Origin of the sequence: Streptomyces sp. NPDC048825, from assembly GCF_043198355.1 — a bacterium.
Taxonomy (GTDB): domain Bacteria; phylum Actinomycetota; class Actinomycetes; order Streptomycetales; family Streptomycetaceae; genus Streptomyces; species Streptomyces xiangluensis.
Map to the genome: position 1 here is coordinate 469,510 of NZ_JBICUR010000001.1, position 230,686 is coordinate 700,195.

At 69.3% G+C, this 230,686-nt stretch carries 201 protein-coding genes, 5 tRNA genes and 4 pseudogenes (1 of these 210 cut by a window edge); 87 read left to right on the top strand and 123 right to left on the bottom strand.

Annotation, left to right across the window (positions count from 1 at the left end; genetic code table 11):
* Both dnaJ and hrcA read right to left on the bottom strand, forming a co-directional pair.
* Positions 1-1,133, bottom strand: a 1,133-nt coding sequence (gene dnaJ / locus ACGFNK_RS02140; protein WP_386353221.1) for a molecular chaperone DnaJ, incomplete at its 3' end; no start/stop codon positions are given.
* Positions 1,134-2,150, bottom strand: a complete 1,017-nt coding sequence (hrcA, locus tag ACGFNK_RS02145) for a heat-inducible transcriptional repressor HrcA (RefSeq protein ID WP_393411040.1) — start codon at positions 2,148-2,150, stop codon at positions 1,134-1,136. It abuts the gene before it with no gap.
* Positions 2,151-2,373: 223 nt separating this feature from the next.
* Here hrcA and ACGFNK_RS02150 point away from each other — a divergent pair, with 223 nt between their 5' ends.
* A complete protein-coding gene (locus tag ACGFNK_RS02150) occupies positions 2,374-3,117 on the top strand; it encodes an MBL fold metallo-hydrolase (RefSeq protein ID WP_393411042.1) in 744 nt (247 codons plus the stop codon).
* Between the two features lie 25 nt (positions 3,118-3,142).
* A complete protein-coding gene (locus ACGFNK_RS02155) occupies positions 3,143-3,946 on the top strand; it encodes a DUF3097 domain-containing protein (RefSeq protein ID WP_393411044.1) in 804 nt (267 codons plus the stop codon).
* Between the two features lie 338 nt (positions 3,947-4,284).
* Here ACGFNK_RS02155 and hemW read toward each other — a convergent pair whose 3' ends face one another.
* On the bottom strand, positions 4,285-5,517 hold the full coding sequence (gene hemW / locus ACGFNK_RS02160; RefSeq protein WP_393411046.1) for a radical SAM family heme chaperone HemW: 1,233 nt from the start codon (positions 5,515-5,517) through the stop codon (positions 4,285-4,287).
* A gap of 36 nt (positions 5,518-5,553) precedes the next feature.
* Entirely contained in the window at positions 5,554-7,485 is a 1,932-nt protein-coding gene (locus ACGFNK_RS02165) for a SpoIIE family protein phosphatase (protein WP_393411048.1), read from the bottom strand.
* A 132-nt stretch (positions 7,486-7,617) separates the two neighbouring features.
* Between ACGFNK_RS02165 and ACGFNK_RS02170 the strand changes: the two genes are divergently transcribed.
* Together ACGFNK_RS02170 and ACGFNK_RS02175 are read left to right on the top strand one after the other, a co-directional pair.
* Positions 7,618-11,781 carry a HAMP domain-containing protein gene (locus ACGFNK_RS02170; protein ID WP_393411050.1) on the top strand — a complete coding sequence of 1,388 codons (4,164 nt, stop codon included), beginning with the start codon at positions 7,618-7,620 and terminating at the stop codon, positions 11,779-11,781.
* 17 nt (positions 11,782-11,798) lie between these two features.
* On the top strand, positions 11,799-12,377 hold the full coding sequence (locus ACGFNK_RS02175) for a two-component system response regulator (protein WP_393411052.1): 579 nt from the start codon (positions 11,799-11,801) through the stop codon (positions 12,375-12,377).
* Between the two features lie 102 nt (positions 12,378-12,479).
* On the opposite strand, the gene ACGFNK_RS02180 is transcribed toward ACGFNK_RS02175, so the two are convergent.
* Positions 12,480-14,366, bottom strand: a complete 1,887-nt coding sequence (locus ACGFNK_RS02180) for an AMP-dependent synthetase/ligase (protein WP_393411054.1) — start codon at positions 14,364-14,366, stop codon at positions 12,480-12,482.
* 278 nt (positions 14,367-14,644) lie between these two features.
* A complete protein-coding gene (gene lepA, locus ACGFNK_RS02185) occupies positions 14,645-16,513 on the bottom strand; it encodes a translation elongation factor 4 (RefSeq protein WP_393411056.1) in 1,869 nt (622 codons plus the stop codon).
* Between the two features lie 284 nt (positions 16,514-16,797).
* Between lepA and rpsT the strand changes: the two genes are divergently transcribed.
* The gene (rpsT, locus tag ACGFNK_RS02190) at positions 16,798-17,064 is read left to right on the top strand and encodes a 30S ribosomal protein S20 (protein WP_165341355.1); all 267 of its coding nucleotides are present in this window, start codon (positions 16,798-16,800) and stop codon (positions 17,062-17,064) included.
* A gap of 323 nt (positions 17,065-17,387) precedes the next feature.
* Here rpsT and holA read toward each other — a convergent pair whose 3' ends face one another.
* From holA to leuS, 9 genes are all read right to left on the bottom strand, one after another.
* Entirely contained in the window at positions 17,388-18,383 is a 996-nt protein-coding gene (gene holA, locus ACGFNK_RS02195) for a DNA polymerase III subunit delta (RefSeq protein WP_393411058.1), read from the bottom strand.
* Positions 18,384-18,443: 60 nt separating this feature from the next.
* Positions 18,444-18,689: a hypothetical protein gene (locus ACGFNK_RS02200; RefSeq protein WP_344396869.1), complete on the bottom strand. Its 246-nt coding sequence runs from the start codon at positions 18,687-18,689 to the stop codon at positions 18,444-18,446.
* Between the two features lie 70 nt (positions 18,690-18,759).
* Positions 18,760-19,647 carry a YceI family protein gene (locus tag ACGFNK_RS02205; protein WP_386353188.1) on the bottom strand — a complete coding sequence of 296 codons (888 nt, stop codon included), beginning with the start codon at positions 19,645-19,647 and terminating at the stop codon, positions 18,760-18,762.
* Between the two features lie 168 nt (positions 19,648-19,815).
* Positions 19,816-20,643, bottom strand: a complete 828-nt coding sequence (locus ACGFNK_RS02210; RefSeq protein ID WP_393411061.1) for an arylamine N-acetyltransferase — start codon at positions 20,641-20,643, stop codon at positions 19,816-19,818.
* A 158-nt stretch (positions 20,644-20,801) separates the two neighbouring features.
* Positions 20,802-23,750, bottom strand: coding sequence for a ComEC/Rec2 family competence protein (locus tag ACGFNK_RS02215; protein WP_393411063.1), 2,949 nt, complete (start codon positions 23,748-23,750; stop codon positions 20,802-20,804).
* Complete coding sequence (locus ACGFNK_RS02220) at positions 23,747-24,877, bottom strand: helix-hairpin-helix domain-containing protein (RefSeq protein WP_393411065.1); 1,131 nt, start codon at positions 24,875-24,877, stop codon at positions 23,747-23,749. The genes ACGFNK_RS02215 and ACGFNK_RS02220 overlap by 4 nt, the downstream gene beginning before the upstream one ends.
* Positions 24,878-25,102: 225 nt before the next feature.
* Positions 25,103-25,948 (bottom strand): DegV family protein, encoded by an 846-nt coding sequence (locus tag ACGFNK_RS02225; RefSeq protein WP_393411067.1) that lies wholly within the window; start codon positions 25,946-25,948, stop codon positions 25,103-25,105.
* A gap of 93 nt (positions 25,949-26,041) precedes the next feature.
* Positions 26,042-26,782, bottom strand: coding sequence for a hypothetical protein (locus ACGFNK_RS02230; RefSeq protein WP_393411069.1), 741 nt, complete (start codon positions 26,780-26,782; stop codon positions 26,042-26,044).
* A gap of 149 nt (positions 26,783-26,931) precedes the next feature.
* Positions 26,932-29,808, bottom strand: coding sequence for a leucine--tRNA ligase (gene leuS, locus ACGFNK_RS02235; protein ID WP_393411071.1), 2,877 nt, complete (start codon positions 29,806-29,808; stop codon positions 26,932-26,934).
* Positions 29,809-30,373: 565 nt separating this feature from the next.
* Between leuS and ACGFNK_RS02240 the strand changes: the two genes are divergently transcribed.
* Complete coding sequence (locus ACGFNK_RS02240; RefSeq protein ID WP_393411073.1) at positions 30,374-31,678, top strand: cytochrome b/b6 domain-containing protein; 1,305 nt, start codon at positions 30,374-30,376, stop codon at positions 31,676-31,678.
* Positions 31,678-33,306 carry an NADH-ubiquinone oxidoreductase-F iron-sulfur binding region domain-containing protein gene (locus ACGFNK_RS02245; RefSeq protein WP_386353169.1) on the top strand — a complete coding sequence of 543 codons (1,629 nt, stop codon included), beginning with the start codon at positions 31,678-31,680 and terminating at the stop codon, positions 33,304-33,306. The genes ACGFNK_RS02240 and ACGFNK_RS02245 overlap by 1 nt, the downstream gene beginning before the upstream one ends.
* A 93-nt stretch (positions 33,307-33,399) precedes the next feature.
* On the opposite strand, the gene ACGFNK_RS02250 is transcribed toward ACGFNK_RS02245, so the two are convergent.
* From ACGFNK_RS02250 to ACGFNK_RS02295, 10 genes are all read right to left on the bottom strand, one after another.
* Positions 33,400-33,472 (bottom strand) — tRNA-Ala (locus ACGFNK_RS02250).
* Between the two features lie 122 nt (positions 33,473-33,594).
* Positions 33,595-33,828 (bottom strand): hypothetical protein, encoded by a 234-nt coding sequence (locus ACGFNK_RS02255; RefSeq protein ID WP_010986886.1) that lies wholly within the window; start codon positions 33,826-33,828, stop codon positions 33,595-33,597.
* 3 nt (positions 33,829-33,831) lie between these two features.
* Positions 33,832-34,005: a hypothetical protein gene (locus ACGFNK_RS02260; protein ID WP_344396860.1), complete on the bottom strand. Its 174-nt coding sequence runs from the start codon at positions 34,003-34,005 to the stop codon at positions 33,832-33,834.
* Between the two features lie 278 nt (positions 34,006-34,283).
* Positions 34,284-34,356 (bottom strand) — tRNA-Ala (locus tag ACGFNK_RS02265).
* Positions 34,357-34,515: 159 nt separating this feature from the next.
* Positions 34,516-35,211: a histidine phosphatase family protein gene (locus tag ACGFNK_RS02270; RefSeq protein ID WP_393411075.1), complete on the bottom strand. Its 696-nt coding sequence runs from the start codon at positions 35,209-35,211 to the stop codon at positions 34,516-34,518.
* A complete protein-coding gene (rsfS, locus tag ACGFNK_RS02275; RefSeq protein WP_393411077.1) occupies positions 35,208-35,651 on the bottom strand; it encodes a ribosome silencing factor in 444 nt (147 codons plus the stop codon). Before rsfS ends, ACGFNK_RS02270 begins: the two co-directional genes overlap by 4 nt.
* A 123-nt stretch (positions 35,652-35,774) precedes the next feature.
* A complete protein-coding gene (locus ACGFNK_RS02280) occupies positions 35,775-37,544 on the bottom strand; it encodes a LytR C-terminal domain-containing protein (RefSeq protein ID WP_393411079.1) in 1,770 nt (589 codons plus the stop codon).
* 25 nt (positions 37,545-37,569) lie between these two features.
* A complete protein-coding gene (gene nadD, locus ACGFNK_RS02285; protein ID WP_393411081.1) occupies positions 37,570-38,232 on the bottom strand; it encodes a nicotinate-nucleotide adenylyltransferase in 663 nt (220 codons plus the stop codon).
* A gap of 47 nt (positions 38,233-38,279) precedes the next feature.
* A complete protein-coding gene (locus ACGFNK_RS02290) occupies positions 38,280-38,444 on the bottom strand; it encodes a hypothetical protein (protein ID WP_386353152.1) in 165 nt (54 codons plus the stop codon).
* A 137-nt stretch (positions 38,445-38,581) separates the two neighbouring features.
* Complete coding sequence (locus tag ACGFNK_RS02295) at positions 38,582-38,737, bottom strand: hypothetical protein (protein WP_033320808.1); 156 nt, start codon at positions 38,735-38,737, stop codon at positions 38,582-38,584.
* Between the two features lie 101 nt (positions 38,738-38,838).
* On the opposite strand from ACGFNK_RS02295, the gene ACGFNK_RS02300 reads away from it, so the two are divergent.
* On the top strand, positions 38,839-39,942 hold the full coding sequence (locus tag ACGFNK_RS02300; protein ID WP_393411083.1) for a M48 family metallopeptidase: 1,104 nt from the start codon (positions 38,839-38,841) through the stop codon (positions 39,940-39,942).
* Between the two features lie 16 nt (positions 39,943-39,958).
* Here ACGFNK_RS02300 and ACGFNK_RS02305 read toward each other — a convergent pair whose 3' ends face one another.
* The 5 genes from ACGFNK_RS02305 to proB all read right to left on the bottom strand — a co-directional run bounded on the left by ACGFNK_RS02305 (position 39,959) and on the right by proB (position 44,917).
* Positions 39,959-41,026 carry a hypothetical protein gene (locus ACGFNK_RS02305; RefSeq protein WP_393411085.1) on the bottom strand — a complete coding sequence of 356 codons (1,068 nt, stop codon included), beginning with the start codon at positions 41,024-41,026 and terminating at the stop codon, positions 39,959-39,961.
* Positions 41,027-41,080: 54 nt separating this feature from the next.
* Positions 41,081-41,692: a hypothetical protein gene (locus ACGFNK_RS02310; protein ID WP_393412134.1), complete on the bottom strand. Its 612-nt coding sequence runs from the start codon at positions 41,690-41,692 to the stop codon at positions 41,081-41,083.
* Between the two features lie 103 nt (positions 41,693-41,795).
* Positions 41,796-43,082 (bottom strand): glutamate-5-semialdehyde dehydrogenase, encoded by a 1,287-nt coding sequence (locus ACGFNK_RS02315; RefSeq protein ID WP_386353141.1) that lies wholly within the window; start codon positions 43,080-43,082, stop codon positions 41,796-41,798.
* Between the two features lie 104 nt (positions 43,083-43,186).
* The gene (locus ACGFNK_RS02320; protein WP_388671726.1) at positions 43,187-43,651 is read right to left on the bottom strand and encodes a hypothetical protein; all 465 of its coding nucleotides are present in this window, start codon (positions 43,649-43,651) and stop codon (positions 43,187-43,189) included.
* 147 nt (positions 43,652-43,798) lie between these two features.
* Positions 43,799-44,917, bottom strand: coding sequence for a glutamate 5-kinase (proB, locus tag ACGFNK_RS02325; RefSeq protein ID WP_386353134.1), 1,119 nt, complete (start codon positions 44,915-44,917; stop codon positions 43,799-43,801).
* Between the two features lie 347 nt (positions 44,918-45,264).
* Between proB and ACGFNK_RS02330 the strand changes: the two genes are divergently transcribed.
* Positions 45,265-47,349 carry a hypothetical protein gene (locus ACGFNK_RS02330; protein ID WP_393411088.1) on the top strand — a complete coding sequence of 695 codons (2,085 nt, stop codon included), beginning with the start codon at positions 45,265-45,267 and terminating at the stop codon, positions 47,347-47,349.
* A 471-nt stretch (positions 47,350-47,820) separates the two neighbouring features.
* Here the strand turns inward: ACGFNK_RS02330 and obgE are convergent, their stop codons facing one another.
* The 7 genes from obgE to ACGFNK_RS02365 all read right to left on the bottom strand — a co-directional run bounded on the left by obgE (position 47,821) and on the right by ACGFNK_RS02365 (position 57,505).
* On the bottom strand, positions 47,821-49,257 hold the full coding sequence (obgE, locus tag ACGFNK_RS02335) for a GTPase ObgE (RefSeq protein ID WP_386353128.1): 1,437 nt from the start codon (positions 49,255-49,257) through the stop codon (positions 47,821-47,823).
* A gap of 145 nt (positions 49,258-49,402) precedes the next feature.
* Positions 49,403-49,657, bottom strand: a complete 255-nt coding sequence (rpmA, locus tag ACGFNK_RS02340; RefSeq protein ID WP_006374707.1) for a 50S ribosomal protein L27 — start codon at positions 49,655-49,657, stop codon at positions 49,403-49,405.
* A 14-nt stretch (positions 49,658-49,671) separates the two neighbouring features.
* The gene (rplU, locus tag ACGFNK_RS02345) at positions 49,672-49,992 is read right to left on the bottom strand and encodes a 50S ribosomal protein L21 (protein ID WP_033328069.1); all 321 of its coding nucleotides are present in this window, start codon (positions 49,990-49,992) and stop codon (positions 49,672-49,674) included.
* Between the two features lie 276 nt (positions 49,993-50,268).
* The gene (locus ACGFNK_RS02350) at positions 50,269-54,534 is read right to left on the bottom strand and encodes a ribonuclease E/G (RefSeq protein ID WP_393411091.1); all 4,266 of its coding nucleotides are present in this window, start codon (positions 54,532-54,534) and stop codon (positions 50,269-50,271) included.
* Positions 54,535-54,794: 260 nt separating this feature from the next.
* Positions 54,795-55,583: a TIGR03936 family radical SAM-associated protein gene (locus tag ACGFNK_RS02355; protein WP_388671710.1), complete on the bottom strand. Its 789-nt coding sequence runs from the start codon at positions 55,581-55,583 to the stop codon at positions 54,795-54,797.
* A gap of 167 nt (positions 55,584-55,750) precedes the next feature.
* The gene (locus ACGFNK_RS02360) at positions 55,751-57,127 is read right to left on the bottom strand and encodes a hypothetical protein (protein ID WP_393411093.1); all 1,377 of its coding nucleotides are present in this window, start codon (positions 57,125-57,127) and stop codon (positions 55,751-55,753) included.
* Between the two features lie 15 nt (positions 57,128-57,142).
* Positions 57,143-57,505 (bottom strand): GNAT family N-acetyltransferase, encoded by a 363-nt coding sequence (locus ACGFNK_RS02365; RefSeq protein WP_393411095.1) that lies wholly within the window; start codon positions 57,503-57,505, stop codon positions 57,143-57,145.
* Between the two features lie 793 nt (positions 57,506-58,298).
* On the opposite strand from ACGFNK_RS02365, the gene ACGFNK_RS02370 reads away from it, so the two are divergent.
* Positions 58,299-59,978: a SpoIIE family protein phosphatase gene (locus ACGFNK_RS02370; RefSeq protein ID WP_393411097.1), complete on the top strand. Its 1,680-nt coding sequence runs from the start codon at positions 58,299-58,301 to the stop codon at positions 59,976-59,978.
* 385 nt (positions 59,979-60,363) lie between these two features.
* The gene (locus ACGFNK_RS02375; RefSeq protein ID WP_393411099.1) at positions 60,364-61,248 is read left to right on the top strand and encodes a hypothetical protein; all 885 of its coding nucleotides are present in this window, start codon (positions 60,364-60,366) and stop codon (positions 61,246-61,248) included.
* A 441-nt stretch (positions 61,249-61,689) separates the two neighbouring features.
* On the opposite strand, the gene ACGFNK_RS02380 is transcribed toward ACGFNK_RS02375, so the two are convergent.
* From ACGFNK_RS02380 to ACGFNK_RS02445, 14 genes are all read right to left on the bottom strand, one after another.
* The gene (locus ACGFNK_RS02380) at positions 61,690-61,830 is read right to left on the bottom strand and encodes a hypothetical protein (RefSeq protein WP_393411101.1); all 141 of its coding nucleotides are present in this window, start codon (positions 61,828-61,830) and stop codon (positions 61,690-61,692) included.
* Positions 61,831-61,838: 8 nt separating this feature from the next.
* Positions 61,839-62,270: a hypothetical protein gene (locus ACGFNK_RS02385; RefSeq protein ID WP_393411103.1), complete on the bottom strand. Its 432-nt coding sequence runs from the start codon at positions 62,268-62,270 to the stop codon at positions 61,839-61,841.
* Between the two features lie 360 nt (positions 62,271-62,630).
* Positions 62,631-62,816: a hypothetical protein gene (locus tag ACGFNK_RS02390; RefSeq protein WP_393411105.1), complete on the bottom strand. Its 186-nt coding sequence runs from the start codon at positions 62,814-62,816 to the stop codon at positions 62,631-62,633.
* Between the two features lies 1 nt (position 62,817).
* Positions 62,818-64,767 carry a TIGR03960 family B12-binding radical SAM protein gene (locus ACGFNK_RS02395; protein WP_393411107.1) on the bottom strand — a complete coding sequence of 650 codons (1,950 nt, stop codon included), beginning with the start codon at positions 64,765-64,767 and terminating at the stop codon, positions 62,818-62,820.
* A 43-nt stretch (positions 64,768-64,810) separates the two neighbouring features.
* The gene (locus tag ACGFNK_RS02400) at positions 64,811-66,415 is read right to left on the bottom strand and encodes a CHAD domain-containing protein (protein WP_393411109.1); all 1,605 of its coding nucleotides are present in this window, start codon (positions 66,413-66,415) and stop codon (positions 64,811-64,813) included.
* 209 nt (positions 66,416-66,624) lie between these two features.
* The gene (gene rodA, locus ACGFNK_RS02405) at positions 66,625-67,824 is read right to left on the bottom strand and encodes a rod shape-determining protein RodA (protein ID WP_393411111.1); all 1,200 of its coding nucleotides are present in this window, start codon (positions 67,822-67,824) and stop codon (positions 66,625-66,627) included.
* Positions 67,821-70,091, bottom strand: coding sequence for a penicillin-binding protein 2 (gene mrdA / locus ACGFNK_RS02410; protein ID WP_393411113.1), 2,271 nt, complete (start codon positions 70,089-70,091; stop codon positions 67,821-67,823). Before mrdA ends, rodA begins: the two co-directional genes overlap by 4 nt.
* A gap of 91 nt (positions 70,092-70,182) precedes the next feature.
* Complete coding sequence (mreD, locus tag ACGFNK_RS02415; RefSeq protein ID WP_393411114.1) at positions 70,183-70,881, bottom strand: rod shape-determining protein MreD; 699 nt, start codon at positions 70,879-70,881, stop codon at positions 70,183-70,185.
* A gap of 14 nt (positions 70,882-70,895) precedes the next feature.
* Positions 70,896-71,849 carry a rod shape-determining protein MreC gene (gene mreC / locus ACGFNK_RS02420; protein WP_393411116.1) on the bottom strand — a complete coding sequence of 318 codons (954 nt, stop codon included), beginning with the start codon at positions 71,847-71,849 and terminating at the stop codon, positions 70,896-70,898.
* A gap of 139 nt (positions 71,850-71,988) precedes the next feature.
* The gene (locus ACGFNK_RS02425; protein ID WP_386353526.1) at positions 71,989-73,008 is read right to left on the bottom strand and encodes a rod shape-determining protein; all 1,020 of its coding nucleotides are present in this window, start codon (positions 73,006-73,008) and stop codon (positions 71,989-71,991) included.
* A 349-nt stretch (positions 73,009-73,357) separates the two neighbouring features.
* Positions 73,358-73,771: a nucleoside-diphosphate kinase gene (gene ndk, locus ACGFNK_RS02430; protein WP_344396828.1), complete on the bottom strand. Its 414-nt coding sequence runs from the start codon at positions 73,769-73,771 to the stop codon at positions 73,358-73,360.
* 228 nt (positions 73,772-73,999) lie between these two features.
* Positions 74,000-74,353 (bottom strand): DUF4233 domain-containing protein, encoded by a 354-nt coding sequence (locus ACGFNK_RS02435; protein WP_393411118.1) that lies wholly within the window; start codon positions 74,351-74,353, stop codon positions 74,000-74,002.
* A gap of 3 nt (positions 74,354-74,356) precedes the next feature.
* A complete protein-coding gene (locus ACGFNK_RS02440; protein ID WP_393411120.1) occupies positions 74,357-75,865 on the bottom strand; it encodes a bifunctional folylpolyglutamate synthase/dihydrofolate synthase in 1,509 nt (502 codons plus the stop codon).
* 110 nt (positions 75,866-75,975) lie between these two features.
* Positions 75,976-78,600, bottom strand: a complete 2,625-nt coding sequence (locus tag ACGFNK_RS02445; protein WP_393411122.1) for a valine--tRNA ligase — start codon at positions 78,598-78,600, stop codon at positions 75,976-75,978.
* A 135-nt stretch (positions 78,601-78,735) separates the two neighbouring features.
* Here ACGFNK_RS02445 and ACGFNK_RS02450 point away from each other — a divergent pair, with 135 nt between their 5' ends.
* Positions 78,736-79,728, top strand: a complete 993-nt coding sequence (locus ACGFNK_RS02450) for a hypothetical protein (protein ID WP_393411124.1) — start codon at positions 78,736-78,738, stop codon at positions 79,726-79,728.
* Between the two features lie 86 nt (positions 79,729-79,814).
* On the opposite strand, the gene clpX is transcribed toward ACGFNK_RS02450, so the two are convergent.
* The 5 genes from clpX to ACGFNK_RS02475 all read right to left on the bottom strand — a co-directional run bounded on the left by clpX (position 79,815) and on the right by ACGFNK_RS02475 (position 84,716).
* The gene (gene clpX, locus ACGFNK_RS02455; protein ID WP_386353086.1) at positions 79,815-81,101 is read right to left on the bottom strand and encodes an ATP-dependent Clp protease ATP-binding subunit ClpX; all 1,287 of its coding nucleotides are present in this window, start codon (positions 81,099-81,101) and stop codon (positions 79,815-79,817) included.
* 170 nt (positions 81,102-81,271) lie between these two features.
* Positions 81,272-81,952 carry an ATP-dependent Clp protease proteolytic subunit gene (locus tag ACGFNK_RS02460; protein ID WP_033328039.1) on the bottom strand — a complete coding sequence of 227 codons (681 nt, stop codon included), beginning with the start codon at positions 81,950-81,952 and terminating at the stop codon, positions 81,272-81,274.
* A gap of 111 nt (positions 81,953-82,063) precedes the next feature.
* A complete protein-coding gene (locus ACGFNK_RS02465; protein WP_386353524.1) occupies positions 82,064-82,672 on the bottom strand; it encodes an ATP-dependent Clp protease proteolytic subunit in 609 nt (202 codons plus the stop codon).
* Between the two features lie 312 nt (positions 82,673-82,984).
* Positions 82,985-84,394 carry a trigger factor gene (gene tig / locus ACGFNK_RS02470; protein ID WP_393411126.1) on the bottom strand — a complete coding sequence of 470 codons (1,410 nt, stop codon included), beginning with the start codon at positions 84,392-84,394 and terminating at the stop codon, positions 82,985-82,987.
* A gap of 245 nt (positions 84,395-84,639) precedes the next feature.
* A tRNA-Pro gene (locus tag ACGFNK_RS02475) sits at positions 84,640-84,716 on the bottom strand.
* Positions 84,717-84,868: 152 nt separating this feature from the next.
* Between ACGFNK_RS02475 and ACGFNK_RS02480 the strand changes: the two genes are divergently transcribed.
* Positions 84,869-84,942, top strand: a tRNA-Gly gene (locus ACGFNK_RS02480).
* Between the two features lie 888 nt (positions 84,943-85,830).
* Here ACGFNK_RS02480 and ACGFNK_RS02485 read toward each other — a convergent pair.
* Positions 85,831-85,953 carry a hypothetical protein gene (locus ACGFNK_RS02485; protein ID WP_393411128.1) on the bottom strand — a complete coding sequence of 41 codons (123 nt, stop codon included), beginning with the start codon at positions 85,951-85,953 and terminating at the stop codon, positions 85,831-85,833.
* Between the two features lie 49 nt (positions 85,954-86,002).
* Positions 86,003-86,197 (bottom strand): hypothetical protein, encoded by a 195-nt coding sequence (locus ACGFNK_RS02490; protein ID WP_344396817.1) that lies wholly within the window; start codon positions 86,195-86,197, stop codon positions 86,003-86,005.
* Between the two features lie 742 nt (positions 86,198-86,939).
* On the opposite strand from ACGFNK_RS02490, the gene ACGFNK_RS02495 reads away from it, so the two are divergent.
* Entirely contained in the window at positions 86,940-88,040 is a 1,101-nt protein-coding gene (locus tag ACGFNK_RS02495; protein WP_393411130.1) for an acyltransferase family protein, read from the top strand.
* 9 nt (positions 88,041-88,049) lie between these two features.
* Here the strand turns inward: ACGFNK_RS02495 and ACGFNK_RS02500 are convergent, their stop codons facing one another.
* Together ACGFNK_RS02500 and ACGFNK_RS02505 are read right to left on the bottom strand one after the other, a co-directional pair.
* Positions 88,050-88,505 (bottom strand): HD domain-containing protein, encoded by a 456-nt coding sequence (locus tag ACGFNK_RS02500; RefSeq protein WP_393411132.1) that lies wholly within the window; start codon positions 88,503-88,505, stop codon positions 88,050-88,052.
* Positions 88,506-88,607: 102 nt separating this feature from the next.
* The gene (locus ACGFNK_RS02505) at positions 88,608-89,786 is read right to left on the bottom strand and encodes a PP2C family protein-serine/threonine phosphatase (protein WP_386353073.1); all 1,179 of its coding nucleotides are present in this window, start codon (positions 89,784-89,786) and stop codon (positions 88,608-88,610) included.
* A gap of 181 nt (positions 89,787-89,967) precedes the next feature.
* Here ACGFNK_RS02505 and ACGFNK_RS02510 point away from each other — a divergent pair, with 181 nt between their 5' ends.
* The gene (locus tag ACGFNK_RS02510) at positions 89,968-91,203 is read left to right on the top strand and encodes a GNAT family N-acetyltransferase (RefSeq protein WP_393411134.1); all 1,236 of its coding nucleotides are present in this window, start codon (positions 89,968-89,970) and stop codon (positions 91,201-91,203) included.
* Positions 91,204-91,209: 6 nt separating this feature from the next.
* Here the strand turns inward: ACGFNK_RS02510 and ACGFNK_RS02515 are convergent, their stop codons facing one another.
* The 4 genes from ACGFNK_RS02515 to ACGFNK_RS02530 all read right to left on the bottom strand — a co-directional run bounded on the left by ACGFNK_RS02515 (position 91,210) and on the right by ACGFNK_RS02530 (position 95,761).
* The gene (locus tag ACGFNK_RS02515; protein ID WP_393411136.1) at positions 91,210-92,019 is read right to left on the bottom strand and encodes an Fpg/Nei family DNA glycosylase; all 810 of its coding nucleotides are present in this window, start codon (positions 92,017-92,019) and stop codon (positions 91,210-91,212) included.
* A 278-nt stretch (positions 92,020-92,297) separates the two neighbouring features.
* Positions 92,298-92,783, bottom strand: a complete 486-nt coding sequence (locus tag ACGFNK_RS02520; protein ID WP_393411138.1) for a ribose-5-phosphate isomerase — start codon at positions 92,781-92,783, stop codon at positions 92,298-92,300.
* 339 nt (positions 92,784-93,122) lie between these two features.
* Entirely contained in the window at positions 93,123-93,698 is a 576-nt protein-coding gene (locus tag ACGFNK_RS02525; RefSeq protein WP_393411140.1) for a biotin transporter BioY, read from the bottom strand.
* Between the two features lie 404 nt (positions 93,699-94,102).
* Entirely contained in the window at positions 94,103-95,761 is a 1,659-nt protein-coding gene (locus tag ACGFNK_RS02530) for a methyltransferase domain-containing protein (protein WP_393411142.1), read from the bottom strand.
* 275 nt (positions 95,762-96,036) lie between these two features.
* Between ACGFNK_RS02530 and ACGFNK_RS02535 the strand changes: the two genes are divergently transcribed.
* The 4 genes from ACGFNK_RS02535 to ACGFNK_RS02550 all read left to right on the top strand — a co-directional run bounded on the left by ACGFNK_RS02535 (position 96,037) and on the right by ACGFNK_RS02550 (position 100,526).
* The gene (locus tag ACGFNK_RS02535) at positions 96,037-98,250 is read left to right on the top strand and encodes an MMPL family transporter (protein ID WP_393411144.1); all 2,214 of its coding nucleotides are present in this window, start codon (positions 96,037-96,039) and stop codon (positions 98,248-98,250) included.
* A gap of 5 nt (positions 98,251-98,255) precedes the next feature.
* On the top strand, positions 98,256-99,497 hold the full coding sequence (locus ACGFNK_RS02540) for a sensor histidine kinase (protein ID WP_393411146.1): 1,242 nt from the start codon (positions 98,256-98,258) through the stop codon (positions 99,495-99,497).
* Positions 99,494-100,138 (top strand): response regulator, encoded by a 645-nt coding sequence (locus tag ACGFNK_RS02545; RefSeq protein ID WP_393411148.1) that lies wholly within the window; start codon positions 99,494-99,496, stop codon positions 100,136-100,138. The genes ACGFNK_RS02540 and ACGFNK_RS02545 overlap by 4 nt, the downstream gene beginning before the upstream one ends.
* Positions 100,139-100,313: 175 nt before the next feature.
* Positions 100,314-100,526 (top strand): hypothetical protein, encoded by a 213-nt coding sequence (locus ACGFNK_RS02550; protein ID WP_393411150.1) that lies wholly within the window; start codon positions 100,314-100,316, stop codon positions 100,524-100,526.
* A 9-nt stretch (positions 100,527-100,535) separates the two neighbouring features.
* Here the strand turns inward: ACGFNK_RS02550 and ACGFNK_RS02555 are convergent, their stop codons facing one another.
* A complete protein-coding gene (locus tag ACGFNK_RS02555; protein ID WP_393411152.1) occupies positions 100,536-101,198 on the bottom strand; it encodes a DsbA family protein in 663 nt (220 codons plus the stop codon).
* A gap of 162 nt (positions 101,199-101,360) precedes the next feature.
* Between ACGFNK_RS02555 and pepN (ACGFNK_RS02560) the strand changes: the two genes are divergently transcribed.
* Positions 101,361-103,940: an aminopeptidase N gene (gene pepN, locus ACGFNK_RS02560; RefSeq protein ID WP_393411154.1), complete on the top strand. Its 2,580-nt coding sequence runs from the start codon at positions 101,361-101,363 to the stop codon at positions 103,938-103,940.
* 221 nt (positions 103,941-104,161) lie between these two features.
* On the opposite strand, the gene ACGFNK_RS02565 is transcribed toward pepN (ACGFNK_RS02560), so the two are convergent.
* A complete protein-coding gene (locus ACGFNK_RS02565; protein WP_393411156.1) occupies positions 104,162-106,921 on the bottom strand; it encodes an AAA family ATPase in 2,760 nt (919 codons plus the stop codon).
* 397 nt (positions 106,922-107,318) lie between these two features.
* Between ACGFNK_RS02565 and ACGFNK_RS02570 the strand changes: the two genes are divergently transcribed.
* Positions 107,319-108,068: an SDR family NAD(P)-dependent oxidoreductase gene (locus ACGFNK_RS02570; protein WP_393411158.1), complete on the top strand. Its 750-nt coding sequence runs from the start codon at positions 107,319-107,321 to the stop codon at positions 108,066-108,068.
* A 54-nt stretch (positions 108,069-108,122) separates the two neighbouring features.
* Here the strand turns inward: ACGFNK_RS02570 and ACGFNK_RS02575 are convergent, their stop codons facing one another.
* Entirely contained in the window at positions 108,123-109,199 is a 1,077-nt protein-coding gene (locus tag ACGFNK_RS02575; protein ID WP_393411160.1) for a hypothetical protein, read from the bottom strand.
* A 387-nt stretch (positions 109,200-109,586) separates the two neighbouring features.
* Here ACGFNK_RS02575 and ACGFNK_RS02580 point away from each other — a divergent pair, with 387 nt between their 5' ends.
* Complete coding sequence (locus tag ACGFNK_RS02580) at positions 109,587-110,645, top strand: hypothetical protein (RefSeq protein ID WP_393411162.1); 1,059 nt, start codon at positions 109,587-109,589, stop codon at positions 110,643-110,645.
* Positions 110,646-110,771: 126 nt separating this feature from the next.
* Here ACGFNK_RS02580 and ACGFNK_RS02585 read toward each other — a convergent pair whose 3' ends face one another.
* The 6 genes from ACGFNK_RS02585 to ACGFNK_RS02610 all read right to left on the bottom strand — a co-directional run bounded on the left by ACGFNK_RS02585 (position 110,772) and on the right by ACGFNK_RS02610 (position 116,501).
* Positions 110,772-111,314 carry an MOSC domain-containing protein gene (locus ACGFNK_RS02585; RefSeq protein ID WP_393411164.1) on the bottom strand — a complete coding sequence of 181 codons (543 nt, stop codon included), beginning with the start codon at positions 111,312-111,314 and terminating at the stop codon, positions 110,772-110,774.
* A gap of 40 nt (positions 111,315-111,354) precedes the next feature.
* Positions 111,355-112,527 carry a serine hydrolase domain-containing protein gene (locus ACGFNK_RS02590; protein WP_393411166.1) on the bottom strand — a complete coding sequence of 391 codons (1,173 nt, stop codon included), beginning with the start codon at positions 112,525-112,527 and terminating at the stop codon, positions 111,355-111,357.
* A 131-nt stretch (positions 112,528-112,658) separates the two neighbouring features.
* Positions 112,659-114,419 carry a TIGR03767 family metallophosphoesterase gene (locus ACGFNK_RS02595; protein ID WP_393411168.1) on the bottom strand — a complete coding sequence of 587 codons (1,761 nt, stop codon included), beginning with the start codon at positions 114,417-114,419 and terminating at the stop codon, positions 112,659-112,661.
* Between the two features lie 232 nt (positions 114,420-114,651).
* Positions 114,652-115,119, bottom strand: a complete 468-nt coding sequence (locus ACGFNK_RS02600; protein ID WP_393411170.1) for an NUDIX hydrolase — start codon at positions 115,117-115,119, stop codon at positions 114,652-114,654.
* 9 nt (positions 115,120-115,128) lie between these two features.
* Positions 115,129-116,031: a pyridoxamine 5'-phosphate oxidase family protein gene (locus ACGFNK_RS02605; protein ID WP_393411172.1), complete on the bottom strand. Its 903-nt coding sequence runs from the start codon at positions 116,029-116,031 to the stop codon at positions 115,129-115,131.
* Positions 116,032-116,045: 14 nt separating this feature from the next.
* The gene (locus ACGFNK_RS02610; protein WP_393411174.1) at positions 116,046-116,501 is read right to left on the bottom strand and encodes a VOC family protein; all 456 of its coding nucleotides are present in this window, start codon (positions 116,499-116,501) and stop codon (positions 116,046-116,048) included.
* Positions 116,502-116,631: 130 nt separating this feature from the next.
* Here ACGFNK_RS02610 and ACGFNK_RS02615 point away from each other — a divergent pair, with 130 nt between their 5' ends.
* Together ACGFNK_RS02615 and ACGFNK_RS02620 are read left to right on the top strand one after the other, a co-directional pair.
* Positions 116,632-117,177, top strand: a complete 546-nt coding sequence (locus ACGFNK_RS02615) for a CGNR zinc finger domain-containing protein (protein WP_393411176.1) — start codon at positions 116,632-116,634, stop codon at positions 117,175-117,177.
* 298 nt (positions 117,178-117,475) lie between these two features.
* A complete protein-coding gene (locus tag ACGFNK_RS02620) occupies positions 117,476-120,802 on the top strand; it encodes a S8 family serine peptidase (protein WP_393411178.1) in 3,327 nt (1,108 codons plus the stop codon).
* Positions 120,803-120,886: 84 nt separating this feature from the next.
* Here ACGFNK_RS02620 and ACGFNK_RS02625 read toward each other — a convergent pair whose 3' ends face one another.
* Both ACGFNK_RS02625 and ACGFNK_RS02630 read right to left on the bottom strand, forming a co-directional pair.
* On the bottom strand, positions 120,887-121,702 hold the full coding sequence (locus ACGFNK_RS02625; protein ID WP_393411180.1) for a hypothetical protein: 816 nt from the start codon (positions 121,700-121,702) through the stop codon (positions 120,887-120,889).
* Between the two features lies 1 nt (position 121,703).
* Complete coding sequence (locus tag ACGFNK_RS02630; RefSeq protein WP_393411182.1) at positions 121,704-122,264, bottom strand: RNA polymerase sigma factor; 561 nt, start codon at positions 122,262-122,264, stop codon at positions 121,704-121,706.
* 193 nt (positions 122,265-122,457) lie between these two features.
* Between ACGFNK_RS02630 and ACGFNK_RS02635 the strand changes: the two genes are divergently transcribed.
* The gene (locus ACGFNK_RS02635; RefSeq protein WP_393411184.1) at positions 122,458-123,474 is read left to right on the top strand and encodes an aspartate-semialdehyde dehydrogenase; all 1,017 of its coding nucleotides are present in this window, start codon (positions 122,458-122,460) and stop codon (positions 123,472-123,474) included.
* Between the two features lie 60 nt (positions 123,475-123,534).
* On the opposite strand, the gene ACGFNK_RS02640 is transcribed toward ACGFNK_RS02635, so the two are convergent.
* Positions 123,535-123,864 carry a helix-turn-helix domain-containing protein gene (locus ACGFNK_RS02640; protein WP_393411186.1) on the bottom strand — a complete coding sequence of 110 codons (330 nt, stop codon included), beginning with the start codon at positions 123,862-123,864 and terminating at the stop codon, positions 123,535-123,537.
* The gene (locus ACGFNK_RS02645; protein WP_393411188.1) at positions 123,861-124,232 is read right to left on the bottom strand and encodes a type II toxin-antitoxin system RelE/ParE family toxin; all 372 of its coding nucleotides are present in this window, start codon (positions 124,230-124,232) and stop codon (positions 123,861-123,863) included. Before ACGFNK_RS02645 ends, ACGFNK_RS02640 begins: the two co-directional genes overlap by 4 nt.
* Positions 124,233-124,364: 132 nt before the next feature.
* Here ACGFNK_RS02645 and pepN (ACGFNK_RS02650) point away from each other — a divergent pair, with 132 nt between their 5' ends.
* Positions 124,365-126,962: an aminopeptidase N gene (pepN, locus tag ACGFNK_RS02650; protein ID WP_393411190.1), complete on the top strand. Its 2,598-nt coding sequence runs from the start codon at positions 124,365-124,367 to the stop codon at positions 126,960-126,962.
* Positions 126,963-127,027: 65 nt separating this feature from the next.
* On the opposite strand, the gene ACGFNK_RS02655 is transcribed toward pepN (ACGFNK_RS02650), so the two are convergent.
* Positions 127,028-128,293, bottom strand: a complete 1,266-nt coding sequence (locus tag ACGFNK_RS02655; protein WP_393411192.1) for a M14 family zinc carboxypeptidase — start codon at positions 128,291-128,293, stop codon at positions 127,028-127,030.
* A 103-nt stretch (positions 128,294-128,396) separates the two neighbouring features.
* A complete protein-coding gene (locus ACGFNK_RS02660) occupies positions 128,397-129,458 on the bottom strand; it encodes an EamA family transporter (protein ID WP_393411194.1) in 1,062 nt (353 codons plus the stop codon).
* Positions 129,459-129,604: 146 nt separating this feature from the next.
* On the opposite strand from ACGFNK_RS02660, the gene ACGFNK_RS02665 reads away from it, so the two are divergent.
* A complete protein-coding gene (locus ACGFNK_RS02665) occupies positions 129,605-130,123 on the top strand; it encodes a MarR family winged helix-turn-helix transcriptional regulator (protein ID WP_393411196.1) in 519 nt (172 codons plus the stop codon).
* Between the two features lie 198 nt (positions 130,124-130,321).
* On the opposite strand, the gene ACGFNK_RS02670 is transcribed toward ACGFNK_RS02665, so the two are convergent.
* From ACGFNK_RS02670 to ACGFNK_RS02680, 3 genes are all read right to left on the bottom strand, one after another.
* A complete protein-coding gene (locus ACGFNK_RS02670) occupies positions 130,322-130,618 on the bottom strand; it encodes a hypothetical protein (RefSeq protein WP_393411198.1) in 297 nt (98 codons plus the stop codon).
* 269 nt (positions 130,619-130,887) lie between these two features.
* Complete coding sequence (gene malQ, locus ACGFNK_RS02675) at positions 130,888-133,023, bottom strand: 4-alpha-glucanotransferase (protein WP_393411200.1); 2,136 nt, start codon at positions 133,021-133,023, stop codon at positions 130,888-130,890.
* A complete protein-coding gene (locus ACGFNK_RS02680; protein WP_393411202.1) occupies positions 133,023-133,307 on the bottom strand; it encodes a hypothetical protein in 285 nt (94 codons plus the stop codon). Before ACGFNK_RS02680 ends, malQ begins: the two co-directional genes overlap by 1 nt.
* Before the next feature lie 213 nt (positions 133,308-133,520).
* Between ACGFNK_RS02680 and ACGFNK_RS02685 the strand changes: the two genes are divergently transcribed.
* Genes ACGFNK_RS02685 through ACGFNK_RS02695 form a run of 3 tightly spaced genes read left to right on the top strand, consistent with a single transcriptional unit; the run spans position 133,521 to position 136,113 of the window.
* Positions 133,521-134,054, top strand: coding sequence for a PadR family transcriptional regulator (locus ACGFNK_RS02685; protein WP_344396772.1), 534 nt, complete (start codon positions 133,521-133,523; stop codon positions 134,052-134,054).
* Positions 134,051-134,749, top strand: coding sequence for an ABC transporter ATP-binding protein (locus ACGFNK_RS02690; RefSeq protein ID WP_393411204.1), 699 nt, complete (start codon positions 134,051-134,053; stop codon positions 134,747-134,749). Before ACGFNK_RS02685 ends, ACGFNK_RS02690 begins: the two co-directional genes overlap by 4 nt.
* The gene (locus ACGFNK_RS02695; RefSeq protein WP_393411206.1) at positions 134,746-136,113 is read left to right on the top strand and encodes an FtsX-like permease family protein; all 1,368 of its coding nucleotides are present in this window, start codon (positions 134,746-134,748) and stop codon (positions 136,111-136,113) included. Before ACGFNK_RS02690 ends, ACGFNK_RS02695 begins: the two co-directional genes overlap by 4 nt.
* Positions 136,114-136,262: 149 nt before the next feature.
* On the opposite strand, the gene ACGFNK_RS02700 is transcribed toward ACGFNK_RS02695, so the two are convergent.
* Positions 136,263-136,799 carry an HNH endonuclease gene (locus ACGFNK_RS02700; protein ID WP_328771555.1) on the bottom strand — a complete coding sequence of 179 codons (537 nt, stop codon included), beginning with the start codon at positions 136,797-136,799 and terminating at the stop codon, positions 136,263-136,265.
* Positions 136,800-137,088: 289 nt separating this feature from the next.
* On the opposite strand from ACGFNK_RS02700, the gene ACGFNK_RS02705 reads away from it, so the two are divergent.
* Both ACGFNK_RS02705 and ACGFNK_RS02710 read left to right on the top strand, forming a co-directional pair.
* Positions 137,089-138,180, top strand: a complete 1,092-nt coding sequence (locus ACGFNK_RS02705) for a mechanosensitive ion channel family protein (RefSeq protein WP_393411208.1) — start codon at positions 137,089-137,091, stop codon at positions 138,178-138,180.
* A 208-nt stretch (positions 138,181-138,388) separates the two neighbouring features.
* Positions 138,389-139,009 (top strand): Uma2 family endonuclease, encoded by a 621-nt coding sequence (locus tag ACGFNK_RS02710; RefSeq protein WP_393411210.1) that lies wholly within the window; start codon positions 138,389-138,391, stop codon positions 139,007-139,009.
* A gap of 12 nt (positions 139,010-139,021) precedes the next feature.
* Here ACGFNK_RS02710 and ACGFNK_RS02715 read toward each other — a convergent pair whose 3' ends face one another.
* Positions 139,022-139,897: an NAD(P)H-binding protein gene (locus tag ACGFNK_RS02715; protein WP_393411212.1), complete on the bottom strand. Its 876-nt coding sequence runs from the start codon at positions 139,895-139,897 to the stop codon at positions 139,022-139,024.
* An 86-nt stretch (positions 139,898-139,983) separates the two neighbouring features.
* On the opposite strand from ACGFNK_RS02715, the gene ACGFNK_RS02720 reads away from it, so the two are divergent.
* Positions 139,984-140,406, top strand: a complete 423-nt coding sequence (locus ACGFNK_RS02720; protein ID WP_386352962.1) for a winged helix-turn-helix transcriptional regulator — start codon at positions 139,984-139,986, stop codon at positions 140,404-140,406.
* A 73-nt stretch (positions 140,407-140,479) separates the two neighbouring features.
* On the opposite strand, the gene ACGFNK_RS02725 is transcribed toward ACGFNK_RS02720, so the two are convergent.
* The 6 genes from ACGFNK_RS02725 to wecB form a co-directional block, all read right to left on the bottom strand.
* Positions 140,480-140,761 carry a hypothetical protein gene (locus ACGFNK_RS02725; RefSeq protein ID WP_393411214.1) on the bottom strand — a complete coding sequence of 94 codons (282 nt, stop codon included), beginning with the start codon at positions 140,759-140,761 and terminating at the stop codon, positions 140,480-140,482.
* 408 nt (positions 140,762-141,169) lie between these two features.
* A complete protein-coding gene (locus tag ACGFNK_RS02730) occupies positions 141,170-141,817 on the bottom strand; it encodes an FkbM family methyltransferase (RefSeq protein ID WP_393411219.1) in 648 nt (215 codons plus the stop codon).
* 124 nt (positions 141,818-141,941) lie between these two features.
* Entirely contained in the window at positions 141,942-144,158 is a 2,217-nt protein-coding gene (locus ACGFNK_RS02735; protein ID WP_393411221.1) for a glycosyltransferase family 4 protein, read from the bottom strand.
* The gene (locus ACGFNK_RS02740; RefSeq protein ID WP_393411223.1) at positions 144,155-145,972 is read right to left on the bottom strand and encodes a hypothetical protein; all 1,818 of its coding nucleotides are present in this window, start codon (positions 145,970-145,972) and stop codon (positions 144,155-144,157) included. The genes ACGFNK_RS02735 and ACGFNK_RS02740 overlap by 4 nt, the downstream gene beginning before the upstream one ends.
* Positions 145,972-146,673, bottom strand: coding sequence for a class I SAM-dependent methyltransferase (locus ACGFNK_RS02745; RefSeq protein ID WP_393411225.1), 702 nt, complete (start codon positions 146,671-146,673; stop codon positions 145,972-145,974). Before ACGFNK_RS02745 ends, ACGFNK_RS02740 begins: the two co-directional genes overlap by 1 nt.
* Positions 146,666-147,754, bottom strand: a complete 1,089-nt coding sequence (gene wecB / locus ACGFNK_RS02750) for a non-hydrolyzing UDP-N-acetylglucosamine 2-epimerase (RefSeq protein ID WP_393411227.1) — start codon at positions 147,752-147,754, stop codon at positions 146,666-146,668. The genes ACGFNK_RS02745 and wecB overlap by 8 nt, the downstream gene beginning before the upstream one ends.
* A gap of 38 nt (positions 147,755-147,792) precedes the next feature.
* Here wecB and ACGFNK_RS02755 point away from each other — a divergent pair, with 38 nt between their 5' ends.
* From ACGFNK_RS02755 to ACGFNK_RS02765, 3 genes are all read left to right on the top strand, one after another.
* On the top strand, positions 147,793-149,244 hold the full coding sequence (locus ACGFNK_RS02755) for a glycosyltransferase (protein ID WP_393411229.1): 1,452 nt from the start codon (positions 147,793-147,795) through the stop codon (positions 149,242-149,244).
* A gap of 91 nt (positions 149,245-149,335) precedes the next feature.
* Positions 149,336-150,661 (top strand): nucleotide sugar dehydrogenase, encoded by a 1,326-nt coding sequence (locus ACGFNK_RS02760; protein ID WP_393411231.1) that lies wholly within the window; start codon positions 149,336-149,338, stop codon positions 150,659-150,661.
* A 63-nt stretch (positions 150,662-150,724) separates the two neighbouring features.
* A complete protein-coding gene (locus ACGFNK_RS02765) occupies positions 150,725-151,891 on the top strand; it encodes a glycosyltransferase (RefSeq protein WP_393411233.1) in 1,167 nt (388 codons plus the stop codon).
* Between the two features lie 206 nt (positions 151,892-152,097).
* On the opposite strand, the gene ACGFNK_RS02770 is transcribed toward ACGFNK_RS02765, so the two are convergent.
* Complete coding sequence (locus ACGFNK_RS02770) at positions 152,098-152,622, bottom strand: cysteine hydrolase family protein (protein ID WP_393411235.1); 525 nt, start codon at positions 152,620-152,622, stop codon at positions 152,098-152,100.
* A gap of 128 nt (positions 152,623-152,750) precedes the next feature.
* Between ACGFNK_RS02770 and ACGFNK_RS02775 the strand changes: the two genes are divergently transcribed.
* On the top strand, positions 152,751-153,338 hold the full coding sequence (locus tag ACGFNK_RS02775) for a TetR/AcrR family transcriptional regulator (RefSeq protein ID WP_393411237.1): 588 nt from the start codon (positions 152,751-152,753) through the stop codon (positions 153,336-153,338).
* Positions 153,339-153,366: 28 nt separating this feature from the next.
* Here ACGFNK_RS02775 and ACGFNK_RS02780 read toward each other — a convergent pair whose 3' ends face one another.
* Positions 153,367-154,059 (bottom strand): class I SAM-dependent methyltransferase, encoded by a 693-nt coding sequence (locus tag ACGFNK_RS02780; RefSeq protein ID WP_393411239.1) that lies wholly within the window; start codon positions 154,057-154,059, stop codon positions 153,367-153,369.
* A gap of 197 nt (positions 154,060-154,256) precedes the next feature.
* Here ACGFNK_RS02780 and ACGFNK_RS02785 point away from each other — a divergent pair, with 197 nt between their 5' ends.
* From ACGFNK_RS02785 to ACGFNK_RS02845, 13 genes are all read left to right on the top strand, one after another.
* Positions 154,257-155,486: an ROK family protein gene (locus ACGFNK_RS02785; RefSeq protein ID WP_393411241.1), complete on the top strand. Its 1,230-nt coding sequence runs from the start codon at positions 154,257-154,259 to the stop codon at positions 155,484-155,486.
* A 173-nt stretch (positions 155,487-155,659) separates the two neighbouring features.
* A complete protein-coding gene (locus tag ACGFNK_RS02790; protein ID WP_393411243.1) occupies positions 155,660-156,991 on the top strand; it encodes an ABC transporter substrate-binding protein in 1,332 nt (443 codons plus the stop codon).
* Between the two features lie 7 nt (positions 156,992-156,998).
* A complete protein-coding gene (locus ACGFNK_RS02795) occupies positions 156,999-157,958 on the top strand; it encodes a carbohydrate ABC transporter permease (protein ID WP_393411245.1) in 960 nt (319 codons plus the stop codon).
* A gap of 5 nt (positions 157,959-157,963) precedes the next feature.
* Positions 157,964-158,884 (top strand): carbohydrate ABC transporter permease, encoded by a 921-nt coding sequence (locus ACGFNK_RS02800; protein ID WP_393411247.1) that lies wholly within the window; start codon positions 157,964-157,966, stop codon positions 158,882-158,884.
* A gap of 6 nt (positions 158,885-158,890) precedes the next feature.
* Positions 158,891-160,156 (top strand): 6-phospho-beta-glucosidase, encoded by a 1,266-nt coding sequence (locus ACGFNK_RS02805; RefSeq protein WP_393411249.1) that lies wholly within the window; start codon positions 158,891-158,893, stop codon positions 160,154-160,156.
* Positions 160,153-161,118 carry an N-acetylglucosamine kinase gene (locus ACGFNK_RS02810; protein ID WP_393412136.1) on the top strand — a complete coding sequence of 322 codons (966 nt, stop codon included), beginning with the start codon at positions 160,153-160,155 and terminating at the stop codon, positions 161,116-161,118. The genes ACGFNK_RS02805 and ACGFNK_RS02810 overlap by 4 nt, the downstream gene beginning before the upstream one ends.
* A 196-nt stretch (positions 161,119-161,314) precedes the next feature.
* Positions 161,315-162,793: a hypothetical protein gene (locus ACGFNK_RS02815; protein WP_393411251.1), complete on the top strand. Its 1,479-nt coding sequence runs from the start codon at positions 161,315-161,317 to the stop codon at positions 162,791-162,793.
* 14 nt (positions 162,794-162,807) lie between these two features.
* A complete protein-coding gene (locus ACGFNK_RS02820) occupies positions 162,808-163,815 on the top strand; it encodes a glutamate ABC transporter substrate-binding protein (protein ID WP_393411253.1) in 1,008 nt (335 codons plus the stop codon).
* A 111-nt stretch (positions 163,816-163,926) separates the two neighbouring features.
* Positions 163,927-165,258: a hypothetical protein gene (locus ACGFNK_RS02825; protein WP_393411255.1), complete on the top strand. Its 1,332-nt coding sequence runs from the start codon at positions 163,927-163,929 to the stop codon at positions 165,256-165,258.
* A complete protein-coding gene (locus ACGFNK_RS02830) occupies positions 165,255-167,927 on the top strand; it encodes a tetratricopeptide repeat protein (RefSeq protein WP_393411257.1) in 2,673 nt (890 codons plus the stop codon). The genes ACGFNK_RS02825 and ACGFNK_RS02830 overlap by 4 nt, the downstream gene beginning before the upstream one ends.
* A gap of 3 nt (positions 167,928-167,930) precedes the next feature.
* Entirely contained in the window at positions 167,931-169,232 is a 1,302-nt protein-coding gene (locus tag ACGFNK_RS02835; protein ID WP_393411259.1) for a PP2C family serine/threonine-protein phosphatase, read from the top strand.
* A 95-nt stretch (positions 169,233-169,327) separates the two neighbouring features.
* Complete coding sequence (locus ACGFNK_RS02840; RefSeq protein WP_393411261.1) at positions 169,328-170,674, top strand: VWA domain-containing protein; 1,347 nt, start codon at positions 169,328-169,330, stop codon at positions 170,672-170,674.
* A 108-nt stretch (positions 170,675-170,782) separates the two neighbouring features.
* On the top strand, positions 170,783-171,961 hold the full coding sequence (locus tag ACGFNK_RS02845; RefSeq protein WP_393411263.1) for an FHA domain-containing protein: 1,179 nt from the start codon (positions 170,783-170,785) through the stop codon (positions 171,959-171,961).
* 93 nt (positions 171,962-172,054) lie between these two features.
* On the opposite strand, the gene ACGFNK_RS02850 is transcribed toward ACGFNK_RS02845, so the two are convergent.
* Positions 172,055-173,035, bottom strand: coding sequence for a methyltransferase domain-containing protein (locus ACGFNK_RS02850; protein WP_393411265.1), 981 nt, complete (start codon positions 173,033-173,035; stop codon positions 172,055-172,057).
* 204 nt (positions 173,036-173,239) lie between these two features.
* On the opposite strand from ACGFNK_RS02850, the gene ACGFNK_RS02855 reads away from it, so the two are divergent.
* From ACGFNK_RS02855 to ACGFNK_RS02900, 10 genes are all read left to right on the top strand, one after another.
* Entirely contained in the window at positions 173,240-173,644 is a 405-nt protein-coding gene (locus ACGFNK_RS02855; RefSeq protein ID WP_393411267.1) for a globin, read from the top strand.
* A gap of 86 nt (positions 173,645-173,730) precedes the next feature.
* On the top strand, positions 173,731-173,925 hold the full coding sequence (locus ACGFNK_RS02860; protein WP_393411269.1) for a hypothetical protein: 195 nt from the start codon (positions 173,731-173,733) through the stop codon (positions 173,923-173,925).
* 169 nt (positions 173,926-174,094) lie between these two features.
* Positions 174,095-175,723 carry an IS200/IS605 family accessory protein TnpB-related protein gene (locus tag ACGFNK_RS02865; protein WP_393411271.1) on the top strand — a complete coding sequence of 543 codons (1,629 nt, stop codon included), beginning with the start codon at positions 174,095-174,097 and terminating at the stop codon, positions 175,721-175,723.
* A 10-nt stretch (positions 175,724-175,733) separates the two neighbouring features.
* The gene (locus tag ACGFNK_RS02870; RefSeq protein ID WP_393411273.1) at positions 175,734-176,780 is read left to right on the top strand and encodes an FtsX-like permease family protein; all 1,047 of its coding nucleotides are present in this window, start codon (positions 175,734-175,736) and stop codon (positions 176,778-176,780) included.
* A 64-nt stretch (positions 176,781-176,844) separates the two neighbouring features.
* Positions 176,845-177,801 carry an ATP-binding cassette domain-containing protein gene (locus tag ACGFNK_RS02875; RefSeq protein ID WP_393411275.1) on the top strand — a complete coding sequence of 319 codons (957 nt, stop codon included), beginning with the start codon at positions 176,845-176,847 and terminating at the stop codon, positions 177,799-177,801.
* 213 nt (positions 177,802-178,014) lie between these two features.
* The gene (locus tag ACGFNK_RS02880) at positions 178,015-178,713 is read left to right on the top strand and encodes a FadR/GntR family transcriptional regulator (RefSeq protein ID WP_393411277.1); all 699 of its coding nucleotides are present in this window, start codon (positions 178,015-178,017) and stop codon (positions 178,711-178,713) included.
* Positions 178,714-178,933: 220 nt separating this feature from the next.
* The gene (locus ACGFNK_RS02885) at positions 178,934-180,406 is read left to right on the top strand and encodes a four-carbon acid sugar kinase family protein (protein WP_393411279.1); all 1,473 of its coding nucleotides are present in this window, start codon (positions 178,934-178,936) and stop codon (positions 180,404-180,406) included.
* Complete coding sequence (locus tag ACGFNK_RS02890; protein ID WP_393411281.1) at positions 180,406-181,263, top strand: class II fructose-bisphosphate aldolase; 858 nt, start codon at positions 180,406-180,408, stop codon at positions 181,261-181,263. The genes ACGFNK_RS02885 and ACGFNK_RS02890 overlap by 1 nt, the downstream gene beginning before the upstream one ends.
* A gap of 95 nt (positions 181,264-181,358) precedes the next feature.
* The gene (locus ACGFNK_RS02895; protein ID WP_393411283.1) at positions 181,359-182,300 is read left to right on the top strand and encodes an NAD(P)-dependent oxidoreductase; all 942 of its coding nucleotides are present in this window, start codon (positions 181,359-181,361) and stop codon (positions 182,298-182,300) included.
* Complete coding sequence (locus ACGFNK_RS02900; protein ID WP_393411285.1) at positions 182,297-183,841, top strand: SLC13 family permease; 1,545 nt, start codon at positions 182,297-182,299, stop codon at positions 183,839-183,841. The genes ACGFNK_RS02895 and ACGFNK_RS02900 overlap by 4 nt, the downstream gene beginning before the upstream one ends.
* 27 nt (positions 183,842-183,868) lie before the next feature.
* Here ACGFNK_RS02900 and ACGFNK_RS02905 read toward each other — a convergent pair whose 3' ends face one another.
* The 4 genes from ACGFNK_RS02905 to ACGFNK_RS02920 form a co-directional block, all read right to left on the bottom strand.
* Complete coding sequence (locus tag ACGFNK_RS02905; protein WP_393411287.1) at positions 183,869-184,558, bottom strand: hypothetical protein; 690 nt, start codon at positions 184,556-184,558, stop codon at positions 183,869-183,871.
* Entirely contained in the window at positions 184,555-184,983 is a 429-nt protein-coding gene (locus ACGFNK_RS02910) for an acyl-CoA thioesterase (protein WP_386352869.1), read from the bottom strand. Before ACGFNK_RS02910 ends, ACGFNK_RS02905 begins: the two co-directional genes overlap by 4 nt.
* Before the next feature lie 2 nt (positions 184,984-184,985).
* Positions 184,986-186,650, bottom strand: a complete 1,665-nt coding sequence (gene ettA, locus ACGFNK_RS02915; protein ID WP_393411289.1) for an energy-dependent translational throttle protein EttA — start codon at positions 186,648-186,650, stop codon at positions 184,986-184,988.
* A gap of 368 nt (positions 186,651-187,018) precedes the next feature.
* Positions 187,019-187,294, bottom strand: a complete 276-nt coding sequence (locus ACGFNK_RS02920) for a hypothetical protein (protein ID WP_393411291.1) — start codon at positions 187,292-187,294, stop codon at positions 187,019-187,021.
* A gap of 539 nt (positions 187,295-187,833) precedes the next feature.
* On the opposite strand from ACGFNK_RS02920, the gene ACGFNK_RS02925 reads away from it, so the two are divergent.
* Both ACGFNK_RS02925 and ACGFNK_RS02930 read left to right on the top strand, forming a co-directional pair.
* The gene (locus ACGFNK_RS02925; protein ID WP_393411293.1) at positions 187,834-188,286 is read left to right on the top strand and encodes a DUF4383 domain-containing protein; all 453 of its coding nucleotides are present in this window, start codon (positions 187,834-187,836) and stop codon (positions 188,284-188,286) included.
* 16 nt (positions 188,287-188,302) lie between these two features.
* Complete coding sequence (locus tag ACGFNK_RS02930; RefSeq protein WP_393411295.1) at positions 188,303-188,788, top strand: MSMEG_6728 family protein; 486 nt, start codon at positions 188,303-188,305, stop codon at positions 188,786-188,788.
* A 12-nt stretch (positions 188,789-188,800) separates the two neighbouring features.
* Here the strand turns inward: ACGFNK_RS02930 and ACGFNK_RS02935 are convergent.
* From ACGFNK_RS02935 to ACGFNK_RS02980, 10 genes and pseudogenes are all read right to left on the bottom strand, one after another.
* Positions 188,801-188,918, bottom strand: a pseudogene (locus tag ACGFNK_RS02935) (NUDIX hydrolase); the annotation flags it as partial.
* A gap of 73 nt (positions 188,919-188,991) precedes the next feature.
* Positions 188,992-190,530 carry a serine/threonine-protein kinase gene (locus tag ACGFNK_RS02940; RefSeq protein ID WP_393411297.1) on the bottom strand — a complete coding sequence of 513 codons (1,539 nt, stop codon included), beginning with the start codon at positions 190,528-190,530 and terminating at the stop codon, positions 188,992-188,994.
* Between the two features lie 111 nt (positions 190,531-190,641).
* On the bottom strand, positions 190,642-193,011 hold the full coding sequence (locus ACGFNK_RS02945; protein WP_393412138.1) for an ATP-binding protein: 2,370 nt from the start codon (positions 193,009-193,011) through the stop codon (positions 190,642-190,644).
* A gap of 54 nt (positions 193,012-193,065) precedes the next feature.
* The gene (locus ACGFNK_RS02950; protein WP_386352856.1) at positions 193,066-193,695 is read right to left on the bottom strand and encodes a DUF6879 family protein; all 630 of its coding nucleotides are present in this window, start codon (positions 193,693-193,695) and stop codon (positions 193,066-193,068) included.
* Entirely contained in the window at positions 193,688-193,957 is a 270-nt protein-coding gene (locus ACGFNK_RS02955) for a hypothetical protein (protein WP_344396922.1), read from the bottom strand. Before ACGFNK_RS02955 ends, ACGFNK_RS02950 begins: the two co-directional genes overlap by 8 nt.
* A 138-nt stretch (positions 193,958-194,095) precedes the next feature.
* The gene (locus tag ACGFNK_RS02960; RefSeq protein WP_393411299.1) at positions 194,096-194,362 is read right to left on the bottom strand and encodes an aromatic amino acid lyase; all 267 of its coding nucleotides are present in this window, start codon (positions 194,360-194,362) and stop codon (positions 194,096-194,098) included.
* On the bottom strand, positions 194,308-194,781 hold the full coding sequence (locus ACGFNK_RS02965; RefSeq protein ID WP_393411301.1) for an aromatic amino acid lyase: 474 nt from the start codon (positions 194,779-194,781) through the stop codon (positions 194,308-194,310). The genes ACGFNK_RS02960 and ACGFNK_RS02965 overlap by 55 nt, the downstream gene beginning before the upstream one ends.
* 185 nt (positions 194,782-194,966) lie before the next feature.
* A pseudogene (locus tag ACGFNK_RS02970) lies at positions 194,967-195,275 on the bottom strand (aromatic amino acid lyase); the annotation flags it as partial.
* Between the two features lie 50 nt (positions 195,276-195,325).
* Entirely contained in the window at positions 195,326-195,763 is a 438-nt protein-coding gene (locus ACGFNK_RS02975) for an aromatic amino acid lyase (protein WP_393412140.1), read from the bottom strand.
* Positions 195,736-196,698 (bottom strand): ABC transporter substrate-binding protein, encoded by a 963-nt coding sequence (locus ACGFNK_RS02980; protein WP_393411303.1) that lies wholly within the window; start codon positions 196,696-196,698, stop codon positions 195,736-195,738. Before ACGFNK_RS02980 ends, ACGFNK_RS02975 begins: the two co-directional genes overlap by 28 nt.
* A 345-nt stretch (positions 196,699-197,043) precedes the next feature.
* Here ACGFNK_RS02980 and ACGFNK_RS02985 point away from each other — a divergent pair, with 345 nt between their 5' ends.
* The 4 genes from ACGFNK_RS02985 to ACGFNK_RS03000 all read left to right on the top strand — a co-directional run bounded on the left by ACGFNK_RS02985 (position 197,044) and on the right by ACGFNK_RS03000 (position 201,247).
* Positions 197,044-199,704 (top strand): ATP-binding protein, encoded by a 2,661-nt coding sequence (locus ACGFNK_RS02985; RefSeq protein WP_393411305.1) that lies wholly within the window; start codon positions 197,044-197,046, stop codon positions 199,702-199,704.
* 7 nt (positions 199,705-199,711) lie between these two features.
* Positions 199,712-200,188, top strand: coding sequence for a roadblock/LC7 domain-containing protein (locus ACGFNK_RS02990; protein WP_344396919.1), 477 nt, complete (start codon positions 199,712-199,714; stop codon positions 200,186-200,188).
* Between the two features lie 62 nt (positions 200,189-200,250).
* Positions 200,251-200,682: a DUF742 domain-containing protein gene (locus ACGFNK_RS02995; protein WP_393411307.1), complete on the top strand. Its 432-nt coding sequence runs from the start codon at positions 200,251-200,253 to the stop codon at positions 200,680-200,682.
* Positions 200,633-201,247 (top strand): ATP/GTP-binding protein, encoded by a 615-nt coding sequence (locus ACGFNK_RS03000; protein WP_393411309.1) that lies wholly within the window; start codon positions 200,633-200,635, stop codon positions 201,245-201,247. Before ACGFNK_RS02995 ends, ACGFNK_RS03000 begins: the two co-directional genes overlap by 50 nt.
* Positions 201,248-201,269: 22 nt before the next feature.
* Here the strand turns inward: ACGFNK_RS03000 and ACGFNK_RS03005 are convergent, their stop codons facing one another.
* From ACGFNK_RS03005 to ACGFNK_RS03020, 4 genes are all read right to left on the bottom strand, one after another.
* A complete protein-coding gene (locus ACGFNK_RS03005) occupies positions 201,270-201,944 on the bottom strand; it encodes an ABC transporter permease (protein ID WP_393411311.1) in 675 nt (224 codons plus the stop codon).
* Entirely contained in the window at positions 201,941-202,684 is a 744-nt protein-coding gene (locus tag ACGFNK_RS03010) for an ABC transporter permease (protein ID WP_393411313.1), read from the bottom strand. The genes ACGFNK_RS03005 and ACGFNK_RS03010 overlap by 4 nt, the downstream gene beginning before the upstream one ends.
* The gene (locus tag ACGFNK_RS03015) at positions 202,681-203,859 is read right to left on the bottom strand and encodes an ABC transporter ATP-binding protein (RefSeq protein WP_393411315.1); all 1,179 of its coding nucleotides are present in this window, start codon (positions 203,857-203,859) and stop codon (positions 202,681-202,683) included. Before ACGFNK_RS03015 ends, ACGFNK_RS03010 begins: the two co-directional genes overlap by 4 nt.
* 119 nt (positions 203,860-203,978) lie before the next feature.
* Entirely contained in the window at positions 203,979-204,302 is a 324-nt protein-coding gene (locus ACGFNK_RS03020; RefSeq protein WP_393411317.1) for a hypothetical protein, read from the bottom strand.
* Positions 204,303-204,750: 448 nt separating this feature from the next.
* Between ACGFNK_RS03020 and ACGFNK_RS03025 the strand changes: the two genes are divergently transcribed.
* From ACGFNK_RS03025 to ACGFNK_RS03035, 3 genes are all read left to right on the top strand, one after another.
* Positions 204,751-205,155: a VOC family protein gene (locus ACGFNK_RS03025; protein WP_393411319.1), complete on the top strand. Its 405-nt coding sequence runs from the start codon at positions 204,751-204,753 to the stop codon at positions 205,153-205,155.
* Between the two features lie 149 nt (positions 205,156-205,304).
* The gene (locus ACGFNK_RS03030; protein ID WP_393411321.1) at positions 205,305-206,288 is read left to right on the top strand and encodes a S1C family serine protease; all 984 of its coding nucleotides are present in this window, start codon (positions 205,305-205,307) and stop codon (positions 206,286-206,288) included.
* 149 nt (positions 206,289-206,437) lie between these two features.
* Positions 206,438-206,983, top strand: coding sequence for a hypothetical protein (locus tag ACGFNK_RS03035; protein ID WP_393411323.1), 546 nt, complete (start codon positions 206,438-206,440; stop codon positions 206,981-206,983).
* 79 nt (positions 206,984-207,062) lie between these two features.
* On the opposite strand, the gene ACGFNK_RS03040 is transcribed toward ACGFNK_RS03035, so the two are convergent.
* From ACGFNK_RS03040 to ACGFNK_RS03055, 4 genes are all read right to left on the bottom strand, one after another.
* Complete coding sequence (locus ACGFNK_RS03040) at positions 207,063-208,472, bottom strand: Cys-Gln thioester bond-forming surface protein (protein ID WP_393411325.1); 1,410 nt, start codon at positions 208,470-208,472, stop codon at positions 207,063-207,065.
* A gap of 262 nt (positions 208,473-208,734) precedes the next feature.
* Positions 208,735-209,205, bottom strand: a complete 471-nt coding sequence (locus ACGFNK_RS03045; RefSeq protein WP_393411327.1) for a single-stranded DNA-binding protein — start codon at positions 209,203-209,205, stop codon at positions 208,735-208,737.
* A 156-nt stretch (positions 209,206-209,361) separates the two neighbouring features.
* Positions 209,362-211,275: a YfjP family GTPase gene (locus ACGFNK_RS03050; RefSeq protein ID WP_393411329.1), complete on the bottom strand. Its 1,914-nt coding sequence runs from the start codon at positions 211,273-211,275 to the stop codon at positions 209,362-209,364.
* A complete protein-coding gene (locus tag ACGFNK_RS03055) occupies positions 211,272-212,879 on the bottom strand; it encodes a dynamin family protein (protein ID WP_393411331.1) in 1,608 nt (535 codons plus the stop codon). The genes ACGFNK_RS03050 and ACGFNK_RS03055 overlap by 4 nt, the downstream gene beginning before the upstream one ends.
* A 311-nt stretch (positions 212,880-213,190) precedes the next feature.
* On the opposite strand from ACGFNK_RS03055, the gene ACGFNK_RS03060 reads away from it, so the two are divergent.
* The 4 genes from ACGFNK_RS03060 to ACGFNK_RS03075 all read left to right on the top strand — a co-directional run bounded on the left by ACGFNK_RS03060 (position 213,191) and on the right by ACGFNK_RS03075 (position 215,433).
* Positions 213,191-213,263: transfer RNA gene (locus ACGFNK_RS03060), tRNA-Arg, on the top strand.
* 273 nt (positions 213,264-213,536) lie between these two features.
* A complete protein-coding gene (locus ACGFNK_RS03065; protein WP_393411333.1) occupies positions 213,537-214,511 on the top strand; it encodes a tyrosine-type recombinase/integrase in 975 nt (324 codons plus the stop codon).
* A 130-nt stretch (positions 214,512-214,641) separates the two neighbouring features.
* Positions 214,642-214,923, top strand: coding sequence for a hypothetical protein (locus ACGFNK_RS03070; RefSeq protein ID WP_393411335.1), 282 nt, complete (start codon positions 214,642-214,644; stop codon positions 214,921-214,923).
* A 216-nt stretch (positions 214,924-215,139) separates the two neighbouring features.
* Positions 215,140-215,433 carry a hypothetical protein gene (locus tag ACGFNK_RS03075; RefSeq protein ID WP_393411337.1) on the top strand — a complete coding sequence of 98 codons (294 nt, stop codon included), beginning with the start codon at positions 215,140-215,142 and terminating at the stop codon, positions 215,431-215,433.
* A 328-nt stretch (positions 215,434-215,761) separates the two neighbouring features.
* Here ACGFNK_RS03075 and ACGFNK_RS03080 read toward each other — a convergent pair.
* Positions 215,762-215,851 (bottom strand): annotated as a pseudogene (locus tag ACGFNK_RS03080) (DUF397 domain-containing protein); the annotation flags it as partial.
* A 2-nt stretch (positions 215,852-215,853) separates the two neighbouring features.
* Entirely contained in the window at positions 215,854-216,654 is an 801-nt protein-coding gene (locus tag ACGFNK_RS03085; RefSeq protein WP_393411338.1) for a DUF5753 domain-containing protein, read from the bottom strand.
* Between the two features lie 748 nt (positions 216,655-217,402).
* On the opposite strand from ACGFNK_RS03085, the gene ACGFNK_RS03090 reads away from it, so the two are divergent.
* The 13 genes from ACGFNK_RS03090 to ACGFNK_RS03150 all read left to right on the top strand — a co-directional run bounded on the left by ACGFNK_RS03090 (position 217,403) and on the right by ACGFNK_RS03150 (position 224,219).
* Positions 217,403-217,849 carry a hypothetical protein gene (locus tag ACGFNK_RS03090; RefSeq protein WP_361060111.1) on the top strand — a complete coding sequence of 149 codons (447 nt, stop codon included), beginning with the start codon at positions 217,403-217,405 and terminating at the stop codon, positions 217,847-217,849.
* A 107-nt stretch (positions 217,850-217,956) separates the two neighbouring features.
* Positions 217,957-218,577 (top strand): hypothetical protein, encoded by a 621-nt coding sequence (locus tag ACGFNK_RS03095; RefSeq protein ID WP_393411340.1) that lies wholly within the window; start codon positions 217,957-217,959, stop codon positions 218,575-218,577.
* Positions 218,574-219,188: a hypothetical protein gene (locus ACGFNK_RS03100; RefSeq protein WP_393411342.1), complete on the top strand. Its 615-nt coding sequence runs from the start codon at positions 218,574-218,576 to the stop codon at positions 219,186-219,188. The genes ACGFNK_RS03095 and ACGFNK_RS03100 overlap by 4 nt, the downstream gene beginning before the upstream one ends.
* A 58-nt stretch (positions 219,189-219,246) precedes the next feature.
* A complete protein-coding gene (locus tag ACGFNK_RS03105; protein ID WP_393411344.1) occupies positions 219,247-219,465 on the top strand; it encodes a hypothetical protein in 219 nt (72 codons plus the stop codon).
* The gene (locus tag ACGFNK_RS03110; protein WP_393411346.1) at positions 219,462-219,662 is read left to right on the top strand and encodes a hypothetical protein; all 201 of its coding nucleotides are present in this window, start codon (positions 219,462-219,464) and stop codon (positions 219,660-219,662) included. The genes ACGFNK_RS03105 and ACGFNK_RS03110 overlap by 4 nt, the downstream gene beginning before the upstream one ends.
* Positions 219,663-219,872: 210 nt before the next feature.
* The gene (locus ACGFNK_RS03115) at positions 219,873-220,178 is read left to right on the top strand and encodes a hypothetical protein (protein ID WP_393411348.1); all 306 of its coding nucleotides are present in this window, start codon (positions 219,873-219,875) and stop codon (positions 220,176-220,178) included.
* A 6-nt stretch (positions 220,179-220,184) separates the two neighbouring features.
* The gene (locus ACGFNK_RS03120; RefSeq protein WP_393411350.1) at positions 220,185-220,493 is read left to right on the top strand and encodes a hypothetical protein; all 309 of its coding nucleotides are present in this window, start codon (positions 220,185-220,187) and stop codon (positions 220,491-220,493) included.
* Between the two features lie 10 nt (positions 220,494-220,503).
* Positions 220,504-220,752, top strand: a complete 249-nt coding sequence (locus tag ACGFNK_RS03125) for a hypothetical protein (RefSeq protein WP_393411352.1) — start codon at positions 220,504-220,506, stop codon at positions 220,750-220,752.
* Positions 220,752-221,705 carry a hypothetical protein gene (locus tag ACGFNK_RS03130; RefSeq protein WP_393411354.1) on the top strand — a complete coding sequence of 318 codons (954 nt, stop codon included), beginning with the start codon at positions 220,752-220,754 and terminating at the stop codon, positions 221,703-221,705. The genes ACGFNK_RS03125 and ACGFNK_RS03130 overlap by 1 nt, the downstream gene beginning before the upstream one ends.
* 17 nt (positions 221,706-221,722) lie before the next feature.
* Positions 221,723-221,962 (top strand): hypothetical protein, encoded by a 240-nt coding sequence (locus ACGFNK_RS03135; RefSeq protein WP_393411356.1) that lies wholly within the window; start codon positions 221,723-221,725, stop codon positions 221,960-221,962.
* A gap of 341 nt (positions 221,963-222,303) precedes the next feature.
* Positions 222,304-222,525 (top strand): hypothetical protein, encoded by a 222-nt coding sequence (locus tag ACGFNK_RS03140; RefSeq protein ID WP_393411358.1) that lies wholly within the window; start codon positions 222,304-222,306, stop codon positions 222,523-222,525.
* A gap of 88 nt (positions 222,526-222,613) precedes the next feature.
* Complete coding sequence (locus ACGFNK_RS03145; RefSeq protein ID WP_393411360.1) at positions 222,614-223,978, top strand: hypothetical protein; 1,365 nt, start codon at positions 222,614-222,616, stop codon at positions 223,976-223,978.
* A gap of 79 nt (positions 223,979-224,057) precedes the next feature.
* Complete coding sequence (locus ACGFNK_RS03150) at positions 224,058-224,219, top strand: hypothetical protein (RefSeq protein ID WP_393411362.1); 162 nt, start codon at positions 224,058-224,060, stop codon at positions 224,217-224,219.
* A gap of 963 nt (positions 224,220-225,182) precedes the next feature.
* On the opposite strand, the gene ACGFNK_RS03155 is transcribed toward ACGFNK_RS03150, so the two are convergent.
* The 5 genes and pseudogenes from ACGFNK_RS03155 to ACGFNK_RS03175 form a co-directional block, all read right to left on the bottom strand.
* Positions 225,183-226,655: a tyrosine-type recombinase/integrase gene (locus ACGFNK_RS03155; RefSeq protein WP_393411364.1), complete on the bottom strand. Its 1,473-nt coding sequence runs from the start codon at positions 226,653-226,655 to the stop codon at positions 225,183-225,185.
* Positions 226,655-226,852 carry a helix-turn-helix transcriptional regulator gene (locus ACGFNK_RS03160; protein WP_393411366.1) on the bottom strand — a complete coding sequence of 66 codons (198 nt, stop codon included), beginning with the start codon at positions 226,850-226,852 and terminating at the stop codon, positions 226,655-226,657. The genes ACGFNK_RS03155 and ACGFNK_RS03160 overlap by 1 nt, the downstream gene beginning before the upstream one ends.
* Positions 226,849-228,178, bottom strand: a pseudogene (gene repSA / locus ACGFNK_RS03165) (replication initiator protein RepSA). The gene ACGFNK_RS03160 and the pseudogene repSA overlap by 4 nt, the downstream one beginning before the upstream one ends.
* 266 nt (positions 228,179-228,444) lie before the next feature.
* On the bottom strand, positions 228,445-229,308 hold the full coding sequence (locus tag ACGFNK_RS03170) for a 3'-5' exonuclease (RefSeq protein WP_393411368.1): 864 nt from the start codon (positions 229,306-229,308) through the stop codon (positions 228,445-228,447).
* Positions 229,278-229,619 carry a UvrD-helicase domain-containing protein gene (locus ACGFNK_RS03175; RefSeq protein ID WP_393411370.1) on the bottom strand — a complete coding sequence of 114 codons (342 nt, stop codon included), beginning with the start codon at positions 229,617-229,619 and terminating at the stop codon, positions 229,278-229,280. Before ACGFNK_RS03175 ends, ACGFNK_RS03170 begins: the two co-directional genes overlap by 31 nt.
* A 37-nt stretch (positions 229,620-229,656) precedes the next feature.
* Here ACGFNK_RS03175 and ACGFNK_RS03180 point away from each other — a divergent pair, with 37 nt between their 5' ends.
* Positions 229,657-230,073: a hypothetical protein gene (locus tag ACGFNK_RS03180; protein ID WP_393411372.1), complete on the top strand. Its 417-nt coding sequence runs from the start codon at positions 229,657-229,659 to the stop codon at positions 230,071-230,073.
* On the opposite strand, the gene ACGFNK_RS03185 is transcribed toward ACGFNK_RS03180, so the two are convergent.
* On the bottom strand, positions 230,066-230,686 hold the 3' portion of the coding sequence (locus ACGFNK_RS03185; RefSeq protein WP_393412142.1) for a sugar ABC transporter substrate-binding protein. The gene runs 441 nt beyond the window's last position; 621 of the gene's 1,062 nt are visible here — the last part of the coding sequence; the start codon falls outside the window, past its right edge; the stop codon is at positions 230,066-230,068. The genes ACGFNK_RS03180 and ACGFNK_RS03185 overlap by 8 nt on opposite strands.

A 230,686-nucleotide genomic window follows, 5' to 3' on the forward strand; every position in this document is an offset into this window, starting at 1 on the left:
CGACCGTTAAAGGCATCCTTCAGACGCGAGAACAACCCTTGCTGCCCGGGCTGGAACTGCCCCGTGGGCCGTTCCTCCCCCCGCAGCTTGGCCAGCTCGCGCAGCAGCCGCTCCTGCTCCACATCGAGCTTGCTCGGAGTCTGGACCTCGACGTGGACGATGAGGTCGCCGCGACCGCCGCCGCGCAGATGCGTGATGCCGCGGCCGTGCAGCGGGATCGACTGGCCGGACTGCGTGCCCGGGCGGATGTCGACCTCCTCCATGCCGTCGAGCGTCTCCAGCGGGACCTTCGTGCCGAGCGACGCCGCGGTCATCGGGAGGGTGACCGTGCAGTGCAGATCGTCGCCGCGACGCTGGAAGGCAGGGTGCGGGACCTCGTGGATCTCTACGTAGAGGTCTCCGGCGGGCCCGCCACCGGGACCGACCTCGCCCTCTCCGGCGAGCTGGATCCGCGTGCCGTTGTCGACACCGGCCGGGATCTTCACGGTCAGGGTCCGGCGGGAGCGTACGCGTCCGTCGCCCGCGCACTCCGGGCACGGGTTCGGTACGACCGTGCCGAAGCCCTGGCACTGCGGGCAGGGCCGGGACGTCATGACCTGGCCGAGGAAGGACCGCGTGACCTGCGAGACCTCACCACGGCCACGGCACATGTCACACGTCTGCGCCGAGGTCCCCGGCGCCGCACCCTCACCGCTGCAGGTGGTGCACACGATCGCCGTGTCGACCTGGATGTCCTTCGTCGTCCCGAAGGCCGCCTCGTCGAGCTCGATCTCCAGGCGGATCATCGCGTCCTGGCCGCGGCGGGTGCGCGAGCGCGGCCCGCGCTGCGACGCCGTACCGAAGAACGCGTCCATGATGTCCGAGAAGTTCCCGAAGCCGCCGGCGCCGAAGCCACCCGCGCCACCGGCGCCCGCCTGGGACAGCGGGTCGCCGCCGAGGTCGTAGACCTGCTTCTTCTGCGGGTCCGACAACACCTCGTACGCGGCGTTGATCTCCTTGAACCGCTCCTGCGTCTTCGGATCAGGATTGACGTCCGGATGCAGCTCGCGGGCGAGTCTCCGGAAGGCTTTCTTGATCTCGTCCTGTGACGCGTCGCGGCGCACGCCGAGTACGGCGTAGTAGTCCGTGGCCACTTACGACTCCGCCAGGATCTGTCCGACGTACCGTGCCACCGCTCGTACCGCTCCCATCGTTCCCGGGTAATCCATGCGGGTCGGTCCGACCACGCCCAGTTTCGCTACTGCCTCGCCGCCCGAACCGTAACCGACGGAGACGACCGAAGTGGAGTTGAGTCCCTCATAGGCGTTCTCATGACCGATCCGCACCGTCATGCCCGAATCGCTTGCCTCACCAAGGAGTCTGAGGAGGACGACCTGCTCCTCCAATGCTTCCAGAACAGGCCGGATCGTGAGGGGAAAGTCATGTCCGAAGCGGGTGAGATTGGCGGTGCCGCCGATCATCAGCCGCTCCTCGGTCTCCTCGACGAGCGTCTCCAGGAGGGTGGAGAGCACCGTCGAGACCGTGCCGCGGTCCTCGGCCTCGAAGGCCTCAGGCAGGTCCTGCACCAGCTGCGGGACGTCCGCGAAACGGCGGCCCGCGACCCGGCTGTTGAGCCGCGCGCGTAGATCCGCCAGAGACGTTTCCCCGAACGGTGCCGGGCAGTCGATCATGCGCTGCTCGACCCGACCCGTGTCCGTGATCAGTACGAGCATGACGCGGGCCGGAGCCAGCGACAGCAGCTCCACGTGCCGCACCGTCGAACGCGTCAGGGACGGATACTGCACCACGGCGACCTGCCTGGTGAGCTGCGCCAGCAGTCGTACGGTCCGGCCCACCACGTCGTCCAGATCGACCGCGCCGTCGAGGAAGTTCTGGATCGCCCGTCGCTCGGGCGCCGTCATCGGCTTGACGCCCGCGAGCTTGTCGACGAAGAGGCGGTAGCCCTTGTCCGTGGGGATGCGTCCGGCGCTGGTGTGCGGCTGCGCGATGTAGCCCTCGTCCTCCAGCGCCGCCATGTCGTTGCGCACCGTCGCCGGGGAGACCCCGAGGCTGTGCCGCTCGGTGAGCGCCTTGGAACCCACCGGCTCTTCCGTGCCCACGTAGTCCTGGACGATGGCGCGGAGCACTTCGAGCCTGCGTTCACTGAGCATCGCGCACACCTCCAGCTGGTCTTTCCCGTGGGCATCGCCTGTCTGCGGTTGGCACTCAGCGCGCACGAGTGCCAGCATCCCGGGTCAAGTGTACGGCCGTGGGGTAGCGCCCCGGCAAGGGCGGACTCGAGCCGCCGATCCGAGGTGTACGGGCATGTCCTGCTCTGTCGGGGACATACAGCTAGCGTCGTTGCATGACGGTGACTTGGGAAGAGTCCGCGGGATGCTGAACACGGTCTGGGTGGAGTCGGGGTGGGAGGAACTGGCACCCGGAGTCGGGCGGTGCCGTCTTCCCGTGTGGGACTGCACGGTCGGCCTGGTGGTGGGCGAGGGGGCGGCACTCATGGTCGACGCGGGGTCGAGCGTGCCGGAGGGCGTACGGCTGCGTACGGAGGCGCAAGAGCTCCTCGGAGGTGGCAGGGTCACCCATCTCGCGCTCACGCATCCCCACTTCGACCATGTCCTCGGGGCGGCGGCGTTCGCCGGGGTCGAGGTCTTCGGGGCGGTGGGCGTTGACCGGGTGCTCGTTCACGACCGCGAAGAGCTGCGCGCGGACGCCGTACGCAACGGCGCCGATCCGATCGAGGCGGCCGAGGCGGCGGATCTCCTCGTCCGGCCGCGGCACCTGGTGTCCGGCGAGTGGACCCTGGACCTGGGCGGCGGCCGACAGGTCCTGCTGGCGAACGTGGGCCCCGGCCATACGCCCCACGATCTGGCGGTCCTGGTCCCGGGCACGCCCGGCGCGGGCTGCCCGGAGGTCGTCTTCTGCGGCGATCTGGTCGAGGAGTCCGGCGAACCCCAGGCCGGACCCGACGCCGTACCGTCCCAATGGCCCGCGGCCCTGGACCGCCTGCTGGCCCTGGGCGGCGAGGACGCGGTGTACGTACCCGGGCACGGCGCCGCGGTGGACGCGGCCTTTGTCCGAGCCCAACGGGACGCGCTGGCAAGGCGTTTCGGGGTCTCGTGAAGGTCGCGAAGGTATCGTCTGCCGAATGCGCCAGTACTCACCGGATCTGACCCCTCCCTGGAAGAAGTCCAAGCCGGTACCGGAAGTCCCGGCGGAGCCGGGCCTGGTCGTCGAGGAGCCCGGCACCGGCTTCTGCGGCGCCGTGATCCGCTGCGAGGCGGCCACGGTCACGCTGGAGGACCGCTTCGGCAAACACCGCGTGTTTCCGCTGGAGCCGCGCGGCTTCCTGCTGGAGGGCCGGGTGGTGACGCTCGTACGTCCGTCGTCGGCGCCGGTACGTCCCACGCGCACGGCCTCCGGCTCGGTGGCCGTCCCCGGCGCCCGCGCCCGCGTGGCCCGTGCCGGGCGCATCTACGTGGAGGGCCGCCACGACGCGGAACTGGTCGAGAAGGTCTGGGGCGACGACCTGCGCATCGAGGGCGTGGTCGTCGAGTACCTGGAGGGCATCGACGACCTCCCGTCCATCGTCGAGGACTTCGCCCCTGGCCCCGACGCCCGCCTGGGCGTCCTGGTCGACCACCTGGTGCCGGGCAGCAAGGAGTCCCGGATCGCGGAGGCGGTGACGAGTGAGTACGCGTTGGTGGTGGGCCATCCGTACATCGACGTCTGGGAGGCGGTGAAGCCGTCGTCGGTGGGAATTGAATCCTGGCCTCGTGTCCCGCACGGCCAGGACTGGAAGACAGGCGTCTGCCGGGCGCTGGGCTGGCCGGAGAACACGGGGGCGGCGTGGGAGCGGATCCTTGGCTCGGTGCGCTCGTATCGGGACCTGGAGCCGGCGCTGCTGGGGCGGGTGGAGGAACTGATCGACTTCGTCACAGCGCCGGAGTAACGGCTGCGTACAGCGGGATTTCGCCCCCGCTTGCCCTTGCCCGTCCCATACCAAGGAGCTCCGCCCCTGGACCCCGCTGGGGGCTGCGCCCCCAGACCCCCATCGGCCTGAACGGCCTCGTCCTCAATCGCCGGACGGGCTGATGGATGCGGGCCTGCGCCGACAAAGTTCGGCCGCGGAAAATCAGCCCCTTGGGGGTCCCCCCAGCGGTAGCTGGGGGAGTGTGAGGCGCGGGGGTCCGGGGCGGAGCCCCGAGGGGTTCAGGGGCGCAGCCCCGGCGGGGCTCCGGGGCCTGGCCCCGGGATGGGACGGGTAAGGGCGGCGGGGGCGAAACACCCTCAGTCCACCAGGTCCCGCACCACCGCATCCGCCAGCAACCGCCCCCGCAGCGTAAGAACCGCCCGCCCCACCTCGTACGGCCCGGCTTCGAGAAGCCCCTCGGCCAGCGCCCGCCGTGACGCCGCGAGCCCGTCCGGCCTCAGCAAGGACAACGGGCAGCCCTCCCGGAGCCGCAGCTCCAGCAGGATCCGCTCCACCCGGCGGTCCTCCTCGGAGAGGAGCTCACGCCCGGCGCCAGGCGACTTGCCCGCCGCCAAGGCGCTCGCATACGCGCCCGGATGCTTCACGTTCCACCACCGCACACCCCCCACATGGCTGTGCGCGCCGGGTCCCGCCCCCCACCAGTCGGCCCCCCGCCAGTACAACTCGTTGTGCAGACACCGCCCAGCCCCGGACGTGGCCCAGTTCGACACCTCGTACCACTCGAACCCCGCCCCCGACAGCACCTCGTCCGCGATCAGGTACCGGTCCGCGTGGACGTCGTCGTCCGTCATCGGAACCTCGCCCCGCCGGATCCGCCGCGCCAGCTGCGTCCCTTCCTCGACGATCAACGCGTACGCCGACACATGGTCCGGCCCGGCCCCCAGAGCCGCCTCCAGCGACGCGCGCCAGTCATCGTCCGACTCCCCCGGCGTCCCATAGATCAGGTCCAGGTTCACATGCTCGAACCCTGCCGCCCGCGCCTCGGCGACACACGCCTCGGGGCGCCCCGGCGTATGCGTACGGTCGAGCACCTTCAGCACATGCTGGCGGGCGCTCTGCATCCCGAACGAGACCCGGTTGAAGCCTCCGGCCCGCAGGGCAGCCAGATACGACGGATCCACCGACTCCGGATTCGCCTCCGTCGTGATCTCCGCATCCTCCGCGAGCCCGAACTCCTCCCGGATCGCCCCCAGCATCCGTACGAGATCACCGGCGGCCAGCAGCGTGGGCGTACCGCCGCCGACGAAGACCGTGCGGACCGGACGAGGGTCGTCGCCCAGGGTCTTGCGAGCCAACCGGACCTCGTCGATCAGGGTCGACGCGTAGTTGTCGCGGGAGGCGAGCACGCCTCCGCTGCCCCGCAGCTCGGTCGCGGTGTACGTGTTGAAGTCGCAGTAGCCGCAGCGCGTCGCGCAGTACGGCACATGCAGATAGAACCCGAGAGGGCGCGAGGCCGCGCCCGCCAGGGCGTGCGCGGGCAGTGTCCCGTCGTCGGGGACGGGCTCACCGTCGGGAAGTGCGGAAGGCATGCCTTCCATTGTCCAGCACCGCCACGAAACCCCGGACTACTCCGCCTGCAGCACCAGCAGCGCGAGATCGTCCTCCGGCGGCCTCGGCCCGAATTCGTGCACCAGACGCCGGATCCGCTCGGCGATCAGCTCGGCGCTCAGGCCCGCGCAGCCGCTGAGGACGGTGGCGAGCCCTTCGGAGTCGTCGAACTGGCGGGCCCCACTGCGCCGCTCCGTCACCCCGTCGGTGACGCACAGGAGGCTGTCGCCGGGGCGCAGCTCGAAGCTCCCGTACGTGTACGTGGCGTCCTCGAAGACACCGAGCAGCGTCTGCGGCTGGGCCACCTCGGTGAGCACCGTGCCGCAGGGTTCGAGGACCATCGGCAGCGGATGCCCGGCCGAGGCGATGGTGCAGTGCACACCGCCGTCGAAGGGGACCAGCTCGCCGTACAGCAGGGAGAGGAACCGGTTCTGCGGCCCTTCGTCGGCAAGGCCGGACCCGCCGGCTGCCACCAGGGAGCGGGCGGCGGCGTCCGCGGCCTCGGTCGCGTCGTCGAGAAGCAGCTGGTTGAGGCGGTCGAGGACGTCGGGCACCTCGTAGCCCTCGCGGGCGAGCAGCCGCAGCCAGGGCCGGGCGAGTCCGATGACGACGGCGGCCTCGGGTCCCTTGCCCTGGACGTCGCCGAGCGCGAAGCACCAGCGCCCGTCCCCGGCCGGGAAGAGGTCGTAGAAGTCACCGCTCGGCCCGCCCTTGTCGCACGGCTCGTACACGAGCGCGCTGCGTACGCCCGGTATCTCGGCGACCGCTCCGGGCAGCAGGCCGCGCTGCAGTACGCGGCTGATGGTGGCCTGGCGCGCGTACTGCCGTGCCGCCCCGATGGCGAGCGACACCCGGCGGCTGAGGTCCTCGACGAGCCCGGTGATCTCGTCGGGGAAGCGGACGAGCCCGGCCCGTCCGATGACGAGTGTGCCGAGCGGCCGGCCGCCCGCGATCAGCCGGTACGCGAGTGCTGTCCCGCTGTCCGCGCCCGCGCCGAGCGCTTCTCCGGGCCAGGGCACGGGAACGGGGCTGGAGCCCGCCGAGTCGGGCACGCGCGGCGGGTCCTTCTCGAGGAACAGGCGCAGCTCCTCGATACGGTTCTCGCTGCCGTGCCAGACGCGGGCGAGCCGTGGCCCGCCGATCAGGCCCCCGTCGGGCCGGCCCGGCGTCTCGTCCTCGAGCCACACCGCGCACCAGTCGGCGAGCCGCGGCACGAGCAGCTGCCCGGTGAGCGCGGCGACCAGGTCCTCGTCGAGCTGCCCGGCCAGCAGGTCGGAGGCCTCCGCGAGGAAGCAGAGGGCGCCGCGGTTGAGCCATTCCTGATCCTGCAGCGGTACGCCGCGGCGGGGCGCGGGGGCGAGGATCTCGGCGGCCCGCACCCCGCGCAGCAGGGCGTGTTCACCGGCGTACGCCTCTGGCTCGGCCGTCTCCTCGACGGGCGCGACCCCCTCGACGGGCAGCCGCGCCCACACGGTCTTGGTGCCGGTGCGGTAGGTGATGCCCCAGGACTCGGCGAGCGCGGAGACGAGCCGCAGACCGCGCCCGTACTCGACGGTGTCGAACGGCCGCTCCACGCCGTCGCCGCGCACCACGCGCGCGGGATGGTGGTCGGCGACCTCGATGGCGAGCACACCTGCGGCCGATCCGGCGGTGTCTCCGGCGGTGTCTTCGGCGGTCTCGGCGTGCTCGGCGGCTTCGAGGCACATCTCCAGGCCTACGTCCGTGCCGGCGTGCACGACCGCGTTGGTGACGAGTTCGCTGACCACGACCACGGCGTCGTTGACGAGCTGGTCGGTGATGAACTCGACGCCGGGCAGGGCGAGTTCGGTCCACTCGGCGAGCGCGGCGCGGACGAAGCGGCGGGCGGCTCCCGGCGCGAGAGGGTTGCCCGGCAGCGATGTACGCGCGGCCGGGCGCGGACGCTCAGGCGTATCAGGAGCACGGGACATGGTCTCCCGTCGCGTTGGTATGGCCCCCACTGTGCGGCTCCCTGAGCAGTTGGACGAATAGGCCTCAGGCGGCATCGACAGAGTGACAGACTGGCCCCGCCCATATGCGCCGAGTTACCGAAGTGGGCCCGCATGAGTGAGAACAGTGCTACGCAAGTGGTCGAAGACGGACAGATACGAGCATCCGATCTGCGTCCCCTGCTCGCTGCCATGACCGCCGCCCGGGACGGTGACTTCACGAAGGTGCCGGAGACGGGGCAGGGGCTGGTGGCCGAGCTCAACACGGTGTTCAACCAGATCATGGGCCGTGACGCGCACTTCAACTCCGAGGTGCAGCGCGTCCGCCGGGAGCTGGTGCGCCACGGCCGCCTTGACGAGCGGCTCTCCGCAAGCCCTGGCCAGGGGCAGTGGACGTCCAGGGTCGACGATGTGAACCAGCTGCTCGACGCGCTGGTGGCGCCCGCCGCGAACGCGACGCGCGTGCTGGACGCGGTGGCCGGCGGCGATCTGACCCAGCGGGTCGACCTGCACGACGGGAACCGTCAACTCCGGGGCGACCTGCGCCGGTTGGGGCGAGCCGTCAACAAGATGGTGGATCAGCTGTCCCTGTTCACCGGAGAGGTGACCCGGGTCGCCCGCGAGGTCGGCACGGAGGGACGGCTGGGCGGTCGCGCCAAGGTGACGGGCCTGTCCGGGAGCTGGCGGGACGTGACCGAGGCCGTCAACACGATGGCATCCCGGCTGACCGCACAGGTGCGGGACATCGCCCTGGTGACGACGGCGGTGGCGCGCGGCGACCTGACCCGCACGGTGACGGTCGAGGCGACGGGCGAGCTGCTCGAACTGAAGCTGACCGTGAACACGATGGTCGACCAGCTCTCCGCCTTCGCCGACGAGGTCACGCGAGTGGCCCGCGAGGTCGGCACCGAGGGCCAGTTGGGCGGCCGGGCGCAGGTGCGCGGGGTGTCCGGGGTGTGGAAAGACCTCACCGACAACGTCAACTTCATGGCGTCCAACCTGACTTCACAGGTCCGCAACATCGCCCAGGTGACCACGGCCGTCGCGAACGGCGACCTCAGCCAGAAGATCACGGTCGACGCGCAGGGCGAGATCCTCGAACTCAAGTCGACGATCAACACGATGGTCGACCAGCTCTCCGCCTTCGCCGACGAGGTCACGCGAGTGGCCCGCGAGGTCGGCACCGAGGGCAACCTGGGAGGTCGCGCTCAGGTCCGTGGCGTATCCGGGGTCTGGAAGGACCTCACCGACAACGTCAACTTCATGGCGGACAACCTGACTTCACAGGTACGGAACATCGCCCTCGTCTCGACCGCCGTCGCCCAGGGCGACCTCGGCAAGAAGATCACGGTGGAGGCGAAGGGCGAGATCCTGGAGCTGAAGTCGACGATCAACACGATGGTGGACCAGCTCTCCGCGTTCGCGGATGAGGTGACGAGGGTGGCCCGCGAGGTCGGCACCGAGGGCAACCTGGGAGGTCAGGCCCAGGTCCGTGGCGTATCCGGGGTCTGGAAGGACCTCACCGACAACGTCAACTTCATGGCGCTGAACCTGACTTCACAGGTGCGGAACATCGCCCAGGTGACCACGGCCGTCGCGAACGGCGACCTGTCCAAGAAGATCACCGTCGACGCCCGCGGCGAGATCCTCGAACTCAAGGACACCGTCAACACGATGGTGGAGCAGCTGCGCGCCTTCGCCGACGAGGTGACCCGCGTGGCCCGAGAGGTCGGCACGGACGGACGGCTCGGCGGGCGTGCCCAGGTCCTCGGCGTCTCGGGTGTGTGGCGAGATCTGACCGACAACGTCAACTACATGGCGGACAACCTGACCTCGCAGGTACGGAACATCGCGCAGGTCGCCACCGCCGTGGCCCAGGGTGACCTCTCCAAGAAGATCGACGTGGATGCGCGCGGGGAGATCCTGGAGCTGAAGACCACGATCAACACGATGGTGGACACCCTGTCGTCGTTCTCGTCCGAGGTGACGAGGGTGGCCCGCGAGGTGGGTTCCGAGGGCCAGCTCGGTGGCCAGGCAAGGGTCGAGGGCGTGTACGGCACCTGGAAGCGCCTGACGACCAACGTGAACGAGCTGGCCTCCAACCTCACCACCCAGGTCCGCGCGATCGCCGAGGTGGCGTCCGCGGTGGCCCAGGGCGACATGTCCCGCTCCATCTCGGTGGAGACCCGCGGCGAGGTCACCGAGCTGAAGGACAACATCAACCTGATGGTGGCCAACCTCCGCGAGACGACCCGCGCGAAGGACTGGCTGGAGTCGAACCTCGCCCGCCTCGCCGCCCTGATGCAGGGCCACCGGGACCTGATGGAGGTCGCCGACCTGATCCTGCGCGAGCTGACACCGCTGGTGAACGCGCAGTACGGCGCGTTCTATCTGGCCGACCCCGACGAGGACAGCCCGGCGCTGCGAACGGCCGTGCCCGCCAAGGGACTTGCCTTCATCGCCGGGTACGGGGCGGCGCAGGGCGCGACCGTGGAGACCGGCGGGCTGCCGGTGCACGGGCTGGTGGCGCAGGCGGCCCGGGAGAAGAAGCGGATCCTCGTCGAGGAGGCCCCGCCGGACTACATCAAGATCAACAGCGGTCTGGGCGAGGCGTCCCCGTCGAGCGTCGTCATCATTCCGATTCTCTTCGAGGACAAGCTGCTCGGCGTGGTCGAACTGGCCTCGTTCTCCCGCTTCTCCGATGTCCACCTGGCGTTCTTCGACCAGTTCGTGAACACCATCGGCGTCGCCATCAACACCATCATCGCCAACTCCCGTACGGAGTCCCTGCTCGGCCAGTCCCAGCAGCTGGCCACCCAGCTCCAGGAGCGCTCCGACGAACTCCAGCGCCAGCAGGCCGAGTTGCAGCGCTCGAACGCCGAACTGGAGGAGAAGGCAGCGCTCCTGGCGACGTCGTCGCAGTACAAGTCGGAGTTCCTGGCGAACATGTCGCACGAGCTGCGCACACCGCTGAACTCGCTGCTGATCCTCGCCCGGCTGCTCTCCGACAACCCGGACGGCCATCTCTCCGACCAGGAAGTGCAGTTCGCGTCCACGATCCACCGCTCGGGCTCGGACCTGCTCCAGCTGATCAACGACATCCTCGACCTCTCGAAGATCGAGGCCGGCCGGATGGACGTACGCCCGAAGAAACTGCCGCTGATAAAGCTGCTCGACTACGTCCACGCCACGTTCCGGCCGCTCACCATCGACCGGGGGCTCGCTTTCGAGGTGGCGGTCGGCGAGGACGTACCGCGCGAGATGTACTCGGACGAGCAGCGCCTCCAGCAGATCCTGCGCAACCTGCTGTCCAACGCGATCAAGTTCACCGCGAACGGCCGGGTCGAGCTGCGCGTCAACCGCGTCAAGGACCCCGAGCACCGCTACACGCGCGGCGGCGACCACGACGAGGTGATCGCCTTCGCGGTGACCGACACCGGCATCGGTATCGCGCCGGAGAAACTCCCGGTGATCTTCGAGGCGTTCCAGCAGGCCGACGGCACCACCAACCGCAAGTACGGCGGCACCGGCCTCGGTCTGTCCATCAGCCGCGAGATCGCCAGGCTGCTCGGCGGCCGGATCATCGCCGAGAGCCAGCCGGGCAAGGGTTCCACCTTCACGCTGTACGTACCGGTCGCCAGCCCCGGCCACGCGGCGACCGGGCCCGTACCCGAGGAACGCCAGTCGCCCGCGCCCGAGCAGTTGTCCACCGATTCCACCGAGCCGTACACCGTCCACGACACGGACGACACCTGGCCCACGCCCACCAAACTGGAGGCGTGGAAGGCGGGCCGGGCGGGTCAGCTGCTGCCGGGGCGCCGGGTGTTGATCGTGGACGACGACATCCGCAACGTCTTCGCGCTCACGCATGTCCTGGGCCGGGTCGGGATGCCCGTGCTGTACGCGGAGAACGGCCGCGAGGGCATCGAGACGCTGGAGCGCAACCCGGACGTCGAACTGGTCCTGATGGACATCATGATGCCGGAGATGGACGGCTACGAGACCATCGCCGCCATCCGCCGCACCCCGCGCTGGGCCGGCCTTCCCATCGTCGCCCTCACCGCCAAGGCGATGCCGGGCGACCGCGAGAAGTCCATCGCCCGCGGCGCCAACGACTACGTACCCAAGCCGGTGGACGTCGATCAACTGCTGACCGTCGTCTGCGCCCTTCTGGAACCGGCCGGACAAGACGACGGACAAGACGACGACTCGGAGGCGGAAGGACGTGGCGAAGAGCCGGAAACCGTCGGCCCCGCCGTCCCGTCGCCGAACGACTGAGGCAGGCAGCCAACACCATGAGTACTGAGGCATCGACCGACGAGCGCGCCAACATCCTCCTCGTGGACGACATGGAGGACAACCTGATAGCGCTGGAGGCCGTCCTGGGGTCCCTCAACGAGCCGCTGATACGGGCCCGTTCCGGCGAGGAAGCGATGAAGGCGCTGCTGCGGCAGCGGTTCGCCGTCGTGCTGCTCGACATCCGCATGCCGGGCATGGACGGTTTCGAGACCGCCGCGAACATCAAGCGGCTCGACCAGACCAAGGACGTCCCGATCATCTTCCTGACCGGCACGGACGCCGACTCGGGCTACGCCTTCCGCGGCTACGCCACCGGCGCCGCCGACTACCTCACCAAGCCCTTCGACCCCTGGGTCCTACGAGCCAAGGTCACAGTCTTCCTGGACCTCCACCGCAAAACCCGCCAACTGGAACGGATGCTTGCGCAGCAGCGGGCGCATGGCGCGCAGGTGAACGCGCGGCTGGACGCCTTGGAGAAGGAACTGGTTGAAGTCTCACCGGACTTGGCGGCGTTGCGCACGCAGGTCAGAGGCCTACGGGCCTTGATGACGGGAAACGGCGCCCTGTTGACGTAGGGCGCGGAGTGCGCCCCTCCAGGGGCGCGGGGAACTGCGCGACCAGCCACAAACGACCCGCAGCCAAGAGCCGACCGCAGTTCCCCGCTCTCCCGCGAGCCGCTACGCCTCTCGGGAGCCCGCGTACATCTCCTCGATCAGCTCCTTGTACTCCCGCTCAACAACCGGCCGCTTCAACTTCAGACTCGGCGTCAGCTCACCGTGCTCAATGTCGAGGTCCCGCGGCAGAAGCCTGAACTTCTTGATGGTCTGCCACTTCTGAAGCCCTTGGTTGAGCTGCTTGACGTACCCGTCGATGAGCTCAACCGTCGCAGGGTCGGCGACAACCTCCGCGTACGACTTGCCCGACAGCCCGTGCTCCTCGGCCCACCCGAGGATGGACGGCTCATCGAGCGCGATGAGCGCGGTGCAGAAGTTCCGGTCGGCACCGTGCACGAGGATGTTGGACACGTACGGGCACACCGCCTTGAACTGGCCCTCGACCTCGGCCGGCGCGATGTACTTGCCGCCGGACGTCTTGATCAGGTCCTTCTTGCGGTCGGTGATCCGCAGATAGCCGTCGGGCGACAGCTCCCCGATGTCACCGGTGTGGAACCAGCCGTCCGGCTCCAGCACTTCGGCGGTCTTCTCGGGCAGCTTGTGGTAGCCCTCCATGATCCCGGGCCCGCGCAGCAGGATCTCGCCGTCGTCCGCGATACGCACCTCGCAGCCGGGCAGCGGCTTGCCCACGGTCCCCGTGCGGTACGCCTCCCCCGGGTTCACGAAGGACGCGGCGGACGACTCGGTCAGTCCGTACCCCTCCAGGATGTGCACGCCGGCGCCGGCGAAGAAGTAGCCGATGTCGGGCGCGAGCGCGGCCGATCCGGAGACGCAGGCGCGCAGATTGCCGCCGAAGGCATCGCGCAGCTTGGAGTAGACGAGCGCGTCCGCCACCTTGTGCTTGGCGCCGAGACCGAAGGGCACGGAGGCCGTACCGGTCCTGCGGAAGTTGTCCTGGCTGACCTTGGCGTACTCACGGGCGACCCCGGCCGCCCACTGGAAGATCTTGTACTTGGCGGGACCGCCGGCGCGGGCCTTGGCCGCGACGCCGTTGTAGACCTTCTCGAAGATGCGGGGCACGGCCGCCATGTACGTCGGCTGCACCACCGGAAGATTCTCGATGATCTTGTCCACGCGGCCGTCGACGGCGGTGACGTGCCCGACGTCGATCTGCCCGGACGTGAGCACCTTGCCGAAGACATGGGCGAGCGGCAGCCACAGGTACTGCACGTCCTCGGCGCTGATCAGGCCGGTCGCGGAGGTCGCCTTGGCCATGTAGGACCAGTTGTCGTGCGGCAGCCGTACGCCCTTGGGGCGGCCGGTGGTGCCGGAGGTGTAGATCAGCGTGGCGAGCTGGTCGGAGGTGATCGCGCCGACCTTCTCCTTGATGAGGTCGGGGTTCTTCTCCAGGCCGGCGGCGCCGCGCTTCTCCAGCTCGGCGAGGGTGAGCACCCAGTCACCCTCGTCCTGGGAGGAGTCCACACCGGTGCCGTCGATGACGACGACATGGGTCAGTTCGGGGAGTTCGGCCCGCTTCTCGCGCGCCTTGGCGAGCTGAGCGGCGTCCTCCGCGATCAGGACCTTGCTCTCGGAGTCGGAGAGGATGAACGCCGACTCCTCGGCGTTGGTCTGCGGGTAGACGGTCGTCGTCGCGGCGCCCGCGCACATGATGCCGAGGTCGACGAGGATCCACTCGACCCGGGTGGCGGAGGAGAGCGCGACGCGCTGCTCCGGCTGAACGCCCAGTTCGATCAGACCGGCAGCGATGGCGAAGACCCGCTCGGCGGCCTGCGCCCAGGTCAGCGACTTCCAGTCGTCCGGGCCCTCGCCCGAGGCTGGGGGTACGGGGTAACGGTAGGCCTCGGCGTCCGGTGTGGCCGCCACGCGCTCCAGGAAGAGGGCCGCCACGGACGGCGGACGGTTCTCGATCAGGGTTTGTGTGTCGCTCACGACATCCTCCGGGCCCGCGACAGTGTGCGGCTGGCTCTTTGCGGCTGTTGTGTCACTCGCGGCCGCTGTTTAACTCGCGAGTAACCATCGAGTGGTGATCAGAGTAGAGCGCGACTCCCCGGTGCGTAAGGGGCGGCGAGCTGTCACTTACTACAAAGACTCCTACGCAGAGCGACCTTACGCACGCGTACGGGCCCGTCGCACCGAAACGCGACGAGCCCGCATTCTTCCCCAGTTTCCAGGGGTAACAGCGTTCGGCTTCCCCGGAACGACGCCTGTTACTTCTTGCCCCTGCCGGAGGTCGCGCTCTCGTCGCTGGACAGCACCGCGATGAAGGCCTCTTGCGGAACCTCCACAGAGCCCACCATCTTCATCCGCTTCTTGCCTTCCTTCTGCTTCTCCAGCAGCTTCCGCTTACGGGAGATGTCACCGCCGTAGCACTTGGCCAGGACGTCCTTGCGGATGGCGCGGATGGTCTCGCGGGCGATGACCCGGGAGCCGATGGCCGCCTGGATGGGCACCTCGAAGGCCTGCCGCGGGATCAGCTCGCGCAGCTTGGCGACCAGCCGCACGCCATATGCGTACGCCTGGTCCTTGTGGGTGATCGCGGAGAACGCGTCGACCTTGTCGCCGTGCAGCAGGATGTCCACCTTGACGAGGCTGGAGGTCTGCTCGCCGGTCGGCTCGTAGTCGAGGGAGGCATAGCCACGGGTCTTGGACTTCAGCTGGTCGAAGAAGTCGAAGACGATCTCCGCGAGCGGCAGCGTGTAGCGGATCTCGACGCGGTCCTCGGAGAGGTAGTCCATGCCGAGCATGGTGCCGCGGCGGGTCTGGCACAGCTCCATGATCGAACCGATGAACTCGCTCGGGGCGAGAATCGTGGCGCGTACGACCGGCTCGTACACCTCACTGATCTTCCCCTCGGGGAACTCGCTCGGGTTCGTCACCGTGTGCTCGACGCCGTCCTCCATGATCACGCGGTAGACCACGTTCGGCGCGGTGGCGATCAGGTCGAGCCCGAACTCGCGCTCGAGGCGCTCCCGGATCACGTCCAGGTGCAGAAGCCCGAGGAATCCGACGCGGAAACCGAAGCCGAGGGCGGCGGAGGTCTCCGGCTCGTAGACCAGCGCGGCGTCGTTGAGCTGAAGCTTGTCGAGGGCGTCGCGCAGCTCGGGGTAGTCCGAGCCGTCCAGCGGATACAGCCCGGAGAAGACCATCGGCTTGGGATCCTTGTACCCGCCGAGGGCCTCTGTCGCGCCCTTGTGCAGGCTGGTGATCGTGTCACCGACCTTGGACTGGCGGACGTCCTTCACACCGGTGATGAGGTAACCGACCTCACCGACTCCCAGGCCGTCGGCGGAGAGCATCTCGGGCGAGTTGGTCCCGATCTCCAGCAGCTCGTGCGTGGCGCCGGTGGACATCATCCGGATCCGCTCGCGCTTGTTGAGCTGCCCGTCGATGACTCGTACGTACGTCACGACGCCGCGGTAGGAGTCGTACACCGAGTCGAAGATCATGGCGCGCGCCGGGGCGTCCTTGACGCCGACGGGGGCGGGAACCTGGGCGACGACCTTGTCCAGCAGCGCCTCGACGCCGAGTCCGGTCTTGGCGGAGACCTTGAGGACATCGCCGGGGTCGCAGCCGATGAGGTGGGCGAGCTCCTCGGCGAACTTCTCGGGCTGCGCGGCGGGCAGATCGATCTTGTTGAGTACGGGGATGATCGTGAGGTCGTTCTCCATCGCCAGGTAGAGGTTGGCGAGGGTCTGTGCCTCGATGCCCTGAGCGGCGTCGACGAGCAGGATCGTCCCCTCGCACGCGGCGAGCGACCGGGACACCTCGTACGTGAAGTCCACGTGCCCCGGAGTGTCGATCATGTTGAGGATGTGAGTGTTGCCCGGGTCCTCGGTCGGAGCCCAGGGCAGACGGACCGCCTGGGACTTGATCGTGATGCCGCGCTCGCGCTCGATGTCCATACGGTCGAGATACTGAGCGCGCATCTGCCGCTGCTCGACCACACCGGTCAGCTGGAGCATCCGGTCGGCGAGCGTGGACTTGCCGTGGTCGATGTGCGCGATGATGCAGAAATTGCGGATCAGAGCCGGGTCTGTACGGCTCGGCTTCGGCACATTGTTAGGGGTCGCGGGCACGCAGGGTCCTGATTCTTGAGGTATCCGCAGGGGGCAGCGGCTCGGGTTCGGATCGATACGTAGGTTCCATGGTCCCACGGGCGGAGACCGGCGACGGGTTTGGGCCGGTAGGACTACGGCTGCTAGTCTGAGCAGCTGTGTCTCATGCCCTCTGAGTTGCCCCGTGTGGGCGGCCTCTGCGGGAGGCGCAGACGGCTCCGCCGGGTCACCGGTGGGCCATTCGAAGATCAATCACCGGCGTGTGAGGCTCGTCCTCGTGCGCCTGAACCTGAAAAGGCTCATTCGTGGCGAACATCAAGTCCCAGATGAAGCGGATCAAGACCAACGAGAAGGCGCGGCTGCGCAACAAGGCCGTGAAGTCCTCGCTGAAGACCGCGATCCGCAAGGCCCGTGAGGCCGCTGCCGCGGGTGACGTCGAGAAGGCCACCGAGTTGCAGCGCGCTGCCGCGCGTCAGCTCGACAAGGCCGCCTCGAAGGGCGTCATCCACAAGAACCAGGCCGCCAACAAGAAGTCGGCGCTTGCTTCCCAGGTCGCTTCCCTCAAGGGCTGAACCTGTAACGCTCACTTGATTTGATCGCCGGAAGGACCCGAGCGGGCCCTCTCTCATCCGCTCCCGACCGGCACCCGACTCGTACGCGGCCTGCGTTCGCCACGCGGGTACGAGTCCTCAGCTTGAAGCGAAGGCCCCGCTTCCCGCCCTTCCCCAGGGCGGGAAGCGGGGCCTTCGGCCTCGTAAGGGGCGCGGGGCTGTATCAACTTGCGGCTCCGCCGCGACGGGGGCCCCCGTCGCGGCGGAGCCGAGAGTGGGGGAGCGACCAGCCACGAACGACCCGCAGTCGCCTGCGAACCCAACCCATCGCCCCGGTAGGCGCCCTAACCCCGTCGGGACCGGGCGGCACGGGCGATAGCAACGACCGCCTTCTCGAGGGCGTACTCAGGATCATCGCCCCCACCCTTGACGCCCGCGTCCGCTTCCGCCACCGCCCGGAGGGCGACCGCGACGCCGTCCGGCGTCCAGCCCCTCATCTGCTGCCGCACCCGGTCGATCTTCCACGGCGGCATCCCGAGCTCACGCGCCAGGTCGGCCGGACGCCCCCCACGCGCGGAGGACAGCTTGCCGATGGCCCGGACCCCTTGCGCCAGCGCGCTGGTGATCAGCACCGGCGCGACCCCCGTCGACAAGGACCACCGCAGAGCCTCGAGCGCTTCCGCCGCCCGCCCCTCGACGGCCCGGTCGGCGACCGTGAAGCTGGAGGCCTCGGCCCGCCCGGTGTAGTACCGCCCGACGACCGCATCGTCGATCGTCCCCTCGACATCCGCGACCAGCTGCGCCACCGCGGACGCCAACTCCCGCAGATCACTCCCGATCGCATCGACAAGGGCCTGGCAGGCTTCCGGCGTGGCCGACCGCCCGAGCGTACGGAACTCACCGCGCACGAAGGCCAGCCGGTCCGCCGGCTTGGTCATCTTGGGACAGGCGACCTCCCGCGCTCCCGCCTTCCGCGCGGCATCGAGCAGCCCCTTGCCCTTGGCCCCGCCGGCATGCAGCAACACCAGCGTGATCTCTTCGGCGGGCGCCCCGAAATACGCCTTCACGTCCTTGATCGTGTCCGCCGAAAGATCCTGCGCACCCCGCACGACCACGACTTTCCGCTCGGCGAAGAGCGAGGGACTCGTCAGCTCGGCAAGCGTCCCCGGCTGCAACTGGTCCGACGTGAGGTCCCGTACATCCGTGTCCGGATCGGCGGCCCGCGCGGCGGTCACCACCTCTCGCACGGCGCGGTCGAGCAGCAGGTCCTCCTGCCCGACGGCGATCGTGACGGGGGCGAGTACATCGGCTGCGTCTGCGGATTCAGTCTTCCTGGCCATCGCGCTCAAGCATCCCACGCACCACTGACAACGACCCTCGCCGCGAGCCCAGCCGCAGGGCTACGGCTCCTCACGCCAGCCGTCCCACTCGCCCGCGAACTCGTCCAACTCCCCAGCGTCCAGCCGTCCTTCGGCATCCCGCAGGACCACCAGCCACTGCGCGTCCTCGGCGTCGTCCTCACCGGCCAGGGCATCCCGTACGAGCTGCGGCTCCTCGTCCGTCCCGAACCGCTCCCCGAGCGCCTCCAACGCCTCCTGAGCGGCATCGCGATCGGGCAGCACCAGCACATGTCTCACATCGCTCACAGGGACATTTTCCGGTATGCGCCAAGCACCCGGTGCCGCAGTTCTATGCTCGCTGTTCAGGCCTCGCCGTTCAGCTCTTGGGGACGATCTGTATGTCCAGGGCGACCCGGATGCTGGGACCGACCACGGCGATGCCCCGGGCGAGCATCGTCTGCCAGCTCACCGTGAAGTCGTCGCGCCGCAGCTCGGTGGTGGCCCGGCACGCCGCGCGCACCTCACCCTCCATGCCGTTGCCGAGGCCGAGGTACTCGGTGTCGAGCGTGACCGTACGCGTCACTCCGTGCAGCGAGAGCGCCCCCGTTACGGCCCACCGGTTGCCGCCCTTGTGCACAAAGCGGTCGCTGTAGAACTCCAGGGTGGGGAAGCGGTCGACGTCGAGGAAGTCCTGCGACCGCAGATGGTCGTCGCGCATCTTCACGTTGGTGTCGATGGACGAGGCGTCGATCACCACGTGCATCGCCGTCAGATCCACCTGATCGGCGACCCGTATCACCCCGGCGAAGATGTTGAACCGGCCATGAACCCGCGCCAGTCCGATGTGCCGCGCGGTGAACCCGATCGAGGAATGCGTCGGCTCGATCTCCCAGTCCCCCGGCTCGGGCAGGGTGGGGGGCTGGGCGACCCGAAGCGCCACATCGCCGAGCGAGGTAACCGAGTTCTCCCGCACCGTGGCGCTCTCCCGGAGCGGCGTATACCCCTCCGCCGACACCCCGAGCCGGTACTCCCCCGCGGGAACCGTCGCCACGAACGACCCGAAGGGATCCACGCCTCCACCGACCACTTTGCGCCCCATGGCGTCACTGACCGTGAACTCCGCATGCGACACCGGCTGGTTGACCGGATCCAGCACCCGGCAGCTGAGCATCCCGGCACCTGTCGGCATCGGCAGGGCAGCGCGGAGACCCGTCCCCGATCCTTGCACTCGGTTCTTACGGCTTCCCAGCCAAAGGCCGACCATCTACGACACACCTCGCGCAGTATGAAACAAGACAAGATCTGCTGGCGTTGCATTCGACCACTGGTGCGGCTTTCGAGGCAAGACTCGACCACATCGCGGGAATCCAGCAGATGTGCTGGATATTGACATGATCAGCGCGAGTTTGCCGTTCCGCTTATGTGTCCTCCTTCAGGAACCCGCTCTCCCGACTGCTGGGACGCGCTCCAGCACGATTCCGAATCGCTCCCGGTACGCGGCCAGCACCTCCTCGTCCGTGACCAGATCCGCTCCTTGTTTCTTCCCATCGGCGGCCGTGATCGTGAGCTTCCGTCCGCTGAGCGTGATCCGGCCACCCTCGTCGGTGACTCGCGAACAGACGAGGGATCGCGTGAAATGCGACACCGGCGAGGTGCTGTGCCACCAGGCACCGCTCACGCAGTCCTCGAGCACCCGCGGCCGCAGCTCCAGCCGGTACTGAGGTGTGCCGTCCCGCAGGACATCCAGATCCCCGGAGCCCGCCGTGCCCCCGCGCACCCCTGCCGGATCCGCCCCGGCCTCGGCCAGCCGGAACATGCCGGCCGGATCCACCTGCTCGCCCCGCTCCCCGAAAGCCAGCGGACAGTGGCTGTTCGCCCCGAACCCGACGTCGACCAGCCAGTCACCCCGGTCCCACGTCCGCACCCGCAGCGCGAGATGGTCGAACGGAATGCCCAGCCGCTCCCCCTCCCCGTACACCCGCGCCGCGAGGAGCGTCACCTCGAAGCCCAACTCCGCAAGCAGCGCTCCGAACGCGCCGTTCAGCTCGTAACAGAAGCCGCCCCGCCGGGCCCTCACCACCTTGTCCAGGAGCTGTTTCTCCTCCAGCACGACCTCCTCTCCCAAGTGGATCGACAGGTTCTCGAACGGCACGGTCAGCAAATGCCGCAGTTGCAGTTCCCGGAGCGCATCCGCAGTGGGCAGCGCGGGGCGCTCGGCCCCGATCCGACGGAGATAGGCGTCTGCTTGTACGGAATCCATGCCTCCCAGTTTCCAGGACACTGCTCTCCGCCCCCCGCTCCCCGCTCCCGGCTCCCGGCTCCCGGATCACGGATCACGGCTCCCGGCTCCCGGATCACGGCTCCCGAGCTCCCGGGCTCCCGGGCTCCCGGGCTCCCGGGCTCCCGGGCTCCCGGGCCTCATGATCCCGCCACCCACAGGCGGTCCCCCTCGCCGACGACGGCCATCGCCCCGTCCTCGTCCGTACGCAGCACCGTGGCGCCCCCGGCACGCAGCGCCGCCACCGTGCTCGGTGCCGGATGTCCGTACGGGTTGTCCGCGCCGCATGAGATGAGCGCGAGGCGTGGCGCCGTCCTGCGTATGAGCTCCGGGTCCTGGTAGGCCGACCCGTGATGGGCAACCTTGAGCACGTCCACGCCACCCAGTGCGGCGCCGGCCGGGGATCTCGACAGGGCCTGCTGGGCGGGCGGTTCGAGGTCACCGAGCAGGAGCAGGGTCAGCTCGGCCGACCGTACGAACAGGGCGACACTCGCGTCGTTCGGGCCCTCCGGAGTGGGGGCCGGACGCGGCGGCGGCCACAGCACCCGCCAGTCGAGCGCGCCCGTACGCCGCCGCTCCCCCGCCACCGCCCGGGTCACCGGGATACGTCGAGCCGCCGCCTGCCGGTGCACGAACTCCGCTTGGTCCAGCGGCTCTTCGAAGCCCGTCGTCTCGATCGCGCCCACCGAACGCCCGCGCAGCACGCCCGGCAGCCCCGCCACATGGTCCGCGTGGAAGTGGGTCAGCACGACGAGGGGGATCCGGGTGATGCCCAGCGTGCGCAGGCACCGGTCGACGAGGACCGGATCTGGTCCCGCATCGACCACCACACCCGCGCCATCCCCCGCCGCGAGCACCATCGCATCGCCCTGTCCCACGTCGCACATCGCGAACCGCCAGCCTGGAGGCGGCCACCCCGTGATCACCCGGGTGATGGGCGCCGGCTGCACCAGCACCAGCAGGAGCAGCAGCGCGCAGGCACCGCTCAGCCAGAGGTGCCTCAGGAGCCTCCGGCCGACGAGTACAAGCACAACGGTCACGCAGGCGAGCAGCAGCGCGCCCATCCAACTGTCCGGCCAGTCCACGCCCGCGCCGGGCAGGGCGGCTCCGGTGCGGGCGATGTCCGCGATCCAGCCCGCGGGCCAACTCGCGCACCACGCCAGCGCCTTGGCAACCGGCATTGCCCACAAGGCGGTGGCCAGAGTCGCGAAGCCCAGCACCGTGGCGGGCGCGACCGCGAACTCCGCGAGCAGATTGCACGGCACCGCCACCAGGCTCACCCGAGCCGAGAGGACGACCACAACGGGCGCACACACGGCCTGCGCCGCACCCGCCGCGGCCAACGCCTCGGCGAGCCGCGGCGGGACCCGAAGCCTCTGGAGTGCGGCGCTCCACCTCGGAGCCAGGGTGAGGAGGGCGCCGGTCGCGAGTACGGAGAGCAGGAAGCCGTAACTCCTGGACAGCCAGGGGTCGTACAGCACCAGGAGCAGAACCGCCGTGGCCAGCGCCGGAATCAGTGACCTGCGGCGGCCGGTGGCGATGGCCAGCAGCGCGATCGATCCGCAGGCCGCCGCCCGCAGCACACTCGGGTCCGGCCGGCACACGATGACAAAGCCGAGCGAGAGCGCCCCACCGAGTACGGCGGTCGCCCGCAACGGGATGCCGATTCTGGAGGCGAGGCCTCGGCGCTCGGCGTGCTGCGCAAGTCCTGGCGGTCCGATGAGCAGGGCGAGCAAGATCGTGAAGTTGGCCCCGCTGACGGCCAGAAGGTGAGTGAGATCCGTCGCCTTGAACGCCTCGTCCAGCTCCGGCGTGATCCGCGAGGTGTCCCCCACCACCAGTCCCGGCAACAACGCCCGCGCATCCGGCTCCAGCCCCTCGGTCGCCGCACGTAGCCCACCGCGCAACTCCCCCGCGAACCGCTGCGCCCCCGACGGCTCCCCCACCACTCGCGGTGGCCCAATGCCCTGCACCCGCAACACGGCCGCGACCTGCCCACCGTCCCCCACCTCGGGCACGACCCGCGCCTCAACCCGCACCTTCGTGGAGGGCAGGAGGGAAAGCCAGGGTGAGCCTTGTGTCTTCCCGGACAGGGCGCCGGACTCCGCTGCGGCTGCGGGACCGTCGCCGGTTTCCGACCCCGCCGCGGAGCTGCCGCCGGATTCCGCGCCCACCGTCACGATCACCAGTACCGGTGTCCGCGTCGCCGTCACCGTCCCGTCCGGCTGCTCGATGCGGCGGACGTCGGCGTTGAGCAGTACGGCGGTCGGGGCGGCGTGGGCTCCCCTGATCCGGGGGCGGGTGAGCCGGGGGTCGGAGGTGATCTCCACGTCGGCGGTCACCTCGGTGTACTGGCGCGCCAACTCCGGGACCGGCCCACGGCGCAGGTCCGCCCCGTGCAGCCCGCCGGAGGCAGCCGCTGCCGCCACGCAGAGCAGCACGGCGGCGACGGAGGCTTTCGGCCAGGTACGCCACAGAGGCCTCCGCCGCGCACGGTTGGGCTCCGGAACGGCGGCGCGGTGGCGCTGCGGCTCAGCGTGTCTGCGGTCCGATTCGCCATGACTGCGTTCCGGATCGGCGCGGTTGCAGTCCGACTTGCCGCTGCCGCCATCCGATTCGCCGCTGCCGCGGCCTGGTTCACCGTGGCCGCGGTCCGGTTCGGCGTATCTGCGTTCCGGCTCGGCATGCCTGCGGCCCGACCCGCTGTGGCTTCGGTCCGATTCGCCGCGCATGCTGTCCGCCTCGCCATGGCCGCGGCGCGACAGGCCGCGCTCGCGGTTTCGGCCGGGGACCAGCAACCCGCCCGCCACGACCAGGCAGAAGGCCACCACCCCGATGGTCCAGCCCGGTGACGCTCCCAGCGTCAGTGCCGCCGTCGCCCATGCCGCCAGTGCGGGCGGCACCAACCGCAGGTCGGTGGGCCCTTCTTGGCGAGGACGCGAGGAACCGAGCGGGTTCCCGGAGGCGGCGTGCACGGCCGGGCGGTCGCGCACGCCAGAGCCGGGCACGCCAGGGCCGGGCACAACTGCGTCGCGCACAGCGGGACCGGCCACAGCGGAGCTGGACGCTTGAACCTCCGGCCCATTCATGGCCGTACGAGATTCTGCAGATCGGCGAAACGACGATCACCGATGCCATTCACTTCCCGGAGTTCGTCGACCGAGCGGAACCCGCCGTGCTGCGTGCGGTAGTCGATGATGTGCTGGGCCAGCACGGGACCGACACCCGGCAGTGTGTCGAGCTGCTCCAGGGTGGCCGTGTTGAGGGCGACCGGAGCGGCCGGAGCGGCGGCAGCCCCTCCGGGACCGACAGCACCCCCGGCACCAGCGCCGCCTGTACCTCCGGTCGCGCCGGCTCCCATCCCGGCGGGCGGAGCCCCGACCACCACCTGCTCTCCGTCCACAAGGAGCCGGGCGCGGTTCAGCCCCACGGTGTCCGTGCCCGGGCGCACACCTCCGGCGGCCCGCAGCGCGTCAGCGACCCGGGAACCGGCCGGCAACCTGTGGATACCGGGTTCGCGCACCTTGCCGCTGACGTCCACCACGATCGCGGCGCCCGGCGCGCCCACGGGGTCCCTCGCGGCTGTTGAGGATCCGGGTGCCACGCCCGCTTCCTCGTACGGAGCCGTGGGTGCCGCCCGTACCACCTCCGGTGGACGCACCGGCTGGGTCCGGCCCGACCAGAAGTGCTGACCCGCGAAAACGGCGGCCACCACTAGCAACGCCGAGAGTGCGACCACGCTTTTCCGCTCCAGCCCGCATCTCGACTGGAGCCACAGCGGCATCCGCTCCCGCATGGCAAGCCCAACCCGCTCCCGCCACGCGGCTTCAGCCGTGGCCGCAGCTCCGGCCCCGGCCTCGTTCCCGCCCACTTCGGCGCGAACTGCCCCCACCGCGTCGCCGCCGACTACACGGTCGCGACAGTCCGCGGGCTCGCCCCGAGGGCTGCCGCTGCCGGGCCGTGGGGAGTGCGGTGGCCCGGCCACACCCGTCCCCGGGCCACCCCCGGGCGTCCCATGCCCCAACCCCCGCCGCTCTCCGGCCCGTTCGGCGAAGATCGCCTCCGCGCGCAGACGGAGTGCCTCCGCCGAGGCCTGGTGGCGGCGGGCCCTGCCTCGGTAAGGGTGACGGCGGTGCCGGATGCGGCCGTCGGAGACGGGGCCGCGGCCCGGGCCACTGGTAACGAACGTTGTCCGTGAAGGTGATCGAAGTGCCATGCGACGAGAATCGGGCACCACGGCACCCTCGCGATGATCTTGCCCAATTGCCGTGGATTACCACCCAGTTGTGGATAACTCCGTCACCCCCACGAGGAGCCTGACTGGGTGTCCGACGCGGGCCCCGACGAAGCACCCGCGCACGCACCACACGACTCCCCCACACAAACCACACACTTTGCGAGATACATCACAATGAAATACCTCACCAACCACCGTGAAAACTCACCGAGGCGAGACCACTGCCCCCAACAACCCGGGCCCGGTATGCGCCCCGATGACCGCCCCGACCTCGCTCACATGCAGATCGGCCAGGCCCGGCACCCGCGCCCGCAACCGCTCCGCCAGTGCCGACGCCCGTTCAGGCGCGGCGAGATGGTGGACCGCGATGTCGACCTGTGCGCTCCCCGCCCGGCCGGCCACGATCTCCTCGAGGCGGGCGATCGCCTTCGACGCGGTGCGCACCTTCTCCAGCAGTTCGATCCGGCCGCCGTCAAGCTCCAGCAGCGGTTTTACGGCCAGCGCGGACCCGAACAGTGCCTGCGCCGCCCCGATTCGGCCGCCCCGCCGCAGATAGTCCAGCGTGTCGACGTAGAAGTACGCGGAGGTGCCGGCGGCCCGCTTCTCCGCCGCGGTCACCGCCTCGTCGATCGTGCCGTCCGCCTCCGCGGACTCGGCCGCGGCCAGGGCACAGAAGCCGAGAGCCATGGCGACCATGCCCGTGTCCACGACCCTTACGGGCACCGGCGCCTCGCGCGAGGCGAGGACCGCCGCGTCGTACGTCCCCGAGAACTCGGCGGACAGGTGCAGCGAGACGATGCCGGTGGCGCCCGCCTCGGCGACCTTGCGGTAGGTCTGGGCGAAGACCTCGGGACTGGGCCGGGACGTGGTGACGGGGCGTCGCTTCTGCAGTGCCTGGGCCAGTGAGCGGGCCGAGATCTCGGTGCCCTCTTCGAGCGCCTGGTCGCCGAGAACCACGGTCAGGGGCACCGCGGTGATGCCGTGGCGCTCCATCGTCCGTGGCGGCAGGTAGGCCGTTGAATCGGTGACGATAGCGACATGGCGGGACATGAGCTGGAGATTACCCGCAGGAACGCGCGGGCGGCAGCCCGGCGCTTCGCGCCTGTTGCCGCCGGATCGGCCGGATCACGTCGCGCTCCCGGATCAAGTCGTGCTCTCCGGGCGGGGCTTCTTCTCCCAAGGGTACGTGGGCCGCTGTGCCGGCGGCGTGATGGCGGGCCGAGTGGACGTGGGCTCCTCCTCGGCGGTGCGCGACGGAGCCGTGTCCGGCCAGGTCTGCTGGTCGCCAGGCGCCGCCGGTGCCTCCGGCCACGGGGGCGGCGGCTGCGCGGGCGCCGGCTCCTTCGTCCAGTGCCGCAGCGCACCCGCTTCCATGTCGATCTGCTGGCTCAGTGAGTCCAGGTCGTCGCCCGCGAACCGACGGGCCCGGTCGCGCGCCGCCGAGCGCAGGGCGTCGGCCGACTTCGTGATCTGCTCCGTACGCTCCCGCAGCTCCGGCAGCTGCTCGACGAGGTGGGCTCTGTTCGGCTCCCGCTCCAGTCGCTTCATGTCGGCGTCCAGTTCGTGGCCGTGCGCGCTGAGTCGCTGGAAGAGGGCCAGGGACTCCTTCAGCGACTCGTCCTCGGTCACGCCCGCGTGCAGCGCGTCCTGGGTGGCACGCATCGATGTGCGCAAGGAGAGCCGCAGTTGGGCCAGCTCACCGAACACTCCCGGCTGTGCGAAGGACTTCGCCCTGAGTGTGGAGTCCTCGACCGTGCGGCGGGCCTGGGCGACGGTGCGGTCCACGCCGCGCTTTGCGGCACCGACCGCCTTCACCGTCGCATACGTCCCCAGGACCACGAACAGCACGAAGATCAGCGCCACGATTGCGGCCACGGCTTCCATGACGATGTTCCTCTCGGGTCCTGCTTGTCGGTACTGCTTCCAGGTCCTGCTTGAAGTGCCTGCGGGCTCTTCCACGGTAAACGGAAAAGGCAGGCCGGGGGTTCCAGCGGAACCCCCAACCTGCCCGTAGGGGACTACCCCGACCCGCGTTACGCAGGAACGATGTTCACCAGCTTCGGTGCCCGCACGATCACCTTGCGGATCCCCGCGCCGTCCAGCGCCGCCACGACCTTGTCGTCACCCAGGGCCGCCTTCTCCAGCTCCTCGTCGGAGATCGAGGGGGACACTTCCAGGCGTGCCTTGACCTTGCCCTTGACCTGCACGACGCAGGTCACGGTCTCGTCCACGACGTACGCCGGGTCGGCGACCGGGAAGTCCTGGTGGACGACCGAGTCGGTGTGCCCCAGCTTGCGCCACAGCTCCTCGGCGATGTGCGGGGCCAGCGGCGCGACCAGCAGCACCAGGGACTCGGCGACCGTGCGCGCCACCGGTCCGCCCGCCTTCGTCAGGTGGTTGTTCAGCTCGGTGACCTTGGCGATGGCGGTGTTGAAGCGCAGGCCGTCCAGGTCCTGGCGTACGCCGTCGATCGCCTTGTGCAGGGCACGCAGCGTGTCCTCGTCAGGCTCGCTGTCCGTGACCGTGACCGCGCCGGTGGCCTCGTCCACGACGTTGCGCCACAGCCGCTGCAGCAGCCGGAACTGGCCCACCACCGCGCGTGTGTCCCACGGCCGCGACACGTCCAGGGGTCCCATGGCCATCTCGTACAGACGCAGTGTGTCCGCCCCGTACTCGGCGCAGATCTCGTCCGGAGTGACCGCGTTCTTCAGGGACTTGCCCATCTTGCCCAGCAGACGGGTGACCTTCTCGCCCTCGTAGTAGTACGCGCCGTCGCGCTCCTCCACCTCGGCGGCCGGCACCGCGATGCCCCGGCTGTCGCGGTACACGTAGGCCTGGATCATGCCCTGGTTGAACAGCTTGTGGAACGGCTCGGCCGACGAGACGTGCCCCAGGTCATACAGGACCTTGGACCAGAAGCGCGCGTACAGCAGGTGCAGTACGGCGTGCTCCGCGCCGCCCACGTACAGGTCGACGCCCCCGTGCGGCATGCCGTCGCGCGGGCCCATCCAGTAGCGCTCGTTCTCCGGGTCGACCAGCTTCTCGCTGTTGTGCGGGTCCAGGTAGCGCAGCTCGTACCAGCAGGAACCGGCCCAGTTGGGCATGGTGTTGGTCTCACGGCGGTACTTGCGCGGGCCGCGGCCGTCGCCCAGGTCCAGGGTGACGTTCACCCAGTCCTCGTTGCGGGACAGCGGTGTCTCCGGCTCGGTGTTCGCGTCGTCCGGGTCGAAGGTGCGCGGCGAGTAGTCCTCGACCTCCGGCAGCTCCAGGGGCAGCATCGACTCGGGCAGCGGGTGGGCGATGCCTTCCTCGTCGTAGACGATCGGGAAGGGCTCGCCCCAGTAGCGCTGGCGGCTGAACAGCCAGTCGCGCAGGCGGAAGTTGACGGTGCCCTCGCCGATGGCCTTGCGTTCCAGCCACTCGGTGATGCGGGCCTTGGCGTCGGCGACGCCCAGGCCGTCCAGGGAGACGTCCGCACCGGAAGAGTTGACGATCTTCGCGTCGTACGACACGAAGGCGTCGTCCCACGTCGACGGGTCGGTGCTGCGGCCGTCGGCCGGCTCGACGACGCAGCGGATCGGCAGCTCGAAGGCGCGCGCGAAGGCGAAGTCGCGGCTGTCGTGCGCCGGGACGGCCATGATCGCGCCGGTGCCGTAGCCCATCAGCACGTAGTCGGCGATGAAGACCGGAATCTGCTCGCCGTTGACCGGGTTGGTCGCGTACGCGCCGATGAAGACGCCGGTCTTGTCCTTGGCCTCGGCCTGACGCTCGACATCCGACTTCGAGGCGGCCTGCGCACGGTAGGCGGCAACTGCCTCGGACGGGGTCGCGTGGCCGCCGGTCCACACCTCGTGAGTGCCCTCGGGCCATTCCTGGGGCGTGAACTTCTCGACCAGCGGATGCTCCGGCGCCAGCACCATGTAGGTCGCGCCGAACAGGGTGTCCTGGCGCGTGGTGAAGACCGTGATGTTCTCGCCGTCGATCGGGAAGTCGACGCGGGCGCCCTCGGAACGGCCGATCCAGTTGCGCTGCTGCAACTTGATGGCCTCGGGCCAGTCCAGCGCGTCCAGGTCGTCCAGCAGCCGGTCGGCGTAGGCGGTGATGCGCATGTTCCACTGGCGCAGCTTGGCCTTGAAGACGGGGAAGTTGCCGCGCTCGGAGCGGCCGTCCGCGGTCACCTCCTCGTTCGCCAGTACGGTGCCCAGGCCGGGGCACCAGTTCACGGGCGCGTCGGAGGCGTACGCCAGCCGGAACCCGCTCAGGACGTCGGCGCGCTCGGCGGCGGTCAGGTCTTGCCACCCGCGCCCGCCGGGAACAGCCCGCTCACCGCTCTCGAACCGGGCGACCAGCTCGGAGATCGGACGGGCCTTCTGCGCCTCGTCGTCGTACCAGGAGTTGAAGATCTGCAGGAAGATCCACTGGGTCCACTTGTAGTAGTCCGGGTCGATCGTCGCGAACGAGCGGCGGTTGTCGTGGCCCAGGCCCAGCCGGCGCAGCTGCACCTGCATGTTCTTCATGTTGGCCTCGGTGGACACGCGCGGGTGCGTGCCGGTCTGCACGGCGTACTGCTCGGCGGGCAGGCCGAAGGCGTCGAAGCCCAGCGTGTGCAGGACATTGTGGCCGGTCATGCGCTGATACCGGGCGAACACATCGGTGGCGATGTAGCCCAGGGGGTGGCCGACGTGCAGGCCCGCACCGGAGGGGTAAGGGAACATGTCCATGATGAACTTCTTGGGCTTGGCCACCAGTGCGGTGTCAGCGGCCAGGTCGCCGGTGGGGTTGGGCGCCGCGTAGGTGGCGTTCGCCTCCCAGAAGTCCTGCCAGCGCGCCTCGATCTCGTCAGCCATGGCGGCCGTGTAGCGGTGCGGCGCCACCACCTCGGAGGCGGCGGCGGGATTCGTCTCGCTCATGATCCTCAAAGCTCCATCGATCGTCTCTGCCAGCGGCTCAGTAAATGAAAAAGCCCCTCGCACAGGAGGGGACGCCGCGCCGATTCCGGCCACGGTTTCATCGGTGGCCGGGACTGATCAGCGCGGCTCGCTAAGCAGAAGGCGTACGGCACGCATGGCGTCAGAGTACCGCAGCCGTCGAGTGGGCCGCGACGGAGCTTTCCGGGGCACATGACACGGCGTGCCACACTCTTGTTGCGGCACCAAAAGCTGAACAAAGGTCAAGAGTTACTCGGCGTAAGGGAATCTAAGGGACATCGCAACACCCTCGCGCCCCTTAGATAACGGCGCAATAACTCAAACCTCGTACCCCTCGGTATGTCTCGGCCTAGAGTGCGGCAGCGGGACCGCTTCCCCGAACTGTTTGGGAGACACCCCCCATGAACACTCGACGCAGTAACAGCCCGGTTCCCCGACCGGGCTGCTCGGCCCGCGGTGGATTCACCGCGGGCGCGTTGTCGCTCATACCCTTCGTCGTGATGTTGGGAGGTACGTCGTGGTAAGCGATACGACGTCGGACAGCACGGTGGATGACTCGTTCGCCGCGTTCCTCGACTTCGGCACAGGCGTCCTGTCCCTCGTCTGCCTCACCGCCTCCGTGATCTGGGGACTCGTCGCCCAGGACAGGATCTTCCTGGACGCCCGCCAGCGGATGCTGGCGCAGGCGGTGCACCGGACCACCGCGGTCGCCGCGGTCGTGTTCCTCTTCGTGCACATCGGGACCAAGCTCGCACTGGACCACACCTCGTGGATCGCCGCGCTCATCCCGTTCGGACTCGTCGGCTCGAACGACGAGATGCTGGGCAGGGCCTTCCTCATCGGCCTGGGCACCCTGGCCAGCCTGATGATGATCTTCGTGGCCATCACCGGCATCCTGCGCAATCGCTTCGCGACCTCGGCACCCGTCGCGTCCCGCTGGCGCATGATGCACAGCCTGGCCTACCCGGCCTGGTGCATGGCACTGGTGCACGGCCTGTTCGCGGGCCGCCAGGCGAAACCGGTCTTCGTGATCCTCTACGTCCTGAGCCTGGTGGCGGTCGGCGGGGCGCTGGCCCTGCGGGCGTCTCCGCCACCGTTCAAGCGCAAGTTCGCCCAGCGCGTCCGGGAACTGATCGGGAACACCGGCGGCGGACTACGCGCGGAGCCCCCGGGGCGCCGTACCGCGGCCGAGGCCCGGCAGACGGGCGGCGCCGGTTCACGTCCGGGCTTCCCGGAGGGGAAGGTCCCGCGGCAGCGCACAGGTTCCCCGTCGAACGCCTCGCTGTACGACACCGGACAGCGCGCCGCCCTCACGGACACGGGGGCGGGCGCCTCGCTGTACGACACCGGACAGCGCGCCGCGTTCACGGACACCGGGTCCAACCCGCTCACCGACACCGGCGGCTTCTCGGCCGCCTACCGGGCCGTGTCCAACACCGGCAGCATCCCGCGCATCCAGGACCCCCTCGGCCAGCCCGATCCGACCCAGCGCATGCAGGGGCTCCCGATGGACATGCAGCCCACGGAGGCGATCCCGCGCGTCGAGGACAACGCCCCCCGCTGGCCGGCCCCGTCCCCGCCGCTGTACGAGGCCCCGCCGCGCCCCTCCGAGACGCCCACCACGTACAACGGCCCGGCCTACGACACGGGCAGCACGCCCTACGTGACTCCCGGCACGCCCCCGTCGTACGGATCCAATGATTTCTACGACACCGGTGAGTCGTACGACCCCCTTGGTACGTACAACACGAATGACACGTACGACAGCGGTCCCGCCACTGAAACATTGCCCGGTGCATTCGACGCACCCAGCTCCGGCGAACCCTGGAACGCGCCTTCCGGAGGCTTTTAGTGAACGCCGCTCTCCCCGATGTCCCCGAGGTCCGCGTGGTCGGACTTCCTCAGCTCACCTCGGGTTTCGACCTGGTCGAAAGACTCGATCTGGACATGCACCTGAAAGTGCACGGTCCGCTCGAGCCGATGGGCGGGGAACAGCTCGCACAACTCGCCGAGCGCATATCCCTGAAGGGCCGCGGCGGCGCGGGCTTCCCCTTCCACAAAAAGCTGCGGTCGGTCGCCGAGTCGGCGATCAAGCGCGGCGTGAGGCCCGTGGTCGTCGTCAACGGCAGTGAGGACGAGCCGGCCTGCCGCAAGGACACGGTGCTGATCAACCGTGCTCCGCACCTCATCCTCGACGGCGCGCTGCTGGTCGCGGAGGCCCTCGGGGCCCGCACCCTCGTGGTCGGTGTGACCCGCGAGTCCACCCAGAATTCCATGGAGGCCGCGCTCGCCGAGCGGGGGCTGAACAACCGGCGCGGCTCCGTCCTCCGCGCGCGTGTGCAGCGCAACCCGGTGCGGATGGTGACCGGTGCCGCCGCCTCGCTGATCCGCTCCATCGACGGCGGTCCGGCGATCCCGCCGGGCCGCAAGATCAGCGCCTCGCAGAGCGGCGTCGGCGGTGCTCCCACGCTGCTGTCCAACGCCGAGACGTTCGCGCAGCTGGCGATCGCCGCGCGCATCGGCTCCGAGCGCTACGGCAACACAGGCCTGTACGACGAGCCCGGCACCGTCATGGTCACCGTCTCCGGCGCCGTCGCCCGCCCCATGGTGATCGAGATGCCCACCGGTGTGCCGCTGCGGTACGTCCTTCAGCTCGCCGGCGCCCCGCCGGTCCCGCAGGGCGTGCTGACCGGCGGCTATCACGGCAAGTGGATCGACGCGGCCACGGTCAACGAGGCGATCGTCTCGCGTGACTCCCTGGCGGCGGTGGGTGGTTCGCTGGGCGCGGGCGCGATTCTCCCGATCAGCCAGGAGACCTGCCCGCTGGGCGAGTCGCTGCGCGTGGCGCAGTGGCTGGCCGAGGAGAGCGCGGGGCAGTGCGGCCCCTGCTATCTCGGTCTGCCCGCCGCGGCACGGGGCATGGAGGACATCCTCAACGGCGGCGGCCCCGCGGCCCTGGAGGCGGTCAAGCAGGTCGCCCACGCCGTGAAGCGGCGCGGTGCGTGCTCTCACCCGGACGGCTCCGCGATGTTCCTCGAGTCGACGCTCAAGGCGTTCACCGACGACCTGGCCGCGCACGTCCTCGGCAACGGCTGCGGCAGGCCCGTGGAGGGCGTACTGCCGCTCTTCGAGGGCGGCGGCGTCCCGACCGGTATCCCGGGCGGCCAGGGGCAGTTGGAGGCGGGTCCGAGCCGGCAGAAGATCTACGTCGACTGGACGCTGTGCCGAGGGCACGGCCTGTGCGCCGACATCCTCCCGGAGGTCTTCGAACTGGGCGCAGACGGGTTCCCGACCGTCGCCCAGGCGCAGGTGCCGCGCTACGCCGAGCAGAAGGCCATGCGCGCCGTACGCCGCTGCCCCGCGCTCGCGCTGCGCATCGAGGAGGACAACTCCGGGGGCCCTGCCCGCAACAACCTCCCCGTCCTGTCGCAGGGCCGCGGCCAGGGCCGAGGCCGCCGCGCACTCGGCAGCGGCCGCTGAACGCGACGTAACGACGCACGAGGCAGTACAGACAGACAGAAGGCGGGCCATCCGATCGGATGGCCCGCCTTCTTCTGATCTCTTCATCTGCTGTGGAGCTAAGGAGATTTGAACTCCTGACCCCCTGCATGCCATGCAGGTGCTCTACCAACTGAGCTATAGCCCCTTGCGTGTCCTTCCGGTTGACCCGGCGGCGACGCCAACATTACACGCTCCTACCGGTGCACCACCAAATCGTTTACGGGGCGCACGGGCTGGGGCGGGACACGTCCCGGACCGCGTCCCGAGTCAGGCCGTGGCGAACGAATAGAACCGTTTGAGCGTGCAGTGCTCGTCGAGGAGCCGGCCGTAGATCGGCTCGCCCTCCAGCTCGCGGTACGTCTCGATGGGGTCGCCTTTTATGATCAGCGCCCGTGCGCATTCCTCGCACCAGTACTGGTAGTCGTGGTTGACCGGTTCCATGTCGCGGACGATGGGCGTACCACTGCCGCACCAATCGCACTTCCGCCTGTGCGCACCCATCGATCAGCTCCAGCTGTGGCCGCAGGCCGTGCACACGTAGGAGATCCCGCCGTTGTCGCCGAGGACTTGCGCGACGTGGGCCGATCCGCAGGACGGGCAGTCGAGGCGGGTGATCTTGTCCCGTATCACCTCTGCGTCGAGGAGGTCGTCGACCTCCCCGATGATGCTCGCAGGCATCGCCAACTCCCTCCACCCGTCGGGCCGCGCCCCCTTCCGGCCGTTTGATTCTGCCACGGCCGGACCAATACGGTCAGCGACGCCTTCGTACCAGTCCGGACACGGCAGCCGCGATACCCGTCACGGCCAGCGCGAACGTACAACGAGGAGCGCCTCCGAAGAGGTATACGCCTCCCGCGCCCAAGTGACTCAAGCGGGTTCAAGAAGAGTGTGCCGATCGGCAACGAAAAATCCCGCTCCCCTGGGGGGAACGGGATCCTCACGCCGTAGCGCCTGTGTGGAGCTAAGGAGATTTGAACTCCTGACCCCCTGCATGCCATGCAGGTGCTCTACCAACTGAGCTATAGCCCCTTGCGTTCGCTCGCCCGGCGGGCTGAACAAGAGGAACTTTAGCCTGCGGCCTGCCGGAAAGTGAAATCCGGGTCCACGGGTCTACGGGCACAGGTCCACGGGCACCTGGAGCCGGGGCCCACCGCCGATGGCCTCCGCGTCGGTCGCCGTCTGTCGGGGTCAGTCGTCGTCTCCCAGGACCGGTTCCGGCAGCGTGCCCGCGTTGTGTTCCAGCAGGCGCCAGCCTCGGGCGCCCTCGCCCAGGACGGACCAGCAGCAGTTCGAGAGGCCGCCGAGGCTTTCCCAGTGATGGGAGTCGAGGCCGAGGAGGCGGCCGATGGTGGTGCGGATGGTGCCGCCGTGGCTGACCACCACGAGCGTGCCGTCGTCGGGGAGTTTCTCGGCGTGCCGGAGCACCACGGGGGCGGCACGGTCGGCGACCTCGGTCTCCAGTTCGCCACCGCCACGGCGCACCGGCTCACCGCGCTTCCACGCCGCGTACTCGTCGCCGTGCCGCGCGATGATCTCTTCGTGCGTCAGGCCCTGCCAGACGCCCGCGTACGTCTCGCGCAGGCCCTCGTCGTGGGTCACGTCGAGGGTGGTGAGGGCGGCCAGCTCGGCGGCCGTGTTGGCCGCTCGCTTCAGGTCCGAGGCGACGATCGCGTCAGGTCCGAGGGAGGCGAGCAGCCGGGCGGCGCGGCGGGCCTGTTCGAGGCCGGCCTCGGTGAGTTCGACGTCGGTCGTGCCCTGGAAGCGGCGCTCCACGTTCCACGAGGTCTGCCCGTGGCGCCACAGGATGACCCGGCGGCCCCGGCCGGCCTTCTTCCCGGCCTCGGACAGCGGCTTGCCCTCCGAGGCCCCCGTTCCCGCGCTCAACGCAGCTCACCGCCCAGGCCGGCGTCCTCCGCCTCCTGCAGCTTGGCGTGCTCGGCGGCCTTGCCGCGGGTGGCGTTGGCGTCGGCGGGCAGGGCGAGCTCCGGGCAGTCCTTCCAGAGCCGCTCCAGGGCGTAGAAGACGCGCTCCTCGCTGTGCTGGACGTGCACCACGATGTCGACGTAGTCGAGCAGCACCCAGCGCGCCTCGCGGTCGCCCTCACGGCGCACCGGCTTGGCGTCGAGTTCCTTGTTCAGCCGCTCCTCGATCTCGTCGACGATCGACTTGACCTGGCGGTCGTTGGGCGCGGAGGCCAGCAGGAAGGCGTCCGTGATCGACAGCACGTCGCTGACGTCGTACGCGATGATGTCGTGCGCGAGCTTGTCGGCGGCCGCCTGCGCGGCGGTGGTGATGAGCTCGAGAGAGCGGTCAGTGGCGGTCACTACCAAGGCTTTCCGTCGGCGGTCAGGTCTCCCCCAGGGGGTTACCCCAAGGGTCTCACGGACCGCCGACACCACCCCACGATTGGCCCGCCACGCGATTGGCCCCCGAGTCGCTCACCTTCCCTAGCCCGCCGAGCCGCCCACCTCGTAGTCCTGGCCGAGCACCACCGACACATCCGCGTTCGAGGCGCCCTTGCCCTTCTTCACGGAGCTGGCCGGCAGCCCCAGCGTCTTGGCGACCTCCACCGCGTCCGCCTTCCTCGCGGCGTCGGTGTAGGTGATCCGGGACGCCGCCTGGGCGGCATCGGCCTTGCCGGCGTCGACGAAGGTGTAGCCGCCGTTGAGCAGGACGACGCGGGCCTGCTCGGTGGCGTCCCCCTTGCCGGTGGCGTTCCTGATGCCGACCTGGACGGCCGCGTCCTTCTCGGGGCTCTTCGCGGCCCCACCGAGTACGTCCTTGACCACGCTGCCGCTGGCCGTCGCGCTCAGCCTGCCGTCCGACTGGACCGGCAGCAGCACCGACTTGTAGTCGCCGCCCTTGGCGTGGTCTGCGAGCTTGGCGAGGAAAGTGCCCAGGTCCTTGTCGGTCAAGGGGGGCTCGATGATCTGCGCGAGCGTCTGCACAGTGGTCGTCGCGGCCTGCGGATCCGACGACACCTTGCGCAGCACGCCCTGCATGACCTGCCCGAACCGCTCCAGCTGCGCGTTCTGCGCCTCCCCGGAGCCACGGTAGGTGGCGTACGCGATGGCCATCTTTCCGCTGAGCGTCTGGTCCTCGCCCTTTTTGACCAGGGGGGCCTCGCCCTTCCGCTTGGCCGCCGGGTCCGGCACGTCCGCGTTCGTGTCGATGTCGATGTTGCCGACGAGGTCGACGAGGTTGCTGAGGTAGGGGGTGTCCAGGCGCCAGGTGCCCTCGATGTCCGTGCCGAGCACGGTGTCGATCGCATCACGCGTGCCGGAGGTGCCGTCGTCGTCCACGGACTTGGCGAGTGTGGTCGTGGTGCCGTTGTCGTCCGATACGGCGAGGGAGTTGGGGACCAGGACGGTGGTGCCCTGCTTGGTGGTGGCGTTGTTGACGAGCAGCGCCGTCGAGGTGCCGCCGCCCTTGGTGTTGTGCAGGTGGACGACGATCACATCGCGGTTCTGGGCGCCCGCGGCCGTCGCGGTGCCGGTCTTCGCGTCCGACGACGTGCCGGGCAGCTTCCCGGCGTACCAGAGGTAGCCGACACCCCCGGCCGCGACCAGGGCGAACACCACGACCAGGGCGACGATGCGACCGCGGGCCCGGCGGCGGGCCTCCTCACGCCGCTCGGTGCGGTTCTCGGTGAACTTCAGCCAGTCGATGACGTCTTCGGAGTCGTCGGTCGGCTCCTCGACGAAGGTGAACTGCTCGGTGCGATAGTCGCGGTCGTCCCGCTGCCCGTCCGCCTGCTCCTGGGCCTCCGGCCGCTCGGCGGGCCCCGCCTGCTGGGGGATGTAGGCGGTCTGCCCGGCGACGCCCGGCTGCTGACCACTGCCCGCGGCCTGCCCGTAGGGGTGATACGAGGCGGGAGGGGTCGGAGCGGCGCCCTGAGCAGCCGTGCCGTACGGGTCGTACGTGCCCTGCGAGCCGTATGCCCCGTTTACGCCGTTTCCCCCGTATGAGCCGCCGGGCTGCTGATGACCGTTACCGGTGTCGTACGACGGCGTCTGCTGCTGACCGTTCGCGTACGGGTCGTACCCGTACCCCTGCTGCTGCGAGCCGCAGGCGTCGTACCCCTGCGGCCTCTGGGACGGCGGTGGCACCTGCCGGTACACCGGCTGCCCGAATTCGTCGTATCCGACGATCTCGTAACTCTGATCACCTTGATAACTCTGGTCGCCCCCGTACCCAGCGTTGTATCGGTCGTTCACCGGTGCCCCTCTCGGCTCACTCGCCTCACTCGCCGCGGTACAGCTCACGCTTGTCGATGTAGCGCACCACACCGTCCGGGACCAGATACCAGACGGGGTCACCCTTGGCGACCCTGGCTCGGCAGTCCGTGGACGAGATGGCGAGCGCGGGGACCTCGACGAGCGAGACACCGCCCTCCGGGAGCCCCGGGTCGGTCAGCGCGTGGCCGGGCCGGGTGACCCCGATGAAGTGCGCGAGGGAGAACAGCTCCTCGGCATCGCGCCAGGTGAGGATCTGGGAGAGCGCGTCGGCGCCGGTTATGAAGAAGAGGTCCGTGTCGGGATTGAGCGCACGCAGATCGCGCAGCGTGTCCGTGGTGTAGGTCGGGCCGCCGCGGTCGATGTCGATACGGCTCACCGAGAACTGCGGGTTCTCGGCGGTCGCGATGACCGTCATCAGATAGCGGTCCTCGGCCGGGGAGACCTTGCAGTCGGACTTCTGCCACGGCTGCCCGGTCGGCACGAACACCACCTCGTCGAGGTGGAACTGCGCGGCGACCTCACTGGCCGCGACGAGGTGCCCGTGGTGGATCGGGTCGAACGTCCCGCCCATGACGCCGAGGCGGCGCTTGCCCGGATTCGACGGGCCGGGGGCCGGGATGTTGTCCCGGCCCGCCACCGGACCGCTTGGCATGTCCTGCTCTCCCATGCGTGCAGACCCTACCGGCCCGGCCCCTGAGCCCCGCCCCGCGGACGTCAGCGGTCCCGGTTGAAGCGGGTGGTGATCCACAGCAGCAGAAGGAGGACGAAGAGCGCGCCGCCACCGGTCAGGTAGGCGCTGAGGCTCTCATGGTTGCCGCCGTGCTCCTCGCCCTCGGCAGCGAGGGAGACCAACTGGGCAGCGGTGCTGTGGAAGCTCATCTTCGGCAGGACCTATCCGGTGTGGGCGGGATACAGACGTACGGCCATCGTAAGCGGGCGCCGCCGCGCGGATCACGCCGACTCCGTCACGCCCGCTCGATCACGCCGGTTCCGCCGCCGGGAACTTCGGCCGGGGCTCAGTCGTCCCGCTTGTAGCCACGCAGCAGGAACCAGGCAACCAAAACGCAGCCGACAACCATCACTATCAACACGACACGGAGCAGATTCCCCGGTCCCTGCTGTTGCGCGGCGCTCGCTGCCTCGGCGAGCCAGGCTTGGGGGTGGTGCTCCATGACGTGCGACTCCTTCGCTGTACTGCACGTCCACGGTATATCCGCCTAGGCTGTACCCCGCCTTGGGGGCACAGAAGGCAAACAGACGCATGGGGGACCACATGCCAGAAGAAAGCCACGAGAACGTACCGAGCAGGCAGCGCAGGCGCTTCGAGGGGATCTCCTCCCGGGCGTACGAACACCCCGCTGACCGCTCGGCCCTGGTCGCCCTGCGCAAGCTCAGCGGCTTCGACACGGTGTTCAAGGCGCTCAGCGGACTGCTCCCGGAGCGCAGCCTGAGGCTGCTGTTCCTGTCCGATTCCGTACGGGTCTCGGACGCCCAGTTCGCGCACCTGAACGACATGCTGCGGGACGCCTGCTACATCCTGGACCTGGAGAAGGTCCCGCCGATGTACGTCAACCAGGACCCGCAGCCGAACGCGATGTGCATCGGCCTGGACGAGCCGATCATCGTCGTCACCACCGGCCTCGTCGAGCTGCTCGACGAAGAGGAGATGCGGGCGGTCATCGGCCACGAGGTCGGCCACGCGCTGTCCGGCCACTCCGTCTACCGCACGATCCTGCTCTTCCTCACCAGCCTCGCGCTCCGCGTCGCCTGGATCCCGCTCGGCAACATCGCGATCATGGCGATCGTGACCGCCCTGCGCGAGTGGTTCCGCAAGTCCGAGCTGTCCGCGGACCGCGCCGGGCTGCTGGTCGGCCAGGACCTGAAGGCCTCGATGCGCGGCCTGATGAAGATCGCGGGCGGCAACCACCTGCACGAGATGAACGTGGACGCGTTCCTCGCCCAGGCCGAGGAGTACGAGGCCGGGGGCGACCTTCGCGACTCCGTACTCAAGATCCTGAACGTCATGCCCCGCTCCCACCCCTTCACCACGGTCAGGGCGGCCGAGCTGAAGAAGTGGGCCGAGTCCCGCGACTACCAGCGGATCATGGACGGCCACTACCCGCGCCGCGACGAGGACGGCGACACCAAGGTCACGGACTCCTTCCGCGAGTCGGCCTCCGCCTACGCCACCCACGTGCGCAGCTCCAAGGACCCGCTGATGAAGCTGGTCACGGACATCGCGGGCGGCGCGGGCGACATCGGCGGCCGGGTCAGGCGCGGCTTCGGGGGCTTCGCGAGCGGCTCGAGCGCGGGCTCCCCCAAGGACCGTCCACAGGACGACCGCCCCGACGACGAGAGCCCCAACGGCGCCAGCTGATCAGCACGAAGGCCGGCTACACCCTGGGCTGGGCACTGGCCGACAGCGCCCCGCACAGCGCCGTGGCACCGCCCGTCGCGTACGGGTCGGTGCCGGCCGGTCCGCCCGCCTTCGCCGTCTCCCCCGCGAGCAGCGGGCGCAGATGGCTCGTCGCGTCCTCGGCGCAGGCGAGCGGCCCGGCCTGGACGTACGAGACGACCAGCTCCGCCTGGTGCATCCGCAGATCGTCGCGGTCGAACCGGAAATGCAGCTCGCGCCGGACGGTGAACAGCGAGGCCTTGGCACCATCCTCCGAGCCCGTCGGCCGCAGCGCGTAGACGAAGGTGTGGTCGGCCGTCACCTCAAGGGTGTCGGCGTCGGTCTCGGCCGCCTGCAGTGTGCCCTGCACCCGGATCTTGGGGTCCGCCAGCTGGGCCTGGGAGGGGTCGAAGCGGACCAGCCAGCCGGTGGGCGCATGCCGCCCGTCCGCGGTCGGACGGTCGAAGCTCTGGTCGAACTGGTCGAGCTGCTGCGGATCGAGCAGGATCCGTACGGGCCGGGTGGCGCCGCCGGTGAGCACGTCCGGGTCGAGCGCGGACTCGACGAGGTAGTCCTTCGCCGTGGTGAGCGCGGTGACGACCTGGCTGTCCGAGAAATGGGCGGTGCGCCGGGAGGCGGGCATCGTGATCCCGTCGGCGCCGATACGGAACTGATCGGCCGGGCTGCGAGCAAACAGCAGCCCGGTGTCGGCGGCCCCCGGCACGGCGCCCTGCGGCGCGAGGGGTATGACCGTCATCCGCAGCGGCTCGGGCGGCTTCGCGGCGGGCGTCTCGTACGGGTGGCGTACACCCATGTAGATCGCCGTGCCGAAGGCGACGGCGATCAGCAGAACGAGGATCAGCGCCTGCCGGGACAGACCACGACGCATCGGCGGGCGGCGGCGCACAGCCGGCGCGTGGTCGGCGATCCGCTCCTGCGCGGAAAACTCCTGAAGACGGGCAGCCCGGACGAACGACTCGTCGAAGACGACGGATCGGTACTCTTCCTCACCGCCACCGGAAGCACCGTCGGGTGTTCCCTCCGGTGGGTCTCCTAGCCCGCCCATACTTTCAGAGTAGGTCTCTGGAACCTCACGTAAACGCTGCCGTACGCGACAAGTTCAGGGCGTACGCGGTTCCGCCGGGACGGGTGGCTGGGAGTAGTCGGCGGACGCCGAGGGGCGCGTTCCGCCTCCCTGTTCAACGCCTGTCGAAGCCGGTGGCGGGACCTGGGGCTGGCGGTTGGACGAGGCACCGCGGTAGACCGCAGTGAAGGCGAGCGCGACCATGCCGACGCCCATCAGGAGGGCGAGCATCCACGCTACGGGGCGGTGCCAGCGGGCCTGTTTTCCGTACGACCCGTACCCGTAACGACCATCGAAGTCGTCACGGTCGTCCAAATCGTCCAGGTCCGGATCATGGCCGAAATCATGGCGGCCGTCGGGTCCGAAGTCGTCGTACCGCTCGTCGTCACCGCGTGGGCCCCGGGTGCGCCCCCGGCGCCCCTCGGCCTCGGAGGCCTCTGCGCGGGCCTGCGCGGCCGCAAGGAGGCGTTCGACGGCGGTCGGCTCATGGACCGTGGCCGCCCGTACGAAGGCCTCGTCGAAGACCACGGAGGCGAACTCTTCGTCCGAGCCTCCGCGGTCGCGGTCGTCGTCGGGCTCCCAGCCGTCAGGAAACGGCGTGCCCCCCACGTCCTCCGGCACGGAACCAGAGTAGACCTGGGGGTTCAATTTGGGCAGACGGTACGAAGATTCATCCACCTGGCGAGACAGCTTCTTCGGTGGGGGCCCCGCTCGAGCGAAGCCGAGAGTGGGGACTGACCGGAGGGCCTGCTCAGCGCCGGATGTGCCCGTCGCCCGTGACGATGTACTTCGTGCTCGTCAGCTCCGGCAGCCCCATCGGGCCCCGCGCGTGCAGCTTCTGCGTGGAGATGCCGATCTCGGCGCCGAAGCCGAACTGGCCGCCGTCCGTGAAGCGCGTGGACGCGTTCACGGCGACCGTCGTGGAATCGACCAGCTGGGTGAAACGGCGGGCGGCCGGCTGGGAGGTGGTGACGATGGCCTCGGTGTGGCCGGAACTCCACAGCCGGATGTGCGCCACGGCCTTGTCGAGCGAGTCGACGACGGCGGCGGCGATGTCGTACGAGAGGTATTCGGTGTCCCAGTCGTCGGTCGTGGCCTCGACGACGGTGGCCTTGGAGCCCTTGGCGTACGCCAGCACCCGCTCGTCGGCGTGCACGGTGACCCCGGCGTCGGCGAGGGCGTCCAGGGCGCGCGGCAGGAACTCGGCGGCGATGTCCTGGTGCACGAGGAGCGTCTCGGCGGCGTTGCACACGCTGGGCCGCTGTGCCTTGGAGTTGATCAGGATCTCGATCGCCATGTCGAGGTCGGCGTGCGCGTCCACGTACACATGGCAGTTTCCTGTGCCGGTCTCGATGACCGGGACGGTGGACTCCTGCACGACGGTGCGGATCAGGGAGGCGCCGCCGCGCGGGATGAGTACGTCGACGAGGCCGCGGGCGCGCATCAGCTCCCGTACGGATTCGCGGCTGTCGCCCGGTACGAGCTGTACGGCGTCGGCGGGCAGTCCCGAGCCGCCGACGGCGTCGCGCAGGACGCGGACGAGGGCGCTGTTGGACTCGTAGGCGGAGGACGAGCCACGCAGCAGTACCGCGTTGCCGGACTTCAGGCAGAGCGCGGCGGCGTCGACCGTCACATTGGGCCGGGCTTCGTAGATGATCCCGACGACGCCGAGCGGTACGCGGACCTGGCGCAGGTCGATGCCGTTCGGGAGCGTGGAGCCGCGGACGACCTCGCCGACCGGGTCGGGCAGCGCCACCACGTCGCGTACGTCGGAGGCGATGGCGCGGATCCGCTCGGGTGTGAGCGTGAGCCGGTCGATGATGGACTCGCTGGTGCCGGCCTCACGGGCGCGCTCGACGTCCTTGGCGTTGGCCTCGACGATTTCGCTCGTACGGACTTCCAGGGCGTCCGCGATCGCGAGCAGCGCGTCGTCCTTCTCGGCCCGCGGCAGCGGAGCGAGGTCGGCGGCGGCGGACTTGGCGCGGTAGGCGGCCTGGGTGACCGGGGGCATCGAGTCGTACGGCGAAAGCGTGGTCATGCGAGCAGCCTAATGCTCGCCGCAGGGCCGTCCAGCGCTCGTTCCATAACCCGAGACAAGGCCGAAAAGGCCCCCACACACACCGCAACCCTCAATCTGGCGCATCAGAACGGGTGTACACCCACTGGTGTTGCCGGTTGCGGGCCATATCCCTCGGCGATGCGCTGGTGGTAGGTCTCGCGGTCGATGACCTCCAGGCCGACGATCTCCCAGGGCGGGAGTTTCGCGGTCTGGCGGTGCTCGCCCCACAGGCGCAGCGCTACGGCCGCGGCGTCGTGCAGGTCGCGGGCCTCTTCCCAGTAGCGGATCTCCGCATGGTCGCCGGCGTACCGGCTGGTCAGCAGAAAGGGGTGGTCGTGGGCGAGCTGCTCGAGCGAGCGCCGGACGTCGTTCAGCGGGGCCTCGTCGCCCGAGACGCTCAGCGTGACGTGCCACAGCCGCGGCAGGTCCTTCGGTTCCTCACCCTGGTACGTGTCTCCGGCCGCGACGCTGGTGAGGGTCCGCTCCTCACCGGCCGCGCGGGAGGTGCCACCACCGCGGGACGCCGCCCCGGGGCGTACTCGTCTCACGACGGCCTCCTTTACGCAATGGGTTCGCAATGGGTTACTGCATCACGGGATCTCGGGGGCTCCTTGAATCAAAGTTGAGCAGGCGGGGCGGCTTCGTGGGGCGGTTTTACCGAACGTAGCCCTGCGGAGGCCGTCCCTTTCGGCCGTTTACGAGTGCAGCAGCACCAGATCGTCCCTGTGTACGACCTCGCGTTCATACGCGGGACCCAGCTCGCGGGCCAGTTCGCGGGTGGAGCGGCCGATCAGCTGAGGGATCTCCTTGGCGTCGAAGTTGACGAGCCCGCGCGCCACCGCCCGGCCCGTGCCGTCGCGCAGCTCGACGGGGTCGCCCGCGGTGAACTCGCCCTCGACCGCCGCGATGCCCGCGGGCAGCAGCGACTTGCGGCGCTCGACGACCGCGCGCACGGCCCCGTCGTCGAGCGTGAGCGCGCCCTGAGGGGCGGACGCGTGCTGGAGCCACAGCAGCCGGTCGGCGGAGCGGCGGCCGGTGGCGTGGAAGTGCGTACCGGTGTCGCGGCCTGCGAGGGCGTCGGAGGCGTGCACCGCGGAGGTGAGGACGACCGGGATGCCGGCCGCCGCCGCGATACGGGCCGCCTCGATCTTGGTGACCATGCCGCCGGTGCCGACGCCGGCCCGGCCCGCGCTGCCGATCTCGACGTGCGCGAGGTCCGCCGGAGTATGTACCTCGGCGATCCGCGTCGTACCCGGTCTGGTGGGGTCGCCGTCGTAGACGCCGTCCACGTCGGAGAGGAGGACCAGCAGGTCGGCCCGTACGAGATGGGCGACGAGAGCGGCGAGCCGGTCGTTGTCGCCGAAGCGGATCTCGTCCGTGGCGACCGTGTCGTTCTCGTTGACGACGGGCAGGGCGCCCATGGCGAGGAGCTTGTCGAGGGTGCGCTGGGCGTTGCGGTGGTGGGCGCGGCGGCTCATGTCGTCGCTGGTGAGCAGGACTTGGCCGACGCGGACGCCGTAGCGCGCGAAGGAGGCGTTGTAGCGGGCGACGAGCAGCCCCTGTCCGACGCTGGCGGCGGCCTGCTGGCGGGCCAGGTCCTTGGGGCGGCGCCGCAGGCCCAGCGGGGCGAGGCCGGCCGCGATGGCACCGGAGGAGACGAGGACGATCTCCTTCTCTCCGCCGCTGCGCCCCTTCGCGAGTACGTCGACCAGGGCGTCCACCCGGTCCGCGTCGAGCCCTCCTGACGCGGTGGTCAGGGACGAGGAACCCACCTTGACGACAATCCTGCGGGCGTCCGCAACACCGTGTCTCATCGCCTGCTCTGCCGCCGCCTGCCTTGCCGCTGACACGCTCTTCCCCAATGCTCTGACCAGCCCCGGTTCTGACCAGCCCCGTCCGTGCAATCTACGTGATTACGGGCAGGGGGCGCCGCCGCGTTCCGAGGGGCGGACGTGCGGTGGGTACACAGCGGGCAGGAGCCGGCGCGTGACGTACGCCCCAGGAGTTCACCGCGGTTTCATCCGATATCCAGCGATAGCTCCTGCGGAAGATTGCTTGGCGGGCCGCACAGGTCATACGGTCAGGGATCGGCCTCGCAGTGTTCGGCCGACCGAACCCGTTGCCCCCTCATCCGCCGTAACCCTCCGCAGGAGCCCAGCCCGTGCCTTCCGCAGGCCTCTCCCCCCGCCGCTTTACGCAGCTTGCCGCGCTGCTGTCCATATTCGTGCTCTTCGCGGCCCAGATCGTCTCCGCGCTGCTGCCGAACGTCCCGGTGCTCATCGCCTCGAGCGCGGCGGGCCTCGCCCTCGACACATATCTGCAGTACCGCAATCCCGGGCTGCTCGCGCTGCTGGGCAAGGTCCGCTTCGATGTAACGGTCCGTCAGTTGCTGCGCGACATGCTGGTCCTGGTGGGGCTCCTGCGGATCGACGGCATCGACGCGGGGAGCGAGCAGGCGCCGCTGCTGGTCGCCGTATGCGCCTTCTACGCCCTGCACTTCGCCTGCCAGGCCGCCGCGGTCCTGGTCCGCCGCACCCGTACGCTGCCGATCGTCACCCGCAACATCGACGCGTCGGCCCTGCACCTGACCGCGGCGCCGCCGCGCATTCTGGCCCGTCGTCAGGGCCACCGGCTGCTGACCTTCTCCATTCCGACGATGGCCGGCCTGTTGCTCACGGCGGCCACCGCGGACGGGTACTGGGGCGGCATCGGTGTCGGCGTCGCCCTGGCGCTGGTCGGCGGCGGCACGGTGTACCTCGCCACCTGGCTGCTCCCCAAGAAGCGCGCCAAGAGCGAGCAGAAGGTCACGGCGTGGGTGGACAAGTGGCTGGCCGACTACCGGCCGACGGTCGGCATGTACTTCTCGGGCGGTACGACCTCCGCGTACCAGGCGAACATGTGGCTGTCGACGCTCTCGTCGATCTCCTCGACCGGCACGAGGCCGCTGATCGTGCTGCGTGAGCGGTTCATGGTGCAGAAGATCGACGCGACGGACGTACCGATCATCTGCTTCCCGAAGGTGTCGACGATGTTCTCGCTGGAGAACTCGACGCTGAAGATGATGCTGCACCCGGCCAACGCCGCGAAGACCTCGCAGGTGCTGCGCATCCCCACCATCAAGCACGCGTTCATCAACCACGGCGAGAGCGACAAGCTGTCCTCCTGCAACCCGTACGCGAAGGCGTACGACGAGGTGTGGGTGGCAGGACCCGCGGCCCGCGAGCGGTACGCGCTGGCAGAGGTCGGCGTCGAGGACAAGGACATCGTGGAGGTGGGCCGCCCGCAGCTCGCGCCGATCCGGCCGTACGCGGGCCCGCCGACCGGTCCGTACACCACGGTGCTGTACGCGCCCACGTGGGAGGGCTGGGACGGGAACCCCGGCAACACCTCGGTGGTGCTGGCCGGCGAGAACATCGTGCGGCAGCTGCTCGCCGACGACGGTGTACGGCTCCTCTACAAGCCGCACCCGATGACGGGTTCCGTCGATCCCCGTGCGGGGGCTGCGAACGAGCGCATCATGGCGATGATCCGCGAGGCCAACGCCAAGCGGTCGGGTTCCCGGCCGGATGCGGAGGCAGCAGCCGAACTGGTGCGCCGCTCGGCCGAGTTGGACCAGCTGACGAAGACGGCCTTCCGTCCTGGTGCGGACGAAATGGAGCGCATGCTGCTCCAGGGGACGCCGCGGGGTGACCGTGAGGCGGCGATCGCCGAGGCCACGCTGGCCTGGGACAAGGCGTACTGGGCGTCCTTCCCGGAGTGGGAGCACCAGATCATCACGGACGCGCGTCCCGCGATCTTCGCCTGCTTCAACCAGGCGGACCTGTTGATCAGCGATGTCTCGTCGGTGGTGTCCGACTGGCTGTCGAGCGAGAAGCCGTACGCGGTCGCCAACACCTCCGGGATGCCGGAGGAGGCCTTCCGGACCGGCTTCCCCACGGTGTCCGCGGGCGCCATCCTCACGCCCTCCGCGGACGGCGTCCCGGCGTTGTTGGAGTCGGTACGCCACCCTGAGAAGGACCTCTTCACGGCGGCCCGCGCCGAACTCAAGGAACACCTGCTGGGGCCCTCGGACCCGCCGTCGTCGGCCCGCTTCAACGCCGCGGTCTCCGCACTGTGCACGGCGGCCGATGAACGCCGCGTGCGGATGGAGTCGCGCCTGTCCTCGGAGCTTCCCTCGCCGCGCGAGGAGGCGGCCGAGGAGACGGCCCAGGATCCGCACGAGGCGGAGGAGACTGCCGTCGGCTAGGCAGGTGGGGTCCGGGGTGCGTGGGGTTCGTTTTTCGAGTGCAGGTTCGTTGTGGCTGGTCGCGCCCCGCGGCGGAGCCGCTAATGTCACAGCCCCGCGCCCCTGAGGTCCGTGCGTGGGTCGGGGCCGCGGGCCGGTGCGTCAGCCCGTCGCAGGCGGGGCGTACGGCCCGGTGTCGGTACACAGCGAAGGTGACCCGAGACAGAACCTGAGCGACGGGCATACGACGCACCGGCCTACGTCCCCTCCCGCCGGTGGGAGGCTGCGGGTAGCTGGGGGTACGGGCTTTCCCTGGGCGCCGGGAGCCGCAGGCCTCTGCTTTTCAGGGGCGCGAGGAACTGCGCGACGAGCCACGGCGCACCGGCAGCCGCGACACGACCTGTCACCCCCCACCCCCTGGCGGGGGCCTGGGGGCGCTTTCGGCAAGGGGCGGGCTTGGGGAAGGAAACCCCCCGCCCACCCACAGGCCCGCTAGAACGGCTCGAAGTCGTCGTACTCCCGCTCCGCCTCGTCCCGCTCCGCCTGCTTCTCGCGGCGCCGCGTAACGGCAGGCCGAGGAGCCTCGAAACGATGGTCCTCGCCCCGGCGGCCAAGCATCTCCGCCCCGGCCATGACCGTCGGCTCCCAGTCGAAGACAACAGCGTTCTCCTCGGGGCCGATGGCAACGCCATCACCCGTGCGGGCCCCCGCCTTCATCAACTCGTCCTCGACACCGAGCCGGTTGAGACGGTCGGCAAGATAACCGACGGCCTCGTCGTTGCTGAAGTCGGTCTGGCGGACCCACCGCTCGGGCTTCTCGCCACGTACACGGAAGAGGCCGTCCTCCTCGCGCACGACGGTGAAGCCCGCATCGTCCACCGCCTTGGGACGGATGACGATCCGCGTCGCCTCCTCCTGCGGCTTCGCCGCGCGAGCCTTCGCCACGAGGTCGGCAAGGGCGTACGACAGCTCCTTGAGACCGGTGTGCGCGACCGCCGACGCCTCGAAGACCCGGTAGCCCCGCGCCTCCAGATCCGGGCGGACCATCTCCGCCAGATCCTTGCCGTCGGGGACGTCGATCTTGTTGAGGAGGACGATGCGCGGGCGGTCGTCGAGGCCGCCGTACTGCTTCAGCTCCGCCTCGATCAGGTCGAGGTCGGACACCGGGTCACGGTCGGATTCGAGCGTGGCGGTGTCGAGTACGTGGACCAGGACCGAGCACCGCTCGACATGGCGCAGGAACTCAAGACCCAGCCCCTTGCCCTGGCTCGCCCCGGGAATCAGGCCCGGCACATCCGCGATCGTGTAGACCGTGGCGCCCGCCGTCACCACCCCCAGGTTGGGGACGAGCGTCGTGAACGGGTAGTCCGCGATCTTCGGCCGGGCGGCGGACAGCGCCGAGATGAGGGACGACTTGCCCGCACTCGGGTAGCCGACGAGCGCCACGTCCGCGACCGTCTTCAGCTCCAGGACGATGTCCTGCACATCACCGGGCACGCCCAGCAGCGCGAACCCGGGCGCCTTGCGCCTGGCCGAGGCCAGCGCCGCGTTCCCGAGACCGCCACGCCCGCCCTGTGCGGCCACGTACGCCGTGCCGTGCCCGACCAGGTCCGCGAGCACATTGCCCGCCCTGTCCTGCACGACCGTGCCGTTCGGCACCGGCAGGATCAGGTCCTGACCGTCCTTGCCGGAACGGTTGCCGCCCTCACCGGGCTTGCCGTTGGTGGCCTTGCGGTGCGGCGAGTGGTGGTAGTCGAGGAGCGTGGTGACGGACTGGTCGACGACCAGGATCACATCGCCGCCACGGCCGCCGTTGCCGCCGTCCGGACCGCCCAGCGGCTTGAACTTCTCGCGATGCACGGAGGCACAGCCGTGGCCTCCGCTACCCGCGGCGACATGCAGCTCGACGCGGTCCACGAAGGTGGTCATGGGATGTGCCTCCAGTTACGTACGGGAATTTCTGCGTTTTCCTGGCGCAGAAATCTCCGCTGAGAAATCTCTGCTCAGTTGAAACACGCGAAAGGCGGACCCGCTTCCCGTACGGGAAGTGAGGTCCGCCTCGCGAAAGATCCGGTCAGGCGACCGGAACGATGTTCACGACCTTGCGGCCACGGTGCGTACCGAACTCGACCGCACCGGCGGCCAGCGCGAACAGCGTGTCGTCCTTGCCACGGCCGACGCTCGCGCCGGGGTGGAAGTGGGTGCCACGCTGGCGGACCAGGATCTCACCGGCGTTGACGACCTGACCGCCGAAGCGCTTCACGCCGAGCCGCTGAGCATTGGAGTCGCGACCGTTCCGGGTGGACGATGCGCCCTTCTTGTGTGCCATCTCTCCTCAGTCCCTTACTTCGCAGCCGCGGGGATCTCAGTGACCTTGATCGCCGTGTACTGCTGGCGGTGGCCCTGACGACGGCGGTAGCCGGTCTTGTTCTTGTAGCGAAGGATGTCGATCTTCGCGCCCTTGTGGTGGTCCACGATCTCGGCCTGGACCTTGATGCCGGCGAGCACCCACGGGTCGCTGGTGACGGCGTCACCGTCGACAACGAGCAGAGTCGAGAGCTCGACCGTGTCGCCTACCTGGGCAGTGGAAATCTTGTCAACCTCAACGATGTCGCCGACAGCAACCTTGTGCTGGCGACCACCGCTGCGCACGATGGCGTACACGCGGATCTCTCTCTCGCTCGATTCGGAATCCCCGCAGTCCAGCCGCCGACAGAAGCAGGCGGCCTCTCCCAGGGCGCGAGCCACCGGGAGGAAGAGGTTTACGGGAATGCGGCGGGTCTGTGGACACGCCGAGGGTCAAGGTTACGGGGCCCTGACCAGCGGGGTCAAACCGGGTCCCGGGCCGTCCGCGCACCACCCTGCCAGTTGACTGGCTTCGGGTACGCCGACGCCCTCTGACCGGCGGGTTCTCCGCCGGCCAGAGGGCGCCGAGGCGGTTCAGCCCTCGTTCCGGTCCTCGTCGGTGGCGGCCGTGACGGTGGACGACGACGGCGTCTGCTCCGCCGCCGCGGTCTTCTTCGTCGTGGCCCTCTTGGTGGCCGCCTTCTTCGTGGTCGCCTTCTTGGCCGTGGCCTTCTTGACGGCCGTCTTCTTGACCGCTGTCTTCTTCGCGGCGGCCTTCTTCGCGGTCGCCTTCTTGACCGTCTTACGGGCCGCCTTCTTGGCCGGCGCCTCGTCGGCGTCCCCGGTGTACTCGGCGTCCCCGGTGTACTCGGCTTCCGCGACCGGCGCCTCGGCGGGCTCCTCCGCGGGGGCCGACGGGACGACCACGACGGCCGTGTCCTCCGGCGCGGTGGGCGCGGTGGCCATCCGGACCGCACGGCGGCGCGGGCGGGCCGGAGCCGCGCTTTCGGCGGCCGGCTCGGGCTGCTGCTCGGCTACCGGCTCGGGCTCAGCGACGGGGGCCGCGACCGGCTCGGTGACCGTCACCACGACCTCCTCGGCCGCCTCCGGCGAACCGGCCGGCGCCGAGACCTTGCGGGTCGCCCGACGACGCGTACGCCCCTTGGGCGCGGCATCCTCGGCGGCCATGGGCTCCGCCTGTGCGACGGCAGCCGGCTCCGGCTGCACGGGAAGCTCGGCCTCGTCCTCGGCGGTCACGGTCTGCGCCGTCGGAGCCTCGACCTCTGCCCTGCGCTCGGGCCTACGCGACTCGGGCCGCGGCGCGCCCGCCGGTGCCGACGCACGACGGCTGGCCCGCCGTCGCGAACGGCCACCCCGGGTGGCAGCGGCCTCCGCCTCGGCGGCGCTGCTGTACAGCTCCTCGTCCGGTACGAAGGCGGGCTCGGCCAGCGCGACGGGCGCGGCGGCCTCGGCGGCGATCTCCGCCTCGGTCTCGGCCTCCTCCTCGGCGGTCTCGACGGCCTGGACCGCCTCTATGGCCGGAGCGGGGACCTGCTCGGGCAGGGGCTCGGCACCGGCCCGCGCACGCTTCTTGCGCTTGCCGCCGCCCCCGAGGGCGGTCGGCTGCTCCATGTGCACGATGACGCCACGGCCGTTGCAGTGGACGCAGGTCTCGGAGAACGACTCGAGCAGACCCTGGCCCACGCGCTTCCGCGTCATCTGGACAAGACCCAGCGAGGTCACCTCGGCGACCTGGTGCTTCGTACGGTCGCGTCCCAGGCACTCCAGGAGCCGCCGCAGCACCAGGTCCCGGTTGGACTCCAGGACCATGTCGATGAAGTCGATGACGACGATGCCGCCGAGGTCACGCAGCCGCAGCTGGCGCACGATCTCCTCGGCCGCCTCCAGGTTGTTCCTGGTCACGGTCTCTTCGAGGTTGCCGCCCTGACCGGTGAACTTGCCGGTGTTGACGTCGATCACGATCATCGCTTCGGTCTTGTCGATCACCAGCGAACCGCCGCTCGGCAGCCAGACCTTGCGGTCCAGCGCCTTGGCGAGCTGTTCGTCGATCCGGTACGACGCGAAGACGTCGACCTCGCTCGTCCACTTCTGCAGACGCTCGGCCAGGTCGGGGGCGACATGGGCGACGTATCCGTGGATGGTCTCCCAGGCCTCGCCGCCGCTGACGATGACCTTGGTGAAGTCCTCGTTGAAGATGTCGCGCACGACGCGGACGGTCATGTCCGGCTCGCCATACAGCAGCGTCGGGGCGTTGCCGCCGCCCTTCGCCTTCTTCTGGATGTCCTCCCACTGCGCCTGCAGCCGCTCGACGTCACGGCGCAGCTCGTCCTCGCTCGCGCCCTCGGCTGCGGTGCGCACGATGACGCCCGCGTCCTCGGGGACGATCTTCTTGAGGATGGTCTTCAGGCGGGCGCGCTCGGTGTCCGGGAGCTTGCGGCTGATCCCCGTCATGGAGCCCTCGGGGACGTATACGAGATAGCGGCCCGGCAGCGAGACCTGGCTGGTCAGGCGCGCGCCCTTGTGCCCGATCGGGTCCTTCGTGACCTGTACGAGGACCGACTGGCCGGACTTGAGGGCGGTCTCGATACGCCGCGGGCCATTCGCCATGCCCAGCGCCTCGAAGTTGACCTCACCGGCGTACAGGACCGCGTTGCGTCCCTTGCCGATGTCGATGAAGGCGGCCTCCATCGACGGCAGTACGTTCTGGACCTTGCCCAGGTAGACATTGCCGACGTACGAGGTCGACTGCTCCTTGTTGACGTAGTGCTCCACGAGCACGTTGTCCTCGAGTACGCCGATCTGCGTACGGTCGCCGTTCTGCCGGACCACCATCACGCGCTCGACGGCCTCGCGGCGCGCCAGGAACTCGGCCTCGGTGATGATCGGCACCCGGCGGCGGCCCTGCTCGCGGCCTTCACGGCGGCGCTGCTTCTTGGCCTCCAGACGGGTCGAGCCCTTGATGGACTGCACCTCGTCGGACGGCTCGGCCTTCGGGCGGGGCTCGCGGACCTTGACGACCGTGCGCTCGGGGTCGCCGTCGCTCGGCTCGGCCTCGACGGGCGCGTCACCGGCACGACGCCGACGGCGCCGGCGGCGACGGCTGCTGCTGGAACCGCCGGACTCCTCGCGCTCCTCGCGCTGCTCCTGAGCGTCGTCCTCGGCCTGCTCGTCGGTGTCCTCAGTGTCCTCGGTGTCCTGGGAGGCCTGCTCGGAGACGGTCTCCTCGCTCTCCGAAGCCTCGCCGTCCTGCTCGGCGTTCTCGCCCCGGCGACGCCTACGGCCACCGCGACGGCGCCGACGACGCGAGCCGGTCTCCTCGGTCTCGTCGCCCTCTTCCTCAGCGGACTCCTCGGCCTCGGGAGTCTCCGCGGGCTCCTCAGCCGCCTTGCGGCGACGGCGCCGACGCGGACCGGTCTCCTCCTCGACGGGCTCCGGGGCCGCCGTCTCGGCGACGTCCTCGTCCTCGTCCTCCTCGGCCTCGGCAGCGGCGGCGGCTGCCGCGCGCTCCGGCGTCTGGAACATCGGCTCGGTGAAGACGGGCGCCTGGAAGACGGCGACAGCGGGACGCGCGGGCGGCTGCGCGGACTCTTCTTCCTCGGCCTGCTTCTTGTCGGGGGCCGGCGCGGCAAAGCCGCCGGCGGCGGTCTTACGGGTGGCACGACGCCGCGTACGACGCGGGGCGGCGTCCTCCGCCGGCTCGGGGGTGGCCTCCGGCTCGGGGGCGGTGGTCTGGTCGGTCTCGGCAGCGGCCACAGGGGCCTCCCTGCGCTCGTCATGGACAACGGCCTCGGCGGTGGGCTCCGCCTCGGCGGCCTCGGGCGCACCGGCAGGCGCAACGGCACGCCGCGTGGCGCGACGGCGCGCACGGCGCGGGGCGATGTCCTCGGTCTCGGTGGTCTGCTCCGGCTCGACTACGGCGGCGGGCTCGGTGAGCGGCTCGGGGGTGGTCTGTGGGGTGTCGGCGGCGGGGGCTGCACTGTCGGCGGCCTCGCCGGCCTCGGGCGCACCGGCGGGAGCCGAGACGCGACGCGTGGCGCGACGGCGCGTACGCCCGGCAGGCGCGGCGTCACCCACGGTGGGCTCCGCTTCGGCGTCTTCCGTGTCTTCGGCGGCGGTCGCTACCTCGGCAGCCGGAACCTCGGCAGCAGGCGACTCAGGCGCACCGGCCGACGCGGAAGCGGCGGGGGCGGCGGTCTCGGCCGCGGGCTCCGCAGCAGCCGGGGACGAGGCCGGGGCCTCGGCATCGGCCGGCTCAGGCGCAGCGGCCGGTGCGGTCACACGACGCGTCGCACGACGGCGCGTACGCCCGGCAGGCGCGGCCTCACCGACGGCAGGCTCGGCGTCGGCAGCCGCGGGGGCGGCCGTCTCGGCATCCGGCTCCTCGACAGCCGGTGCTGCGGCAGCGACGACGCTTGCCTCGGGCGCACCAGCGGGGGCGGAAGCACGACGTGTCGCACGACGGCGCGTACGCCCGGCGGGCTCCTCCACGGCAGGGACGGCCTCAGCGGGCGCAGGGGTCTCGGTCGGCGCGGACTCCTCCGCGGCCGGAGCGACAGCGGACGCCGCAGCCGCGGCTGCTGTCTCGTCGGCGGCAATCGTCTCGGCGGCCACAGCCGTCTCAGAGGTCGCCGCGATCTCCTCCGGCTCCTCCGCCGCGAGATCGGCGGAGCTCACCGGCGGTATGGCCGGTGCCGTGGTCTCGGCCACGGCACCGGACTCGGACGTCCCCGCGGGCGGCCCCGCGGCACGGGAGGCGGCGCGACGGCGCCGACGTGGCGGCAAGGTGTCGCTGGGGGTGTTGTTCTCGGGACCCTCAGCGGGTTCGTTCGGCTCGAGCATGCGGGTGGATCTCCCGTCAGGCTCCCGGGCGCCGCACCTGGTCCGGCTGTACCGGTGACGTCCGCGGCTCGCGCGATGCGCGGTGCCGCCGTCCGGGGCGCGGGCGCCGCTCGGGAGCTCTCTGTGTTCTGTCTCGCCGGTTCCGTACGCCGTGTTGCGTACGGCCTGGCGAAAGTCTTGTGGTCGGTGCGCTGCCCGACCCAGGTGGCTCCCGAGTACGAGGGCGGCGCTACGACGTCCGTCCTTACGCGGGACCTTCCTTACGCCGACGCCGTCGCGGCGGCGGTGGCTGCGGCCATGAGTGGGGCGGCTGCCACTGCCTCGCGGTCGGGCGCGAGCGGGTCGGTCACCGTGCCGGTCTCTTCATCGAAAAGCCCCTGCGCCAGCCTGGTCACCGCTGCGGGGACCGGCGGCGCCAGGTCGGCCACAGCTCGGAGACCGGACAGGACGTCGTCGGGTCGTACGGCAGGCGTCACGTGCCGAACAACCAGCCGCAGTATCGCACAGGGCTGGTCGGTCGGCCTATCAGGCTGTGGACTCTGCGTCTCAGGCTCGGCACTCTGCGCCTCCAGGCTCGCGACCGCGGCGCGGGCGTCGAAGGTGCGCATGCCGTTCTTCATCTTGCGCTGGACCTCGACGGTCTCGGCCTTCATGAAGGCGTCGACTGCGCGCTCGGCGTCCGCGAGTGCCACGCCGTCGAGGCGCAGCTCCCAGACGGAGGCCGTGAGCCGGTCGGCGAGTCCCGACGTACGGGCCTCGACCGCGTCGACGATGTCGAGCCCGGCAGGCAACGACTCGTCGAGGAGCGCCCGCAGCTGGTCGGGATCGCGCGCTTCGGTGAGCGCGATCTCCAGGTACTCGGCCTCGCTGCCCGTGCCGGTGGGTGCGGCATTGGCGTACGACACCTTCGGGTGCGGTGTGAACCCCGCCGAGTACGCCATCGGCACCTCGGCACGGCGCAGCGCACGCTCGAAGGCGCGCTGGAAGTCACGGTGGCTGGTGAACCGGAGGCGGCCGCGCTTGGTGTAGCGCAGGCGTACGCGCTGCACCGCGGGTGCGGGCGGCGGGCCTTCGGGCTGTCGCTTGCCCAGTGGTTCTTCTCCTCGCTGTGAGGCGGTACGTGCTGCACCGCCCCGTGGACGTGCGGTGGACCTCGTCGCCCCCGCGTGAGCGGGACTGGCGGCGGATGACGCCTTCCGGCGTCGCCCCGTCCGGATCACCCCCGCCTCGGCGGGGACAGGTCGTCGCGTCCGGACCTACCCTCCAGAGTACGCGCAGGGAGCACCGTGGGTTCCCGGAGTCCCTTGGCCAAGGGCACCGGCTCGGGTTCCGGGGGCGCTCCGAAGAGCATCCGCCGGATGTCGGCCCGGGTCTGCCGAGCGGTCTCGCGAGCGCTGGTCAGGGCCTGCCGGGCGCCGCGCCCCACGCTGCGCGCGGCCTCGGCGGCGGGCCGCCAGATCGCGTCCCGTACGACATGTCCGACGGGCGTGAGCACGCTCTTGTACACCCACCGCACCGGCTCCACGAAGATCCACCGGAAGAGCCGCCCCAGGAACCGCCCCACGGCGAGCGACACATACCCGGCGACCCGCCATGCGTGCCCGATCGCCGTGCCGATCTCGCGCGCGACGACGGCGATCGCCCGACCGACCGGCACGAACACCCAACGCCACAGGGCAACGGCCGGCACGACGAAGACCCACCGCAGCAAGGTCCCGACGACCATCGCAACCCAGGTCACCCCCGCCCAGAGCCCACGCCCGGCCCACGTCACACCGGCCCACAGACCGCCTCCGACCCACGCCAGACCGATCCACACACCGCGAGCAACCCATGCGACACCTGCCCAGACGCCGCGGCACACCCAGGTCACGCCCGCCCACACCCCGCGGCACACCCACGTCACGCCCGCCCACACCCCGCGGCACACCCATGTCACACCGGACCACACGCCCAGGCCGACCCAGGCGATCCCCGCCCACAACCTCAGCGCCACCCACGCCACCCCGGCCGCGACACCCCGCGCCACCCAGGCGATCCCCCACCCGCTCGGCGCGAGCACGCGTGCGTACAGCCACCCCGCCGGAGCGACCACCAGCACCCGCCACAGCCAGGCGCACCCGGTCCCTATCCCCTGCAGCGCCGCCACGATCCCGTGCCCGAGGGGCGTCAGCACCCGTGCGTACAGCCACACGACCGGCACGACGAGCAGCGCATGCCCGAGCCACCCCAGCCCTCGCCCGAGGGGCACGACGACGTACCGCCACAGCCCCACCCAAGGCCACACAAACACCAGCTTGGCCAGCCACCCCAGAACGGTCACAACCGCCCGCCCGACGGGCGCGAGCACCCACATGACCGCCCGCCCCAGCGGCCGGAACACCGTGTCCCTCAGGAAACGCCCGCTCACCACAAGCGCGTCCCACACCATCCGTACGGGCACAACCAGCACGAGCACGACGATCCGCACGGGTATCCGGATCGCGACCACGAGACACCCCTCGGGCGCCGCGTCCTGCTGCGGCCCGGTCGCGGGCTTCATCTCGTACTGCCGCGGTGCGGGCGTCACGGCCGGCGGCTTTTCCAGGTCCATGCCGACGAAGACGCATCAGCACCCCGTACGGATCCAGAACCTCAGCTTCCCGCCCCGCTCGTCCTCGAACTCTCCACCATTGGCCTCGATGACCTTGCGCGAACCGACGTTGGTGGTGTCACAGGTGACGAGCACTCGGTCGAGGCCGACGGCCCGCGCGTACGGCAGGACCTCGCGGAGCATGGCCGTGGCGTGCTCCTCCTCGCGGATCGCGGCCACGTAGCGCACGAAGCCGTCCGGCTCGTGCCAGGTGTCGCCGTACACGGCGAGTTCCCGCTTGAGCGTGTCCCCGAAGTACTCGTCCTCGGCGACGCTCTCCCGCACGGCATCCAGGAAGGAGACACGGAACCTGGAATCAGGGCTGACGAGCTGTGGCATCGCCTCATTGTGCCGCGACGCACGAGGGCCCGGCCACGGCATTTCCGCCGGCGGCCGGGCCCTCGCCTCGTCCTACTTGACCACCGTCAGCGGCAGCAGCTTCTTCCCCGTAGGCCCGACCTGGATGGTCGTGTCCATGGCAGGGCGAGCAACTACGTACAACCACCTCGCCAAGGCATGGCGCCAGCCGTTGCCTCGATCAGCGAAGCCGCCGGACCCAGACCCCTTCCTCGCGAGCTATCAGCCGGGGCATTGAGGACCGTAGGGCTGTGCACTCGGTCACTGAGTGTGGTTGACGGTTGGCGGTGGGCGCGCGGTTGCTGTGCTCCGCGGTCTCCAAGACTCGTCCAGGTCGGTCGGGGCAAGGCCCGATTCGTACGGGTCAGGGCGCCCATCTCGGCGCCCGAGACGAGGCGGTGGGCGCTCCACCATGGCCCACCTGTGCCGCGCGTTCAGCGACCGGCATGGTCCTGGCGGAGGAACGCATTCGCATGCCCGGCCGACGCGGTCTGCCGGGTGGGGTGTCTAGCGCAAGATCCGGAAAGTCAACTAGCATGCGCACGATCCGGCCACAGTCGGGTCGGTCAGGCGATCTTCCCTGGAAGAGCGGGGGCACACTCCGCTGCGAGAACCCCGTTCACCTCTGGGAGGGAATGGTGTCGCAGTCCCGTAGGCTCTCAAGTCGTCCCACTGGCTGGTTTCCATCGGCCACCCACCACGGTGCGTGGCCCATCCGGTTGAGAACCGTTAGCCCCTCGGAGGGCAGTAGTTCACGCCGCGGCAGGGAGATCTAGTGAAAGACGTCGGGTCGGTGCGTACTGCCGTATTCCGGGAAGACGAGTCCAATCCCGGCGACTTCCAGGCCAGCGCGAGCATCGTGCAGGCGGGATTCTTCTCCTGGGAGATCGCCACAGGCGAGGTGAGCTGCGATCCGATCACCCTCGCGCTGCACGGCATGCCCGAGAACGGCCCCTCGGACATCTCGAGCTTCCTGGCCGCGGTACACGAGTCCGATCTGGCCGATGTGCGCGATGCCTTGGGACTGATAGCGCAATCCTGCGGCAACTACCAGATCGAGTACCGCGTCACCTCCGACGGCGGCCAGCTCCGGTCCCTGGAAGCCCGGGGCCGCGTCCTGCCCGGCGCCGACGGGCTGCCGGCCCGTATGGTCGGAGTGGTCATGGACACCACGGCCGTCCATGAACGCCACGAGGCGGAGAAGCGGCGGTTGTACGAGCGCGCCACCCGTGACCGCTGGATGCGGGAGCTGACCGCGGCCCTGGCCGCCGCGGTGACGGTCAAGGACATCATGGCCGCTACACAGGCAGGATTGCGTACCTTCGGAGCGGACGCGCTGGCGGTGATCGCCCCGGAGGGGAACCGGTTGACCGTCGTCGCCTCGTGCGCCGAGGACGAGCAGGGTGAGGACTCCCTGCGAGTCCTCGACGCCGCGGCCCGCACACTCGTGGAGGAGTCACTCGACCGCAGGGGGCCCGTTCTCATCGGCTCCGCGGACGCACTGATCACCGCTTATCCGCATCTGGCACCGCTCGCGCAGTCGACCTCACAGGCGTGGGCGGCACTGCCGCTCACGGACTCACATGGCCGTGTCAGTTCCTGCCTCGCCAGTTTCCCCGAGCCTCAGGAATTCCTGCCCGAGGAGCGGGCCCTCCTGGTCGCCACCATGGGACTGCTCGCCCAGTCACTGGAGCGGGCTGGCATGTACGAGTCGGAACACGCACTCGCCACCGAGCTCCAGCGTGGCATGCTGCCGCGCGGGCCGCTCACGGCGCCGGGTGTCACCATCGCCGCCCGCTACCAGGCCGCCACCTCCGGCATGTGGATCGGTGGCGACTGGTACGACGCCATCAGCCTGCCCGACGGCGGCGTGGCTCTGGTCATAGGAGATGTGCAGGGACACAGCGTGCACGCCGCGTCTCTCATGGGGCGGCTGCGTACCGCCGTGCATGCCTACGCGAACGAAGGACACCCGCCCGCGGCCGTCCTGGAACGCACCAACCGCCTGCTGGCCGAGCTGAACACCGACCCGGACAGGGCCCTGTTCGCCACATGCTGTTACCTAGCACTCAACCCCTCCGACGGAACGCTCCAGGTCTGCCGGGCGGGTCATCCGGCCCCAGCGCTGATCACGCCCCGCAAGCCGCCGCGCCTCCTGGAGGTCCCCGGCGGTCTCCCCCTGGGGATCGACCGAGAGCAGCGGTACCCGACCACCCGCCTGCGCATCGCTCCCGGCAGCGTGCTCGCGCTGACCACCGACGGCCTGCTCGAGGCCGTGAACAAGGACATCGACCAGGGCTACGAGAGGTTTCTCCGGGGTCTGCGAGGCGCTCCCACGGCGGACCTGGAGACCGTTGTCGACGACCTCCTCGCCGGTACGCAGAAGGCTCACGGCCTGGGCGACGACGTCGCTCTGCTCCTGGCTCGTCTGAACCGGCCCGTCCGCCGCCGCTGACCCGGTCCTGACCCGGCCTGTTCACAACAGGCTTGGATCGCTGGGTACTTGCATCAGCGGCCGACCGAATTCGCCCGGTCTGTGATGCTGCCCCGCGCAGGGCAATGAGCGCCGAAGAAACGAGACCTCTGTCGAACGCCGTCTGCAGGCAGGGTAATTTACGTCGGTGGCTGGAACTGTCCGGTCATACTCCATGCGTGCCTTGGGCATGCCGCATCGGCAACGTCGCTGGATGTCGCGAATGGCAGAGATTTACCGAGAAGCGAGCTGACGTATGGACAATTTCCGGATTCCGGACCTCTACATACCCGTACCGGCAGCGCTCAATCCGGAACTCCAGGAGGCCACGGCGGCCGCTGACGCGTGGCTGGACGAGTTCGGTCTGGTGCCCACCGAGGAGGCACGTCAGCATGTGCAACGCACTCGTGTGGACCGGCTCACCGCGTGGTTGTGCCCGAACGCCTCACGGGAAGCGCTGACGCTGATCACCCAGTGGAACGCATGGCTGTTCCAGTTGGACGACCAGTTCGACGACGACCCGGTGCGCGGTTACCAGCCAGCGCGGTGGCGGGAGGCGTTCGGGCCGCTGTTCGCCGTCTTCGACGGAACCGTTACGGCTGGGCGACTGACGCGTTCCCTGGCCGATCTGTGGCGCCGTACGACGGCTGTCCGTTCTTCCATATGGCAGCGAAGATTTGTCCCGCACCTGTTGTGGTATTTCGACAGCTATCGGGCCGAGATGATTCATCGAGAGGAAGGGCGCGTACCTGGCCTGCAGCAATATCTCACCCACCGCCGCGCATCGTTCGCGTTCGACGCCGTCCTGGACCTGATGGAAATCGGTACCGGTGTGGACCTGTCCGACCAACTGCACGCGAACCCGGCCTTCGCGGACATGCGGGAGGCGGTGATCTACGCGAATGCCTGCATCAACGACCTCTACTCGCTGCCCAAGGAACTCGCGCATGACTATGCGTTCAATGCCGTCACGGTGATCGGCCATCATCACCGGTGCAGCCTCCAGGAGGCGGCGGAGCGAGTGGCCGTAATGCAGGCCGGATACGTCCAGCGCATCCTCGATCTCGAGCAGGTCCTGCCCGGGCGGCTGACGCGTTCCGGCCTCGCCGACGATGTCGTCGACGACGCGCTGCGCTGTGTCAGAGACTTCCACGCGCTCACCGCTGGGAACATCGCTTGGTCGAAGGAGACCGGGCGCTATGCGGAGATCGAGGCCAAACCGACCTATCTGGCGGATCTGTTCACTCCGTAGGCCCCGGCCATCGCCCAAGTGCGCCGCAGCCCGCGGCCGTCGCCGCGGCCGTGGCCGGGAAACGCCCCAGCGCTGCCCTGTGTCAGAACGCGCCGACGAACGCCATCCCGACTCCCGCACGGGAGGCTGCCGCCGCCTGGTCGGTACGTCCACCCGCTCCAGCGCGGCGACAACCTCGTCCTCGGTCACCCCGCCGGCGCACCGACGACGCGCCGCAACGCCTCACTCACGTCAGTGAGCGTGTCCGCTGGTCGCAGCCGCACCGTTCTTGACCGTCAGCGGCAGCAGCTTCCTGCCCGTCGGGCCGATCTGAATGGTCGTGTCCATGGCCCCAGCACCGCGAAAGCCGTCGAGCGTGGGCCGCCGCATGCCAACGGTGCTCCCGTCATGGGGCGGGTCAGACGTGCTACGGGCGACGCTTGGACCAATCGGGAGACACGTTCACCGTGCCGCCATCCCCCGGACTTCGGGCGCCGCCGCCCGGAACAGCACCGCAAGGAGCAGCCAGGTCAGCAGTCCGAATACGAGCGCTCCGCTCGCCCCGAAGTTCGGGAATCGCTCATCGACGTTTGTCGTGATCACGTACGACGTCACGAGCCAGCCAAGCGCCCAGGCAGGCGGGTTCGCAATCCCCACCACAACGCGCCAGGGATTCGGCGTCGTGCGAGCACCAGCGCCTGCAACGCCCCTACACCGACGCCGGTCACGGCACCGATGAGGACGACGTCTCCTCGATCGATTCCATAGTCGGCCAGAGCCGCTCCTGCGGCCAGGCCCACGGCCATTCCCACACTCGTCGCCGGGATCCAGAGCCAGGAGACCCACTGCCGCAAAGCGAACCACTCCGCCGCTCCGATGATTGCGCCCGCGATGAGACCAGCAGCGAGCGCAGCTCCCACGGAATCGACTCCGTCAACGACGAGGTCTGCGACAAGTCCCCCGATTGGGAAGCCGACCAGGATCGCCACCGGCCAAAGCCACATACCGCGCGCGGTACTCGTCCAGTCGCCCTGAGCATCCATGATCCTGCCTCCTCTCTCTGTAATCAGTCTCCGCCTTCGGGGCGGAACGCACCTCCCGGTTCGTATGGCCAGCCCAAGTGGACAGCGCGGATCGCGCGCACGACCCTGATATTGGGCGATCTCGATGCGGCCGTGCTGGCGCAGGGACTTCTCGCCAGGGAGGCGGCTCGCATCGCGGCATCAGCGGGGCGCCCGCTTGCCGCTCGATCGCGGCTAGCTGGCAGGTCAGCGCAGCTGCCTCCCCTGCCGCCACCGCGGGGAAAATCCGCCTTCTCGCTGACGGCGTGCGGACTGCGCCAGAGTTCTTTCGGGACTCAGACGACAACCACCGAGTACAGCTCTCTCCCAGGCCGCCAAGCCTCAGACCCACTCCACCTCGGAATGGACACTCGTCGAGCCCCCAGGGGGCGGCAGGGGCGTTCTCGGCGCCTCCCGCACGATCCGCTCCCGCCCACGCTGGGCCCCGAGCGCCTTGAGGACGGCAGCCGCCTCTTCCTCGCTGCCGTCCCCCAGGGCCTCTACGATGCGCCGCAGCGCCTCACTCACCTCAGTGCCCGTGCCCGCTGGTCGCAGCGTTCTTGACCGTCAGCGGCAGCAGCTTCTTCCCGCTGTTACTTACTTGTGGCCAAGTGTCCATCTGCGGGCACACGCCACAATCGAAGCACGGCGTCCAGCGGCAGTCCTCGACCTCCGTCTCGTCGAGGGCGTCCTGCCAGTCCTCCCAGAGCCAGTCCTTGTCGAGGCCGGAGTCGAGGTGGTCCCAGGGGAGAACCTCCTCGTACGTACGCTCGCGAGTGGTGTACCAGTCGACGTCCACGCCGTACGCGGGCAGCGTTTTGTCGGCGCACTGCATCCAGCGGTCGTACGAGAAGTGCTCACGCCAGCCGTCGAAGCGGCCGCCGTCCTCGTAGACGGCACGGATGACGGCGCCGATGCGGCGGTCGCCACGCGAGAGCAGGCCTTCGACGATGCCGGGCTTGCCGTCGTGGTAGCGGAAGCCGATGGAGCGGCCGTACTTCTTGTCGCCGCGGATCTTGTCGCGGAGCTTCTCGAGACGGGCGTCCGTCTCCTCGGCCGAGAGCTGCGGGGCCCACTGGAAGGGGGTGTGGGGCTTGGGGACGAAGCCGCCGATCGACACCGTGCAGCGGATGTCGTTCTGGCCCGAGACCTCGCGGCCCTTCTGGATCACGCGCGTCGCCATGTCGGCGATCTGCATGACGTCGTCGTCGGTCTCCGTCGGCAGGCCGCACATGAAGTAGAGCTTCACCTGGCGCCAGCCGTTGCCGTAGGCGGTGGCGACCGTGCGGATCAGGTCCTCCTCCGAGACCATCTTGTTGATGACCTTGCGGATGCGTTCCGAACCGCCTTCGGGCGCGAAGGTCAGGCCCGACCTGCGGCCGTTACGAGTGAGCTCGTTCGCCAGGTCGATGTTGAAGGCGTCGACCCGGGTGGACGGCAGCGACAGGCCGACCTTGTCCTCCTCGTACCGGTCCGCCAGGCCCTTCGCGATGTCGCCGATCTCGGAGTGGTCCGCGGAGGACAGGGAGAGAAGGCCGACCTCCTCGAAGCCGGTCGCCTTCAGGCCCTTGTCGACCATCTCGCCGATACCCGTGATCGAGCGCTCGCGCACCGGGCGCGTGATCATGCCCGCCTGGCAGAAGCGGCAGCCGCGCGTACAGCCGCGGAAGATCTCCACCGACATACGCTCATGGACCGTCTCCGCCAGAGGCACCAGCGGCTGCTTCGGGTACGGCCACTCGTCCAGGTCCATGACGGTGTGCTTGGACACCCGCCACGGGACACCGGACTTGTTCGGTACGACCCGTCCGATGCGGCCGTCCGGCAGGTACTCCACGTCGTAGAACGCCGGGATGTAGACGTTGCCGGTCTTCGCGAGGCGGAACAGGACCTCCTCGCGGCCGCCCGGCCGCCCCTCCGCCTTCCAGGCGCGGATGATCTCCGTCATGTCGAGCACGGCCTGCTCACCGTCGCCGATGATCGCCGCGTCGAGGAAGTCGGCAATCGGCTCGGGGTTGAAGGCGGCGTGGCCTCCGGCGAGCACGATCGGGTCGTCGAGACCCCGGTCCTTCGACTCCAGCGGGATGCCCGCGAGGTCCAGGGCCGTCAGCATGTTCGTGTAGCCGAGCTCCGTGGAGAAGCTGAGCCCGAGCACGTCGAACGCGCGAACCGGGCGGTGGCTGTCCACCGTGAACTGCGGGACGCCGTGCTCCCGCATCAGCTCCTCGAGGTCCGGCCACACGCTGTACGTGCGCTCGGCGAGCACGCCCTCGCGCTCGTTGAGCACCTCATAGAGGATCTGCACGCCCTGGTTGGGCAGTCCGACCTCGTACGCGTCGGGGTACATGAGCGCCCAGCGGACGTCGGAGCTGTCCCAATCCTTGACGGTGGAGTTGAGCTCACCGCCTACGTACTGGATCGGCTTCTGCACATGCGGCAGCAGGGCCTCGAGCTGTGGGAAGACCGACTCGACAGACATCGTGGTGGGGACCTTCGTGAGCTGACAGGGGTGACCCTCAAGACTAACGCGTCCCCACGAGCCCCCCGGCCGCGGCGAAAATCGTCGTCCAGGCTTCCGGCAGTGCCCGCTCGACGTCCGCCGCGCGCTGCTCCTCCCTGCCGTAGAGCACCCCGTATGTGAAGGAACTCTCGCCCGCCGCGTGGGCCTGGGTGGCGAGGTCGCGCAGCGAGAGGCGGGTCATCACGCTGTCCTGGTGGTCGCCGAGGAGGCCCTGGAGGGACTTCATCGATCTGACCAGGTCGACGGCGGGTTCGCTGAGCGCCTTGGTGGCTGCCTCCGCCGCGTACCGCGTGCGCTTGGCCTTCTTGCGGGCCTCGTGGATCGCGAGGTCGCGGTCCGTGCCGGGAGGTGCGTCGATGGCCTGGACCACCAGGGCGGACAGCTTCGCGAAGTCGCTGCGGACGGCCTTGCCGATCACCCTGTCGGGCGGGCCCGCGGCGGCCTTGAGGAGCGGCGGTTCGGCGACCAGGGAGTCGAGGGTGGCAAGCAGGTCCAGGTACCGCTTTCCGTCCAGTACCGCGATCAGCCGGCGGCGCGAACCACCGCGCCGGGCGTGCGCCCAGGTGCGCAGGCGGGTGCGGACAGGGCCCGCGAACAGGGTGCGCGGCAGTTCGTCGAGAGCCGCCGTCAGCCGCTCGGTCAGCACCTCCTGGTCGCGGTCGACTCCCAACTCCCCTGCCAGCCACTTGAGTTCATCGCCGATCGGGTCGGTGACGGCCCGGTCCAGGACCTTCCCGTACGAGCGGAAGCTGCTGCGCAGCCGGCGGGTGGCGACGCGCATCCGGTGCACGGAGTCGTATACGTCGCGCCGTACGGCCGGGTCGAGTTCGACGATCGCGTCGCGTTGGGCGCGTACGTACGCGAGGACGTGGTCGCCCGCGGTGGGCGGCTCGGGCTCCGCGGTCACGACAACCTTGGGCTTCTTCCGACCCCCCTGCTTGGTCTGCTTGGTCTTCCCGGTCTCGGCCTGTTTCCCGGTCTCCGCCTGTTTCCCGGTCTCCGCCTGTTTCCCGGTCTCGGCCAGCGCTCTGGCCAGTTTGGAGGCGGACTTGGAGCGGCTGATCCCGGCCTTGCGGAGCTTCTTCTCGACCTTGTCGAGGAAGGCGGGATCGCCGTCGTCGGCCAGCTCCACCTCGATCTCGGTCCAGTCGGTGCTTCCGTCGCCGCCGCTGAGCCGCTCGGCGTGTACGCGGTCGACGCTGACCTCGGCGAGCAGACCGCCGGAGGCGTCGACGAGGTGGCGGACGTCGCGCGCGGACTGGAGCCGTACAAGGGCGAGCAGTTCGGCGTCGCGCACCCGGGAGCGGACGAGTCCGGCGAGACTGCGGGGCAGGGCGTCGGACAACGGGGCGCGGATCTCGTCGCGTACGCCGTCGGAGACCGGCAGCTTCAGATGCCAGCCCGCGTCATCGCCTCCGGTACGGCGGCGCAGCGTGATGGACGCCTCGGCGAGCCGCTGGTCGGCCGTGTCGTAGTACGTCGCGTCGAGTTCGGCGAGACCCTTGTCTATGACGCTCGCGACGCCGCTGACGCCGCTCAGATCGGGAAGCCCAGCACTCTCACCGGCTTCGTACTTACGCTCGATCTCCCGCTTTGTGTCCGCCATGGACTGAATCTAGTCACGATTCCGCATCGGGGGCAGCCCTCAAAGGGCATGCACTCGACATCTGAGACACATTTAACGTTCTTCCAGACGTTACTTCGCGCTTCCGACGACACCCCTGCCAACGCACTCGCCCCGCGCCCCTTCAGGGCGCGGGGCTGTGACAAGCCACGACGAACCCCCAGCTTCGAACGGCCCCTCCAGCGGAGCGCCTACGCCGACATCGGCCGCTGCACCCGGATCGACTGCAACAACCCCACAGCCACCCACACCGCGAACATCGACGACCCCCCGTACGACACGAAGGGCAGCGGCAGTCCGGCCACCGGCATGATCCCCAGCGTCATGCCCACGTTCTCGAAGGACTGGAACCCGAACCAGGCGATGATCCCGGCGGCGACGATCGTGCCGTACAGCTCGGTCGTCTCGCGAGCGATACGGCAGGCGCGCCACAGGACGATGCCCAGCAGCAGGATGATCAAGCCGGCGCCGATGAAGCCCAACTCCTCGCCCGCGACCGTGAAGACGAAGTCCGTCTGCTGTTCGGGGACGAACTGGCCGGTCGTCTGCGAGCCGTTGCCCAGCCCGGTACCGAACAGTCCGCCCGAACCGATCGCGATGCGGGCCTGGTTGGTGTTGTAGCCGACGCCGGCCGGATCGAGCTCGGGGTTGGCGAAGGCGGCGAAGCGGTTGATCTGGTACTCGTCGAGGACCCCGAGCTGCCAGACCGCGATCGCGCCCGCGGCACCCGTGCCCATGAGGCCGAACACCCAGCGGTTGGAGGCGCCGGAGGCGAGCAGTACGCCGAGCACGATGATCACCATCACCATGACCGAGCCGAGGTCGGGCATGAGCAGGACGATCAGTATCGGCACGGTGGCCAGGCCCAGGGACTGCAGGACCGTGCGATGGTCGGGGTGGGGCTTGTCACCTGCGTCGACCCGCGCAGCCAGCAGCATCGCCATACCGAGGATGATCGTGATCTTCACGAACTCCGAGGGCTGCAGCGAGAATCCGCCGGGCAGCTTGATCCACGCGTGCGAGCCGTTGATCGTGGCGCCGAGCGGGGTCAGCACCAGCAGGATCAGGAACACCGAGATGCCGTACAGGATCGGCACGGCCCCACGCAGCGTGCGGTGGCCCAGCCAGACGGTGCCGATCATCAGGGCGAAGCCGATGCCCGTGTTGAGCAGGTGCCGGAACAGGAAGTAGTACGGGTCGCCCTGGTTGAGCTCGGTGCGGTTGCGGGTCGCCGAGTAGACGAGGGCCGCGCCGATCAACGAGAGGGCGATGGCCGAGAGCAGTATCGGCCAGTCGAGGCGGCGCGCCAGCGAGTCGCGGGCGAGCAGCCGTGCCCAGGTGGAGCGTTGGGGCCCGTAGCCGGAGACGGAGAAGCCGTTCGCGCCGGTCATGTGGTGCTCCTCCGCCTCTTCCTGCGGCGGCCGGTGCCCCGTCGGGCATCGCGCCGTCGGGTGTCGCGGTTGGTGCCGGTGTTCGGCGAGGGCACCGTGGCGGCCGGATCGTCGCCGGTCGCCGCCTGCTGGCTCTCGGCCTCCTGCTCCTCCTGCGGCACATACTTCCCGATCTTCGGGGCGTCGATCGAACCGTCCGGCTGAATCTTCGGCAGGCTCTTCTGCGGCTCGGGCAGCAGGGCCTTCTTCTTGTCGATCTCGCCGTCGTCGGAGACGCCGTACAGCGCGTCGTAGATGTTGCGCACGGCGGGGCCGGAGGCGCCGGAGCCCGTACCACCTTGGGAGATGGTCATGACGACGGTGTAGTCCTCGGTGTACGTGGTGAACCATGAGGTGGTCTGCTTGCCGTAGACCTCGGCGGTACCCGTCTTGGCGTGCATCGGGATCTTGTCCTGCGGCCAGCCGACATCGGCGAAGCGCCAGGCGGCCGTACCGCGGGTGGCGACTCCCTCGAGGGCTTCGTCTATCGCGCCGAGCGTCTGCTTCGACATCGGCAGCTTGCCGTGCGACTTCGGGGCGATCTCCTGGATGCTCCTGCCGTCGGCGCTGACGATCGCTTTGCCGACGGTCGGGTCGTACATGGTGCCGCCGTTGGAGATCGCCGAGTAGATGGTGGCCATCTGGATCGGCGTGACGAGGGTGTCGCCCTGGCCGATGGAGTAGTTGACGGAGTCACCGGCGCGCAGCCTGTTGCCTTCGAGGCAGTTCTCGTACGCGATGCGCTCGGCGTAGTCGCCGCTCTTCTTGCCGGTCTTGCACCAGGAGTCCTTGTTGGCCTTCCAGTAGGCCTGCTTCCACTGGCGGTCCGGGACACGCCCTGTGACCTCGTTCGGGAGGTCGATGCCCGTCTCCTTGCCGAGGCCGAACTGGTGGGCCGTCTTGTAGAACCAGTCGTTGGCGTTCTTCTTCGGCTTGGTGCCGCCGTCCCGCTTCCACTCCTCGTGCGAGAGCCGGTAGAAGACGGTGTCGCAGGAGACCTCGAGCGCGCGGCCCAGCGAGATCGGGCCGTACCCCTTGGACTCGAAGTTCTTGAAGACCTGGCTGCCGATGTTGTACGAGCTGGAGCACTGGTACGGGCCGTCGAAGGGGTAGCCGGCCTTGATCGCGGCGGCCGTCGGGATGACCTTGAAGACGGAGCCGGGGGCGGACTGGCCCTGGATCGCCCTGTTCAGCAGTGGGTAGTTGGACTTCTTGCCGGTGAGCTTCGCGTAGTCCTTGGCGGAGATGCCGCCGACCCAGGCGTTCGGGTCGTACGCCGGGTTGGACGCCATGGAGACGATGCGGCCCGTCTTGGACTCCATCACCACCACGGCGCCGGAGTCCGCCTTGTAGTTTTCGCCGGTGTTCTTGTCGAACTCCTTGCGGGCGTCCTTCATCGCTTTGTTCAGCTCGTACTCGGCGACGCGCTGGACGCGGGCGTCGATGCTGGTGACGAGGTTGGCGCCGGGCTCGGCCGGGTCGCTCTGGGCCTCGCCCATGACGCGGCCGAGGTTGTCGACCTCGTAGCGGGTGACACCGGCTTTGCCGCGCAGTTGCTGGTCGTACTGGCGCTCCAGGCCGGAGCGGCCGACCATGTCGGAGCGCAGGTACGGGGAGTTGGTGTCCTCGGCCTTGGTGATCTCCTCGTCCGTGACGGGCGAGAGATAGCCGAGCACCTGCGCGGTGTTGGCGTCGCCGGGGCTCGCGTAGCGGCGCACGGCCTGGGGTTCGGCGGTGATGCCGGGGAAGTCCTCGGAGCGTTCACGGATCTGGAGGGCCTGCTTGGCGGTGGCCTCGTCGGTGATGGGGATCGGCTGGTAGGGCGAGCCGTTCCAGCAGGGCTGCGGCGTCTTGGAGTCGCACAGCCGCACCTTCTCCATGACGTCCTTGGGCTTCAGGCCGAGGACACCGGCGAGCTTGGTGAGCACCGCCTCGCCGTCGTCCTTCATCTTCAGCAGATCGGTACGCGAGGCGGAGACCACGAGCCGCGTCTCGTTGTCGGCGATCGGCACACCGCGCGCGTCGAGAATCGACCCGCGCACGGCCGGGCTCACGACCTGCTGAACGTGGTTCCCGGACGCTTCCTTGGCGTAGGCATCACCTTCGCGGATCTGGAGATACCAGAGGCGTCCGCCGAGGGTGGCGAGGAGGGAGAAGACGAGAATCTGGATGACGACTAGCCGAATCTGGACGCGTGGGGTCCGCCCGGTCTCGGGGATGTTGGTCACTGCTGCCTCCCCCTCTCAGTGCGTGTATGTGTCATATACGACAGACCTGTGAGACCACCGATGTGAGAAGGACCCGCCAACTTCCGTGCGCTCACAGCCGCTTGACCCCCTTGATGCGTCCGGCCCGGGCCACGCGGTTCTTCACGGACTTCATGCGGAGCCCGCCCGCGGCCTTCGTACGGAGCCCGCCCCGCTGACCGCCGAGGCGCAGCCCCGTGCCGCCGGAGGAGGACAGCCAGCCGGAGGAGACGTCGCTCACCTTGGCGGAGGTGGTCTCGGCGAGTGGGTCGTTGTCGGCGCGGCGCGCCAGCGCCATGATCCCGGGCACCACGAAGGGCGCGAGCAGCAGGTCGTACAACGCGGCCGTGAACAGCAGACTGCCCAGGCCCACATGACGCGCGGCGGTGTCACCGACGAGGGCCCCGACTCCCGCGTACAGGAGCGTGGATCCGATCGCCGAGGCGACGACCACGACCATGGGGCCGGTGGCGGATCTGATCTGGCCTTTGTCGGGCTTGGCGAGACCCGCGAGGTAGCCGATGACGCACAGCACGAGCGCATAGCGCCCGGCGGCGTGGTCAGCGGGTGGCGCGAGGTCGGCGAGCAGTCCGGCGCCGAAGCCGACGAGGGCGCCGCCGACATGGCCGTACACCAGAGCGAGGCCGAGGACGGTGAGCATCAGCAAGTCCGGTACGGCGCCGGGGAGTTGGAGGCGGGCGAGGACGGTCACCTGGACCACCAGGGCGACGATCACCAGGGTGGCGGAGAGCAGCATTCGGTTGAAGCGCATACGGGGTTCAGCTCCTACTGCTCTTGCTGCTCTTGGGACAGGCCGTCGGCGGGCGCCCCGGCCGAGGGGGTGACCGTCACGGTCACCGTCGGCCTGGGGGTCGGCTTGGGTTTGGGCGGCAGCACCTGGTCGCGCGGGTCCCTGGGCGGGGCCTGGGTGACCACGCCGACCACGTCGAGCTTGCTGAAACCGACGTACGGCTCGACGTAGATGGTGCGGGTCAGATCGCCGCCGGAGGGGTCGACGCGGGAGACGACACCGACGGGGACACCGGGCACGAACGGCTTGTCGGCCTGGGAGCCGAAGGTGACGAGACGGTCCCCCTTCTTGATCTTGGCCTTGCCGTTGAGCATCTCCACGCGCAGCGGCCGGTCGCCCTGGCCGGAGGCGAAGCCGAGTTCGTCGGTGGACTCCATGCGCGCGCCGACCGTGAAGTCCGGGTCGCTGGCGAGGAGCACGGTGGCGGTGTTCGGCCCGACGGTGGTCACTCTGCCGACCAGTCCGTCGCCGTTGAGGACGGTCATGTCGCGCTGGATGCCGTCGTTCGCGCCGACGTCGATGGTGACCGTCCAGGAGAAGCCCTGGGCCGCTCCTATCGCGATGACCTCGGCCCCCTTGATGCCGTACTGCCCGGCACCCGCCGTCTTGAGGATCTTGTCGAGCTGCTTCAGTCGGCTGCGGTTACGGTCGTCGCTGCCCAGCTCCGCCTTCAACGCGGCGTTGTCCCGCTCCAGTTGGGCGATACGGTCGTGCCGGTCGCCGGAGTCGCGGACCGCTGCGATCGCGTTGCCGACGGGGTCGACCGCGGAGGACACCCCGTTCTCGATCGGGCCGAAGACCGTGGCGGCGGCCGAGCGGGCCCCGTCGACGGGCGAGTCCTCGCCACCGCGGATGTCCACCGTGATCAAAGCGAACGCGATGGCGATCAGCAGCACCAGAAGCAGCCGGCTCTCTCGTGTGTCCCTCACGTGCGGCGGCCGTGCCTTCCTCGTCGGATTCGTGTGGGGCTCCCCTCGGCCGGGGCGCTATGGGGGAGCTTATGCCTCTATATCAACGCTCCGCCGCACGAGAAGAGCTCGTCTCGTACGGCGGAATCGAAGAGTTACGTCATCTGCGGGGCTGGGCGTCCAGCACCTGCTGAAGCGCCTCGAACTCCTCTACGCACTTGCCGGAACCGAGCGCCACACTGTCCAGCGGATCCTCGGCAATGTGGATCGGCATACCGGTCTCGCGCCGCAGCCGCTCGTCGAGCCCGCGCAGCAACGCGCCGCCGCCGGTGAGCACGATCCCGCGGTCCATGACGTCGCCGGAGAGCTCCGGAGGACACTTGTCGAGGGTCGTCTTGACCGCGTCGACGATCGCGTTGACCGGCTCCTCGATGGCCTTGCGCACTTCGGCGGCGGAGATGACGACGGTCTTCGGCAGGCCGGAGACCAGGTCCCGGCCGCGGATTTCGGTGTGCTCGTCAGCGTCGAGGTCGTACGCCGAGCCGATGGTGATCTTGATCTGCTCGGCCGTCCGCTCACCAAGAAGCAGGCTGTACTCCTTCTTGATGTGCTGGATGATCGCGTTGTCCAGTTCGTCGCCCGCGACGCGGATGGACTGTGCCGTGACGATTCCGCCGAGCGAGATGACCGCGACCTCGGTGGTGCCGCCGCCGATGTCCACCACCATGTTGCCCGTGGCCTCGTGGACCGGCAGTCCGGAGCCGATGGCCGCGGCCATCGGCTCCTCGATGATGTGCACCTGGCGGGCGCCGGCCTGCGAGGAAGCCTCGATGACGGCGCGCCGCTCAACGCCCGTGATCCCGGAGGGCACACAGACGACAACACGAGGACGGGCGAGATACCGCCGCTTGTGGATCTTCAGAATGAAGTAGCGGAGCATCCGCTCGGTGATCTCGAAGTCGGCGATGACACCGTCCTTCAGCGGACGCACGGCGACGATGTTGCCGGGAGTCCGACCGATCATCTTCTTCGCTTCGGAACCGACCGCGAGGATGCCACCGGTGTTGGTGTTGATCGCGACGACGGACGGCTCGTTGAGTACGATCCCTCGACCCCTGACGTACACCAGCGTGTTGGCGGTCCCGAGGTCGACAGCCATGTCACGGCCGATGAACGACATTGAGTTCCCCATCAGGATTCGTCTGGCCTTCCCAAGTGGAGCTTTTGATGGCTTGTTAGGTCGGCGAGGGTGAGCGCTGTGACGTGAAGGCTTCCATCGTAGTCTCGCCTGCACCGAACACCGCGCGAGGGTCTTCGCCATTGTCAGCAGATGATGTGCCGCCTCGCTTGTGGAGACGAGCCAATGGAGGCATGCGTTCCCCCGATCGCCACGCATATGCCAGGCCCCGCCGCTTTTTTGCGGCAGGCCCTGGTCAGATACGGCTCAGGGTTGACGCATCGTCAGAAAATCTTCGCGTAGGCCGGGTGGGTGGGTCGTGTCGCGGACGGACGCGGTCGGGTGCCGGCGATCAAGCCAGTCCGGGGAAGAAGATCTTCATCTCGCGCTCGGCGGACTCCTCGGAGTCCGAGGCATGGATCAGGTTCTCGCGGACGATCACACCGAAGTCGCCGCGAATGGAACCGGGAGCCGCCGCGATGGGATCTGTCGGCCCCGCGAGCGCACGCACACCCTCGATGACCCGCTCCCCCTCGACGACCAGAGCGACAACGGGCCCGGAGGCCATGAAATCGACCAACGGCTCGTAGAAGGGCTTGCCCTTGTGCTCGCCGTAGTGGAGCTCCAGGGTCTCCTGATCCAGGTTCCGCAGCTCCAGCGCGGTGATCTGCCAGCCGGCCTTGCGCTCAATACGGCTGATGATCTCGCCGGTCAGGCCACGACGAACAGCATCGGGCTTGAGAAGGACGAGGGTGCGCTGGCTCACGTGGTGACTCCTTTGGCAACAGGTGTACGGATTCACAGAGATTACAGGGAGCTGGGCCCCTTCAGGGGCGCGGGACAGTGTCCATGTGCGGCTCCGCCGCGTGGGCGCGACCAGCCACGACGGACCTGCAGCCGACTTACGAACCTGCTCCTGCTCATGGGGGGCCTGGGAGGCGCAGCCCCCCAGTTTCGGGAAGGGGCGGGGCTGGGGAAAAGCCCGCCCAGGCGACTACGCCGGCTTACTCTCCGCCTCAGCCTGCGCAGCAAACCGCGCCTTGGCCTCGTCCACCTTCCGCCCATAGTGCACCGAAGCCCACCACAGCGCCGCGAAGATCGCCCCCATGAAGAACATCGTCGGCACGACAAACCCGGACGCGATCAACGCAATCTGCAGCGCCCACCCCAGCTGAACACCCCCCGGCCGCGTCACCACACCACACAGCAGCAGACACAGCAGCATCGCAACGCCACTCACCGTCCACACCGTGGTCATGGACAGATCGGGATCCTTCATCGCGACCAGCCCGGCAAAGCCGATGACGAAGAACTCACCGATCAGCGTCGAAGCACAGAGCGTACGCACAGCTCAGCCCCTCCCCAACAGCAGCCGGGCCTCACCCACGGTGATCACGGAACCCGTGACGAGAACGCCCCCACCCGCATACTCACCCTCCTCCTCGGCAAGGGTGATCGCGGCCTCCAGAGCGTCATCGAGCCGCGGCTCCACCTGAACCCGCTCCTCACCGAACACCTCCACGGCCAGCGCGGCCAGCGCATCCGCGTCCATCGCCCGATGGCTGGAGTTCTGCGTGATCACCACCTCGGCGAAGATCGGCTCGAAGGCCTCCAGCAGACCTCGTACGTTCTTGTCGCCGCTCATACCGACGACCCCGATCAGCCGGCTGAAGTCGAAGACCTCGCTGACACCCTCGGCCGTCGCCCGGGCACCCGCCGGATTGTGCGCGGCATCCAGCACCACGGTCGGCGACCGCCGCACGACCTCCATCCGCCCCGGCGCGGCAACCGCCGCGAACGCCTTGCGCACGGTGTCGATGTCCAGCCGATCGGCCCGCGCCGCGCCCACACCGAAGAACGCCTCCACCGCGGCGAGCGCGACGGCCGCGTTGTGCGCCTGGTACGCGCCGTGCACCGGCAGGAACACCTCCTCGTACTCCCCGCCGAGCCCGCGCAGGGTCAACAGCTGTCCGCCGACAGCCAGTTGACGCGATACGACGCCGAACTCCAGCCCCTCCCGGGCGACCGTCGCATCGACCTCGACGGCCTTCTTCAACATCACCTGCGCCGCATCGACCGGCTGCTGCGCCAGAACCACGGTCGCGCCCTGCTTGACGATGCCGGCCTTCTCGGTGGCGATCTCGCCGGGCGTGGTGCCCAGCCGGTCCGTGTGGTCCAGATCGATGGGGGTCACCACGGCGACATCACCGTCGATCACATTCGTGGCGTCCCAGCTGCCGCCCATGCCCACCTCGACGACGGCCACATCGACCGGCGCGTCCGCGAACGCCGCGTATGCCATCCCCGTCAGCACCTCGAAGAAGGACAGCCGGAACTCCTGCCGGCCGTCCACCATCTCGATGTACGGCTGAATGTCCCGGTACGTCTCCACGAACCGCTCGGCGTCCATGGGCGCGCCGTCGAGGCTGATCCGCTCGGTGATCGACTGGACGTGCGGCGAGGTGTACCGCCCGGTGCGCAGCTCGAAGGCGCCGAGCAGCGCCTCGATCATGCGGGCCGTGGACGTCTTGCCGTTCGTCCCCGTGATGTGGATCGAGGGGTACGAACGCTGCGGCTCCCCCAGTACGTCCATCAGCGCGGCGATCCGCGTGATCGACGGCTCGAGCTTCGTCTCACCCCACCGCGTGGCCAACTCGGCCTCGACCTCACGCAACGCCTTGTCGACCTCGGGATCGGCCGGACGCGTGGGGATGTCGGCCTCCGGCGGACCGCCCTGCGCGCGCAGGGTACGGCTGCCGGCCTCGATCACCGCGAGATCGGGGTCGCGCTCCGTCTCCGCGTCGACGATCTCGTCGAAGGGGTCGGGCTCGCTGCTGTGGTCTGGGGGGAGCTCACTCACGGGGCCAGTCTACGGAGCCCGACCGACATGGGCCCGGGTGCCCGCCGCCGGGCCGGCAAATGGCGCCCGAAGCCTGCCGGCTCCGGGCGCCCTCCACCACGTAACACCACCTAGCCCTGCGGCAACCGCTCCAACTGCGCCTGAATCCGCGCGATGTCTTCCCCCGCCTTGGCCAGCCTCGTACGGATCTTGTCCACCACCTGCTCCGGAGCCTTCGCGAGGAACGCCTCGTTGCCCAGCTTCGCCTCGGCCTGCTGGCGCTCCTTCTGTGCGGCGGCGAGATCCTTCGCGAGCCGCTTCCGCTCCGCGGCCACATCGATCGTGCCGGAGAGATCCAGCGCGACCTGCGCGCCCGCGACAGGCAGCGTCGCCGTGGCCGCGAAGCCCTCGCCCTCCGGCTGGAGGCGCAGCAGCTGGCGGATGGCCGCCTCGTGCGGCGCCAGGGCGGTCCCGTCGAGGGTGAGCCGGGCCGGGACGCGCTGGCCGGGCTGGAGCCCCTGGTCGGCACGGAACCGGCGGACCTCCGTGATGACCTGCTGAAGCGTCTCGATCCCCCGCTCGGCCGCCGTGTCACGGAACCCGGAGTCGGCCGGCCAGTCCGCGATCACGACGGACTCGCCGCCCGTGAGGGTGGTCCACAGCGTCTCCGTGACGAACGGAACGATCGGGTGCAGCAGCCGCAGCGTGACGTCCAGGACCTCGCCGAGGACGCGCTTGCTGACGTCGGCCGCGGCGCCGCCCGCGTTGAACGTCGTCTTGGACAGCTCGACGTACCAGTCGAAGACTTCGTCCCAGGCGAAGTGGAAAAGGGCGTCCGACAGCTTGGCGAACTGATAGTCCTCGTAGAGGGCGTCGACCTCCGCGACCGTCGCGTTCAGCCGGGACAGGATCCAGCGGTCGGTGGCCGACAACTGCTCGGCAGGTGGCAGTTCGCCCTCGATCGTGGCGCCGTTCATCAGCGCGAAGCGCGTGGCGTTCCAGATCTTGTTGGCGAAGTTGCGCGAACCCTGGACCCAGTCCTCGCCGATCGGCACGTCCACACCCGGGTTGGCGCCGCGCGCGAGCGTGAAACGCAGGGCGTCGGAGCCGTACTTGTCCATCCAGTCCAGCGGGTTGACCGCGTTGCCGAAGGACTTCGACATCTTCTTGCCGAACTGGTCGCGGACCATCCCATGCAGGGCGATGGTGTGGAACGGCGGGGTGCCGTCCATCGCGTACAGGCCGAACATCATCATCCGGGCGACCCAGAAGAAGAGGATGTCGTAGCCGGTGACCAGGACGGAGTTCGGGTAGAACTTCGCGAGGCTCTCGGTCTGTTCGGGCCAGCCGAGCGTTGAGAACGGCCACAAGCCGGAGGAGAACCAGGTGTCGAGGACGTCGGTGTCCTGTGTCCAGCCCTCGCCGGTCGGGGCCTCGTCATCGGGGCCGACGCACACGACCTCGCCGTCCGGCCCGTACCAGACCGGGATGCGATGGCCCCACCACAACTGCCGCGAGATGCACCAGTCGTGGAGGTTGTCGACCCAGTCGAAGTACCGCTTCTCCATGTCCTGCGGGTGGATCTTGACCCGGCCGTCGCGGACCGCGTCACCGGCGGCCTTGGCGAGCGGGCCGACCTTGACCCACCACTGCATGGACAGCCGTGGCTCGATGGTGGTCTTGCAGCGCGAGCAGTGCCCCACGGAGTGGACGTACGGCCGCTTCTCGGCGACGATCCGGCCCTCTGCGCGCAGGGCGGCGACGATCGCGGAGCGGGCCTCAAGCCGGTCCTGGCCCTGGAAGGGGCCGTGTGCGGTGATGACGGCGTGCTCGTCCATGATCGTGATGGCCGGAAGGTTGTGCCGCTGGCCGATCTCGAAGTCGTTCGGGTCATGTGCCGGGGTGACCTTGACGGCGCCCGTGCCGAACTCGGGGTCGACGTGCTCGTCCGCGACGACCGGGATGGAACGGTCGGTCAGCGGCAGTTTGATGAGCTTGCCGACGAGGTGTTTGTACCGCTCGTCGCCGGGGTGGACGGCAACCGCCGTGTCACCGAGCATGGTCTCGGCACGGGTGGTGGCGACAACGATCGTGTCGTCCCCCTCGCCATACTTCATGGAGACGAGCTCGCCGTCGTCGTCCTGGTACTCGACCTCGATGTCCGAGATGGCGGTGAGACAGCGGGGACACCAGTTGATGATGCGCTCGGCGCGGTAGATCAGCTCGTCGTCGTACAGCCTCTTGAAGATGGTCTGAACGGCCTCCGAGAGCCCCTCGTCCATGGTGAAGCGCTCACGCGACCAGGCAACGCCGTCACCGAGCCGCTTCATCTGCCCGGAGATCTGCCCACCGGACTCGGCCTTCCACTGCCAGACTCGCTCGACGAAGGCCTCGCGCCCCAGGTCGTGACGGGACTTGCCCTCCTTGCCCAGCTCACGCTCGACGACGTTCTGCGTGGCGATACCGGCGTGGTCCATGCCGGGCTGCCACAGCGTCTCGTACCCCTGCATGCGCTTGCGGCGTGTGAGGGCGTCGATGAGCGTGTGCTCGAAGGCGTGGCCCAGGTGCAGGCTGCCCGTGACATTCGGCGGCGGGATGACAACGGTGTACGGCGGCTTCTCGCTCTTCGCGTCCGCCTCGAAGTAACCCCGCTCCACCCAGCGCTCGTACAGCTTCCCCTCTACCTCGGCCGGCGCGTACTGGGTCGGCAGTTCGGGAGTGTTGGCTGGCGGCTGCTGCTGAGCGTTGTCGGTCACGGGGTCAGTTTAGAGGTGTCACGGGTCCGTCCTGAAACTCCATTGTTCGGTAACGGTGAGGCCCCCCGCGCTCCGCACGAACGTTCCTTACGTCAAGATATTCGGATCGCGTAAGTATCTGGAGGGGAACCCAGAATGAGCTACAACCAGCCGGGCCCGTACGACGGGCAGCCCCAGCAGCCGGGACCGTACGGTCAGCCAGGCCCGTACGGCCAGCAGCCGCAGGCCCCGCAGCCCGGCTACGGTCAGCAACCGCAGACCCCTCAGCCCGGCTATGGCTACCCGCAGCAGGCTCCTCCGCAGCAGCCCGGCTATGGGTACCCCCAGCAGACTCCTCCCGGTGCTCCCCAGCAGCCCGGTTACGGCCAGCAGCCGCCGTACGGCCAGCAGCCACCGCCCTACGGCATGCCGCAGCCGCCCGCTCCCGGCGGCGGCAAGAAGAAGACCGGGATCGTCATCGGCGCGGTGGCGGTCGTGGCCGCGATCGCGGTGGGCGCGTACTTCGTGATCGGCGGGGGCGGCGGCGGTTCCTCGGACGTCGCGGACGACGGCCCGCACAAGCTGACGACCCCGGCGACGGTGCTCACCGAGTACAAGAAGAGCGAGAGCGACGACCTCGGCGGCGGCTTCAGCAAGGACGACCTCAAGGACGCGGAGAAGCACGGCGTCAAGAACGCCAAGGACGTCAACGCCGGGTACCAGGCCGGGGACGAGGAGACCAATCCGTTCGGGATGAAGATGCTCAGCTTCATGGGCGTCTACGGAGAGGTCGAGGACCCGGAGGCGGCCGTCGACGCCATGTTCGCGGAACTCAAGAAGAACGCCACCGAGGAGCCGGATCAGGGCGAGGTCGTCGGCAGCCCGAAGAGCTACGAGTCCAGCGGTCTGGACGGCGCAATCCTGAAGTGCCAGGAGACCAAGATCAAGAACGACGATGCCTCGACGGACAACCCGGCCGGCGGGCCCTCGGAGTTGAGCATGCCGGTGTGCATCTGGGGCGACCTCAGCACCCTCGGCGTCATCATCCCCATCGACCTGGCCGACGCCATGTCCGGCAAGGCCGCCAACCTCCAGGACTCCGCCGACCTCACGGCGAAGTTCCGCAAGGAAGTCCGCGTCAAGATCTGACCGGCGCAGCATCAGAGAAAGCAACAGGGAAGGGGCCCCGGTCAGTTGACCGGGGCCCCTTTCCTGCTGTCTGCGCGTGCGAGCTGCTACGCCGTCTTCTGCTCCCCCGAGCCCCGCCCGCGGGCGTCCCGCGGGATGAGCGTCGGGTTGACGTTCGAGAGGACGACGTCCGCTGTGATGACGACGCGGCCTACGTCCTTGCGGGACGGGACCTCGTACATCACCGACTGGAGGACCTCTTCCATGATGGCGCGCAGGCCGCGGGCGCCGGTCTGCCTCAAGATGGCCTGGTCGGCGATGGCTTCGAGGGCCTCGCGCTCGAAGTCCAGCTCTACGCCGTCGAGTTCGAAGAGGCGCTGGTACTGCTTCACGAGCGCGTTGCGCGGCTCGACGAGGATCTGGAGCAGGGCCTCGCGGTCGAGGTTGTGCACGGAGGTGATGACCGGGAGGCGGCCGATGAACTCGGGGATCATGCCGAACTTGACCAGGTCCTCGGGCATGACGTCCTCGAACTGGTCCTTCTCCTCCAGCTCGCGCTTCGAGCGGATCGTCGCCCCGAAGCCGATGCCCTTCGCGCCCGCACGGGACTCGATGATCTTCTCCAGGCCGGCGAAGGCGCCGCCCACGATGAACAGGACGTTCGTCGTGTCGATCTGGATGAACTCCTGGTGGGGGTGCTTGCGGCCGCCCTGGGGCGGAACCGAGGCCGTCGTGCCCTCAAGGATCTTGAGCAGCGCCTGCTGGACGCCCTCGCCGCTCACGTCACGCGTGATCGACGGGTTCTCGCTCTTGCGGGCCACCTTGTCGATCTCGTCGATGTAGATGATCCCGGTCTCGGCCTTCTTGACGTCGTAGTCCGCGGCCTGGATGAGCTTCAGCAGGATGTTCTCGACGTCCTCGCCGACATACCCCGCCTCCGTCAGCGCCGTCGCGTCGGCGATGGCGAAGGGGACGTTCAGCATGCGCGCCAGGGTCTGGGCGAGCAGGGTCTTGCCGGAGCCCGTGGGGCCGAGGAGCAGGATGTTGGACTTCGCCAACTCGATGGCGTCCTCGCGGCTTTGACTCCCGCCGTTCTCACCGGCCTGGACCCGCTTGTAGTGGTTGTACACCGCGACGGAGAGGGCCTTCTTCGCCGACTCCTGGCCGACGACGTACCCCTCGAGGAACTCGTAGATCTCCCGGGGTTTGGGGAGTTCCTCCCAGCGGACCTCGCTCGTTTCCGCGAGCTCTTCCTCGATGATCTCGTTGCAGAGATCGATGCACTCGTCGCAGATGTACACACCGGGGCCTGCGATGAGCTTCTTGACCTGCTTCTGGCTCTTGCCACAGAACGAGCACTTGAGCAGATCGCCGCCGTCACCGATGCGTGCCACGGTGTGCTTCCCCTTCGCCTGGGAGACGCCTAGGTCCAGCGGCTCCTGGTGCTGCCTTATGTCCGACGGTACCTTGCCGAGCCCCCCGTTCGGGCCCCCCTTGGCGCGGTTCACTTTGACGCGTACGGCGCCAAACCGTGCCAAGGGGCGGCTGACGATACAGCGCTACGTCACGCTACCGCTGCGTTGTTCATCTTCCGGGTCGAGATGATCTGGTCGATCAGGCCGTACGAAAGCGCGTCCTCAGCGGTGAGGATCTTGTCGCGCTCGATGTCCTCGCGGATCTTCTCGATCGGCGTGGTGGAGTGCTTGGCCAGCAGTTCTTCCAGCTGGGCACGCATCCGGAGGATCTCGTTCGCCGCGATCTCCAGGTCGGAGACCTGGCCGCGACCCGTCTCGCTGTAGGGCTGGTGGATCAGCACACGGGCGTTGGGAAGTGCCATGCGCTTGCCCGGCGTACCGGCGGCGAGCAGGATCGCGGCGGCGGAGGCCGCCTGGCCCATGCAGACCGTCTGGACGTCCGGCTTCACGAACTGCATCGTGTCGTAGATCGCAGTGAGCGCCGTGAAGGAGCCGCCGGGGCTGTTGATGTAGACCGAGATGTCACGGTCGGGGTCCATCGACTCCAGGCACAGCAGCTGCGCCATGACGTCGTTGGCGGAGGCGTCGTCGATCTGCACGCCGAGGAAGATCACGCGCTCCTCGAAAAGCTTCGCGTACGGGTCGTACTCGCGCACGCCCTGCGAGGTGCGCTCGACGAAGCGCGGGATGACGTAGCGGGACTCCGCGCGGGGGCCGGTGTACTCGGCCTCCGTGCGGGCGTAGAGGCCGCTGCCGGGGAAGTCGTTCACTGTGTCTCCTGGGAGCCTGAAAAGAGCTGAGGCGGTCGGCTGGGGGCTCGGAAGGCTTACGTCAGCTGCGCTCGGGCTGCGTGTACGGGCTGCCCGTGAGCGCGAGCGTGACTAGGCCGCTCCGGTGCCGCCGCCGCCCGGCATACCGGCAGCGGTGGGCATGATGTCGTCGATCAGGCCGTACTCCTTGGCCTCGATCGGGTCGAACCAGCGGTCACGGTCCGAGTCGCGGGTGACCTGGTCCACGGTCTGGCCGGTGTGGAAGGCGGTCAGCTCCGCCATCCGCTTCTTGGTGTGCAGCAGCCGCTCGGCGTGGATCTTGATGTCCGACGCGGAACCGGCCAGGCCGGCCGAGGGCTGGTGGATCAGGATCTCGGCATTCGGCAGGGCGAAGCGCTTGCCCGGGGTGCCCGCGCTCAGCAGGAACTGGCCCATGGAGGCCGCCATGCCCATGGCGATGGTCACCACGTCGTTCTGGATGTACTGCATGGTGTCGTAGATCGCCATACCGGCCGTGATCGATCCGCCGGGGCTGTTGATGTACAGAAAGATGTCCTTGTCCGGGTCGGCGGCAAGGAGCAGCAACTGTGCGGTGATCTTGTTCGCGATGTCGTCGTCGACCGGCTGGCCGAGGAAGATGATCCGCTCACCGAGCAGCCGGTTGTAGACCTGGTCGCCGAGGCCACCACCGATGGAGGGCTCGCCGGCGGCTGAAGGCATCAGATTCGTCACGTATCCACCTGCTCGTCTTAACGACGGCGCCGGGGCCGTCTCACGTGTTCTGCCGGGGCGGGGGGCCGTCCGGCGGTGTATCGGGACTCCCCTGCCCTCGTACTCATGGACCCTAACGCGCGGGTCCCTTCGGGGAATCCCGAGGAGCTGACTGTTCGCTGTGAGCGCATGCGCTCCGCTCGTTGCGCAGGGGTTTTGGCGGGGTCCGCCCCGCAGGGGCGCTTCCCCGGGCGTAGCGCAGCAGGCCCCGGACCGCTCGTGTGTGCGGTCCGGGGCCTGCTGGAGGTACAGCGAGGCGAATCAGGCCTCAGGCTTCTCCTCGGGGGCCTCGGGGGCCTCCTCGGCCGCTTCCGCGGAGCCCTCCGCCGGGGTCTCCTCGGAGGAGGCCTCGTCCTCCTCCTCGTCGTCCAGGTCCACGATCTCGCCGTTCGTGTCCTTGACCGTGGCGGCCTCGACGACGACCGCAAGGGCCTTGCCGCGGGCGACCTCGCCGACCAGCATCGGGACCTGGCCGCCCTCTACGACGGCCTGGGCGAACTGGTCGGGGGACATGCCGGAGGAAGCGGCGCGGCGCATGAGGTGCTCGGTGAGCTCCTCCTGGTTGACGTTCAGCTTCTCCTTGTTGACCAGCTCGTCGAGGACGAACTGGGTCTTGATGCCCTTGACCGCGGCCTCGCGCGTCTCGGTGTCGAACTCCTCGGCCGTCTTGCCCTGGATCTCCAGGTACTGCGGCAGGTCCAGGCCCATCTGACCGAGCTGGTGGTGCTCGAGGTTGTGCTTGCGGGTGTTGATCTCGTCCTCGAGGAGCTTCTCGGGGACGGGCATCTCGACCAGCTCCAGCAGCTTCTCCAGGACGCGCTCCTGGGCCTGCGTGGCCTGGTCGTACTGCTTCATGTTCTCGAGGCGCTTACGGCTGTCCGTCCGCAGCTCCTCCAGCGTGTCGAACTCGGAGGCGAGCTGCGCGAAGTCGTCGTCGAGCTCGGGAAGCTCACGCGCGGCGACCTGGGTGACCTTGACGGAGACCTCGGCCTCCTTGCCGGCCGCCGAGCCGCCCTTGAGCTCGGAGGTGAAGGTGGCCTCGCCACCGGCCTCCAGGCCCTTCACGGCGTCGTCGATGCCCTCCAGCAGCTCACCGGAGCCGATGGTGTAGGAGACGCCGTTCGCGACGCCGTCCTCCAGGACCTCGCCGTCGACCTTGGCCTCCAGGTCGATCGTCACGACGTCGCCGTCCTCGGCGGCGCGCTCGACCGGCGTGGTGGACGCGAAGCGCTCACGGAGCTCCTCGACGGCCTTGTCGACGTCCTCCTCGCTGACCTCGACGGCGTCGACCTCGACCTCGATGCCGGAGTAGTCCGGGATCTCGATGGCCGGGCGGATGTCGACCTCGGCGGTGAAGTTCAGCGTCTCGCCGTCCTTCAGCTCCGTGATGTCGACCTCGGGCTGACCGAGCACGTTCAGCTCGGCGTTGTTGACCGCGTCGGTGTAGAACTTCGGAAGCGCGTCGTTGACCGCCTCCTCCAGAACCGCACCGCGGCCGAACCGCTGGTCGATGACGCGCGCCGGAATCTTGCCCTTCCGGAAGCCCTTCACCGTGACCTGCTGGTTGATCTTCTTGTACGCCGCGTCGAGGCTGTCCTTGAGCTCCTCGAAGGGCACCTCGACAGTGAGCCGAACCCGGGTCGGGTTCAGGGTCTCCACGGCGCTCTTCACGGTTCGGTCTCCTTGATGGCTGACTTCTTGGGGTTCTGCTGTCGACCTCTGCCGGATGCGGCGGGTGCCTCAGCGGATTCGCGGCCCTTGCGAGACGTAACAGTGCAGACATACGGGCGCGCAGTTTGCATAGTAGCCGCAGGCGGTACACGCCCCAAAAGGCGAGCTTCCGGTCCCGCGAGCCCCGGGAGCCCGGTCGGGTTCCGGACCGGGTCCCCGTCGGCGGTCACCGGGTCCCTGCTGAATGGTCGGGGTGGCGGGATTTGAACCCACGGCCTTCCGCTCCCAAAGCGGACGCGCTACCAAGCTGCGCCACACCCCGTCGGTGCGACACGTAGGGTACATGCCCGCCGACACCGCGGCTCCCGCATTTCGCGGGCGCCCGAAGGGACGCGGAACGGGATGTGCGGCGAAGGGTGCCACCCGCTACGATGCTCCAGTGCCGCGCGTCCACTGACCTGCGGCGCGTCCTGTGCGGGCGTAGCTCAATGGTAGAGCCCCAGTCTTCCAAACTGGCTACGCGGGTTCGATTCCCGTCGCCCGCTCCATACGGCTCAGGGCCAGGTCAGAGGTTCGATCCTCTGCCTGGCCCTAGTCGTTTTCCAGGGGCTCCGGCATGGACGAGCGACGGCAGCGTGAAGGCCCCGGAGATACTCCCGGGGCCGTATGTTCGGCGGTGGTCACACGAGATCACCGATTACCGTCCGCTGACACCCCCAGGGCTCTGGCAAGAGGTTGGACGCTCGGCGGCAGGTCCTGTGCACTGGCCGCTCTGCCCTGCACCGTTGCCACCATTGGTAGGAGGCTGCGGAGTGGCGAAGGCCTGGGCAGAGGCACCGAAGACGCCGGCCCCCACGAGCACCGCGGCAGCTACGACCCGCCCTATGCGCTTCTTCATGACACAATGCCCCTTTCTTCCCTTTGGCGTACTTTTGGCACGCTACGCCCCTTCCCCGGAAATGCAAGAAGCGCAAAACGCGCCTCAGTCAGGGCCAGGAGCGTCCCCGGAGGGTGAACAGGCGAGGAGGCCGCCCCAAAGCCTGGCAGCTCACAGAAGGCCACACGTGCCCCCTACGTGCCCCACAGGGTGGCGACCGCCGGGGAACCACGGGGAACAGCGGCGAGCACCGGATAAATCCAGGTCAACGTCTCGCCAGCTCAGCCGCCATTCACGTACGCGCTCTGCCCCTGAGGAACGTGAGCAGTTCGCCGAGGAGCCGGGCCGGGCGTCCAGGGGGACGAGGGGCCCGCGTCCGGGATCAGGCGGAGGCGGGAGCTTCCGCGGTGGGTCGCGGAGCCGACGTACTCGCGGACCTGGGCCTCGTGGGGGGAGCCGGGAAGAAAGGGGGACGCCATCGCTGGCGTAGCCGGGCATGCCCCAGACGCGGAACCGGTGGCCCTGCGCGGCGAGCGTCGGAGCGCTCTCGTGCCAGACGTTACGAGGAGAACGGGGTGCCGTGCAGCAGCACGGGCGGGCCGTCGGCGGGGCCGAAGCGGTCCCGGCGGACGGTTCCGATCGCGCTGGGCCGGGTCTCGCGGAGCTGCCAGGTGTTCGTCATCCCGGACCTGGTCCCGTACCCGACGAAGTGCCGTACCTGATCGACTCGCTCAGAATTGGATCTCGTTGAGGGTCTCCGCTATCGAGTTGAGGAACCGCTGGATGTCATCGGCCATGCCCGTCGAGGCAAGGAAGAAGCCGAACAGCACGGCGACGATCGCCGGACCCGCCTTGATCGATCCTCCTCTGATCAACACCACGAGGACGATCGCCAACAGCAGCACGACTGATAGCGAAATGGCCACAACTGATCACACCCTACGGTCGGTCCGCTCTCCCGGCCCGAGGGTGCTACCTCGCACACCCCCGCAGAACCATCGTGCCACCAACAGGCCCGGCCTATGCGGGAGGTGAGGCATCATCGGCCATCGTTCTCGCCGGACCTGCACAATCCGCACCCGTGCGGCGCTCCCCGGCGGCCATGAACGGCGGTGCCACGTACGGCAATTCGTGGAAGCTCACGCACGCCGAATTCAGGAGGGTCATTGCCGTGCCCACACATCCTGTTCGCAGATAATTCGAATTGTTGCCGCAGGCACAGTGAGGGGTCGGCGAGCGGTTCGGAGAGGGTGTCGACAAACACCAATCAACGGACATTTCACCAGAGTCGCCCGCGAGTGTTATGCACCATTTAGTCGGGATGAAGAGGGACGTAACAGGCGTACGTGCCACATCAGTCGACCTCTGCATCACCAAGTCGACTTCGTCGCCTGCTTATCTCTCGCTTGTCACCCGCTTCTTCAAATCCCCCATACTCCCCGGGATAAGCGAGGGTTAAGCAGGAATGACGCCCAGGGTTTTACGAAATCGCGTCGGCAACGCTAGGGTGCCTCAGATGTTCACCGCTGCCTCGTCCCCCGCACGCGCAGTGAGCTCCCGGATCGTCTCACCCAGTTCCTGGTGGGAGGGTCTGTGACGAACTCGCTCCGCCCACACGGCCAACAGAGGACTCCGCTCCCGCCGACGGAAGAGTCGTCGGTGTCCGCGATGCCGAGCCCGCGAACCCGCGACACCCCGCAGGCGAACACCACTCCCGCCGCGCATCAGCCCAGGCCGGCCAAGCAACGCGACGCGTTCTTCGACAACGCCAAGTACCTGGCCATCGTGCTCGTCGCGATGGGCCACGCCTGGGAACCGCTGACCGACTACAGCCGCAGCGCCGAAGCGCTCTACATGGTCGTCTACGCCTTCCACATGCCGGCGTTCATCCTCATCTCCGGCTATTTCTCGCGCAGTTTCGACATGCGTGCCGACCGGCTCCAGCGGCTGGTGACGGGCATCGCGGTGCCGTACATCCTCTTCGAAGCGGCGTACTCCGTCTTCAAGAAGGTGGCGAACGACGATCCGGGCCATCCGATCAGCCTGCTCGACCCCTGGTACCTCACATGGTTCCTGGTCGCGCTGTTCGTATGGCGACTGACGACGCCGTTGTGGAAGGTCGTGCGCTGGCCGGTGCCGCTCGCGCTCGCCATCGCGGTTCTCGCCTCCGTGTCGCCCGACATCGGTGACGACCTGGATCTGCAACGTGTGCTGCAGTTCCTGCCGTTCTTTGTCATCGGCCTGGTCATGAAGCCCGAGCACTTCCAGCTGATGCGGCGCCGTGAGGTCCGGGTCCTGTCGGTGCCGGTGTTCGCGGCGGCGCTGGTAGTGGCGTACTGGGCGGCTCCGCGCATGACCTCGGCCTGGTTCTACCACCGGGACAGCGCGCAGGAGTTGGGCACGCCGTGGTGGGCGGGCGTCGTGATGACGCTCGCGCTGTTCGGCTGCTCGATGGTCCTCACAGCCTGCTTCTTCTCGTGGGTACCGCGTCGCAAGATGTGGTTCACGGTGCTCGGCGCGGGGACGCTGTACGGCTATCTGCTGCACGGTTTCCTGGTCAAGGGCGGCCGTTTCTGGGGCTGGTTCGACTACACGTGGCTGCATGAGCCGCTCGGCGAGATCTTCCTCACCCTGGTCGCCGCCGCCGTGGTGACCCTGCTGTGCACCCCGCCCGTCCAGCGCATGTTCCGCTTCGCGATGGAGCCGAAGATGGAGTGGGCGTTCAAGCGGGATGCCGCCGAGCTGGCCCGCGGGCGGGCTAAGTCCTAGGGCCAACCCCTAGGCCAGGCCCAGGAGTTCGCGCATCCTCGCGTACTTCTGGGCCAGTCGCGCCCGCGTGGGCTCGTCCAGGGCCGCGAGCCTCGCCGGATTCGCGTTGTGGGCCAGGTCGGATTCCTTGACCAGCAGGGCCCCCGGCGTCGCCAGGATGCGTTCGGCGTACGACTCCGGGGGCTCGCCGGGGCGCCTGGTGAGGGCCATGACGATGTCCTTCGTGTGCCGGGTCAGCGCGGCCTTGTGCAGGAGCCAGTCCTCCGAGACGGCATCGTCCTCGACCGCGTCGTGGAGCCAGGCGGCGGCGATCTGTTCGTCGTCGCCGCCACGGGCACGTACCCCCTCGGCCACCGCCTGAAGGTGCTCGGCGTAGGGCCGGCCCGCCTTGTCGGTCTGGGCGGCGTGTGCGTTACGGGCGATGGCTTCGACTTCGGTGAGGCTCAGCAGCGCGTTGTCGGTCATGCGTCGAGTGTGCCGTGCAGCGCCGGCCGTTGGCGCCACCGCCATGCGTCTGGTGGATGGGCCGGTACGGGAGACCGCCGGCGTCGGTTGACCCCGCACAGGTCACACAGTGACGGGCGCCGTCGCACCCTCTCGGCAGATCAGCAGCAGCGCCCGGTCGTCGTTCACGTCCTTCGCCACCGCCTCGATGAGGTGCCAGGCAGCGCCGTGGAAGCCGCCCGCCACATACCGGTCGGCCTCTCCCGTGAGGCGGTCGATGCCTTCGACGATGTCCCGGTCGGACGTCTCGACCAGGCCGTCCGTGAACAGCATCAGAACGTCGCCCGGGCGCAACGTCCCCTTCACAGGATCGAACTGAGCCCCGTCGTACACGCCGAGCAACGGCCCCTCCGCGGACTTCTCTTCCCAGCGCCCGTTCCCCGCGCTGAGCTGCAGCCCCGGAGGATGCCCGGCCGAGAAGAGCTCGTAGTCACCGGAGTCCAGGTCCAGGACTAGGTGGATCGATGTGGCGAAGCCCTCGTCCCAGTCCTGCCGGAGCAGGTAACCGTTCGCCGCGGGCAGGAACGCGTGCGGCGGCAGCGAGCCGAGCAGCCCCCCGAACGCCCCGGACAGAAGCAGCGCACGCGACCCCGCGTCCATGCCCTTGCCGGAGACGTCCGTCAGTACGACCTCCAGCGTGCGCCCCCCGTTCGTACGGGCGGCCACCACGAAGTCCCCCGAGAAGGACTGACCACCGGCCGGCCGCAAGGCCATCTCGCGATGCCAGCCCGCCGGCAGCTTCGGCAACTTGCTCTGGACCCGGATCCGTTCCCGCAGGTCGAACAGCATGGTGCCGCCGCGTCGCCACGGCACCCCCACCCGGCTGCGGAACTGCGCGATGAGCAGGCCGAAGAAGCCGCAGGCGGCGACCACCAGCACGGTCCCCGGCGTCACCCGGGACGGCCCCTCCGTGTAGGGGCCGAGTTTCACGGACTCGATGATCAGCGCGGTGGCGGCAGCCGCGTACAGGCCGAGCAAGCTGGCCGGCCGCAGCACCAGCCCGCCGGCGACGATCGGGAGGACCAGCGCGGCCGGCGAAAACCACACGGAGTTGACGAGTGTGGCGCCCGTGATCACGGGAATGGTCAGCAGCAGACCGACCAGCGCGACCCAGTCCGAGCCGTCCCCGCGGAAGTAGTCGACAGCGGATCTGCGCAGCCCTGTGCGGACCCGGTGCAGTTGCTTCTTCAACCGGGCCGTGAAGGTCTCGGCTTCCGCGCGCCGCCCTCGTCCTGCTGCCATTGTTCGGGACCCTATCCATCGGACCTGGTACTTGGCACGGGAGGTCCCACTTGTCCCCCGTCCGAGAACCGAAGTCACAGAAACGTCCGATCCCCGAGGATCGCATGCCGCGGCGGGCGGCCCGCGCCGAGCTGACATAAATCCACTCGCTGATCCCGGATTGCCCTGGTAGGCATGGCATATGACGACTGACCTGCGCGTGCTCCGGCCGGAAGAATGGGACAAGTGGTACGGAAAGCTGGTGCTCGCCTTCGGCGGAGTCGACGAGTCGCCCGAGGAGCGAGCCCTGTGGAACGGCCTCACGGAGTTCGACCGCTTCATCGGGGTCTGGGACGGCGACGAGTGCGTGGGCACGGCGGGTGCGTTCAGCTTCCGGATGACCGTGCCCGGCGGCGCCCCGGTGAAGGCGGCCGGCATCACGATGGTGAGCGTCGCCGCGACGCACCGCCGCCGCGGGGTGCTGACGACCATGAAGCGCAGGCAGCTGGACGACATCCACTCATGGGGTGAGCCGCTGGCCGTACTGACCGCCTCCGAGCCGGTGATATACGGCCGCTTCGGCTACGGCGCGGCGACCCAGCAGCTGCGCGCGGAGATCGACACGTCCCGGGTACGGCTGACGGCGCCGGCCGGCACCGACGACGTACGTCTGCGCCTCGCCGAACCTGATGCGGACGCCGTACGCGATGCGTGCGAGGCCGTCTACGCACGGCGCGTGCCGACCCGGCCCGGAATGATGGCTCGGCTGCCCGGCTGGGAGCGGCTGCCGTTGCTCGACCCGGAGAGCGAGCGGAAGGGCTCGTCGCCGTTGCAGTGCGTGCTCGCCGAGCGGGAAGGCGAAGTGGTCGGCTACGCCCGGTACTTCATCAAGCCGGAGTGGGACGCGGCCGGCCCCAAGGGCACGATCGAGCTGCGCGATCTGGAGGCGCTGGACCCGGCTGCGTACACGGCGCTGTGGCGGTTCCTGTTCGACATCGACCTGACGTCGACGGTGAAGGCCTACAACCGTCCCGTCGACGACGCCTGGCAGCACCTCGTCTCCGACATCCGGCGGTGCGGGCTCGGCCTGCGCGACTCGCTGTACGTACGGACCGTCGACGTCGGGGCGGCGCTCGAGGCACGTACGTACCAGGCGCCCGTGGACGTCGTGTTCGAGGTCGAGGACGCCTTCTGCCCGTGGAACGAGGGGCGTTGGCGGCTCTCCGGTGACGCGAAGGGGGCGTCCTGCGAGCGGACCACCGACGCGGCGGATCTTGCCCTGTCCGTACGGGAGTTGGGGTCGGCCTATCTCGGTGGCGTGTCCCTTGCCTCACTCGCCGCGGCGGGGCGGGTGCGGGAGCTGCGCCAGGGCGCGCTCGCGGAGGCCTCGCTCGGCTTCTCCGGTGCCGTCGCACCGTGGCTGCCGCACGGCTTCTGAGCGGCTTCAGGCCTTCTGGCAGGTGGGGCACCAGAAGAGGTTGCGGGCGGCGAGACCGGCGGTGCGGATCTCGCCGCCACAGATGTGGCAGGGCAGGTTGGCCCTGCGGTACACGTAGACCTCGCCGCCGTGGTCGTCCTTGCGCGGCGGGCGGCCCATCGCGTCCGGCTCGTGTTCCGGGCGGACCGTGTCGATGCGGTTGTTGCGGACGCCCTGGCGCATGAGCGTGACGAGGTCCGTCCACAGCGCGTTCCACTCGGCCGGGGTGATGTCCTTGCCCGGCCGGTACGGGTCGATGCCGTGCCGGAAGAGGACTTCCGCGCGGTAGACGTTTCCCACTCCTGCGATGACCTTCTGGTCCATGAGGAGGGCGGCGACCGTCGTACGGCTGCGGGAGATGCGGGCGTACGCCTGTGCCGGGTCGGCGTCCTCGCGCAGGGGGTCCGGGCCCAGGCGGTCGTGTATCGCCTGCTTTTCCGTGTCCGTGATCAGGGTGCAGGTGGTGGGGCCGCGGAGGTCTGCGTACGCGGTGTCGTTGGTGAGGCGTAGGCGGATGGTCTCGGTGGGTGGGGGCGCGGGGGCGTCGCCGAGGGTGACCTTGCCGAAGAGGCCGAGGTGGATGTGGGTCCAGGCCTCGGTTTCGAACCGCAGGAAGAGGTGCTTGCCGTGGGCTTCGGCGGTTGTCAGCGCTGTCCTGTCCAGGAGGGCTGCGGCGTCGGCGAATTTGCCCTGCGGGCTGGTGACGTGGGCCTGGCGGCCGGCGAAGCGGGCGCGGTAGTCGTCGGCCAGCCGGTGGATGGTGTGCCCTTCGGGCACGGGGGCCTCCTGTTCGTGCTCGCGTTGTGGTCCGGGCGGGATTCGTTCCCCAAGCCCGCCCCTTCCCGGCTGTTTCCATTTGCGGCTCCGCCGCGTGGGGGGCTGGCCCCCCAGGCCCTGTGCGCGCCCCTCAGGGGCGCGGGGAACTGCGCGCCAGCCACGACGGACTCGCAGCCGACGCACTGCGTCTCAAGGGGGTTTGGGGGGCGCAGCCCCAGTGGGGTTCCAGGGGCGGAGCCCATGGTTTCGGGAAGGGGTGGGCTTGGGGAAGAAAACCCCTACCCCTGCGGATGGTGCGCCGGAATGTCCGGCATGACCCCCGCCGTCTCGTACTCCGACAGCATGTCAATGCGACGGACGTGACGGTCGTCGCCGGAGAACGGCGTGTTCAGGAACGTCTCGACGAACTTGGTCGCCTCGTCCCGCGAGTGCATACGCGCCCCGACAGCCACAACATTCGCATCGTTGTGCTGACGCCCCAACGCCGCAGTCTCCTCGCTCCAAGCGAGCGCAGCCCGAACCCCGGCCACCTTGTTCGCCGCGATCTGCTCCCCGTTCCCCGACCCCCCGATCACAATGCCGAGCGACCCGGGATCCCCCGCGGTGCGCGAGGCCGCGCGGAGGCAGAACGGCGGGTAGTCGTCCTGGGCGTCGTAGATGAGGGGCCCGCAGTCGACGGGCTCATGCCCGGCCGCCTTGAGCCACTCGACGAGGTGGTTCTTGAGTTCGAAACCGGCATGATCGGAGCCGAGGTACACGCGCATGGTCCGAGTGTGACACGCGTGTTTCGGCCGGGCCTCCTCGGGTCGGGCCGGTCAAACGCGCCGCTACGTCAGGGCGACGGGGTCTGACTCCCTCCAGGTGAGGGCGGTGGGCGCGAGGTGCCCGCGACCGTGGGCGGCGGGCTGGTGTCGGGCAGCTTCGTCTCACCGCCGGGACGAATCGCGGTGATGATCATGACGGCAGGACGTTGCCGGGCTCGATGTCGCGGTGCAGCACTCCGGCCGCGTGCACCCGGCGCAGCACCTCGGCGAGTGCGAGAAATCAAGCGGCCCCCGCACCCGTTACGGGCGCGAGGGCTGGGCTGGGGCTGCGAGTCGCTCCTAGCGCTTCACGAGCTTCCAGACGGTGGGCAGCAGGCCCATTGCCAGGGCCGCCTTGAAGGCGTCGCCGATGAGGAAGGGCGTGAACCCGGCGGCAACGGCCTCCGTGGGGCTCAACTGCGTGGCGGCGGAGAGGTAGGGGACGCCGATCGCGTAGATGACGGCCTCGCCGAGGAGCATCGTGCCGGCCATCAGCAACACCGAGCGGTCGGCGCCCCGACGGGCCAGGGCGCCGACGAGCGCGGCCGCCAGCATCATGCCGATGATGTAACCGAAGGTCGGGGAGGCACCGTGGCTGCCCTCCGCGAACCACGGAACACCGGCCAGGCCGACCAGTGCGTACAAGGCGAGCGAGAGGAAGCCGCGACCGGCGCCGAGTGCGGTGCCGACGAGCAGAGCCGCGAAGGTCTGCCCGGTCACCGGCACCGGTGAGCCCGGTACGGGCACGGCGATCTGGGCGGCGATCCCGGTGAGTGCGGCGCCACCGGCCACGAGCGCGATGTCACGGACGCGGGATGCGGGGAGCAGGTCGGCGAGGACCTTGCCCGGGACGGCGGTGGCGTCAGCGGTGCTCATGGGGACTCCGGCAGTGTGCGAGCGGGCGGTTCGGGACACCGCGACGCTACCCCAGGCCTCTGGACCCGATCACCGGCAGTGCTCGACAAACCGCGGATCGCGCGCTTGGTGTGCTCCATACAAAGAGCGGTGGGTCCACCTGGGGCGGCGTGACCCTGGTCACTCAGGAACAGCCGTCTTCCCCACAAGGGCAGGACAGGCGCGAACTGTCGGATCCTGCCAACCATCTCGCTGATCCCTTGACCCCTCTTGCCGGTAGCCTGCACTTGCACCAAGCTTGCAATAAGGGCCTGGCGCCTCGTGATCGTCTTCTCACCTTTCACGCGGGCGGGCGGACAGAAGAAAGCCCCCGCGAGGACGTGACTCGCGGGGGCTTTCCTTGCGGCCCATGCCTGGCAGGCGGCTCAGTCGTCGGCGCCCAGCCTGAAGTGGAAGACGCCCCAGGTGAGATGCGCCTCGCGGCCGCCGTCGATCCAGTGGCCGAGACCCTTCTTCATCTGGGCGAGGTAGTCGTGGCTGATCTTTCTGGCCAGCCCTTCGGCCTCTTGGTGCGCGGTCTCTTCGAGGACCCGCGTGTAGTGGTTCACCAGCTGTTCGCGGTGCTCTTCGAAACCACCGTCGACGGCGGTGAATCCGAGCCGGTCCAGCTCACGCATGTAGAAACCCGGCGAACCCATGTCGTCCAGGTGGATCCGGTCGAGAATCGGCTGCAGCACGTCGGCGGAGCCGCCGTCCGCCGTCGCCATCGGGTCGGTGAAGATGAGATGGCCGCCGGGGCGCAGCACCCGCGCGATCTCCTCCAGGACCTTGACGCGGTTCCCGCTGTGCAGGAAGGCGTCCTGGGACCAGACGACGTCGACCTGGTCCTCCGGAAGCGGGATGTCCTCGAAGGACCCGTCCACGACCTCGATCCGGTCGGTGAGCGCGCGTGCCGAGTTCAGTTCCTTGTGGCGCTGGTTCTCCACCTCGCTGAGGTTGAGTGCGACCACCCGGCAGCCGTACGTCCCGGCCAGGTACCGTGCCGAGCCGCCGTACCCCGACCCGAGGTCGAGCACCACGGAGTCCCGGGTCAGCTCCAGCTTCGACGCCATCCGCTCGACGGTGCGCCGGCTGGCGTCCGCGATGGGCTCCGCGGGGCTTTCGTAGAGGCCGATGTGGATGTCCTCGCCGCCCCACACCGTGGCGTAGAAGGTGTCGGCGTCGGGTGAGTTGTAGTAGCTGCGGGCGGTGCTGACCGCGCCCTTGTACCGGCCCTCCTGCTGCTCGTCCATCCGGTACTCCTTCTGCGCCACATGCACGAAGAAGTCCGGCTGCTCACCCCGGTAGGTGTGCTGGAAGTCGCCGTAGGTCTCGACCCGCTGAAAACCCACCTCGGACATCAGGCGACGGGTGTAGTCCTTGCGCAGCGGGAACATGTTGAGGTGGTACACGGAGTCGTCCGGGAAGTGGTACCGCATGCGGCACAGGCCCTCGTCGACGTACTCCGGCTCCACGGTGACGTCCTCACCGCAGTAGTAGTACGTGTGCTTACTCGTGTAGCCGTCGTCCAGGATCGCGTCGTAATTGCGCTGGTCGAGGACGAGAATTCCGTCGTGTTTGAGCATCGCGTAGAACTCGGCGAGCGCCTTGCGCCGGTCGCGCTCCGAGAAGAGATGCGTGAAGGAGTTGCCGAGGCAGACGATGGCGTCGTACTCCCCGTGGACGTCTCTGTTGAGCCACCGCCAGTCCGCCTGTACGACGCGCAGGATGTGCCCGCCCTGCTTGGTGCCGTTCTCGAAGGCCATCGCCAGCATGTCGGCGCTGCCGTCCGCGCTCACGGTGTCGAATCCGGCGGCCAGCAGCCGTACGGAGTGAAATCCTGTGCCCGTCGCGACGTCGAGCACACTCTTCACGCCCCACTTGCGCAGCAGGTCGATGAAGAAATTGCCTTCGCTGTCCGCCCGTTTCTCCCAGTCGATGAGCGAGTCCCACTTCTCGACAAAGCTGGGAACGTACTCCTCCGTGTAGTGACCGGTTTCGCGTACTTCGACAGGGTTGTCGCCGAACTCTTGAGCCGGTTGCACGATGATGGGGAACTCCTTCAGTCATCGGGAGTCATGCTCAGCAGATCGCTATCCGATGTCGGGGACCTCATGCCTCCAAAGTTCGTATACAGCCGTGTAGTTGACGCTGATAGCGGCATTGGCCAGCGCCTTTGCCTCTTCAAGATTCTTTGAGAACGGGGCGGGCCGGCCGGTGCGGGGGCTACCCCCCGTTCTCGCGTCCACCGATCAGTGGACGGCAAGTTCCACCAAGCACCTCTGTCTGCCAACTGCCCTGTTCAGCAACGCTTTTGGGCATGAACTCATTCACTGTGCGCATGGCTCGCCGGAGTGCCCTGCACCCATGGCGGGCGATCACCGGATGGCTGGTGTTCGTGGTGTTGTGCCTGGGCATCGGCAGTGCTGTCGGCCTCAACAGTGCGAAGACCGCGGACTATCGGGTCGGCGAGGCCGGCCGGGCCGAGGCGATGGCCTCCGAGGGGCAGTTGGAGCGCAGGTCCACCGAGCAGGTGCTGATCTCCGCCCGGTCCGGCGCCGGTCTCGACCGGGGCGCCGCCGAAGCCTCCGCGAAGGCCGCCGCGGCGGATCTCACCGCCCGGATGGAACGGCTGCCCGAGGTCGAGAGCGTGGCCGATCCACTGCTGTCCGAGGACGGCCGGATCCTCATGGTCGAAGTGGCCGTTAAGGGCGAGGAGCGTGATGCGAAGGACAAGGTCGACGCGCTGGTCGCGCAGACGGAGGCCGTACAGAAGGCGAACCCCGGACTGCTCCTGGAGGAGACCGGAAGTCCCTCCATCAGCAAGGGAGTCGACAAGCAGCGCGGCGACGATCTGGCGCTCTCCGAGGCGATCACCCTGCCGGTCACATTGATCACGCTGCTGATCGTGTTCGGTTCGGTGACGATGGCCGGGGTGCCGCTGCTGCTCGCGCTGTCGTCGATCGCGGCGGCCGTCGGGCTGTCGATGGTGGTCTCGCACCTCTCCCCCGACACCGGCATCGGGACCAACATCATCCTGATGATCGGCCTCGCCGTCGGCGTCGACTACACGCTCTTCTATCTCAAGCGGGAGCGGGAGGAACGGGCCCGCTCCGGCGGACGGCTGAGTTCCGAGGCGCTGGTGGAACTGGCGGCGGCGACCTCGGGCCGGGCGGTCGTGGTGTCCGGGCTGGCGGTCGTGGTGTCCACGGCGACGCTGTTCCTGGCCTCCGACGTGATCTTCTCCTCGCTGGCCACCGGCACCATCGTGGTCGTTCTGGTGGCGGTGCTCAGTTCCCTGACCGTACTGCCCGCGCTGCTGGTCAAACTCGGTAAGCGGGCCGAACGCAGGGCGCTTCGCCGTGCCGAGCGGGGCAAGCCCGCGCCGCGGCGGATGCGGGGCGAGGGCGGCGGCCGGGTGTGGTCCGCGCTGCTGCGGCCCGCGACCAGGCATCCGGTGGCCACGCTGTGCGTCTCGGTGCTCGCCATGCTGGCGCTCGCCGCTCCACTGGGTGGGCTGAAGATCACGGAGATGAGCCGGGACACCCACTCACGGGAGATCCCCGCCATGCAGGTGTACGACCGGCTCAACGAGGCCTTCCCCGAGCAGCGGGTGACCCACGACGTCGTCGTACGCGCCGATGCCGCACGCTCAGGCGAGGTCACCGCATCCCTGGAGGAGCTGGCTCAACTCGCCGAAGCGGACCCGCTGTTCACCGGCGAGTCCCGGATACGGACCTCCGACGACCGGCGGATCAGCGTGCTGGAGCTGAACGTTCCGCACCTCGGCAACTCGGACGAGGCGTACGACTCCCTCGACCATCTGCGGGACGAGTACGTGCCCGGGACGGTCGGCCGGATCCCGGGCGCCGACTTCGGTGTGAGCGGCGACGTCGCCCGTTACGCCGACTATCCCGCGCATCAGAACAGCAAACTGCCCCTGGTCCTCGGCGCGTTGCTCCTGGTGACCTTCGCGATGACCCTGTACGCGTTCCGTTCGGTGGTGCTCGGCCTGCTCGGTGTCGTACTGAACCTGCTGTCCGCGGCGGCGGCGCTCGGGCTGCTCGTCCTCGTCTTCCAGGGCAGTTGGGCCGAGGGGCTGCTGAACTTCGACTCCACCGGATCGATCGGCTCGCGGGTGCCGCTGTTCCTGTTCGTGATCCTCTTCGGGCTGTCCATGGACTACCAGGTGTTCGTGGTGAGCCGGATCAGGGAGGCCGTGCTGGACGGCGTGCCGACGCGGCAGGCGGTGCTGGACGGGATCCGCAGCTCGGCGGGGGTCGTGACCAGTGCGGCGGTGGTCATGATGACGGTCTTCGTGAGCTTCGTCTTCCTGCACATCATCGAGATGAAGCAGATCGGCTTCGTCCTCGCGGCGGCCGTACTGCTGGACGCCTTCGTCATCCGGGTGCTGATCCTGCCGGCGGCGATGCTGCTGCTCGGTGAGGCGAGCTGGTGGCCCTCGCGCGGGGTGCGGCGGCCCGTCCGCGAACGCCGAGAGACCGCCAGGATGCCGGTGGCGGACGTACGTTGATCCGTATGACCACCTCCGTCGGGCAGGCCACCGACCCCTTCTGGGCCGCCACGATCCGTCGCTGGAACGCGGTGTGCTGGGTGCTGTTCGCCGCGATGGCGGTCGGGCTCGCCGCGATGGACCGGCCCGGCGGGAGCAAGTACTGGGCGCTCGGGATTCTCGGGTTCCTGATGCTCTGCTATGCGGCGGTCGACCGGTTCCCGGACAACCCCGTGCTGCGCCCGCACACGTATCTGCTGGTGCTCGTCACGGTGCTCGGGGTGTTCGCGTACATGCGCAATTCCTTCGGGTCGCTGTTCATGGTGACGCTGCCGCACTTCTGGATGTTCAGCCGTACGCCGCGGGCCTCGCTCCTCTTTCTGTGGCTGGCCACCGGGTCGACGCTGACCGGGAGTTGGCTTCGGCTCGGCAACTCGCCGAAGTTCTTCGGGGAGACGCTGGTCCCGGTCGTGATCGTCGTGGCCGTCGGGATGCTGATCGGCCTGTGGGTGCACTCGGTCGTCGCCCAAAGTCATGAACGGGCACGACTGATCGTCGAGTTGGAGCAGGCACAGGCCAAGCTGTCCGAGGCGCATCAGCGTCAGGGGGCGGCCGACGAGAGGGAACGGATGGCACGCGACATCCATGACACGCTCGCGCAGGGCTTCGCCTCGATCATCGCGCTCGCGGAGGCGGCGCGGGCCGGACTCGACAGCGATCCGGCGCGCAGCGCACAGCAGTTGCGGTCGATCGAGTCGACGGCACGGGAAAACCTGGCGGAGGCACGGGAGTTGGTCGGCTCCGCCCAGCAACAGGGGCAGCCGGCCGCGGGTTCGGTGACGGTGACACTGCGCCGGATCCTGGACCGTTTCGCGGAGGATACCGGGCTCATGGTCGACGCGGACCTCGAGGACATCGAGTGCGACCAGCCGACCAGGATCGCGCTGCTGCGCTGTACGCAGGAGTCGCTCGCCAATGTGCGCAAGCACGCGAGGGCGTCCACGGTCGGGGTCGTACTGGCCCGGCAGCCGTACGGGGTGGAGCTGGAGATCACGGACGACGGGGCCGGGTTCGTGGTGGGGGAATCGGCGGGGTTCGGGCTCGACGGGATGCGCAAACGGCTCGCGGAGCTGGGCGGGGAGCTCAGGCTGACGAGTTCGGTGGGGGACGGTACGCGCGTACTGGCGACGATCCCGATGGACGTAGACGCCGGCGCGGACGGTGAGTCTGGGCCCAGTACGGCTGAGCCCGGTGAGGAGTTGACATGACCGGCGGTGACAAACTGCGGATCATCGTGGTGGACGATCACACGGTGATGCGGGCCGGTGTGGTGGCCCTGCTGGCCGCCGAGCCCAGCATCGAGATCGTCGGCGAGGCGGGCGACGGCCGGGCGGCGCTCGAACTCGTCGCCGCGTACGAGCCCGATGTGGCCCTGATGGATCTGCGGATGCCCGTCCTGGACGGTGTCGCGACGACCACGGAGATCGTGGCCGCGCACCCGCGCACCCGGGTCCTGATCCTCACCACCTATGACACCGACGCGGAGATCGAGCGCGGGGTCGAGGCGGGCGCCATCGGCTACCTCCTGAAGGACGCCACCCGCGAGCAGCTGGTCGACGCCATCCACGCGGCGTCGCGCGGCGAAACGGTCCTCGCCCCCCGGGTCGCGGAAAAACTGGTCGCCCGCATGCGCCGCCCCGCCCATCCTCCGCTCACCGCCCGCGAGAGGGACGTCCTCAACGCCGTCGCCGACGGCCTCACCAACGCCGAGATCGGCTCCCGGCTTGTCATAGCCGAGGCCACGGTCAAGACCCATCTCCTGCGCCTCTTCGCGAAGCTGGACGTGAACGACCGGACTCGGGCGGTCGTGGTGGCGATGGAGAGGGGGTTGTTGCGGCGGCCGTCGTAGCGCCGGACAGAAGCCCCCGCGAGGACGTGACCCGCGGGGGCCTTCGGCTCAGTGACCACAATGCCGCCGGGGCGGGACGGGTTCCGGTCTGACGGATTCGCCGCCAATGGACTTATGCTCCCGGTTCAGGCCGGATTGCCGATGCCCGGCTGGACCGAACCGGGAGGTTCGCACAGTGGCTCACAGGCACTGCCCCAACTGCAGGGGCCTCAAGCTCCACCCGTTCCACCGGGTCAACGATGCCGAGCAGCGCTACATCGCCTCCCAGGGCCCCAACCCGTCCGACTGGTGGCGCTGCGGCAACAGCGGCGAGAAGGGCCGATGCCTGTGGGTCCAGCCGATCTACCATCAGAGCGCCGGGTTCAGCCTCCCCGACTCCTTCAGATAACCCTCCGGATCAGAGGTTGCTGAAGTCCGGGCCCGCCGTGCGCGTGCGCTTGATCTCGTAGAAGCCGGGGACCGAGGCCACCGCGAGGGTGCCGTCCCAGAGGCGGGCGGCCTCTTCGCCCTTGGGGGCGGGGGTGACGACCGGGCCGAAGAACGCGATCTGCTCACCGTTGGAGCCGGGGACGGCGATGACGGGGGTGCCGACCTCCTGGCCGACCTTGTCGATGCCCTCCTTGTGGGAGGCACGCAGTTCGGCGTCGAACTCGAAGTCCTCCTGGTCGGCGTAGTCGATGAGGTCGGCGCGCAGGCCGACGTCGGCAAGGGCGCCGGCTATCGCCTCCACGGTCGGTCCCTCACCGTTGTTGTGGATGCGAGTGCCGAGCGCGGTGTAGAGCGGGCCGAGGACGTCCGCGCCGTGCTTCTGCCAGGCCGCGGTGACCACGCGCACCGGCTTCCACGCCTGGGTGGCCAGCATCTCCTGGTACTCCTCGGGCAGCTGGTCGATCTTGTCCTCGTTCAGCACCGCGAGGCTCATGATGTGCCAGCGGACCTCGATGTCGCGGACCTTCTCCACCTCGAGGACCCAGCGCGAGGTCATCCACGCCCAGGGGCACAGGGGGTCGAACCAGAAGTCGACGGGGGTCTTGGCGGAGCTCGTTGCGGCCTCGGACATTGTTCTCCTCGAAAAGACGCGGTCAGCACATGCGACAGACGGGGCTGTCTTTGAATGCGCAACCACCCTCTTCCGCACCCTATTCCCTGCTGCCCGCCACCGAGCCGCATGGCAGGATCGGCCCTGTCCACATGCTGAACAGCACCCGAGGGAGTACCGCCCGTGCCCGGTGAGAATCTGTCCCGCGACGAGGCCCGGGAGCGGGCCGCACTGCTGTCCGTCGACGGCTACGACGTGTCCCTCGACCTGCGCTCGGCGGTAGGTGACGGGCCCGGGGACGGGGTGCGGACCTTCCGGTCCGTGACCACGATCCGTTTCCGCTGCGCCGAGCCGGGCGCCACGAGCTTCGCGGACCTGATCGCGCCGAGCGTCACCGCCATCTCCCTCAACGGCAAGGATCTCGACCCGGGCGCCGTCTTCGACGGCTGCCGCATCCTCCTGGAGGACCTCGGCGACGACAACGAACTCGTGGTCGACGCCCAGTGCGCCTACAGCCGCACCGGCGAGGGCCTGCACCGCTTCGTCGACCCCGAGGACGGCGAGGTCTACCTCTACACGCAGTACGAACCGGCCGACTCCCGCCGCGTCTTCGCGAACTTCGAGCAGCCCGACCTCAAGGCCCCCTTCCGCTTCGAGGTCCGGGCCCCCGAGGGCTGGGTCGCATGGAGCAACGGCGTGGGTGAACTGCACGACGGGGTATGGCGGTTCGCCGAGACCCGGCCCATCTCGACGTACATCACGGCGATCGTCGCGGGCCCGTACCACTATGTGACGGACAGCTACTCCCGCACCTTCGACGACGGTACGACGCTGGAGATCCCCCTCGGCGCGCTGTGCCGCAAGGGCCTCGCCAGGCACTTCGACGCCGACGACGTGTTCCTGGTGACCAAGCAGGGTCTTGACTTCTTCCACGACCACTTCGACTACCCGTACCCGTTCGGGAAGTACGACCAGGCGTTCGTGCCGGAGTACAACCTGGGCGCGATGGAGAACCCGGGCTGTGTGACGTTCCGCGAGGAGTTCATCTTCCGCGGCAAGGTGACACAGGCGTCGTACGAGCGGCGGGCGAACGTCATCCTGCACGAGATGGCGCACATGTGGTTCGGCGACCTCGTCACCATGGAGTGGTGGGACGACCTGTGGCTCAAGGAGTCCTTCGCGGACTTCATGGGGACGTTCTCGGCGGCCGAGGCGACCCGGTTCGCAGGCGCCTGGACCACCTTCGCCAACAACCGGAAGGCATGGGCGTACCGCGCCGATCAGCTGCCCTCCACGCACCCGATCACGGCCGACATCCGTGACCTGGAGGACGCGAAGCTGAACTTCGACGGGATCACGTACGCCAAGGGGGCGTCGGTTCTCAAGCAGTTGGTGGCGTATGTCGGGCGGGACGCCTTCCTGGAGGGCGCGCGGCGCTACTTCAAGCGGAACGCGTACGGGAACACGCGGCTCGGGGATCTGTTGTCGGTCCTGGAGGAGACGAGTGGGCGTGACATGGCCGCCTGGTCGCGGGCCTGGCTGCAGACGGCCGGTGTCAACTCCCTCACGCCTCAGGTGCTGTTGGGCTCCGAGGGGCGGATCGACGAGCTCGCGGTCCTCCAGGAGGCCGCCGAGTCGCATCCTGAACTGCGGCCGCACCGGGTGGCGGTGGGTTTGTACCGGCGGTCTTCCGAGGGTGCGCTGGAGCGGTACGCGCGGGCGGAGGTGGACGTCGACGGGCCGCGTACGGTCGTGGCGGAGCTGGCCGGGGCCGAGGCTCCCGAGCTGGTGCTGGTGAACGACGACGACCTGACGTACTGCAAGATCCGTTTCGACGAGGGCTCCCTGGCGACGCTGCGGGAGCGGCTCGGCGAGATCAGCGACCCGCTGGCCCGCGCGCTGTGCTGGTCTGCGCTGTGGAACCTGACGCGGGACGCCCTGATGCCGGCCCGGGACTTCATCGACCTCGTCCTGCGCTTCGCGGGCCGCGAGTCCGACATCGGTGTGCTTCAGATGCTGCACGCCTGGGCGAATTCCGCGCTCACGCACTACGCGACGCCCGAGTGGCGGGACGTGGGCGGGCAGTTGCTCGCGGAGGGTGCGCTGCGCGAGCTGCGGCAGGCCGAGCCGGGCAGCCAGCATCAGCTGACGTGGGCGCGGTTCTTCGCGGCGGTCGCGTCCGGTGAGGCCGAACTGGGACTGTTGCGGGACCTGTTGGAGGGTACGGCCAAGATCGACGGGCTGGAGATGGACCAGGAGCTGCGCTGGGCGTTCCTGGAGCCACTCGCCTCGCACGGGGTCGCCGACGAGGCCGCGCTCTCCGCGGAGCTCGCCCGTGATGACACGGCCTCCGGGAAGCGGCACCAGGTTCGGTGCCTTGCCGCGCGGCCGTCCGCGGCGGTCAAGGCGCAGGCCTGGGCAGCGGTTGTCGAGTCGGACGCGTTGTCCAATGCGCTGGTGGAGGCGACGATTGCGGGGTTTGCGCAGCCGTCGCAGCGAGGGCTTGGGGCTCCTTATGTCGCCAAGTACTTCTCGGTGATCGAGCGTGTGTGGGAGGAGCGGTCCATTCAGATCGCGATGGATGTGGTCAAGGGCCTGTTCCCATCCCTTCAGGACTCGCAGGCGACGCTGTCCGCGACCGATGCGTGGCTCTCCGAGCATGAGGGGGCGGCTTCTGCGCTGCGGCGGCTTGTGCTGGAGGCTCGGGATGACTTGGCGCGGGCCCTGCGGGCGCAGGCTTGTGACGTGGCTGCTGCCGGGTAGGGGGTTCGCCTTAGGGGCGGGGGCGTTGATGCGGGAGGGCGGGTGCGGGTTCGTTGTGGCTTGTCGCGCCCACGCGGCGGAGCGCCAATTGATACAGCCCCGCGCCCCTATAGGGGCGCGCCTGGCTGGGCGCAGGCAGGGATTCGAGCCGCCGCCCGGCCCTGAGGAGGCGTGATCAGGCGCCGCGTGATCGGGCGCAGCCTGCATCTGGCGGCGCCGCCTCAGTTCTGCCCCGGCAGCGCCGCCTCGTTCCCCGCCGCCAGCAGCACGGCCAGCCGGGTGCGCGAGGCGACGCCGAGCTTGGCGTAGATCCGCCCCAGGTGGAACTCGACGGTCTTGGGACTGATCACCAGTTCCCGCGCCACCTGGCGGTTGGTCAGTCCGGCTGCCACCTTGCGGGCGACCACCAGCTCCTGCGCGGTGAGCGGCGCGGCATCCGCCTTGTGGGGAGCGACGTCCGTCCCGCGCGCGGGGGTGTCCAGGCCGCAGGCCGCCAACTCCCGTTCGCAGCGCTCCAGATCGGGCCGGGCGTCGAGGCGTACGAGCAGGCCCCGGGCCGTACGCAGCTGCTCCGCGGCCGGGGTCCGCTTGGCCGCCCGGCGCAGGAACTGCCCGTACGCGAGGTGCACCAGCGCACGGCCGAACGGCTCCTGGGCGCGGTGGGCGTGCCGCAGCGCCGAGCGGAAGGCGCTCTCGGCGGCGGCCGGATCCCCGCGGGCCGTCGCCAGGGCGCCCCGGCTCCGGGCCGCCCGCATCAGGGCGGCCGGGTGATCGCGTCGGTGGGCCAAAGCCTCGTACTGGCCGAGGAGTTGTGCGGCCCGCCGGTGGTCCCCGAGCTCGGTCCACGCGTCGGCGAGGAGGTCCGGCCAGGGCACGGCGCCCGGCTCGTCGAAGGTGCCGGAGGTGTCCTGTTCGCTCGGCGGGAGCAGCGGGGCCAGGGCGCTGACGACGTCCTCGGGGCGACCGAGCGTCCGCGCCAGGTGGGCCTCGGCGAGCGCCGTCCACACGAACGGGCCGGCACCGCCCGGGCCGGGGTACCCGCGCATCCGGCGCACCTGGGCGTGGGCCTCGGCGAAGGAGCCGCGGGCAGCGTGGGTGAGGGCCGCGAGCATCCGGCAGTACGGCGCGGAATGCGGCCGGCCGCTGTCGTCGGCGAGCGAGAGGGCGAGCTCGCAGTGGGCGATCACGTCGTCCCAGTGGCCCGCCAGGTACTCGGCGGCGGCGAGCGCGCCCGCGGCGGTGATACGGAAGAGCGCCGAGTACGTCCGGCCGGCCGCGAGGACCCCGGTCAGGTCCCGCAGGGCACCGGTGAGATCGCCGGTGAACACCCGTAAGGTGCCGCGGCCCATGAGTTCCTGGAGCTGTGCGGGTGACGCCACGGCGGGGTCGGGCAGCGGGCCCAGTTCGCCGAGGGCACGAGCCGCGCCGCCGCTCGTCGCCATACCGCTGAGCGCCAGATAGCGGACGGTGTCGGTGGCGGTCGCCTCCGGTGCCAGGCGCAGGGCCAGACGCGCCCAGTTGGCGGCTTCCGTGCCGCGCGCGACGCTCCCGTACAGGGCCGCGAACCGGCCCGCGATCCGGGCGGCGAGCACCCGGTCGCCCCGGTCGGCATCCGGATCGCAGCGCCGCCAGGCGTCCCGCAACAGAACCTCGGCGCGGTCCGGGTCGGCCAGGCAGAGTCGTCCCAGCAGATAGCTTCGCCAGCCGCTCTCGGCGAACTCCCCGATGCGCTCGGTGACTTCGGCGACATCCGGCACGTCCCCCGCGAGCAGCCGGCACTCGACGGACTCCAGCGTGTACTGCTCGTACGCCGCCCGGTCGGGCGCCAGCCTGGCCGCCGCGGACAGCTGACGCGCGGCCTTCTCCCACCGCTCCTTCGCGGCCGACCGGCGTCCGTGCGCCGCGAGTCCGGCAGCGAGCTGCGGGGCGGGGCCGGTCGCGGCGCAGGCCCGGTGGTGCAGGGCCGTCTCCTCGTCACCGGTGAGCGAGGCGGCCCGGAGGTGCAGGGCGCGGCGGCGAGCGGGGCCGAGCCCGTGGTAGACGGCGGCCTGCACGATCGGGTGCGGGAAGCGGACGACGGGGTCGCCCTGCCGCTCGGTCAACAGCCCGGTACGTACGGCCTGTTCGAGCGCGGGCAGCGGATCGGCGAGGCCCGCGAGGAGGGCGGCCTCGGCGAGGGTGCAGCACCGGCCGAGGGCGCTCGCCGCGGCCACCAGCGCCTCCGCCTGAGCGGTGCAGGAGGCGAGCCGGGCCAGGGCGAGTTCGACGCACGACTTCGGCGCGGGTGGGGTGATGTCGGTACGTTCCAGGGCCTCGACCAGTCCGGGCCCCTCCTGCTCCAGCAGGGCCCGCGCGTACAGCGGGTTGCCGCCGGTGTGCTCGCACAGCCTGCCGGCGGCGCGGACGGTGAGCCGGACGGTGCCCAGGGTGTCGCCGAGAGCGCGGAGCGCGGCGGGTTCCAGCCCTTCGAGCCGGATCCGGACGGCGGCGTCGGCCGTGAAGAGCCGGCGCAGGCCCTCCGGGATCCTGGGGTCGGTGATGTCCCTGGTCACCACGACGACCAGGACACGTACGGCACGCAGTCTGCGCACCGCGAAACCGAGCGCACGCAGCGAGGCGGAGCCGGCCCACTGGGCGTCGTCCACCACGACGGCCACCGCGTCCTCGCCGGCGCCTCCGGCCTTCTGCAGGGTCTTCTGGAGCGCCTCCACCAGCGCGGTGCCGGCGGAATCCGGATCCGTCCAGCGCCCAGGCCCGATGAGCTGCTCCAACACACCGAAGGCCAGCCCGGTACCGGCGTCCTCGCCCTCCGCGTACAGCACGTGCGGCACTCCCGCGAGGAAACGCCGTACGAGCGCGGTCTTGCCGATGCCCTCAGGCCCCTCCACCAGAACCCGCTGCGGCTGCCCGGCGCGAGCCCGCCCCTTCGCCCCCTCCAGCACGGCGAACTCCTCGCCCCGCCCCACGAACACCCGCTTCACGGCGCACCACCCCCGCCCATGCTCCGTCGCCTCCGCATGGTGCCACCGCCCACCGCCGACGTCCCGCCCCGCCGCCGATCCCACTGGGCGCGCCCCGCGCTCCCGCCACCCGAGGCTTCCCCTGCTCCGCCCCGACGCCGACCGGTGGCCGAAAACGGCCTTGCGGCATCCACGACCTGCGGATGGTTCAGTGCCCCTCACAATCTCGGGTTGTTCTGCCGGTTCCACCAGCCGCCGACCGCCTCGGTCTCGGGCCAGGCGTCGTTCCGAACCTTGTCCGGGTCAGTGTCCTGCCCTGTCGAAATCCGGCGGGCGGCTCCGACGTCCCCGGTGTGGGCTGGAGCTGTCGGATTCGGTCGGCAGCCGGTAGTCGATGAGGAGAGGACGGAGTTCGATCATGTTGCTGGAGGAGAAGGTCGCCGTGGTGTACGGGGCCGGCGGGTCCATCGGTGGGGCGGTGGCCCGGGCCTTTGCTCGTGAGGGGGCGCGGGTTTTTCTCGCCGGGCGTACGGCGGCGTCGCTCGAGACGGTCGCCGGAGATCTTCGCGGTGCGGGCGGTGCCGCGGAGACGGCTGTGGTCGATGCCTTGGACGAGGCGGCGGTGGACGGATTCGTCGACGGCGTCGCCGCGCGGGCCGGGCGGATCGATGTGTCGTTCAATGCCATCGGCATCGGGGACGTTCAGCAGCCGCTGACGGAGATCTCGGTGGCGGACTTTCTGCAGCCCATCACGAACGCGATGCGCTCGCAGTTCCTGACGACCCGGGCGGCGGCCCGGCACATGACCGCACGCGGCTCGGGAGTCATCCTCGCCTTCGGCGGCGGCGGGACGCAGACGCTGCCCGGCCTCGGCGGCTTCAAGATCGCCCTTGACGCGCTCGAGGGGCTGCGTCGTCAGTGGGCCATCGAGCTGGGCCCGCACGGTGTCCGTGTGGTCACCCTGAAGTCGGGCGGTGTGGCGGAGAGCATCCCCGACGGGTTCCCGGGCAAGGAGGCGATCACCGACAGCCTCGTCAAGGAGACCCAGCTCGGCCGCTGCGCGACCCTCGCGGACGTGGGCGACGTGGCCGCCTTCGTCGCCTCCGACCGGGCCCGCACCCTGACCGCGACGGACGTGAACATCTCCTGCGGCGCCATCGTGGACTGAGCGACCGGCCATCAGTGATGTGGGGGCCACCAGTTGTCCGGTGGCCCCCACAGGTCACCGGGGCAGCACCACCACGTACGCCGACGGATCGCGGTCGCACGCCGCCATGAGCGCGGTGCGTACGACGGCTGCCTGCTGCTCCATGGCGTCGCGCAGTTTCCGCGGGGTGACGTGGACGACGGTGATACCGAGCCGTTCCAGGTGGTCGCGTTTGCGGGCGTACTCCGACCACAGCGCGTCGTCGTCCTGGCGGGGAGCCCGGGTGTCCAGTTCGAGGGCCACGGCCTGTTCGGGCCAGTACGCGTCGAGGCCGCCCAGATGAGGGCCGCCGGGCAGGCACAGGTCCACGTTCCAGACGGGGTCGGGCAGGCCGTGTTCGCGGACCATGCGGTACAGGTGGTCCTCGGCGATGGCCCGGCCCTCGGCGAGCAGGGTGTCGACGGCGTCCATGACGTGCGGCTGGTTCAGCAGCCGGGCCTGCGTCAACTCCCGTACGACAGCGGCCGGTTCACAATGACCGCCGCGTACCGCCTCGGTCAGCAGACGGCGTACGATGCCCGCCTCCGAGAGCTCGGCCACGGCGTCGGCCAGCGCGCGCGGAAGGGGAGCCACCGGAAGACCGGTGACCTCCTCGGGCTTCGGCAGCGCGGGCGCCCGGACGACACGCGCGCAGCCCGTCGAGCGGAGCCGGCGCAGGCGCGGGACGAGGACGTCGATCCGGTCCAGCGACAGCAGCGACGGTGCGGACGGAAAGCCGTACAGGGTGAGGGCCGCGAGGCCGGTGATCATCGCGTCGGGGTAACGCTGGACTGAGGGTGGTTCCTGTGCGCCGGGCCCGGTCGCGGCCGGCTGAGCCGGGATGCCCTCTGCTCTCAGGCCCGGTTCGCGCAGCGATGAGCGGGCCGCGTACATCAGGACCGCGTGCAGCCGTTCCTCACCGGTGGGTGGGCCGGGGTGCAGCAGGCAGACACCGGGCAGGAACTGCTGCCAGGCTCCGCCCGGCCGGCACTGCTCGTTGATCTCGGCATTGGTCACGCCGTGCGCCCGCAGCTGCGCGTTGGTCAGCACGCGCCGCCGGGCGTCGCACAGGTGGCTCAGGGGGCGGGGGGAGAGAGGGGTGTTGTGGTTCATGCCCCCGAATCTCCCTCACCCGCCCGCCCCCCTAACCGCTGTTACATTCCCGTCGAAAAACCCGGACAGCCCGGCCCTGAAGTGCATGCGTTCGACAGCCGAAACCCCCTGGTCCGTATGGGGGTTACGGCCCCGATTACCAGCATTCCGTAACTGTTATGCCCGGCAACCGTTGTTGACGACGCCCCGATCGCGCTGCCGCCGATCCCCGCTGCGCCGGTGGAACTGACGCTTCCGGGGCAGGACTGGGGGTTCTCCCGGGTCCTTCCCCAGGTCCGTTCCCGGCACCGGCGACCTAGCGTCTGGCCTCGTGCCATCACAGGCATCACAGGCCATCGCAGGGCCGGACCCCTCGGGGCCGGCCGGCCGTATGGGGGAAGGATTCTCATGGCCGACAACAAGGAACTGGTCGTCACCGGCATACCCAGCGCCAAGGTCAAAGCCATCGCCGAACGCGTCGCGCTGGAATTCCAGCTCGCCGCCGACAAGGTGGCCGCGCATCACGCGGAGCCCGGCAAGTACCCGATGCCGTCCGACGCCAAGAGCACCGAGCAGGTACTCGCCCGCCGTTTCCGTACGCTGCCCGAAGCCCAGCAGAAGCAGGCCGCGGACCGGATCGCGGTGGAGTTGCGGGGCGGTGCGGCGCGCACCAAGCGGCTCGGCGACCTCGCCAAGGTCGACCTCAAGTCGTCGTCCGGTGTCGATGAGCAGGTCCGCAAGACACCGCTCCCGGCGCGGATGAAGTTCCCGGTCGAGGAACTCCAGCGGATGTCCGACGCGCTGGTGGGCCCGACGACCGCCCAGAAGACGGCTGCCGCGGCGGCCTTCCCGGAACTGCGCAACCTGGAGCTGCGGATCCACCGGGTCAAGTGCGTGGACGAGACCAGCGAGATCGGCAAGGACGAGATCGACCTGGGCGGCACGTCCGTCGACGAGGACGGCGACACCAAGAAGATCTCGGCGTTCCGGGTACGCAGCTTCAGCACCGGAGACGTGCAGACGTACTCGCCGCCGAGGCGCTTCACCAACTTCAGCCTCACCGCGCAGAGCAAGGTGACGTTCCCGAAGACGTACTTCGTCACGCTGGTCGTCGCGGAGGTCGACTGGGGCGGCCTCGCCGACTTCCTCAACGAACTCCTCGACAAGGTGAAGGCCAAGGTCGCCGCGGCACTCGCGGCCGCCATCGGCGGAGCGATCGGCTCCCCCGGCGGGCCCCTCGGCATCGCCATCGGCGTCGCTGTGGGCTTCGTGGTCGGCCTGGTCTTCGACTACCTCAAGGGCCTGTGGGGCGACGAGGTCTTCAAGCCGATCACGGTCAGCACCACCATCTCGTCACTGACCGCCCGCTTCCCGGGCGGCCAGGACAACAGCACGGACCGCACCCTCGACTACAAGGGCCACGGCGGCCACTACCAGCTGACCTACGACTGGCGAACGTACAACTGACCACCTGAGGACGGGGGTAGAAAGAGGGCCGTCACCCGGCTGTCCCGCCCGGGTGACGGCCCTCCGGCGCACCACTGGCCGGGCGGGCCGATGGTGAGCGACATCAGACCCGCTTGGTGAGAGACATCAGACCCGCTCCAGGGGCCGGTGCGGGCCGCTGGGAAGTTCCGCGGCGATCGTGTCGCCCGGGCGCACCACGCCGCCCTCCTTCACGATGCTCATGATCCCGGACTTGCGCACGATGTTCCCGGCTGCATCACGGCCGACGACCTGCTTCAGCAGCCCGTCCTGGAAGACGTCGATCTGCAGGCAGGGATTGCGCAGGCCGGTCACTTCCAGCACCGCATCGTCGCCGATACGCAGCAGCGTGCCGGCCGGCAGGCCGAGCAGATCAATGCCGCGGGTGGTGATGTTCTCGCCGAGGTCACCGGGCACCACCGTGAATCCCTCCGCACCGACCTCGGCGAAGAGCTCTTCATGGATGAGATGGACCTGGCGCAGGTTCGGCTGGGTGGGGTCCTGTGCGACCCGCGAACGGTGCTTGACCGTCACGCCGGCATGTACGTCACCCTCCACACCGAGTCCGGCGAGCAGCGTGATGCTGTCCCGGTTCGGCTTGGTGAACGAGTACTCGCCATTGCTGCTGACCGCCGTCACTGTCCCGCTCATCCTCGGATCCCCCTCCTCAGCGACCTGATCTGCTACGAACCTAGTCCTCCCTGCCGCAGAACTCCGCCTCGATCACCGCCCCGCTGTCCCCCGCCCAGTCCCCGTTGAAGTTGAACGAGAGCGAGTGGCGGCCGTCCGCCGTGGTGACGGCCTCCGAGAGGGAGCCGTGGATGCCGCCGCCGTGGCCCCAGACCGTGATCCCGCAGCTCAGCTTGCTTGCCGACAGGCCGAGGCCGTACGCGAGGCTGGGGGAACCGTCGATCTTGACCGTCTTCTTCATCTCGGCGAGCTGGGCCTTGGGGAGCAACTTGCCGCGCAGGAGGGCGGAGTAGAAGCGGTTCAGGTCGCCGGAGTCGGAGATCATGTCGCCCGAGCCGCCGGCGAGCGTGGGGTTCAGTTCCGTGACGTCGTACGTCGGGCCGGTCGCGGTCTCGGCGAGCTTCCCGTACGCCCGGCTGCTGGGCTGTGGCACCTTCGGATACGTACCGGGGACCGACGTGGCGTGCAGGCCGAGCGGTTTGATGACGCGGTGGCGGATCTCCTCCCCGTACGAGTTGCCCGTGGCGCTCTCGATGACCATCGCGGCCAGGGAGTAGTTGGTGTTCGAGTAGTTCCAGGACGTGCCGGGAGCGAAGTCCGGCTTGTGGGACATCGCGATCTCCACGAGCTGCCCGAGGGTCGCCGTGTCGTAACGGTGCTTGAAGAAGCCGTCCTTGAGGAAGGCCTTCCGTACGAACTCGTCGTCCGACGTGTAGTCGAAGATGCCGCTGGTGTGGTTGAGGAGCTGGCGGAGGGTGACCTTGCTGCCGTCGTGGCCGTTGCCGCGGACGACGCCGGGCAGCCACTTGTCGACCTTGTCGTCGAGCGAGAGCCTGCCCTCCGCCTCCAGCTGGAGCAGCACCGTCGAGACGAAGGTCTTGGTGATGCTGCCGACGCGGTAGCGGTCGTGGGCGGAGCGCGGCTGTTTCGTCTTGAGGTTGCCGACGCCCGAAGTGCCCTTCCAGACACCGTGCTTGTCCTTCACCTGCCCGGCAACACCGGGGACGCCGTCCTTCACGGCGGCGTCCATCGCTTCCTGGGTCGCACGGTGGGTTCTGGTGGCCGGGGAGAAGTCGGCCACCGCGGGGGAGGCCATCGCGGATGCGGTGAGCGACGCCGCGGTGAGCGCGACAGTGCCCACCAGTGCGATACGCAGGGTGCGTGATGCGGTCATGTGTCGGTCGTCCCTTCCGTCGGAGGGTGATCGACGGAAGGGACACCGTAGCTGGGTAAGAGGGTTGACTGCCCTGGTGGGGTTGGGCGTTTTTGAGCCTCGTCGGTGGCACACCTCGCCCCGTCGAGGAACTAGCCCTTGTTCAGGACCAGTTCAGTGTTCCGGTCCCCCGGATCCCCGGTGAGGGTCGAGCGGGAGCCCGGGGCGTTGAAGGACAGCTCGCGGTACAGGGCCGCGAGGCCCGTCTGGGTGAGGTCGGCGAAGTCCGTGCGGTGCGGAGCCGCGGATTCGATGAGGGTGGTGAAGAGGGAGATCGTGCCGTCGTGGTTGTCGACGACCTCGATGACGCGGGCCAGTTGGGGGAAGTCGATGTGGGAGGCCGTGGAGATCTCCCAGAAGGAGCGGTTGCCGGGGGCGGGGTGCGGGGTGATGTTGTTCTTGTGGCTGTGGCCGTTCACCCAGGCCAGGGTGGAGCGGTAGCTGCCGAGGAGGGCGAGGACCTCGTCGCCGCCGTGCCGGCGTTCGCCGGGGTGGTTCGGGTCCTCGCGGAGGTTGCGCATCGACTTGCTGGTGTGGTGGCTGAAGACGATGACGTGTTCCTTGTTCTGCTCGGCCGTCTTCAACGTTCGCTCCAGCCAACGCAGTTGGGTGGTGCCGAGTGAGCCCTCGTAGTGGCCGCCGGGGTCGGTGCTGTCGAGGCTGACACCGAGCAGGTCGTCCGCGATACGGAAGGTGTAGTACTGGGTCTTCGCGGCGAGGTTCGCCTTCGAGTAGCCGTGCCCGATGGGGCCGGGACCCGTGTGCGCCGGGTCGAGGTGCGCCTGGAGGTACTCGGCGGCCGTGAAGGGTGCGCGCCCCTCGTCCGGGGTGACCGAACGCATCTTCCGCGCCTGCGACTTGAGCATGTCCTTGAGGAGCGTGCCCTTGGGGTCGCCACCCTTCCTGAGGTTCTTCCAGATGGTGGCGCCCACCGTCTCGTCCAGCGACATCAGCTTCTTGCCGCCGACGGCCTGCTCGGCGAAGAAGGGGTCGCCGGGCGCGAAGCAGCCGCCGGGCAGGGAATCGTGGTTGCCCACCGTGGAGTACCAGGGCAGGTTGAGGCCGGGGCTCTGCAGTTCGCGTACGGCGGCGGCGAGGAAGCCGTCGATCTTCGGGAAGCCGAGCTGCTTGTCGCCGTCTCGGACGTCCGCGTCGGGCTGCCAGTACAGCTTGAGTCCGCTGTTCTGGACGCCCTCGTACTGCTTCGGGTCACCCGAGTTGGGGGTGATACGGCCGCCGCTCATCACCTTCAGGAACCAGTCCAGCTCCGTCTTGGCGTTGTTGTCGGTGTTGTCGCCGGTGGTCATCACGAAGTGCAGCGGAGAACCGGTGACGGGGGCTCCGCGCAGCGCGTTGACCCGCTCGACGAGCGAGACCGCGCCGGCCACCGACAGCGACTCCTGCGGACGCCAGGCGTTGGCGGCCTGGGCGCGCAGGTACTCGTACCGCAGCGGGTGCTGCACGTCGACCACGTGCAGGTCGGTGAACTGCACGAACGCGGCGAGCGCGGTACGGCGTTCGCCGCGGCCCGCCTTGGGCGCGGCCAGATCGCCGCGGACGACGCGCTGCCAGGCGGGGCCGTCGCCGAGCCGCCGGAAGCCGGCGGAGCCCCGCGGCGCCGCGACCGAGCCGAGTGTGGTGCCGCGGGTGTACGGCATGAGTGGTGCGGCGGGTGCCTGGCGGGATGACAAGGCGATGGCCGCCTGCCCCTCGTCGGCGGCGGGGACGGTGCTCCCGCCGCTGTCCGGGCGGAGTGCGAAGCCGATACCCGCGGAGAGTGACACCGCCCCGGTGGCGGCCAGGAAGGCGCGGCGGTCACGAACGGATGTGGCGACAGAGCGTATGCGCGACATGGCGCGGTCTCCCCGAGTGCGAACGCGTCAGCAGTGGTCGCGGGCGGTTCACTGACGCGAACTGCCCGCTCACACTGGATCGTTGGCACTGGGAGTGACCTGCACGTTAACTGGGCGGCAACGGGCAACGCCGATCACCGTACGTGGATCTTGGTCACTCTCCGCGTCCATCGACCCCTCGTCGAACGGAGGGGAGGCGGTCACTCCATGTTCACTTTCCTGGGTAGAGAACCTATTTCTCGGGGACCGGCAGCCCAGCCGTACGCCCGGTCGCCGGCCGCTCCCGCCAGAGCGTGATCCCCACGTCGACGAGGCCGACCCGCTCCAGATCGGGGACTTCGTCGAGCAGATGCCAGGCCGCCATGTCGGTGGAGCCGCCGGTCTCGTGGCGGAGTTCGCCGCCGGTGACGCGGGCCTCGTAGACGATCCGCAGGCCCTGGAAGTCGGCCGTCGTGCCGAGCCTGCGCGGATATTCGCGCCGGATGGAGTCGACTCCGAGCAGCGCGACCGGCTCGACCGCGTACCCGGTCTCCTCCTCGACCTCCCGGATCACGGTGTCGTACGGATCCTCCCCGTGATCCATCCCGCCGCCGGGCAGCGTCCACCGCTTGCTCCCGTCCCCCGCCACCCAGCGCGCGAGCAGCATCCGCCCGTCCCGCACGCATACGGCGTAGGCCGCCACCCTCAACTCCTTGTGCATGCACTGACGTTACGGCAGCGGCGGGTTGGCTGGTGAGTACTCGGGCGCCGACCAGCGCAGCGGGCTCGCTCCGGGCGTCTCGACGGCTTCGGTGACGGTGAAGCGGACCGTGCGCTCCCCGTCCGGGGCGAACTCGATGTGTGCCGTGCCGGTGAGCTGGAGCGTGGTGCCGGTGGTCCAGTCGAGGAAGAGCAGTCCCGCGCACGGGTCGGCCGTGAGGTTGCCGAACGTGAGGAACATCGAGTTGCCGGAGTAGTCCGGCCAGCTCAGTTCGTACGGCGAGTCGACCCGTACGAAGCCGGGGTTGCCGCCGCGATGGCTGGCGTCGGCACCTTGGTCATGGACGGTGGCGAGGAAGAAGGTGTCGGCTGCTTCGATGAACGCCTGCTGTTCGTCAGTGAGGTGCACACCCCTCCGGACGGCAGCCGAGGCCGGGCGCTCCACCTCCTCGTAACGCTCCCTCTTCTGCAGGTACTTGGGGCAGTTGGAGAACACCTGGTCGGCCTCGACCGCGAACCCGCGCGGCGTGGGGCGCGCCCGTCCGTTGAGGCGCATACGGCGACGGGTGCGCGGGTCGAGCGCGATGGTGCCGACCGGGGCGCCGGCCGCGAGCGTGTCCGCGAGGCGGTCGCCCTCGTGGAGACCGCCCGCGACCGACATCTGCCGGGGGCCAGTGGCCCTGACGAACCCGGGGGCTCCGGTGAGCAGCGAGGCCCAGACGCGGCCCTCCCCGTCCGCCGCGCCGACCACCAGCATCGGCTGGAGCTCCAGGAAAGCGGCGGCCACCGGCCTGATGCCCTGGCCGATGGACCGGCCGACGTGATCGGCGGACTCGCGCACACCGACACGGTCCTGCACGGTGCGCGAGCCGGAGTGGTAAGGGTCGTACAGGGCCTGCTCGTACGCAGCCACGGGATCCACTCCTCTTAGAAGAAGCCGCAGGTCGGAACGGCCCCAGAAGGTGCCGGAGCCTCCTCGGCGCCGCTCGGCGCGTAGATCTCCAGGCGGGTGCCGTCCGGGTCATGGAAGAAGATGCCGCCCGAGGCCGCGCCCTCGCCGTGGGCGACGACACCGTCGTACGCGAAGTCGACACCGTGTGCGCGCAGCGCCGTCTCGTACTCCCGGACCTGCTCGACCGTGTCGGCCTCGACGGCGAGGTGGTGGAGACCGGCGCGTCCCGCGTCGTAGCCGTCGTATGCCTGCTCCCACAGCGTCAGCGTCGGGCGGCCGTCCTCGCCGAAGAACACGAAACGGCGACCCTCCTCCTTGCCCTCGGCGAGTACGCCGAAGCCGAGGACATCCCGGTAGAAGGCGAGCGAGCGGTCGAGGTCCGTGACATTGAGGCCTATGTGGCCGGTGCGCAGCGTGCTGGTTGCCGACATGGCACACCCCTTCGTCGACGGCTGCCCGCCTCCTGCGGGCTAACCTGTGTAATGGAGATTAACGGTTAGGTGCGTGCGACGCAACCGGTCAAGTACTCTTTGCCGGTTAGCCAGGGAAGGGAGCCCCGAGATGTCCGCCGCCCTCGATCCGCGTCCGCTCACCGGCGAGCCGCTCTCCCTTGACCTGCTCAACACGCGCTGGATGCACGAGGGCGCCGTGCAGGACCTGCTCGTGGACATCGACGGGCTGGGCGTGTGGCTGGCCGCGAACGGGCTCGACCGCTTCGCCGCCGACGAAGCGACGCTGCGCCATGTACAGGGGGCCCGGGACGCCCTGCGGGCGGTCGTCGACGGTCCACTGGACGCGGACAGCGCCGGGCCGGTCGACGCCGTCCTCGCGCACGGCCGGATCCGGGCGACGCTCAGCGCCGAAGGACCGGGCGAGCGTGCGGAATTCGGGGACGAGTCCTGGGGGCCCGCGTGGCTCGCGGCGCGCGACTACCTGGAGTTGCTGAGCACGGCTCCCGATCGCATCCGTGCCTGCGCGCACGAGGCGTGCATCCTGCACTTCTTCGACACCTCGCGGAACGGGACGCGACGCTGGTGTTCGATGGCGGTTTGCGGCAACCGGGCGAAGGCGTCCCGCCATTACGCGCGGACGACGCGCTCCGCGTAGCGCTGAGCGCTCCGCGGGAGGGGCAGTTTGACAGCTGCAGGCCGTCTGTGGCTGGTCGCGCAGTTCCCCGCGCCCCTGACGGGGCGCGCCTGACTGTGCGCGCGCAGATGCGTGCAGCAAAGTCGAATGCGGGCACATCCGCTTATGACGCTCTATCAACTCCATGGCGCATGGCGGGATTACGCCAGCTTTCCCTCGCGTACCTGCCAACTCTCCCCAAACAGGCATCTCTTGCGTAAAGCTGAGCGGTCATCCGGGTTCACATACCGGACTCATGCTCGTCCTTTACCTAACAGGGATGCTGATGACCCCCACTCCCGAGCCTCAGCGTGCTCCGATCAGAGGCGCGAGACACGTGGCCAGAATTGCCGTGGCCGCGGGCCTGGTGGCCGCGCTCTCCGCGGCAGGGCCGATACCCATGGCCTTCTCCGCGGACGACCCGGCCGCCCGTGCGGCAACCGACCCGGCTCTCAAGTCCGCCGACGACAAGCTCGGTTCGGCCGATGCCGACCTGCTCGCCGAGGCCCAGGCCGACGGTGCGAAGAACGTCACGATGATGATCGCCACCGCGCCCGGTGAGACCGAGAAGGTCGCCGACCAGCTGGACGCGGTCAAGGGCGGCTCCGTGGGCCGTACCTACGACAAGCTCGGCTACGTCCGCGCCACCGTGCCCACGGCCAGGGCCGAGGCCGCCGTCGACGCCGCCGTGAAGCTCTCCTCCGTGCACGGCATCGACCTGCGGCACGAGATCGTCCGAGAGGACCCGACTCCGGGCGCAGACGGGGCCAAGGGCGCCAAGGCCGAGGCCGCGGCGAAGAGTTACCCGGCCCCGGACAAGAACACCCCGGCGGAGAACCCGTACAACCCGTCCTTCGAGACGGGCGCCGTCGACTTCGTGAAGAAGAACCCGAAGGCGGACGGCCGCGGCATCACCATCGGCGTCCTCGACTCCGGTGTGGACCTCGCCCACCCGGCGCTGCAGAAGACGACCACCGGTGAGCGGAAGATCGTCGACTGGGTGACCTCGACCGACCCGATCATCGACGGCGACGGCAGCTGGCGCCTGATGGCGAACTCCGTCTCCGGGCCCACCTTCACCTTCGACGGCCGGACCTGGACGGCGCCCTCGGGCTCGTACAAGATCAACCTGTTCCGGGAGTCCGTCACGGCGGGCGGTGACGCCGCGGGTGACGTGAACCGCGACGGCGACAAGACCGACACCTGGGGCGTCCTGTACGACGCGGCCGGCACGGTCACCGTCGATGTGAACGGCAACAACGACTTCACCGACGACACCGCGATGAAGCCGTACAAGGACGGCTACCAGATCGGTTACTTCGGCACCGACGACCCGTCCACCGCCGTCGCCGAGCGGCAGCCGTTCGTCGTCGAGATCCGCAAGGACGTGCCGACCGACCCGTTGGGCGGTGACTGGGTCGGCAAGAAGGCCGACTTCGTCAACATCGGCCTCATATCGAGCGAGCACGGCACCCACGTCGCCGGTATCACCGCCGCGAAGGGCCTGTTCGGCGGCAAGATGAACGGCGCCGCCCCGGGTGCGAAGATCGTCTCGTCCCGTGCCTGCGAGTTCGGGCCCGGCTGCACCAACGTCGCGCTCACCGAGGGCATGATCGACCTCGTGACGAAGCGCGGCGTCGACATCGTCAACATGTCGATCGGCGGCCTGCCCGCCCTGAACGACGGCAACAACGCGCGCGCCGAGCTCTACACGCGTCTGATCGACGAGTACGGCGTCCAGCTGGTGATCTCCGCGGGCAACTCCGGCCCCGGCGCCAACACCATCGGCGACCCCGGCCTCGCCGACAAGGTCATCTCGGTCGGTGCGGCCATCTCCAAGGAGACCTGGGCGTCCAACTACGGCTCGGCCGTGGAGAAGAAGTACGCCATGTTCCCCTTCTCCTCCCGCGGCCCGCGTGAGGACGGCGGCTTCACCCCGACCCTGGTCGCGCCCGGCGCCTCGGTCAACACCGCGCAGACCTGGCTGCCGGGCGTCATAGCCCCCGAGGCGGGCTACACGCTGCCGCCCGGCTACCAGATGCTCAACGGCACCTCGATGTCCTCCCCGCAGGCCACGGGCGCGTCCGCACTGCTGCTGTCCGCCGCGAAGGAGAAGGGCGTCGACCTGACGCCCGCGAAGCTGCGCACCGCGCTGACGTCGACCGCCGACCACATCAGCGGTGTCCAGGCGTACGCCGAGGGCGTGGGCCGGATCAACATCGTCGACGCGTGGAAGTCCATCCAGAAGGGCGCCACGGCGCACGAGTACACGGTCAAGGCCCCGGTCGACACCGCCATCGACGAGGCGCTCGAGACCCCGGGCTTCGGCACCGGCCTCTACGACCGTGAGGGCGGGCTCAAGGCCGGCCAGAAGAAGACGTACGACATCACGATCACCCGTACGTCCGGCCCGGACCGCGCGCTGCGGCACGAGCTGCACCTGGAGAACAACAGCGGCAAGACGTTCCGCATCGAGAGCTCCGACGAGGTGTCGCTGCCGCTGAACAAGCCGGTGACCGTGAAGGTCTCCGCGAAGCCGTCCTCGGCCGGCATCAAGAGCGCGATCCTCGAGGTCGACGACCCGCGCACCGAGGGCATCGACCACCAGGTCATGTCGACGGTCGTGGTCTCGGCCCCGCTGAAGTACTCCTACTCCGCGTCCGGCTCGGTGCAGCGCAACAGCAACGACTCGTACTTCGTGACCGTCCCCGAGGGCGCGAAGACCCTCGAGGTCCGGATGAGCGGGCTGAAGGACAAGAGCCAGACCCGGTTCCTGTCCATCCACCCGTACGGCGTCGGGCTCGACCCGTCGGCCTCGCTGGACTGCTACCACAACTTCACCAGTCCGGACAGCAAGCCCTGCCGCCCCGACCTGCGCTCGTACACCGATCCGCAGCCGGGCGTCTGGGAGATCGAGGTCGAGTCGCGCCGTACGTCGCCGCTGCTCGACAACCCGTACAAGCTGGACGTCGCCGTCCTGGGCGCGACCTTCGACCCGGAGCTCGTGACCATCCCCGAGGCCAAGGTCGGCACCCCGGCCGACGTCTCCTGGAAGGTGACGAACACGCTGGAGCCGGTCGAGGGCAAGCTCGCGGGCGGCCCGCTCGGCTCCGCCAGGAGCGAGCGGCCGACCATCGCCGAGGGCGCCAAGCAGACCAGCACGGTGGAGGTGCCCGCGGGCGCCGAGTCGCTGAACGTGACCATCGGCAAGCCGTCGGTCGGGAACGCCGACCTCGACCTGTACGTGTACGACGCGAAGGGCAACGAGGTGGGCAGCTCGGCCGACGCCGACTCGGAGGAGTCGGTCTCGGTCGCCAAGCCCGCCGCCGGTACGTACACCGTGGAGGTCCAGGGCTACGCGGTCCCGGGCGGCTCCACGGCGTACGACTACCGTGACGTGTTCTTCTCGGCCGCACTCGGCACGATCGAGGCCGACGACACGCAGGTGTCGCTGGGCACGGGCGAGTCGGCGACGTTCTCCGGCTCGATCGTCGCGGCTGCCGTGGCGCCCGAGGGCCGCGAGTTCTTCGGCCGTGTGCAGCTCGTGAACGCGCGCGGTACGGCCGCGGGTACGGGCAGCGTGCTGATCGAGAAGGTCACGCCGTAGTTCTCCGGTTCTGTACGGCTGTGGGCGGGCGTCCGGTGTACACACCGGGCGCCCGCCCCTTTTGTTGCCGTCGGCTTGTCGCCGTCAGCCCCCGTTCTGCTGCGGGGCCGGGCACTTCAGCCCGCGTGCCCCGGGGAGGGCGTCCAGGATGTCCTTGCGGGCGTCGCCGACACCCCAGCCGGTCTCCCAGTCCTGCCGTTCCTGCGGGTACAGCGGCACCCTGACCAGGGTGTACGTACCGACCTTCAGGTCCTGCTTCGCACTGGCCAGCAGCGTGACGGTGATCGTCGGGTGGTCCGTCACGGACTGCTCGGGCCGGTAGTAGCGCTCCACCTTCAGTACGACGCGTACGTTCCCGTCGGCCGCGGGCGCGATGCTCTGTACGGTCCCTTCGACGAGGACCTTCGAGCAGGCGATGTGCGTCTCGGGTGCATACATGTCCTTGCCGTCCACGGCCGTGTCGTCGCCGCTGCCGCTTTCGGCCCGGCCGGCGTCGGAGTCGGCGGAGCTCGCGCCGGCGTCGGCCCCGCCGCCACTTTGGACACCGAGCCACACGAGCCCGCCGAGCAGCGTGGTGCCCATGGCGACCACGAGGGCACCCAGGGCGAGGCCGGCGTAGCGCCGCGGCTGCCACGATCGTGCGGCGGGCTTGGGCGCCTTCGCTTCGGCCTTGGCCGGTCTCGGTGACACAGGGGCCGCCTGGGACCGCTCGCTCTCCGCGGCCAGCGTGTCCCCCATGAACAGCAACTGCTCCCGCAGCGCCGCCACGTCCGCCAGCGCCGCCCGGTGCTCCGTCATGAACTCCGGGTCGTCCAGGGCCTCTTGGGGCAGCGGTTCGTCGGTGATCGCAGCCAGCAGCGCGGCGGTTCGCGCATCGTCCTCGCCCTCGTACTCGGCCACGTCACACCACCTCGTCCTCGTGCAGGCGGGCGCGCAGCGCGCGGACCGCCGTGTGCAGCCTGCTTTTGACCGTGCCCTCCGGGATGCCGAGCTCCTCGGCGATGCCGCGGACCGGCAGATCGACGTAGAAGCGCAGGACGAGGATCTGCCGCTGGGCGTCCGGCAGCTCGTCCAGGCCCTGGGCCACGGCGAGCGAGAGCACCTTCGTGTCGTCGCCCGAGGCGTCCACGGGCTCCAGTTGGCGTAGTGCGGCGAGACGTTCCCCGATCCGCTCCTGCCGGCGCCTGGCCCGGTGCCAGTCCATCGCCAGGTTCGACGCCACGACCGCCACCCACGCGGACACGTCGCGCGGAGCCTCCGCCCCGCTCGCGGCCCGCTCCAGAAGCCGCAGCCGGACCTGCTGCACCCCGTCCGGCAGGTCCGCCTGCGGCACGCCGCCGAGCGCGAGCACCGCACGCACCCGGCGCTCCTGGGCCACGTCCAGCGGATCGTCCGCCGGAGCGTCGCTCACCAGGCCATCGCTCCCCTGGCCGCGGCGGCTTTTTCTGCGCAGCACAGCCACCCCTCCCCTCGCCACTGCCTCTACGACGCCGGTGCGGGCCAAAACGTTCGACCGAGACGTACGTCACTTCGTGCGGGCGCACACCGTCCCACTCCTCGGGCAGGAGCACAAAGGATTGGACAGGCGGGCCAGGGTGGGACGCATGATGGAACGCTGCCGCCCAGTGATGCACAGGTAAAGGGAGAGAGTCGCCGTGAAGGTAGGAATCGTCGGAGCCACCGGTCAGGTCGGCACGGTCATGCGCAGGATCCTCGTGGAACGGGACTTCCCGGTGGAGACGCTGCGCCTGTTCGCCTCGGCGCGCTCGGCCGGGTCGGTCATCGACGGTGTGACGGTGGAAGACGCTTCGACGGCGGACTACTCCGGCCTGGACATCGTGCTCTTCTCGGCGGGCGGCGCGACGTCGCGGGCGCTGGCCGAGAAGGTCGCCTCGCAGGGCCCCGTCGTGATCGACAACTCCTCCGCCTGGCGCAAGGACCCGGACGTACCCCTGGTGGTGTCCGAGGTCAACCCGCACGCGATCGTGAACCGCCCCAAGGGGATCATCGCCAACCCGAACTGCACCACGATGGCCGCGATGCCGGTACTGAAGCCGTTGCACGAGGCGGCGGGGCTGGAGGCGCTGGTCGTCGCGACGTACCAGGCGGTGTCCGGCTCGGGCCTCGCGGGCGTGGCCGAGCTGCACGGCCAGGCCCAGAAGGTGATCGCCGACGCGGACAAGCTGACGCACGACGGTTCGGCGGTGGACTTCCCCGAGCCGCAGGTCTACAAGCGCCCCATCGCCTTCAACGTCCTCCCCCTCGCGGGCTCGATCGTCGACGACGGCCTGAACGAGACGGACGAGGAGCAGAAGCTCCGCAACGAGTCCCGCAAGATCCTGGAGATCCCCGGCCTCAAGGTCTCCGGCACCTGCGTACGAGTCCCCGTCTTCTCGGGCCACTCCCTCCAGGTGAACGCCCGCTTCGCGCGTCCGCTGCCGGTGGAGCGCGCGACGGAACTCCTGGCGGGCGCTCCCGGCGTCGCGCTGTCGGACATCCCGACCCCCCTCCAGGCCGCGGGCCAGGACCCGTCCTTCGTCGGCCGCATCCGCGCGGACGAGACGGTGGAAAACGGCCTGGCCCTCTTCATCTCCAACGACAACCTCCGCAAGGGCGCGGCCCTGAACGCGATCCAGATCGCGGAACTGGTGGCGGCGGAGCTGCGCGGCTAGTCCGTACACCAAAGGGCGGTCACCGTACGGTGACCGCCCTCTCTCCTCGTTCCTCAGGGATCATGCCACCTGCACAGAGACATCGCCCCGGCGGATGACCACAGACACTTCGCCACCGAGTGCGGCGGCGTAGGCACGGAGGGTGTCCAGGCTGTCCACCTCGCCGTTCTCGATCTGGGACACGCGTGCCTGACTGACGCCGAGGACGGTTGCGACCTCCTGCTGGGTCAGCCCTGTATCCCGCCGCAGAGCGGCCAACTCGTGTCCACGAATGCGAGCCACGTTCTCGGCTCGCATCCTGGCCCGGTCAAGCCGGGCCTGGGCGGAGCCCAGCTCCGGATGGCGCTCGAACGCCTCGGCACGTACCTCGCGCCAGGATCGCCCCTTCATGCCTGATCCTCCCGTTTCCTGCTGTCCGCATACTGTCCGTAGCGCCGCTCGGCGGTCGCAATGCTCTCCTCGTACCACTGAGCCCACCGACCGGCCTTGTCCCCGGCAACGAGAATGACGGCACAGCGCTCCGCGTCGAAGACGAAGAGCATTCTGATCTCGGAGCCGCCGCTGGACCCCGGGCGCAGTTCCTTGAGGTTGTGCAGCACACTGCCGCGGATTCGGTCCACCATCGGCCGACCGAGCGTCGGACCCTCGAGAGCGAGGTGGTCCAGCGCTTCGGTGACGCGGTTCGCGGACTCCGGGTCGTCCCGGCAGAGGCCGAGGAACCACTCCTCGACCGGTTCCAACAAGATGATGTCCCACATGACGCGAACATAAGGCTCAGCTTATGTCTACTCGGCGCCTTCCGCACCCCGCCACTCCATCGAGTGATGGCCCGCGGCATGGAAGGATGGCCGAACCGTCACATACGAGGACCGCACCGAGGAGATGACCGCGTGCCTGGCACAAACCTGACCCGTGAAGAGGCGCAGCAGCGGGCGAAGCTGCTCACCGTTGACTCGTACGAGATCGATCTCGACCTCTCCGGCGCGCAGGAGGGAGGCACCTTCCGGTCCGTGACGACGGTGCGCTTCGACGTCGCCGAGACCGGTACGGAGTCCTTCATCGATCTGGTGGCTCCGACCGTCCACGAGGTCACCCTCAATGGGGACTCACTTGATCCCGACGAGGTGTTCAAGGACTCCAGGATCGCCCTGCCGGGGCTGCTGGACGGTCGCAACATCCTGCGGGTCGTCGCCGACTGCGCGTACACCAACACCGGTGAGGGGCTGCACCGGTTCGTCGACCCCGTCGACCAACAGGCCTACCTCTACACCCAGTTCGAGGTCCCGGACGCCCGTCGCGTGTTCGCGTCCTTCGAGCAGCCCGACCTGAAGGCCACCTTCCAGTTCACCGTGAAGGCCCCCACCGGCTGGACCGTCATCTCCAACTCGCCGACGCCCGAGCCCAAGGACGACACCTGGGTCTTCGATCCGACGCCGAGGATCTCCACGTACATCACCGCGCTCGTCGTCGGCCCGTACCACAGCGTGCACAGCGTGTACGAGAAGGACGGGCAGACCGTCCCGCTCGGTATCTACTGCCGCCCCTCCCTCGCCGAGTACCTGGACTCGGATGCGATCTTCGAGGTCACGCGGCAGGGCTTCGAGTGGTTCCAGGAGAAGTTCGACTACGCGTACCCGTTCAAGAAGTACGACCAGCTCTTCGTGCCGGAGTTCAACGCGGGCGCGATGGAGAACGCGGGCGCGGTCACCCTCCGCGACCAGTACGTCTTCCGGTCGAAGGTGACGGACGCGGCGTACGAGATGCGCGCCTCGACGATCCTGCACGAGCTGGCGCACATGTGGTTCGGCGACCTCGTGACCATGGAGTGGTGGAACGACCTGTGGCTGAACGAGTCGTTCGCCACCTACGCCGAGGCCGCCTGCCAGGCGTACTCCCCCAACAGCCGGTGGCCGCACTCGTGGACCACCTTCGCGAACCAGATGAAGACCTGGGCGTACCGCCAGGACCAGCTCCCGTCCACGCACCCGATCATGGCCGAGATCCGCGACCTGGACGACGTCCTCGTCAACTTCGACGGCATCACGTACGCGAAGGGCGCGAGCGTACTGAAGCAGCTCGTCGCGTACGTCGGCATGGACGAGTTCTTCCGGGGCGTGCAGGCGTACTTCAAGGCGCACGCGTACGGGAACACGCGGCTGTCCGACCTCCTCGGCGCGCTGGAGGAGACCAGCGGGCGTGACCTGAAGAACTGGTCGGAGAAATGGCTCCAGACCGCCGGCATCAACATCCTCCGTCCCGAGATCGAGACCGACGCGAACGGCGTCATCACCTCCTTCGCCATCCGCCAGGAGGCCCCGGCCCTGCCCGCCGGCGCCAAGGGTGAGCCGACGCTGCGCCCGCACCGCATCGCGATCGGCCTCTACGACCTGGACAGTTCGGAAGGCGCCGGCGGCAAGCTGCTGCGCGACCCCGAGGGCGGCCGCGTCGAGCTGGACGTCGACGGTGAGCTGACCGCCGTACCCGAGCTGGTGGGCAGGCGTCGCCCCGACGTCGTACTCCTCAACGACGACGACCTCTCGTACGCGAAGGTCCGCCTCGACGAGCAGTCGCTGGCCTTCGTCACGGAGCACCTGGGCGACTTCGAGGCGTCCCTCCCCCGCGCCCTGTGCTGGGCCTCGGCCTGGGACATGACGCGCGACGCGGAACTCGCCACCCGCGACTACCTCTCGCTCGTGCTGTCCGGCATCGGCAAGGAGTCCGACATCGGCGTCGTGCAGTCGCTGCACCGCCAGGTGAAGCTGGCGATCGAGCTGTACGCGGACCCGGCCTGGCGCGAGACCGGCCTGACCCGCTGGACCGTGGCCTCGCTGGAGCACCTGCGCGCGGCCGAGCCCGGCAGCGACCACCAGCTGGCCTGGGCGCGCGCCTTCGCGGCGACGGCCCGTACGCCGGAACAGCTGGACTTCCTGGAGGGGCTGCTCAGCGGCAGCGAGACCATCGAGGGGCTGGCCGTGGACACCGAGCTGCGCTGGACTTTCGTGCACCGGCTCGCCGCGGCGGGCCGGTTCGACGAGGCGGAGATCACCGCCGAGTACGAGCGGGACAAGACGGCCGCGGGTGAGCGCCACGCGGCGACCGCACGGGCCGCCCGTCCGGCCGAGGCGGCGAAGGCGGAGGCCTGGGCCTCGGTCGTCGAGTCCGACAAGCTGCCGAACGCCGTACAGGAAGCGGTGATCAGCGGCTTCGTCCAGACCGACCAGCGCGACCTGCTCGCCCCGTACACGGAGAAGTTCTTCGCGGCGGTCAAGGACGTCTGGGAGTCCCGCTCCCACGAGATGGCCCAGCAGATCGCGGTCGGCCTCTACCCGTCCGTACAGGTCTCCCAGGACACCCTGGACAAGACGGACGCGTGGCTCGCCTCCGCCGAGCCCAACGCGGCGCTGCGCCGGCTGGTCTCGGAGTCCCGCTCGGGCGTGGAGCGCGCACTGAAGGCCCAGGCCGCGGACGCGGCTTCCGCACAGGAGTAGTCCGTACGCGGTTGGGGGCGCCCGGTGTCGTACCGGGCGCCCCTTTCATGTGTCCAGGCCCCTCTTCACGTGTCCAGGAGCTGCTGGGCCAGCCGGAGCATGGTGCGGGTGTGCAGCGCGGTCTGGCGGTGGACCGGTACCCAGCGGGCGTCGAAGTTGGCGTCCAGCTCGCGGCTCCAGTCGCTCACCAGGGCATCGAGGGCCTCGATGGCGGCCGTACCCGTCGCCGCCTCACCGAAGGCGCCCCTCATCATCGCCGCCGCGCGCAGCGGGATGCGGCGGGCCGCGATGCCGAGGGAGACGGAGTTGCCGACGGTGGTGGCGAGTTCGGCGTCGCCGAGGCCCCGGGCGTCGTGCGTGGTCCAGGTGTCGACCACGCCGGGGCCGATGTCCATGAGCTCGCGGGCGGCCGTGTAGAACGGCAGCCGGGTCGGATCCCGGGGCGGCCGGTCGGCCAACGTGCCGAGTACTTCCTCCAGTTGCTTGGAACGGCTGAGCAGGATCTCCGAGGCACGGTCGATCTCCCGTCCGGGGTCGGCGACGCGGCTCGGGTCGCTCACGGCCGCCACGCTCCACAGGGGTGCCTCGACGACGGCCGACACGGTGCCGTGCCGCATCGCGTAGGTCCAGGTGGAACGGGAGGTGTAGCCGGACGGGTCGCGTTCGTCGGCCGGGCCGCCGTCGGGCCGGACGAGCACGCCGGGACTGTCGACGAACCAGCCCATGCCGTCGAACGGCCGGTACTCCAGGGGGATTTTGAGCTCCGCCGCCACAGCGCGGAAGGCGTCCGGCGCGCCGGGCACAGGACGGGTGAGTTGCAGGAACGATCCGCCTGCTTCGACGCCGTGCAGCGAGAACTGCACGACGGGACGCAGCTCGTCGAGGAGCCGGGTGAGCGCTCGGGACTCCGGCAGTGGCGGACGCGGATCGGCCTTGACGGGCGGGAACTCCGGCTGTCCGGCGAAGGCGGGCCGGTAGAAGCCCCTGTAGTACTCCTCCAGCGTGGGCCGCTCGGCGAACCGGCGCTCGGCGAGGGCGGCACCGTCGGGATCCAGGCACAGCAGGAAGTGCCAGGTGCAGCCCCACTCTTCGAGGACACGCGGGTCGCGTACGAACTCCTCGGCCAGGGCCAGCGCGGACACCCCGCCGACGGGCTCGTTGGCATGCGCCCCGGCCACGGTGAGCACCTGCCGCTCACCCCGCCCGAACGACAGCACCCAGAGCGGCCGTCCGGCCCGCGACTCCCCGGCGCTCCGCAGCCGCACCACCCCGGGACGGGCCACCACCATCGCCCGCGCCGCGCGCGTCAGCTCGTCGACAGTGAGGATCACGCCCCCAACTCCTCACTTCCGCACGGATGTCGAGCGTTCATGACGGCCGATGGGGTCCGGTGGACCACCGCCTCGTCAAGGCTCGATGTGCCGCGTCAGGGAGTCAAGGGCGCGGTCCTGGGGAGCGGAGGGGGCTTTGGGGCGGCTGCGGCGGAAGTGCCGGGGTTCGTGTCGGCACCGAGGCAGGCCGATCCTGCCGTCCGGGCGTCCGCGCCGAGACAGACCGCACCGTCCTCCCGCCCGCCGCCACCGCCGGGGAAACTCCGGCCCGCTCGCGGAGCTTCGTACGCGGCCCTAGCTGTCCCACCACCGTCGCCGCGAACGCCAGCGCCATGCCCGCCAGTTGTACGGGGCCGAGCGACTGACCGAGCGCGACCCAGCCGACGACGGCCGCGGTCAGCGGGGAGAGCGGGCCGAGGAAGGTGACCCGGGTGGCGGCGAGGCGGCCGATGCCGCGGAACCAGAGCCAGTACGCCACCGCCGTGTTGGCCAGCGCGAGATACAGGTAGCCGCCGATCGCCCGGCCGTCGAGCGCGGGCGGCGCCCCCTCGACGAGCAACGCGAGCGGAGCGATCAGCAGGCCGCCCGCGGTCAACTGCCAGCCGGTGAGCGCCAACGGGCCCACGCCCTCCGGCCGCCCCCACCTCTTGGTGAGCACCGTCCCGGCGGACATCGACGCGGTCGCCGCGAGCGCCGCCGCGACCCCGATGACGTCCAGCGCACCCGTCGCCTTGAGCACGACGAGGCTGACGCCGAGGGCCGCCGCGATGCCGGTGAGGAGCGTACGGACGGTCGGGCGCTCGCCGAGCAGCAGCGCCGCGAGGCCCGCGACGAACAGCGGGCCGACGGAGCCGACGACCGCCGCCAGACCGCCGGGCAGGCGGTACGCGGAGAGGAAGAGCAGCGGGAAGAAGGCGCCGATGTTCAACGCGCCCAGGGCCGCCGCCTTCCACCACCACACGCCGCTGGGCAGCTTGCGGGCGACGGCGAGCAGGACAAGCCCGGCGGGCAGGGCCCGCACCAGGCCGGTGAACAGGGGGCGGTCGGCCGGCAGGAACTCCGTGGTGACGGCGTAGGTGGTGCCCCAGGAGATGGGAGCCAGGGCGGTGAGAGCGATGGTGAGGGGGGCGGCGAGCGTGGTGGGGCGAGCGGTGGGGCGGTTCATGACCGGCTCCAGGGGGCGGCGGGCAGCGTGGGTGGCGGGGCGGGCAGGGCCGACTGAGTAGCTTGGCCCTAAGTAGCTTAGCTCCAAGCTACTTTCCGTCAAGCTACTTTCTTGCGAGTGACCGAGCCGGCGCGGATACTCGCCCCATGAGCAGCACGCCCAAGACCCCCCGGGATGCCGTCGACGCGATCATCGACCAGTGGGCCGTCGTACGGCCCGATCTGGACACCGCCGCGATGGAGGTGTTCGGCCGCGTCTACCGGCTCTCGCGGACCATGAGCGACCGGATGGACAAGGCGTACGCCCGGTTCGGGGTCTCGCGCGGCGAGTTCGACGTACTCGCCACGCTCCGGCGGTCCGGCGCCCCGTACACCCTCTCGCCCCGCCGGCTCTCGGAGACGCTGATGCTGACCACCGGCGGGATGACCGGGCGGCTCGACAAGCTGGAGCGGGCCGGCCTCCTCCGCCGGTCTCCCGACCCGCACGACCGCCGGGCCCTCCAGGTCACGCTCACGAACAAGGGGCTGGCGATGATCGACGACGCGGTCGAGGCCGGGCTCGCCCTCCAGACGGAGGCGCTGTCGGCGCTCGACGACGAACAGGCCGGCCAACTGGCCGACCTGTTGCGTCAGTTGCTCGCGGGCACGGTCACCCCACAGCCGTAGCCGGCGCCTCCTCGATCAGCACCCCGCGTCCGCCGGCTTCGCCGCCCGGGCCGCGTATCCGTCGGGGCGGACCAGCAGCGTCGTACGCCGGTCGCTGGTGAGAACACGTCGAGGGCGCCGCCCTCGCCCACGTACCGCGAAACCTGCGTACGTGTACGAGGACAGCGCCCTCAACAGAAAACTCGGAGAGGACCGAGGTCAGGAGGCCTGCACCTGGTCCTCGCCCTGCATCCTGCCCTGCGCCTTGCCCCCGGGCTTCAGCTTCGGCTGCCGGTCCGTCGACCTGTCCAGGACCATCACCAGGCCGGCGATGACCGCGAACAGCGCGATCGGCGCCACGACGTACAGGCCCAGCGTCTCGATGACGCTCAGGCCCGGGCCGGGGTCGTCACCGTCGTCGGGGATCAGCGCGAGGGCGGGGGACGACATGAGCAGCATCATCAGCGTCGTGCCGGCGGCCAGGGTGCCGGCTCGCAGAGCGTTCTTCTTGTCCACGGGCCCACGGTAGCTAACGGCTCCCTCGTGCGCTCGCCCGGGGTGCGTTTACCTGGGGCTGCGCCCACACCCCGCTGCCTCCGCCGGGTGGGGCGCCTGTGGGTGGGCGGGGGTTCTCTTCCCCAAGCCCGCCCCTTCCCGAAACTGGGGGCTGCGCCCCAGGCCCCCGCCAGGGGGTGGGAGTGACAGTCGTGTCGCGGCTGCGGGTGCGTCGTGGCTTGTCGCGCAGTTCCCCGCGCCCTCTTTGGGGCGCTCCCCGGACCCCGCTCTTACGCAGCGCCCGGCGCTCTCCCCCGCACCACATCCAGCAACGCGTGCAGCCTGGGTGAAGCCGCCAGCTCCTCCAGCGTCATCGGGTGGCCCTCCGCGTCCGCGATCGGCAGGCGCCAGTTCGGGTACTGGTTCCAGGTGCCGGGGACGTTCTGGGGGCGGCGGTCGCCGACCGTGTCGGGGAGCCAGATGCCGATCATGCGGGCGGGGGTACGGAGCAGGAAGCGGTGGACGGCCTGGATCTCTGCCTCCTCCGAGACTGCGGCTCCGCCGCCCAGGCCGTCGAGGAGGCCCAGGCGGGCCAGCAGAGTCAGCCACTCCCCTGCATCCGCGGAGGCCTCGGCGCGTTCCTCCTCCAGGGGGCGGGTCAACAGGCCCAGACGGTCGCGGAGCTCGACGTGGTCACCGGTGAGGCGGGCCGCGGTGGGCGGCAGGTCGTGGGTGGTGGCGGTGGCGAGGCAGTCGGTGCGCCAGCGTTCGGGCGGCAGGGGCTGTCCGTCGCCCTCCCAGTCCCGCTCGAACCACAGCACGGACGTGCCGAGCACGCCGCGCTCGTGCAGCGAGTCGCGGACGCCCGGTTCGACAGTGCCGAGGTCTTCGCCGATCACCAGCGCTCCGGCGCGCCAGGCCTCCAGCACGAGGATCGCGAGCATGGCTTCGGCGTCGTAACGGACGTACGTCCCTTCCGTCGGCGCCTCGCCCTGCGGGATCCACCAGAGCCGGAACAGGCCCATGACGTGGTCGATGCGCAGCGCGCCCGCGTACCGGAACAGGGCGCGCAGGAGGCGGCGGTAGGGGGCGTAGCCGGAGTCGGCAAGCCGGTCGGGGCGCCAGGGGGGCAGGCTCCAGTCCTGGCCCCGGGCGTTGAAGGCGTCGGGGGGCGCGCCGACGGTCATGCCCGCCGCGAAGTACTCCTGTTGCGCCCAGGCGTCGGCGCCGCCTGGATGCACGCCGACCGCGAGATCGTGCACCAGTCCGACGGGCATGCCCGCATCGCGCGCGCTGCGCTGGGCGGTGGCGAGCTGGCTGTCGGTGAGCCAGACGAGACGGCTGTGGAAGTCGACGCGGTCCATCAACTCGCCGCGGGCGCGGACGGTTTCGGGCGAGCGGGGATCGCGCAGGCAGGCCGGCCAGGAGTGCCAGTCGGAGCCGTATCTCTCCGCGAGCGCGCACCAGGTGGCGTGGTCCTCCAGGGCTTCGCCCTCCTCGGCGAGGAAGTCGCAGTAGGCCGCGCGTCGTCCGGGCCCGAGGGGCACGTCGTGTACCAGCTCCAGGGCTTCGCGCTTGAGTTCCCATACGGCGTCGCGGTCGATCAACGCACCTTTGTGGAGCACCGATTCACGCAGCCGGTCGGCCCGCTCCAGCAGCGTACGAACGCGGTCGCGGTCCTCGACGTACGCGAATTCCGGGATGTCCTCGACCCGCAGGTGCACCGGGTCGGGGAAGCGGCGTGAGGAGGGGCGGTACGGGGAGGGGTCGGTGGGCTCGCCGGGCACGGCCACGTGCAGGGGGTTGACCTGCACGAATCCGGCGCCGAGCGCCCGCCCCGCCCAGGCGGTCAGTTCGGCGAGGTCCCCGAGGTCGCCCATGCCCCAGGAACGCCGGGAAAGGAGGGAGTAGAGCTGGACGAGCAGTCCGTACGTACGTCCCGGAGGCGCCGGCAGCCGGGACGGGGCGACCACCAGGTGGGCTCGGGCGGTGCGGCCGTCGGGGGCGGTGGCCGTCAACTCGTGCACGCCGTACGGGAGTTGTTCGGCGGAGGAGCGAGTCTCGCCCTGTTCGGTGCGGATCCGCAGGCGGGTGCCCGCGGGCAGTGCGGTGAGAGCGGCAGGCAGCGGACCGCTCGGGCGCCCGGCCCGGGCGGTCGGCGCGGGGTCGTCCGCCGCGGGTTCCCGGTCGCCGCTCACGACGGCGGCTCCGCTCCAGCACACCACGGTCGGCGGCAGCAGCCGCTCCCGCAGCTCCGTCTCGCGGACCGCGAGCGACCTCTCGACGGCCTCCGGAGTCCGGGCGTCGACGCCCAGCGCGCCGAGCGCGGCGGTCACCGCGGCCTCCGAGGCGGGCACCGTACGGTCCGAAGACGGGCTGTAGGAGGTGGCGACGCCGTGCAGCGCGGCGAGCCGGGACAGCGGCATCAGACCCCCGGGAAGTCCAGGCCGGCGGCGGCACCCGTGGAGGTGGGCTCGCTCGTCAGGGGGGCGGCGTCGGCGAGGGGCGGCTCGCTGGTGAGGGGTGCGGCATCGGGCAGCGGCGGCTCACTGGTCAGCGGGGCCTCGGCGCAGGAGCCCTCGGCGCTGAACACGCAAAGGTGCAGGTCGGGGTCGGCGGGCAGGCCCGCCAGGCGTTTGGAGGGGTCCTCCAGGCGGTCTTCCGAGCGTTTGGAAAGGTTCGAGAGCAGAAGCGGTGCCGATGCGGCCACGAGGGCCTCCTTGGAGAAGTCGATGGTGCGGGGTCAGGGGCCCCATACCCAGCGGGCGCGGACACAGACGTAAACGAGTGGGCAACGTGTTGGTGTTCACATTCTCTCCCGGATCCGGGGTTACTACCGAGGATCTTTTTGTCGGGCCGCGCCGCGGGAGGATTTCCTACCTACTACTCACTCAGTACATATACCGGGTACATACTGGCCCCCATGAGCACCCGCCACATCCTGCTGGGGCTGCTCGCCGGTGGGCCGAGCCATGGCTACGACCTCAAGCGACGGCACGACGAGCGTTTCCCGCAAGCCCGTCCGCTGGCCTACGGGCAGGTCTACACGACCCTGCAACGTCTGGTGCGCGACGGTCTCGCCGAGGTCGACGGCACCGATTCCGCCGGCGGCCCGGAGCGGACGCGGTACCGGTCGACCGGCGAAGGGGAGCGTGAGCTGGCCAAGTGGACGGGCGAGATCACGCCGCCCGCACCCTTCGTGACGAACGAGATCTTCGCCAAGGTCGTCTGCGCGATCCTCGCCTCCACGGACCCGGACGACTATCTGCGCGCCCAGCGCGCCGCGCACATGGAGCGGATGCGGCAGCTCACGGCGGTCAAGACCGCCCAGGGCGCCGATCTCGCGACGGTCCTCTCGGCCGACTACGCCCTGTCCCATCTAGACGCCGACCTGCGCTGGATGAACACCACCGCCGCCCGGCTCACCACTCTGACCGCGGAGGTCGACGCAGCATGAGCAACGAAGTGCCGCTCCTGGCCGCCCGCGCCCTCGCCAAGGCGCACGGCACAACGAAGGCGCTGCGCGGCGCCTCGATCGAGCTGGGCGCGGGCGAGATCCTCGCCGTCACCGGCACCAGCGGCAGCGGAAAGTCCACGCTTCTGCACTGCTTGGCCGGGATCGTCCGCCCCGACGAGGGCTCGGTGGTCTACGCAGGGCAGCGCCTGGACCAGCTGCCGGACAAGCGGCTCACCGAGCTGCGGCGCACGGAGTTCGGGGTGGTGTTCCAGTTCGGGCAGCTCATCCCGGAGTTGACCGCGCTCGACAACGTGGCGCTGCCTCTGCTGCTCGCGGGAGCGGGGCGGGCCGAGGCGCACCAGCGGGCGGACGAATGGATGGAACGGTTCGGCGTACGCGGCCAGGAGGAGCTGCGGCCGGGCGAGATGAGCGGTGGCCAGGCCCAACGGGTGTCGATGGCACGGGCGTTGGTGACCGGCCCGAAGGTCGTCTTCGCCGACGAGCCGACCGGCGCGCTCGACTCCCTGGCGAGTGAGCAGGTGATGACGGCGATGGTGCACACCGTCCGGGAGGCGGGCACGACGGTGCTGCTCATCACGCACGACCACCAGGTCGCGGCGTACGCGGACCGTGAGGTGCGGCTGAAGGACGGCGTCGTCCTTGAGGACTCGGTGGACCTGGAGGTGGCCCAGTGAGGGCGCCGGTGAAGGCCTCGGTGATGGAGGATCTCCGGCTTGCCTGGCAGCTGACGCGGGGTTCCGACCGACGCGAGTGGTTGCGGGTACTGCTGACGGCGGTGGGAGCGGCGCTCGCCACCGGCTTCGGGCTCGCGGCGCTCGCGATCGGCGCGGTGCGCGGGGAAGTGCACTTCCCGTATCTCAATGGCCTGCTGGATGAGCCGGGGATACGTCCCGGGGTGGTCGTCGCGCTGCTGCTCCTGCTGGTGCCGGTGCTCGGGTTCCTTGCGCAGTGTGCGCGGATCGGCGCCGTGCACCGGGACCGGCGGCTGGCCTCGCTGCGCCTGGTCGGGGCGACGGCCCCGCAGGTGCGGCGTATCGCGGCTCTGGAGGCGGGCCTCGCTTGCCTGCTGGGCTCGGCTCTCGCCGCGGCGGTCGCCGTACCGCTTCTGCTGCTCCTGTGGGATCGGCCACCGCTGTGGCTCTGGGCCGGCTTCGCCCTGGTGACGCCGGCCGTGCCGGTCGTCGCCGCGCTGGTGAGCGTTCTGGCGCTGCGCCGGGTGGTGGCCTCGCCGCTGGGGTGGGTGCGCCGGGTGCGGCCGGAGCGCGGCGGGAGCGCCCTGCTCACGCTGGGGGCGCCCGCGCTACTTGTGGGCGCGGCGGCCGCACTGGTCCTGAAGGGCGGCCAGCGGTCGAGCGAGGCCGCGTTCCCGCTGTCGGTGGTCGGCGCGGTGACGCTGACCGCGGTGGGCTCGGTCGCCATCGCCGGCGCCACGGCGAAGATCACCGGCCGGTGGCTCGCCGCGCGGACCGGGAACCCTGCGGTGCTGATCGCGGCCGAGCGGCTGCGCGCCGACCCCTGGGCCGCCGCGCGCACCCACGCCGCCGTACTCCTGGTGACCATCGTGGGCGTGAGCTTCCTGGGCGTACGGCAGATGCTGGTCGACGACCTGAACGGACCGGGTTACAGCCGCTCCCCCGAGGAGTTGGCCTTCTACAACACCGGCATCAACCTCGCGGGCGCCGCCGTCCTGGTCGCGCTGGCCATCACCCTGAGCGGTCTCGCCGTCGGCGCCGCCGAGTCGCTGGCCACCCGGCGCCGGGGCCTGGCCGCGCAGGCCGCCGCCGGGGTGCCGCGGGCGGTGCTCGGCCGGGCGCTGCTCCTGGAGACGGCGCTGCCGCTGGCCCCGGCGATGCTGCTCGCGGGTCTCGGCGGTACGGCGGTGTATCTCGCGTACGGGATTGCGGTGGGAGTCTCCCTCCCGCTGCTGCTGCCGCTGCTGTTCCCGCTGGCGGTGTACGTGTCCTGCCTGCTCGCCGCTGCCACGGCGCTGCCGCTGCTCAGACGTGTGGCCCAGCCGGGCGAGCTGCGTTACGCGTAGCCCCGCGCCCCCAAACGGGCGCGGGGCTGTGGCATATGCGGCTCCGCCGCGCGGGCGCGACAAGCCACAACGCACCCGCAGCCAACGGCCGACCGCAGTTCCCCCTCCTCAACCAGCGGAGCGCTTACGCAAGACGAAGGCCCGGAGCGTCAGGCAGAGATGCCATCGATCCGGGCCATCGCGTCATCCGCGCCGTACGGCTGCAAGTACGGCAGCCAGCGCGGGTCCCTATGCCCGGTTCCGATGATGCGCCAGGCCAGGCCCGAGGGCGGGGCGGGTTTGTGGCGCAGCCGCCAGCCGATCTCGAAGAGATGACGGTCCGCCTTCACGTGGTTGCAGCGGCGGCAGGACGCCACCACGTTGTCCCAGACGTGCTGACCCCCGCGGGAGCGCGGGATGACGTGGTCGACGCTGGTTGCGACGCCACCGCAGTACATGCACCGGCCCCCGTCGCGAGCGAACAACGCGCGACGGGTCAGCGGAACGGGCCCCCGGTAAGGGACCCGTACGAACCTCTTCAGCCGGACCACGCTGGGTGCGGGGACAGTAACGGTTGCACTATGCATAAAGGCGCCGGATTCCTCGAGGCAGACAGCCTTGTTCTCGAGAACGAGGACGAGCGCGCGGCGGAGCGGTACGACGCCGAGCGGCTCGTACGACGCGTTGAGGACCAGGACATGCGGCACGGATGCCTCCTTGTACGCCGGCGGCGCGTGGCTCGCGCCGGGACGATCTGTAGTCAGTCTCCCCTCATGCCTGGTGGAAGCGCCACCATGTCCCGGTAACGGGCTGGGAGTGTTTTCGACCACACCGTTTTTACGTCCCCGTGTTCATTCCCAGGTGAGCACAGTCTCTCCCTCGGACATTGCGCCGATCCACACATGGTGCCCCGATAGTGTGTTGAGTCTGCCCGTCCGGTGACCCTCTTGTGACCCCCATGCCGCGGGCAGACCGCTACGCCTGGAGGTACCTGCCGTGTTCTTGTCCGTCCTGTCGATCGCCGAGCCCTCGGACGAACCATCGGCGCCATCGCTCCAGGACGCCCAGGAAAGCGCGACCGAGGCCGCGAGCTGGGTGGAGCAGAACTGGTCGACGTGGCTCAGCATCGGGCTCAGAGTCCTGCTGATCGTCGTGATCGCGGGCGTCCTGAGAGTGATGATCCGGCGTGCCATCACCAAGCTGATAGACCGCATGAACCGCACCGCCCAGGCCGTCGACGGCACCGCGCTGGGCGGCCTCCTCGTCAACGTCGAGCGCCGCCGTCAGCGTTCCCAGGCGATCGGTTCGGTGCTGCGCTCGGTGGCGTCCTTCTTGATCATGGGCACGGCCGGGCTGATGATCCTCGGCACGTTCGAGATCAACCTGGCTCCGCTGCTGGCCTCGGCGGGTGTGGCGGGCGTCGCGATCGGTTTCGGCGCGCGGAACCTGGTGACCGACTTCCTCTCCGGCGTCTTCATGATCCTGGAGGACCAGTACGGCGTGGGCGACACGGTCGACGCGGGCGTCGCCTCCGGCGAGGTCATCGAGGTCGGCCTGCGCGTGACGAAGCTCCGCGGCGACAACGGCGAGATCTGGTACGTCCGCAACGGCGAGGTCAAGCGCATCGGCAACCTCTCCCAGGGCTGGGCCACGGCCGGCGTCGACGTCACGGTCCGCCCCGACGAGGACCTGGACAAGGTCCGCCGCACGCTGCTGGCCGTCGGCGAGGAGATGAGCAAGGACGAGCCCTGGAACGAGCGCCTCTGGGGCCCCGTCGAGGTGCTGGGCCTGGACAGCGTCCTGCTCGATTCGATGGTGGTCCGAGTCTCGGCGAAGACGATGCCCGGAAAGGCCCTGTCCGTGGAGCGCGAGCTGCGCTGGCGCATCAAGAAGGCCTTCGACGCGGCCGGCATCCAGATCGTGGGCGGCCTCCCACTCCAGCCGGAGGGTGAGGCGTCGGCTGCCGACCCGACGGCGGGCATGGCCCCTCCGTCGGCGTACTCGAACACGTCGTCGCCACAGGCCCAGGCAGCGACACCGCTCACGCCTGCACCGGCGGCTTCGGCTTCACCGAACGTCGCGAAGTAGCGGCTTGTAGTTGTACGAGGATGGCGGCGCCCGGAGGTTCTGGGCGCCGCTTCATTGTGTGCGCGGTGGCCGCGGTAAAAGGTTCGGCACTCTCGTTCGAGTGAATGCTCACGGAACGCCAGGTCAGCGGCCGACCGGACACCCCATGCTCCTGCCGGGGCACCCAGCACGGGCGTAGCCTGGCATCGACGTGGCGAGGAGAACAGCGATGAGCGCCGAACCCATCACGGAGCCGGTCATGACTCAGCAGGACCCCATCGATCTGTTGATCGCGATCGAAGAAGCGTCTGTGGCGCCGATTCGACCCGAGTACGTCGAGGGGACGGTCATCGTGCCGCCGCAACCGAACGACAACCACAACGACGGCGTTTTCGAGCTGAGCTACCAGTTCCGCACGGCCGGATTCCGCCTCGTAGGCATCGGCAACGGCTACCGGGCCGCACACAAGGACGGCAGCACGATGTCCCTGCTCATTCCGGACTTCTACATCCGGCGCCGGAAGGCCTCCGAACTCGACGAGTCGTACCGCAAGGCCCACAAGGGCTGGTACCCCATCGACATGATCGCTCTGGTCGGCGAGGTCACGTCAACCAATCACGAGACGGACACCGGCCCGAAACTGCGCACCTACGCCGCCGCCGGCATCCCCGTCTACGTCCTCATCAACCGCAACGCCAACACGGCCCACTGCTACACCGATCCGATCCTCCCCGGCGACGACCCCACCAAGGCGTACTACGACGGCGAGTCCAAGGTCGACCTGGGCGAGCCTCTCCCCCTCCCCGAGCCGTATCCCACCCTGGACACGGCTCCCTTCAGGCTGAGGTAGTCAGTCGGCTGGTCAGGAATCCGGCCATGGCCCGGACCCCGACTCCGAGAGCCCGCTCGTCCGCGCCGAAGTGCTTGCTTCTGGTCTCGTGGCGGTCGCGGCTGCAGCGGCCGTGGCCAGTGCGTCGCGGGCTGGGCGGTCGAGGAGGTCCGTGAGGCCGGGGGCGGTGCCGTCCAGGAAGCCGTGTCGGATGCCAGTGGCGATCGAGGCGAGCATGGGCGACTGGAACGGCAGCAGCCCCGGCGTCTCGTGGAGGAGCCTGCGCCGGTACTCGGCCAGGCTGATGGTGTGGTGCGGGACCCCGAGCCGGTCGGCCACCTGTCGCGCCGTGATCGGGGTGCCGACGAGGTCGTAGACGCGTCCGCTGTGCTGTGTCGGATTCGCCGCAACGATCGCCGCTGCATCGGCGAGATCCTCGCGCGCGACCGCGGCCAGGGCACCGTCCCCGAACGCGGACTCCACGCCACTGCCGGCCCATATCAGGAGACCGCCGAAGAGTTCGGCGTAGAGGCCGTTGCGCAGGATCGTCCACGGCAATCCGCTGGTCCGGACAAGGCGTTCGGTCGCACGGTGCGCGAGCGCGAAACCGAGATGGTCGCCGGCACCGGTCAGGCTTGTGTAGACGACGTGCCGGACGCCATCGCGGACGGCGGCCTCAAGAACCGCCGCGTGCCGCCCGACGACCTGGTCGTCCTCGGCATAACCGGCGGAGATCAGCACCAGGGTCGACACACCGGCGAGATCGAGGCCCCCATGGTCGTCGAAGTCGAGGCGCCGCATCCCCTCGTCCGGCGTGCGGCTGCCGCCCGTCGCGACGGCGCCGCGGGCACGCAGCGCCGCAAGAGTGGCCGAGCCCAGATTCCCGTTCGCTCCGGTCACCAAGATCATGTCAATCGCAGTCTTCCGTCGTGGTTCTCATCGGTAACTACGCTGATCCTTGACCGCACGCCCACGGGCTACAAGAAGGCAGTTTGATGTCACTCACGCACACCGGGGTAACCGCCACCCCCGCCGACCTCGATCCCTGCGGACGCGAGGACCACCCCGACTGCGGCATCCGCGACGTCCTGGACCGCATCGGGGACAAGTGGTCGGTGCTCGTGATCGTCGAACTCGCGGGCGGGCCGCGCCGGTTCCGCGAACTACAGCGCGCCATCGACGGCATCTCCCAACGGATGCTCACCCTCACCGTACGCAGGCTCGAACGCGACGGCCTCGTGCTGCGCACCGTGTACCCGACCGTTCCGGCCCAGGTCGACTACCGCCTGACCGAGACCGGAACCGGCCTGACCCACCTGGTCAAGGCACTCGCCGACTGGTCCCTCGCCCACCGTGCCGCCATCGCCGACGCACGGAGCGCGTACGACCAGACCCACCCCGACCACGACATTCGCTGACGAGAACCGGCAACGCCCCCACCGGACGCACGTCAAGAATGTGCTGCCCCTGTGAGGTAATCTCCTCCGGCCTTCAAGAGCGGCGCTGTACATCCAGGCAGCGCACGTCGTCGGAAGCAATCGCGCCGTACGGTTCGAGGACCGTCTTCGTGCCCGTGGTGCTGCCGGACAGGCACTTGCCGCCCAGGATCCGTAGGTCGACGGTGAACTCCACGGTCTTGCCGGAGCGTTGTGGACCGTCGAGGCGTTCGTCGATGTAGCCGAGGCAGTGCAGGGTCTCCCTGACCTGCTGCGGTGTCGGGTCGGGCGCGGTTTTGAGGGCCTCCGTGATGCGGCGAGCGTGGTTGCCGGACACGCACTTCTCCTCCGGGCTCAACTCCACCTAGCGCGTCGTCCGTGGTGCCAGAGATCCGTACCAGGTCTGGGTCTCCCCTGCCGAAGGCCAACGGCTACCGGCAAGCACAGTCATGATGCATCGCCGCGGGAAGGAACTTCGAATGCTCACCTTGATCGTTCCAGGAACCGCCCGTCAACCCGTCTCCTCATCGGTGACCCAGGGATCCGATGGCTGGTATGGGGTTACCGTGCGCATCGGATCAGGCGAACGCACAATCCGGATCCGCCCCGATGGCTATATGACGGGCTGACCTGTTCGGGAGGACTCAGTCTGGCTGGCCCCGCTGTACGTGCGCCGCTGGACCAGCGAAACGGTCTACCAGTCGGAGGCAGCCTGATGCGACCCCGCGATCTGCTACGACAGGGCCTACGGCGTCCCGCCCGGAGATGGCACGATGAACTCGTAGGTGGGTGAGGCATTGAACACATTTCCTGTGGCCTGGTACCCGTGCGGTTCCAGAACGGAAAGGATCCGGGCCAGTTCTTCTTCCGTGTGCGCCTCCGCGAACACCCGCGGCCGGTGACGCCTCAGCATTTCCTGGGCCCCCGCGAGCGCCTGCGCCTCCATGCCTTCGATGTCGAGCTTGATCACGGCGACGGGCCCTCTCACGAGCGTATCCAGCCGACGCGTCTGGAGCGTGTGGTTAACCCGGTCCAGACGGACGTCTACAGTGCCCTCGCGGTCGGACAGTGCCCAGTGTGAGGTGGTCACTCGGCTCTGTACGTTGTTGAGTTCCAGGTTGCGCTGAAGGCGTTTCATTGCTGCTGAACGCGGTTCGAAGGCATATACCCGGTCAGAAGGGCAGTGCACAGCGAAGAAGACCGTGTGTGTTCCGATGCATGCGCCGACGTCAACGTATGTTCCTGGGATCTGCAACGAGGCAATGTAGTGAAGGAAGGCATGTTCATAGAATTTGCCCTTGAGTAGCGGCCCATACATGGTGCCGGGGCTCTCCAGATCGACGCCCTCGTCGTCGAAGTGGCAGATTTTCCCCGCATACTTGATGTCGATCACAAGTGGTCTCCTCTCATTGTTCAAACCGGTTCGGTCGTCACGCTTCCACGGCACGATCCGCCATGCGTCCCGCCCTTGATGGCGAGTCCCCGGACACCGGACAGCGCTCCGGGAGACTCGGGTATCACCTGGACGCGAGCAGTTCCGCCCAGTCCCGGGCCACCCGCTCCAGCGAGAAGGAATTCCGCACCTGAGTGCGGGCCAACTCTCCGGCCGACTGCCAGTCGTCCGGGCCGAGATCGGCGATTACGTCCGCCATCGCCTCCGGGCTGTCATGGATCCACCGTCGGTCGTAGATCTCGTCCGCACCCGCCCAGGGCAGCAGCGCAGGTACGGCGCGGGAGGCCATACTTTCGGCCGTGGCGAGGTGGAAGCTTTCCAGGTCGCTGGTGGACAGCACATGGCCAATGCGCCTGAGCCAGCTCGGCACGTCCGGTCCGAAGGCGTCGAAGACCACGGCTCCCTCCAGCAGCGGCGAGGTCTGCACGCGGCGCAGCACGGCGTCGTAGTGCGCGCGCTCCTCGGGCTTGTTCCAGATCCACCAGTACTCCCACGGCGGCTTCGACTTGACCGACAGATGCCAGCGCCGATCCTGGGCGCGCAGCTTTTCGAGGACGTCGAGGCCGAGGTCGAGGCGTTTGAGGCTCGGCACGATGCCGATCATGCCGAGGCGGAAGCGGGCCCCGGGCGCCTTGGGGCGGTCGAGCTGAGCGGTGTCGACCCAGTTCGGGATGACCGTGATCTTCGATTCCGGCCAGCCCGTGTGTTCGCGGGTGCTGCGGGCGTACTGCGGGCTGACGCACACCACCCGGTCGACCGCGTCGATGTCGACCTGACGCGGCCATGGGCCGGTCAGTTCGAAGCGGTGCAGCCGTACGACGAGACGGCTGCCGCGTCGCTTGTGGCGGCTGTACCAGACGGCGGCCGGTCCGCACCACTCGACGAACACCACGTCGGCCCAGTCGGCGAGCTCCTTGCTCGCGGCCGGGTCGTGGCGGGCGAGCGCGGGCCAGGCGTCGATGCGTACGTCGAGCCCAGGCAGTGCGCGGAAATGGTCGAGCAGCCGGGTGAGGAACTTCAGGTCATGGCCCGCGACACCGACCCGCAACGGCTGTTGCCGTGCGCCCACGGCAGATGATCCCCCCTTCTCGAGCGAAGTCGAGAGCCTGGAGGAGGACGGGAAGGCGCGGTCGAGGTTCGCGCGCCAGCGGTTCGCCGCGGCCTCCAGGGTGTACCGCTGGGCGGCCTCCCGGCAGCGTTCGGCCGCCAGCCGCCGGGCTCCGGGCTCGTGCACTGCGAGCGCGACGGCGTCGGCGGCGTCGTCGAGCACCGCGTCCCCGGGCACGTACAGCGGATAGTCGCGGCCGAGCAGCGTCTCGTGCGCGGGCATGCGGTTTACGACGACGGGCAGACCGAGTACCCCGAACTCCAGGACTTTGGTGGAGAGTTCGAGGCTGGCGTCGAGGAACGTGTCCCTCCAGCCCAGACCCAGATCGCAGTCGGCGGCGATGCGCATGGCCCCCTCACGGGACTTGCCGCCGTGGTGGTGGACGCCGGGTGCGCGCAGCGCCTGGATCATCTCGGCCTTGAAGTCGGGGCAGGCCCGGTCGTCGTGGATCTTGTCGCCCACCGTGTGGAGTTCTGCACGGATGTTCCGCTCACCGAGCAGCGTCGGCAGACGTGTCATGGGCAAGGTGTTCCAACGCGGCGCGAACTTGCCGGTGTAGACGAGCCGTAGCGGATCGTGCGGCCTGTCGCGCTCCGGCATGGGGAATGCGGGTACGGGCACGGCGGGTGGGCAGAGCACGCTCTTGCCACAGGCCTCCGGCACCCAGGTCTCCAGAAAGCAGCGCAACTCCTCCGTCTGGCACAGGATGTGGCGGCAGGAGCCGGCGATGCGGGCGAGGTCCGCGCGAGCCGTCTCGGTCATCCCGGCGGGCGACTGCGGGATATCGGTGAGATAGGCCCAGATCCGCCCGTCGAAGGCGCCGTCGGCGACCAGGCGCCTGACCACTCTCTGACCGCGCAGCACCAGCAGGTCGCAGCGCTCGTCACCATCCAGCCGGGCGAGCAGCTGCGAGGCCTGCACGGGTGAGAGGGAGGAGCGCGGCCCCTGTTCGGGCACCAGCCGCTTCTCGTAGGGGCGCACCACCGTGACCCCGGGCAGCCCGGCCAGCGGTTCGATCAGTCTCTCGGTGCGGACCGGTGACTTGAGGACGAGCCGGGTCCGGCAACCCGCCAGCGACAGTGCCTGCACCGTCGACTGGGCCCATACGGCGGAGCCGTCGATGATGTTGAGGTCGACGTCGCCGTAGACGAGGGCGTTGAACGTGCGGGTCATGCGATCTCCTTCCCGCGTACGGCGAACAGCCGGTGCCCCTTGCGGAACCAGGTGTCCGCGGAGGTGCCGGCCAAGAACAGGGACCGACGGACGAGGGCGGGCCGCAGGTCCGGTACGAAGGCGTAGTCGTCGTCGGCGGGCGTGTGGCCCACCGCGTCCGCGCCCGAGTACTCCTGGGCGCACATCAGGTCGAGCAACAGGGTGTCCGGGCGGTCCACGGACAGGTCGGTCCAGTCCGCGACCCATGGGGCGGTGGGTTCGCCGGCGTGGACGGCGACGCCCGCGGCGGTGAGTTCGTCGAGCGCGGCACCCGCCGGGTCAGGCACGACCACCTCGGCCGGCCGGTGCACCTGGCGGAGCATCTGGTCGGTGAGCCGGGCGATGTCGCTGTCGTCCCGGGGCGAGGCCAGGACGGCGACGCGTCGCCGGTCCAGCGGGTCGGGGGCCCCGACCAGCCTGGCGAGCCGGGACAGCCGTACGCGGGTGCCGGCGTGGCGGAACGCCTCCCACAGCCCTTCCCTGCCGTCCGCGACCGGGTCCAGCCCGGACAGCCGTACGCCGGTGTCGCCGTCGATGACAGCGTCCCAGGCGAGGTGGGCGAGCCCCGGTGCACCTGACGTCGGGGCGTCCCGCCACAGCACCGACTTCCGTCCCAGGGCCTCTGCCTGGCCTACGAGTTCGGCCAGGCTGCGGTCCAGGTCGGGGGCCAGTCCGGTGCCGGTGAGCGACCACGGACCGATGGCGTCGGAGCAGGCGCTCAGCTGGACGACGAGCGCGTCCGGGTCGGTGCGCTCCACGAGGAGCCGTCCGTCGTGCGGCAGTAGCCGGTTGACGACGGCGTACGCCGCGAAGTCCTCGGCGGTGCTGTCGCCGAGCACCCCCGCGATCACGAGCCGGTCGCGGGGCGCCGAGGAGAAGCCGCGGTGGGCGAGGTGGAGGCGGCCGTCGGGCACGGCGGCATCCGCTTCCCGGGTCTGTGGGACCGCGGCCGGACGGGCCGCCGTTCCGCGCCCGCGTCCACGCCACATGCCGTACAACTCCCGCGGCAGCCGCACCATCCCGCGCCCCGGTGACCGGGCCGCCGCGACCAGTGCCCGTCCGGCCCGCAGCGAAGTCGAGCCGTCCAGCATGGCCACCCGAGCCTCCAGCAGCGCGACCCGGTCCCGGGCGCCACGCAGCGCGGAGTCCAGCTGCGCCTTCTCCCGCGTTACGGCGGCCAGGTGCTCGGCCGTGCCGCCGTCGCGCGCGGCTTCCAGGGCGCGGGCGGTTTCCTCGGCCGTACGCTCCAAATCGAGCGTGCGGGCGCGCAGGGCACGGGAGGCGAAGTCGGCGAGGACGTACTCGCCGACCACGCGCAGCTGCGTGGCGAGGCCGTCGGACGGTACGGGACGGCCGAACCAGTCGTGGAGCGGCAGGAGTTCCTCGGTGCAGGCGAAGACCGCGCCCGCGTGCAGGCGGGTGTAACCGAGGGCGGAGGCGCGCAGCACCTGGCAGCGATGGGTGACCAGGTGGTCGAGCAGCCGGTGGTAGGGCAGTTCGAGGCCGTCATGGCCGAAGAGGATCAAGCCACGGCCGCCGGGGCGCATCCGTTGCAGTACGGCGAGGCAGGCTGCCTCGTCACCGTGCAGCTTGGGGTCGGGACCGTAGGACAGCAGCACCAACTGGCCCGGCCCGATGGGCTGTTCGTGGGTGCTCAGCCTGACACCCGGCGGCAGATGAACATAGCGGTCAAGGCGCAGACCGCCGCCCGCCGTGGCGTCCACGACGGTGGTGACGCCGTCCAGGTGGGGGTGGAGCAGATCGGTCAGGCGCATCAGCGGGTCCTCGTGAAGACGTGGAAGCCGAGTGGGTTCTCGCGGAATCCGTAGGGCTTGAACAAGGTGTGGCGCAGGCCGAGGGGAGCGAGTTCCCTGCGGTAGGCGGCCGTTGGTCGGTGCACGATGTAGTCGCCGAGCGGGGTGCGCTCGTTCCCGTCCTGGTCGGCGACGATCAGACGGCCGGTGACCCGCACGAGGGAGGCGAGATTGCGCAGGCCGGCCGCCCACTGCGCGTCGTCCATGACGTGGAAGAGGACGTCCACGCACAGCACGACGTCGTACAGCCAGGGGCTGCGCCAGTCGGTGAGGGACGATTCGGCGTAGCGCGGGCCGCCGCCCTGGGCGCGGGCGTGCGCGACGGCCGCGGGGCTGGTGTCGAAGGCGTCGACGCGGTGGCCGCAGCGTGCAAGTGCCCGGGAGAAGTGCCCTTTGCCGCAGCCCGCGTCGAGCACGAACAGCGGAGACTGGGTGCTCGACAGATCTCCGATGAGGGTGAGCAGAGCGCCGAGCCGCAGCGCGTAGAAGATCTCGTTGCCGGGGCGGTCGAGGCCGATGTGGCCGCCGGAAGCGAGGTCGTCGCGTTGCCGGTGGCGGGTGTTCCAGTAAGCGCGGGTTCGGTCGTCGGCCGTGGTGGGGGCGCCCGTCGCGGCGCACTCGTCCGGCGTGGTGCGGGTGCCCGTCGCGGTGAGGTCAGCCATGGCTCTCCAGCCACCGCGTCAGCACCCGAGCGATACGAGGGCCGGCCTTCCCGTCCCACAACGGCGGCCCCTCGCCCGACACCGTCGCCGTGCCGGCCAGCACCTTGTCCAGCGCGGGCGCCAACTCCTCGTGCCGCACCAGACGGTTGGTGCCGTGGGTGACAGTGACCGGGCGCTCGGTGGTGCTGCGCAGGGTCAGACACGGGACGCCCAGCACGGTGGTCTCCTCCTGGACTCCGCCCGAGTCGGTGATCACGGCTGCGGCGCCCTGGACCAGGCTCATGAACTCCACGTAACCGAGCGGTTCGAGGAGGTGGATGCCGGGCGCGTCCGAGAGGCCCGCCGCGCGCAGCGTCGCCCCGCTGCGCGGATGGAGTGGTACGGCGAGGTCGAGGTGGGCTGCGGCCTCGGTCAGGGCGCGGGCGGCGGCCCGGGCCGCCTCGGGGTCGTCGACGTTCGCGGGCCGGTGCAGTGTGACCACGCCGTAGCGTTCGGGCAGTCCGTACGCGGCACGGGCGGCGACCGGGTCGAAGCGGTCCAGATGGCCGAGCAGGGTGTCGATCATGGGATTGCCGACGAGGTGGACGCGGGCCGGGTCGACACCCTCCCTGGAGAGGTGGCCGACAGCCTCCGGGCTGGTGGCGAACAGCAAGTCGGCGAGCTGGTCGACCAGACGCCGGTTGACCTCCTCCGGCATCGTCATGTCGAAGCTGCGCAGGCCCGCCTCTACATGGGCGAGAGGGATCGACAGCTTGGCGGCGACGAGGGCGGCGGCCAGCGTGGAGTTGACGTCCCCGTAGACCAGGACGAGTGTCGGCGCACGGGCAGTCAGCTCGGCCTCCAGTGCCACCAGCAGGTCGGCCGTCTGCCGCGCGTGGCTGCCCGAGCCGACGCCGAGGTCGGTGTCCGGTTCGGGCAGGCCGAGTTGGCGGAAGAAGACGTCCGACAGGCGTTCGTCGTAGTGCTGCCCGGTGTGGACGAGGGCCTGGTCGCAGCCAGCCGCGCGCAGCGCGGCGACGACCGGTGCCGCCTTGACGAAGTTCGGCCTGGTGCCGACGACATGGAGTACCTGGCCGTTCATTTCCGTTGTTCTCCGCTCCGTCGGCCTACCGTTCCGATATGCCACTTCGTATCCCATATGCACTTATTCTTGCGGCATCGGTGGCCTGGGCCGAGCTGCGCCACGACCCCGTTCGGGCGATACTGCTCGGTTTGCGTCTGTTGCCGACGGCTGCCCGACGCCGACTGCGCCGGTTCGAGCGGTGGCTCACTGCCCGCGCCCGCACGGCCGGACCGACCGCGACGCCCTCCGCGGCGCGGCTACCCGCACCCGCCGGGCCGGCCATCCGGCCCGTGCCGGGCCGAGTCCTCCACCTCGTCACCAACGGGCTGCCGTTCAAGCACGCCGGCTACACCGTGCGCACCCAGGCCCTGACCGAGGCACAGCGGGCGGCCGGGCTCGATCCGCACGTGGTGACGCGCATCGGGTTCCCGGTCGCGCAGGGGGTGCTGGACGCCCGCCCCTTGCAGATCGTGGGTGATGTGCCGCAGCACCGGCTGCTGCCGCTGATGCTGCCGTACGGGCAGAGCGCGGCACTGGCCCGCAACGTCGAGCTGGCCGGCCGTCTGGTGGAGCGGCTGCGGCCCAGCGTCTTGCACGCGGCGACCGACCACGGCAACGGACGTGTGGCGCTGGCCCTGCGCGAGACCTACGGACTGCCCGTGATCTACGAGGTACGAGGCTTTCTGGAGGAGACCTGGCTGACCCAGGCCCCGGGCCGTTCCCGTGACGACGAGACCTACCGCGCCCGGCGCGATCTGGAGACGTACTGCATGCGCGAGGCCGATCTGGTGCTGACGCTGGGCGCGGCGATGCGGGCCGAGATCGTGGCGCGCGGGGTGCCCGAGGAGCGGGTCCTCATCTCTCCGAACGCGGTGGACGAGACATTCCTCGCTCCGCTGCCGGACGGCGCGCCGCTGCGTGCCCGGCTCGGCATCGCTTCGGACGACCTGGTCGTCGGCACCGTCAGCAGCCTTACGCCACACGAGGGCATCGGCACGTTGCTCCGTGCGGGTGCCGAGTTGCGGCGCCGGGGAGCACCCCTACGACTGCTGATCGTGGGCGACGGCCCGGAACGCCCAGCGCTGCAGCGACTTGCCGCCCGACTGGGCCTCGACGACGGCGTCGCCCTGTTCACCGGTCGGGTGCCGCACTCCCAAGTGCGCGACTACTACGCCGCGTTGGACGTCTTTGCGCTGCCACGCACCGACGAGCGCGTATGCCGTCTGGTGACCCCTCTCAAGCCGGTCGAGGCTATGGCGAGCGGCCTTCCCGTCGTCAGCAGCGATCTCACAGCCATGCGGGAACTGGTCGAGCCGGGAGTGAGTGGTCTCCTGATTCATCATCAATCATCTCGTGTCTGGGCAGATTGTCTAGAAGAACTTATTTACTGTCAAAAGCGACGAAACGAATGGGGAGCAGCCGCCCGTGAGCTGGTCGCGCGCGAACGCACCTGGAAACGGGTCGCGGCCACGACCCGTGAGGCGTACCGCAGTCTCGGATGCGTCTGACGCCCAGATCCCCCAGCCGCACCGTCTTGCACCTTTGGTCCATCACGTCCTGCCGTCCGGCAGGACCTGCCTTGAGGCGGAGTGAATCGCTATGCAACTCTCACCGGCCGAACCGCTCGGGGAATTGAGTGCACTGCTGGCGGAGGAAGAACGCGACGACCGCGTCGAACTCGCGGTGATCGGGCTCGGTTACGTCGGACTGCCGCTCGCGCGTGAGGCGGCCTCCGTCGGCCTGAGAGTCGTGGGGCTCGACCGGGATCCCCGGGTCGTCGCGGGACTCAACGCCGGCCGCTCCCACGTCGACGACGTGTCGGACGAGGACGTCCGCCGGATGCGGGAGGCGGGATTCACGGCGTACACGGACGACGCCTGCCTCGCCCGGGCGCAGACCGTGGTGATCTGCGTGCCGACCCCGCTCAGCGAGGACGGAGGACCCGACCTGAGAGCGGTGGCCTCCGCGTCCCGCGCGGTCGCGAGCAGGCTGCGGCCGGGACAGCTCGTCGTCCTGGAGTCGACCACCTATCCGGGCACCACCGAGGAGATCGTACGGCCGCTACTGGAGGAGTCCGGGCTGCGGGCGGGCGAAGACTTCGCACTGGCCTTCTCACCGGAGCGCATCGACCCCGGCAACACCACGCACGGACTGCGCGAGACACCCAAGGTGGTAGGCGGCTGCACCCCGTCGTGCGCCGCCCAGGCGGTCGCCTTCTACGGAAAGCTCGTCGACACGGTCGTCCAGGCCAAGGGCACCCGCGAGGCCGAGATGGCCAAACTGCTGGAGAACACCTACCGGCACGTGAACATCGCGCTCGTCAACGAACTGGCCATCATCAGCCGCGAGTTGAATGTCGACGTCTGGGACGCCATCCGCTGCGCGGACACCAAACCGTTCGGCTTCCAGGCCTTCCGGCCGAGCGCCGGAGTGGGCGGGCACTGCATCCCCATCGACCCCAACTACCTGTCGTACAAGGTGCGTTCCTCGCTCGGCTACGACTTCCGCTTCGTCGAGCTCGCCCAGGACATCAACCGGCGGATGCCCGAGTACGTCGTACGGCGCGCCCAGGACCTCCTCAACACCGCCGGCCGGCCGCTGAGCGGCTCCCGGGTGCTGCTGCTCGGCGTCACCTACAAGCCCGACGTCGCGGACCAGCGCGAGACCCCGGCCCTGCCAGTGGCCCGGCTGTTGCGGGGGCGGAAAGCCGAGGTGTCCTTCCACGACCCGCACGTGCCGCTGTGGACCGTCGACGGGGTGACCGTCCCACGCGTCTGCGACCTCATGGCGGCCGTACGCGATCACGACCTGACGATCCTGCTGCAGGACCACTCGGCCTACGACCTGCCCTTGCTCGCCGACGAGGCCCGCCTGCTGTTCGACACCCGAGGGCGGATCTTCCAGCCCGGGGTCGAAGTCCTGTAGCCCGCCATCCACCGCGGCACGTTCCAACGTCCCTGGGCTGCCGGGGAGTTATGAGGTTCTTTGATGCGTGTTCTCGTCGTCACCATCGTGCATCACCCCGAGGATGCGCGGATCCTGCACCGGCAGATCGCCGCCCTGCGGGAGCGCGGCCACCAGATCGAGTACGCCGCGCCGTTCACGGCGTACGGGGTGACGCCGCGGCCGGGCATCGAGGGCCTGGACCTCCCCCGGGCCACCGGCCGCGACCGCCGCGCTGCGCTGCGCGCGGCCCGCAAGCTGCTGACCGAGCGCGGTCCGGAGGCGGACGTGGTGCTGCTGCACGACCCCGAACTGCTGCTGGCCCTGCCCGGCGCGATGCGCCACTGGCGGCGAGGCGGGCGGGCTCCGGTGATGGTGTGGGACGTGCACGAGGACACGGCAGCGGCGCTCGTCATGAAGCGCTGGGTGCCGGGCGTGCTGCGGCCTCCACTGCGGCTGGGGGTGCGGGCCGCCGAACGGCTGGCGGAGCGGTATCTGCGGCTCCTGCTGGCCGAGGACGCGTACCAGGCCCGCTTCCGCCACGTCCAGCCCGTCGTGCCGAACTTCGCGACCGTACCGCCTCTCCCGCCCGAGCCGCCCTGCGACGACCGCGTTGTCTATCTGGGCCGCCTGTCGCGGGCGCGCGGCGTACTGGACATGATCGAAACGGCACGGCTGCTGGGACCTGCCGTGCGGGTCGAGGTGATCGGCGAGGCGAACCCGGACGTACGAGACGCACTCACGGAGGCCGACCGGGAAGGCGTGCTGCGCTGGTACGGCTTTCTGCCCAACAACCGTGCGCTCGCCAAGCTTTCGGGCGCTCTGGCCGGCCTCTCCCTCCTGCACGACCAGCCCAACTACCGCCACTCACGCCCGACCAAGGTGGTCGAGTACATGGCCCACGGTGTGCCTGTCGTCACCACACCCACCCCGCTCGCGTCGGAGCTGGTCGAGCGGCACGGCTGCGGACTGGTCGTACCTTACGAGGACCCGGCGGCCGTGGCGGAGGCCGTACGACGTCTGCGTGCCGACCCCGAGCTCCGGGCGCGCGCAGCTCGGCAGGGTCGTGAGGTTGCCGTTGCCGGTCTGAACTGGCAGGTCAGATCGGCCGAGTTCGCGGCCCTCCTGGAGCGATGGGTGAAGGAGGCGAATGCCGGCATGCACGCCGCTTCCGGCTCCGCACACAAGAGTGACGCGGCTCTGGTCGGCTGACCACCGCTCGGGCCTACGGTCCCCAGCCGGCGGGTCCGGGTCTACGGCCTCGGTGGCGTCGGCGCGCATGACAATGTTCGGCGCAGGCGGAGTGAGTCCTCGGGGTTACCGGCGGCTTCGGCTTCGCCGAACGTCGCGAAGTACCGGTTTGCACTTGTACGAGGCTGGCGGCGCCCGGAGGGTTCTGGGCGCCGCTTCGTCCGGGATCACGGGCGAAGGTCGGTGATCCCGGTCGGCTTCACCACGCGGGCTATGCGCCAGAGCCCGATCCAGCTCTCCGGGAAGACGGTGTCGTCGAGCAGCGCGGAATGGACCTGCGGGTCGGGGTCGGCGCAGGCGTCGGCGCAGACGGCGACCTCGTAGCCGACGTCGTACGCCCACCGAGCGGTGGACAGCACCGTCCCCGACGTCGCCACACCGGCGATGACGATCCGGCCGACGCCGGATGCGCGCAGCTGCTCGTGCAGGTTGGTGGTGGCGAACGCTCCGAGGGTGGTCTTGCCCAGCACGGGTTCGTCACCGACGGGCGCCAGCAACGGGTGGATCTGATCGCGCATCGCCTCGTGGAGGACATGGAACACGGGCAGCTTCGCGGCCCGGGCCGTCGCCATGGCGTTCGACGCCCGCTCCGCGACGGCGGCGTCGTGACTGAAGTTCTCGACGATGTGGGTCGCGAAGTCCAGAGCGAGGAAAGCCGTTCGCGTTGCCGTTTCCTGGTCTGCCTGGGTCATCAGATCTCCTGTGCGAGGGAACGGGCCGCCGACCATAATCGGAGACCACGCCCCGGTTACGGTTTCGGCTAGCATAACCGGAGACATCGCCCCGGTTGGAGCCGACCTGGCTGACGAAGGAGATCCACATGGAGGCGGAGAACCGCCCCCTGCGCGCCGACGCCCGCCGCAACCGGGACCGGCTCCTTGAAGTGGCGAGGCAGGCTTTCGCCACCGAGGGACTGTCCGTCTCGTTGGATGAGATCGCACGCCGGGCCGGAGTGGGTCCGGGCACCCTTTACCGCCACTTCCCCACCAAAGAGGCGCTCTTCGAGGCTGTCGTCCACGAGCGCCTCCGGCACCTTGTCGACGAGGCCCGAGCCCTGTCCCGCGCCGACGACCCCGGAGCGGCCCTGTTCACGATCCTGGACCGTGTCGTCGCCGACGCCGCGGAGAAAGCCGACCTCATCGAGGCCCTGGCCGGCGCCGGCGTCGAGGTCCGGACAACGGTCTCCGCGACAGCCGCCGACCTCCGCCGCGAGATCGGCCACATCCTCGCCCGCGCCCAGGACGACGGCACGGTCCGCGCCGACATCGGCACCGCCGACCTCATGGCGGTCCTGGGCGGCGTGCTCCTCGCCCTGCGCCACCCCGCCAACAAAGCCGCGGATCCACGGCGCTCCCTGGCGATCGTGCTCGACGGGCTACGAGCCGCACCCGGGCCGAAGGCATCGTAGACGCGTCTATTGACGCCGTTGTGACCCGTCAGCCCCGCTCTCCAACCGGTTCCGCCACGCCCACCATGAAGCTCCCGCCCACCAGCCGGACGTCGGCCGACCAGCCGAGGGTGGCGAGATCGCCGGTCAGCGTCTCGGGGTCATGGAAGACCTTCACGACGCGATGGCGGCTGCCGTCGTCGAGTTGGCGCACCACCGTGGACGTGGACTGGGGCGCGAGGAATTCCTCGCGCCAGGCCTCGGACGGGCCCTCGTCGATGAAAATCGCCTTGCCCTGTGGGGCGAGGGCCTCGCGGACCGTGTTCCAGAAAGCGGGCAGTCGCGACGGTGGGACGTGGGAGAGCCAGAAGGCGAAGAAGACCGTGTCGTAGCGGCGTGACGGGTGCCAGGTGAAGACGTCGGCCTGGGTGAACAGGACGTTGGGGGACGTGACGCGGGCGCACGCGATGTCCAGTGTCTCCGCTGCCGCGTCGAGCGCGGTGACCGAGCGGGCGCGTTCGGCAAGTACGGCGGTCCACTGGCCCGTTCCGCAGGCCAGCTCCAACACGTCGCCGTTGATGGGGAGTTCGTCGGCCGCGGCCAGCAGGTTCCGCAGGTCCTCGCGCTCGGCATAGACCCGGTCGTACTCGGGCGCTCTGGCCTGGTAGTAGGCCATCTGCTCCGCCAGAAGGGCGTCGTCCGGAAGGCCATGGTCCACAAGCGCTTCGTCCTCGCCAGCCATGGGCCGACCCTAGCCGTACAGCCCCACGTAACGACTTTGTTGCCTGGCAGTGGCTGGTATTGACGCTTCCGTGGCCGACGGCCTACCTTCCTCAACCAATAGGAAAGTTTCCTAACAGTGATCCGGCAGGGTCGAGCATGGACGCCTGCAAGAGATCGCTGAGAAGCTGGCCAACGGAAGGGCAGGTGACGACAGCGATGGCAGGATCCGCCGGTACCCCGGGCACCCCGCGCGTCCTGCGCGCCATGAACGACCGGGCCGCTCTCGATCTGCTGCTGGAGCACGGGACGCTGTCGCGGACCAGGATCGGCAACCTCACCGGCCTGTCCAAGCCGACCGCCTCGCAGCTCCTCGCCCGGCTGGAAGCCGCCGGTCTCGTCGTCGTGACCGGCACCAGTGAGGGGCGGCCCGGGCCCAACGCCCAGTTGTACGCGGTGAACCCCGCCGCCGCCCGGGTCGCGGGCCTCGACGTCACCCCCACCGGAATCCGTGCCGCGATCGCCGACATCACCGGCGAGACCGTCGGACGGTTCGAACTGCCGACCCCCGGCCGCAGCGCCCAGGGCGCCATCGACCGCGTACTGCTGGCCCTGGACGGCGCGGTCAAGGACGCCGGGCTGCACCGGGCCGACGTGCACCGGATCGTGATCGGTACGCAGGGCGCCTTCGACCCCAGCACCGGCAACCTGCGTTATGCCAGCCATTTGCACGGCTGGCACTCGCCCCGGCTGCTGGAGGACATGGCCGCCGCGCTCGGCCCCATCCCCTTCGAAGTGGAGAACGACGTCAACCTCGCCGCCATCGCCGAACAGCGCATCGGCGAAGCGCGCGGCTGCGAGAACTTCACCCTGCTCTGGGGAGAACGGGGCTTCGGCGCCGCGGTCGTGATCGGCGGCCGACTGCACCGGGGCGCCACCGGAGGCGCCGGCGAAGTCGCCTTCCTCCCGTTGCCGGGAGCCCCGCTCGTACGCAATGTCGCCCGCAGCAACTCCGGCGGCTTCGAGGAACTCGCCGGTCGCCGGACCGTGTTGCGCCTGGCCCGCGAACACGGACTGACGGCCCCACCGGGCAGCGGCACCCTCACCGAGAAGGCCGCCGCGGTGGTCGCCGAAGCGGCTCGTACGGCCGAGAGCCCCGGACCGGGGCAGGCCGTGCTCGCCGAGTTCGCCACCCGGCTCGCCACCGGACTCGCCGCGGTCGTCGCGGTGATCGACCCCGAACTGATCATCCTCGCCGGCGGGGTGATCACGGCCGGCGGCGAAGCCCTGCGCTCCCTCGTCCAGTCCGAGCTCGCCGAGCTGGCCGTCCCCCGCCCCGCCATCCGCCTCAGTACGACACCCGACAGCCCCGTACTGACCGGCGCCCTGCAGTCCGCCCTCGCGGCCACCCGCGACGAGGTCTTCGACACCACGGGTCGCACCCCCTGACCCGTACCACCTGATCCACCATCTCCTGGTCCGTACGGCCGGACCGTACCGCCTGATCCGCGGGCCCTGACCCGCTCCGTCCCCTCCCTACGCACGCCCGATTCCCTTCGCACGCCCAAAAGTTCCCTTCGCACGCCCAAAAGTTCCCCGCGCACGCCTCAAGGAGTTCCGTCATGCCCAGAATCAGTCCCGTACGTCTCGCCGTCGCGGCCACCGCGCTCGCCCTGACCGCCACGGCCTGCACCGGTTCCAGCACGTCCGGCGCGACCGACGACGCGAGCAAGCCGTCCACCATCACCTTCTGGCACCCGTGGAGCGCGCCCAACGAGGTCAAGGCGATCGAGGCGAACGTCGCGGCCTTCGAGAAGGCGCACCCCAACATCGACGTCAAGGTCGTCGGGAACGTCGACGCCGACAAGGTGAACCAGGCGCTGCGCGCGGGCGGTTCGAACGCCCCGGACGTGGTGGCGTCCCCGGAGACCAGCAACGTCGGCAAGTTCTGTTCGTCGGGTGTCTTCGCCGACCTCGATCCCTTCCTGGAGAAGTCGAAGATCGACACCGCGAAGACCTTCCCCAAGCCGATGCTGGACTACACCCAGTTCGAGGGGACGCGCTGCGCACTGCCGCTGCTGGGCGATGCGTACGGGCTCTACTACAACAAGACGATGTTCGAGGAGGCGGGCATCACGTCCCCACCCAAGACGCTCTCCGAGTTCAAGGCCGCCGCGATCAAGCTGACCAAGGGCAAGGGCGACAGCTACTCGCAGCTCGGCTTCATGCCGAACTTCCACGGCTACGAGGTCACCGTCCCGCACCTCGCGGCGCAGTGGAGCCCGGAGTACTTCACCGCCGACGGCAAGTCGAACGTCGCCGAGGATCCGGCCTTCAAGGAGCTGCTGACCTGGCAGCAGGACATGGTGAAGTCGCTCGGCGGCTTCAAGAAGCTGGAGAAGTACCGCTCCACCTTCGGTGACGAGTGGTCCGCCCAGAACCCGCTGCACACCGGGCAGATCGCCATGAACATCGACGGCGAGTGGCGCGGCGGCATGATGAAGGACGCGGGCGTGGACTTCGAGGTGGGGGTCGCGCCGTTCCCGGTCCCGGACGACCAGGCGGACACCTACGGCAAGGGCTTCCTGACCGGCACGATCATCGGCCTCGCCAGCACCAGCAGCAAGCAGAACGCCGCCTGGGAGCTGGTGAAGTACATGACCACCGACACCGACGCGGTGGTCTCCTTCGCCAACGCCATCAACAACGTCCCCTCGACCTTCGCGGCACTTGAGTCCCCGAAGCTCGAGAACGACGCGACGATGCAGGCCTTCGTGAAGATCGCCCAGAACCCGGACAGCAACACCGCGCCCGCCGCGGTCAACGGCAGCGCGTACCAGGAGACCCTGCAGAACCTCGCGTACGACTACGAGTCCGGCAAGGTGAAGGACCTGGACGCGGGTCTGGCGAAGGTCGCCGGGCAGATCGACACCGACATCGCCAAGGCGAAGTAGCAGCCCCATGACGATCCTTCACGGCCACTCGGCGGCGCTGCGTACCAAGCGCCGCCGGGAGGGGCTGCGTACGCTGGCGTTCCTCTCCCCCTGGCTCATCGGTTTCAGCGTCTTCTTCGTCTATCCGCTGCTGTCGACCGTCTACTTCTCCTTCATGAAGTACGACGGCTTCAAGCCGCCCACCTTCAACGGGCTGACCAACTGGACATACGTCTTCAGCCAGTACCCCTTCTTCTGGGCCGCGATGCGCAACACCCTGTGGCTCGTGGTGATCATGGTGGCGGCCCGGGTGGTGTTCGGTCTCGGCGTCGGGCTGCTGATCACGAAGATCAAGACGGGTGCGGGGCTGTACCGCACCTTCTTCTACCTGCCGTATCTCGCCCCGCCCGTGGCGGCGACCCTGGCCTTCGCCTTCCTGCTCAACCCCGGCACCGGCCCGGTCAACCAGGTGCTCGGTGACCTGGGCCTGCCGCAGCCGGGCTGGTTCAACGACCCGACCTGGTCCAAGCCGGCGCTGACGCTGCTCGCGCTGTGGGGCATCGGCGACCTCATGGTCATCTTCATGGCGGCGCTGCTCGATGTGCCCAAGGAGCAGTACGAGGCCGCCGAGCTGGACGGCGCGGGCCCCTGGAAGCGCTTCCGCTTCGTCACCCTGCCCAACATCTCGCCCATCGTGCTGTTCGCCGTGGTCACCGGCGTCATCCAGACCATGCAGTACTACACGCAGCCGCTCATCGCCGGTAAGACGGCCAGCGGCGTGATCGGCGCCGGGGCCGGCCAGATCTACGAGCCCGGCTACCCGGGGAAGTCCACGCTGACCCTTCCCCAGCTCATCTACACCCTGGGCTTCCAGCGCTTCGACACCGGCTCCGCCTGCGTGGTCGCGCTCGTGCTGTTCGTCCTGTCCATGGCGTTCACCGCGCTGCTGATGCGCCGCCGCGGCGGCCTGATCACGGTGGAGGACTGATCCCGATGACCAACACCGTCACCGCACGCCCGCCGGCCCCCACCAAACCCGCCGGTCCGCCCGGCAGAGCCGACCGTAGCCCGGCAGCCCGTACCGCCCGCCGCAGGGCGCTGCTGCACTGGATCGCCGTGCACTGCCTGGGCATCACCGCAGCGCTGTTCTTCATCATGCCGTTCGTGTTCATCCTGCTCACGTCCCTGATGGACGATCGGCAGGCGCTGACCAGCGCCCTGTGGCCGAGGTCCTGGAACTGGGACAACTACGCGAACGTCTGGCAGGCCCCCGGCTTCCTGACCTGGTGGCGCAACACCCTGCTCTACGCGGGCCTGGGCACCCTCTTCACCGTCGTCTCCAGCGTCCCGGTGGCCTACGCCCTCGCCAAGTTCCGCTTCCGCGGGCGCCGGATCGCCACGATGCTCGTGATCTCCGCGATGATGCTGCCGCCACAGGTGATCATCGTGCCGATGTACCTGTTCTGGGCCAAGCAGATGCACCTGACCGGCACCCTCTGGCCGCTGATCATCCCGATGGCCTTCGGCGACGCCTTCAGCATCTTCCTGCTGCGCCAGTTCCTGCTGACCATCCCCGACGAATACCTCGACGCCGCCAAGGTCGACGGCTGCGGCGAGTTGCGCACCCTGCTGCGTATCGTCGTGCCGCTCGCCAAGCCGGGCATCGCCGCCGTCGCGCTCTTCCAGTTCTTCTACTGCTGGAACGACTACTTCGGCCCACAGATCTACGCGAGTGACAATCCGGCGGCCTGGACGCTCAGTTACGGCCTTGAGTCGTTCAAGGACAACCACCATACGAACTGGAATCTGACCATGGCCGCGACCCTGCTGGTCATGGCCCCCGTGATCATCGTGTTCTTCTTTGCGCAGAAGGCGTTCATCGAGGGTGTCACGCTGACCGGAGTGAAGGGCTGACTGACCGTGAAACTGGCAGTAGTGGGCGGGGGTTCGACCTACACCCCCGAACTCATCGACGGCTTCGCCCGGCTGAGGGACACCCTGCCCGTCGAGGAGCTGGTGCTCGTCGACCCCGCGGCCGAGCGGCTGGAGCTGGTCGGCGGCTTGGCGCGGCGCATCTTCGCCCGGCAGGGGCACGGCGGACGCATCGTCACGACCTCCGACCTGGACGCGGGCATCGAGGGCGCCGACGCGGTCCTGCTGCAACTGCGCGTCGGCGGACAGGCCGCGCGCGAGCAGGACGAGACCTGGCCCCTGGAGTGCGGCTGCGTCGGGCAGGAGACAACCGGGGCGGGCGGTCTCGCGAAGGCCCTGCGTACGGTGCCGGTGGTGCTGGACATCGCGGAGCGCGTACGGCGGACGAATCCGGGCGCCTGGATCATCGACTTCACCAACCCGGTCGGCATCGTGACCCGCGCCCTGCTCGAAGCCGGCCACAAGGCGGTCGGGCTGTGCAATGTGGCGATCGGTTTCCAGCGGAAGTTCGCCGGGATGCTCGGCGTCGCGCCCGTCGACGTGCACCTCGATCACGTCGGGCTCAACCACCTCACCTGGGAGACGGGTGTACGACTCGGGGGTCCCGAGGACGAAAACGTCTTGCCGAAGCTGCTCGCCGAGCACGGTGACGCCGTCGCCGCCGACCTGCGCATGCCCCGCGACGTCCTCGACCGCCTCGGTGTCGTCCCCTCCTACTACCTGCGCTACTACTACGCGCACGACGAGGTCGTACGGGAGCAGCGCACCAAGCCGTCGCGGGCCGCCGAAGTGGCCGAGATGGAGCGCGAGTTGCTGAAGATGTACGGCGACCCGGACCTTGCCGAGAAGCCGGCGCTGCTCGGCAAGCGGGGCGGGGCGTACTACTCGGAGGCGGCCGTGGACCTCGCGGCCTCGCTGCTGGGTGCGGGAGGAAGCCCGTACCAGGTCGTCAACACGTACAACAAGGGGACGCTGCCCTTCCTGCCCGACGACGCCGTCATCGAAGTGCAGGCGGCCGTCGGGAAGTCGGGGCCCCTTCCGCTGCCGGTGCCGTCGGTGGATCCGCTGTACGCGGGCCTCATGGCGAACGTCACCGCGTACGAGGACCTGGCGCTTCAGGCCGCGCTGCACGGTGGCCGCGACCGGGTCTTCCGCGCGCTGCTCGCGCATCCGCTCGTCGGCCAGTACGCGTACGCCGACGCCCTCACCGATCAGCTGATCGCGCACAACCGGGAGCACCTCGCGTGGGCGTGAGACCAGGTGTTCTCGCCATCGACGCGGGGAACAGCAAGACCGATGTCGCCGTCGTCGCGCGGGACGGGCGGGTGCTCGCCGAGGCGCGCGCGGGCGGTTTCCGGCCGCCCGAGGTCGGGGTGCGGCAGGCCGTGGAAACCCTGGCGGAGGCCGTCGACCGGGCCTTCGCCGAGGCCGGCGTCAGCTCCGTGGACCATGTCTCCGCGTGTCTCGCCAACGCCGATCTCCCCGTCGAGGAGGAGGAGTTGGCCGCCGCGCTGCACGCGCGCGCGTGGGGCACGAGTACCGAGGTACGCAATGACACCTTCGCGATCCTGCGCGCCGGGATCGCCGAGCCGCGCGGAGTGGCGGTGGTGTGCGGCGCGGGCATCAACTGCGTCGGCATGCGGCCCGACGGACGCATCGCCCGCTTCCCCGCCATCGGCCGCCTCTCCGGCGACTGGGGCGGCGGCGGGGGCCTCGCCGAGGAGGCCATCTGGCATGCGGCGCGCGCCGAGGACGGCCGGGGCGGCCCGACCGTGCTGGCCCGCGCCCTGCCCGCCCATTTCGGCCTCGACTCCATGTACGCGCTGATCGAGGCCTTCCACCTCAAGCACCTGAGGCACGAACGGCGCCACGAGCTGACGCCGGTCCTGTTCGCCACGGCGGCGGCAGGCGACCCGGTGGCCCGCGCGCTCGTCGACCGGCTCGCGGAGGAGGTGGCGGTCATGGCGAGTGTCGCCCTGTCCCGTCTGGAACTGCTCGACGAGGAGGCCCCCGTACTTCTCGGCGGCAGCATCCTGGCGGCCCGGCACCCCCAACTCGACGACCGGACAAGGGAACTGCTGGCCGAACGCGCCCCCAAGGCCGTACCCCGAGTGGTCACCGCGAGCCCGGTTCTGGGCGCCGCGCTGCTCGGCCTCGACCACGTAGCGGCGCCCGACGAGGTGCACGCGCGCGTGCGGGCACATTACGAGGGCTGACGCAGGGAACCGTAGGGTTCTGGATGGCGTATTCATGGTTGCGCTGCGGTACGGATTGCACTGCGATACGAACAAGATCCAGTCAGGGCCTGTGCGGATGTCAGTCCCGGCGGGGATACTTGCGGCCGTGCACTTCTTCCCGTGCGTCCTGACGTGCGGGCGGACGTGACGGAGGGATGACCATGGGGGAGGTCAAGTGACATACACGCCGAACGGCGGCTCGGCGCCACCTGGCGCGGGACCGCCCACGATGCCCGCCATGCCGCCGCAGCCCGGGCCACCGGTCGCGGTGCCACCGGCTGCGCCCGCCGTGCAGCCCGGCCCTGCCGTGCCCGGCGGACCCGACCCGACGCCCCCGCGCCGTACGGCCTGGGCGGAAGGCGTCGACCAGTTGCGTGCCGCGGCGACGACGGAGCCGGGGCGGCTGCGCATCATCGGTGCCGCGCTGGCCTTGTTCCTCGTGGCGTTCGGCTCGATGACGGCCTGGCAGATGACCGAGCGTTCGGCCGCCGCCGACAACGTACTGAACAGCAGCCAGCCGCTGAGCGCCGACGCCGCGCTCATCTACCGCTCGCTCGCCACCGCCAACACCGCGGCCTCCAGCGGCTTCCTCGCGGGCGGCCAGGAGACCGCCGAGTCCCGCCAGGAGTACGAGCGGGGCATCAACACGGCCGCGGACAGGCTGGTCAACGCGGCGGCCAACTCCGAGCCGGGCTCCAAGTCGGCTCAGACCATCACACGGCTGAACAAGCGGCTGCCCGAGTACAAGGGCCTCGTCGAGCGCGCCCGGTCCAACAACCGGCAGGGCTACCCGCTCGGCGGCGCCTACCTGCGGTACGCCAACGCGAAGATGCAGGTCATGCTCAAGGACGCCGAGGATCTCTACAAGATGGAGAACCAGCGGCTGCGTTCCGACTACGACTCGGCGACGCCCTACCCGTGGATAGCGATCGGCGCCGGCGTCGTCGCGATCGGCGGCCTGGTCTGGGCCCAGCGGCGCAACTACCACCGTACGAACCGGGTGCTGAACCACGGCATGGTCACCGCGACCGCCGCCTCCACGGTGGTGCTGCTCTGGCTGGTGGTCGGCCACAGCTTCGCCAGGGCAGGGCTGAACGATTCGTACGACCACGGGGTACGGTCGCTGAACGTGCTGAACGACGCCCGTATCGCCTCCCTCAAGGCACGCGGCAACGAGACCCTGACGCTGGTCAGCCGGGGCGCCGAGACCAAGGAGGTCGACGGCGAGGTCGTGGACGCGTACGACAGCGACTACCAGGTGCAGATGAAGGACCTCTCCGCCAAGCTGGCCGCCGCCGAGGACCTCGCCGACGACAGTGCGGGCGAGTCCCCGGTGAAGGGCGCGACGGAGAACATGCAGGTCTGGCAGGACCGGCACAAGGACGCCCGCAAGGCTGACGACTCGGGCGACTACCAGGGCGCGCTGGACAAGGTGATCGGCTCCAAGGACGACGAGCCTACGGGCGAGTGCTTTGCCAACGTGGACAAAGATCTCGACAAGGCGCTCAACCATGAGCAGGGCGAGTTCGAGGTGGCGGCCGCGGACGGCAAGGGCGCGATGACGGGGCTTCCGGTGGGCGCCGCGGTGCTCGCGGTGCTGGGCGCCTCGGGTGCGGTGCTCGGTATCGGGCGCCGGCTGTCGGAGTACCGGTGAGAGGGGGCATGACGATGAAGGCACGACGTGTGCGGGCCGCTCTGAAGGGCTGGGGCGGCGTCGGCGCGATGGCGGTCGTCCTGGCCCTGACAGCGGTCTTCGCGCTGGTGCTGCCGCTGTCGCAGTCCCGCGGGGACGGCAGCACGGGCACCGGCAGTCAGGGCGTGGCCAGGGGCATGCAGACCAAGGCCGAGGAGTGCACCGACCCGCAGGACCAGAGCCTTGCGCCGTCCGGCGACCAGAACGGCGAGACGATCCAGAAAATCCGGGAACGCGGCAAGCTGCTGGTCGGCGTCGACCAGAACAGCTACCGCTGGGGCTACCGCGATCCGAACAGCACCTCGAAGACCAGCGAGCTGGAAGGCTTCGACATCGATCTCGCGCACGCGATAGCGGGCGAGATCCTCGGCGACCGGGAGGCGATCGTGTTCCGCGCCATCCCCACCAACGAGCGGATCCCGGCGATCCAGGACGGCCGCGTCGACATGGTGGTCCGCACGATGACGATCAACTGCGACCGGCTCGAGCAAGTCGCCTTCTCCTCGCCGTACTTCCAGACCGGCCAGCAGGTCCTGGCCCCGAGGATCTCGGACATCAAGGAGTACGACGCGTCCTTGGCGAACAAGAAGATCTGCACGGCGAAGGGCTCCACCGCCTTGGCGGCCCTGGAGGCGGACAAGAAGGCCGGCAAGCTGGTCGCCTCCGCCGACATCAAGACCACCGTGCCCAACCAGCTCGACTGCCTGGTGAGGCTTCAGCTCGGTGAGGTCGACGCCGTGGTGACCGACGGCGCGCTCGCCGCGAGCCAGGCCGCGCAGGACCCGACGGTCGAGCTCAAGGGGGAGCCGTTCACGACCGAGTACTACGGAGTGGCGATGAAGAAGGGCGCCGACGACCTGGTGCGCCGGGTCAACCAAGTACTGGTGGACTACCGCGAGAACGGCTGGCAGCAGTCATACGACAAGTGGCTCAAGCCGACCATCAAGAAATCGGCGGTACCACCGCCCGTCAAGTACAAGTAGCCGGAGCTGGTTCCGGCGGCCAACCTGATACCACCAACCTGATACCACTGGAGAGTTGCCCGGAGCGCGGGGGAACGCGCACAGGGAACGACTGAGAGCGAGAGGTGATCGATGGGCGTCACGGGACCCTCCGGGCCGGTAATGGACCGGGACGAGGTGGACCGTGCGCTGGCGCGGCTCGGCGCGGAGCACGAGGCCATCGAGACCTCGCTCCTCGCCCTGCAGGACCACGCGGGCCGCAGACTCCTCGAAGGCGCCGAGCTCACGGGCACGACCCGGGAGCGCTGGACGGCCACCGAGGCGTCGATCTCGCTCCTGTGGACGTACTTCGACGCGTACGCGGACGCGTTGCGCTCCGCGCGTGACGTGCGCTCCCGACGACGCTGGCCGAACCGCGACGACCTGGTGGAGCTGACGGAGCTGCTGCGCGGCGAGAGCGTCACGGTGGCGGGCAGCGCCGCCGCGACGGCCTCCGCGCCCACCATGGCCGGCACGGGAAAGCTCAGCGAGCGCTTCACCCTCGTCGAACTCGTGGGGCGTATGAACGAGTTGTACGCGCAGTCGCTCGACATGGTCGTGGCGGCCGACGCCGTGTGGTCGGCGCTGCCCGCACGGATCGACCTGCTGGCCGCGGAGCTGCAGCGCACCCGCCAGCTCGCGCACTCCGTGGGCGTACGCCCCGGGGAGCACCCGGCGGGCGACGACCTGGAGCGGATCACGCGCACGCTGACGTCTCTGCGTGAGCAGGTGGTGTCCGATCCGCTGGCGTTCTGGCTGCCCGCACAGGGCAGTTCGGCGCCGGGCGGCGGGCGGCCCGACACCACGCGCTACGACCGGGAGGCGCGCGCCCTGGATGAGGTGCGCCGCGAGATCGACGCGGTGCTGAGCGTGAGGCAGGACGCGGAGACACGGCTGGTGAAGCTGCGGGACGTGCTCTCGCGCGCGGACCGCACGCTTGCCGAGGCGCGCTCCGCGCGCGGTGAGGTGCTGGCGAAGATCGCCGCGTCGGAGGTGCCCGCGGTCAGCGGCCCGCCGACGGCGCTGCAGGAGCAGCTGGCGACGGCCGCCGAGTACCGCAGACACGCGCAGTGGCATCGCCTCTCGCCGCTGCTGGAGTCCCTGGAGCAGCGGGCCGAGGACGAACTCCTCAGAGCCCGCGAGTCGTTGACGGCCGTCACCGCGCCGCTCGCGGTCCGCGCGGAGCTGCGCGGCCGGCTCGACGCGTACAAGGCGAAGGTCGCCCGGCACGGCCTCGCCGAAGACCCGCTGCTCGTGGAGCGCTACGACGCGGCGCGCCGCATGCTGTGGAGCGCGCCCTGCGATCTGCGCGTGGCGGAACAGGCGGTGCTGCGCTACCAGCACGCTGCCGCCGACTTGCTGGTGCCCAAGGTCCCCGGCCAAGCCGGTCACGGGGGACCACAGGACCGGAGGGGGGAATCGTGAGTGAGCAGAGCGTGAGCGAGCGGAAGCAGTGCCAGCGCCCCGGCTGCACGGGGGCGTACGAGGACGTGGGCGGCGGCGAGTTGTACTGCGACACATGCGGTCTGGCGCCGGTCGTCTCCGCGAGCGGCATGGTCGGCTCGCCGCCGACCGGGATCACGGCGGGCGGCAGGAACTCGCGCGGCTCCGGCCGCGGCAGTGCGAGCTCGCGCTCCAGCTCCCGGTCGTCGTCACGCTCGGCACGCTCCTCGCAGTCCCGGCGCTCGGTGTCCGGGCGTCTGTCGCGCTCCTTGTCGGGGCGCACCTCGAGCCGTTCCGTGTCGGTGCGCAGCTCCGGTTCGACGGCCGGATCCTCCGGCCGCGGCCGGCTGGGCGTCGGCCTCGTCCAGGTCCCGGACGTGCCGCGCCCCGATCCACGAGAGATGGTCCAGGACAACCCCGAGGTGCCCGAGCGCAAGCGGTTCTGCTCGCGCTCCGACTGCGGGGCGCCGGTGGGACGTTCGCGGGGTGAGAGGCCGGGGCGTACGGAGGGTTTCTGCACCAAGTGCGGCCACCCGTACTCGTTCGTGCCGAAGCTGCGTGCGGGCGATGTGGTGCACGGCCAGTACGAGGTGGTCGGCTGCCTCGCGCACGGCGGGCTCGGCTGGGTCTACCTCGCCGTGGACCGCGCGGTGTCCGACCGCTGGGTGGTGCTCAAGGGCCTGCTCGACACGGGCGACCAGGACGCGATGGCCGCCGCCATATCCGAGCGCCGGTTCCTCGCCGAGATCGAGCACTCCAACATCGTGCGGATCTACAACTTCGTCGAGCATCTCGACCAGCGCACGGGCTCCCTCGACGGCTACATCGTCATGGAGTACGTCGGCGGCAAGTCCCTCAAGGAGATCGCCAACGAGCGCCGTACGCCTGCCGGGAAGCGGGACCCGCTGCCGGTCGAGCAGGCCTGCGCGTACGGCATCGAGGCGCTCGAGGCGCTCGGTCATCTGCACAGCCGCAACCTGCTGTACTGCGACTTCAAGGTCGACAACGCGATCCAGACCGAGGACCAGCTCAAGCTGATCGACATGGGCGCGGTGCGCAGGATGGACGACGACGAGTCGGCCATCTACGGCACGGTCGGCTACCAGGCGCCGGAGGTCGCCGAGCTCGGCCCGTCGGTCGCCTCCGACCTCTACACCGTCGCCCGTACGCTCGCCGTGCTGACCTTCGACTTCCAGGGCTACACGAACGTCTTCGTGGACTCCCTGCCCGACCCCGACAACATCGAGGTATTCCGCCAGTACGAGTCGTTCTACCGGCTTCTCGTCCGCGCCACCGACCCGGACCCGGCCCGCCGGTTCGCCTCCGCCCAGGAGATGGCGGAGCAGCTGACGGGCGTACTGCGCGAGGTGGTGGCGCTGCAGACGGGCCGCCCCCGCCCCTTCCTCTCCACGCTCTTCGGGCCCGAACTGAAGGTCACGGACACGGAGTTGTTCGGAGAGCTGGACGGGGATGTGTCGCGGCTGGGGGCGCGGGCGGTACCGGTGGGACGGCGACGCCAGGCGCTTGTCGGGGCCAACGGCGGCGGTACGGCCCTTTCTTCAGGCAACGGAAGTGCCGCACTGGCCGGCGGCGGAACCGCCCATGCCCTCGGCGCCGGAGGTCCCGCGCTGTCCGGCGGCGGAGCCGCCAATGCCGCACCCCTCCACAGCGCGGCCGGCGCCCTCGCTCCGCCGCCGACCGCACTGGTCAAGGCGGTCGACGCGGCGGCCGCCGCGCTCACGCTGCCGGTCCCCCGGGTCGACCCCGGCGACCCGAACGCCGGATTCCTCGCGGGCCTCATGGCGTCCGCGCCCGCGGAGCTGATCGCCGCGCTGCACGCGGCGCCCACCGGCTCCCTGGAGCTGCGGCTGCGCGAACTGCGGGCCCGCCTCGAGATGCGCGACCTCGACAGCGCCACTGGGACACTCGCGACCCTGGAGGCGGACCACCCCGACGACTGGCGGGTGGTCTGGTACCGCGGCATCGCCGCGCTCGCGAGCGGCGACCACGAAGTGGCGGCGCTGTCCTTCGACGCGATCTACGACGCGTTCCCCGGCGAGCCCGCCCCCAAGCTGGCCCTCGGCCTGTGCGCGGAGGTCCTCGGGCAACTGGACAACGCCGCGGAGTACTACCGCCTGGTGTGGACGACCGACCCTAGCTATGTGAGCGCGGCGTTCGCACTGGCCCGCGTACAGCTGGCGGCGGGTGACCGGCAGGGGGCCGTACGGACCCTGGAGTCGGTGCCGGAGGCGTCGATCCACTACACGGCGGCCCGTGTCGCCGCGGTACGGGCGCGACTGCGGCACCGGATGAACGAGGGGCCCAGCGCGCCGTTCCTGGAGGACCTGACCGCGGCGGCCGGACAGATCGATGCCCTGCGCGGATACGGCCTGGACGCGGTCCGCCGCGAGCAGTTGTCCACAGAGGTCCTCGGCTGCGCCCTGGACTGGGTACTCTCCGGTAGCCAGGGTTCCGCGCCACCGAGTACGGGAGCGCGGACCGTACTGCTCGGCAGTGACCTGGACGAGCGAGGCCTCCGCTTCGGTCTGGAGCGCTCGTACCGGACACTGGCCCGGCTCGCCCAAGGTGGCGAGGAGAGGATCGATCTGGTGGAGCGCGCCAACCGCTACCGCCCCCGGACGTGGGTGTAATTCATGTCGCAGATGCCCCCGGCGTTGTCGAAGTGCCCCAGCTGCGAGGAGCCGCTGGAGTCAGGCGACCGCTTCTGCGGTGCCTGCGGGTACGACCTGTCGGCCGTGCCCGCACCGCCGGACGACAACCCCACGATGACCATGAACGGCACGGCGCCGCACCCCCCGTCGGCCGCCGCGCCGGTGGACTGGCCGGTCGCCCCCGAGGTGGACAGCTCCCACAGGCCTGCCCCGGTCCATGTGCCCTCGGAGATCCAGGGCACCGACTCGGCGGGCCACGAACTTCCGGCCCACGCGTCGGGCGTACGGTTCGACGGGCCCCCGGAACCGGACGAGTACGCCTTGCAGGCGCCCGACCCGCGCACCGCCGAGTTCGCGGGGACACCGTCCGCGGGCACCAAGGTGTGCGTGGCCTGCCGTGCGGGCCAGGTCGACCGGGACGGCTACTGCGAGAACTGCGGCCACGCACAGCCGCGTGAACGGGACCACATGGAGCAGGAGTTGAGCGCCGTCTCAGCGGTCAGCGACCGGGGGCTGCGCCACCATCGCAACGAGGACGCGTTCGCGATCTCCTCGACCGCGCTGCCCGACGGCTCCTCCGCGGTCGTGGCGATCGTCTGCGACGGGGTGTCCTCGGCGACCCGCCCGGACGAGGCCTCCCTCGCCGCGTCCCGCGCAGCCAACGAGTCGCTCCTGGAGGCCCTGCCCCGGGGCACGCATCCCCAGCAGGCCATGCACGACGCCATCATCGCCGCCTCGCGGGCGGTCAACTCCCTTGCGGGAGCTGCACCGTCCGAGCACGCCCCTCATCAGAACGCGCCCGCCTGCACCCTCGTGGGCGCCGTGGTCACCCCCGCCCTCCTGATCGTCGGCTGGGTCGGCGACAGCCGCGCCTACTGGATCCCCGTGGACCGTACGTCCCCCGCGGCCCGGCTCACCGAGGACGACTCCTGGGCCGCGCAGATGGTCGCAGCGGGCCTGATGAACGAAGCGGAGGCGTACGCCGACGAGCGCGCCCACGCGATCACCGGCTGGCTCGGCGCGGATGCGTACGAACTGGAGCCGCACACCGCTTCCTTCAAGCCGGACAGGCCGGGTGTAGTGGTGGTGTGCACCGACGGGCTGTGGAACTACGCGGAGGCGGCCGAGGAGATGGCGCAGGTCATCCCGCACGACGCCGCGCTCCGCCCGCTGCACAGCGCGCAGGTTCTGGTCGGCCACGCTCTGGACGGCGGGGGCCACGACAACGTAACAGTGGCCGTCCTGCCGTTCCCGGCCCCGCCGATGGGGGCAGGATCGGCCTGAGGCCGGACAGGGAACGGCCGTGGACCGGAGGGGACCGGTCCGCTCACCGACATCACCCACGACTCGTGGGGGTCCTGAGGGGGAGCTAAGAAGGCATGGCCAATTTCTCTAAGTCGAACGTGCCGCAGTTCTCGGTGGAGGTGTACCAGAACGAGTACCTGCCGGAAGGCGGTCGCGAGGTCAACGCGATCGTGACGGTGACCTCGACCGGCGGCGGCACCGTCGGAAGTGCGGTCGCCGCGCCGCACCTCTACACACCGGGCCAGGGCCCGGACGCGGCCGTGGCGATCATGGTCGACTGTTCGGGCTCGATGGACTACCCGCCCACCAAGATGCGCGGTGCCCGGGACGCCACGGCCGCCGCCATCGACGCCGTACGCGACGGAGTGCACTTCGCGGTGATCGGCGGCACGCATGTGGCCAAGGAGGTCTACCCCGGCGGCGGGCAGCTCGCGGTGGCCGACGCGGGGACCCGCGAGCAGGCCAAGCAGGCGTTGCGCAAGCTGAGTGCGGGCGGCGGCACCGCGATCGGCACCTGGCTGCGGCTCGCCGACCGGCTGCTGGCCTCGGCGGACGTCGCGATCCGGCACGGCATCGTGCTCACCGACGGACGGAACGAACACGAGTCGGCGGAAGACCTCAAGGCCGCGCTGGACGCCTGCGCTGGGCGCTTCACCTGTGACGCGCGGGGCGTCGGCACCGACTGGGAGGTCAAGGAGGTCACCGGGATCGCCTCCGCGCTGCTCGGCACCGCCGACATCGTCGCCGACCCGGCGGGTCTGTCCGCCGACTTCACGCAGATGATGGAGACGGCGATGGGCAAGGAGGTCGCGGACGTCGCACTGCGGCTGTGGACGCCGGTGGGCACCTCCATCAAGTTCGTCAAGCAAGTGGCGCCCACAGTAGAGGAGTTGACCGACCGCCGCACGGAGGCGGGCCCGCGCGCCGGGGACTACCCGACCGGCTCCTGGGGAGACGAGTCCCGGGACTACCACGTGTGCGTGGAAGTGCCGACGGCCGAGATCGGCCAGGAGATGCTGGCGGCCCGGGTCTCTCTTGTGATCCCGCAACCCGAGGGCCCCGCCCAGACGCTGGGCGCCCAGGGTCTCGTACGGGCCGTGTGGACCGACGACATGGCGGCGTCCACGTCGATCAATCCGCAGGTCGCGCACTACACGGGTCAGGCCGAACTGGCACAAGTCATCCAACAGGGACTGGATGCCCGTAAAGCGGGAGATATCGACGGGGCAACGGCCAAGCTGGGCCGCGCGGTTCAGCTCGCCAGTGTCTCCGGAAACGCGGATACGGCGAAACTGCTTGCGAAGGTGGTGGACGTGGTCGACGCCCCGGCAGGTACTGTGCGACTGAAGGCGAAGGTCGAAGAGGCCGACGAGATGACACTCGAAACACGGTCGACAAAGACTGTTCGTGTAAAGAAATAGGTGGTCCGGCCCCTCCCCGGGGCCGGAGCGACGAACCCGGACCCTGTACCGAGGGGGACGGAGAACTTCGGTCCCCCGGGGCCGGAACAGAAAGGGGGAAGCGCCGACATGCCGACCTGCCCGAACGGACACCAGTCGGGTTCCGACGACTGGTGCGAGGTCTGCGGTCACCGCATGGCCGGTGCCGTACCCCCGCCTCCGCCGCCGCCCCCCGCCGCCGGCTACGGCTATCCACAGCCCGGTTCGCCGCCGCCCGGCCAGGGCGGACGCCCGCACCTGTCCGCCGTACCGGACCACCCGTCGCCCGAGCCCGAGTTCTGCCCGCAGTGCCATACCCCGCGCGAGGGCGCGGCCCCGTTCTGCGAAGAGTGCCGGTGGAACTTCCTGACGAACACGGCCACCTCGTACACCCCGGCCGCACCTCCTCCGCAGCCCGGTGCCGGCCCCGGCGGTCCGAACCCGGCGCTGCGGTTCCAGCAGCAGCCGCCCGGACAGCACGGTTCCGGCCATGACGCGTACGACTACCAGAGCTCGCGTCCCTCACAGATGAACCGTCCCGCCGAGCCGCTCTCACCGTACGGCGACCCCTCGGGCCAGGGTGGGTACCCCCGTAATCCCGGGGACTTCGGGGGTCAGGGTGGTCAGGGTCAGGGCGGGCACGGTGGCCCCGGCGCCGCGCAGGCGTACCAGCAGCAGCACGCTCCGCCCGGGTATCCGCAGGGGACCGGGCATCCGCAGGGTCCGGGCGGGCAGCCCTACGGGGGCGGGGACGACTGGGTCCTTCCTCCGCCGGGCGGCGATCCCGGCGGCCAGGGCCAGGGCGGCTACGGCTACCCGCAGCCCGGTGCGACGCAGGCCCCGCCCGGGTACCAGCAGCAGCCGATGGCCTGGAGCATCACGATCGGGCCCGACCGCGAGTACTTCATGGCGATGATGCAGCGCTCCGGTCCGGAGGCCGCGGGCCTGAACCTGCCCGCGTACTCCCCCGAGCAGCAGCGCCCGCTCATCGGCAACCAGATCACGATCGGCCGCCGTCGCCACTCCACGGGCGAGTCCCCGGACATCGATCTGTCGGTGCCGCCGGAGGACCCGGGCGTCTCGCACCAGCACGCGGTCCTCGTCCAGCAGCCGGACGGCAGCTGGGCAGTCGTCGACCAGAACTCCACGAACGGCACCACCGTCAACGGCGGCGAGGAGCCCATCCAGCCCTTCGTCCCCGTACCACTGCAGGACGGCGACCGGGTGCACGTGGGGGCGTGGACGACGATCACGATTCGCCGGGGCTGAGCAGCCGCGTTCTCTGATCTGCGGCATGTGATCCGCGGCATGTGATCCGCGGCATGTGATCCGCGGTATGTGATCTGCGGTATGTGATCTGCGTTACGTGAGCGGCCAGGCGTACGGCCCTTCCGGGTCGTCCAGCCAGGCCCACTCGCGTTCGCCGCTGACCGTGATCCCGTACCGCGCGCGTTCCGGCTGTTCCTCGCGCTCCCACAGGGCCAGGGCCTCGTGCGGGTCGAGGGCGCCCGCGGTGAGGGCCAGCAGGAAGCGGAAGAGTTCGTTCTGGATCGCCCGGCGCGGCAGGCCGCCGTCGGCGGTGGGCCGCGGTTCGGGGCGCTCGGTGCCGCGCAGAGGCACGAAGTAGGCGGGCGTGCGCAGGAAGTGCCCCTCGGCGTGCTCGGCGTCGCGTACGCGCAGGTCGATCACGCCGGTCGCGATCGGCGCGAGGATATGGGCGCCGGGGCTGCACTGGGCGAGCCACGGGCGCGGGATCGAGGTCACCGCGCAGGTCACGATGACGCGGTCGTACGGGGCGTGCTCGGGACAGCCGCGGGCGCCGTCGCCCGTGACGACTCTCGGGTGGTACCCGGCGGCGGCCAGATGCCGCCGGGCCGACTCGGTGATCTCCGGATCCAGATCGATGGTGGTGACCAGTTCGTCGCCGAGGCGGTGGGCCAGCAGGGCCGCGTTGTAGCCGGTGCCCGCGCCGATCTCCAGGACCGCGTTGCCGTCCCGTACCTCCAGCTCCGCCAGCATCTTCGCCATCAGGGACGGCTGGCTGCTGGACGAGAGCAGCTGGCCGTCGCGCACCCGGGTGGCCAGCGGGGAGTCGGCGTACGCGCCGCGCAGCCAGCGCTCACGCCTGCGCGGGTCGGGGTCCTCGCCCCACAGTCGCTCGTAGCCGTCCTGGGCACCGACGAAGTAGTACGGCACGAAGAGGTGGCGCGGGACGCTCTCGAAGGCCTCCCGCCAGACCGGGTCACTGGCCCAGGCCCCGCTCCCCTCGATCTCGCGCACCAGCGCCGCCCGCGCCGTGGCGGCGAGGTCGTCCAGGCCGTGGTCGATGGCGTGCGCGCTCATACCTCCACTGTGCGGCGCGAGGCTCCCGGAGGCGAGTGCGTGAACGCGCCGTTCCCCAAGCCTTGCGCATGGTCCTAAGCCTTGAGTCCTCGGTCTCCCCGTCTGAGACCATGGAGCAGTGGCTGCAATTTCCGGGGGACGACCCCCGGACCCCCGGCTGAGAGCCAGGGGCTGACCAGAGCGATTTTTGTGAGGCCAACCAACGTGGTCGAGATTCGGCGCGGCACGCTTCAGGAGCAGACCTTCTACGAGCAGGTCGGCGGGGAGGAGACCTTCCGCCGCCTCGTCCACCGTTTCTACGAGGGTGTCGCCGAGGACCCGCTGCTGCGGCCCATGTATCCCGAGGAGGACCTCGGCCCGGCCGAGGAGCGCCTCACGCTGTTCCTGATCCAGTACTGGGGCGGCCCCACCACGTACAGCGAGAACCGCGGCCACCCCCGGCTGCGGATGCGCCACGCCCCCTTCGCCGTCGACCGCGCGGCGCACGACGCCTGGCTGAAGCACATGCGGGTCGCCGTCGACGAGCTCGACCTCTCCGAGGAGCACGAGCACACGCTGTGGAGCTACCTGACGTACGCGGCGGCGTCGATGGTGAACACGGCGGGCTGACGCACACGGACTGACGCCCCAAGCGGATCGACGCCCTGCGGGATGCCGCGCGCGCCGGCCCCAAGGCGCTGGTCAAGTCCCCCGCGATGTATGGCACCACGGCTGTCACGATCTCGTTGCCGGAGGAACTGGACCGGGTCGAACGTTCGCTGCTGGTCTCCCGTTCGACGCTGCTGATCGTCGCGCTCCAGCTCGCGCTGCTCGTCACGGCGGTACTGGCGCTGCGCCGCCAGGACCCGGTGAGCTCGCTGCGGAGTCAGGGGGTTGTGAACAGGTGGTGATCGACGGCGCTTGAGTGTGTTCTGGTGCGCACGATTGAGTTCCTGGGCAGTGGCAGGTGCACTCATCGATAGGGAACGAAAGTTCTTACATCGAATAGGTGACCTTCGCCGGCGATGGTCGTTGGGTGTGGTGACGGATTTTCGTAACACCAGGTTGAGGGGTGCAGGGGTGGGGGGACTGCGGGAGGTGGCGGCGCCGTTCGTGGTGCCCGGCCCCTCGGGGGTCGCCATCCGTACCCGGCTCAAGGGCCTGACCGCCCGGGACGAGATGGTTCTGCGCCTGGTCGGCGACCTGCTCGGTTCGCTCGCCTCCCGTGATCTGAAGGCACGGTGCGCGGCCGGGCTGGAGCACGACAGTGAACGGTGGGCCGAGCGCAAGCGCACCCTCTCGCAGGTGTCCTCCTCCCGCTGGGCCGGGTCGATCACGAAGGCCACGCACGATCAGTGGGCGCTGGCCAGGCGCGGCCAGCTCGCGCACCTGCAGAGCCTTCAGGCCGGGATCGAGACGATCGAACACCGGCTGTCCGTACCTGTTGGTGAGAAAGGCACCAAGCAGGCACCGGGCGGCTACCGCAGCACGCGGGAGTGGCACGCGAAGAGGCGCCGCCTGTGTGTGCTCGAAGACCGGCTCCAGACGGTGCGGGCGGACCGTGAGGCCGGGGTCGTGCGCGTGGTGCGCGGCGGGAAACCGCTGCTGAACACCCGGCACCACCTGGAGCAGGCGCATCTCACCGAGGAGCAGTGGCGCACGCGGTGGCAGGCCGGGCGCCGGTTTCTCCAGGCGGACGGCGAGTCCGGCAAAAGGTTCGGCAACGAGACCATCCGCGTCACGGACGACGGCGAGGTCTCCCTCAAGCTCCCCGCGCCGCTGGCGCACCTGGCGAACGCTCCGCACGGCCGGTACATGCTGGCGACGAGGGTGTCGTTCGCGCACCGGGGCGAGCAGTGGGCCGACCGCGTCGCCGCCAACCGGGCCGTGGCCTACCGCATCCACGAAGACACCGGCCGGGGACGCTGGTACCTGACCGCGTCCTGGACGATCCCTCCAGTCCAGACCGTGTCTTTGGCAGCGGTCCGCGCCGGAGGCCTGATCGGCTTCGACACCAACGCCGACCACCTGGCCGCCTGGCGCCTCGACGAACACGGCAACCCCACCGGCCATCCCCGACGCTTCAACTACGACCTGTCCGGTACCGCCCAGCACCGCGACGCGCAGGTCAGGCACGCCCTGATCCGCCTGCTGCACTGGGCAAAGCGCCGGGGCCTCGCGATCGCACTCGAAGACCTCGACTTCACCGCGGAGACCACCCGCGAGAAACACGGCCGCCGCAAACGATTCCGCAACCTCATCTCCGGCATGCCCACCGCCAGGCTGCGGGCCCGGTTGGTGAGCATGGCAGCCGAACTCGGCATCACCATCGTCGCCGTCGACCCGGCCTACACCTCCAAATGGGGCGCCCAACACTGGCGAAAACCCCTCACCACCGAGACCAGAAAGACCACTCGCCACGACGCTGCTGCCGTGGCGATCGGCAGGCGCGCCCTGGGGCACCCGATCCGGCGACGGACGGCACCGCCCCCGCACGACCAGAGCGATCGTGCGGGGCATCGGACCGTCCAGGCCCGACCGGGCACCCCAGGGGGCGAGGGAAACCGCCCCCGCATTCCCGGACCACGGACACGATCCGTGCGCGCCGGACGCGGAGTGAAAGCGGTGGACCAGAACGCCCAACACCGTTCGGGGCGTTCGGCTGAGCATGAGTTCTGGCACCAGGACTCACTCCCGCTCAGTCTTTAGGAACGGTTCCGTGCTGGCGGGCGGGACCGCGGCACTCCTCACCCTCGGCGCGGACGCCCGGATCGAAGCCACCGGTCCGCTGCCCGCCGGTCTGCCCGAGGAGGTCCGTTCGACGTCCGGCGCGGGCGAGGTGACGGCGCTGAGCATCACGTACCTGGCGAAGCCGGAGGGCGGGCCGGTGACGGTGCCGCTCGCGGGGGTGGAGCCCAAGGAGTACGCGAGGCTGGCGGGCCGGACGGGTCTTGGGGCGTTCCCCGCGGGCGAGTTGAGCCGCCCGGAGGCTGCCGCGGAGCGGGCGCTTCCCGCTCTTGCCTCCCCCTCCGTCGCCGAGCGCTACGGCACCCGTCCCCTCCCCGTACGCCTGGAGGACGGCAGCGAGATCACCGTCCGTATCGCCCTCGTACGTGACCTGACGCCGGCCGTGTCAGGCACCGATTTCCTGGTCGTGGACCGCTCCGGTCTCGGCACCGAAGCCGCGCGCCCGACCGCCCTGCTGGTGACCGGCGACCACCTGGATGCGGGCGCGCTGCACAAAGCCGCGGGCGCCGGCACGGACGTACGGCTGCGGTCCGAGGAACGGGCCCGGTACGTGGACTCCCCTCTCCAGTCCGGCGCCGAGCGCGTCTACACGGCGGCGGTCGCAGCGGGCGCCGGATACGCCGTACTCGCACTGCTGCTCGCCCTGATCCGGGCCGCTCCGGAACGCGCCGCCCTGCTGGCCCGGCTGCGCACCATGGGCCTGACCCGGAGCCAGGGCCGCCGCCTGCTCGTACTGGAAGCCCTGCCGGGGGCCCTCCTCGCGGCGGCGGGCGGCGCCCTGACCGGCTGGGCAGCCGTCCGCCTCCTGGCGCCCGGCATCGACCTGACCACGATCGCCCTCGCCACCCCCGGCGGCGCGCCCCCACCGGGCACCGCCCCGCTGCACACCGACCCGGCGTCCCTGCTGCTCCCCGCCCTGGCCGTGCTCCTCCTCGCGACGGGCATCGCGGCGGCTCAGGCGTGGTGGACGGGGAGGAAGGGCTCGGTCACGGAACTACGGGCGGGGGATGCCCGATGACACCGGACGGCACGGAGCCCCGTACGGGAGACAGCCGGCCGACCACTACCGGAGGAGTCGCCCGATGACGGCCACGAACCCGACCTTCGCCGACCTGGCCCACCGCGCCGCCGACCGCCGTGATCGTCCCGCCTACGGCCACGACGCGCTGATCACCTGTGACCGCCTGGTCCGGGTCTTCTCCACGGACGGTGTGGAGGTGCAGGCACTCCAGGGCCTCGATCTCCTGGTCCGCGAGGGCGAGTTGATGGCCCTGGTGGGCGCGTCCGGCAGCGGCAAGTCGACCCTGATGAACATCCTGGCCGGCCTCGACACCCCCACCGCGGGCGCCGCCCGGGTCGCCGGCCGCGATCTGCTGACCATGAACGCGAAGGACCGCCTCCGCTACCGCCGCGAGACCGTCGGCTTCGTCTGGCAGCAGACCGCCCGCAACCTCCTCCCCTACCTCACCGCCGCCCAGAACGTCGCCCTCCCCATGCAGCTGCGCGGCACCCGCAGCCGCCGGGCGAAGGCCGAACGCGCGTCGGAACTCCTGGAGTTGCTCGGCATCGCCGACTGCCGGGCCCGCCACCCGCACCAGCTGTCCGGCGGCCAGCAACAGCGCGTCGCCATCGCCGTGGCCCTGGCCAACTCCCCCGCCGTGCTCCTCGCCGACGAACCCACCGGCGAACTCGACTCCCACACCGCCGAGCAGATCTTCGCCGCCTTCCGTACGGCGAACGAGCACCTCGGCACCACCATCGTCATCGTCACCCACGACCAGGCGGTCGCCGGCGAAGTCCGCCGCACGGTCGCCATCCGTGACGGCCGCACCTCCACGGAGGTGCTGCGCCGCACCGAGGTCGACGCCACGACGGGCCACGAGAGGGTGGTGGCCCGCGAGTACGCGATGCTCGACCGCGCGGGGCGGCTCCAGCTTCCCGCCGAGTACACCGAGGCCCTCGGTATGCGCGACCGCGTCGCCCTGGAACTGGAGCCCGACCACATCGCCGTGAGGCCCGACGACAGCGAAGACGAGTGATCCAGAGTGGTCCCAGGGCGGACCAGAGTGATCCAGTGCCGTAACCGAACAGCAATCGCGCACAGGTATTGACGGGCCCGGGAGCCGGTGTCATGGTTACCCGCATCGAGACATCAGATGTCTGACGTCAGATCTCCTGGTCACCATCGCGTTCATGTGATGTCAGACTCTGGATCAATACCTGCCCCAGACCCGCCCGCCGGAGGCTCAACGATGTCGCTCTCCGAAGACCTCGCCGAGAAGCTGCTCAACGCGATCATCGACGGTACGTATCTGCCGGACGCAGCCCTCCCTCCGGAGGCTGAGCTGGCCGAGCAGTCGTCCGTGAGCCGCCTGACCGTGCGCGAGGCGGTGAAGCACCTGCGCGCCCAGAACGTCGTACGCGTGGTCCGCGGCCGTGGCACGTACGTGAACCCCCCGGACCGCTGGACGGCCCTGGAACCCGTGGTCCGCGCCGCGTCCCGCTCCTCGCACACCGCCCTCTCCGAGCGGCTCATCGAGGCCCGCCGCCTCATCGAGAACGGTGCCACGGAACTCGCCGCGCTCCGCCGCAGCGAGGCCGACCTCGCCGAGTTGCGCGATCACCTCGCGACGATGCGCGAAGCGGCCGACACCGCCGACACGGAGCTGTTCGTGCAGGCGGACATCGACTTCCACGCCACGGTGATGCGCGCGACCGGCAACCTCTTCGTCCCCCTTCTCTTCGAGCCCTTCGGCCCGCTGCTGACAGAAGGACGCCGGGAGACCTCCGCCATCCCTCAGATCCGCGTCAACGCGATCGCCCACCATGAAGCTGTCCTGGTCGCTCTGGAGTCCGGCGACCCGGACAAGGCCCGCCGCGCGATGGACGCCCACATGAACCAGACCGCGAACGACCTGCGCACGCATGTGATCAAGGACCAGGCCCCGTAGCCGAAGGCCGTCATGCCGCCGGCGCGGCACCCGGCCCGAAGAACACAACACCCGACACACACCCGGCACCCGGCGCGCGCCGGTGACCACGCGCCGGTGATCGCGCGCGGGTGAGCACCCCAACAGCCGTACGGCCCTTGCCCTCGAGCCCCATGCCTCCGGGCACTCGAACCCCGGCCCGCACCGTTCCACAATCCACCCACCAGGCCCAGGAACCGCCATGTCCCTACCCCGTCATGTCCTCCCCGAGCACGAGGTCCTCTCCGGCCTCCCGCCCGTCCGGCCGGTCCCGGCATCAGAGGTCGCCGAGAGAATCCAGTCCGCCCCTCGTCTGGCAGTCCTGGACGACGATCCCACCGGCACCCAGACCGTCAAGGACATCCCCGTCCTCACCACCTGGACCGTCGACGACCTCCGCTGGGCCCTTCGCCAGAACAGCACCGCCTTCTTCGTCCTCACCAACACCCGCAGCCTCGCCCCCGCCGACGCCGCCGCCCGTAACCGTGACATCGTGCGCGCCCTCCACAAGGCCTCCGAGGCCGAAGGCATTCCCTACGTCATCGCCTCCCGAAGCGACTCGACCCTCCGCGGCCACTTCCCCCTCGAAACGGACGTACTGGCTGAGGAGCTGACCCGTCTCGGCTCCGGCACGCGCACCGGAACCGACACCGGCGAGGGCAGTCCCGACGGAGTCGTCCTCGTCCCCGCGTACATCGAGGCCGGCCGCCTCACCGTCGACTCCACGCACTGGATGCGCACCGCTGACGGTCTCCTTCCGGTCGGCGAGAGCGAGTTCGCCAAGGACGCCACCTTCGGCTACCGCTCCTCCGCCCTCCCCGACTGGGTCGAGGAGAAGACCGCCGGACGTATCCCCGCCGACAAGGTCCTGCGCATCACGCTCACCGACCTCCGCACCTACGGCCCCACGCACGTCGCCGCCCTTCTCTCAAGCCTCCGCGACGGTGCCACGGCCGTCGTCGACGCCGTCTGCGACGACGACCTCCGCGTCCTCTCCCTGGCCCTCGCCGAGGCCGAGGAGAAGGGCGCCCGCCTCCTCTACCGCGTGGGCCCCTCCTTCGTTCGCGCCCGAGCCGGCCAGTCCGCCCACCCTCCCCTCACTGCCTCCGAACTCCGCCCACTGCGCGGGGACGCCCCCCACGGCCTCATCGTCGTCGGCTCCCATGTCTCCCTGACCACCCGCCAGTTGGACCGGCTGCGCGAACAGCGGGGCAGCCTCGCCGAGTACGAACTCGACGTCGCCCAACTCCTCGACGACACACGCCGCGACGCCCACATCCAGAAGACCGCCACCGCGGCCGCGGCCGCCCTGGAGACCTCCGACGCCGTCATCCGCACCACCCGCGAGGTCGTCACCGGCAAGGACGCGGACACCAGCCTCGCCATCTCCCGCCGCGTCTCGGCCGCCCTCGTCGAGGCGGTACGCCTCGTCAACGCCGCCCGTCGCCCCGCCTTCGTCATCGCCAAGGGCGGCATCACCTCCAGCGACACCGCGACCCACGGCCTGGAGATCCGCCGCGCCTGGGCCCGCGGCACCCTGCTCCCCGGCATCGTCTCCCTGTGGCAGCCCGTCGACGGCCCGGCAGCCGGCATCCCGTACATCGTCTTCGCCGGAAACGTCGGCGGCGACAACGCCCTCGCCGACGCCCTGGCCCTGCTGAGGAGCGCCGCCTGATGCTGCTCACCGGCACGGAAGGACTGAAGGCCCTCACCGACGCGTACGCCGTCGGGTACGCCCTCCCGGGGTTCGTCGCGTACAACCTGGAAACCGTCCAGGGCATCGTCGCCGCGGCCGAAGCCGCTCCCGGCCGCCCGGTGCTGATCCAGGCCGGTTCGAGCCCCTTCAGGCACGCGGGCCGCGAACCTCTGATGCGCCTCGCCCTCGACGCGGCAGCCCACTCGACCGCCCGCCTGGGCGTCCACCTCGACCACAGCCGCGACCTCGACGAGATCACCGGCTGCCTGCAGGCGGGCTACACCTCCGTCATGGTCGACGGCTCCCACCTCCCCTTCGCCGAGAACATCAAGCTGACGAAGGAAGCCGTACACAGGGCCCGGGACCACGGGGCATGGGTGGAGGCCGAGTTGGGCGCGCTGCCCGGCGACGAGGACGTGTCGACGAACGCCGATGCCTCCTCCACGGCGATGACAGACCCGGCGCAGGCCGCCGAATTCGTCGCCGAAACCGGCATCGACGCTCTTGCCGTCGCGGTGGGCAACGTCCACGGCTTCACCACCCACGAGGTCCACCTCGACCTTGCCCGCCTGTCCGCCCTCCACACGGCGGTCCCCGTCCCCCTCGTCCTCCACGGCGCCAGCGGCCTGCCCACCGCCGAGCTCCACGGAGCCCTGACCCGAGGCGTGGCCAAGGTCAACGTCAACGCGGAACTCCGCCGCGCCTACCTGGAGGCCATGTCCGCCCAGCTCCCGTCCGCCCTGCCGGGCTCGGACGTGGTGAGCCTCTGGGCCGCGGGCCGCGACGCGGTCACCCGGGCAGCAACCCGGATCATCGGCCGGCTCTCTCCCTCGTAGCCGTGAGCGGCACCCCGCTCCGCCGTTCCCCGTCCCCTCCTTCCTCTCCCCGTCTGTGCCCCTCCCCTCCCTCTCCCCAAAAGGACACGCTCCCGATGGCAATCGCTCCCCGAACCGCAGTGATCGGCCTGGGCGCCATGGGCCTCCCCATGGCCGGCCGCCTGGCCGCCCATCTCCAGGTCACTGCCTATGACATAGCCGACGACCGCCGCGCCCAGCTCGTCGCAGCGGGCGGCACCGCCGCGGGCTCCCCCGCCGAGGCGGCCCGCGACGCGGACATCGTCCTGCTCGCCGTCCGGGACCAGGCCCAGGTGGACGGCGCTCTCTTCGGCCGGCACGGCGCGGCCGAAAGCCTCCGCCCCGGTACCACTGTCGTACTCACCAGCACGGTCGGTCCCGACGCGGCCCGCGCCACGGCTGCCCGCCTGGCAGAAGAAGGCGTGCTGACCGTCGACGCCCCGGTGAGCGGCGGCCCCGTACGCGCCGGCAACGGCGACCTCCTGATCGTCGTGGGCGCCGAGGACAAGGCGCTGGATCTCGCCCGTCCGGTCCTCGAACTCCTCGCCTCCACCCTCACGGTCGTGGGTCCCCACCCGGGCGACGGCCAGTCCCTCAAGGCGATCAACCAGCTCCTCGCCGGCGTCCACATCGCAGCCGCCGCCGAGGCCGTCGCCCTCGCCCGCGGCCTGGGACTGAACCCCGCCACGGTCGTGGAGAGCCTCCGGCACGGCGCCGCCGGCTCGTTCATGTTCGCCGACCGCGGCCCACGCATGGCCGAGGCGTACGAGGACGGCCCCGATCCGGAGGTGAAGTCCCGCCTCGACATCTTCGTGAAGGACATGGGCATCGTCACCGGCATCGCCAGGGACGCCCATGTCCCGGTCCCCCTCGCAGCCGCCGCCGAACAGCTCTACCTCCTCGGCGAACTCGCCGGCCTGGCCGCTCACGACGACTCCTCCGTCGTCACCGTCCTCTCCCCGAAGCACCCCTCCCCGAAGAACTCCGAGAACAACTCCCCAGAGGGAGAAGCCCGATGAGCCACACCACCCTCCTCCTCATAGCCCTCGCCGGCGTCGCCACGCTTCTGCTGCTGATCCTCCGCGCCAAGGTCCAGCCCTTCGTCGCTCTGGTCGTCGTCTCCATCGGCGTCGCGCTCACTGCGGGAGTACCGGCCGCCAAACTGGTGGAGACCATCGAGTCGGGCATGGGCTCCACGCTCGGCCACATCGCGACGATCATCGCCCTCGGCGCGATGATCGGCCGGATCATCGAACTCTCCGGCGGCGCCCAGGCATTCGCGCACTCCCTCATCGAGCGCTTCGGCTCCAGACGCACCCCTCTCGCGCTCACCGTCGCCGGATTCGTCCTGGGCATCCCGGTCTTCTTCGAGGTCGGCCTGATCATCCTGATGCCGATCGCGTACGGCGTCGCCCGCGCCTCCCGTAAGCCCCTGCTCGTCTACGCCCTTCCCATGGGCGCCGCGATGCTCACCGTGCACGCCTTCCTGCCTCCGCACCCGGGCGCGGTCGCCGTCACCCAGGCGATCGGCGCCGACCAGGGTCTGGTGCTGCTCATCGGCATCCCGCTCACTGCGGTCGTGGTCCTGCTCGGCTACCTGGTGTCGCGCCGCATGACCCGCCGCGAGTACCCGATGGACCCGGTGGTGTACGCCGAGGTCTACGGCGAGGACGCACCGGATGCCGTCCCGGACGCCGTCACCGATGGCAGAGGCGGGACGGGCGGCGGCACAACGGGCGCAATCGGCACCGACGGATCAGGCAAGGGAGGCAGCCCGGCACCCACCACCGCCAGGGCCGACGGGCACGGCCACGGCCACGGCCACGGCCACGGCCACGGCACCGCCGTACTCACCAAGCCCACCGCCTCGACCGCGCCCGAAGTCCGCCCGCCCTCCTTCGGCATGGTCCTGGCCCTGATCGTCACCCCGATCCTGCTGATCCTCCTGGGCACCCTCGGCCAGAACCTCCTCGCCGAAGACTCCACTGTCCGAGCCGTCCTCACGGTCCTCGGCGCCCCGATGGTGGCCCTGCTGATCGACGTCGCCCTGTGCGCGTACTTTTTGGGCGCCCGCCGCGGCTGGGACCGCGCACGCATCGCCGAGGTCATGGGCTCCGCCCTGCCGCCCGTGGCGATGGTGATCCTGGTGGCGGGCGCGGGCGGGGTCTTCGGCAAGGTCCTCGTGGCGAGCGGCATCGGCGACGCGATAGCCGACGTGCTGGACCGCACCGGCCTGCCCGCTCTCTTCCTCGCCTTCCTGATGGCCCTGACCCTGCGCGCCGCTCAGGGTTCGACGACGGTGGCGCTGATCACCACGGCCGGCATCCTCACCCCGCTTCTGGAGCGTGCCGATCTCTCAACCGGCCAGCTCTCCCTGATCGCCCTGGCGATGGGTGCGGGTGGCCTCGCCGTCTCACACATCAACGACGCGGGCTACTGGATGTTCACCAAGCTCGCCGGCCTCGATGTGGCCTCCGGGCTGCGCACCTGGACGGTCCTCACGACCACGATGGGAACGATCGGCTTCGCCCTCACGGCCGCGCTCTGGCCGCTCGTGTAGCGGGTCGGCACACACTGACGCGAAGGGTCAGCGCACGCTGACGTCCAGCGCGCCAAGTCCCGCCCTGCGTACGGCGATCGAGCCGTATGGCGTGCGCAGCCTGAGCCACGCGCCCGAGGAGAGCAGCGCCAGGGCGGGCTCGTCGGGCAGGGACGGGCGTACGGGCCGCAGGAAGCCCAGCGACTGCGCCGCGTGCGCGGCCCGCACCGGGAGTTCGGTGTCGCCGATCGGCCGGGACCAGATCTCCCGCCCGATCCGGTCCAGTTCTGCGCGGGTACGCCGCTCGGGCGCCAACTCACCGATATGGGAACGGAATTCGGCGACTGCCGAGGCGACCATCGCCCGCACCGTGTCCAGCGCGGGAAGCCCCGGCTCCTGGCGCCAGCCGCCGCGCGGCGGCAGCACCCCGGCCCAGGGCGGACCGGTGACGGCGGTGGGCACGAGCCCCGTGGCCGCCGACTCGTCGATGGACTCCAGGAGTTCACCGGCCGAGACGGTCACATCGAGCGAGACGTCAAGCCCGTTCTCGTACGGCTTGGCCAGCCGCGCCGTACGGATCGCCAGCACCTCGAACGACGGGGGCCGGCCGAACACCGCGAGCGCCGTCCCGGACCCCTGCAACCGAACGGCTGCCGCGCGGTCGTAGTGGATCAGCCGGGCGAGGAAGGCGGCGAGGTCCGCCGCCTCCCCGGCGTCGGCGAGGTGCAGGGCCGTCATGCGGCGACGGCCTCCGAGGAGTCTTCGTCGTCTTCGGTGGACTCCGTGTACTCCTCGAGGAAGGCCCGCTCCTCGGCGGTGATACGGCGCGGTCGCTGCGCCTCGAAGTCGAACGGCACGATCACCGTCGAGGCCCGGACATACACCTGGTCCGGGTCCTTGACCTCGTACGAGATCGTGAACGACGCCGCCCTGATCTGGGTGACCCACAGCTCGATGTCCACCGGTGTGTGCCGGTGGACGAGCTGCTGCTTGTAGTCGATCTCATGGCGTGCCACCACGGACCCCTGCTGGAAATCCTTGTCCGGGCGGAACAGGAAGTCGATACGGGCTTCCTCCAGGTACCGGAGGAAGACCACGTTGTTGATGTGGCCGTACGCGTCCATGTCCGCCCAGCGCAACGGGCAGCGGTAGATGTGCCGCAAGATCAGCCCCGGGTCAGCTTCTTGTAGGTGGCGCGGTGCGGACGAGCGGCGTCCGGGCCGAGCCGCTCGACCTTGTTCTTCTCGTACGACTCGAAGTTGCCCTCGAACCAGAACCACTTGGAGTCACCCTCGTACGCGAGGATGTGCGTCGCCACCCGGTCCAGGAACCACCGGTCGTGGGAGACGACCACAGCGCAGCCCGGGAACTCCAGCAGCGCGTTCTCCAGCGACGACAGCGTCTCGACGTCCAGGTCGTTGGTCGGCTCGTCGAGGAGCAGCAGGTTGCCGCCCTGCTTGAGGGTGAGCGCGAGGTTCAGCCGGTTGCGCTCACCGCCGGAGAGCACGCCGGCCGGCTTCTGCTGGTCGGGACCCTTGAAGCCGAAGGCGGAGACATACGCCCGGGACGGCATCTCGACCTGGCCGACGTTGATGTAGTCCAGCTCGTCCGAGACGACGGCCCACAGCGTCTTCTTGGGGTCGATGTTCGCGCGGGTCTGGTCGACGTAGCTGACCTTGACGGTGTCGCCGACCTTGATGGCACCGGAGTCCGGCTCCTCCAGGCCCTGGATCATCTTGAACAGCGTGGTCTTGCCGGCGCCGTTCGGGCCGATGACGCCGACGATGCCGTTGCGCGGCAGCGTGAAGGACAGGTCGTCGATGAGGAGCTTCTCGCCGAATCCCTTGCTCAGGTTCTCGACCTCGACGACGACATTGCCCAGGCGGGGACCCGGCGGGATCTGGATCTCCTCGAAGTCCAGCTTCCGCATCTTGTCCGCCTCGGCGGCCATCTCCTCGTAACGGGCAAGGCGCGCCTTGGACTTGGCCTGCCGCCCCTTGGCGTTGGAGCGGACCCACTCGAGCTCTTCCTTCAGACGCTTCGCACGCTTGGCGTCCTTCTGGCCCTCGACCTTGAGACGGGTCTGCTTGGTCTCCAGGTACTGCGAGTAGTTGCCCTCGTAGCCGTGCAGACGGCCACGGTCGACCTCGCAGATCCACCCGGCGACGTTGTCCAGGAAGTACCGGTCGTGGGTGACGGCGACGACGGTGCCGGCGTACTTGGCGAGGTGCTGCTCCAGCCAGTTCACGGACTCGGCGTCGAGGTGGTTGGTGGGCTCGTCGAGGAGCAGCAGGTCGGGCTGCTCGAGCAGGAGCTTGCAGAGCGCGACGCGGCGCTTCTCACCACCGGAGAGGTTGGTGACGGGCCAGTCGCCGGGCGGGCAGCCCAGGGCGTCCATGGCCTGCTCGAGCTGGGCGTCGAGGTCCCACGCGTTGGCGTGGTCGAGCTCCTCCTGGAGCTTGCCCATCTCGTCGAGGAGCGCGTCGGAGTAGTCGGTCGCCATCTGCTCGGCGATCTCGTTGAACCGGTCGAGCTTGCCCTTGATCGAGGCGACACCCTCCTGGACGTTCTCCAGGACGGTCTTCTCCTCGTTCAGCGGGGGCTCCTGCAGCAGGATGCCGACGGTGTAACCGGGCGACAGGAACGCGTCACCGTTAGACGGCTGCTCAAGGCCGGCCATGATCTTGAGGACGGTCGACTTACCGGCACCGTTCGGGCCGAGGACACCGATCTTCGCTCCGGGCAGGAAGCTCAGGGTGACGTCGTCGAGAATCACCTTGTCGCCGTGCGCCTTGCGCGCCTTGCGCATGGTGTAAATGTACTCAGCCAAGAGAAACCGTCCGGACGCTTGAAATCGGCAGTGGGCAGATACACCCCATCTTGCCCGACCGCCACCCCTCGGGGGAAACCCATATGGTCGGGAGGCTCTGACCTGGGGTTTCGCTGCTGGCGGCTGTGGGTCGACCGTCACTGTCGGTCGTCGGTCGTCGGCGGTCGGCCTCCGGGGGGCCTCGGGCGGCCCAGGGACGGCCCAGCAAGGATCACCGGACCAAACAAACGGAGGAGCGAGGCGCAGCCGACGGAGCTACCCGTCCTTGGTTCGGCGCGAGCCCGGATTTTGAAAGATGATGGCAGATGGCGGTGGTGCCCGACTGGTCGGACACCACCGGGAAGCATCCGGCTGCTGAAGCCTCTTTTTCAGCTGGCTTCCTGCCGCTGCCGGAGATCATGGACGCTGGCCGTGAGGGTACCGTCGTGCTGTTCGTAATGAGACAGGGCGAGGCCGAGGCCGAAGAACGTGGGAGCCCACTCGCCCACGAAGATGCCCCACCGGTCGGCGCGGGCGAGCCCGGTGCCGGGTTCGGCTTTGAGGCTGGTCATCCAGGCGACAACGGTGAGGCCGATGGGCGTGAAAGCGGCCATGTAGGCATGCTCGCTTCGGAGGCCCGTCTCGTGCATTTTCTTGACGATCATGGTGTCTCCCGGTCATAAGCCGGTAGCTGGGGTGGGGGAGGTTTCCTGAGTCCTGGCGGTGACAGGTCATACGCCGGGGTGAGCCCGAGCCGATCGACAATGCCGCATACACCCGTTGCCCTCGTCTCCCTCTCACCTGATGTGGCAGCGTCATGGCTCGATGAGCCGAGCGGTGGCAGGGAAGATGACGATGAGGTCGTGGCCGGGATTCTGCACATGGCGTCCCCTGATCTCAGCGGCCAGAACCTCAGCAGGCACTGCCTAGACCGGGGAGTGCCCCTTTTTCTTGAGCAAACACGCGCTCTTCAAGGAATCGCCCCATTTTTTGTTTGTCGATTCAACATGCCAAGCAGTCGGCCGACGGCTTGAGCTTGCCGGAATGGGGCGGGGCTCCACCTGGCGTCGACTGAGCCCAGCTGCGCACGCCGATGGTGTTGGTCGACCAGGTGGTGTGGTATTTGAGCCGGGCGTGGTACTCGCGGGCAGGAGCCGCTTCCTAATGCTGACTCTCATCAGCATGAGAGTGAGGGTCCACAACCATGACCACACATGCACAGCGCCTAACCGCCCGCACCCCCGTACAGCAGGCCGCCATGCTGGTGGGAACCGTATTCCTGTTGGTGGGCATACTGGGCTTCATCCCCGGCATCACCACGAGTTACAGCGCCATGGAATTCGCCTCGCACGAGTCGGGTGCCGAGCTGTTCGGGATCTTTCAGATTTCCATCCTGCACAACCTCGTACACCTGGCTTTCGGCGTTGCCGGTCTGGCGCTCGCCCGCACCGCCTCCGGTGCGTACTCCTACCTGCTGGTCGGCGGGGCCATCTACCTGGTGCTGTGGATCTACGGTCTAGCCGTCAGCCACGGTAGTGACGCCAACTTCGTGCCTTTCAACACTGCCGACGATTGGCTCCATTTCGTGCTGGGCATCGCCATGATCGGTCTTGCTCTTCTCCTCGGCCGACGCACCCCCCGCACCGGCGATCGTTGAAGGCCTGCCTCACGGCATGCAGACTTTCTTGCCCTATCCCGACTTCAGGGCCTCGGCCCTGGTCCTGGATCGTCGCCGGCTTGGCAAACAGCGGGTCGAGGCGTTGCAGGTTCTTCGCGGCCTTGTCGTACCCGGTTACGGGTGGCGTCGCCATCCGGCAGTGCGGATGTGGGCTGGGTCCGAGGAAGCACTGGTCCGGTATGGCCTGGAAGTCTGCAAGGTATGGCGCGAACACGGTCATCAGGACAGCTGTGCGGCCACACTCGTCGCTGATCTCCTCGCATTCCGTCCCGGTGCACCAGTTCGTCACCAGGTGCCACTGGCCGCCGCCGGGGAACTGCCTCCATGGCTCGGCGACGACGCCTTCCACCGCAGCCACCGGTCGGCGCTGGTGCGCAAAGACCCGCACACATACGCACCACTCTTCCCCGACGCGCCGAACGATCTCCCATACATTTGGCCGACGTCGGACCGGTCAGACGACCCACTTTCCGAGGCGTGAAGGCGGAAGCCGCGACGTGCGCTCGTGGCCGCCCGAGGGCTTGCAGCGGAAGACCAGGGCGACGATGCCCCTGGTGGTGTTCTTGTAGACGCCGGCCGAGGTCGTCCACCTCGACGTGGATGCCCGTCTGCCGTACCGCCACCCCTAGGAGGAAACGCGTATGACCGAGGGGCTCTGACCTGCGCTTTCGCTGCTGGCCGTGTTCACGGGCGGGTGCAGCGGCCCGTCGGGGTGGCGGCCGGCGGGCGGCATTGGAAGGCGACGTCGGAGGCCTTCTTGCTCAGGTAGCGGCCCAGGCAGGTGGTCGCGGTGGTGCGGCCTCGTTCGCGGCAGAAGGTCAGGGCGGCTCGGCCGTCGGGGAAGGGGCCGGGGGCGTAGATGACCCAGAAGCCGGGGCGCAGGGAGGCGAAGTTGTCACTGCGGACGTAGACGGCCTCGGGGACGGACTGGCGGATCCTGGCCAGCCGTTGGTCTCTGGCGGCCGTGCCCGCGCTGACGGGCTCGGAGTAGAGCTGGGCGATCCAGCGGCCGCCTTTGGGGGCGGCGGGCGGAGCGGCCGGGCCGGCCGTCTGCTTCGGCGGAGTCGGGGTCGGGGTCGGGGTCTGTGCGGGGGCCGGCTGCTGGTTCGGCTCGGGACTCTGGCTCGGCTGCTGCGTAGCCGGAGTGGAGGACGTACCGCCGCGGGCCTCGTTGCCGTTCCGATCGCCGAGCATGAGGGCGAGGGCCGTGGTGGCGGTGACCGCGATGACGACCGCGATGACCGCGATGACGATCGGCGTTCGGCTGCGCGCACGGCCGGGCGCGTGGTCGGGGCGGGGATGCGGCGTCGTCGGGCGGGGCGTGTCCAGCTGGGTGAGCGGGTGCGGCACCGGGTCCGGGGCCGGGGCCGGCGGTGCCGTCGTCGTCACCGCCGGCGGCGCCCAGTGCGGGATCGCGCCGTGCTCCACCTGCGCGAGCATCGCGTCCAGCCGTGCCTGGTCGGGGCGGGCCGCCGGGTCCCGTACGAGCAGCGCCTGGAGTACCGGCGCGAGGGGGCCGGAGCGCACCGGCGGCGGTACCGGATCGTCGAGCACCGCGGCCAGGGTGGCGAGCGTGGTCCCGCGGCGCAGCGGGCTGATGCCCTCGACGCAGACGTACAGCACGAGGCCCAGGGACCAGAGGTCGGACGCCGGGTCGTCGTTGCTGCCGCGGATCCGCTCGGGGGCGATGTACTCGGGGGAGCCGATGAGTTCGCCGGTGGCCGTCAGGGAGGTCGAGCCCTGGAGGGCCGCGATGCCGAAGTCGGTGAGCACGGCGGTGCCATCGGGGCGCAGGAGGATGTTGGCGGGCTTGACGTCGCGGTGCTGGATGCCCGCCGCGTCCGCGGCCCGCAGGGCGGCGAGCACCTGACGGCCGAGGTGTGCGGCCTCCGCGGGGAGCAACGGGCCGTCGTCCAGCCGCTCCTGGAGGGAGACGCCGCTCACCAGCTCCATCACGAGCCAGGGGTGCGGGTCCTGGTCCTGGTCCACGATGTGGTGGATGGTCACCACGTTCGGATGGTTGATCCGGGCAAGTGCCCGCGCCTCACGCAGCACCCGCTCCCGCAGGGCGTCCGACGTCGCCGCGTCCGCCCGTACGGCCTTGAGGGCGACCTCCCGGTGCAGCACGCTGTCGCGCGCCCGCCACACCGTCCCCATCCCGCCGCTCCCGAGCCGGTCGATCAACTCGAAGCGGCCGTCGATCATGTCCCCCGGTGCGTTCATGGGCGACAGGCTAGAGGAGTGTGGGGACGGTTAGCCGGGTGGGCCGTTCCCCGTTCCTCGGCCGCCGGGGAATTGGCGTACAGACCGGGCTGAAGTGACGTATCCGCTCGGTCAGTCGGATTCGGCCAGCCGGTGTTCGAGGCTGTCGCGCGTTGCCGTGGCCCGTGGATCGTCGTAGTCGGCGAGGAGCCTCAGTGCCTCCGTCCAGTGCCGGCGAGCCGCGTCCGGGGATTTGTCCCGCAGGGCCGAGGCGAGGCCGTCGAGGGCCAGGGCCTCGTGCCAGACGTCGCCGATGTCGTGGTGGGTGGCGGCGGCCTGGCGGTGGAAGTCGGCCGCCTCCGGGTGGCGGTCGAGCCGGCGGTAGACCTCGCCCACGCCGTGCCAGGCGCACGCCTGCCTGGTGCGGTCGCCGAGACGCTGATGCAGCGTGGCGGACCGCTGGTAGGAGGTCAGCGCGTCCGCGAATTGCCCGGCCGCCTGCTGGGCATCGCCGAGCGTGAGCAGCCAGTAGCCCTCCATGCGGAGGTTGCGGAGTGCCAGGGCGATGTCCACCGCGGACTGAGCTGCGGCCAGGGCCGCCTCGGTATCGCCCTGTTCACGTTTCAGGCCGCTCAACAGGCTCAGGATGTTGCCCTCGCCGCGCTGGTTGCCGAGGTCCCGGTGTGCTGTGAGGGCCTGCTCGATGACGGTCGCGGTGTCCTGGAGGCGTCCCGCCCGGTAGTGGGCGGTCGCGAGGTTGGACAGCGCGGTGGCGGCCCAGAGTGCGGAGTCCTGCTCCTGGAAGACCGCGATGGCCTGCTCGAAGCGGCGGGCAGCACTGTCGAGCCGTCGGCGGCGCAGATGGTTCAGCCCGATCAGGTTGAGCGAGTGAGCCTCGTTGAGGCGGTCGCCCAACGCGATCCAGATTTGCAGTGCGCTCCGGTGGCATTCGAGGCTTCGGTCCAGGTCGTTGACCCGCGCGTACGCCATGCCCAGGTCCGTGCACAGCAGGCCCTCGGCGGCTCGGTCGCCGAACCGGCGTGCCGCTTCCAGACCGGTACGGCCCACGCCCAGCCAGTCGGCCCCCGCCGCGGAAGGGAACTGCGCGTTCCACAGGACGGCGCACAGCTGCCAGGCGAGCCGGTCCGCTCCGGCGGCTGCCGCGGTGTGCACCGCCCGCAGGAGGTTGGTGTGCTCACGCTCGGAGAAGTCCACGGCCGCGTCGTAGTCGGCGAAGGACAGGGGACGTACGCCCTCCGGTGGCGCCGCGAGGTCCAGGTGGTCCTCGGCGGGAGCGATCCAGCTCTGTGCGGCGTCGGCGGAATGGAGGTACCACTCCAGGATGCGGTGCAGCGCCGCGTCCCGTTCCTCGGGGGGCTCCTCGTGCTGGGCCTGGTCGATGGAGTAGGCGTGCAGCAGGTCGTGGAACTGATAGCGGTCCGGGGCGGTCTGTTCCAGCAGATGGGCGCCGACCAGGGAGTCCAGCAGCTGGCGGGTCCGGCTCGTGGTCGCGCCGGTCAGGGCCGCCGCGGCGTTCAGGCCGAACTCGGGGCCGGGGTGCAGGCCGAGCAGCCGGAAGAGACGGGCGGCCTGGTCGGGCAGGGCGCGATACGACCAGGCGAAGACGGTGCGGACGGCTTCGGCCTCTTCGTCGTCGCCGGTGCTCAGGGCGTCCCACAGGGCGGATTCGTCGCGCAGGTCGGCCGTCAGATCGGCCAGCCGCATATGGGGGTCGCTGGCGGCGCGTTCAGCGGCGATACGCAGCGCGAGGGGCAGTCGCGCACAGAGCCGGGCCAGTTCGGCGAGTTGCTGTTCGTCGTCCTGGGGCCGGTACCCGGCGGTGACGGTGCGCAGCAGGGCGATGGCCTCGCGCTCCGGCAGCGTGCCCAGGGTGAGCCGGCGTGCCCCGTCCCGGACCGCGAGTCCGGAGAGCCGGCTGCGGCTGGTGACGACGACCAGGCTGCTCGCGCTGCCGGGCAGCAGGGGACGGACCTGGCCCACCGTGGCCGCGTTGTCCAGGACCACCAGGACCCGGCGGTCGGCCAGCAGCGAGCGGTACAGCGCCGCGGCGGCGTCCAGATCCCGCGGCACGGAGGGGGCGCCCACCCCGAGGGCGGCGAGGAAACGGTGCAGGGCCTCCTGGGCGGTGACCGGCTGACCGGGGTCGTAGCCGCGCAGGTTGACGTAGAGCTGGCCGTCCGGGAAGCGGTCGCGGACCTGGTGGGCCCAGCGCAGCGCGAGGGAGGTCTTCCCCGCACCGGCGGTGCCGGCGATGACGTACACCGAGACGACGAGCGGGTCGTCCCCCTCACCGGTCAGGACCGCGTTCAGCTGGTCGAGTTCGTCGGTGCGGTTGACGAAACCGCGTACGTTCGCCGGGAGTTGCCGTGGAGTGGGGTTCGCCGATCCGCTGCCGTGGTCCGCCTTCGACTGTTCGTGGAAGTGGATTCCTCCGGTGACGTCCCTGGCCTGTACGACGTCATGGGAGGACGACCCCGACAGCTCGGAGTGCGTACTGCCGGGGTGTTTGTCATCGGGGCGAGGCTCTGTGATCGGTTACTCCGTCCTGGTCTGGGGCGGGGGGAGATGTGCCACCTCGCGCTCGAAGTACTCCCGTACGTCGTCCCCGGCCTCGTAGAGCTTGCGGATGTAGCTCTCCCAGCTGTCGATCAGCTCGCGGTCGGTGTAGCGGACCGCGCCGAGGGTGGCTCCGGACGCGGAGTAGAGGACCTGGAAGAGCGTGTCGTGGCCGAGGACGACGACTTCCGGCAGCAGGTGCTCGCGCTCGGCGGCGGCGACCTGTTCGGCGCTGACGACGCGGATCCGCTCTCCGTACTCCGCGCGCTGCCGATGGGAGTGGAGCTCCCACTGCACGTACGGAGTGAGCGGCTGCTCGACCACCCGTACCCGGTGGAAGTGATGTCCCTTGCGGGCGTCGTCCCGAGCGGTGGCGAGCAGGTCGTCACGCCGGTCTCCGAGGAGCCGCAGGGCCTCCTGCCACTCTCCGCGGCGCAGCGCGTCCCGGCTGGGACTGCCCTGCTCCTCGAAGTGCTGGCGGCGCTCCAGCTTCCAGGAGTCCGCGTTCAGGATCCTCGCGTCACGTTCGCGGAAGTCCCGTTTGTAGGCGTCGCGCGTGAGTCGTTCGCCCTGGTCGGGCCGGAGGAGGGGAGCGAGTAGGTCAAGCATCGGGGATGTCCGCCTTTGCCGCGCTGAGCATGCTGCCGGGAATGATCACCAACCGCTCGTCGGGGGCAAGGGTCACGCCGTCGGGGAGGCGGGGGCGGTAGACGGCCGTGAGGTCCCGGCCGATGACAGCGATATCGCCGTTGTCGAGCTGCCAGATGTCCGGGCAGTCGTCACGGCCGTCCGTCTTGCCGAGCTCTTTGGCCGACTTTCCCAGTCGTCGCTTGAATAACGCGGACGGGTCTGCTTCCCAGGCGCGGGTCAATTCCGTCTCCCCCTCGAGATGGTTGCGCATTCATTCACTACGGATTGTATCGGCGTGAATACACAACACAACTGGGGAATTGGGCTAAACGGGGCGCTTTTCGGTCGTTGTCGCGCCCGGGCGTGCGCCCGACGGGACTCAGGTGAGCTGGGTGAACTCCGTCAGAAGTGCTGCTGCCGTCGTCACGTCGCCGGTGAGCGGGCGGTCCTCCATTGCCGGGTTCAGGACCTCCGTCGCACGGGTGCAGGCCCGGGCCGCCGGGGTTCCTGGCGGGGGCGGCGTGCCGCGCCGGCGCAGGGCGCGCACCGCGGTTACCAGTTCGCAGGCCAGGACCTGACGGTAGGCGTCGGTCAGGCGCAGGGTCTTGCGGGCCGCCTGGGTGGCGAAGCTCGCGGCCTCCTCCACTCGGAGAGCACGACGTGGGCGAGGGCGGCGGGGGTGGCGTGCGTCTGGATCTCGGCGGTCGCGGCGGCCGCGCTGTACTCGAGGGTCATCATTCCCGAGCCCGCGGACGCCTCGTCGGCCAAGTAGGAGCGCAGGCCGGTCAGTTCGGGGCGGCCGAGGGCGGAAAGGCGGGCCGTCGAGAGGCGGGCCGTGCCGAGGACGGCGAGGCACAGCTGGTCGAGTGCGAGGGTGAGCGGGGTGGCGAAGAAGCCGCCGTGGTGGTGTGCGACCGGGGTGCCGGTGGACTCGTCCCAGCCGATCAGAGGGTTCTCGGTGGCCGAGTTGAGGTCGATGGACAGCACTCGCTCCAGGTTCGCCCACGCCTCCATCGCGGGGCCGTGCACCTGGGGGAAGCAGCAGAAGCCGTAAGGATCCTGCACGCGGGGCGGCGGGCGCGACGGCAGCTGTCGTACGACCGATGCGGCAGGTCTCGTACGGCCGGTATCGACTCGCCCGGTGCCGGCTGGACCGGTGTGGACTGGACCGGTGCGGACTGGAGCGCTACGCCCAGGAGTTGCCGTATGTCGGCCGCGGCGCGAACGGTCGCCGGATGCGGGTGCGCGCGGTGGACCTCGGGTGCGAACGCCTTCAGGGAGCCGTCCACCGCGTACAGCGAGAGCGCCGTCACCACGTGCGCCACGCGCAGCAGGGCGCCGAGGTCGTGGCAGGCGAGGGCGGACTGGCCGAGGGTGAGGGCGTTGCTGCTCAACAGGGCGAGCGCGTCGCCGCGTTGGATGCGCAGGGGCTCGGGTTTCTCGTCGGCGGTCGCGTCGGACTCCCAGGAGGCGTGACCGAACAGCGCCAGGCCCAGTTCGGCCAGGGCCGTCGGATCGCCGGTGCCCACCGAGCCGTACTCGTGGACCGGCGGATGCACCCCCGCCCGGAGCGCGCCCAGCAGAGCCGTGGCGATCTCGGGGCCAACCCCTAACCCCTGGGAGGGAGCTGGCCCGCCCGGACCAGCATCATCGCGCGCACCTGGCGTACCGGCAGCAGCTCGCCGATGCCGCCCGCATGGCTGAGCAGCAGCCGTAGATCGTGGCCGTAGCCGTCTCGCTCCTCGACAGTGGCGCCGCGATGCGCCCCAACTCCGGTGCTGCGCCCATAGACCCGGCCGCCCTCCGCCGCCAGAACACACGCGGCCTGCCCGGAGCGCTCCATCGCCTCCAGCGCGGCCGGGTCCACGGCGGGAGGCGGCGCTCCGTCGGCGATCCCGGCGACGGTGGCGGCATCGAGGCCCCGGCCGTCGAGCGATGCCGCGGCTGCCGGGCCCTCGGCCGCCGGGCCCTCCCCCGAAGCAGCCGGGCGGGCCGAGGCCCGCCCCGACCCCGTACCCGTCAGGTCAGTCCGTTCGAGGACAGCCAGGCTTTGGCCACCTCCAGCGGGTCCTTGTTCTCGTTCTGCACCTCACCGTTGAGGCTGATCAGAGCTTCCGTGTCGAGCTTCTCCGATACGGCATTGAGTGCGGAAACTCCCTCTGCCGGGAGACCGCTCTTGAATGCCAACGGAGTTACGTTCTCGAAGCCGAACAGATTCTTCGGGTCCTGCATGATGAGGAACTTGTTCTTTTCGATACCGGGGTCGGTCGTGAAGATGTTCCCGGCCTGAATGTTGTTGCCCTTGAGCGCCGCCACCGTCAGCGGACCGCCCGCGTCCAGCGCCTTGAAGGACTTGAACTCGAGCCCGTAGTCGTCCTTGAGGCCCGGCAGCCCGTGGTGACGGGTCTGGAACTCGGGAGAACCGCCGATGACCAGCTCAGGAGCCGCTTCGGCGAGGTCGGCGAGCGTCGACTTCTCCGTCAGGTTGTACTTCTTGGCCGTCGCCTCGTTGACCGCGACGGCGTCCTTGTCCTGGGCCTCCGAGGACTCCAAAAGGGCCAGTTTCGGGTCGAGTTCGGAGGCAATGGCCTTGTTGGTCTCCTCGGTCGTCGTCGCCTCCGCGTCCTTGTTCAGATACGCCAGCAGCGCCCCGCTGTACTCGGGCAGAACCGTGATCGTGCCGTTCTTGATCAGACCGTAGGTCGTTTCCCGGCTGCCGATGTTCAGTTTGTAACTGACTTTGATGCCCTTGGACTTGAGGGCTTCGCCGTAGATGTCGGCGAGCAGGATGCTCTCGGGGAAGTTGTTGGAACCGACCACGACGGTCCCGCCCTTGGATGCATCCTCCTGCAAGGGGTCGGAATTGTCGGAGGAGTCGTCGGAGGAACCACATCCCGCGAGCGCGGCCGTGGCCACCACCAGCAGGGAAACGGCGTACGTTGCGGATTTTCTGGTGCTTCGTGCGATGGTCACGTTCGTCATCCAGACTTGCCGAGGGTGTGGGCGGTGCGGCCGTGGTTGCGGCGTCGCGACGATCCAAGCGAGCCCGGTCACGGACCGTCAAGACACGAATAGATCACCGAAGGGCACCGGACGGCTTCGTGCCGTGTGCACAACGGGGCCAATATACGAATGAATCCGGCGTATCTCCGTGCCTGTTTTTGGTTGATCATGGCCGTACTGTTGCGCCAGCCGCTAATGTTGGCCGCGTCGGGGGTCCTGTTCCACCTGGTTCCACTTGTCGGTCGAAGCGCGCTGTCGCGACCCTGTAACCCATGAGTTTCGGACAGCGGACTTCCCATGTGATGCAAGCAGCAAGGAGGTTCGGTGCCCGCGCACAGAAAGGTTGTCCGGGAACAATCCCCCGCGGCTCTCCGCACCGGCCCGACGCCGCCCCTCCTGGACCGCTGGCCCTTCCGGCGCAAACTGAACGTTCTGGTGATCGTTCCGCTTGCGGTCGTCTCGGCGATCCTCGCCTACGTCGTCTACGCCCAGGTCGACCAGGCCCGTTCCGCCGCCTCCACCGCTGAACTCGTGCGCGACAGCGCGCAGGTGACCCGGCTGATCGACAATGTGCAGACCGAGCACCGGCAGGCCCTGCTCATCTCCCTGCGCCATGAGGCCGCCGGCCCCGAGGAAGGGCCGCCCGACACCTCCGCGTATCTCCAGGCGCAGCAGAAGGTCAACTCCCAGATAGAGACGGTCCGGGAGACCTACGGGGACCGGCTGCCGGAAGGCGAAGCCCAGGCGCTGAAGGAACTGGAAGGCCTGGACAGCCTGCGGCAGACCGTGGAGCAGGGGCCCATCCCCGCTGACAACATCGACCCCGCGTACGGATCGGTGATCGAGGGTCTGATCAGCGGACTCGGCCTCGGTGAGACGGGTGCCGAGTCCTCCTCGTCCGCGGGCAATCTGCTCGACGCGCTGCTGCGGGCCGACACGGCCCACGCGTCCTTCGAGACCAGCGTGTTCGCAGCCCGGACCCGTGACCCGAACGCGCTCATTCAGTTCACCGCCGCCGTCGGCGACCTCGAGCAGTACACCCACCAGGCCGAGCGGTTCACCCGGTTCGCCAGCCAGGAGCAGGGCGCGGAACTGGCCGGGATCGAGCAGAGCCCGTACCAGAGCGTCATCGCCCAGCACTATGTCTCGCTGCAGGTCGACCCCGGCGCGCTGGTCGCCGAGAACGCGACCCAGCTGCGTAGGGCCCTCGGCGGGGCGCTGCAGGCCGAGCCCACCTACGAGCGGCAGGCACAGAACCGGCTGAAGATCACCCAGTCGCTCATCGACCAGATCGCCGCCGACACCCAGTCCGCGTCGAACACCGCCTGGTGGCAGGTGGCCTGGCTGGTCGCCGGCACGCTGCTCGCCTTCGGGGCCTGGCTGCTGTTCTCGGTGCTGGTGCGCCGCTCCGTGGTGCGGACCGTGCGGACCCTCACCGGTGCGGCCCAGCACGTGGCCGCCGCGGCCGAGACGGAGCTGGCCCGGGTCGCGGACGACGACGCCGACGACGCGAGCCCGCCACGCCTGGAAGCCGTACCCGTGCCCGTACGCGACGAGATCGGTGAACTCGCCGAAGCCTTCAACCAGGTTCAGGTCACCGCGACCGCCCTGCTGGAGCGCCAGGTCGTCAGCCGTCGCAACATCGCCGAGATGTTCGGCAACGTCGGCCGCCGCGTCAGCAACCTCACCGCACGTCAACTCGCCCTGATCGACTCGGTGGAGCGCGGCGAGACCGATCCGCAGGTACTGGAACGGCTCTACCGCATCGACCACATCGCCGTACGTCTCCAGCGCAACGCCGACAGCCTGATGCTGCTCGCCGGAATCCGCGAGACGGGCCTGAACACCGGGCCCATGCGGCTCAGCAACATCGCCCGGGCCGCGCTCGGCCAGATCGAGGGCTATCAGCGCGTCACTCCGCACGCCGAGGGCGATGTCACCGTCGCCCCCGACATCGTCGGCGATCTGACGCTGATGCTTGCCGAACTGCTGGAGAACGCGGTGACGTTCTCGCCGGCGCACACCAGCGTCGAGGTGGTCCTGCGGCCCCGGCTCGGCTCCGGCGGCGCCGTGGTCGAGATCATCGACCACGGGCTCGGGATGAGCGCCGAGCGGCTGGAGGAGGAGAACGCCCGGCTGATCCGCCGTGAACGGCTCGACCTGGCGCCGACGGAGGTGCTCGGCCTGTTCGTGGTCGGCGGTCTGTCCCGGCGCTGGGGCATCGAGGTCGTGCTCTCCCGCACCCCGGGCGGCGGCGTCACCGCCACCGTCGCGGTCCCCCCGGCCCATCTGCTGTCCACCGACCCGACGGCGCCTGCGGCACGCCCCGCGCAGATCCTGCCGCCCGCCCGCCGACCGGGCCCGCCCGAGCCGCGTCCCGCGATGGTGGAGGCGGCGCCCGGCCGCTCGTCCCTGCCCCGCCGGATCCCCGCGCGGAGCCGACCGGAGCAGCCCCCGGCCCAATCCCCGACCCTGTCCCCGGCTCAGCCCCGGTCGCCCGGCCACGCGCGCCGTCTGGAAGCCACGGCGGAGAGCGGGCGCGGGCGCGAGGAAGCCTTGGGCCACACTCCGTACGGCCCCGGCACTCCCCCGCTGCCCCGGCGGGGCGCTCCCTCGCCAAGGCCCGCAGCCGGTACGGGAGTTGGCGCTCACGAGGCCGCAGGGCGCGGTGCCGGGGGCGGCAACAACGGATCCTCCGGTACGGCCCCGGCGCGGCCCGACGCTCCCGGCCCCCTGCGGCGCCGGGTGCGCGGTGCGACCCTGGGCGCCACCACCGCCTCCAGCCGCCAGCCCAAGCGAGCGCCGACGAACCAGCGGCCGTCCGCCTGGCAGCCCGTGGACCCGGAGGCGGCGCGGTCCGAGCTCGACGAGTTCGAGGCCGCCGTCCAGCGGGCCCACCGCGAGGCCGCGGCCGAGTCCCGGCCGAGTGCAGCATCAAGACCCATAGACCCCCGACCTACAGATCCCCATTCCCGGAAGGCATGAGCAAGTGATGATGTGGACAGGTGGACCGCAATCAGGGGCCGTTGAGCCGGTGACGGATGTGAAGACCGCCGCTGCCGACTTCAACTGGCTGCTGAACCGCTTCGCCACCGAGACCGCCGGGGTTGTCGACGTGATCGGTGTCTCCTCCGACGGGCTGTTGATCGCGGTGTCCCAACTGCGCGGCCAGGCGGACTCCGAACGGCTCGCGGCGATCGTCTCGGGTATCACCAGCCTCGCGATGGGGGCATCCGGCAACTACGGACTCGGCGGCCTGAACAAGGTCATCATCGACCTCGAGGAAGGACACGTCCTGGTGTCGGCGCTCGGCGCGGGCGCGGTGCTCGGCGTGGTCGCGTCCAAGGAGGCGAAGCTCGGCAACATCGCATACGAGATGACCCTCTTCGCCAATCGCGCCGGTGCCGCGCTGAGCCCGCAGCTGGTCATGGAGCTGAAGAACACCGTGGGGATCGCGCCGGCCGGGTGACGGACGGCCGAGCTCCGGGGCGTTGCCCGACCATGACGCCCGTAAGGTGAAGGGGGAACGTGATGACGGCCGGTGAGTCACCAGCCGCCGACGACGCCGTGTGGGGGCCGGAGCCTCCCGCGCCGCTCGTGAGACCGTTCCTGCTGACGGCGGGGCGGATCGCCGGCGGCGACAGTCTCGTACCGCCGATTCCGATCGAGACACAGGTGATCGCGACCGACGTGGGTCTGGCCACGCTGGACGCCTTCGCCTTCGACCAGCACCGCGACATCATCATGATCTGCCGTCAGCCGCAGTCGCTGGCGGAGATCGCGGCGAAACTGCGGATGCACCTCAATGTGATCCGGGTGCTCGCCGACGATCTGCGCGCGGACGGTCAACTGGCCTTGTACGTACCGCAGGACGGTTCCGCCCGCGACGCCACTGTATTGCGAAGGGTTATCGATGGTCTTCGAGACATCCCCGACTCCAGGGGCCGGGTCCGTGAGCGGTGAGGCCCAGGGGACGCGGCCACCGCTGCCGGTGAAGATGGTGATCGCGGGCGGCTTCGGCGTGGGCAAGACGACCACGGTGGGCGCCATCTCCGAGATCGAGCCGCTGACCACCGAGGCGTCCATAACCTCGGTCGCGGCCGGCGTCGACGACCTCTCACACACCCCGGAGAAGATGACGACCACCGTCGCCATGGACTTCGGCTGCGTCACGCTCGACCCGACGCTGAAGCTCTATCTGTTCGGGACGCCCGGCCAGGAACGGTTCGGCTTCATGTGGGACGACCTGGTGGACGGCGCGCTCGGCGGACTCGTCATCGTCGACACCCGCCGCCTCGACGACTGCTACGCGGCCGTCGACTACTTCGAGCACCGGCAGATCCCCTTCGCGGTGGCCGTCAACGCCTTCGACGGCAAGGTCGAGCATGACCTGAACGACGTACGGTGGGCCCTCGACGTCGGCGACCACGTCCCGCTCACCGTGTTCGACGCCCGCGAACGCGGCTCGGTCCGAGACGCATTGCTCGTGGTCCTCGAACACGCCCTGGCCACCGCCGAACGGCGGTGACCCGGCGGGGGGAGGCCCACGGTCAGGCCGCCCCGCGACTGCGCACACCCGGGGACACCGCAGTGCGGCCCGCGGCCCAGAACACCACGAGGACAAGCAGGGCAAGGGCGGCGGTGAGAGTGGCGCCGCCGACCACCTTCTCGTAGTCCCGCTGGTACAGGCCGTCCACGATGTACCGGCCGACGCCGCCCAGAGAGACGTACGCCGCGATCGTCGCCGTGGAGACGATCTGGATCGCCGCCGAACGCAGCCCGCTGAAGATCAGCGGCAGCGCGGCCGGCACCTCCACCTGGAACAGGATCTGCGACTGCGACATGCCCATTCCGCGGGCGGCGTCGACGGGCGAGGGGTCCACGGTGCGCACCGCCTCGTAGGTGGTGATGAGGATCGGCGGGATCGCCAGCACCACCAGCGGGATCATCACGGGCAGCACGCTCAGCCCGAGCCAGACGAACATCAGCACCAGCAGCCCGAACGTAGGCAGGGCGCGGGCCGCCGCCGCCACGAACGCCATCGCGTTGCCGCCGCGGCCGGTGTGCCCGGTGACCAGACCGATCGGCAGGCCGATGGCCGCGGCGATCGCGAGCGCCGCGGCGGAGTACTGAAGGTGCTCCCACACGCGCTGCGGGATGCCGTCGTAGCCGCTCCAGTGGGCGCTGTCGTTGAAGAAGGACTCCATGAAGTTCAGTACGTTCACGAGACGCGCTCCGGTGCGCGGGCGGCGCCCGCCGTTGTGGACGGGTCCCCCGCCGAGGGGCCCGCGGCGGTACGCAGGGCCGTGCGCCTGGCCTTGCTGTCGGACGGCGGCTGCCAGGGGGTGAGCAGCCGGCGCGCGAGGACGAGCAGGGCGTCGACGAGTACGGCGAGTACGGCGGTGGTGACCACCGAGTTCAGGGCCAGCGCGGGGCGCTGGTAGAGCAGCGCGGTGGTCAGCAGATTGCCCAGCGCGCCCTGGTTGCCGATCAGCGCGCCGACGCTGACCAGGCTGATGCTGGAGGCGGCGGCCACCCGCAGTCCGGCGATGATCGCGGGTACGGCGATGGGCAGTTGGACCTGCAGATAGCGGCGTACGAGGCCGATGCCCATGGCCTGGGCAGCGGCGTTCGTCTCCTCGGGAACCGACCGGATGCCGTCGACGACCGACGGGACGAGGACGACCAGGCTGTACAGGCACAGCGGGATCATCACCGTGAGCTTGCTCAGCCCGGTGTAGTCGATGAGCACCACGAAGAAGGCGAGCGACGGGATCGCGTAGATCACCGTGGTGGTCCACAGTACGGGCGGGTAGAGCCAGCGGACGCGGACGCACAGCAGGCCGATCGGCAGCGACAGCAGGAAGCCCACCAGCACCGGGATCAGGGCCTCTTGCAGGTGCGTGGAGATCAGGCCGAAATAGCTGCTCTGGAGGTCGCTCGGGATGTCGAAGAAGCCGTTCATCGCGTGGCCTTCACCGGAGGCGGGTCCTGCGGAGAGTCCGTGCCCCGCGCGGAGCCCGAGGAGCCGGCGGCGTGCTGCCGGCGGGCGGCGCCGATCGCCGCGGCGATCGTCTCCTGACCGGCGATCCCCAGCACTCGTCCCGCCCCGTCCACGGCGACCGCGTGACCGGTGGGCGACAGCACCGCCCGGTCCAGGGCCACCCGCAGGGAGTCCCGGCCGATCTCGAAGCTCTGCCCGTACGGCGTCAGGGTCACGGCGTCGCCGTCCCAGGCCGCGGGGTCGGTCCAGCCGAGGGGCTTGCCGTCGGCGTCGGTGACCAGAACCGGTTGGGCATAGGCGGGTTGGGAGCCGGCGGCCTCGGCGATCCGCTGCCGGTCGGTGCTGATCGGGAAGACCCGGGAGCGGTCGAGTTCGAGGTCGCGCGTGGAAAGGAACGACAGTCCGCGGATGCCCCGGTCGCCGCCCAGGAACTCCTCCACGAACTCGTCGGCGGGCGACGACAACAGTTCGTCCGGCGCGGCGAACTGGGCGAGCCGGCCGCCGGTGCGCAGCACGGCGATACGGTCGCCGATCGTGATGGCCTCGTCCATGTCGTGCGTGACGAACACGATCGCCTTGCCGAGCTCGCCCTGAATCCGCAGCAACTCCTCCTGCAAACCCCGGCGGACGACCGGGTCGACGGCGGAGAACGGCTCGTCCATCAGCAGGATCGGCGGGTCCGCGGCCAGCGCACGGGCCACGCCGACACGCTGCTGCTGACCGCCCGAAAGCTGGTACGGGTAGCGGCGGGCCATGTCCTTGTCGAGGCCGACCCGTTCCATGAGCTCGGCCGCCCGGGCCCGGGCGCGCTGCTTGGACCAGCCCAGCAGCCGCGGCACGGTGGCGATGTTGTCGATGATGGTGCGGTGCTGGAAGAGGCCGGCATTCTGGATGACGTAACCCATGGAACGGCGCAGGGCGTTGACCGGCTGACGCTGGACGTCCTCGCCGTTCACCCGGATTGTGCCGCTGCTGGGCTCGACCATGCGGTTGATCATTCGCAGCGTGGTGGTCTTGCCGCACCCCGAAGGCCCGACCAGGACGGTGATGGAGTGGTTCGGAATCTCAAGGGACAGGCGATCGACGGCCACCGTGCCGTCGGCATATCGCTTGCTGACCTCTTCGATGGCTATCAAGCGTCGAAACCCTTCGGGAACGGCATGGCCCGTGCGTGGCGCGATCACGTGCACGGGGGTGCGAGTCTAGCCAGTCGGTGGCTGACTGCGACCGGGCCGGGGCCTGTTCGTACCACTCTCTACCCGGGTGTGATCACCACGGTTACCGTTCGGTTTCGTGCGGCGCTGTCGCACGGGGCGGCGTCCTGCTGATCCGCGCTGGCGAAGGTGAAGCGGTGAGAGGTTGGTTTGCCCGCTGGCGGCGCCGAGTTCGCGGGCGGCCACGAGGGCGCGCCACAGGGCGAGGACGGAACTGGCGCTTCGGGGGCGCCCTGGACGGTGGCGACGTGGCCGTGGATCTCGATGTACGCCTTGCGGTCGGCCAGGCGGCCACCAAAGACGGTGAGTTGGCGGACACCGGTGGGGGTGAGCCGGTCACCCTCGGCGAACAGGCCCTCGGTCAAGGCGACTTACATGGAGTCTCCGCGGACGGACGGGGCGCAGGCCCGGGACTCGCAGCTCTCGGCCCGGGCGTCGGCGGCCTCGGCCTAGCGGGCCTGCTCGCGTGCTCGCCGCCGTGCCAGTTCCGCTTCGCCATCGGCTGCGATGCGCTGGGCGACCCGTTCCGCCTCGGCCTGTTTGGCCTGTTGGGCTGGTGCGGCGCTGTGCCCTGCCGGCTGACGGTCGTTGGCGTCGGCGCGGCGAACGCTCCAGCCGTGACGGCGGCCACTACGCACACCGCGACTGCCGGTGCCGTACGGGTACGGTGCCGGGCGCGCGCCGCCGGGCTCGATGCGGCGAGTTGGAATCCGAATGGACACAGGACGGTTGTACCGCCGAGGCTCCGGGTCCCCTCCCGGAGCGGCGGGCTGGGTCGACCCTGGTCCGATTCGAGATCTCCAAGGAGCCGATATGCCCGACGAACCCGCCGTACGCGAACTCCGCCTGGTGGTCACGGCAGCCGACTACGACGCGGCGCTGCACTTCTACCGCGACGTCCTCGGTCTGACCGAGCGCGGCGCGTTCTCCTCCCCCGGCGGACGAGTCACCATCCTCGACGCCGGCCGGGCCACGCTGGAACTGACGGATCCGAACCACGCCGCCTTCATCGACGAAGTCGAGGTCGGACAGCGGGTCGCCGGCCACATCCGGGTCGCCTTCCAGGTCGACGACTCCGCCACCACCACGTCGCAGCTGGCCGCCGCCGGAGCCCAGGTGCTCGCCGAGCCGACCCGCACCCCCTGGAACTCCCTGAACTCCCGGCTCGAGGCCCCGGCCGCCCTCCAGCTGACCCTCTTCACCGAACTCGGCGATTAGGCGGTGGGACGGCTGCGGCTGGGCGGTTTCAGGCTCACGTCATCGGCCTCACCGTCGTCCGCTCCGCCCACAGCGAAGTCCGGCCCACTGAGCCGCGCAAAGTTGTAATCATGTAATTCAGAGCTTGTGCAAGCCGAAAGGGTCGACTCGTGGCCGAGACAGTCTCCGAGCCCGACCGCTCCCGCGGGGAGCAGGCCGCGCTCGACACGTACTCCCAGGTCGTCGTCTCGGTCGCCGCCGAGCTCACTGGGAAGGTGGCGGCCCTGAACGTCGCGCACCGGCGCTACAGAGGGCGGTTCGTGATGGGCACCGGCTCAGCGGTGGTCTTCACGGACGACGGTTTCCTGCTCACCAACGCCCATGTCGTCGGGCACTCCGACGCCGGTACGGCCTCCTTCGCGGACGGTACGACCACCCCCTTCCATGTCATCGGCGCCGACCCGCTGTCCGACCTCGCGGTGGTCCGCGCCGACGGGCCGACCCCGCCGCCGGCCCGACTCGGCGAGGCCAACGCACTGCGCGTGGGCCAGCTGGTTGTCGCGGTCGGCAACCCACTCGGGCTGGCCGGCAGCGTCACAGCGGGCGTGGTCAGCGCCCTGGGACGGTCGCTGCCTGCGAGCACCGGCTCCACGACGCGCGTCATCGACGATGTCGTCCAGACCGATGCCGCCCTTTATCCCGGCAGTTCGGGCGGAGCCCTCGCCACCGCCGACGGCAAGGTGGTCGGCATCAACACCGCCATCGCAGAGATCGGCCTCGGCCTGGCCATCCCGGTGAACGACACCAGCCGGCGGATCGTCGCCGCCCTGCTCGCCGACGGCCGAGTCCGCCGCGCCTACCTCGGCCTCGTCGGCACACCCGCACCGCTCCCGCCGCCGCTTCGGGCACGGCTTGGCCAACGCAACGGCCTGCGCATCGTCGAGGTCGTACCCGCTTCGCCCGCCGCCCGCGCCGGGTTGCGCGCCGGCGACCTGTTGCTCACCGCCCACGACGAGCCGGTCAGCAGCGCACAGACCTTGCAGCGGCTGATGCTCGAGGACGCCATCGGACGGCCACTGGCGCTGACCGCGCTACGCGGCGACGCCCTCGTGGACGTCATCGCCACACCGGCGGAGCTGGCCGCGGACGACTGAGGCACCTGATACGCCCGGAAAATCCGGGCCCAGAGATCCGGGAACAGGAAACCCGGCGAATCGCATCACAAGCGATGCAACCGTATGACTCTGCCGGATGTCCCACATAATGAAATCGCTGCCCCTCACCAGGAGAAATCGGGGGCGTCATGCAACATCATCCACGCCGCGCGGCCATCGCCGCAGGCATCCTTCTCACCGCCGCAGTCGGCACCACGATTCCCGCCTCTGCGTCTACCTCGGCCTCCGCCTCCACCTCCGCACAGGCCGAAGCCGCCTCCCGGCAGACTCCCGCGACCCCCCTCGTGGTCAACGCCCGCTGGGGCGGGCACTGTTCGCACGACCGGATCGTCATCGACGTCCGGGGCACCATGCCCCCTGTCACCGTGAAACCGGTCAGGGAACTGCGCTACGACGGCACCGGAGCGAAGGTCCCGCTCGCCGGCAAGTACTTCCTGGAGATCAAGCTCTCCCCCGCCGCCGCGCACAACGAGGCGGGCCGGTCGGTCTACCAGGGTCCCAAGCTGCTGAAGATCCACCTGCCCAAACTCAAGGGCCTCGCCCTGACCGGCGACTTCGAGGGCACGGTCACGTTCGGAGCCGCGTTCCACACGAAGCCCACGTACAAGGCCTTCAAACTGCACTCCCCGGAGCGCTTCGTCGTCGACATCAGTCACACCAACCGGTGCCGCTGACGCGCGCGATCGCTCACTGTGCAGTTGTCAAGGTGCGGTCATTCGTCGCTCGGTCCCGAGGCATTCAGTCACGCGTCATTCAGTCCTGAGTCGGCTTCTTCTTGTGGACGAGGAGCAGCGCGGTGGCGCCGATCACGAGCAGGGCGATCGCGATTTCGACCATCACCGGGGTGACGCTGGAGCTGCCGGTCTCGGCGAGGTCGGTGCCGCCGGTGGAGGTGCCGCCGACTGTGGCCGGGCTCGGTTCGCTCAGCGTCTGTGTGGTCTCACCGCCCGTGCTGCTCTGCGTCCGGCAGTCGAGGACGCCCTTGAACCGCTTCTCGTAGCCGTTCGGCCCTCTGATCGTGAAGTCGTACGCCTGGTCCTCCTGGAGCGGAATCGTCACGGTCTGCGACGTGCCCGCCTCTACGGTGTGCTGGGCCCCCATCAGCTCGAAGGTGAACGGCTCGTCCCCCGCGTTGGCCGCCGTGATGTCCACGGCTCCCTTGGCGCAGTTCTTCTCGGCCGACAGCGCGGGTATCGCGCCCTCCTCGGCCCAGTTCGCGGTCGCCGTCGCGGAGACCGTCGACTCACTGGAGCCCGCGAGGATCTGCGTCTGGCTTCTGTTCTCGGAGGCGAAGGCCCGGCCGACCGGCACCGTGGTCGAGGCCTGCACCGTCAGCGCGGCAGAGCCGTCCGCGGCGCCCTCGGGCACGTCGAAGAACAGCTGGCTGCCGTCGACCGCGGAGGTGATGGCCCGGCCGTCCTTGTCGACGACCTTCACCCCGCTCGTCGCGTCGGCGGGCGGCGTCACCCCCACACTGCCCGCGTTGGTGTGGACCGTGACGGGGCCGAGTACCTCACCGGAGCGCCCGGAGACCGCCGGCGGCCCCAGGGTCAGCGAGGCCTCGGGCTCCGCGACGTTGCGCGCGCTCTTGTGCAGGTAGTCGGCGAGCTTTTCCGCCTTCGGGTTCACCGCGTCCACGTCGGCACCGTCCGAGTACCGCCAGATCGCCACCTGCGTCCCGACCGCCGCGTCCTCCTCGGTAAGACCACTCGCGCCGGCTCTTTTGGCCAGCGCCGAGAGGTCGTTCACCTGCGGGTAGGAGTTCTGCAGGATCCAAAGGATCTTGCCCGCCTCCGGGTTGCCGCTCAGCGACGTACCACTCCAGGGCGTCTCCTGGTACTTGGCGGACATCTGCGTCGGGTGGTCCATGTCGACGCAGTAGGTCTGCAGAGTGCCGCCGTTGTCGACGGACATCTCGAACAGCCCCGCGGGCACCTGCCTGTCCTCGCCGTTGTCGTGTATGACGGCGAACCCGGACGTCTTCAGCCCACCGATGGTGGCGGTCGCGCCACCCCGGCTCTGCGGGATCTCGTCGTCGGCAGCAGCTGCCGCACCCGCCGTGGTCATCGCGCTCACCACGACGAGCCCGGACACCAGCGTCGCCGCCGCGAGGCGGGCGACACCTCGCCCACGTACGGACAACGCAGAGAACGAACAAAGCACAGAATTCCCCTTCGAGCAGGACCCGTTGACGTGGGGGGTTGCGGTCCCACCAGCAGAATCAGAAGCCCCGAGAGCTATGCCCGGCATCCTAGGTACGAGGCGGACCACGCTCCCCAGGCATCCCATCTGATAACCGATCCGACTCGGAATCGTTATCGCCAAGATCGCATCCGAGTTGAAAGTGTCGACAAATCCACGGGGACTGTCCGAGACACATTCGCCGATAAGCCGCACTTCGACCGACGCGCCGACGCACCTGACGTCACGTCACCAGAGCTGGCTCCGCCTGCTGTTGGGCAGTCACGGTCGGCTGGCCTCCCGGCTCCGTTTCCCAGTTGGGCTCCGGCCGGGGTGGCGCGGCCGATGCCATCTCACCCCTGTTCGCCCGCCGGAACATCGCTGAGCCGCGCGACAGATCGTGGCCGACCGCGGACGCCTCGATGTCGGCGTACGTCCATGTCTTGCCGTCGCGTTGATCGGTGCGGACCTTCAACCTGCCCTGGACGACGACCGGATCGCCCAGCGTCACGGACGCCTGGACATTGCTCGCGAGCGACCTCTTGGCCCATACCGTGAAGAAATTGGTGTGGCCGTCCGTCCACGCGTTCTTCTCGCGGTCCCAGTACCGCTGCGTCACCGCCAGCCGGAACCTCGCCGACGCCCCTGCCGCGGTCTCCCGGTACACCGGCTGCGTAGCGACGTTCCCCACCGCACACACCGTCATCTCGTTCATGGCCGGATCCCTCCCATGTCCACACGCGTACGGGCTCGTCCCGTACGGCTGCGTCTGTCGCGACGATCGCGCTGTGATCGCCGCGGTCCCAGACTGCCTCCGCCGGCCCGAGCCCGCTGAGCGCTGTGGGCTACCGCCCGGTTGTGGACAACTCGGTCACCCGATCGGGGTTCCGACCCCCGTGACCCGCACGTACTGCTCCCGTACCTCCCGATATCGCAGCAGCTCCGCCGCCACCGGATCCAGCACCCGCGCCCGGCCGCATGCCTCGGCTGCCTCCCGCAATCGCCGTTCCGCCTCGTCCCCGTACCGTCGCGCCGGACCGCGTACCGCCAGCTTGCAGGCCCACTCGATGGCAGGACCGCCGACGATGCCGATCGCCATCAGCAGCACGGGCACCCCGAGATTCGGTGACATGAAGCCGATGACCTGCCCCAACAGCCAGAGCCCGCCGATGACTTGGAGGATGGTCATGGACGCCTGCGCCAGCACGGCCAGCGGCCACCAGCCGGGCCGCGGCGGTCGCCCGGCCGGAGTCCCGGCCCCTGCTGCCAGCTCGTCCAACGCCTCGGGCAGCCCCTGCGATCCTCGTACGGCCGCCTCGCGCACCGCCTGCGCCCAGGGCGCCGGCAGTCCGCCGGACGCCTGCTCGGCCACCGTACGCACCGCCTGCTCCACGCGCTGGCGCGCCGTTGCCTCCTCCTCGGCGTGCGCCCGCACGGCCTGGCGCCCGGTCGGCGATTCACGCACATCCTGGTACCAGCGCCACAGCCGCAGCCAGGGCGTGCCGCAGGCGCGGTTGGCGTGGCGGCGCCAGGCGCGCTCGGCGGCCTCTCCGGCGGCCGTGGCGCCCACCGCGTCCGCGAGCCGGTCGGCGAACTCGTCGCGCGCCTCCTCGCTGAGCCCGGCCCACCGTCCGTTCGCGTAGACGGGCCACAGCCGCGCCGCCGCCGAGTCCAGGTCGGCGGAGATCCGGCGTGCCGCGGCGCCCCGTTCTGCCACGAAGTGGCCGAGCGCCTCGCGGAGTTCGCCGATGCCCTTGCCGGTGAGGGCGGACACCGCGAGCACGTTCGCGCCCGGTTCACCGTATTCGCCGAGCGCGATCCCGTCCTCGTCGAGCAGTCGTCTGAGGTCGTCGAGGACGAGGTCGGCGGCCTCTCCGGGCAGCCGGTCGATCTGATTGAGCACTACGAAGGTGACCTCCGCGTGACCCGCCATGGGCCGCAGATAGCGCTCGTGCAGCACGGCGTCGGCGTACTTCTCCGGGTCGACGACCCAGATGACCGCGTCGACGAGCCCCAGGATGCGGTCCACCTGCTCGCGGTGCTGGACGGCCGCGGAGTCGTGGTCGGGCAGGTCGACGAGGACGAGCCCGCGCAGTTGCGCCTCGGCCTCCGGGCTCTGCAACGGGCGCCGTCGCAGCCGCCCAGGGATGCCGAGCCGGTCGATGAGCGTCGCGGCGCCGTCACTCCAGCTGCACGCGATGGGCGCGGCGGTGGTCGGCCTGCGTACTCCGGTCTCCGAAATGGCCACTCCGGCGAGCGCGTTGAAGAGCTGTGACTTGCCGCTGCCGGTGGCTCCGGCGATGGCGACGACGGTGTGCTGCCCTGAGAGCCGGCGCCGTGCCGCCGCCGCGTCGAGGACCCGCCCCGCCTCGGCGAGCGTCCTGCTGTCGAGCCGGGTCCGGGACAGGCCCACCAGTTCGCGCAGTGCGTCGAGACGCGACCGTAGCGTCCTGTCGTACGCGAGAGGAGGCGCAGGCGGCGACCAGGGCTCCCCGACCGGCTCTCGTACGACCTGTCCGTACCCCTGCGCCTCGTCTGTCGCGGACACGCGGCGTGCGATCAGCCCGTCGTCCCAGAAGCCTTCGGAGTCCTGGTCCGCGTCCGCGTCCGCGTCGGTGGAATCCGCGGACTCCATGGACTTCACAGCCTCCAAGGGGGCGGTGTCCTCGGCATCATCCACGCGCGCGTGCTCACCCTTCCCGTCTCCCTCGTCCCTCTGTCCCTCGTCGTCTCCGGAGTGGTCGGAGTGATCCCTGTGATCCGTGGCGGCGGTCACCTCGGTCACCTCTCCTTCTGCAGTACGGACAGCGCGGCGATGAGTTCGGCCTGGGGCTCCGGGCGTACGTCCAGGGCATCGAGCGGGGCGAGCCGTCGCTCTCGTTCGGCGTGCAACGTCTTGTCGAGGTAGTCCGTGAGCAGTCGCCCGGCCCGGTCGCGCAGCCGCAGAGCGCCGTGCGCACCGATCCGCTCCGCTAGGCTCTCGCCCGCGGACCGCGCCCGGCGACCGCCCAGGAGCGAGGTGGCGACCAGCGCGGCCACCACCTCGGCGTCGGGCGCGATGCTCCTGTCCAGGTGGCGTACCTCGTCCTCGGCGTACTCCTCGATGACCCGCCGCCAGCGCCGTACGGCCAGCCCGATCCGATGCTCGGCGTCTTCGGTACCCGGATCACGGTTCGTCAGACCGGGGTCGTTCGCGGCGGGTTCGCGGCGCCAGGCCTCGTCGATGCGTTCGTCGGCGGCGGCGACGGCGCACAGCAGCAGTGCGGCCAGGCTCTCGACGAGCGCGTCGAGCAGTTCACCGGCGGTGCAGTCCAGCGGGTAGCTGCGCCACCGCTTCAACGCGTCCCCGGCGAGCACGGCTCCGGCCTGCAGACGACCCCGCACGCGCGCGTGCTCGCTGTTGTACGCCCCGTCGACGGCTGCGGTGAGCCGCAGCGCGGCGGCGTACTGCGCGGCCGCGGCACTGGCCAGTTCGGGCATCCGCGTCTTCAGCGAGTCGAGCACTCCGTACGCCGTACGCGCCATCACCTCTTGCCGGGCACCGGCATCCTGCACCTGATGGGTGAGCCAGGTGCGCAGCGGCGCCACGGCGGTGGCAGGAAGCAGCCCACCGCCCCACGCGGACTCGGGCAGCTCGGGCACGGTGAAGCGGGGCACGTCGCCGAGTCCCGCCTTGGTGAGCAGAGCGCCGTACTGCCGCGACACCTCGGAGACCACCTGGTGCGGGACACGGTCGAGGACGGTGACGAGCGTGGCGTCATTTTCCTTGGCGGTACGCAGCAGATGCCAGGGCACGGCGTCGGCGTACCGCGCGGCCGTGGTGACCATGATCCAGATGTCAGCCGCGCAGATCAGCTCGGCGGCGAGGACGCCGTTGTCGGCCAGCAAGGAGTCGACGTCGGGCGCGTCGAGGAGTGCGAGCCCGCGCGGGAGGGTGTCGGCGGTTTCGATACGCAGCACGCGCGCGCGTGGACCGTCCGGCTGCAGCACGTCGCCCTTGGGGTCCGGTTGCGGCCTCCATACGCGTGTGAGGTCGGGCAGTACGCGCATCCCGCTGTACCAGTGGTGGTCCTCCGGGTGGCACACCAGCACCGGAGTGCGCGTCGTGGGCCGCAGCACTCCCGCCTCGCTGACGCGACGCCCCACAAGGGAGTTGACGAGTGTCGACTTTCCGGCGCCGGTGGAGCCCCCCACCACGGCGAGCAATGGCGCTTCGGGTTCCCTCAACCGGGGCACCAAATAGTCGTCGAGCTGCGCGAGCAGTTCGTCGCGGTTGGCACGCGCGCGTGGGGCCCCCGCCAGGGGTAGCGGGAAGCGTGCGGCGGCGACACGGTCGCGCAGGGCGGAAAGTGCGTCGAGCAGCTGAGGCCGTACGTCCAAGGTCACCACATGCGAAGAATGCCCAATTTTGGAGGTTTTCTGAAGCATATGACTACATCTGCGCGCCGATCGGACACAGGGGGCGGAAGGGACGACTGGGGCGCAGGCATAACGAGTGCACAACACCAGGGGCGCCAGACGCCAAAAGCGATGCACGATTCGCACCTGCCTGCGATTATCAGGACCGCTTCACCGAACCTCCACATTGAGCCACGGAGGCGAAGCACCGGGGACCAGGGCAAGGGAGCCCTATCCTTGTCCCCGGCAAGGTCACGGATCCGCCCACACCCGGGCATCAGTGCCACAGGCCACCACACCTGGCCCCCGTAGCTCAGTGGATAGAGCAGGCGCCTTCTAAGCGCTTGGCCGCAGGTTCGAGTCCTGCCGGGGGCGCCCAGTATGTCTGAGCTGCACAAACGCTGATCCATACCGCTGTGACACTCATGTCCAGCGGAGCTAGGCAAGAAGTCTCAGGAGATTGATCTTGCTTAGCTCCCTCCCGCAGGAGGGTCACACAGCGTGCCAGCAACACCACGCAAGACAGTGGGCGAGACGATTCGACGGAGCCCGCTGCGCAGTGCTAGGCGCACGTCTACGCCGACAGATCACGAGAGTGCACAGGCGCACGCACAGAGCGCCGTACGCGTCCTCAGGGATGCTCAGGACGTGCGCGCTGCGATGCTCGATGAACTAGAGCTGCACCTCAGCACGACCACGAACCGACTCGGTCGCCCGTATCAGCAGGGCACCATCCGGGCGTACATGACCGGCGCGCGCACGCTGCACCGATGGATGACGCAGGCTGGTGTGGAAGAAGACTTCACCGCCTGCGACACAGCCACGCTGAACCGGTTCTTCCGCCATCACTACGAGACCCACGACGTGCCCAAGAGCCAGGACGGCAAGGGCGGGTACACCGGCGGAACTTCCACACTCCAGCGGAACGTGCGCGTCCTGTTCGCGTGGCTGGAGGAGGAGTACGAGCATCCGAACCCGTGGCGTGACAAGAAGCTCCACCGCTACTCAGCGCCGCCGCAGGGGAAGCCAAAGACCCTCTCCTCTGAGTTCGTGACGGACTGTCTCAAAGTCACGGGTAATGGCAACCCGCGCGTCCGAGACTTCGAGACCACGCGAGACCACGCCATCATCAGGGTTCTGACGGAGGGTCTACGAGCCGAGGAGCTTCTGAACCTCCGGGTCCAAGACCTGGACCTCCACGGTCACACCCTGGTCGTCGTCCCTCTGAAGGGCGACAGGAACAGCCAGGACGGCAGGACCATTCCGCTCCAGCCCAAGACGGTGAAGGCACTCCAGCGGTACCTACGGGCGCGGGAAGAGCACAGCCTCTCTCAGGGCCCGTGGCTCTGGCTCGGCACGAGGAACAGGAACCGCCTCCGTTACTCGGGTCTGTACCGGATGGTGAAGCGGCGAGCCGAGGAGGCCGGGTACGACTCCGCCGAGGTGTCGCCGCACTCCTACTGCCATACGTGGACGGATGACCTCCTCTCCAACGGGGTCAGCGGGGAGAACGTCATGGCTGTCCGTGGGTGGAAGAGCGCGGCTATGTTGCGCCGCTACGCCCACGATCAAGCGAGCCAGCGGGCAGTCAACGCCGTGCACCAGCTCGGGGACAGGTACTAGCCATGATGATCCACGACCATCACCACCGCTCACATCACGATCCGCCTAGGAGTTGCGCTCCGACCCTACGGAGTCACTCTCCGTGGTCCATAGCTTCGCCGTGTCACGTCACCGACACGAGGAGCACACGATGCGTAAGCACACCGCCCGCCTTCGCTACACCCGCCGACGCGGCACCACGTACGTCTCATGCACCCGATGCGGCGTCAACCTGGTACCCGCGCCGACCTCGTTCGAAGAGGACCCGGTATGCGCTACGTGCCACACCAGCCCGGCCTCTCAGCGCCGTCACTTCGCCGCCCTGGCCGGGGGACTCGCCGCCGCATGGCTGGCTGTCGTCGTCACCGTGCTCGGGTGGGAGGGGATCGCCACTCTCGTCAGGGCGGTGTGGGACATGATCAGTCCCTTCTAGTCCCGAGCGCACGGCACACGCGCCCATAAGAGAGGCCCCCTCAATCGCAGTGAGGGGGCTTCTCGGTGGGCAGGCTAGCGCACCGCGCTGGACAGCACGTGAGCCGCCGATCAGTAACAGTTCGCCACGGAGACCAGCCGTAGCCCTTCGGACTGGGTCCCGAACTCCGGGAGTGTCGTCCTGCCAGCACGACAACGACCCACCGAGGAGCCCGACATGACCCGCTCTCACTTCGACCACAGCCAGTGCGCACACGAGAAGACCAAGGCTGGTCGTGCCGCTTGCCGTAAGGCTCTCCGCGCCGCTGCTGAGCCTGCCGACACCGCGTCGAAGGCTGCGACGCCCGGCACCGCGAAGGCTCCGGCGAAGAAGGCCGCGACGGCTGCCGCCAAGCCCGCTGCCGCCCAGGCTGCGAAGAAGTCGCCCACTCGCACGACGACCGCCGCGAAGAAGGCAACGCCCGCTCCCGCGAAGGCTGTCGAGCCGAAGGCCGACGACACCGCGAAGTAGTCCAGCGCCAGCAGAGAAGGGCCCGACGCATCGAGCGTCAGGGCCCTTTCTCATGGTCGCGATGGCGCGGCTAGACGTGCTCGCCGGCACGCGCTGACCAGCCAGGATGAGCGGAAAGCTCTCAGGCGCTCTCTGACGAGATCGGTTGCTGAGTGCGTGTCTTCTGTCGCTCTCGTACTGCTGGGAGCCGAGAGACGCGCCTGAGCTCCGTTTGGGAGCAAGAGAGCGCGTGACGTTCGCTCGCACTCGCGAGACGAGACATGCAAGAGCCCCGAGACTCAAGGGAGTTGAGCAAGTCTCGGGGCTCTCGTCGGGCTGGTGTGGAACGTCAGAGCGCGCGGACGAACGAGACGAACGCCGCCCACTCGTCACGCCGGAACTCAAGTATCGGACCGGCAGGGTCCTTTGAGTCGAGGACGGCTACATCTCCGGATGCTGGGGCGGCAACTCCAAGGCAGTCGTCGTTGGTGTAGCTGGAGAACTCGAACCGGGCTCCGTCGTGGAGTCGGGTGATGTGCGGCTTTGAAGTGCGCGCCATGAGGCCAGTACCTCCCTGATGAACGTCCGGGAGTCATCGGGGGACATGGCTTCCCGGATCATGTCGGAGAACGCGGAGTGCATCCGCGCCACGTCATCCAGGCGAGTCGAGTACCACCCGCCCATGATCGTCTCAATGTAGCCCATGCGCTGTGGCGGGATCCTGGGCCCGTCCGGGTCTGCGCTCTCCTCCTCCAGTCCCCACAGGAGGAAGTGATCCGACAGCGCGGGCGGGATCTTGTGGGCGGGCAACACCTGGATCATGATCTTCGCGTGCCCGCTCATGGTGAGCAGATGCCGGAGCTGCATCGCATGGGCGTTCGTATCCCTGGTCGAGTGGATGATGCCCTGTTCCCCGACGAGGAACCATGCCATCCCGAGTTCGCCCGTCATGGTGCGCCGCATGAATGCCTGGGTGCGCGCCGACTTGAGGAGAGTTCGCTTCCGTACCTCCATGAGCGGGAGGTGGGGGTTCGTCGCCTGGGTGAGGCCCATCATGTACTCGGGCGTCTGGAGCAGGCCCGGAATGCACCGGCTGTTCCATGAGCGGATGCTCTTGGCCGCGTTGTCGATGCGGGTCAGGCGCTCCACGTTGGGGACGCCGTACTCGGCTTCCTCGATGCGCCCAGCTCCCCGCTGGTCGGGTGCTCGGAGTTGCCGGATCAGGTCCTCAGTCGTGCCCATGTGACGCTCCCGTCTCAACCACTGTCGGTGGGTGGGTTGCTGACGCTCCGTTGTGACAAGAGTAGAGCGTGGGTGAGCCTGCTCACAGGGCAACTGTCAAGGGGGTACCCGAAGTTGGCTCGCACGAACGTACGGGCGGTGTGGAACGTGCCGTGTGCTGGTTCCTCCCTCGGCCCTTCCTCGCCATGTCGACCATGTTGTCGGCGTGGGTGCCGACCTTCAAATGCCGCCTGTTCACACAGGGTGGGTTATCGCACGAGTGCATGACCACCTCATTCGGCGTCAGTTCCTTCCCGCGCAGGTGGCCCATGAGCCACCGTGTGGCCTTGAACTTCCGCTGTCGTCCGTCCTCGGTAACGTCGAACTCTCCGCGCTTCCCCTGGGGTTCGAGATACCGCGTCCACAGATGGCACGCATCGGGCCCACCCGAGTCGTCCACATAGGACATGAACCGGTCGTAGTCACTCACGCCACGGGTGTAAGCCTGTTTCCTCCCGTTGGCTTGGCGGCATAGATGGCGGGCCCGCTTTGAGTTCTCGTGGTCACAGTTGGAATGGGCGTCGCGCCGCGCTTTCCACCTCTTAGCGTTGGTACTTTCCGTGTCGTTATCCATAAAGCCACGATATCCGCGATATTGCGGTTTCCCCACGTCGCGCGCCATATACAACACCTTGCCGTTTTGTCAAGCGTCTGTCATTCTGATATTGCCAATGAATGGCTTAGGTTCGAGGTATGAAGGGAGGAACGTATGGCTGGCAAGAAGCCGCGTAATCCGGATGCGCCCTTGGGCGCTGGAACGCTGACCGTCGCCGAGCTGGACAAGGAAGCCGATAAGGTTTACCGCCTGTTCAAGCGAGGCAACAGCAAGGTCTCAATTTGCCGCGCTCTCGGAATGTCCATGGATGTGGTCGAACGGCGCCTGGCTCGGGCTCGGAAGAACCTGGGTGAGGATTCTCTCGCCGACATGCGGACCGACCGCGAATCCTCGCTCACCGACATGATCCGCGAGGCTCACAAGAACCTGGAGAATGCCGAGACCGTGGCGGAGCGGAATGCATGTGTCCGCACCATCGCGGATCTGAACATGAAGGTGGCCAAGCTCCTTGGCCTGGAGGTACCCGCCAAGGTCACGCTGGAAATGGAAAAGACCCTGGAGATTCTCCAGCTCCAGCCCGATCCGGTATGGGGTGACTGACCATGCCTCTCAAGTCGAGTCGGCTTCTCCGTGAGCGTGCAGCGGCTGGTGTGGTGGTTTGCCGAACCCATGGCGCGAGCTGCCCGAAGCACCCGGATCACCCGGTCGTGCGGGAGCGAAAGCGGCGGAACGACGAACTGAGCAAGGACCTAGTAGAGATGGCCTGGACTGGCCACCTGCTGATCCGGTTGAAGGAACTGGCGGACGCCGGTTATGAAGTGCCCGAGGAATTCACTCGGGGGAACGAGGACCCACCCAAGGGTGACAGGGTCCGTCTGTTCTTCGAGCGGTACGACTTGGGTAATCACTTCCCGCCCGAGGAGCCCGAGCCTCCGAGGGAATGCAATACGCGGAAACTCTCGGATGAGGAGATCCGCCAGCGTCGCGAATACGCGGTAACGGTTCGTGAGGCTCGGAAGAAGCAGAACCAGCCCGACCCTCTCCCTCCATGGGAAAAGGGGCTCGACGCCGAACTAGCCAGGTGGCTAGGTCAGGGCGTCGAAGAACTGGACCCAGAGGTGCAGGAATTCTGGGCGCGGGTCAAGCGTGAACGCGAGGCAGAAAAGGCCGCGCTAATCCAAAGGCTCGCGACTGACGAGGAATTGACTCGGAAGATGAGCGAGGCCCTGGCCACCTGGGTCAACTCGCCGCCTCGGAATTCGCGCCACACCCAAGACGTACGCGAGGGCTACGGCGACGCCGTCCCGGAATTCGAGGAGATGGAATGACCGACAAGGTCAGTCAGCAGCTCTGGGACCGGCTCATGGCGGGCACGGATCCCAGCCGGTTCGAGTCGACGCCCAAGCTGGACCCGACCACGGAAGCGCTGCTGCGCCAGGCTCGGGGTGACACGGACTACAGCCACGTCCACGAGACCAACGCGAAGGGACAGGCCGAGTTCGAGCGGGCTGTCCGTAAGCGCGCTGCGGAGCTCCGCCAGAAGCGCGTGGCTCATCCCGAGGACGTCGCACGCGCACAGCTCCAGCGGGAGGCGCGTGAGAGCGCGGAGGCCGCGCGTCGGCGTCAGACGTACGAGGCGATGAACCAGAACAGCCGGGTGGAGCGGGAGACGAACCTCCAGCGGGCGAGGGAAGCTGCCGCCCAGCCCTACCGAGTGCGGTACGGGCCGAACGGTCGGCCCGCGCCTGGGACGACCGTCAACGACCTGATCCACGACGGTGCCCGCAACTCCATGGCGGAGAAGCTCCGTGTGGCTTACTACGGCAGTTATGACGACCTGGTCGAACTGGGCCTGGCCGACGCTATCGAGGACCAGCAGGAGCAGCAGGACGCCGCCCTGGCGGCCAAGCTGCGAGCCGTCACCGGTGCGCACCGCTAGCCGGCCGACTGCACAACCCACCTATCCAACCGCGTGACTGAAAGGCAGGGCCCAGACCATGGCCGGACGAGGAATCTCAATCCCCCCGGACTCCAACAGTGAGTACCGGCGTCGTCAGGACGCCCTCATCGAGCAGGACATCCAGCGAGGCGAAGAGGACATCGCCTTCCGCCAGCGGGAGCAGGCGACGGCCCAGGCCGAGAAGACGGCGGCCTGGAACCAGATGATGAGCCAGCTCAACGACCCTGGCTCTCGTCTGCCGGACGAGCCGCGATGAAGATCCGCGAGGCTCGGGAGCGCATGGTCAGGGCTCTCCGTGAGAAGCCGGAGGGACTGACGCGGGACGAGATCCAGGAGCGCTTCCCGGAGCTCGCCTACGACCGCGTGGACGCCCTTCTCCGGTACCTCTACCACCGGTACCTGGTCGGCCTCGACGTGGTGACCAATCCAGGTCACGCGCGCTGGGTCGCGTAAGGCACACAGACCGGCTGGTGTGGGAGCGGTCCACGGAGTTGGTTGTAGGGCCCTCCTTCGCTCGCGTGGTGTATCCACTACTCCCGCGCCAGCCTTCAACTCCCGGCGGTGGTACCCGGGAATACGAGCGGGGGGTGTGGCACGCGGGTCTTCCCTTCTACCCGTGCCACACCCTCCGTTCTGCATATCCGAACCCGCGGGAGGCATTGAATGGCTCAAGTACGTAATGGAGACCTCCGCATTAGCGGTCGACTCAAGGCGGGCAACATCGCCCAGGGCTACGTCACGATCACCCCGGTGGCAAACACTCCCACATCGGCCACGGTGTCGGGTCTGTCGCTTGCCGGCACAGGTGCAGTCATCGGCCTGTGTGCCTCAGTCACTTCACTCCCGAACACGGACGTCCTGGAGTCCAGCGTCTCCGGTCTCTCTTCGACCGGCATGACCGTCTGGACCTATCGCGACAACACGACAGACACCAAGGTCGCCTGGCTCATGTGGCGGAAGAGGACGTGAGGACTTATGGCCGTAACTACCATCGCGGATGACCTTGTGGTGTCGGGCGCGCTCAGTGCGGCCAACATCGTTTTCGGTGCGGTGACCATCTCGCCCCAGGTGAACACGCCCACGGCCTCTGAGGTCAAGCTCAACCAGCCGGACACGAACGAACCGGTGGTTCTGCTCTGTGCCCACTCGGCATTCCCGTGGACTCGTGTCCGTGAAGTCGGCTTCCGCTTCTCGACACCGACCGGGTTTACCGCGTACATCTTCCGCACGTCTGACGCGGACACCACGATCCACTGGCTGTCATGGCAGCCTGCTTTGATTTAGGCGGCTTGATATGAAGCGCAGTGAATACGAGGCGCTGGCCGCGCCTTTCCGTGAGCGTCTGCTAGCGGGCGACTGGCCGGACAACACCGCCGACTGGCTCTCGGTGCAAGGCATCTCAACCTGTACCACACCACCCTGCGAAGTGTTCGACCAACCGTTCCCGGTAACGCTCCACGAGAATGCAGACGGGATCTATCGCGTGCAATGCGGGCGGTGTGGAACATCGATCGTTCCCGTACTGAACTTGGAGGACGACTGATGGCCGGAGAAGGCGGATCAGACCAGGCTCACAACTTCCTACGTGTCGTCACCGGGTTCGCCCAGACTCAGGGCGGGAACTCCTCGACCAGAAAGCCCATCAGGCTGGGCCTGATCGATTACGACTATGACCCCACAGACTTCCTCGGCGGCATCAATCCCCGGATCATCTTCGACGGTGAGTCGGTGGTCAGTCAAAAGCGCTATGCGGTCATGGCGGGTTACTACCCGATCCCTGGCGCTCGGGTCGTTCTCGTTCCGGTGGGCACCACGTACCTGATCATCGGCACCGTGGACACCAAGCCCATGGACCCGAAGGTCGATACCTTCACGGAGTCGGACACCTGGGAAAAGCCCACGGGTGCGCGTCTCGTGAGGGTCCAGGTACAGGCCGGTGGCGGTGCTGGTGGCGGTGCAGTAGCCACGGCAGCCAGTCAGACATCCATCGGAGCTGGCGGGTCCGGGGGCAGTTACGGCGAATCCTGGTTCAGCGCCAACGCACTGGACGCCTCAGTGACTGTGACCGTGGGAGCGGGGGGCGTAGCGGTGTCTGCCGCCACTGGAGGCAACGGCGGTACCTCCTCCTTCGGCTCGTACGTCTCAGCCAACGGCGGTATCGGTGGCGGGGCTTCTCTGTCCACTGACAACGCGGTCGCCGTGGCTATCAACGGCGCTCCGGCTTCCAGCACCATCACGGCTGATCTAGCCATTCCCGGTCAGGGCGGCGGACACGCCATCAAGGTTGGGGCACAGGGCGCTGCCGGTGGCTCAGGCGGAAGTTCCCAACTCGGCAATGGCGCACGAGGTAAGGGCGTGACCACCGGTTCCGCAGACGGCGATGGAGGCCACAACTACGGCGGTGGCGGGTCAGGCGGCTGTGCAGGTCCAAGTGAAGTAGCCCGGATCGGGGGCAATGGCGCTCCTGGTGTCGTGATCGTAACCACGTACTTCTAGGGGCCACCGTGAGTGACTTGTCCAGAGATGATGTTGAGCGGCTGGTCCGTATCGAAGCCAAGTTGGATGACCTCCTGATTCGGCAGACCGAGGACCGTACCGACCACGGCACAGACGTCCGCCAACTACAGGGCGAGATCGAGACCACGGAACAGCGGGTCGGCTCCCTGGAGAACTGGCGCTATGCCATCGTTGCCGCTCTGCTCATGAGCGCTGGCGGAACCGTAGCCGCTGCTGTCAACGTGGCCCCGAAGTAACACCAGGAACCCCGGATCGTGTGAGGCTCCGGGGCTCTCTGCTGGAATCGCCTCTGTGCGCTTCTCGGGCGCTCTCACGTCTCGCGTGTCTCTCTCTGTCGGCGAGCACTGCTCAGCGCCTTACAGGCGCTTCTAGACGTCCTAATCATGCGTCTGCACTGCGTACGTCTCTCGCTCTGCGCTGAGCTATTCCGCATTCGTCGCGGCTCTTAATTTCCGGCCGGTAACTAAATGTGTCGCAGCTCACATTCGGTAGATGCCCATGCGTATTTCGGTGCATGGAATTCGGGTCTCTATGCTTTTGGTAACACCGAATACCGAACGAGAGGGAGGCGGCTAAGATGCCGAGGAGCCAGGTCAGTCACTACGAATGCGATCACGAGACCAACAGCTATGCCCGGCTGCTGTGCCGGTTGAGGACCAGGCACGAGGGGTGCGACCATCCCATGACAGTGTGGGCAGGCAAGCTCTGCGACCAGTTCCGTGCCGACCACGCCCAGTGCCAGCACGGCATGACTCCGGCCGAGATGCGGGAGTGCCAGCGTGCGCGGGAAAAGGAATAGGGCGGAGCCGAGGAACTCCGCCCTATTCACCACACCCAACACGAGAGGTTCGAGGGTGAGCACTCCAACGAACCGGAAAGGAACTGAGATGAACAGTAGCGCACGCGATGACGGCACGGGAAACGACGAATTCGACGGCCCCGATGGGGTCGTTGTTGACTTCCGCTCTGAGTCTGACTTGGTCCAGGACATAGAGGCTGCGCACGCCGAGGCTCTAGAACTTGAGGAGTGGTACCAGGAGGCCCTAGACACTGCCGCGTCAGATATCAACTACTGGCAAGAGCAGATGGACGCCGACCCGCTCTCTGAGGCGGAAGAGGACCTGGCTCTTGAAATGGTCGAGAGCGAGGCTTTGGACGCCTACCAGATCGATCACCCCACCCGACTCGGCACTTATGACACGCGGCGTGAATTCCGTATGCCGCTCAAGGCAGACATCCTCGCTGCTGTCCGGGAGAAGTCGGAGAGCCTGACGGGTGTCCCCTTCGAGATTCCGCAGAGCTACAGCCTGACCACTGGCCGGTTCAACGACGACTCAGGTAACGCCCTCTTCTACGCCGGTACGGATAACTCGGTGTTTGGCGCGGAGAGCACTTACAAGACGTGGCTTGCCTGCTGGCAGTCGGCACAGGCAGTGCGCAACCGTCAGCATGTGGTGTGGTGGAACTTCGAGCCACCTTCTCCGACTCCTCCGCGAGAGCGCATCATCGGAATGGGCGTGCCTGAGGTGCTGGCGGACATGTACTTCCACTTCATCGACAAGCCCGCTTACGTCCCGAACTTCCGCATGAGGATTGACCTGGTCATCATCGACGCTCTGGACCCGGCTATCGGATTCGTGGGCAAGAATTCGACCACGGATGCCGTCGGGCCTGACCGTGTGGCGGACATGTACATCACGCCGCTCCGCCGGGCGAACCCCTCTCTTACCTCGCTCATCCTGGATCACCCGAACAAGTCGGACGAGACCAAGGAGGGCGGCCACACCCGTAAGCAGAAGTTCACCCAGGCCGCCAAGTACCGCACGGCGATGGTTGAGCGGTCACACAAGGGAACGGCGGGATACGCAAAGATCATCCTGGTCAAGGACAACGGCGGCGACATCCAGCACCTACCCAACGACGTGGTCGCGTTCATCGCCGTGGACAGCTCGGGTGGCGGTCTGACCGACGTGCGCGTGACGGCACAGAAGCCGGGCGAGGAGCGTTCCACACCAGCAGGGAAGAAGCGTCCCGCGAGCAACCGTCAGATTGCCGTGGGAGTCCTGCGAGGCAAGACGCTGACCGACGAGGAATGGCAGGACTCCGTGGTCGAGAAGCTGCGGGAGAAGTTCCCCAAGCACACTCAGACCCAGCTCGGCAGGAATGCGCGCCAGGCCCGTTATGAGGTGAAGAAGGAAGAGGGCACGGTCGAACAGGACGACTCGGGAATGTGGTTCGTGGTCACCGAATAGCCACACGGTGCGCAGCCGCAGAGTGGCAATTACTGTGCTGCGCACAGTCGTAAAGGCTAGTGAGGAGCAAGGAGCGGCAATGACGTTGGAAGAGATAGTGGCCGGGTACCGAGAACTCCGCAGCATGGACTACAGCCCTGAGTTCATCCGCCGGGCCCTCGAACTCGTGCGAGCGGAACGCGAACTCAGCCCGGCAGTCAACCTCGTCCGTGCGCCGTACCGTCAGACGGTGGCAGCCTGACGGTTCCGCATCACGAGTCGGAAGCCTCGTCCTGTTGAAGGGCGGGGCTTTCTGGCGGTTGAAGCTCTGTGCGCTTCTCTCGGGAGCTGTGACGTGATGAGCGAGCGTGTCTGTGCTCAGCACGTGTGAGAGCTCCTGAGACGCGCTCAGACGCTCCTAACGGTGTCTCGTGAGCTGTGAGTGAGTCTCGCGTGCGCGTCGCGCTCTCGATGCTCGCCGGCATAGAGATGATCTTGAGGTGACCCTCTCGCGCGACAGGGGATGGATGTCCTACTCGTTCGCGCGTGAGCGCGCTCATGAGTCGTTGATCTTGCTCAGTCGCTTCTGTGCTGTGCGCCGATGTGTTCTCTTCGAGAACATCGGCACGCACAAGCGTCAGAAAGCGTCTCTGACGCGCCTGAAGTGCAGGAATGACCGTCAGAGATGAGCGTCAGAAACTTCTCTGACGCCTGTCTTCTGACGCGTCGCGGGCGTCAGAACGTGCGTCAGAAGCGGTCTTTCTGACGCTCTCTGACGCGTTCCTCTTGGGGTGTCTCTGACGCACTCTCTGACGCATTGGTGATCTTGAGGCGGGAGCGGTCGAGAGCGCCGCTCGCGTGCGCGACAGGGCGACGGCGAGAGAGCGACACGGGGTGTGTGGTTCGAGGGACGTACGCCGATCCGGGTAGGGGGGTACCTGACTGGTGGGATTGGGGCTCAAGTTGGTTCCCTCGTAACTCCGCAGGTCAGCGGGGGCGTGTGGAACATAGCGGGGCCACTTGGACTATCCGCAGGTCAGGTGGGGTGCGTGTATGGGCCACATATCGTGGGTGCCTTTCGCGCGATTACCGAGCGTGGTCAATCCTGGCTTGACCGTGACTCTCCGGATGGGCACTCTTCTGGTGTCGCCGGGAAGCGCTCGGGAAAGGCCCGAGGAATGGCGGCAATGGGAGGGATGAGCCATGGCTCAGAAGGTGAATAACTTCAACTGGGAGACCGGAGAGACGCCGTTCTCCGCCTGCAAGTGGGACGAGTGGATGAAGGGCGGGACGTGGCTCGCTCGCCATCAGCGTCGAAGAGGTCGGGGAGATCCCCGGCAGCTTCGAGCCGCCTCTTCAGGTCCGGCAGCTGCCCGTCGACACACCGGGCGTAGGTGGCGAGCAGCACAGGCACGCTGTTCCCGGCCCACTCGGCCACCTGAGCAGGCGGGATCCCGTCGTTGAGCCACTTGGTCAGGCGGGTGTGCCGGTTGTCGTACACACGCTTCCCGGTCGGCGAATCGAAGACGTGCGGAGCCAGGACCGCCCGGCGAGCGCTACGCCAGGCCCGACGGATGACGGAGCCCGCGAGGATGCCGCCGTTCTCGCCCTGGAACAAAAGATCACCCGGCTTGAGCTCTTCGTCTTCGATGTGCTGCCGCAGGATGCGGGTCAGGGCTGGATGCCCCGGCACTGTGCGCATGTCTCCTTCGGCTCGGCCCTTCAGGTCGCGCTCCTCGTGGATCTCTCCTGTGTCGGTCCACTGCTTGCCGACTTCCGGAGTCGCGGTGTGGATCACCAGTTCGCACCACTGGTCGTCGGCGTCGACATCGGGCAGGCTCACGTCCCATACGCGCATGGCTACGGCCTCTTCGGGACGTGGCCCGCAGTAGTACAGCGTGGCGAAGAAGGCATGCAGTCGCTTGCCCCCACGTGGCCGCCGGCGGATCCAGTCGAGGAGCGCCGCCGCCTGGTCAGGGTTCATCAAGCAGCGCTTGTCCACGGCGTTGGTCGTCTTGGCGGCAGTCGTCGCCTCCTTGCCCTTGGGAAGGGGGTTGGTCCGCAGGATCCGCCGCCGGATCGCGTACTTCATGACGACGTTGAGGATCCGGCGATGCCGCTTGCGGGACCAGGCCGCCGCCTGCTTGCCGTCGAGCCGGGTGTCAATGGCCTGTAGGACGTCGTCGACCTTCTCAGGGTCCTCCCAGACCGAGACCGGAAGGGAGTTCCGCTCAACCCATCGGAGGATGGCCACGACGTGCCGCGGTGCTTCCGATCGACGATTCGCGTTGAACGCCCACTCACGCAGAGCCGTCCGCACGGCCACGGGATCGAACTGGACGGGCTGTGCGCGGAGCAGCGCGAGAGTGGTTGCCGTCAGCGTCTTGGCGGTGTTCTTTCGGCTGTTGCCGCCCAGTTGGGGCCACCGGGCATCCACGTACTGAACGGCGAACTTGTACCAGCTCATGGCAGCCGACTTAGAACGATGGGACACCGGCAGCCCGGTCGCGATGACGAACGCCTCGCCCTTGCCCGTGGCTTGGATCAGTTCAGACCGGAAGCCCTCAGCGAGCGCCAGGGTGTCGAACGGCTCGCGCCAGCGCCTGCCAGCGACCACCCAACGCACCGTGTAGGTGGTCTTTCGAGCGCCCTTGTACGTGAGGATCTTGTAGACCTTGACGTCGTACGTCGTCTCCATCAGGCGACGTCCTCCCGGTCATCGAGCCAGTTGTTGAGGTCGGTCCGCCGGATCCTCAGATCGCCGTTCGGGAGCTTGATGCAGCGAGGTGCACGCCGCTTGGCACGCCAGTCGTAGAAGGTCGAACGCGAGATGCTCAGTTCCTCGCAGACCTCAGCGAGGGTGAGCATGTTCCGTGATCGGACAGCAGTGGTCATGCTGTGCCCCCTTCACTGAGCAAGGCTTCGCGGGCGGTTTCGCGGTTGAGCTGTAGGTCGCGGGCGATGGTGGCGGCGAGGGCGGATTCGCCGGGGGTGTGGCCGTGTCCGGCGTACTGCCAGTCAGCGAGGACCAGGACGGTGTCCGGCTCGCGGTCGTCCAGGCCGAGGGCTTCGCGTTCCTGTGCGGCGCGGAAGTCGGCGCGGGCCTGGCGGAGTTCGCCGAGTGTGGTCGAGTAGCGGCGGGACTTGGAGGAGAAGTGGCCGCGGAAGCCGAGCATGTGAGCCCAGGCCCACAGGCGCCGATCCGGGTAGAGCGGGTCGAGTTCCTTGCAGGCCTTGATGAGTCGTCGGGTGTGGTCGGGGACCTGGTGCCGGTCGAGGTCGGCCAGTTCGCCGATGCGGCGGTCGAGGGTGCCGGTGTTCTCGGCAGCTTTGGTGGCGTACTTGGCGACGTAGGAGGCCACGGCCTGTTCGGTGATGTCGGAGCCGTCGCCGAAGGCCTTGACCGGGCGGACGTCGAGCTGGGTGCCCCAGCGGAAGGTGCGGGCGGGCTGGTCGTCGGCGGCGGGGACGGAGACCGAGGTGTAGGCGTGCGCTGCGGCGGCGCGGATGGAGTCGGCGAGGAGGGTCGACGGTCGCCCAGGACGGCGGCGGGGTGTCGGGTCCCTCGGGGCCGTCGATGCGGATCACGGCGTGGAAGTGCAGGGCGCCGCGCTTTTGGAACTCGGCGACCTTGCCGTACGACAGCCGGGCGGACTCCTTCAACTCCCGCTGGGTCAGGCCCGCACGGGCGGCGATCTCGCGGCGGAGCCGGTTGGTGAACCGCTGCCACAGCTGCCCGGCGTGGTTGTTGAACAGGACGGCGCCCGCGTAGTCGTACGTGGCCGGATCGAGTGCGGTGCCGAGGACCGGGTCATCCGGGGCGTGGCGGGTGCCGCAGCGGCAGGTGCCCCGGTCGGGCCGGTTGTGGACGGGGCCGAAGGAGGGGGCGGTGAGGGTGGCGAAGACGCGGGGGTGGTCGCGGACCGTGGCGGGGATGTCGCGGCGGTCGTCTCCGGCCAGGCCTGCGCGGATGAGGTGGTAGGTGTCGCCCGCGTAGGTGAAGGCGCAGGAGGGGCAGCGGGAGGCTCGGCGGTTGCCGCAGGCGACGCGGAGGCGTCCGCCCGGCTCGTTCTCGGTCGAGTAGTGGTGCAGGGTCTCGCCGGTGGTCTTGTCCTTGGCGAGGGTCCAGCCGGTGAGGTGGATGGGGTCGGCGCAGCCGCCGGTGCGGCGGATCTGTTCGTGCCAGCGGTCGAAGTCGGAGGCCGAAGCCACCCTCAGCAGGTCGCCGAGGGTGGTCGGGTCGCCCGTGCCGCGCTCAGAGCAATCAGCCGCTTGAGCGGAGAGAAGGGATACGTCGTGGCTGGGGCGGTCGGCTCCACGGCTTTAGGCAGCCACTTTGGCGCGAGCCTCGAAGATCATGGCCCCAACGTCGTGCTTTACCGGGCAGGTCCACAGACTGCCCGACGCGCCGGAAGCTTACGGGGCCATGATCACTCGCGCCAAAGCAGCTCCAGCCCAAAGCCGCTCCACCGACCTTGGCCATGCGGCTATTCGATCAGGTTCATTTCTTTCAGGAACCTGCTCGGCCCACTTGGCCTACCTGAACGCCCAGGCCCCCATTCAGCAAAACCGGAAAAGAGCACGTAGGTCTTACATCTTGAGCGAGTGACCGCGACATAGAATTTTCGACGATCCTCGGCCACTTTTTCTTGATCGCGAAGCGAAAGGAAGTGAGGCATCATTCCTTCTTCTGCACCCAGGATTACCGAAACGTCAAATTCCAATCCTTTACATGAAGCGACTGTAAATAGGGCGACCCGCCCGTCTCGCTTTCCGCGGTGAGCAAGATCTGAGGTCGTCCACTCGGAAAGATCCCCACCGTCCTCGAAAGCCTCTAGCATCTCGTCGAGGGTTGAGGCGTCTTCTGATGTTGCTGGATCTTTGTAAATTGCTGATAGCCCAGCGGCGAGAAGCCGCTTTATGAAATCGAGAGCGTACTCGCCCTCGTCAGCAGAACTTTCTTTCACCAGCTTCACCAATCCGACGTGAATGTCAATATCGTCGGATTCTCTACGCAGCAGGAACCGCCAGTCGGCAGCCAGGTCAGAGAAGTCAACTCCTTTCCCGGAATCTCCGTGTGCGACCCAGGCGGCCAACTTCTCGATAAAGATGGAAACTTTCGACGATCCGTACGGGCTTGCGTTATCGCAAACCGGGATTCCACGTCTCCTAAAAACCTCAGCTACTACAGTTGAGTAGTATCCAATCGGACACAGTACGCCGATCTCATGAGCGGGAGTCCCTGCAGCAATCTCCCGCTCAGCGATGTCGGCTGACCGCTCGGCTTGTTCGTGCACACCAGTCCTGCACCAAAAAGCTTTCACTGTGCCGCCGTCGGAGACTCCCTGCACCCCCCTACGTTAAGCAGCAAGCTGGCGTGAGCAATGATATTCCGGGCACAGCGATAATTTTTGTTCAGCTCTACCCTTGTTACTGCAGGATGAGAACTCAACTCGTGAAGAAGTTCCGGCCTGGTGCCCGTCCACCCGTAGATAGCCTGATTGTGATCTCCAACCGCGAAAAGCAGGGCCCTTTTACGCCCCTCAAGGCAAAGAACCCGTACGATGCGGTCCAATGCTGGCGCCAAGTCCTGGTATTCGTCCACATAGATCATCGGATACTTGGCTATCAGGAGATCCTTGACAAACTCATTTTCTTCCACCAAGTCGACGGCAGTCGCAATCAGCGAATCGAAGTCCGTGAGGGACTCACTGGCGAGAATTCTCTCCTATCCGGTCGAGAGTGCCGACCTGGGACGGGGACGTGAATTCCTGGCCGAATTCCGGACGCTGGCCGCGGAGAAGGGCCAGGAACGGGAGAAGGTCCTGCGCGCCGACGCGGGATCCGCCCCGTGCCAGATCAAGAGAGGCCTCGCCTCTTTCGTCCGGGTTGTTTGGCCGCGCGTCGAAGCCCGCCTGCTGGCCCGCGCCGCGGCACCGCGCACGGTGCTGTTCCTGCACAACGCGGGCCTGCTCGCCCGGTACTGGGACGAAGGCGGCCACGACACCCTCGTCCGCCTGCAGGCGGCGGCCCGCCGCAAGAGGCGTCCTGAGGCCATGAGCACACCGCCGGGCAGCGCCTGCTCGGCGGTGCGCCTGGCCCTGAGACCTATGTGAGTCCGGCCTCGTCACACGCGGACCGGAGTTCCGGGGTACAGATCTGGTCGATCGTGTATATGCCATCCTTGACGAGAGTGTCCTTGATGTCGCCGACGGTCACCGGGACCGGATCGAGCAGCACAGTCGGGATGTCCTTCGTGGAGGCGTTGTCGACCCTGGTATCGGCGAGGTCGTCGAGCTTCTCGCCGCGCGCCAGGGCAACGGCCATGGTGGCGGCGGCGTCGGCCTCCGGCTTGAACGGCTTGTAGACGGTCATGTACTGCTCGCCGCCGACGATACGCTGCACGCCCACGAGCTCGGCGTCCTGGCCGGTGATGGGCGGTAGTGGCGTGATGCCGGCGACCTTGAAGGCGGAGATCACACCGCCGGCGAGGTGATCGTTGGCGGCCAGCACGCCATCGATGTTCTCCCCTCCCAGGGCGGCGATGGCTCCGGACATGTTGGTGTGCGCGGTCCCCGCCCGCCAGTCGATGTTGTCGTACGACCGGGCGATCTTCGCTCTGCCCCGGAGGACGGACAGCGCGCCCCTTTTGAACCACCCTGCATTGGGATCGGTCGTGGGGCCGTTCATCATGACGATCTGGCCGTCCTGCGCATGGGCGCCCATGGC

Coding starts and splice junctions, on each gene's coding strand:
- ACGFNK_RS03140 (WP_393411358.1), top strand. CDS start 222,304: ATGCCGAGGAGCCAGGTCAGTCACTACGAATGCGATCACGAGACCAAC.
- ACGFNK_RS03125 (WP_393411352.1), top strand. CDS start 220,504: ATGAAGCGCAGTGAATACGAGGCGCTGGCCGCGCCTTTCCGTGAGCGT.
- ACGFNK_RS02685 (WP_344396772.1), top strand. CDS start 133,521: ATGAGCACCCGCCACATCCTGCTGGGGCTGCTCGCCGGTGGGCCGAGC.
- ACGFNK_RS02610 (WP_393411174.1), bottom strand. CDS start 116,501: ATGTCGGCAACCAGCACGCTGCGCACCGGCCACATAGGCCTCAATGTC.
- ACGFNK_RS02620 (WP_393411178.1), top strand. CDS start 117,476: ATGCTGATGACCCCCACTCCCGAGCCTCAGCGTGCTCCGATCAGAGGC.
- ACGFNK_RS02255 (WP_010986886.1), bottom strand. CDS start 33,828: ATGGGTGCGCACAGGCGGAAGTGCGATTGGTGCGGCAGTGGTACGCCC.
- ACGFNK_RS02385 (WP_393411103.1), bottom strand. CDS start 62,270: ATGGATGCTCAGGGCGACTGGACGAGTACCGCGCGCGGTATGTGGCTT.
- ACGFNK_RS02155 (WP_393411044.1), top strand. CDS start 3,143: ATGCGCCAGTACTCACCGGATCTGACCCCTCCCTGGAAGAAGTCCAAG.
- ACGFNK_RS03000 (WP_393411309.1), top strand. CDS start 200,633: ATGGTCTTCGAGACATCCCCGACTCCAGGGGCCGGGTCCGTGAGCGGT.
- hemW (WP_393411046.1), bottom strand. CDS start 5,517: ATGCCTTCCGCACTTCCCGACGGTGAGCCCGTCCCCGACGACGGGACA.
- ACGFNK_RS03100 (WP_393411342.1), top strand. CDS start 218,574: ATGACCGACAAGGTCAGTCAGCAGCTCTGGGACCGGCTCATGGCGGGC.
- ACGFNK_RS02760 (WP_393411231.1), top strand. CDS start 149,336: ATGCAACTCTCACCGGCCGAACCGCTCGGGGAATTGAGTGCACTGCTG.
- ACGFNK_RS02570 (WP_393411158.1), top strand. CDS start 107,319: ATGTTGCTGGAGGAGAAGGTCGCCGTGGTGTACGGGGCCGGCGGGTCC.
- ACGFNK_RS02350 (WP_393411091.1), bottom strand. CDS start 54,534: ATGCTCGAGCCGAACGAACCCGCTGAGGGTCCCGAGAACAACACCCCC.
- ACGFNK_RS03075 (WP_393411337.1), top strand. CDS start 215,140: ATGACCCGCTCTCACTTCGACCACAGCCAGTGCGCACACGAGAAGACC.
- mreD (WP_393411114.1), bottom strand. CDS start 70,881: ATGCGCTTCAACCGAATGCTGCTCTCCGCCACCCTGGTGATCGTCGCC.
- ACGFNK_RS02295 (WP_033320808.1), bottom strand. CDS start 38,737: ATGGAGCACCACCCCCAAGCCTGGCTCGCCGAGGCAGCGAGCGCCGCG.
- ACGFNK_RS03130 (WP_393411354.1), top strand. CDS start 220,752: ATGGCCGGAGAAGGCGGATCAGACCAGGCTCACAACTTCCTACGTGTC.
- ACGFNK_RS02740 (WP_393411223.1), bottom strand. CDS start 145,972: ATGCGCCTGACCGATCTGCTCCACCCCCACCTGGACGGCGTCACCACC.
- ACGFNK_RS02940 (WP_393411297.1), bottom strand. CDS start 190,530: ATGAACGCACCGGGGGACATGATCGACGGCCGCTTCGAGTTGATCGAC.
- ACGFNK_RS02755 (WP_393411229.1), top strand. CDS start 147,793: ATGCCACTTCGTATCCCATATGCACTTATTCTTGCGGCATCGGTGGCC.
- ACGFNK_RS02535 (WP_393411144.1), top strand. CDS start 96,037: ATGAACTCATTCACTGTGCGCATGGCTCGCCGGAGTGCCCTGCACCCA.
- ACGFNK_RS03110 (WP_393411346.1), top strand. CDS start 219,462: ATGAAGATCCGCGAGGCTCGGGAGCGCATGGTCAGGGCTCTCCGTGAG.
- ACGFNK_RS03035 (WP_393411323.1), top strand. CDS start 206,438: ATGCAACATCATCCACGCCGCGCGGCCATCGCCGCAGGCATCCTTCTC.
- ACGFNK_RS02290 (WP_386353152.1), bottom strand. CDS start 38,444: ATGAGCTTCCACAGCACCGCTGCCCAGTTGGTCTCCCTCGCTGCCGAG.
- ACGFNK_RS02885 (WP_393411279.1), top strand. CDS start 178,934: ATGTCCCTACCCCGTCATGTCCTCCCCGAGCACGAGGTCCTCTCCGGC.
- ACGFNK_RS03115 (WP_393411348.1), top strand. CDS start 219,873: ATGGCTCAAGTACGTAATGGAGACCTCCGCATTAGCGGTCGACTCAAG.
- ACGFNK_RS02215 (WP_393411063.1), bottom strand. CDS start 23,750: ATGAATGGGCCGGAGGTTCAAGCGTCCAGCTCCGCTGTGGCCGGTCCC.
- ACGFNK_RS02450 (WP_393411124.1), top strand. CDS start 78,736: ATGAGCTACAACCAGCCGGGCCCGTACGACGGGCAGCCCCAGCAGCCG.
- ACGFNK_RS02665 (WP_393411196.1), top strand. CDS start 129,605: ATGAGCAGCACGCCCAAGACCCCCCGGGATGCCGTCGACGCGATCATC.
- ACGFNK_RS02690 (WP_393411204.1), top strand. CDS start 134,051: ATGAGCAACGAAGTGCCGCTCCTGGCCGCCCGCGCCCTCGCCAAGGCG.
- ACGFNK_RS02990 (WP_344396919.1), top strand. CDS start 199,712: ATGATGTGGACAGGTGGACCGCAATCAGGGGCCGTTGAGCCGGTGACG.
- ACGFNK_RS02425 (WP_386353526.1), bottom strand. CDS start 73,008: ATGTCGTTCATCGGCCGTGACATGGCTGTCGACCTCGGGACCGCCAAC.
- ACGFNK_RS02600 (WP_393411170.1), bottom strand. CDS start 115,119: ATGCACAAGGAGTTGAGGGTGGCGGCCTACGCCGTATGCGTGCGGGAC.
- ACGFNK_RS02300 (WP_393411083.1), top strand. CDS start 38,839: ATGCCAGAAGAAAGCCACGAGAACGTACCGAGCAGGCAGCGCAGGCGC.
- leuS (WP_393411071.1), bottom strand. CDS start 29,808: ATGAGCGAGACGAATCCCGCCGCCGCCTCCGAGGTGGTGGCGCCGCAC.
- ACGFNK_RS02780 (WP_393411239.1), bottom strand. CDS start 154,059: ATGGCTGGCGAGGACGAAGCGCTTGTGGACCATGGCCTTCCGGACGAC.
- ACGFNK_RS03155 (WP_393411364.1), bottom strand. CDS start 226,655: ATGGAGACGACGTACGACGTCAAGGTCTACAAGATCCTCACGTACAAG.
- rodA (WP_393411111.1), bottom strand. CDS start 67,824: ATGACCGGCGCGAACGGCTTCTCCGTCTCCGGCTACGGGCCCCAACGC.
- ACGFNK_RS02900 (WP_393411285.1), top strand. CDS start 182,297: ATGAGCCACACCACCCTCCTCCTCATAGCCCTCGCCGGCGTCGCCACG.
- rpmA (WP_006374707.1), bottom strand. CDS start 49,657: ATGGCACACAAGAAGGGCGCATCGTCCACCCGGAACGGTCGCGACTCC.
- ACGFNK_RS02995 (WP_393411307.1), top strand. CDS start 200,251: ATGACGGCCGGTGAGTCACCAGCCGCCGACGACGCCGTGTGGGGGCCG.
- ACGFNK_RS02260 (WP_344396860.1), bottom strand. CDS start 34,005: ATGCCTGCGAGCATCATCGGGGAGGTCGACGACCTCCTCGACGCAGAG.
- wecB (WP_393411227.1), bottom strand. CDS start 147,754: ATGAACGGCCAGGTACTCCATGTCGTCGGCACCAGGCCGAACTTCGTC.
- ACGFNK_RS02660 (WP_393411194.1), bottom strand. CDS start 129,458: ATGAACCGCCCCACCGCTCGCCCCACCACGCTCGCCGCCCCCCTCACC.
- ACGFNK_RS02875 (WP_393411275.1), top strand. CDS start 176,845: ATGACGGCCACGAACCCGACCTTCGCCGACCTGGCCCACCGCGCCGCC.
- ACGFNK_RS02980 (WP_393411303.1), bottom strand. CDS start 196,698: ATGACGAACGTGACCATCGCACGAAGCACCAGAAAATCCGCAACGTAC.
- ACGFNK_RS02230 (WP_393411069.1), bottom strand. CDS start 26,782: ATGGAAGCCGTGGCCGCAATCGTGGCGCTGATCTTCGTGCTGTTCGTG.
- ACGFNK_RS03120 (WP_393411350.1), top strand. CDS start 220,185: ATGGCCGTAACTACCATCGCGGATGACCTTGTGGTGTCGGGCGCGCTC.
- ACGFNK_RS02890 (WP_393411281.1), top strand. CDS start 180,406: ATGCTGCTCACCGGCACGGAAGGACTGAAGGCCCTCACCGACGCGTAC.
- ACGFNK_RS02545 (WP_393411148.1), top strand. CDS start 99,494: ATGACCGGCGGTGACAAACTGCGGATCATCGTGGTGGACGATCACACG.
- ACGFNK_RS02790 (WP_393411243.1), top strand. CDS start 155,660: ATGCCCAGAATCAGTCCCGTACGTCTCGCCGTCGCGGCCACCGCGCTC.
- ACGFNK_RS02315 (WP_386353141.1), bottom strand. CDS start 43,082: ATGACCACGCTTTCGCCGTACGACTCGATGCCCCCGGTCACCCAGGCC.
- ACGFNK_RS02165 (WP_393411048.1), bottom strand. CDS start 7,485: ATGTCCCGTGCTCCTGATACGCCTGAGCGTCCGCGCCCGGCCGCGCGT.
- ACGFNK_RS02365 (WP_393411095.1), bottom strand. CDS start 57,505: ATGCCACAGCTCGTCAGCCCTGATTCCAGGTTCCGTGTCTCCTTCCTG.
- ACGFNK_RS02205 (WP_386353188.1), bottom strand. CDS start 19,647: ATGGTCGGCCTTTGGCTGGGAAGCCGTAAGAACCGAGTGCAAGGATCG.
- ACGFNK_RS02510 (WP_393411134.1), top strand. CDS start 89,968: ATGACGACTGACCTGCGCGTGCTCCGGCCGGAAGAATGGGACAAGTGG.
- ACGFNK_RS02585 (WP_393411164.1), bottom strand. CDS start 111,314: ATGAGCGGGACAGTGACGGCGGTCAGCAGCAATGGCGAGTACTCGTTC.
- ACGFNK_RS02800 (WP_393411247.1), top strand. CDS start 157,964: ATGACCAACACCGTCACCGCACGCCCGCCGGCCCCCACCAAACCCGCC.
- ACGFNK_RS03160 (WP_393411366.1), bottom strand. CDS start 226,852: ATGACCACTGCTGTCCGATCACGGAACATGCTCACCCTCGCTGAGGTC.
- ACGFNK_RS02170 (WP_393411050.1), top strand. CDS start 7,618: ATGAGTGAGAACAGTGCTACGCAAGTGGTCGAAGACGGACAGATACGA.
- hrcA (WP_393411040.1), bottom strand. CDS start 2,150: ATGCTCAGTGAACGCAGGCTCGAAGTGCTCCGCGCCATCGTCCAGGAC.
- ACGFNK_RS02950 (WP_386352856.1), bottom strand. CDS start 193,695: ATGCTTGACCTACTCGCTCCCCTCCTCCGGCCCGACCAGGGCGAACGA.
- ACGFNK_RS02925 (WP_393411293.1), top strand. CDS start 187,834: ATGACCACACATGCACAGCGCCTAACCGCCCGCACCCCCGTACAGCAG.
- ACGFNK_RS02305 (WP_393411085.1), bottom strand. CDS start 41,026: ATGGGCGGGCTAGGAGACCCACCGGAGGGAACACCCGACGGTGCTTCC.
- ACGFNK_RS02505 (WP_386353073.1), bottom strand. CDS start 89,786: ATGGCAGCAGGACGAGGGCGGCGCGCGGAAGCCGAGACCTTCACGGCC.
- holA (WP_393411058.1), bottom strand. CDS start 18,383: ATGGCCAGGAAGACTGAATCCGCAGACGCAGCCGATGTACTCGCCCCC.
- ACGFNK_RS02580 (WP_393411162.1), top strand. CDS start 109,587: ATGGCCGACAACAAGGAACTGGTCGTCACCGGCATACCCAGCGCCAAG.
- ACGFNK_RS03025 (WP_393411319.1), top strand. CDS start 204,751: ATGCCCGACGAACCCGCCGTACGCGAACTCCGCCTGGTGGTCACGGCA.
- ACGFNK_RS02210 (WP_393411061.1), bottom strand. CDS start 20,643: ATGGATTCCGTACAAGCAGACGCCTATCTCCGTCGGATCGGGGCCGAG.
- ACGFNK_RS02820 (WP_393411253.1), top strand. CDS start 162,808: ATGAAGGCACGACGTGTGCGGGCCGCTCTGAAGGGCTGGGGCGGCGTC.
- ACGFNK_RS02540 (WP_393411146.1), top strand. CDS start 98,256: ATGACCACCTCCGTCGGGCAGGCCACCGACCCCTTCTGGGCCGCCACG.
- ACGFNK_RS02850 (WP_393411265.1), bottom strand. CDS start 173,035: ATGAGCGCGCACGCCATCGACCACGGCCTGGACGACCTCGCCGCCACG.
- ACGFNK_RS02590 (WP_393411166.1), bottom strand. CDS start 112,527: ATGACCGCATCACGCACCCTGCGTATCGCACTGGTGGGCACTGTCGCG.
- ACGFNK_RS02175 (WP_393411052.1), top strand. CDS start 11,799: ATGAGTACTGAGGCATCGACCGACGAGCGCGCCAACATCCTCCTCGTG.
- ACGFNK_RS02485 (WP_393411128.1), bottom strand. CDS start 85,953: ATGACGAACACCTGGCAGCTCCGCGAGACCCGGCCCAGCGCGATCGGA.
- ACGFNK_RS02765 (WP_393411233.1), top strand. CDS start 150,725: ATGCGTGTTCTCGTCGTCACCATCGTGCATCACCCCGAGGATGCGCGG.
- ACGFNK_RS02905 (WP_393411287.1), bottom strand. CDS start 184,558: ATGACGGCCCTGCACCTCGCCGACGCCGGGGAGGCGGCGGACCTCGCC.
- ACGFNK_RS02845 (WP_393411263.1), top strand. CDS start 170,783: ATGCCGACCTGCCCGAACGGACACCAGTCGGGTTCCGACGACTGGTGC.
- ACGFNK_RS02645 (WP_393411188.1), bottom strand. CDS start 124,232: ATGTGGGACATCATCTTGTTGGAACCGGTCGAGGAGTGGTTCCTCGGC.
- ACGFNK_RS02825 (WP_393411255.1), top strand. CDS start 163,927: ATGGGCGTCACGGGACCCTCCGGGCCGGTAATGGACCGGGACGAGGTG.
- ACGFNK_RS02520 (WP_393411138.1), bottom strand. CDS start 92,783: ATGCGCGTGTACCTCGGCTCCGATCATGCCGGTTTCGAACTCAAGAAC.
- ACGFNK_RS02775 (WP_393411237.1), top strand. CDS start 152,751: ATGGAGGCGGAGAACCGCCCCCTGCGCGCCGACGCCCGCCGCAACCGG.
- ACGFNK_RS02615 (WP_393411176.1), top strand. CDS start 116,632: ATGTCCGCCGCCCTCGATCCGCGTCCGCTCACCGGCGAGCCGCTCTCC.
- ACGFNK_RS03090 (WP_361060111.1), top strand. CDS start 217,403: ATGGCTGGCAAGAAGCCGCGTAATCCGGATGCGCCCTTGGGCGCTGGA.
- ACGFNK_RS02225 (WP_393411067.1), bottom strand. CDS start 25,948: ATGTCCCGCCATGTCGCTATCGTCACCGATTCAACGGCCTACCTGCCG.
- ACGFNK_RS02840 (WP_393411261.1), top strand. CDS start 169,328: ATGGCCAATTTCTCTAAGTCGAACGTGCCGCAGTTCTCGGTGGAGGTG.
- ACGFNK_RS02640 (WP_393411186.1), bottom strand. CDS start 123,864: ATGAAGGGGCGATCCTGGCGCGAGGTACGTGCCGAGGCGTTCGAGCGC.
- ACGFNK_RS02395 (WP_393411107.1), bottom strand. CDS start 64,767: ATGTCTGTCGAGTCGGTCTTCCCACAGCTCGAGGCCCTGCTGCCGCAT.
- ACGFNK_RS03070 (WP_393411335.1), top strand. CDS start 214,642: ATGCGTAAGCACACCGCCCGCCTTCGCTACACCCGCCGACGCGGCACC.
- ACGFNK_RS02525 (WP_393411140.1), bottom strand. CDS start 93,698: ATGAGCACCGCTGACGCCACCGCCGTCCCGGGCAAGGTCCTCGCCGAC.
- ACGFNK_RS03010 (WP_393411313.1), bottom strand. CDS start 202,684: ATGAACGGCTTCTTCGACATCCCGAGCGACCTCCAGAGCAGCTATTTC.
- ACGFNK_RS02150 (WP_393411042.1), top strand. CDS start 2,374: ATGCTGAACACGGTCTGGGTGGAGTCGGGGTGGGAGGAACTGGCACCC.
- ACGFNK_RS02930 (WP_393411295.1), top strand. CDS start 188,303: ATGCAGACTTTCTTGCCCTATCCCGACTTCAGGGCCTCGGCCCTGGTC.
- ACGFNK_RS02710 (WP_393411210.1), top strand. CDS start 138,389: ATGAGCGCCGAACCCATCACGGAGCCGGTCATGACTCAGCAGGACCCC.
- ACGFNK_RS02360 (WP_393411093.1), bottom strand. CDS start 57,127: ATGGACCTGGAAAAGCCGCCGGCCGTGACGCCCGCACCGCGGCAGTAC.
- proB (WP_386353134.1), bottom strand. CDS start 44,917: ATGAGACACGGTGTTGCGGACGCCCGCAGGATTGTCGTCAAGGTGGGT.
- ACGFNK_RS02555 (WP_393411152.1), bottom strand. CDS start 101,198: ATGTCCGAGGCCGCAACGAGCTCCGCCAAGACCCCCGTCGACTTCTGG.
- ACGFNK_RS02595 (WP_393411168.1), bottom strand. CDS start 114,419: ATGTCGCGCATACGCTCTGTCGCCACATCCGTTCGTGACCGCCGCGCC.
- ACGFNK_RS02835 (WP_393411259.1), top strand. CDS start 167,931: ATGTCGCAGATGCCCCCGGCGTTGTCGAAGTGCCCCAGCTGCGAGGAG.
- ACGFNK_RS02500 (WP_393411132.1), bottom strand. CDS start 88,505: ATGACCGACAACGCGCTGCTGAGCCTCACCGAAGTCGAAGCCATCGCC.
- ACGFNK_RS02495 (WP_393411130.1), top strand. CDS start 86,940: ATGCCGAGCCCGCGAACCCGCGACACCCCGCAGGCGAACACCACTCCC.
- ACGFNK_RS02575 (WP_393411160.1), bottom strand. CDS start 109,199: ATGAACCACAACACCCCTCTCTCCCCCCGCCCCCTGAGCCACCTGTGC.
- ACGFNK_RS02400 (WP_393411109.1), bottom strand. CDS start 66,415: ATGGCGGACACAAAGCGGGAGATCGAGCGTAAGTACGAAGCCGGTGAG.
- ACGFNK_RS03145 (WP_393411360.1), top strand. CDS start 222,614: ATGAACAGTAGCGCACGCGATGACGGCACGGGAAACGACGAATTCGAC.
- ACGFNK_RS02880 (WP_393411277.1), top strand. CDS start 178,015: ATGTCGCTCTCCGAAGACCTCGCCGAGAAGCTGCTCAACGCGATCATC.
- ACGFNK_RS02735 (WP_393411221.1), bottom strand. CDS start 144,158: ATGACCCGCACGTTCAACGCCCTCGTCTACGGCGACGTCGACCTCAAC.
- ACGFNK_RS02220 (WP_393411065.1), bottom strand. CDS start 24,877: ATGGCACTTCGATCACCTTCACGGACAACGTTCGTTACCAGTGGCCCG.
- ACGFNK_RS03045 (WP_393411327.1), bottom strand. CDS start 209,205: ATGAACGAGATGACGGTGTGTGCGGTGGGGAACGTCGCTACGCAGCCG.
- malQ (WP_393411200.1), bottom strand. CDS start 133,023: ATGCCGCTGTCCCGGCTCGCCGCGCTGCACGGCGTCGCCACCTCCTAC.
- ACGFNK_RS02465 (WP_386353524.1), bottom strand. CDS start 82,672: ATGCCTTCAGCCGCCGGCGAGCCCTCCATCGGTGGTGGCCTCGGCGAC.
- ACGFNK_RS03105 (WP_393411344.1), top strand. CDS start 219,247: ATGGCCGGACGAGGAATCTCAATCCCCCCGGACTCCAACAGTGAGTAC.
- ACGFNK_RS02860 (WP_393411269.1), top strand. CDS start 173,731: ATGTATGGCACCACGGCTGTCACGATCTCGTTGCCGGAGGAACTGGAC.
- ACGFNK_RS03085 (WP_393411338.1), bottom strand. CDS start 216,654: ATGGGCACGACTGAGGACCTGATCCGGCAACTCCGAGCACCCGACCAG.
- ACGFNK_RS02720 (WP_386352962.1), top strand. CDS start 139,984: ATGTCACTCACGCACACCGGGGTAACCGCCACCCCCGCCGACCTCGAT.
- ACGFNK_RS02920 (WP_393411291.1), bottom strand. CDS start 187,294: ATGATCGTCAAGAAAATGCACGAGACGGGCCTCCGAAGCGAGCATGCC.
- ACGFNK_RS02795 (WP_393411245.1), top strand. CDS start 156,999: ATGACGATCCTTCACGGCCACTCGGCGGCGCTGCGTACCAAGCGCCGC.
- obgE (WP_386353128.1), bottom strand. CDS start 49,257: ATGACCACCTTCGTGGACCGCGTCGAGCTGCATGTCGCCGCGGGTAGC.
- ACGFNK_RS02745 (WP_393411225.1), bottom strand. CDS start 146,673: ATGGCTGACCTCACCGCGACGGGCACCCGCACCACGCCGGACGAGTGC.
- ACGFNK_RS02785 (WP_393411241.1), top strand. CDS start 154,257: ATGGCAGGATCCGCCGGTACCCCGGGCACCCCGCGCGTCCTGCGCGCC.
- ACGFNK_RS02895 (WP_393411283.1), top strand. CDS start 181,359: ATGGCAATCGCTCCCCGAACCGCAGTGATCGGCCTGGGCGCCATGGGC.
- ACGFNK_RS03150 (WP_393411362.1), top strand. CDS start 224,058: ATGACGTTGGAAGAGATAGTGGCCGGGTACCGAGAACTCCGCAGCATG.
- ACGFNK_RS02770 (WP_393411235.1), bottom strand. CDS start 152,622: ATGACCCAGGCAGACCAGGAAACGGCAACGCGAACGGCTTTCCTCGCT.
- nadD (WP_393411081.1), bottom strand. CDS start 38,232: ATGGGAGAGCAGGACATGCCAAGCGGTCCGGTGGCGGGCCGGGACAAC.
- ACGFNK_RS02715 (WP_393411212.1), bottom strand. CDS start 139,897: ATGATCTTGGTGACCGGAGCGAACGGGAATCTGGGCTCGGCCACTCTT.